Here is a 226125-nt window from a genome sequence, read left to right on the forward strand (position 1 = left end):
ATCCAGCTTCTCGTGGTCGATGACCACACCTTGTTTCGCCGGGGCCTGATTGCCTTGCTTTCGCAGGACGAGCGTTTTCAGATCGTGGGCGAAGCCGGCGATGTGGGCGAAGCCCTGCGCGTGCTGGGCAAGGTCCAGCCAGACCTGCTGCTGCTGGACAACCATTTGCCCGGCGTCAAAGGCGTGGATGCCATTGGGGCGCTCAAAGCCGCTTGTCCGGATGTGCGCATCCTGATGCTCACGGTGAGCGAGGACGAGGAGGACTTGTCCAAAGCCTTGCAAAACGGGGCCGATGGTTACCTGCTCAAAACCGCCGAGTCGGACCAGCTGTGCGAGGCCTTGGTCAAGGTGCACGAAGGGCACTCGGTGATCAGCCCGGCCATGTTGAACAAATTGGTGACGGGCTTGCGCCAGTCGCCGGGTGCAGCCACGCCGCCGATGGCCGTGGCTGCGACCCACAAACCCCAGCAGGAATTGGACAAACTCTCGCCCCGTGAAAAAGACATTTTCTTTCTGGTGGCCAAGAGCCTGAGCAACAAGCAGATTGCGCGCGACCTGGACATTGCAGAGACCACGGTGAAGATCCACATCCAGCACATTTTCAAGAAGATGAACCTGACCTCACGCGTTCAAATTGCCATTTTTGCTGCCAGCCACGACTTGAGTTGATAAATATCAAATTTGATAGTTCCATGGGAGGATGAGGCTTGGTGCTTCATCCTCCTTTTGCTTGGGGGATAGATAACCTTCAGATGGATACACAAAGCTGCGCGCCAAAACCACACTCCTTGCATGCGTTTGGAGAATCAAAATGGCGAGTGAATTGGTGCAGCAGCGCAAAGCCTGGTCGGTGTTGATCGTCAGCACCCTGGCCTTCACGGTGTGTTTCATGGTGTGGATGATGTTTGGCGTGATCGGGGTGCCGATCAAGAAAATGCTGGACCTCAACGCCACCCAGTTTGGCCTCTTGATGGCCATGCCGGTGCTGACCGGTTCGCTGGTGCGGGTGCCCTTGGGCATCTGGACCGACCGCTACGGAGGGCGCATCGTGATGACGGTGCTGATGGCGATCACGGTGCCTGCCATCTGGTTCATGTCCCATGCCACCGCTTACTGGCATTTTCTGGTGATTGGCCTGTTTGTGGGCTTGGCTGGGGGCTCGTTTTCGGTGGGCACCCCATATGTGGCGCGCTGGTTTCCCAAAAAGCAGCAGGGCATGGCCATGGGTGTTTACGGTGCGGGCAACTCGGGCTCGGCCGTCAACAAGTTTGTGGCGCCGGTCATCCTGGTGGCCTTTGGCTGGGCGGCGGTGCCGCAGGTGTATGCGGCCATCATGGCGGGCACGGTGGTGCTGTTCTGGCTGTTCAGCCACAGTGACCCGGCGCATCTGGTGCCCAGCCAGGTGTCGTTCATGGCGCAACTCAAAAGCCTGAAAGACCCCCGCGTGCTCAAGTACTGCCAGTACTACAGCATCGTGTTTGGCGGTTATGTGGCGCTGGCCCTGTGGATGGTGCAGTACTACATCGGTGAATACGGGCTGGACATCCGCGTGGCGGCCTTGCTGGCCGCGTGCTTTTCGCTGCCCGGTGGCGTGTTGCGTGCCGTGGGGGGGGTGCTCAGTGACAAATACGGCGCACACAGCGTCACCTGGTGGGTGCTGTGGGTCAGCTGGATCTGCCTGTTCCTGCTGTCCTACCCACAAACCGAATTCACCATCGCCACCGTCACCGGTCCCAAGACCTTTGTGATCGGGCTGAACGTCTACGCCTTCACCGGTTTGATGTTCATCCTGGGCATTGCGTTTGCCTTCGGCAAGGCCAGTGTCTTCAAGTACATCGCCAACGACTACCCCGGCAACATCGGTGCCATCAGCGGCATCGTGGGTCTGGCCGGCGGCCTGGGCGGCTTTGTGCTGCCCATCATGTTCGGCGCGCTGGTGGACCTGACCGGCGTGCGCAGCAGCGCCTTCATGCTGATGTACGGCGTGGTCTGGGTCTCGCTCATCTGGATGTACTGGACCGAGGTGCGCCAGACCGACGTCATGGGGCAAGCCCCGGCCGACATCACGCAACCCGGCTTGCGTGCCTGAACCCCAGCGAAGGAAACACAACATGAATACCCGTTTAACCCCCACTGCAGGCCGTTCGACCGACATCAACGACTGGCGTCCCGAAGACGAACAGTTCTGGGAAAGCACCGGCAAGCGCATCGCTTACCGTAACCTCTGGATCTCGGTGCCTGCGCTCTTGTGTGGCTTCGCCATCTGGGGCATGTGGGGCATCATCACCGTGCAGATGCTCAACCTGGGCTTTCCGTTCAGCCAGGCCGAACTGTTCAGCCTCACGGCCATCTCGGGCCTGGCGGGGGCGACCATGCGCATCCCGGCCTCGTTCCTGATCCGCCTGTCTGGCGGGCGCAACACGATTTTTCTGACGACGGCCATGCTGCTGGCCCCGGCCATGGGCACGGGCATCGCCTTGCAGCACCCCGAGTGGCCCTTGTGGGTGTTCCAGCTCATGGCATTGTGGTCGGGCGTGGGTGGCGGCAATTTCGCCAGCTCCATGTCCAACATTGGCACCTTTTTCCCCAAGCGTTTGCAGGGCACGGCGCTGGGTCTGAATGCGGGTCTGGGCAATTTTGGCGTGACGACCATGCAGATCGTCATCCCGCTGGTCATGACCGTGAGCCTGTTTGGCGGCCTGGGCGGTGAGCCCATGACGCTGGTGAAAGACAGCGGCTGGATCTTCGGCAAGATCGCCGCAGGCACGCCCACCTGGGTGCAAAACGCGGGCTTTGCCTGGCTGCTGTTGCTGGTGCCTTTGTCGGTGATCTGCTTTTTCGGCATGAACAACCTGACCACGGTGTCGCCCAACATCGGCGGCACCATCCCTGCCTTTTTGAAGATCATCTGGCTGTACACCCTGTCGTTTGTGCCCGCCGGGATCGGTCTGTATTTGTACCTTCCTGCACCCAGCGGCCTGGGCGTGCTCAACATGTGGCTGGCCATGCCGCTCATTATTGTGAGCACCTTGATGGTGATGAAGCTCACCGCATTTGGCACCATGAAGGACAACATCGCGGCCCAGTTCTCGATCTTCAAGAATAAGCACACCTGGGCCATGACGGTGCTCTACATCGTCACCTTCGGCAGCTTCATTGGCTTTTCGATGGCCTTGCCGCTGTCGATCACGGTGATCTTCGGCATCAGCCATGTGCCCGATGCCAGTGGTGTGCTGCAGCACACGCTCAAAAACCCCAATGCGCCTTCGGCCCTGACCTACGCCTGGATCGGCCCCTTTGTGGGTGCGCTGGTGCGGCCCATCGGTGGCTGGCTGTCGGACAAGACCGGTGGCTCCATCGTCACGCAATGGATTTCGGCGGTGATGGTGGTGGCCTCGGGCGCGGTGGGTTATGTCATGTGGCTGGCCTACCAGTCGGCCATGCCCGAGCAGTATTTCCTGGTGTTCATGCTGCTGTTTGTCTTGTTGTTCACCGCCAGCGGCATCGGCAATGGTTCGACCTTCCGCAGCATCGCCGTGATCTTTGACCGCCAGCAGGCCGGCCCCGTGCTGGGCTGGACTTCGGCCGTGGCCGCCTACGGGGCCTTCATCGCCCCGGTGGTGATTGGTCAGCAGATCAAGGCCGGCACACCCGAGGTGGCGATGTACGGCTTTGCGGTGTTTTACGCCCTGTGCCTCTTGCTCAACTGGTGGTTTTACCTGCGCGCGGGCGCCGAGATCCGCAACCCCTGAACCTTGCCCGAAAGTTTTTGAAAAGGGGCAGAACCCGCCCCGCTGAATTGGAGAAAAAGATGAGCCATTTTCTGGACCGACTGAATTACTTTTCAAACCCCAAGGAGCCTTTCTCGGGCGGGCACGGTGTGACCACCGGCGAAGACCGCACCTGGGAAGACGCTTACCGTGACCGCTGGGCGCACGACAAGATCGTGCGCAGCACGCACGGCGTGAACTGCACCGGTTCGTGCTCGTGGAAGATTTACGTCAAGGGCGGCATCGTCACCTGGGAAACCCAGCAAACCGATTACCCCCGCACCCGCGCCGATTTGCCCAACCACGAGCCGCGCGGCTGCGCGCGTGGTGCCTCGTATTCGTGGTACCTGTACAGCGCCAACCGCGTCAAATACCCCATGATCCGCGCCCGCCTGCTCAAGCACTGGCGTGCCGCGCTGGCCGTGGCCAAGAGCCCGGTGGACGCCTGGGCCAGCATCGTGCAAAACGAAGAGGCTCGCCGCGAGTGGCAGCAGCAGCGCGGCCTGGGCGGCTTTGTGCGCAGCACCTGGGACGAAGTCAACCAGATCATTGCCAGCGCCAACGTCTACACCGCCAAGCAATACGGCCCGGACCGCATCATCGGCTTCTCGCCGATCCCGGCCATGTCCATGGTCAGCTATGCCGCAGGCAGCCGTTACCTGTCGCTGATTGGCGGCGTGTGCATGAGCTTTTACGACTGGTACTGCGACCTGCCGCCCGCCAGCCCGCAAATCTGGGGTGAGCAGACCGATGTGCCCGAATCGGCCGATTGGTACAACTCGACCTACATCATCGCCTGGGGCTCCAACGTGCCGCAAACGCGCACGCCCGATGCGCACTTCTTCACCGAGGTGCGTTACAAGGGGGCCAAGACCGTGGCCATCACGCCCGACTATGCCGAGATCAGCAAGCTGGCCGATCTGTGGATGCACCCCAAGCAGGGCACCGACGCGGCCATTGCCATGGCCATGGGCCATGTGATCCTCAAAGAGTTTTACTTCGACAAACGCAGCGCCTACTTTGACGACTACGTGCGCCGCTACACCGACATGCCCAACCTGGTGCAGCTCGAAGAGCGCACCTTGCCCGATGGCCGCAAGGTCACGGTACCCGGCCGCTACCTGCGCGCCAGCGACTTCAACGGCAAGCTGGGTCAGGACAACAACCCCGAGTGGAAAACCGTGGCGCTGGACCAGAACGACCGTGTGGTCTTGCCCAACGGCTCGATAGGTTTCCGCTGGGGTGCTGAAGGCCGCAGCGATGCGGGCAAATGGAATCTGGAAAACAAAGAGGCGCGAGGAGACAGCGAAGTCAAGCTCAAGCTGAGCCTGATGGAGGGAAATGGAGAAGGAGGTGGCAGCGACTACGAAGTGGGCGAGGTGGCCTTCCCGTATTTCGGCGGCATCGACACCCCCAACTTCAATGCCAACAAGCAAGCCAGTGCGGTGGACGACGTGTTGGTGCGGCATGTGCCGGTGCGCCGCATCAAGCTGGGCAAGGCCGGTGAAGAGCGCTACGCCCTGGTGGCCACGGTGTTTGATCTGACGGCTGCCAACTACGGCGTGGCCCGGGGCCTGCCCGGCGAGAATGCCGCCACCAGCTACGACCACGACACCCCCTACACCCCTGCCTGGCAGGAAAAGATCACCGGCGTCAAGCGCGACCAGGTGATCGCCGTGGCCCGCCAGTTTGCCGACAATGCCGACAAGACCCGTGGCAAGTCCATGGTCATCATCGGCGCGGCCATGAACCACTGGTACCACAGCGACATGAACTACCGCGGCATCATCAACATGCTGATGATGTGCGGTTGCATTGGCCAAAGCGGCGGCGGCTGGGCGCACTATGTGGGCCAGGAAAAGCTGCGTCCCCAGACCGGCTGGACCGCGCTGGCTTTTGCCCTGGACTGGGTGCGCCCACCTCGCCAGATGAACAGCACCAGCTTCTTTTATGCGCACACCGACCAGTGGCGCTACGAGCGGCTGGGCGTGGAAGAGATCCTTTCGCCGCTGGCCGACAAGTCCCAGTTTGGCGGCAGCATGATCGACTACAACGTGCGCGCCGAGCGCATGGGCTGGCTGCCCAGTGCGCCGCAGTTGCAGACCAACCCGATGCAGGTCGTCAAGGACGCGCAGGCACAGGGCATGGACCCCAAGGACTACGCGGTCAAAGCCCTGAAGGACGGCAGCCTCAAGATGAGCTGCGAAGACCCGGACCACCCGCTCAACTGGCCGCGCAACATGTTTGTCTGGCGCTCCAACATCCTGGGGTCTTCGGGCAAAGGGCACGAGTATTTCCTCAAGCACCTGCTGGGCACCTCCCACGGCGTGCAGGGCAAGGACCTGGGGGCCGAAGACGCCAAGCCGACCGAAGTGACCTGGCACGACAAAGCCCCGGAAGGCAAGCTGGACCTCTTGGTGACGCTGGATTTCCGCATGAGCACGACCTGCCTGTATTCGGACATCGTGCTGCCCACCGCCACCTGGTACGAGAAGAACGACCTCAACACCAGCGACATGCACCCCTTCATCCACCCGCTGTCCACCGCGGTGGACCCGGCCTGGCAAAGCAAGAGCGACTGGGAGATCTACAAGGGTTTTGCCAAAGCCTTCAGCGAGGTCTGTGTGGGCCATCTGGGCGTGGAAAAAGAGCTGATGCTCACGCCGCTGATGCACGATACGCCCGCCGAGCTGGCCCAGGCCTTTGATGTGAAAGAGTGGAAAAAAGGCGAGTGCGAGCTGATCCCCGGCAAGACCGCGCCGCAAATCGCGGTGATCGTGCGCGACTACCCCAACACCTACAAACGCTTCACGGCCCTGGGCCCCTTGATGGAAAAAGTGGGCAATGGCGGCAAGGGCATTGGCTGGAACACCGCCGACGAGGTGCACCAGCTTGGTGAGCTCAACGGCAAGGTGCGCGCAGAAGGGGTGACCCAAGGCATGCCCAGCATCAACACCGACATCGACGCCTGCGAGGTGGTGCTGCAGCTGGCCCCCGAGACCAACGGCCATGTGGCCGTCAAGGCCTGGGAGGCACTCTCCAAGATCACCGGGCGCGACCACACCCACTTGGCTTTGCACCGCGAAGACGAAAAAATCCGCTTCCGCGACATCCAGGCCCAGCCGCGCAAGATCATCAGCTCGCCCACCTGGTCGGGTCTGGAGAGCGAGAAGGTCTCGTACAACGCCGGTTACACCAACGTGCACGAGTACATCCCGTGGCGCACGCTCACGGGGCGTCAGCAGTTTTACCTGGACCACCCCTGGATGCTGGCCTTTGGCGAGGGCATGACCAGCTACCGCCCACCTGTGGACTTGAAAACCGTGGACGAGATGATCGACCGCAAGCCCAACGGCAATAAGGAAATCTCGCTCAACTTCATCACGCCGCACCAGAAGTGGGGCATCCACAGCACCTACAGCGACAACCTGCACATGCTCACGCTCAACCGGGGTGGCCCGGTGATCTGGCTGAGCGAAGACGACGCCAAAAGTGCGGGCATCGTGGACAACGACTGGGTCGAGCTGTTCAACAGCAACGGCGCGATCGCGGCGCGTGCCGTGGTCAGCCAGCGGGTCAATCCCGGCATGGTGATGATGTACCACGCGCAGGAAAAAACCATCAACACGCCCGGCTCGGAGATCACCGGCATTCGGGGCGGCATCCACAACTCGGTCACCCGCATCGTGACCAAGCCGACCCACATGATCGGGGGCTACGCCCAGTTCAGCTACGGCTTCAACTATTACGGAACCATTGGCACCAACCGCGACGAGTTTGTGGTGGTGCGCAAGATGCGCACCATCGACTGGCTCGACGGTGAAGCCGCCGCCACGGTTCAGGCCTGAAGGAGAAACACATGAAAATTCGTGCACAAATTGCGATGGTGCTGAACCTGGACAAATGCATCGGTTGCCACACCTGTTCGGTCACCTGCAAAAACGTCTGGACCAGCCGACCCGGCGTGGAATACGCCTGGTTCAACAACGTGGAAACCAAGCCCGGCATTGGCTACCCCAAGGACTGGGAAAACCAGGACAAGTGGAACGGCGGCTGGACCCGCAAGGCCGATGGCTCGATCGAGCCCAAGCAGGGGGGCAAGTGGAAACTGCTGATGCGGATTTTTTCAAATCCCAACATGCCGCAGATCGACGACTATTACGAGCCCTTCACCTACGACTACGAGCACCTGCAAGGCGCGCCCGAGTCCAAGGCCACGCCCACGGCGCGCCCGCGCAGCCTGATCACCGGCCAGCGCATGCAAAAGATCGAGTGGGGCCCCAACTGGGAAGAAATCCTGGGCGGCGAGTTCAGCAAACGCAGCAAGGACGCTAACCTGGCCAACTTTGACCAGGTGCAAAAAGACATGGTGGGCCAGTTTGAGAACACCTTCATGATGTATTTGCCCCGCCTGTGCGAGCACTGCCTGAATCCGGCGTGTGTGGCGTCTTGCCCTTCGGGCTCGATCTACAAGCGCGAAGACGACGGCATTGTGCTGATCGACCAGGACAAGTGCCGCGGCTGGCGCATGTGCGTGAGCGGCTGCCCCTACAAAAAGATTTACTACAACTGGCAAAGCGGCAAGGCTGAAAAATGCATCTTCTGCTACCCCCGCATTGAAGCCGGTCAGCCCACCGTGTGCTCGGAAACCTGTGTGGGCCGCATCCGTTACCTGGGTGTGGTGCTGTACGACGCCGACCGCATCGCCGAAGCGGCCAGCACCGAAAACGAGAAAGACCTGTACCAGGCGCAGCTGGACATTTTCCTGAACCCGCACGACCCGAAGGTGATCGAGCAGGCCCGTCTGGACGGCATTCCCGAAGCCTGGCTGGAAGGCGCACGCAACAGCCCCGTCTACAAAATGGCGATCGACTGGAAAGTAGCCTTGCCGCTGCATCCCGAGTACCGCACGCTGCCCATGGTCTGGTATGTGCCACCGCTGTCGCCCATCACGGCGGCCGCCAATGCAGGCCATGTGGGCATGAACGGCGAGCTGCCCGATGTGTCGCAAATGCGCATTCCGGTGCAGTACCTGGCCAACTTGCTCACCGCGGGTGACACCGCACCCGTGACCCGGGCCCTGGAGCGCATGCTGGCCATGCGCACCTACCAGCGCAGCAAGCATGTGGACGGCGTGGACAACCTGGCGGTGCTGGAGCAAACCGGCCTGACGGTGGCCCAAGTCGAAGAGATGTACCACGTCATGGCGATTGCCAATTACGAAGACCGTTTCGTGATTCCCAGCTCGCACCGGGAATACGCCGAGAACACCTTTGACATGCGCGGCGGCTGCGGCTTCTCGTTTGGCAACGGTTGCTCGGACGGCCAGTCCGAGGTCAGCCTGTTCGGTGGCGACAAGCGTCGCACCATCCCCATCCAGCCCGTCGTTTGAAGCGAGGTCTTTCATGAAGAACAACCGATATTCATTGCGCGTGCTGTCCCAGTTGCTGTCTTATCCGGACACCGAGTTGCGAGCTCAGCTGCCTGAGTTGCTGCCCGTGCTGAAGGAAGAGGGCGCCTTGAGCGCTGGCCGTCAGGCCGAACTGCAGACCTTGGTATCCCACCTGCTGCGTCTGGACACCATGGACGCCGAGGCGCGTTATGTGGAAACCTTTGACCGGGGCCGCGCCACCTGCTTGCACCTGTTCGAGCATGTGCATGGCGACTCGCGTGACCGGGGGCCGGCCATGATCGACTTGAGTCAAACCTACGCGCAATCGGGCCTGTTTTTGTCGCCTGACGAGCTGCCCGACCATCTGTGCGTGGTGCTGGAGTTCGCATCGACCCAGACGCCCGAGGTGGCCAAGGCCTTTCTGGGCGAGATGGCGCACATTCTGAACGCCATCTTCAGCGCTTTGCTCAAACGCGAAAGCCCCTATGCGGTGGTGTTGGCGGCGGTGCTGGAGCTGGCCGGGCACAAGGCCCAGGCCGTGCAGATCGTGGCCGACGAGCCGCTGGACGAGAGCTGGCGCGAGCCCGAGGCCTTTGATGGCTGCAGCACACGCGGCCAGGCCCGTCCGGGCGAGGTGCAGCCCATCCACATTGTCAGAAAAACCTCTACCCAAACCCGGGGAGTTGCAGCATGAACTACTTCGACCATTTCATTTTTGGCATTTACCCCTACATCGCGCTGAGCGTGTTTTTGCTCGGCAGCCTGATCCGCTTTGACCGCGATCAGTACAGCTGGAAGAGCGATTCCTCGCAACTGCTGCGCAAAGGCCAGTTGCGTTGGGGCAGCAACCTGTTCCATGTGGGCGTGCTGTTTTTGTTTGGTGGGCACAGCGTGGGCATGCTCACGCCGCATTTCATGTACGAGCACATCATGAGCGCGGGCGACAAGCAGTTGCTGGCCATGGTCTCGGGCGGTGTGTTTGGCGTGCTGGGCTTCATCGGCGTGACGCTGCTTTTGCACCGCCGCCTGTTTGACGTGCGCATCCGCGTGAACAGCCGCGCCAGCGACATCGCGCTGCTGGTCTTGCTGTGGGCGCAGTTTGCGCTGGGCCTGGCCACCATCCCGCTGTCGGCCCAGCACCTGGACGGCAGCATGATGCTCAAGCTGGCCGAGTGGGCGCAGCGCATCGTCACCTTCCGAGGTGGTGCGGTGGAGTTGCTGGCCGAAGCCAGCTGGGTCTTCAAGGCCCACATGTTCCTGGGCATGAGCATCTTCTTCATCTTCCCGTTCACGCGGCTGGTGCACGTCTGGAGTGGTTTCGGCACGCTGGCCTATGTGGTGCGTCCGTACCAGGTGGTGCGCAGCCGCCGTGTGGGCATGACGCCCCGGCCGCCGTTCGGCCGTGGCTGATCGGGTGTTGAAATTTTTGAAACCATTGCACACAGGGCTTCACCATGACTTTTGACACCTTGACAGAAAACCAGTCCGCCACATCTGGTGCAGGTTCTTGCGGCAGCGGCTCTTGTGGCTGCGGCAGTGCAGCGCCGTCTTCGGCTTATGAGCGCACGGCGGCTGCCATGTCCGCGTTAGCCGGTTCAGCGCAGACCGACGAGGCCAGCGATGTGCTGCCTGCCGTGGCGCCCGCCATCAATGGCATCGCCTTGCTCGCCTCCGGCGAGAGCCTCCCCGCAGAAGACCTGCTGGAGCGGGCACACGCCGAACTGCTGCGCCAAGAGGCCGTCCGGCTGGGTATGCTGCCTCGCCACGCTGGCCTGACAGCGCCTGAACTGAGCGCCGACGATCAGGCGGTGATCGACCGCATGCTGGAGGCCGAGGTCGCTTCGCCCCAGCCCACACCCGAAGAAGCGCAGCGTTACTACGACGCCCACCAGGCGCAATTCACCGTGGGCCAGGCACGCCGGGTGCGCCACATTTTGTTTGCCGTCACGCCCGGGGTGAACGTGCCCGCGCTGGCGCAACGTGCCGAAGCGGCTTTGCTGGAACTGTCCAATAAGTCGGTGCAGCCCGAGCGCTTTGCGCAATTGGCGGCCGAGTTGTCCAACTGCCCATCGGGCGCGCAAGGCGGTGATCTGGGCTGGCTCACGCCTCAGGACTGTGCACCTGAATTCGCCAAGGAATTGTTCTTCCTGGCCGAGTCCAGCCAGAGCACGGGGCTGCGGCCACGTCTGGTGCACACGCGCTTTGGTTTCCACATCGTCGATGTGCTCGAAGTGAACCCCGGCCATTTGCCTTCGTTTGAACAGCTGAAGGCGCAGATCGCTGCGCGCCTGCAATGGCAGTCACGCGCCACCGCCTTGGGGCAGTACATGCGCCGACTGGTCGGCCTGGCGCAGGTCGAGGGCCTGGAACTGGACGGGGATGCCTCGCCCCTGGTGCAATGAACGAACCAGCGCTGCCCGACGCGTCCGATGAGCTGCTGCAGCGTTTGCAGCGCTTTCATGCGGATTATTTTCCGCTGCACCAGCAGCGGTTTCAGGATCTGGTGGCGCAGGGGCAGCACCCCAAAACCTTGTTCATCGGGTGCTCGGATTCGCGCTTGGTGCCTTACCTCTTGACCGGCACCGGGCCGGGCGAGTTGTTCATCGTGCGCAATGTGGGCGCGCTGGTGCCGCCCTTCGATGGCTCGCACGGGCTGCACGGCACCATGGCAGGCATCGAGTTCGCGGTGCTGCAGCTGCATGTGCAGCGCATCATCGTGTGTGGGCACAGCCACTGCGGTGCCATTCGCACCGCTTACGAAGGCGCACCCGAAGAAGCCAAGGCCTTGCAAAGCTGGCTCAAGCTGGCCGACGAGGCCCTGCTGCCGGTGCGGCCCAGCCCCGAGGCCTTACTGCGCACCGAGCAGCGTTCGGTGGTCTTGCAGCTCGAACGCCTGATGGACTACCCCATGGTGCGGCGCGAAGTCGAAGCCGGGCGCCTGACCTTGCACGGCTGGCACTATGTGATCGAAGAGGGCGAGGTGCATGTGTTCGATGTGCAGCGGGGCGATTTTGTGCCAGCATCGCTGTCGTCGCACAGCGGCACGGGGCCGTTTCCACCGTATGTGGAGCATGATGGCCAGATCATTTCGGAGTGAACCCGATGTGTGGGGCCATGGAGAAATAGCTGAATGAGCGATATCGAAAAAGACAGCGCCACCCGACTGGCCAGCCAGCTGATGGCCACGCGCCAGACCGTGCTGCCCAAGCGCCTGGTGGCACCCGGGCCTGACGCGGCAGAACTGGCGCTGCTGTTTCAGGCCGCCGCTGCCGCGCCCGACCACGACCTGATCAACCCCTGGCGGTTTTTGATCATGCCCGAGCACAAAAGGGCGGATCTGGGTGATCTGTTTGCCCAAGCCTTGATCGAGCGCGACCCCAGTGCATCCCCGGATCAGATGGAACAAGCCCGCGACAAGGCGTTGCGTGCGCCTTTGCTGATGCTGCTCATTGTGGACGAGTCCAAGGGCTCTGCCGAGATCGACATGCACGAGCGCGTGCTGAGTGCAGGCTGCGCGGTGCAAAACCTGATGCTGCTGGCCCATGCTATGGGTTATGGCTCGGGCCTGACCAGTGGCAAGGCGCTCAAGGCCACCGCTTTTCGTGCCGGTTTGGGCTTGGCCGCTTCGGAGCACGCGATTTGCTGTGTGAGTGTGGGGACGGTCAGTTCCCGCAAACCCTTCAAGCCTCGCCCCGAGGTGTCGCAATTCACCCGCGTCTGGGGAGACTGTGCATGACACCCACCGCTGCCGTGGGTGTCAGTTTGCCAGGCCTGAGGTCCCCGGGCGTGGGCTTTGAAGCCCCGTTCGAGATGCTGTCGGCGTGTCATGAGCGGGTTGAGCGCATGCTGGACCTGCTCGCCCGGCTCAGGGACCATGTGGCGAAAAACGGGTGCGACGCGCAAGCGGCCACAGCGGCTGTGGATGTGATGCGCTATTTCGATCTGGCTGCGCCGCAACACCACCTGGACGAGGAAAGGCATGTGTTTGTGGCGGTGCTGGCCTTGCAAAATGACCGCCTGGATCAGCTGGTTGACCGGCTTCGGCAGGAGCACCTGGACATGGAAAAACTCTGGAGCCAGGTGCGCCAGGCACTGGCGCTGGTGGCGCACTCGGATGCTCAAAACAGAGCGCCCTTCAGCGATGCGGATCAGGCCAGCATGGACGCATTTACGGCCATCTACAAAGAACACATCCTGGCCGAAGAAGATCTGGTGTACCCCGAGGCCAAGCGGTCACTCGGTGCAGAGCAACTGACCGCGATGTCGCGGGACATGGTGCGCCGGCGGGGCGCGCACTCAACAGAGGGCTGAGCGGGGGGCTGAGCAGGTGGGGCGTTTCAAAACCGCCCCAGAGCTTGCATCTTCCAGGCCAGCCACAGCTTGCGCAGCGGTGTGAGCGCGATGCGCTGGTGCAGCACCTGAAAGCCCGAGGCTTCAATTTCGCGCAGCAGGGTGCGGTAGATGCTGGCCATCATGAGGCCGGGTTTTTGAGCGCGGCGGTCGGCGGCGGGCAGCAGGGCCAGGGCTTCGTCGTACAGGGCATGCGCGCGGTCGGTCTGGAACTTCATCAGTGCTTTGAAGTGGTCTGAATACGCGCGCTGCATCAGGTCCTGCGCCTTGACGCCAAAGCGTTGCTGTTCGTCCAGCGGCAGGTAGATGCGCCCGCGCAGGGCGTCTTCGCCCACGTCGCGGATGATGTTGGTCATCTGAAAGGCCAGGCCCAGCTTGTGCGCATAGGCGGTGGTGGCCTCGTCGGTCTGGCCAAAGATGCGGGCAGCGACTTCGCCCACCACACCGGCCACCAGGTGGCAATATTTCGTCAGCCCCGCAAAGTCCAGATAGCGGGTCTGGTTCAGGTCCATCTGGCAGCCTTCGATCACGGCCAGCAGATGGCGGCTCTCGATGCCAAAGGGCTGGGTGTGCGGCATCAGCGCATGCATGACCGGGTGCGTGGGCTGGCCTGCGTAGGATTGCAGCACTTCTTTTTGCCACCAGCCGAGCTTGGCAGCGGCCACGCTCGGGTCGCTGATTTCGTCGACCACATCGTCCACTTCACGGCAAAACGCATAAAACGCGGTGATGGCGGCACGGCGCTCGGGTGGCAAAAACAGGAAGGCGTAATAGAAACTGCTGCCCGAGGCGGCGGCTTTTTGCTGGACGTAGTCTTGCGGGCTCATGGGCTGGGATTCTCGCACCGAAAGAAATGCCCCCGGGCGGGTGACAGGTGGGATGTCAAGCGGGGGGCGTGCCGGTCAATTTCTGGAATTGCCGGTCCAGCACAGCACGGGTGCCCAAGCCCAGCGCGATGCGCCACAGCAGGGCGCGTATTTCCTGGCGCGGCATTTTGATCCGCTGGGTCAGTGCGGCAGGTCCGGCCTGGCGCAGCAGCGCGATGGTGCGCGCACCGATCAAGGCAGGCAGGGCGCTGGCCAGGCGCAGTCGCAGCGGTTGGAGGGCCAAGGCATAACGCATGCCCTCGGCCAGTTGCGCTTGGGTGTGGTCCAGCCAGGCGGTGTAGAGCGGGGCCAAGGCTTGCAGGGTGTTGGCATCGCCGGTTTGGGCAGCTCGTGCCAGCACTTCCGGGGTCAGGCCCGCATGCGCCAGGGTTTCTTCTGGCCAATAGCAGCGCCCGGTGGCCAGGTCGGCCCCGGCGTCACGGATGATGTTCAGGCGCTGCAGGCCCATGCCGTAGGCACGGCCCATGCGCATCATCTCGGCCTGCGGCAGCAGGCTGTAGCCGTGCAGGTGGCGGCCACACAACTCGGTCCAGAACTCGCCCACGCAACCGGCCACCAGCCAGGTGTAGTCGCTCAGCTCGGCCTCGGTCTGCAAAGCGTGCAGGCCGGGGCCAAAGCGGGCCATGTCCAGCTGTTGGCCGCGGGTGATGTGGCCCAGCACCTGGCGCACGCTGGCCTGGTCAGCGGGGTGCAGGGTGTGCAAAAGCGGCAGGCATTGGGGCAGGGCTTGCATCAGGGCGCGCTCGTGTGGGTCGGTTTGTTGCGCGGCAAAGGCCTGGGTCAGGCGCTGGAGTTCTGGTTGGTCCGAGGCCGAAGTGTCGGGTTTGGCGATGGCCCATGTCATGAGTTCCAGCAAGACCTGCCGCTCGGCCAGGGGCAGGGCAGTGGTGTCGGCCACGGTGTCGGTGGCGCGGGCCAGCAGGTAGCCGATGCCCACAGGCGCTTGCAGGGCCGGGGGCAAGAGGCGGATGGTCAAGCCAAAAGAGCGGGAGACGCCTTGCAGGATGGTTTTTTGTGCAGAGTTCAGCCCGCTCGGCTGAGCGCTCGAAAATAAGGGGGTGTGGCGCATGGTCAATGCCTATTGTCGCTTGACACCGTCGGTGACTTTGAATAGATTACTAACCAGTCAGTCATTATCTTTTTCCGGAAACCCCATGCCCATCACCTGGTCACTCGCCAAGCGGCGAGTTTTTCATTTGTGCGCGAGCGCAGCTTTTTTGACAACTTTGGCAGCATGTTCCAAGCAAGAGGCTCCGCTGGAGCCCTTGCGGTCAGTCAAATTGATCACGGTGTCTGCGGGCGAATTGAACGTGTCGGGCGAGTATTCGGCCGAGGTGCGTGCGCGTGTGGAGTCGCGCCTGGGGTTTCAGGTGGCGGGCAAATTGGTGGAACGCCCGGCGGAGTTGGGCCAGCGCGTGACGGCTGGCCAGTTGTTGGCCCGCATCGATGCGCAAGACTACCAATTGGCCGCTCAAGCCGCACAGGCCCAGGTGAGCGCGGCGCAAAGCCAGCGCGATTTGGCCGCAGCAGAATACAAACGCTTTGAGGCCTTGAAGGCGCAAAACTTCATCAGCGGTGCCGAGCTGGAGCGGCGCGAGGCCAGCCTGAAAGCCGCTGACGCGGCGCTGAACCAGGCCAAAGCCCAGGCGCAGGCACAAGGCAACCAGGCGGGTTATGCCCGCTTGAGCGCCAGCCACGCCGGCGTGATCACGGGCGTCGAGGCCGAGGTGGGGCAGGTGGTGTCGGCGGGGCAGCCTGTTGTGCGCCTGGCGCATGACGGTCCGCGTGACGCGGTGTTTGCCGTTTCCGAGCAAACCGCTTTGGCCCTCAAGCCAGGGCAAAGCATGCAGGCCATCTTGGCCAGCACAGGCCAGCCGCTCAAGGGCAAAGTCCGTGAGCTGGCCGCCAGCGCCGATCCGGTGACGCGCACCTATGCCGTCAAGCTGGCCCTGGAGGCATCCGAGCGCTTGCCATTGGGGGCCACCGTCCATGTGCTGGCGGCCGATTTGCCGGGCAGCCAGGCTGCGGTGATCAAGCTGCCGACCAGCGCCCTGCGACAAGAAGGCGCCGGTACGGTGGTCTGGGTGCTGGACGAGGCGAGCATGACCGTCAACACCCAGGCGGTGCAGGTCGGCACGGTGGACGGCAACGCGGTCGTCATCACCGCGGGCCTGAAACCAGGGCAGAAAGTGGTGAGTGCAGGCGTGCATGTCTTGTCACCCGGCCAGAAGGTCACGGTGTACGGCGCTGCACCGATGGCTGCGCCCGCTGCCCCCGCTGCCGCTGCTTCAGTCCCACGGTGACCGCATGAGCAGCACCGACAACACCCGATTCAACCTCTCGCGCTGGGCGCTGGAGCACCCGGCCCTCACCCGCTACCTGATGGTGGTGCTCATGGTGCTGGGCATGGCGTCTTATTTTCAGTTGGGGCAGGACGAAGACCCGCCCTTCACCTTCCGCGCCATGGTGGTGCGGGCCTACTGGCCGGGGGCCACCGCCGAGCAAGTGGCCGAACAGGTGACCGACAAGATCGAGCGCACCCTGCAGGAAGTGCCTTTTGCCGACAAGATCCGCAGCTATTCCAAGCCGGGTGAGGCGCAGATCATTTTCCAGATCAAGGACAACTCCAAGCCGGGTGATGTGCCTCAGGTTTGGTACACGGTGCGCAAAAAAATCGGGGACATGCGTGGCAGCTTGCCGCAGGGCGTGGTGGGCCCGTTTTTCAACGACGAATTTGGCGATGTGTACGGCGTCATTTACGCTTTAAGCGGTCAGGGCTTCACGGCGGCCGAGCTCAAGACCCAGGCCGACAGCCTGCGGCAGGATTTGCTGCGCGTGCCCGATGTGGCCAAAGTGGAGCTGTTCGGTGCCCAGGACGAAAAGGTGTTCGTCGAGGTGTCGCAAAAGAAGCTGGCGCAAATGGGCCTGGACATGGGCGCGGTGCTGGCCCAGCTGAACCAGCAAAACGCGGTCGAGTCGGCGGGCAGTTTGCAGTCACCGGTGGATGTGGTGCAGGTGCGTGTGGGCGGGCAGTTCCAGAGTCTGGCCGATCTGCAGGCCATGCCGATTCGCGGCGCTTCAGGTGCGCAAATCCGTTTGTCCGACATCGCCACCGTGACGCGTGGCTACATGGACCCGCCCTCGGTGAAGGTGCGCCACGACGGCCAGGAAGTGATTGCGCTGGGCGTGTCCATGGCCAAGGGCGGCGACATCATCGCCTTGGGCCAATCCTTGCGGGGTGCGGTGGCTGCTGCACAGGCCAATTTGCCTGCGGGCATGAGGCTGACGCAGGTGCAGGACCAGCCCAGCGCCGTGTCCAACTCGGTCAACGAGTTCATCAAGGTGCTGATTGAGGCGGTGGTGATCGTGCTGGCGGTGAGCTTTTTGGCGCTGGGCCTGCACAAGCGTCCGGGCCATCACCCATTGTGGCGGCGCTGGACGCTGGACATGCGGCCCGGTTTGGTGGTGGGCATCACCATCCCGCTGGTGCTGGCGGTGACCTTTTTGGCCATGCATTACTTTGGCATCGGCCTGCACAAAATTTCGCTGGGCTCACTCATCATTGCGCTGGGCTTGCTGGTGGACGACGCCATCATCGCGGTGGAGATGATGGTGCGCAAGATGGAAGAGGGCTACGACAAAGTGCGTGCCGCCACCTTTGCCTATGAGCTCACCGCCATGCCCATGCTCACGGGCACCTTGATCACGGCGGCGGGTTTCTTGCCCATTGGCATGGCCAAGTCCATGACGGGCGAGTACACCTTTGCGATTTTTGCGGTCACGGTGGTGGCGCTCTTGGTCAGCTGGGTGGCTTCGGTTTACTTCGTGCCCTATCTGGGGGCCTGGTTGCTCAAACCGCCAGCGCATGCCGTGTCGGCCGAGCACCTGGATTCGGCCGAGATGTTTGACACGCCGTTTTACCGGCACTTTCGCAACTGGGTGACCTGGTGCGTGACGCACCGCTGGAAGACGATTGGCATCACCGTGTTCTTGTTCGTGATGGGCATTGTGGGCATGGGCAAGGTGCAGCAGCAATTCTTCCCCGATTCCTCGCGTCCTGAAATCATGGTCGACTTGTGGCTGCCCGAGGGCTCGCCCTTCAAGGCCAGCGAAGACATGGCCAAACGGGTCGAGCAACGCCTGGCGCAAGAAGACGGCGTGAAGTCGGTCACGGCTTGGGTGGGCTCGGGTGTGCCGCGCTTTTATTTGCCACTGGACCAGGTCTTTCCCCAGACCAACGTGTCGCAGCTGATCGTCTTGCCCCATGATCTGAAAACCCGTGAAGTGCTGCGGGCCAAGCTGCCGACCTTGCTGGCGCAGGAGTTTCCCGAAGTGCGTGGGCGTGTGAAATTGCTGCCCAACGGCCCGCCCGTGCCTTACCCGGTGCAGTTTCGTGTGGTCGGGCCGGACCCTCAGGTCCTGCGCCTGAAGGCCGACGAGATCAAGGCGCAAATGCGCCAAAACGCCAACACGCGCGGCGTGAATGACAACTGGAACGAGTCGGTGAAGTCGGTGCGGCTCGAAGTCGACCAGGCCAAGGCACGCGCCTTGGGCGTGACCAGCCAGTCGATTGCGCAGGCTTCGCGCACCTTGCTCAGCGGCTCCACCGTGGGCCAATACCGCGATGGCGACAAACTGATCGACATCGTGTTGCGCCAGCCACTGGCCGAGCGCGATGCCTTGTCGGACCTGTCCCAGGCGTATGTGCCCACGGCTTCGGGCAAATCGATTCCGCTGCTGCAAATCGCCACCCCGGTGTTTGCCTGGGAGCCTGGGGTGATGTGGCGCGAGGGCCGGCAGTTCGCCATCACGGTGCAGTCTGACATCGCCGAAGGTTTGCAGGGGGCCACCGTGACGGCGCAGTTGCTGCCAGAACTGAAAAAGACCGAAGCCAGCTGGCTGGGCCAGGGCTTGAGCGGCTACCGCATCGAGGTGGCGGGCGCGGTGGAGGAAAGTGCCAAAGGCTCGGCGTCGATTGCGGCGGGTGTGCCGGTCATGTTGTTCATCACTTTCACCTTGCTGATGCTGCAGCTGCAAAGCTTCAGCCGCGCGATGCTGGTGTTCTTGACCGGACCGCTGGGCATGGCCGGGGTGGCAGGCGCTTTGCTGGTGCTGAACCGGCCGTTTGGCTTTGTGGCTTTGCTCGGCGTGATCGCGCTCATGGGCATGATCCAGCGCAACTCGGTGATTCTGATCGACCAAATCGAGCAGGACCGGGCGGCGGGCGTGGTGCCCTGGCAGGCCATTGTGGAGTCGGCGGTGCGGCGTTTGCGCCCCATCGTGCTCACGGCCGCTGCTGCGGTGCTGGCCATGATTCCGCTGTCGCGCAGCATTTTCTGGGGCCCGATGGCGGTGGCCATCATGGGCGGTCTGATCGTGGCCACGGCGCTGACTTTGCTGGCGCTGCCGGCCATGTACGCGGCCTGGTTCAGAATTGAACGCCCAAATCAAGCCCGTGCCTGAATTTGGCCAATTGAAGCGGCTAAAATAGAAAGTTGACCGATTTCAAGCGGGCGGTCAGGTGCGTCAGGTGGCTTTTATGCCCAGCGACAAGCCTGACGCCCTTTTTGTTTGGACCTGCGCGGGTGGCGAAATTGGTAGACGCACCAGGTTTAGGTCCTGACGGTGGCAACACTGTGCGGGTTCGAGTCCCGCCCCGCGCACCAACCGACTTGTGGCCAAGGGGGCAACCCGGTGGCCTGAGAGACATTCAATTAACCGAGAACGACGATGACTGTGACTGTTGAAACCCTTGAAAAGCTGGAACGCAAGATCACCCTGACTGTGCCTGTGACGGCCATCCAGTCCGAAGTGGATGCACGCCTGAAGAAAATGGCCCGCACGGTCAAAATGGACGGTTTCCGTCCTGGCAAGGTGCCCATGAATGTGGTGGCCCAGCGCTATGGTTACTCGGTTCAGTATGAAGTTCTGAACGACAAAGTGGGCGAGGCTTTTGCTGTGGCCGCCAACGAAGCCAAACTGCGTGTGGCCGGTCAGCCCCGCATCTCCGAAAAAGAAGGCGCGCCAGAAGGCGAGCTGAACTTCGAAGCCATTTTTGAGGTGTACCCTGAAGTCAAGCTGGGCAATCTGGCTGACACCGAAGTGGAAAAACTGACGGCTGAAGTGTCTGAAGCCGCCATTGACAAGACCATCGACATCCTGCGCAAGCAGCGCCGCACCTTTGCCCAGCGCGCCCAAGACGCCGCTGCACAAGACGGCGACCGCGCCACCATCGACTTCGAAGGCAAGATCGACGGTGAAGTGTTCGCTGGCGGCAAAGCTGAAGACTTCCAGTTCATTTTGGGCGACGGCCAGATGCTCAAGGAATTCGAAGACGCCGTGCGCGGCATGAAGTCCGGCGAAAGCAAGACCTTCCCCTTGGCTTTCCCCGCTGATTACCACGGCCAAGACGTGGCTGGCAAAACAGCTGACTTCCTGGTCACGGTCAAGAAAATCGAAGCCGCCAACCTGCCTGAAGTCAACGAAGCCTTGGCCAAGTCCTTGGGCATTGCCGACGCCACGGTGGAAGGCCTGCGTGCCGACATCCGCAAAAACCTCGAGCGCGAAGTGAAATTCCGCCTGCTGGCCCGCAACAAACAAGCCGCTATGGACGCTTTGGTCGCCAAGGCCGAGCTGGATCTGCCCCAGGCCATCGTGCAAAACGAAATCGAGCGCCTGAAAGAGGGGGCCCGTGCCGATCTGAAGCAGCGCGGCATCAAGGACGCCGACAAGGCCCCGATCCCCGACGACATCTTCCGCCCCCAAGCCGAGCAGCGCGTGCGTCTGGGCCTGGTGGTGGCTGAAGTGGTGCGCGGCAACACCTTGCACGCCAAGCCCGAGCAGATCCAGGCTCACATCCAGGAGCTGGCCTCCAGCTACGAGCGTCCCGATGACGTGGTGCGTTGGTACAACAGCGATAACCAGCGCATGGCCGAAGTCGAGGCCGTGGTCATCGAGAGCAATGTGTCTGATTTCGTCCTGGCTCAGGCCAAGGTGGTCGAAAAAGCCATCACCTTTGAAGAGCTGATGGGTCAACAGGCCTGATCGGTCATTTGAATCCTTGAAATCCCTTGAGCATGGGGCTTGTGCCGGGCTTGCAGTCTGGCTCACAAGCCCCATCTCTTTGGTGGGGTTGAAAACCCGGTTAAAGTCATCCATGAATTTTCTGGAGAAAAGATGAGCGCACTGGACATCACAAATTTGGGCATGGTGCCCATGGTCATCGAGCAATCGGGCCGTGGCGAACGGGCCTATGACATCTACTCGCGGTTGCTCAAGGAGCGCGTGATCTTTTTGGTGGGTGAGGTCAACGACCACATGGCCAACCTGATCGTGGCCCAGTTGCTGTTTTTGGAGAGTGAAAACCCTGAAAAGGACATCTCGCTGTACATCAACTCCCCCGGTGGTTCGGTGAGCGCCGGCATGGCGATCTACGACACCATGAACTTCATCAAACCCGATGTGTCCACCCTGTGCAACGGCATGGCCGCCAGCATGGGCGCGTTTTTGCTGTCCTCGGGTGCCAAGGGCAAGCGTTTTGCGTTGCCCAACTCCAAGATCATGATTCACCAGCCTTTGGGCGGTGCGCGGGGTCAGGCCACCGAAATCGAGATCGCCGCCCGCGAGATCGTCAAGACCCGTGCCCAGTTGAACCGCATCCTGTCCGAGAACACCGGGCAGCCACTGGAGAAGATCGAGTTCGACACCGAGCGCGACTATTACCTCTCGGCCACCGAGTCCAAAGACTACGGTTTGATCGACGAAGTCATTTCCAAACGCGCTTGAGGGTGGCCGGGCTTTCCGGCACCTTGGCTGACGGCGTTGACCCCCAAAGGGTGAACGCCGTTTTTCTTTCGTTATCATTGACGAATTACGGATAGCGAGGCGACATTTATGGCCGATAAAAAAGGCTCAACCACTGAGAAAAACCTGTTCTGCTCTTTCTGCGGCAAGAGCCAGCACGAGGTCAAGAAGTTGATCGCAGGTCCGTCGGTGTTCATCTGCGACGAGTGCATTGATTTGTGCAACGACATCGTGCGCGATGAGTTGGCCACCACCACGGTGAGCGAAGGTGCCAAAGAGGGGCTGCCCACGCCGCTGGATATCAAGACCAATCTCGACAATTACGTGATCGGTCAGGAAAAAGCCAAGCGCAGTTTGGCCGTGGCGGTGTACAACCATTACAAGCGCCTCAAACACAAAGACGGGGCCAAGAAAGACGACGTCGAGCTGGCCAAAAGCAACATCTTGCTGATTGGCCCCACAGGCTCTGGCAAAACCTTGTTGGCCCAAACCATGGCTCGCATGCTGGATGTGCCTTTTGTCATGGCCGATGCCACCACCCTGACCGAAGCCGGTTATGTGGGCGAGGACGTGGAAAACATCGTGGCCAAGCTGCTGCAGACCTGCAATTACGACGTCGAGCGTGCCCAGCGCGGCATCGTCTACATCGACGAGATCGACAAGATCACCCGCAAGTCTGACAACCCTTCGATCACCCGCGACGTGTCGGGCGAGGGCGTGCAACAGGCCTTGCTCAAGCTGGTCGAGGGCACGATGGCCAGTGTGCCCCCGCAAGGCGGACGCAAGCACCCCAATCAGGACTTTTTGCAGATCGACACGACCAACATTCTGTTCATTTGTGGCGGCGCATTTGCTGGCCTGGAAAAGGTCATTGAAAACCGCACCGAATCGGGCGGCATTGGCTTTGGTGCCACGGTCAAAAGCAAAAAGCAGCGCTCCCTCACGGATGTTTTCAACGAAGTCGAGCCCGAAGACCTGATCAAGTTCGGTCTGATTCCTGAGCTGGTGGGGCGTTTGCCGGTGATCGCCACTTTGGCCGAGCTGACCGAAGAGGCTTTGGTGCAGATCCTCACCGAGCCCAAAAATGCGGTGGTCAAGCAGTTCACCAAACTGCTGGCCATGGAAGGCGTCGAGCTCGAAGTGCGTCCGAACGCACTGACGGCCATGGCCCGCAAAGCGCTGGCCCGCAAGACCGGTGCCCGAGGCCTGCGCTCCATCATGGAGCAGGCGCTGATCGACACCATGTTTGAATTGCCCAACCAGGCGAATGTCGAGAAAGTGGTGGTGGACGAGTCCGTCATCGACGACAACAAGCCCCCACTGCTGGTTTATCGCGAGTCGGCCAAGCAGGCCTGAACCACAGGTGCCCACCGCCATGAATACCCCTTCGCCTCTGTGGGTTGAAATCGCGGTGATTGCATCCATGTGCTTTGAATTGACCTGAGGGACACACCATGTCTGGACACACACCTTTGCCATCCACCCCGATCGAATTGCCCATGTTGCCGCTGCGCGACGTTGTGGTGTTTCCTCACATGGTGATTCCACTGTTTGTGGGTCGCCCCAAGAGCATCAAGGCGCTGGAGTCAGCCATGGCCGCAGAGCGCCGCATCATGCTGGTGGCCCAAAAAACCGCCGCCAAAGACGAGCCAGCCATCGACGACATGTTCGATGTGGGCTGCGTTTCGACCATTTTGCAGATGCTCAAATTGCCCGACGGCACGGTCAAAGTGCTGGTCGAAGGACAGCAGCGTGCGCAGGTGTTGTCCATTGTGGATGGCGAGGCCCACTTCGTGGCCACGGTCACCCCGGTGGAGCCTGCGGCCGAGCAGTCCGATGCCAGCAGCGAGATCGAGGCCTTGCGCCGAGCCGTGATGCAGCAGTTTGACCAATACGTCAAACTCAACAAGAAAATCCCACCGGAAATCCTCACCTCGATTTCCAGCATTGACGATGCCGGTCGCCTGGCCGATACCATCGCTGCACACCTGCCCTTGAAGCTGGAGAACAAGCAGCAAGTGCTGGACTTGTCCAACATCAAGGCCCGTCTGGAGAACCTGTTTGCCCAGTTGGAGCATGAAGTCGACATCCTGAATGTGGACAAGCGCATCCGTGGTCGCGTCAAGCGCCAGATGGAAAAGAATCAGCGCGACTTCTACCTGAACGAGCAGGTCAAAGCCATCCAGAAAGAGCTGGGCGAAGGGGAAGAGGGCGCGGACATCGAGGAAATCGAGAAGAAGATCAAGTCCGCCAAGATGTCAGCCGAGGCCCGCAAAAAGGCCGAGGGCGAGCTGAAAAAGCTCAAGCTCATGTCGCCCATGTCGGCCGAAGCGTCGGTGGTGCGCAACTACCTCGATGTGCTCACCGGATTGCCCTGGAGCAAGAAAACCAAACTCAAACACGACCTGGGCAATGCCGAGGACGTGCTGAACCAGGACCACTTTGGTCTCGACAAGGTCAAGGACCGAATTCTGGAATACCTCGCGGTCCAGCAACGTGTGGACAAGGTCAAGGCACCCATTCTGTGCCTGGTCGGGCCACCCGGCGTGGGCAAGACCTCGCTGGGCCAGTCCATTGCCAAGGCCACGGGTCGCAAATACGTGCGCATGGCGCTGGGCGGCATGCGCGACGAGGCCGAAATTCGCGGCCACCGCCGCACTTACATTGGGGCTTTGCCCGGCAAGGTGCTGCAAAACCTGAACAAGGTCGGCACCAAGAACCCCCTGTTCTTGCTGGACGAGATCGACAAGCTGGGCACGGACTTCCGGGGTGACCCTTCCAGCGCGTTGCTGGAGGTGCTGGACCCTGAGCAAAACCACACCTTTGGTGACCATTACGTCGAGGTCGATTTCGACCTGAGCGATGTGATGTTCGTGGCCACCTCCAACTCGATGAACATTCCTTCGGCCCTGCTGGACCGCATGGAAGTGATCCGCTTGTCGGGCTACACCGAAGACGAAAAGACCAGCATCGCCATGAAGTATTTGTTGCCCAAGCAAATGAGCAACAACGGCGTCAAGGAGTCCGAGTTGCTGGTCACCGAAGATGCGGTGCGCGACGTGGTGCGCTACTACACCCGCGAGGCGGGTGTGCGCTCGCTCGAGCGCGAGTTGGGCAAAATTTGCCGCAAGGTGGTCAAGGCCCTGCTGCTCAAGCAAATGAAGCCCCAGGTGGTGGTGAATGCCGATAACCTGAACGACTTTTTGGGCGTGCGCAAGTACACCTATGGCCGTGCAGAGCAAAAGAACCAGATCGGCCAGGTGGTCGGTTTGGCCTGGACCGAGGTGGGCGGCGATCTGCTGACCATCGAAGCCGCCTTGATGCCGGGCAAGGGCGTCATCACCCGCACCGGTTCGCTGGGCGATGTGATGAAGGAGTCCGTCGAAGCCGCGCGCACCGTGGTGCGCAGCCGTTCGCGCCTTTTGGGCATCAAGGACGAAGTCTTTGAGAAGAAAGACCTGCATATCCACGTGCCCGATGGCGCCACACCCAAAGACGGCCCCAGTGCCGGTGCCGCCATGACCACGGCCATGGTCTCGGCCATGACGGGTATTCCGGTGCGTGCCGATGTGGCCATGACCGGCGAGATCACCCTGCGTGGTGAGGTCACGGCCATTGGGGGGCTCAAGGAAAAGCTGTTGGCCGCTTTGCGCGGGGGCATCAAGACCGTGTTGATCCCCGAGGACAACGTGAAGGACCTGCAAGACATTCCCGGCAATGTCAAAAACGGTCTGGAAATCGTGCCCGTCAAGTGGATCGACCAGGTGCTGGATGTGGCTTTGGAAGCCAAACCCACGCCATTGAGCGACGAAGAGGTGGCGGCCGCAGCTTTGCCGGCTGTGACGGCCACGGCCAAAACCGAAGCCGTGAAACATTGATGCAAAATTTTCAGGCTGGCGCCAAAGTCAGCCTGAAATTGCATTACAATTTGACCATTCCAGCGAACAAGGCATACAATGCCAAGTTTTCTGAAATACGCGGGAATAGCTCAGTTGGTAGAGCGCAACCTTGCCAAGGTTGAGGTCGCGAGTTCGAGCCTCGTTTCCCGCTCCAAATACCGAAAGAAGTACCAACGTCTTTCAAAAATTTTTGATCTGCGGGAATAGCTCAGTTGGTAGAGCGCAACCTTGCCAAGGTTGAGGTCGCGAGTTCGAGCCTCGTTTCCCGCTCCAAACACATGAAAGACGTGTCAACATCTTTCAGCCCTATGGGAAGCTCCAGCTTCCCATTTTTGTCAGCGTGTTTTTGATTCTGGCGCGATAGCAAAGCGGTTATGCAACGGATTGCAAATCCGTCTAGCCCAGTTCGACTCTGGGTCGCGCCTCCAAACAAAAAATGCCTCAGCGGTTCACACCCCTGAGGCATTTTTTATGCGACGCTGCCTTTTCAGTTGGCGCGAGCCACCCACACGGTGGCGCCTTCCGGGCCGTACAGCTCAGCGTGGGGCACATTTCGCGCCAGACGGAAGAAGTCGCCCGCCTTGAGGTGTTGAACCTCTTCACCGACGGTGAGCCAATATTCACCGCGCACCACATGGGCACTGACATCGAAAGGGTGGGTGTGGGTGTCAAGTCGGAGGTGGGGTTCCCACTCGCGGACGATGATCTCGTCAAACCCTTCTTCCAGGGATTGGGCTGTGAACGATGCCAATGTGGGGGAGTTCATGGGGGGCACCTCGCTGTTGAAAACCCGATCTTAAGCAGCGACGCCATGCCCGGCAGTCGCCAAGCTGTCATCGGTCGGCCATGGGTTCAAAGGCTTACCAAACCGTGCCGGCGCAATAGACGACGGCCGGAAAACTGCTGAGCCATGCCCAAAAAAAGCGGTTGAGACCAAAAAACCAGAACACCAAGAAATGGAAAAGAGAGGCTACACCGCAAAAGACCAGTGCCAGCCGGACATCGAGCAGCGCCAAAGGGAAGCAGCCCTCCCAGAGGGTGAAGGACCAGGCGCAAAGCCGGGCGACTTGGGGGTTTCGGAAAATGCTGTTCTGCGCCAGGGGGCCATACACGCCAGTGTCCAGAAAAAGCGTCATGGCCTGACCCGAACGCCATTCCGCCCGCAACAGTTTCACCCAGCCGGAGACAAAGTAAGAACTGACGGTTTGCAGGCTGATATACCAGAACCCGGCTTGCCAACCCAGGGATTCATTGGCGATGGCACCCACCAGATGGGCCAGGAGCAAACCAGACAGGCCAACCAACGTCATGAAGTCGCTGCCGCCATTGAAGGCCCCGCGCCAGCGCAAAAGCAGCAGCAAAGCCATCACAAACAGCACGGCAGCACCTGCCAAGCCGACAAGGCCCAGCATCAAGCTGAGGGCCAAGACCAGGCGCAAGATGAGCATCGTGCGGTAGGGGCCGGGCTGGAGGAGCAGGGTCAGGCCTGACTTGAGCCATGCGGGCTGGGCGGGCAATTCCTGCGCCAGCATGGGCCAAAGGGTCACACGGTCGAGCGAAGGCAGGCGCAGATACTCCAGGGTTTGGAGCACCAGGCTGAAGCCCAGCAGCACTTCAAAAACGCGGACGGCGAGCGTCAGTTCCATGGGCGCAGCACCGGGGATTGCAGCATGCGTTCGCTGCTGGGGCTTCCGGGTAACTCCATGCGGACTTCGAACTGGTAGGCCGAAAGCCTGCCGACGGGGATGGATGCCAGCATGGCTTGATCGCCCCAGGAGCCGCCCTCAAGGGCTTGCCGGGCCAGTTGGCTGACCAGTTGGTAGGTGACGCGTTCCCGGATATCAGCGCCTTCTGGCATGTCGTTGATGTCGTTGGCCAGGTGGTCCACCAGGTTTTGGTGTGTCAAGGCCAAATTGACCGCCGGGTTGTGCAAGAGGTGCCTGATTTGTCTGGGCAGGCGAGGGTAAACCAGTCCCCAGTCGCTCCAGTCGCCGGATTCGGTTTGACCGCGCACGTATAGCCGCGGTGCAGGGTTGATGCCGTGGTAGAACTTCCAGTTGGGGAAAAATGCCCGAAAGTAAAACAGCCAAGGCCCATCGATGACCCCCCAGCGTTTGCGCAGGGTGATCGCCAGCAAGGCGAAATAAGCCACGATCAGGAGGGTGGTGAAGTCCATGGGGGCAGTTTATCGCCAGTCGAAACGCCCCGGCCGTGCTGGCCGAGGGCAAGTGCAAAGCAGGGCCGAGGCGAAAAGGGGCCATTCTTGTGGCTTAATATCGTTTTGTATTTTTATCCGGAGCCACAGATGGGCAACAAAATCGTCACCGAAGCAGATCGTAAATTCACCCCCCCACTGCCTACATTGCCAGGCGTGACCCTGCGCACTGGCGGCCGTGGCCAGCGCGTGAGCCTGGAGCGCGGTGTCGCGACACGCAGCAAGAAAAACCCTGGCAAGCGCTCCAAAAAGGGCGGTTGAACCCGGTGCGCCCGGCGCTTTGCCGGGCCAGTGCACAGCCACTGATGTCCTCAGTGGCTTTTTTTTCGGTTTTGCGGGATCAAGGAGAGCTCCATGTTGATTTCTTATGGCGCCGTGTTGGCAGCGGGCATCATGCCGGTGGTGTGTGCGGGCATTGCCAAATCGGGCTTCAAGGGCTATGACAACAGCGACCCCCGAGCCTGGTTGGCCCGGCAAACCGGTTTCAGGGCCCGCGCCAATGCCGCGCAAGCCAATTGCTTCGAGGCGTTCCCTTTTTTTGCCGTCGGCGTCATCCTGGCTTTGCTCACAGGTGTTGACCCGGCCACGGTCGACGCGCTGGCCCTGTTCTTTGTTGCAGCACGGGTGGCGTATGTGTTTTTTTACGTCACCGACAAAGCCAAGTGGCGCACCATGGTCTGGTCGGCGGCCTACCTGACGGTGATCGCCTTATTCGCCTTGGCCATGCTGAATTTGCAGATCGATTGAGGCAGAAACACCGCTTTATCAAGGCACAATAAGTGCTCTGCCCCGGTGGTGAAACTGGTAGACACACCGGACTTAAAATCCGTTGCTTCCTGAAAAGGGGCGTGCCGGTTCGATTCCGGCTCGGGGCACCATTTGAGGAAAACATCATCATGAACCACGACAACGCACCGCTTGAGATTCACGTGCATGGTGATGTGCCGATCAAACCCGGCACCGACATCCAGGCGATCCAGGAGGCGCTCAAGCCCCTTTGGCACTACGCCGGGGCACGCAACCTGAGTGAGGGGGCCGTGAGCCTGTACGAAGAAGAGCCCGGCATCCGTTTTGATCCCAGTGCCCAGCGTCTGAACCTGTGCTGGACGGTGCGTGGCGACGATGACTTTCGCATGGTCATGGACGACCTGTGCATGAACCTCAACGAGTTGTCTGCAGCAGGCACGCAGATCGAGGTCACTTTTTACGACACCGAATTTGACGACGAGGACGAGGCCAGCGGCGCCGAGTCGCGTGACGATTTTGTGATGCTGTTTGTGGGGCCCGATCCTGGCGCCATCATGCAGGCCCAACGCGATTTGCTGGTGCACGACGTGGTCAACATGATGGAGCGTCATTTCGACGGCGCCGAGTTGTCCGGCGTGGTGTCTGAAATCGACAAGCTGTTCAGCCAGCGCTTTGACAGCCTGGTCAGCTCGCTCGACATCGGCAAACCGCCGCGTGGCCCGGGCGGCAGCAGCGGCCATGGCGGTGGTGGACGCCGCCCACGCCATTTGCACTGATCGGCTTGCAGCATGAACGCCCAAGGCCTTCGTTCTGCACTCAACCCGGGCGTGCGTTTGCGCGAGGTCTTGGGTTGGGCCATGTACGACTTCGCCAATTCGGGCTACTCCACCGTGGTCATCACAGCCGTGTTTGCCGCTTACTTCGTAGGCGGTGTGGCCAACGGTGCCGACTGGGCCACGTTGGCGTGGACATCGGGCTTGAGCCTGTCCTATTTTGTCGTGATGCTGACCATGCCCGGTTTGGGCGCTTGGGCTGATCGGGTGGCGGGCAAAAAGCGAATGCTGATGTGGGTCACGGCGGGTTGTGTGCTCAGCACAGCGGCTTTGTCGCTGGTCGGGCCAGGCCAGGTGGTGCTGGGTTTGTTCATCCTGGTGCTGTCCAACACCTTTTTTTCGTATGGTGAGTCGCTCACGGCCTCGTTTTTGCCTGAATTGGCCAGGCCAGAGGCCATGGGCCGGATGAGCGGTTGGGGTTGGTCTTTGGGTTACATCGGCGGCATGCTCACGCTGGGTGTGTGCTTGGCCTATGTGTTGGCCGCGCAAGCCCGGGGCGAAACCGGTGCCCAGTTTGTGCCCGTGACCATGTGGATCACCGCGGCCGTTTACGGTGCAGCAGCCTTGGTCACTTTTGCTTTGTTGCGCGAGCACTCGCCGCCCCAGCCCAATGCCCCGGTGGTGACGGTGACGCAAAGTCTGCGCCGCTTGCGCCAGACGCTGCGCGAGGCCAGGCCCTACCGCGACTTCACTCGTCTCCTGGCTTGCGCGGTGGCCTACCAGGGCGGTGTGGCTGTGGCCATCACACTGGCGGCCATTTACGCCGAGCAGGTCATTGGCTTTCAGCCCCAGGAAACCATGGTGCTGATCTTTGTACTCAACCTGGCCGCTTTTGCCGGGGCCTTGTTGCTCGGTCACCTGCAAGACCGCATGGGCCACAAACTCACCTTGTCGCTGACCCTGGTCGGTTGGGTGCTCACTTGTTTCATCGCGGCCTTGTCAACCGACAAGGCCATGTTCTGGTGGGCGGCGGCGATTGCCGGTTTTTGCATGGGCTCGAGCCAGTCGTCGGGCCGGGCCATGGCGGGCTTGATGGTGCCGCCGCAGCGTTTGGGTGAGTTCTTTGGCTTGTGGACATTTGCCATTCGCTTGGCCAGCATTTTGGGGCCATTGACCTATGGCCTGATCACCTGGTTGAGCGACGGCAACCAGCGCCTGGCCATCGGTTCCACCTCGCTGCTGTTTGTGCTGGGCCTGGTGCTGCTGATGCCGGTGGACGTGGAGCGAGGACGGTTGGCGGCTCAAGCACAAGCTTGAATCAGCAGGCTCAGGTTTGCAGGGATGCTGGCACCGCTTGGCACAGGTGTGGCGGCAAGCCCAACCAGCGTTTCGCGGCGGCTTGCAGGCCTTTCAAGTCGCCTGTGGTGAACAAGTGCAGGCGCTGGGTTTCGGCGACAGGGCTTGCGTGCAAGAAGCCTGCGGCAGCCAGCAAGCGGCGGGTTTGCCGGGCCACGGGCTCGCCGGTGGAAACCAGCTGCACATCGGGGCCCACCAGCGTTCGCAATTCGTTCTGGACAAACACATAGTGGGTGCAGCCCAGCACCAGGGTGTCGATCTCTCCGGGGGCTGAGCCAAACCGTCCCATGGCTTGGGTATAGGTCTTGAGCAAGTGTGTGATGTGTTCTTGCGCGGCTGCAGCCTGGTCGGGCAGGGTGCTTTGCTCGATGGCCAGGGCCAGGCCGTTGCAGGCCTGCACCACAAATTGGGCCCCGTCCTGCACGCTGTCCAGCAGGCGAGCGAATTTGTCGCTGCCCACAGTCCCGCGTGTGGCGATCACGCCAATGCGACGGGTTTGGCTCAGCGCCAAGGCCGGTTTGAGCGCGGGCTCCACCCCCACCAGCGGCAGCGTCGGGTGCCGGCTGCGCAACTCGTGGATCGCCACGGCCGTGGCCGTGTTGCAGGCCACCACCAAAGCTTTGATGTGGTGTTGCGCCAGCAAATGCTCGGCAATCGCATGGCTGCGTTGGCTGATGAAGGCTTCGCTTTTTTCGCCGTAGGGCGCGTGTGCGTTGTCAGCGATGTAGACAAAGCGCTCGTGGGGCAGCTCTTTTTGCAAGGCCTGCAACACGCTCAGCCCGCCAATGCCGCTGTCAAACACGCCGATCGGACGCTGGTCGGTGGTCATCTGGGTGTGTGGCTCAGGCGGCTTGGAAAAAAGGCCGCTTGCGCGGCCTGAAATCCATCAACCGGCGTTGACGCCAATGCCTTTGAACTCGCCCGTGGCGATGCGCTTTTGCCATTCGGCGGGGCCGGTGATGTGGGCGCTGGTGCCGCCCGCATCGACCGCCACCGTCACGGGCATGTCCACGACGTCGAATTCGTAAATGGCTTCCATGCCCATGTCGGCAAAACCCACGACCTTGGCGTGTTTGATGGCTTTGGACACCAAGTAGGCCGCACCGCCCACGGCCATCAGGTAAGCGCTCTTGTGCTTCTTGATGGCTTCGATGGCGACGGGGCCGCGCTCGGCTTTGCCGATCATGGCGATCAGGCCAGTTTTGGCCAGCATCATTTCAGTGAAGCCGTCCATGCGGGTGGCGGTGGTGGGGCCTGCGGGGCCAACAGCCTCGTCGCCCACGGGGTCGACCGGGCCAACGTAGTAAATGACGCGGTTGGTGAAGTCCACGGGCAACTTCTCGCCTTTGGCCAGCATGTCCTGGATGCGTTTGTGCGCGGCGTCGCGGCCGGTGAGCATCTTGCCGTTGAGCAGCAGGGTCTGGCCGGGTTTCCAGGCGGCGACTTGCTCAGGTGTCAGGGTGTTGAGGTCCACGCGCTGGCTCTTTTCGGTGTCGGCCGTCCAGCCCACGTTGGGCCAGAGGTCCAGCGACGGCGCTTCCAGATAGGTGGGGCCGGAGCCATCGAGCACGAAGTGTGCGTGGCGGGTGGCCGCGCAGTTGGGGATCATGGCCACGGGCTTGCTGGCCGCGTGGGTGGGGTACATCTTGATCTTGACGTCCAGCACGGTGGTCAAACCGCCCAGACCCTGTGCGCCAATGCCCAGGGCGTTGACCTTGTGGTACAGCTCCAGGCGCATTTCTTCGACTTGGTCGAGCTTTTCGCCTTTGCTGGATTTTTCGAGCAGCTGGTACATGTCCAGGTCGTCCATCAGGCTTTCCTTGGCCATGAGCACGGCTTTTTCGGCGGTGCCGCCGATGCCGATGCCCAGCATGCCGGGTGGGCACCAGCCCGCGCCCATGGTGGGCACGGTCTTCAACACCCAGTCGACGATGCTGTCGCCGGGGTTGAGCATGATCATCTTGGACTTGTTTTCGCTGCCACCGCCTTTGGCGGCCACAGTCACGTCCACCTTGTTGCCGGGCACGATCTTGGTGAAGATCACGGCGGGCGTGTTGTCCTTGGTGTTTTTGCGGTTGAAGTGCGGGTCAGACACCACCGACGCACGCAGCATGTTGTCGGGGTGGTTGTACCCCCGGCGCACGCCTTCGTTGACCGCGTCTTCCAGGCTGACGGTGAAGCCGTCGAGCTTGACGTCCATGCCGATTTCGAGGAACACGTTGACGATGCCGGTGTCCTGGCAGATCGGGCGGTGGCCAGTCGCGCTCATCTTGCTGTTGGTCAGGATCTGGGCGATGGCGTCTTTGGCAGCGGGACTTTGCTCGCGCTCGTAGGCGCGGGCCAGGTGCTGGATGTAATCGGCGGGGTGGTAGTAGCTGATGTACTGCAGCGCAGCGGCAACGGATTCGATCAGGTCGGCTTGTTTGATCAGTGTGGTCATGGTGCTAGGGGTTCCGTGAAAATCAAAAATCGGTCGTTGTCAGGCACTGTGAGGCGCTTTGAGGTGCTTTGAGGTGCTCAGTGGGCCTTGTCGTGGTGCGACATCAGGCGGTCGGCATAGGCGATGGCAATGGCGCTGAGCAGGAAGGCCATGTGGATCAGGGTCTGCCACATCAGCACTTTTTCGTCGTAGTTGGCGGCGTTGATGAAGGTTTTGAGCAGGTGGATTGAGCTGATGCCGATGATGGCCGTGCCCAGCTTGACCTTGAGCACCGAGGCGTTCACATGGTCCAGCCACTCGGGTTGGTCCGGGTGGTCCTCCAGATTCAGGCGCGAAACAAAGGTTTCGTAACCGCCCACGATGACCATGATCAGCAGGTTGGAAATCATGACCACGTCGATCAGGGCCAACACGACCAGCATGATCACGGTTTCATTCAGCGCGGTGATGGGGGCATCGGCTTTGTAGCCAATGCTGCTGATCAAGGCCTGCAGGGCTTGCTGATTGCCAAAAGCCGCTTCGAGCAGGTGCACCAGTTCGACCCAAAAATGGAACACATACACCGCTTGCGCGGCGATCAGGCCCAGGTACAGGGGCAGTTGCAGCCAGCGGCTGGCGAAAATGAAATTGTTCAGCGGGCTCAAGGAATTTTTTTTCGACGGCGTGGGTTTGGACATGGTTTTCCTGTGTGGGAAGTCCGTGACTTCGGGCAAACCCGAATTCTAGGGCTTAGACGGGTCTTTCCGGCCGCAAAGCCTGCAAGTCTGCCGTCAGTCAGTGCTTTGTAAGAGCGAAAGCCGACATTTGCACCAGTTCCAAAAACGCCACGTCCTTGAGGAGACAAACCGATGAGTTCCACCATCTACCAACCCAGCGCCGACTTCGTCCAAAACGCCCATGTGTCCGGCATGGCCGCCTATGACGCGCTGTGCAAAGAAGCCGAAACCGACTACCAAGGATACTGGGGCCGTTTGGCCAAAGAGCTGATCACCTGGAAGACGCCTTTCACCAAAGTGCTGGACGAGTCCAACGCACCATTTTTCAAGTGGTTTGAAGACGGCACCCTGAACGCCTCCTACAACTGCCTGGATCGCAATGTCGAGAAAGGCCTGGGCGACAAGACCGCCATCATCTTTGAAGCCGACGGCGGCGAAGTGACCAAGGTCACCTACAGCCAGTTGCTGGCCAAGACCTGCCAATACGCCAACGCCTTGAAGAGCCTGGGCATCAAGAAGGGCGACCGCGTCGTCATCTACATCTCCATGTCCATCGAAGGCGTGGCCGCCATGCAGGCCTGCGCCCGCATCGGCGCGACCCACTCGGTGGTGTTCGGTGGCTTCTCGGCCCAGTCCCTGCGCGACCGCATCGAAGACACGGGCGCTGTGGCCGTGATCACCGCCGACAACCAGGTGCGCGGCGGCAAGTTGCTGCCCCTCAAATCCATCGTGGACGAAGCCATCAACCTGGGCGGTTGCGGCTCGATCCAAAATGTCTTGGTCGTCAAGCGCTCGGGCGCTGACATCGCCATGACCGCTGGCCGCGACCTGTGGATGGCCGACTTGGCCGATAAGCAAGCCACCACCTGCGAGCCCGAGTGGGTCGGTGCCGAGCACCCCCTGTTCTTGCTCTACACCTCCGGCTCCACCGGCAAACCCAAAGGTGTGCAGCACAGCACCGGCGGCTACCTGCTGCACGCGGCGCTGACCACCAAGTGGACCTTCGACCTCAAGGCCGACGACGTGTTCTGGTGCACGGCCGACATCGGCTGGGTCACCGGCCACACTTACATCACCTACGGCCCCTTGGCCCTGGGCGGCACCGAGATCGTGTTCGAGGGCGTGCCCACCTACCCCGATGCCGGCCGCTTCTGGAAGATGATCCAGGACCACAAGGTCTCGATCTTCTACACCGCTCCCACCGCCATCCGCTCGCTCATCAAGGCCGCCGAGTCCAACGACGCCGTGCACCCCAAGAGCTACAACCTCAGCAGCCTGCGCTTGCTGGGTTCGGTCGGCGAGCCGATCAACCCTGCCGCATGGGAGTGGTACCACCAGCACGTGGGCGGCGGTCGCTGCCCGATCGTCGACACCTTCTGGCAAACCGAGACCGGTGGTCACATGATCACCCCGCTGCCGGGTGTGACGCCCATGGTGCCCGGTTCCTGCACATTGCCGTTCCCCGGTATCCAGGCCGCCATCGTGGACGAAACGGGCAAAGACATGCCCAACGGCCAAGGTGGCATTTTGGTGGTCAAAAAGCCATGGCCTTCCATGATCCGCACGATCTGGGGCGACCCAGAGCGCTTCAAGAAGAGCTACTACCCTGAGGACTTCAAGGGCAAGTACTACCTGGCGGGCGACGGCGCGATCCGCGACGAGAAAACCGGTTACTTCACCATCACCGGCCGCATCGACGATGTGTTGAACGTCTCTGGCCACCGCATGGGCACGATGGAAATCGAATCGGCCTTGGTCAGCTGCACCGAGCTGGTGGCCGAAGCCGCGGTGGTGGGCCGTCCCGACGACACCACGGGTGAGGCCATTTGCGCCTTTGTGGTGCTCAAACGTTCGTTGCCCAATACCGAAGAGGGCAAGGCGATTGCCAAACAGTTGCGCGACCACATCGCCAAGGAAATTGGCCCGATCGCCAAGCCCAAGGACATCCGCTTCGGTGAGAACTTGCCCAAAACCCGTTCGGGCAAGATCATGCGCCGCCTGCTGCGCTCGCTGGCCAAAGGCGAGGAGATCACGCAAGACATCTCCACGCTGGAGAACCCCGCCATCCTGGGGCAGCTGGGTCAGGCTTACTGATCGGTCATGCCGGGCTTGATCCGGCGCTGATGCAAAACGGCAGCCTAGGCTGCCGTTTTGCTTTTGTGGCTGTGCTTCAGTCGCCCAGCACCACGCCCTCGCGCCGGGGATCGGCCCCGCCAAACCAGCCCCTGGGCGTGCGCTCGATGGCCTGCAGGCCGCTGGTCATGTCCATTTCGCGCACCTCGTTGCCGCGCGCTTTGAGGGCGTCCACGGTGCTGCGCTCAAAGCGCTGGGCTTCGAGCAAAGTGGGGCCGCCCAGCGAGCCGAAGTTGGGCAGGTCAATCGCTTGCTGCGCGTTCAGGCCCCAGTGCAGCGTGCCCGTGAGCAGCTTGGCGGTGTAGTGGATGATGAGCGCGCCCCCTGGGCTGCCGCCGCTCATGAGCAGTTGGCCCGTGGCTTTGTCAAACACCAGGGTGGGTGACATGGATGAGCGCGGACGTTTGCCGGGTTCGACCCGGTTGGCGATGGGGCGGCCCTGCGCGTCGGCAGGGGCCAGGCTGAAATCGGTCAGCTCGTTGTTGAGCAAAAAGCCGCCGGGGCGAGACGGGTCGGTGCTGACCATGCGGCGCGAGCCAAAAGCGGCTTCGATGGTGGTGGTCATGGCCACCGCCCGGCCTTGCGCATCGACCACGCTGATGTGGCTGGTGCCGTATTCGGTTTGTGTGGGCATGGGGGCGAAGCTGGTGGTTGGGCCACCGGGCTGGCCTGCGGGGGCGGTTTTCATGGCCTGGGTGCCGATCAGCTGGCTGCGTTCACGCAGGTAGTCGGGAGCCAGCAGGCTGCGCCAGTCACCAGCGGGTGCTTTCACAAAATCCGGGTCGGCCACGAACTGCGCCCGGTCGGCAAAGGCCAGTCGTGAGGCTTCGGTGTAACGGTGCAAAAAGTCGGGCGAGGGCAGGCCGCCTGCCAACTCCGGGCCTTGCGACTGGGTGTGGCCCAGCATGCCCAAAATCTGGCCGATGGCGATCTGGCCCGAAGATGGTGGCGGGAAGCCGCAGATGCGGTAAGCCCGCGATGCGGCCGTGTGGTCAAAACACAGGGCATCGCGTTCTTTGGGTTGGTAGTTTTTCAAGTCCTGCAGGCTCAAGGTGCCAGGGCGCGGCGCTTGCGCCGTGCGTGCCACGATGGCTTGGGCCACCGGCCCTTCGTGCAGGGCGCGGCCGCCCTCGTTAGCGATGCGGCGCAGTACATGGGCGTATTCGGGGTTGCGCAACACATGGCCCACAGGCCAGGCTTGGCCTTGGGCGTTGTAGAAAAAGCGCAAAGCCAACGGGTCTTTTTTCAGGTGTGGATCGGCTTGCAGCAAGGCGTGCAGACGGGGGCTGACCCGAAAACCTTGTTCGGCCAGTGTGATGGCGGGTGCCAACAACTGTGCCCAGGGCAGACGACCGTGCTGCCGGTGCGCCACCTCCAGCATGCGCACCGCGCCGGGCACACCCACCGAATGGCCGCTTTGCACCGCATCGTCAAAGGGGATGGGCTTGCCCTGGTCCATGAACATGTCGCTGCGGGCACCTGCGGGGGCGGTTTCGCGCCCGTCGTGCGCCGTGACCTGGCGGCCATCAAAGTGCAGCAAAAACGCGCCGCCGCCAATGCCGCTCGACTGCGGCTCCACCAGACCCAGCACCATTTGCACCGCAATGGCCGCGTCCAGGGCCGAGCCGCCCGCGCGCAGCACCTGGTGCCCCGCATCGGTCGCCAAGGGGTTGGCGGCGGCCACGGCCTGCCGCGCATAGGCCCAGCCGGGTTTGGCGTTGTTGCCGCTGGCGGCTTCGGGTTGTTCGGGCACGCTGTAGCGCCATGTGTTGGCGGGCGCTTGTGTCGTGGTCAAGCCCGTGGGCGGTGTAGCGCAAGCGCTCAAGAGCGCCAGCGCGATCAGGCTCAAAGCAAATGGGCGGTTCATGGTGTCTCCCTGTGCTGGCCATGTTAGCGGCAAGCGCAGCTTTGGCCCAGTGCGTCAGCGACCCCGTTGACCCAAAAAAACAGGCCCCGCAGGGCCTGTTGTACAGCTGCTGAGACCTCAGCTCACTTGGGTGCCAAGCGAATCGCGCCATCCAAGCGAATGACTTCGCCGTTGAGCATGTCGTTTTCGATGATGTGCTTGGCCAATTTGGCGTAGTCCTGCGGGGTGCCCAAGCGGCTGGGGAAGGGCACGCCTGCGGCCAGCGCGTCTTGCACTTCTTGGGGCATGCCAAACAGCATGGGCGTGCCGAAGATGCCGGGGGCAATCGTCATGTTGCGGATGCCGTTGCGGGCCAGGTCACGGGCAATGGGCAGCGTCATGCCGACCACGCCGCCTTTGGAGGCGGCATAAGCGGCCTGGCCAATCTGGCCGTCGTAGGCCGCCACGCTGGCGGTGCTGATCAGCACGCCGCGCTCGCCAGTGGCCTCGGGCTCGTTCTTGCACATGGCCTCTGACGCCAGGCGGATCATGTTGAAGGTGCCGACCAGGTTGACCATGATGGTCTTGGTGTAAACGGCCAGGCTGTGCGCGCCGTTTTTGCCCACGGTCTTTTCTGCGGGGGCGATGCCTGCGCAGTTGATCAGGCCCATCAGCTTGCCCATGGACACGGCCTTGGCCACCACGGCCTGGCCGTCGGCCTCGTTGCTCACGTCGCATTTGACAAACGCGCCGCCGAGTTCTTTGGCGACAGCCTCGCCTTTTTCAGCCTGCATGTCGGCGATCACGACTTTGCCGCCGTTGGCCGCCAGCATGCGGGCCGTGCCTTCGCCCAGGCCCGATGCGCCGCCAGTGACGATGAAAACCTTGCCTTGAATGTCCATGTTTTGCTCCTGAATGTGATTGACGTTACGTCAACGTCAATTATGCACAGATGGATGGCCTCTGAGGGTGTGCCCGCGCAGCGATTTCAGTCGGTTCGTACCGTGAAATCGGTACTCGACTACTGGCTTTGTTGGATGTACAAAGGCCCCCTGGTTTCCTAGCATGGTTTGGGTCAAGGGTCTCTGGCCCAAATTGCATCTGCACAGGAGAACGGCATGGCCTCAGACCTCACTTGGGACAAGAGCGAAACATCGATCTTGCAGACCGACGACAACTGGCGTCGAGCCAGCGAGTTGCTGGCCACGGCCGATATCCAGGTCGGGGGCAGCCGGCCCTGGGACATGCGGGTGCACCACCACGCCACGTTCGACCGCATCCTGACCCGCGGCAGTCTGGGACTGGGCGAGAGCTACACGGACGGCTGGTGGGATTGCGACCAGGTGGATGAGCTGATCACCCGCATCTTGCGGGCGCGGCTGGACGAGCAGGTGGGTCGGGCCGGTTGGTTGTGGGCATCACTCAAGGCGCGGCTGACCAATCTGCAGTCGCCGCACAGGGCCTGGCAGGTGGGAGAGGTGCATTACGACCTGGGCAACGATTTGTACGAAGCCATGCTGGACCCGTCCATGGCCTACAGCTGCGGCTACTGGCCTGTGGCCAAAAATCTGGCGCAGGCGCAAGAGGCCAAGCTCGACCTCATTTGCCAAAAGCTGCAGCTCCAACCGGGCATGACGCTGCTGGACATCGGTTGCGGCTGGGGCAGCCTGATGCTGTTTGCGGCCCGCCATTACCGCGTCAAGTGCGTGGGGCTTACGGTCTCGAAAGAGCAAGCCCGCCTAGGGGCTGAAAAAGCGCAGGATTTGCCTGTGCATTTCGAGTTGGCCGATTACCGGCAATTCAACCCCCATGGCGAGCAGCGCTTTGACCGCATTGCCTCGGTGGGCATGTTCGAGCATGTGGGTCACAAAAACTACCGTGCTTATTTCGAGATGGCCCGGCGTTCTTTGCGAGACGATGGCTTGTTCCTGCTGCACACCATCGGCAAAAACCGGGCGGGGGCGGGGATCGACCCGTGGATTGAAAAATACATCTTCCCCAACGGGGTGCTGCCTTCGGCCTCCGAGATCGCGTATGACAGCGAGGAGCACTTTGTCATGGAAGACTGGCACAACTTTGGCGAAGACTATGACAAAACGCTGATGGCCTGGCATGCGCGTTTTGAGGCGGCCTGGCCGGGGTTGAAAGCACGCTACGGGGAGCGCTTTTACCGCATGTGGCGCTACTACCTGCTGTGCTGCGCAGGCACCTTCCGCGCCCGCGACAACCAGCTGTGGCAAGTGGTGCTGTCACCGGGCGGCAAGACCGGGGGCTACCGCAGGCCTTTGATGTGAGGATGGACCCGAGGCAGTGAGTCCGTGGCTCATTCCTTGTTGTTCATCTTGCGCACAAACATGCGCACAAAGAAGGCGGCCATCAGCAGCACGAACAGGATCACGGCCAAACTCATCAGGCCGTAATCGGTGGAAAACAGGTCGGTCAAGAGTTTCATGGGGCTTCCTTTTGTTGGTTTTGACGTTTCACTGTGCTGCAAAAGCCCCGAAAAAGCGCTGACGAAAGTCAAAGTCCGGGCATGCGCCGTGCTCCAATGCGCCTTGTCCTTTTTTCTGGCGCAAAGCCCAGCCTGACATGACCACCTTGCCGATGTTTTCCTTGCCTGTGTCCGCCCGCATTTTTGGGGCTTTGGGAGCGCTCAGCGCCTGCACCAGCGTGGTGTTCAGTGCCGCGTTTGCCCATTTGCCCGTCTTTGCCGCGGGTGTGCCGACAGCGGTGCAAACCGCCTTGAGCCAGCATCAATTCCATTCGGTGGGCTTGCTGATCACGGGTTTGGCCATCGGGGTGTGCGGCGTGTCCCGCTGGAGTTTGGCTGCGGGTGGGCTGATGCTGGTGGGTTTGCTGTTGTTCAGCTTCAACCTGTATGCGCGGCATGTGCTGGGTTTTGACGCCTGGCGCGCGGCAGTGCCTTGGGGCGGGGTGGCTTGGATTTTGGCCTGGTTGAGTCTGGCGGTCGCTTGCTTCAAGGGGCGTGTGGAGCCAAGTGGGTGGGCTTGAAGCCGAAGGTTTTGCCTATCGGTCCCATAAAAACTACTCATGAGTGAAAACCCTAGGTTGCATTATGATTACGACCAATGAGTTTTCTCATTCGATAGTTTTTTTAAACCAACCCAAGGAAATGACCATGTCCTCTTTGATCAATACCCAAGTCCAGCCTTTCAAGACCCAGGCCTTCCACAACGGCAAGTTCGTGCAAGTGTCCAACGAAACCCTCAAGGGCGAGTGGTCCGTGCTGATTTTCATGCCCGCAGCCTTCACCTTCAACTGCCCCACCGAAATCGAAGACGCGGCCGACAACTACGCCGAGTTCCAGAAAGCCGGTGCCGAGGTTTATATCGTGACCACCGACACCCACTTCTCGCACAAAGTCTGGCACGAGACATCGCCAGCTGTGGGCAAGGCCAAGTTCCCCTTGGTTGGCGACCCCACACACCAGCTGACACGCGCTTTTGGCGTGCACATTGAAGAAGAAGGCCTGGCACTGCGCGGCACCTTCATCATCAACCCCGAAGGCATGATCAAGACCGCCGAAGTGCACTCCAACGAAATCGCCCGCGACGTGTCCGAGACCCTGCGCAAGCTCAAAGCCGCTCAGTACACCGCCGCCAACCCCGGCCAAGTGTGCCCCGCCAAGTGGAAAGAAGGCGCCAAGACTTTGGCGCCTTCCATCGACCTGGTCGGCAAGATCTAAATCTTGTCTCGGACGCCCTGATCACTCAGGGCGTTGGGTTCAGCGCATGCAGGCCACAAGTCCGCGTGTGCTGCGCCCAACGATTTCCCCCACTTTTTGTCCCCCAGACCTGCACCACAAGTGCGGGTCCGAGTTCACTGCACCCTGAAAACCGGAGAACACCATGCTCGACGACACCCTCAAAGCCCAATTGCAGCAATACCTGGCCCTGTTGCGCCAGCCGATTCGCCTGATCGCCTCGCTCGACGACAGCGAGACCGGTGTGGACATGAAGCAATTGCTGGAAACCATCGTGGGACTGTCTGACAAGGTGTCGCTGGACACGTCGGGCGATGACGCCCGCAAGCCTTCTTTTGTGGTGGCACGAGACGGCCAAAACACCGGGGTGCGATTTGCCGGTTTGCCGCTGGGCCACGAGTTCACTTCGCTGGTGTTGGCGCTGCTGTGGACCGGCGGCCACCCGCCCAAGGTCGAGCAAGACGTGATCGACAGCGTCAAGGCCCTGGATGGTGACTTCAACTTCGAGGTCTACATGTCGCTCAGCTGCCACAACTGCCCCGACGTGGTGCAGGCGCTGTCGCTGATGGCCATCGTCAACCCCAAGGTGAAGACCGTGGTCATCGAAGGCGGCGCCTTCCAGGCCGAAGTCGAATCACGCCAGATCATGGCCGTGCCCATGGTGTTCCTGAATGGCCAGGTGTTCGGCTCGGGCCGCATGTCGGTCGAAGAAATTGTGGCCAAGCTCGACACCAACGCCGGTGAGCGCGACGCGGCCAAGCTCAGTGCCAAAGACCCGTTTGACGTGTTGGTGGTGGGCGGTGGCCCGGCCGGTGCGGCTGCTGCGGTGTACGCGGCCCGCAAAGGCATCCGCGTGGGCGTGGCCGCCGAGCGTTTTGGTGGCCAGACCAACGACACCATGGCCATCGAAAACTACATTTCCGTGCTGGAAACCGATGGCCCCAAGTTTGCAGCGGCTCTGGAAGCGCAGGTGCGCCACTACGAGGTGGACATCATGAATCTGCAGCGCGCCGAAAAAATCATCCCCGCCAGCCAGCCCGGCGGCCTGATTGAAGTGCAGATGGCCAATGGTGCGAGCCTCAAGGCCCGCTCGGTGATCCTGTCGACCGGTGCCCGTTGGCGCAATGTGAATGTGCCCGGCGAAGCCGAGTACAAGAACAAGGGCGTGGCTTATTGCCCGCACTGCGACGGTCCTCTGTTCAAGGGCAAGCGCACGGCAGTGATTGGTGGCGGCAACTCCGGCATCGAAGCGGCGATTGACCTGGCGGGTATCGTGGCCCACGTCACGGTGTTCGAATTTGCCGACCAGCTCAAAGCCGACGCGGTGCTGGTGAGCAAGCTCAAGAGCCTGCCCAACGTCACCGTGCACACCAACGCCCAAACCACCGAAATCACCGGAGCGGACGGCAAGGTCAACGGCATCCGTTACAAGGACCGCACCACCGGCGATGACCACTGGGTCGAGCTCGAAGGCGTGTTCGTGCAGATTGGCCTTGTGCCCAACACCGAGTTCCTCAAAGGCACTTTCGAGTTGAGCAAGTTCGGCGAGATCGTGGTGGACGCCAAGGGCCACACCAATGTGCCCGGCGTGTTTGCGGCCGGAGACTGCACCACCGTGCCTTACAAGCAGATCGTCATTGCTGCAGGCGAGGGCGCCAAGGCCGCACTCAGCGCCTTTGACCACCTGATCCGCTTGCCTGCTGTGGCCCAAGCCGAGGCAGCGGTCGAAGCGGTTTGAGTTCGGCAGCGCCCCTGATCAACCCGGCATCTTGGCCGGGTTTTTCATTTGGTCAGGATCAACTTGCCCTGCCGTGTGCTTTGCAGGCGGTAAGTGGCCCCCAGATGCTCAATGAGCACCAGGTTCTGGTCGCCCAGGACATCGCGGCTGTCCAGGGTTCGCGGGTTGGTGGACTTCACTTTGAGCCCTTGGTGGGCAACGGCAGGGGGCAGCTTTGGCGCATCCATCTCTTTGCAGGGTGGGGTGATGGACACAGAGGGCGTAGCGTTCATGGCCGCTGGCCCTCAGTGACAAAACCGATCCGGCTCAGCCCGGCGCGTTGGGCTGCCGTCATGGCCTGGGCCACATGCTCGTAGGGCACGTTTTTGTCGCCCCGGATGTAGAGCTGGGGTTGCGGCTCGCGGGCGGCTTGCTCGCGCAGGCGCTCTTGCAGCGCATCGGCGCTCACGGCCTGCTGGTCCAGATAGAACTGGCCCTGGGCGTCCACCGACAGTTGCAGCTTGTCGGTTGGGGTCTGGTCGCGGCTGCTGCTGGCACGAGGCAGCGCCACTTTGACCGTGTGCTGGATGACGGGCATGGTGATGATGAAGATGATGAGCAGCACCAGCATCACGTCCACCAGGGGGGTCATGTTGATTTCGCTCATGACCTCATCGCTGTCTTCGTGGGCTTCAAAGGCCATGCTGACCTCCGTGGTGCTGAACACGGGCCCCGGTCACAAAGTAGGCATGCAGATCGTGCGCAAAGCGGTTCATGCGGGCGATGATGAACTTGTTGCCGCGCACCAGGGCGTTGTAGCCCAGCACGGCGGGAATGGCGACGGCCAGACCCAGTGCGGTCATGATCAGTGTCTCGCCCACCGGGCCGGCCACGGCGTCGAGGCTGACGTTGCCGCTGGCACTGATGCTCACCAGCGCGTGGTAAATGCCCCAGACGGTGCCAAACAGGCCCACGAAAGGCGCGGTCGAACCGATCGAGGCCAGAACGGCCAGGCCGTTTTGCAGGCGGCTGGTGCTGTCGTCGATGGCATTGCGCAGGCTGCGTGTGACCCAGTCGCTGATGTCCAGCCGGTCGTGCAGCTGTTTTTGTGCGGCTTGATGGTGTTCGGTGGCTTCCTGGCCGACTTGGGCCAGGGTGTGGAACAGGTTGCCGGGCCGCTGGCTGAGCACCGACAGGCCTTCGGCCAGGCTGGTGGTGTGCCAGAACTGCTCGCTGCCCAGGGCGCTTTGCTTGTGGCGCCAGACGTCCAGCGCCTTGAGCACGATGACCACCCAGCTGATGACCGACATGGTCATCAGGACCATCAGGATCAGGTGGGTGACGGCGTCACCTTGCGCCCAGATGTGGGACAGGCCGAAAGAGGTGGGCATGAAATTACTCCTTGAAATGGGGGTCAGTCGAGAACAAAGCGGATGGGGACGTTGAACCACATGGCTTCGGGCTGGCCGGCGCGCTTTCCGGGCACATAGCGCCAGCGTTGCACCGTCTCCAGGGCGGCGTCATCCAGCCGCGGGTAGCCGCTGGTGGTTCGGATGTCGGCTTTTTCGGCGCGGCCTTCGGCATTGATGAAAACCCGCACGAGCACCGTGCCCTGTTCGCCCAGGCGGCGGCTCATGCGCGGATAAGCTGGCGGCGGGTTGTTCAAGTAGTCGGCGTCGCTGGATGGCAGCACCATGGCCTGGGCGACGGTCGGGGCCGGGCGTGCGCTGCCAGTGGTCACAGGGGTCGCAGCGGCGGTGGGTGATGTGGGGGCAGCATGGTTGGCGGGGGTGATCTCGCTGGGTGCGGTTTGGGGTTCCGGCGTCACGGTCTGCTGCACGGCAGGGCGCTGTGCAAGCGCTTGCGCTGGCCGGGTCGGTGTCGTCTGCACGGGCTGTGCAACGGCCACGGGAATTTCAGCCACCACGCTGGCCAAAATGACCGGGTCGCTGGCGCCCGGCAAGCTGGGGCTGGCCAGCGGGTGGACGACCAGCCAGACCACGCCGGCATGGGCCAGCAAAACGGCGCCACTGGTGCGCAGGACAGGTTTCATGTGCTGGCCCATTGGCGCAGGAGGTTGTGGTAGACGCCGGTCAGCGCAATGGTCTCGGTGGTTTCGCCCAGCTGGGCGCGCAGTTTGAGCAGGTTCATGTCCAGGTCGAACAGCAGGCGGCGTTGCTCGTCGCTGCGCACCATGCTTTCAATCCAGAAGAACGAGGCCAGTCGCACGCCGCGGGTGACCGGCGTGACTTCGTGCACGCTGGTGCCGGGGTAGAGCACCGCGTCGCCTGCGGCCAGCTTGATGCCCCGGCTGCCCCAGCTGTCCTGTACGCACAGCTCGCCGCCGTCGTAGTCTTGCGGCTCGCTCAGGAACAGGGTGCAGGAGATGTCGCTGCGCACCCATTCGCCAGTGCTGGCCGAGTGCATCACGGCGCCATCCACATGCGGACCGAAGGCATTGGTGTCGCCGCCGTAGCGGTTGAACAGCGGGTTGTAGATGCGCCGGGGCAGGGCGGCCGACAGGAACAGCGGTTCGCGTTGCAGGGCCTGGCGCACGAGCGCCTGCAACTGGCGTGACACCGCGCTGTCCTGGGCGAGTTGCTGGTTGGATTTGCGGGTGCGGGCCTGGCTGCCCGCACTGACGCGGCCATCGAGCCAGGGGGCGTCGCGGCCCAGCAGCTGGCGGGCCTGCGCGACCTCGTCGGGCGTCAGCAATTGTTTCAGTTGCAGCAGCATCCGTGTTGTCCTCAGAACAGGGTTTTCAGGCTCAGTTCCACGCGGCGTGACGCACCCGGCATGTAAAAGCCGCGGTACAGGCTGTCGGCGTAGAGTTGGTTGCCCAAGTTGGTGATGTTGAGCTTGAGCAGGGTGGCGTCGCTCAGGGTGTATTCGGCCATGGCGTCTACGGTGGTGAAGGCCGGTGCCGTGACATGGCGCGCGCCCTCGGGGTTTTGTTCGCTGCGGTGGTTCAGGCCAGCGCCCATGCGCCACTGCGGATGCAGGCGCCAGGTGGTCCAAAGGCTGGCACTGTGTTTGGGCGTGAGGGCGGAGCGGTCGCCTTGCACCTGGGCACCGGTGCCGTTGGCGCTCAGGGTCTGGTTGCTCACGTCGATGCGGGCCCTTGGAATCCAGGTGTGGTTGAAGAACACTTCCCACGCAGGTGTGATGCGACCTGCGAAGTTGAACTCCATACCGCTGGCGTGGCGCTGGCCGGACAGCAACATCTGGCTGGCTGCGCTGTCGGGGTCGGTGTTGCGCTCGTTGAATTTTTGGGAGTGAAAGAAGGCGATGCCGAGCAGCGTTTTCTTTTCGAACAGTTCGAATTTGCTGCCGATCTCGATGTTGCGGCTTTTCTCAGGTGAGGTGTTGGCGGTGCGGGCATTGTGGCTGCCTGCCGCAAAGCTGCCCAGGGCGAACTGGTAGGTGTCTCCCGAGGTGTTGTAAGAGGTGCCATAAGAGACGTAGTAAGTTGCGTCGTCTGCGGGCTGCCAGATGGCACCGATCCGTGGGCTCCAAAGTGTGTCATTGCGCTCGTTGCGGTTGCCGCTGGTGTCGGTGTATTGCGCCGAAAACCGGTCCATGCGCAGCCCGACGATGACTTTGATCGCGCTTGTGAGGCTCAGGGTGTCCTGGGCATAAAGGCCAATGTTTCGAGCCCTGAAGTGGTTCAGAGCCACCGCGCGGGTGTCAGTGATCGATTGGCCATTGTTGGGGATGCCGACCGTGGTGCCCAGCAATGTGTAGCTGGGCAGACCTGCAACAGCGCTGTTGTTACGCAGGGCTTTTTCATCGCTGTAGTCCACGCCGGCGATCAGGCTGTGCCTGTGGCCAAGGGCTTCAAAGCTGGTGGTGTAGTCGCTCTGGATTTGTGTCAGATCGCTTTCGGCGCGGCGGGCTTTGGGCGAGCGGGTCAGCGCGGTGCTGTTGCCGAGCGTGGACAAGGTGGTGATGTTGGTGAATCGGATGGCGCTGGCCAGCAGGTCGCGCTCGTCATGGCCGTGGCGAACAGTGGTCTTGAGTTCGCTGTCCTGGTCGAAGCGGCGCTTGTGGCTGAAGGTGCCGTAGCTGCTCTCGGTGCGCAGGTGGTCGCTGACCAGCCCGTAGTAGTTTTTGGCGGGCAGTGTGGGCACCAGGGTACCGATCGAGCCGCTCGCGCTGGTGATGGCGCTGCCGGTGTTGATCAGCCAGGGGTGGTTGTAAAGCGGGCGGCCCTTCGTTTCGAGGTGATACAGGCCCAGCGCATATTCGTCGCGCTCGCCAACGCCCCAGCGGTAGGTGCCGGCCACGCCTTTCTTGTCCACTTTGGCGCCCCAGTTGTCGGCCTGGTGGTCCATGACGTTCAGGCGCACGGCCGAACTCTCGCCCGTCTGCCGGTTGAAGTCACCGGTGATGCGGCGCGTGTGGCCGCTGCCTGCCATGACATTGATTTCGTTTTGGTCCATCAGGAAGGGCTGTTTGTTGACCTGGTTGACCACGCCACCGGTGGAGCCTTTGCCAAACAGCATGGAGGCCGAGCCCTTGAGCACTTCAACCCGGTCGAGGTTGAAGGTGTCGCGCTCGATCAGGGGGGCATCGCGCAGGCCATCGACGTAGATGTCTCCAGCCTGGCCGAGCGAGAAACCGCGCATGCGCACATCTTCTTCTCCGGTCTCGCCCGCCATGAAAGTGACGCCTGCAGTGGTCTTGAGAACTTCCCGGAAATCGTCCAGATTGCGCTCGTCCATGAGTTTTTCGGTCATCACCGTCACGGTCTGCGGGATGTCCTTGAGTGCCTGATTGCCTTTGGCAATGCCGGTTCTTGTCACCAGCAGCTTGTCTTTGGCGGCAGTGGCCGATTCCTGCGTGTCTCGAACGGTCACGGTCTTGAGGGTTTTTTCAGGTGCTTCCTGCGCGAGGACCTGCGCAGTGGTGCCGAGTGAGCCGGCCAGCATCATGGCGGCCAGGGGCAACAATTTGTTGGGGGTGGTGGGTGCGTTCATGGGGCGATAGCCTTGAAAAGTTGCTTTCACAGCAAAACGAAGACAAAGGCTGGCTATCACCCCATGCCGCGAGGCAGGGCGAATGGCTTGCTGAGGAGACGAAAGGAGGGCGGCAGGCACTGGCGCCTGCCGCAGGCGGGCTTTACTTGAAGCCGACGCGGTCGAGCATTTGCTGGACCTTGATCTGGTTCATGCCGACGGCGCTGATCGGAATCAGTTCACTCTTGAAGCTGCCGCCGGTCATGGCCTTGAGGGCCGGATTGTCAAAACTCACGCCTTTGGCCACGGGCCATTCGTTGTTGCCGTTGGCAAAGTGGTTCTGGGCTGAGGGGCTGGCCAGGTATTCCAGGAACTTGATGGCGTTGTCAGCGTTTTTGGCGTTTTTAGCCACCGCGCCACCGGCCACGTTGACGTGCGTGCCCCAGCTGTTTTGGTTTGGAAAGACCACGCCGATCTTTTCGGTCACGGTCTTGTCGGCCGGATTGGTCGAGCGCATCAGGCGGGCGAGGTAATAGGTGTTGGTCACGGCCACGCCGCATTCGCCAGACGCCACCCCTTTGATCTGGTCGGTGTCACCGCCCTTGGGGCTGCGCGCCATGTTGTCCACCAGCCCTTTGAGCCAGACTTCGGCTTTTTGCGGACCCAGGTGCTCGGTCATGGCGCCGAACAGGCTCAGGTTGTAGGGGTGCGAGCCGCTGCGGATGCACAGGCTGCCTTTGAGCTTGGCGTCGGCCAGTTTTTCGTAGCTGTCCACATCGGTTTTGCTGAATTTGACTTTGTCGTACACGATCACGCGTGCCCGTGTGGACAGACCGAACCAGGCGGTGCCGCCGTTGTCGGCGGGCTTGGCACGCAAGTGGGCGGGGATGGCGTCTTCCAGCAGTTTGGATTTGACGGGTTGGAACAAGCCGTCGACTTCAGCGCGCCACAGGCGCGAGGCGTCCACCAACAAGATCACATCGGCAGGCGAGGCGGCGCCTTCTGCCTTGAGGCGAGCGAGAATACCGGCATCGTCCGCATCAACCCGGTTGATTTTGATGCCGGTGGCTTTGGTGAAGTCGCTGTACATGACTTCATCGGTCGGGTAGTGGCGGGCTGAATAGATGTTGAGCACTTTGTCTTGGGCCATGGCCGATGCGGCGCTCATCAGGCAAGCGATGCTCAAAAGGGATTTGGAAAATGTCATGGTGGTGTCGTGCTGGGTGTGTGTTGATGGCCAGAGTTTAATCCAAATGCGAATCATTATCAATAAGATTTGAGGAAAACATGCATTCATTGAAGGGTTTTGGCCAGCAGGCCAGTCAAAAATCCAACAACCAGGCTTGGCCCTTGGTCAAGCGGGCCGCCTGTGGGCTGGGACTCTTGGCAGCAGGGCTGTTGCTCGGTGCATGCACCAGTTTGGAAACAACGCCGCCAGCTGAGCCTGGCGTCCTGCCTGCGGCTGAGCGCCGCGAGTTGCGTCTCGGACTGGCCTTGGGCGGTGGTGCAGCCAGGGGGTTTGCCCATGTGGGCGTGATCCAGGTGCTGGAGGAGGCGGGTCTCAGGCCCAGCCATGTGGTGGGCACGTCGGCAGGCAGCTTGGTGGCCTCCTTGTATGCCAGCGGTAAAAGCCCGCAGGAGTTGGTGCGTGTGGCCGAATCCATGCAGGAAGCCGAGATCACCGACTGGATGCTGCCGATTCTGAACCGGGGGGCCTTGCGCGGAGAGGCCTTGGCCAAGTATGTGAACACCCAGGTGGGCGGCAAAACGCTGGAGCAGATGAAGATTCCGCTGGGCATCGTGGCCACCGACTTGAGCAGCGGGCAGGCGATCACGTTCCGAAGGGGCAATACCGGGGCCGCTGTGCGGGCGTCAAGCGCAGTGCCTGCGGTGTTCCAGCCCGTGCGCGTGGGTGAGCGGGAATATGTCGATGGCGGTCTGGTGGCCCCCGTGCCTGTGCGTCAGACCCGTGAGATGGGGGCCAACTTTGTGATCGCGGTGGACATCTCGAGCGACCCGGAGGGCAACCCTTATGGCGACACTTTCCAGATCCTGATGCAAACCTTCGCCATCATGGGCAAAAGCATCAACACCCTGGCGCTCAAAGAGGCCGATTGGGTGGTGCGTCCGGCTTTGTCAGGGGTCAAAAGTGCCGATTTCGGGGCACGCCAGCGGGCCATTGAAGCGGGCCGAGCTGCCATGCGGGCTGCGTTGCCTGCTCTGAAAGTGCGTTTGGCTCAGTTTGAAGAGGGGCGATGAGGGCATGGAACTGCGACAGCTGTTCGTCACACCCGCGAAGGCGGCTACCCACGGACGCTGAAGGATAAAAAAAGGGCTGATCTTGCGATCAGCCCTGGAAGGGATCCCTGTTTCCCAGACGAAATTCAAAGAGATCCGAGGAGACAACTTGCAGCGAACAGGCCTTTGCAAAACCTGTCCGCGTTGAAAAATCACTTCTTCTTGCCAGCCTTGGGGGCAGCAGTTTGTGTCACGGCGGCCAGGTTGGACTCGGCCAGATCGGTGGCTTGCTTGACGGCTTTTTGCACCGACTCAAAAGCGGTGTTGGCGGCAGTCACGGCACCCTTCATCATGGCCACAGCTTGCTCGGAGCCAGCTGGGGCGTTTTGGGCGGCGCTGTCCACCAAGCTGGCGAACTGCTTTTGTGCGGCAGCGGCCTGGGCTTCGAAAGCCTTGGTGAACTCGCTGTTGGTGCCCGAGGCGATGTCGTACAGGTGGCGGCTGTAAGCGGCGGTTTTTTCAGCCAAAGGCTGGAACAGGTTGGCTTGCATGGCCAACAGTTCCTGGGCGTCTTTCACGCTCAGGGCGGCTTGGGTGTTGTTGGCGGACTCGTCCAGGGCAGCCTTGGCCACGCTCAGGTTCAGTTCGACCATTTTTTCCACGCCTTCGAAGGCTTTGGCGGTCAGGCCAAACAGGGTTTCCAGGTTGGCTTTGTGCGAGGCGACGATTTGTTCAGCGGTCATCATGAGGATCTCCAGATCAAAAGATAAATGTGGTTTCAGGAAGACTGCGCCGTAACTGGCCGGGGCCGTACAACTATGTTGCAGTGCAGCATGGTTTGAATTTTAGGGTTTCCACGGGGTATTGCAAGGGGATGGACCTGCTCGCGGCTCAGTTTAGAGAGGGTTTTCTAGAATCAAGGCCCCACCAGACCCCAGCATGCACGCCTACTACGCCGACCACTTTGTCCTGCCTTTGCCCGAAGGCCACCGCTTTCCCATGCGCAAATACAGCCGCCTGCGCGACCGCCTGACGCAAGAGCTGCCCGGCGTGGTCATGCGCGAAGCCCCGGCCGCGAGCGACGGCGAGCTGGCGCTGGTCCACACACCCACCTACATCCAGGGCGTGGCCACGGGCAGCCTCGAGGCGGCCTTGCAGCGCGAGATCGGTTTCCCCTGGAGTCCGGCCATGGCCGAGCGGGCGCGCCGCTCGGTCGGGGCCACGGTGGCTGCAGCGCGGGATGCGCTGGCCCAGGGCGTGGCGGGCAATCTGGCGGGCGGCACGCACCACGCCTATGCGCACAAGGGCGGGGGCTTTTGTGTGTTCAACGACATTGCCGTGACGGCCCGCCTGATGCAGGCCGAGGCCTGGCGGCACCACCGCCAAAAGATGAAGGTGGCGGTGATCGATCTGGACGTGCACCAGGGCAATGGCACGGCGCATATTTTTGCGGGCGACCCGAGCGTGTTCACCCTGTCGCTGCACGGCGAAAAGAACTTCCCCTTCCGCAAGGAGCCGAGCGATCTGGACGTCGGCCTACCGAACGGCTGCACCGACGAGCCGTATCTGGCCGCGCTGCACCAGGCGCTGCAGACCCTGCAGGACCGCTTTGATCCGCAATTGGTGATTTACCTGGCCGGGGCCGACCCGCACGAGGGTGACCGGTTGGGGCGGCTGAAATTGACTGCCGACGGCATGCAGGCGCGAGACCGGGTGGTGATGGACTGGGCCTGGCAGCGCAGGCTGCCGGTGGTGCTGTGCATGGGCGGGGGCTACGGCCACGACATCGAGACCACGGTGCAGGTGCAAATGCAGACCTGGGATGTCGCTTTGGGCTACTGGCAACGCTGGCACAATCTCGGGCGATGAACACGCCTGCCAAACCCCAAGCCGACGCCCGCAGCAGCTACAAAGCGTTTCGCGCCATCAGCACCCGCTGGATGGACAACGACGTCTACGGCCATGTGAACAACGTGGTCTATTACAGCTGGTTCGACACCGCGGTGAACGCCACCCTGATCGAGCAAGGCGTGCTGGACATCCACGCGGGCTCGACCATCGGCCTGGTGGTGGAAACCCAGTGTTTTTACTTTGCGCCCTTGGCGTTCCCTCAAACCATCGACGCGGGCATTCGCGTAGCCAAGCTGGGCACGTCCAGCGTGCGCTACGAGGTGGGCCTGTTCGCGCAGGGCGAAGACCTCACCGCCGCCCGGGGCCACTTTGTGCATGTGTACGTGGACCGCGAGACCCGCCGCCCGGTGCCCCTGCCTGCCGCACTCAAAAATTTTCTGGAGACTTTGACATGAGCATTTCCCCCATCGGCCCGCAGGTCAGCACCCGCGTGAATGACCCGGCGAGCGTGGACGCCGCCATCCTGAGCCGCTTTTCAGCCCGCGCTTACTTGCCCAAAGCCGTCGACCGCGGCATCTTGAAAGAGGTGCTCAGCATTGCCGCCCGCGCCCCCAGCGGCACCAACACCCAGCCCTGGAAGGTCTATGTGCTGCAAGGCGCCAAGCGCGACGAGCTGGTGGCCAAGACCTGCGCGGCGCACGACGCCATCAGCGCCAACCCGGCATTGGCCTCTGATTACGCCGAGGCCTACGACTATTACCCCGAAAAATGGGTCAGCCCCTACATCGACCGCCGCCGCGAGTGCGGTTTTGGCCTGTACGGCGTGCTGGGCATTGGCAAGGGCGACAAGGCGCGCATGCACCAGCAGCACCAGCAGAACTTCCGCTTCTTCGACGCGCCTGTGGGCCTGATTTTCACCATCGACAAGGTGATGGGCCGGGGCAGCTTGCTGGACTACGGCATGTTCTTGCAAAGCATCATGGTCGCCGCCCGCTCCCGTGGCCTGCACACTTGCCCTCAGGCGGCGTGGAACGGCTTTTCCAAAATCATCCTGCCCCATGTGGGCGCGGGCGAGAACGAGATGGTGGTCTGCGGCATGGCGCTGGGCTATGCCGACGAGTCGGCGCTGGTCAACACCTTCCAGACCACCCGCGTGCCCGCCCAAGACTTCACCCACTGGGTGGACTGACGCTTCTATAAAGACAAGGGTCTGGTTTGGGATTCGACGCACTGGCGCTGCAACTGCTCAATGGCCTGAGCCACGCCACCACCTTGTTCTTGATGGCCTCCGGGTTGACGCTGATTTTTGGCGTGACCCGGATCGTCAACTTTGCGCATGGCAGCTTCTTCATGCTGGGCGCTTTGTGGTCGGCGCATGCGGTGACGAACTGGTGGCCCGACATGGCGGACAGCGCCTGGGGCTATGGCGCGGTGATCTTGATGGGCGCGTGTGTGGCCGCCTTGCTCGGGGCCGTGACCGAAGTCACGCTGCTCAAGCGCATGCGCCACGCGCCGCAGCTGTACCAACTGGTGGCCACCTTCGGCCTGACCCTGGCGTTGCACGACGCGATGCGCTGGTTCTTTGGCCCTGAAGAGGTGTTCGCGCCGCGCTTTCCGGGCCTCAAGGGCGCGGTCCAGCTGGGCGAGTCGTATTTCCCGACCTGGCAACTGTTCACCCTGGTGCTGGGGCCGCTGGTCTGGCTGGGCCTTCACCTTTTGCTCACGCGCACCCTGTGGGGGCAGCGCGTGAAGGCGGCCACACAAGACCGCGAGATGCTCGCCGCGCTGGGCGTGAACCCCGCGCCGCTCATGTTGGGCGTGGTGATGCTGGGCTGCGGCTTGGCGGGCTTGGCCGGGGCGCTGCAGCTGCCGCGCGAGCCCGCACATTTGCAAATGGACGTGAACGTGGTGGTCGAGACCTTTGTGGTCGTGGTCACGGGCGGCCTCGGCAGCATTGGCGGGGCTTTTGTGGCGGCGCTGCTGATCGGCGTGATCCACGCCTTGGGCCTGAGCTTTTTCCCGCAAGCGACCTTGGTGCTGGTGTTTTTGACCATGGCGGTGGTGCTGGTTTGGCGGCCGCAGGGCCTGGCCGGGTCGGCCGCCCATGCCGAGCAACGCGAAAGCGTGCCGGTGTTTGCGCTCTGGCCTGTGGCAGCCTGGGGACGGGCGCTGTTGGTGGCGGTCTTTGTGGGCTTGACGCTGCTGGCCTGGGGGCAGGGCGATTACGGCCGCAGCCTGGCCGAAGACGTGATGGTGATGATGCTGTTTGGCCTGAGCCTGCAGTGGATGATGGCGCTGGGTGGCTTGGTCAGCTTTGGCCATGCGGCGTTTTTTGCGCTGGGTGCTTATGGCGCAGCGCTCTCGCACCTGCACTGGGGCGCGGGTTTGCCTGCGGCTTTGGCCGCAGGCATGGCGCTGGCGCTGGCCGTGGCGGTGGCCTTTGGCGCTATGGTGGTGCGCAGCAGCGGGGTGTACCTGGCCATGCTGTCGCTGGCGCTGGCACAAATGATTTGGGCGGGGGCCACGCAATGGGTGGATCTGACAGGGGGCGACAACGGCCTGATCGGCCTGCGTTTGATTGCCCCCGAGTCGCGTGCGCTGTGGGACGCGGCGCTGGGTATTTTCATGCTGTTGGTTTTGGCGGGCATGGCGCGTGTGGCCCGCTCCAGCCGGGGCGCGGCTTTGCAGGCTCTGCGCGACGCGCCCCTGCGGGCAGCGGCCAGCGGTTTGCCGGTGCAGGCCTTCCGTTACCAGGTGTTCGTGGGCAGCGCCACTTTGGCGGGCCTGGCCGGGGGCTTGTGGGCGGCGTTCAAAGGGGCGGTGTTTCCGTCGGTGGCCTCCGTCGCCATGTCGGTGGACGCTTTGCTGGTAATTTTGCTGGGCGGGGTGCACCAGCTCTGGGGCTCGGCCGTGGGCAGTGCACTCTTGGTCTGGGGCGGGGCCGAGCTGGGGCAGGGTCTGGACTATTGGCGCGGTGTTTTGGGCTTGGTCATCATGCTCGTGATGGTGCTGGCCCCCAGTGGCGTGCTGGGTGGGCTGCAGATGCTGTTGGCCCGCTTTGCTTCTCCAAAGGGGAGCCGCGCATGAGCCTTAATACAGTTTTACAGGTGCGCGGTTTGGCCAAGCACTTTGGCGGCGTGCGGGCGTTGGACGGTGTGGACTTCTCTGTGGCCGCAGGCCAGTGCGTGGCCCTGATTGGCCCCAACGGCGCGGGCAAGTCGACCTGTTTTGCCTGTCTGGCGGGTCAGCAGGTGCCCACGGCGGGTGAGGTGCTGTGGCAAGGCCAGTCGCTGTTGGGCAAGCCGCCCGCCGAGCGCCAGCGCCTGGGTGTGGCCCGCACCTTCCAGGTGGCGCAAACCTTTGAGGCGCTCACGGTGCTGCAAAACATCCAGCTGGTGCTGCGCAGCGCCCAGCCGCTTGCCTGGTGGGACCGGCTGGATCGCCGCCAACCCGAGCGGGCGCTGCGCCTGGCCGCGCAAGCGGGTTTGCAAGCCCAGGCCCACACCACCGTGGCCGATTTGCCTTATGGCGCGAAAAAACGCCTGGAGCTGGCCATGGCACTGGCGGGCTTGCCCGACGCGGTGCCTGGCTCCGGGGCAGACCAAGGTGCACACTCAGCCCCGTCATTGCTGCTTCTGGACGAGCCCGCTGCCGGGCTGGCTCTTGCCGAGCGGGCTGACATGATGGCGCTGGTGCGCCAGGTGGCCGCTCAAGGCGTGACGGTGCTCTACACCGAACACAACATGGACGCCGTGTTTGGCGTGGCCGATCGGGTGCTGGTGCTGATGCAAGGCCGCCTGGTGGCCGACGGCCTGCCCGAAGCGGTGGCGCAAGACCCGCAGGTGCGCGAGCGCTACCTGGGGCTCGACTTCGACATGAAAGGTTTGCGCGATGCTCACCGTTGAGGGTCTGAACGCCTGGTATGGCCAAGCCCAGGCCTTGTTTGACGTGAGCCTGTCGGTGGGCGAGGGCGAGCTGGTCGTGATTCAGGGCCTGAACGGCGCGGGCAAATCCACCCTGCTGCAAAGCCTGATCGGCATCGGCCCCCGGGCGCAAGCTCGCATCACCTGGCAAAACCAGCCCATCCAAACCTGGCCCGCGCACCGCCGCGCCCAGGCGGGTCTGGGTTTTGTCGCCGAAGACCGGCGTTTGTTCACGGCTTTGTCGGTGAAGGAAAACCTGTGGATCGCCGCAAGCTCGGGTTCCAGCGCTCAGGCCACGCCCGCGCAGCGTTTTGACCGTGTGATGGCCTTGTTTCCACAACTGCACACCATGCTGCAGCGTCCGGCCAGCCAAATGAGTGGGGGTGAGCAGCAAATGCTGGCGCTGGCCCGCACCCTGATGACGGGCCCGCGCCTTTTGCTGCTGGACGAGCCTTGCGAAGGCATTGCCCCGGTGCTGGTGGCGGCCATGCGCGACGCCTTGCTGCAACTGGCCCGCGAAGGCGTGGCCATGCTGGTGGCCGAGCAAAACAACATCCTGGCCCGGCACGCGCAGCGGGTGCTGGTGCTGACCAGTGGGCGCATGGACGGGGCGGCCTGATGCCCGCAGAGCCCCCAGCTGCGCGCAGCCGCATCAGGATGCGCTAGCTGGCCATCCCTTACACTGCCTGACAACGACGAGCGGCCCCAGCCGCCAGAGACAACACACCATGATCATCACCAGCCTGCTTGACACCGACCTGTACAAATTCACCATGATGCAGGTCGTGCTGCACCAGTTCCCGGGTGCACAGGTCGAATACAAGTTCAAGTGCCGCAATCCCGGCGTGGCGCTGGCCCCGTTTGTCAATGAAATCCGGCAGGAAATCCGCTCCTTGTGCAGCCTGACCTTTAAGGAGTCGGAGCTGCAGTACCTGCGCTCGCTGCGTTTCATCAAGAGCGATTTTGTGGATTTTTTGGGGCTGTTCAAGCTGAATGAAAAATACATCCAGGTCACGGCGCTGCCTTCTGGCGAGATCGACATCACCATCCAGGGCCCTTGGCTGCACACCATCTTGTTCGAGATTCCGGTGCTGGCCATCGTCAATGAGGTGTATTTCCGCAACACCCAAAAAGTGCCCGACCTGATGGAAGGTCGTCGCCGTCTGGACACCAAGATCGCCCAACTGCAGGCCCCTGGCCTGGAAACCCTCAAGATAGCGGATTACGGCACCCGTCGCCGCTTTTCTCGGGCCTGGCACGAAGAGGTCTTGCGCGTGCTCTCGGCCCGTTTGGGCACGGGGCCTGAAGGGCAGTTTGCCGGCACCAGCAACGTGTATTACGCCCACCTGCTGGGCTTGACCCCGCTGGGCACCATGGCGCATGAGTATTTGCAGGCGGCGCAGGCTCTGGGCCCTCGCTTGCGCGACAGCCAGGTCTTTGCTTTCGAATCCTGGGCCAAGGAATACCGCGGTGACCTGGGCATTGCCCTGAGCGATGTGTACGGTTTCAACGCCTTCCTGCGCGACTTTGACATGTATTTTTGCAAGCTGTTTGACGGCGCCCGCCACGACAGTGGCGACCCGTTCAGCTGGGGGGAGCGCATGATCGCGCACTACCAGCAAAACCGGGTGGACCCCAAAACCAAGACGTTGATTTACAGCGACAGCCTGACCATTCCGCGCACCATCGAGCTGTTCGAGCAGTTCCGCGGGCGCTGCCAGCTGGCTTTTGGGGTGGGCACCAACCTGACCAATGACCTGGGTTACGAGCCCCTGCAGATCGTCATCAAGATGACGCGCTGCAACGGCCAGCCTGTGGCCAAGCTGTCGGACTCGCCGGGCAAGGGCATGTGCGATGACGAGAAGTACTTGGCCTATTTGCGGCAAGTCTTCGACATTACACCTTCGGCCTGATGCCGATGCCCGGGGCCGTTACCATACGCATCCACAAAAAAACCAAGAGGGCTGAAAGATGAAGCAATCGTCATTGCGAAGGGGCATACAGGCAGGCTTGTTCGGGCTGATGGCCTGGCCAGGCTGGGCTGCAGCGGCCGACTTCGATGGTGCGCAGCTGACTGCGATTTGGGGTGTTCCTTTTGCCGGCATTTTGCTGTCGATCGCTTTGATGCCTTTGCTGACCCCCCACTTCTGGCACCACCATTACGGCAAAGTGGCGGCCGCCTGGTCGCTGACTTTCTTGTTGCCTTTTGCGGCGGTGTTCGGTGCGGGCGTGGCAGGTGTGAACCTGGTGCACGCGCTGCTGGCCGAATACATCCCCTTCATCATCTTGCTCACCGCCTTGTTCACCGTCTCGGGGGGCATTTTCATCCGGGGCAACCTGCATGGCAGCCCGGGGCTGAACACGGCCATCTTGGCCATCGGTGCCGTGTTGGCCAGTTTCATGGGCACCACCGGGGCATCGATGCTGCTCATTCGCCCCTTGATCCGGGCCAACGACAACCGCAAGCACGTGGCGCATGTGGTGGTCTTTTTCATCTTCATTGTGTCGAACGCGGGCGGCTCGCTGACCCCGCTGGGCGATCCGCCCTTGTTCCTGGGCTTCCTCAAGGGCGTGGATTTCTTTTGGACCCTGAAGCACATTTTCCCGGAGAGCCTGTTCCTGATCGGCTCATTGCTGGTGATCTTTTACGCGCTGGACTCCTGGTTCTACCACCGCCGTGAAGAGCTGTTGCCGGTCGACCCGACCCCCGACTCCCGCCAGATCGGCTTTGATGGCCGCATCAACTTTGCCTTGCTCGGCGGCGTGGTCGCTCTGGTGCTGATGAGCGGCGTCTGGAAATCGCCCGTGTCATTCAACATCGCGGGCACCGAAGTGGGTTTGCCGGGCGTCTTGCGTGACCTGGGCTTGGTCTTGATCACCTGGCTGTCGCTCAAATGGACACCCTCCCAAGTCCATGCCGACAACCAGTTTGGCTGGGGACCCATGGAAGAGGTTGCCAAGTTGTTTGCCGGCATTTTCCTCACCATCATCCCCGTGATCGCCATGCTCAAGGCGGGTACCAACGGACCTTTTGGTGCCGTGGTGTCTGCTGTGACCAAGCCCGACGGCAGCCCAGACGTGATGATGTACTTCTGGATCACGGGCTTGCTCAGCTCTTTCCTGGACAACGCGCCCACTTACCTGGTGTTCTTCAACACGGCCGGGGGTGACCCGCAGGTCCTGATGACCACGCTGGCCCCCACTTTGGCGGCCATCTCAGCGGGTGCCGTGTTCATGGGGGCCAACAGCTACATTGGCAATGCGCCCAACCTCATGGTCAAAGCCATTGCCGAAGACCGTGGCGTGAAAATGCCCAGCTTCTTTGGTTACATGCTCTGGTCGGGCGGCATTTTGGTGCCCCTGTTTGTCGTGATGAGTTTCATCTGGTTCAAATGATGTCCAAACCTTCCATTCTGGTGGCCCGCGCCATCTTCCCCGAGGTCCTGCAGTCTTTGGCGCAGGTGTTTGAAGTCGAGAGCAACCAGGCCGACGAGGTCTGGTCTGCCGCCGAGCTCACCCGCCGCATGCAGGGCAAAGCGGGGGCTTTGACCACAGGCAGCGAGCGCATCGACGCGGCGCTCTTGCAGGCCAACCCGCAACTGCGCATCGTGGCCAACATGGCCGTGGGCTACAACAACTTCGACGTGCCCGCCATGACCGCTGCGGGCGTGGTCGCCACCAACACCCCCGATGTGCTGACCGAGACCACGGCCGACTTTGGCTTTGCGCTCTTGATGGCCACGGCCCGGCGCGTGACGGAGAGCGAGCATTACCTGCGAGCTGGCTTGTGGAAGAAGTGGAGCTACGACATGTTTGCCGGGGCCGAGGTGCATGGCTCGACCCTGGGCATCATCGGCATGGGGCGTATCGGCCAGGGCATTGCCCGCCGTGCGGCGCATGGCTTTGGCATGAAGGTCGTCTATCACAACCGCAGCCGCCTGAGCGCCGAGCTCGAAGCCGAGTGCAAGGCCACTTATGTGTCCAAGCAAGAACTGCTGCAGACCGCTGACCATGTGATGCTGGTCGTGCCTTACAGCGCCGAGTCGCACCACACCATTGGCGTGGCCGAGCTGGCGCAGATGAAACCCACCGCCACGCTGGTGAACATTGCCCGTGGTGGCATCGTGGACGATGCGGCCCTGGCCAAGGCCTTGGCGGCGCGGCAAATCGCCGCCGCAGGCATCGATGTGTTCGAGGGTGAGCCCTCTGTGCACCCCGACTTGCTGAAAGTCCCCAATGTGGTCCTGACCCCCCACATCGCCAGCGCCACCATCAAGACCCGCAAGGCCATGGCCCAGCTGGCCGCCGACAACCTGGTGGCCTACCTGACCCGTGGCCAGGCCTTGACCCCCTTGAACACCATGCCAGGCGCCGCTGCATGAGTGAATGGGTGCTGCTGGCCCTGGGCGGGCTGAATGTGTTGCTGCTGCTGGGGCTGTGGCGTCGCTCCACAGCCGCCCCTGATGCGCAGAGTGCGCAAAACGCTCAGGATCTGCGTGCTGCCGAGCAAACCGCTTGGCAGCAACAGCAGTTTGCTGCTGTGCTGGCCCAGACCGAGCGGCTGGAACGTGAGCTGCGCACCGAGATCAGCCAGTCGGGCGTGCAAGGCCGCCAAGAGGCCATGCAGACCCTCACCTTGTTCCAGCAATCGCTGCTGCAGCAAAGCGCAGAAGCCACCCGCACCCAAAACCAGCAGATCGATGCACTGGCCCAGCAACTGGCTTTGCTGCAAAAAAGCCTGACCGACAGCCTGGCCCAACAGGTCAATTCGCTGTCGGAAGCCAATGCCCGACGCCTGACGGAGATGCGCAGCACCATGGAAACCCAACTGGCCCAGCTGCAGCAAAGCAATGCCGCCAAACTGGACGAAATGCGCCAGACCGTGGACGAAAAACTGCAAGCCACCCTGCAAGCCCGCCTGGGCGAGAGCTTCAAGCAAGTGGCCGAGCGGCTGGAGCAGGTGCACAAGGGCTTGGGCGAAATGCACAACCTGGCGCAAGGCGTGGGCGACTTGAAGCACCTGCTGACCAACGTCAAAACCCGTGGCATGTTTGGCGAAGCGCAGCTCGCGTCCTTGCTGGAGCAGGTGCTGACCCCCGAGCAGTACGCGGTGCAGGTGGCCACCCGACCCGGCGACAAGAACCGGGTGGATTTTGCGATTCGCCTGCCCGGCCGATCCGACAATGGCCAGCCCGTCTGGCTGCCGATCGATGCGAAGTTCCCCAACGAAGACTATGAGCGCTTGCTCGAAGCGCAAGGCCGGGCCGACCCGGTGCAAGCCGAGTTGTGCGCCAAGGCGCTCGAGACACGCATCAAGCTCGAAGCCAAATCGATCGCCGACAAGTACCTGGAGCCCCCGCACACCACCGACTTTGCGGTCATGTTCCTGCCCACCGAAGGGCTGTACGCCGAGGTCTTGCGCCGCCCGGGTTTGATGGAAACCCTGCAGCGCGACCACCGCGTCACGCTGGCAGGCCCGACCAACCTGATGGCCATGCTCAACGCCTTGCAAATGGGCTTCAGAACCCTGGCGCTGGAAAAGCGCTCCAGCGAAGTCTGGCAGGTGCTGGGCGCGGTCAAGACCGAGTTTGGCAAGTTTGGCGACGTGCTGGACAAGGTGCGCAACCAGACGCAAACCGTGCTCAACACGCTGGACCAGGCCCAGACCCGCAGCAACGTGATGAACCGGGCCTTGCGCCAGGTCGATGCCTTGCCCGAGGCCGACGCACAAGCGCTGCTGCCCGGCGGAGACCACTGATGGCCAAGCGGCCGAGGCAGGCCCGGGGATGAAAACACTGCCCCGTCTGATCGCTGGCCAGATTTTTTTGCATGCCTGCATGGCGGGCATGCGCATGGCGATCCCGTTGCTCGCACTCAAACAGGGCTTCAGCGCCATGGCTGTCGGGGCCTTGCTGGCTTTGTTTGCCCTGACCCAGGTCTTTTTGGCCTTGCCCGCAGGGCGTTACGCCGACCGCACGGGTCTGAAAAAACCCTTGCTGCTCAGCGTGGCGATGTCCTCCGTGGGGGCGGGGCTCTCGGTGCTGTGGCCCATTTTTCCGGTCATGTGCCTCAGCGCCCTGGCCACTGGCGGGGCCACGGGCATGGCGGTGATTGCCTTGCAACGGCATGTGGGCCGTCTGGCCAAAGACCCGGCAGACCTGAAGGCCGCGTTCAGCTGGTTGTCGATTGGCCCGGCGATTTCCAACTTCTTGGGGCCGGTCCTGGCGGGTTTGCTGATCGATTACGCCGGACCCGAGCCCGCCGACCTGAGCGGTTTTCGCTGGGCCTTTTTGTTGATGGCGGTGTTGCCGCTGAGCACCTGGTTTTGGGTGCGCACGGTGCCCGAGCTGCACAACCCCCCAGCCCTCGACAACGCTGCACCGCGCCGCGCCATGGATTTGCTGGCCGAGCCCATGATGCGGCGTTTGCTGGGGGTCAACTGGCTGCTGTCTTCGTGCTGGGATGTCCACACCTTTGTGGTGCCGGTGCTGGGCCACGAGCGGGGTTTCAGTGCTTCGGTGGTGGGCACGATTTTGGGCGCATTTGCTGTCGCTGCGGCGTTCATCCGGGTGTGTTTGCCCTTCATTTCGCGGCATGTCCAGGAGCACCAGATCATCACCGGGGCCATGGTGTGCACCGCGCTGCTGTTTGGCCTGTACCCCTTCATGCCCACGCCCTGGAGCATGGGCTTGTGCTCGGTCTTGCTGGGCTTGGTGCTGGGCACGGTGCAGCCCATGATCATGAGCACATTGCACCAGATCACCCCCAAGCACCGACAGGGCGAGGCGCTGGGTCTGCGATTGATGAGCATCAATGCGTCGAGCGTGCTGATGCCCATGGTCTTTGGGGCTGCGGGGGCCATTGCCGGGGTGGCCCCGGTGTTTTGGGTGGTGGGCACGGCTGTGGGCCTGGGCGCACGCGCGGCGTGGCGCCTGCGGCCTGCTTAACCCACCTTCAGCTGGTAAAACTCGCAAATCGCCTGCCACGCCGCTTCGGGTGTGTCCACATAGCGGAACAGCTTCAGGTCGTCTCTGGAAATGGTGCCTTCTTGCACCAGCACCTCCATGTCGATCAAGCGCTGCCAGAACGCAGTCCCGAACAACAAGATCGGCACCGGGCGTGATTTGCGCGTTTGCACCAGCGTCATCACTTCAAACAGCTCGTCCAGCGTGCCAAACCCGCCCGGAAACGCCACCAGGGCCTTGGCCCGCATCATGAAATGCATCTTGCGCAGCGCAAAGTAGTGGAACTTGAAGCTCAGCTCGGGGGTGACGTAAGGGTTGGGTTTTTGCTCGTGGGGCAGGGCGATGTTCAGGGCCACCGAGGGTGCCCCCGCTTCTTGGGCCCCCCGGTTGGCCGCCTCCATGATGCCGGGGCCGCCGCCTGTGCAGATGAACAACTTTTCATCGTCGGGCATGGACGCGCAGGACTTGGCGACTTGTTGCGCAAAAATGCGGGCGTTTTCGTAATAGTGGGCGTTGCGCACCGCGGTTTCGGCCCGGGCGATGTCCTGCGCCTGACCGCTTTGCCGGGCGGCTTGCAGTTGCGCTTGGGCGCTGGCCATGTCCATGAACCTCGCACTGCCAAAGACCACCACGGTGTGTTCAATTTTGGCCTCGGCTTGCGCCAGGTCGGGTTTGAGCATCTCCAGCTGGAAACGGATGCCCCGGGTCTCGCGGCGCAGCAAAAACTCGGGGTCGGCAAAGGCCAGGCGGTGGGCTTCTGGCTCCAGCCAGTCGGCGGTGTTGGCCTCGGCTTGTAGATCGGCCCAGGCGTGGGGCAGGGAGGGGGTCAGGAGGTCTTGTCGGGATTGCATGGCGGCATTGTGCATGCACCAGCCCTGCAGGCAAGACGGAGATGCCCAAACGAATCCCTTTGACCATGAAAAAAGCCCCTTGCGGGGCTTTCATCGGGGCGGGATCGGCAAATCAGACGCGCTTGCGGTATTCGCCAGTGCGGGTGTCGATCTCGATCTTGTCGCCTTGGTCCACGAACAAGGGCACAGGCACTTCCATGCCAGTGGCGATCTTGGCGGGCTTGAGCACTTTGCCCGAGGTGTCGCCTTTGACGGCGGGCTCGGTCCAGGTGATTTCGCGCACCACGGTGGTGGGCAATTCGACCGAGATGGCTTTCTCGTTGTAGAACACCACTTCGAGTTCCATGCCGTCTTCGAGGTAGTTCAGCGCGTCGCCCATGTTGGTGGCTTCGACCTCGTACTGGTTGAAGTCGGTGTCCATGCAAACGTACATCGGGTCAGCGAAGTACGAGTAGGTGCACTCTTTCTTGTCCAGAATGACCTGGTCCATCTTGTCGTCGGCGCGGAACACGACTTCGGTGCCGAAGTTGGCGATCAGGCTTTTGAGCTTCATGCGCACGGTGGACGAGCCGCGGCCACCGCGTTGGTATTCGGTGCGCAGGACGACCATGGGGTCTTTGCCGTGCATGATGACGTTGCCGACGCGGATTTCTTGAGCGGTTTTCATAGGAATTGAGTCTGAAATGAAAAGGGGTGGCTTGAAGCCAAGCCCATTATTCTAACCTGTGGGGCTTGGCTTTTGGGCTGAAGGTGCCCGCAGGCACTCAGTCCCGCGCCGTCAGGCCATGGGCCAGAGCGCCCAGCACAATGCCACCCAAGGCCCACAGGATGTCGGTGTTGCCTGTGCCCAAAGCCGCAATGGCTGGGCCGGGGCACACCCCGCTCAAACCCCAGCCCACGCCAAAAATGGCCGAGCCGATCACGGTCTGGCGGTTCCAGCTGGCCGGTTGTGTCAGGAACTCACCCCCCAGCAAGGGGCGGCCCAGCCAGCGCGGAAAACCTTTGTAAGCCAGCATGGCCAAGCCCGCTGCGCCGCCCATGACCAACATCAGGCCCCAGTCCTGAAAGCGCAAAAAGCTCAAAACCACATCGGGCTGGACCATGGTGGCCAGCGACAGGCCAAAGCCAAACAAGGCCCCGGCGATCAGGGTGACCAGCGCCTTGGGCAGGGTCAGGGTGTGGGGGGTCAGCGGGTTCATGCCAGGCCTTTCGTGAAGATGGCCATCAGGTTGGCGGTCATGAAGGCGGTGGCCATGAAGGTCAGCACCGCGCCCAGTGATGGCAGTTGCAAAGAGCCGAGGCCGCAAATGCCGTGGCCCGATGTGCAGCCATTGCCCAAGCGGGCACCGTAGCCCACCAAAAAGCCGCCCACCAGCAGCTGCCAGGCGGGCACACTGGTGTGCTGCGCCTCGCCGCCCGCCAGCGTGAATCGCCAAACCAGCGCCCCCAGCACCACGCCCAAGGCGTAGACCAGCCGCCAGTGGCGGGTGTTGACGAAGCGGGCTTGCTGAAAAAACGCCCGTTTGGACACAAACGACCAACTGCTGGAAAAGACGGAACTCATGCCGCCCACCCAGCCGTTGAACAAATACAGCAGCGCCACGCCAGCGCCAATGGTGAGGCCGCCCAGCAGGTAGTGCTGCCAGCCGAGGGGGAAGAGGGTGTCAATCAGAGTCATGGGTCGGGATTATCGGGCACGCGGACCGGGTCAATTTTGCGGACATCCAGCTTGAAGGCTCTGGGGTTCAGGAGTGCCCTCAATTTTTTATCTTGCTAGGAAGTGATCTCTGAAAATGTAGGTAATAAGGTTATAGTTTGCTTCCGTAACGACTGACGAAGATCAGCGGATGGCCAACAAGGAGTGCCGGGTTTCATGGTGAATTTATACCTGTACAAAAATTCAGGCATGGGGGCCGACGGCCTTGTCCGATGCCGTTTGCAATCCATTCGTCAAAAGGATGTATCGACTCGGCCCGGATGTATCCACCGGGTTTTGCGGTCTACATCACGTTAGGACTTTTTGCCCATGAATAATGCATCGATTCATCTGGACCAGTGGGAGGTGATACTGGCCACAACCCTTTTGATCAAGGAAGGACAAGAGGCGCGAATCGTATTGACGCCAGATGATCCCTTGGTCGTAAGAGTGCGCTTCAAGAGCACGCCACCAAAGGAAGGAGAAAAACCTAAAGCGACGTTGTCAGTTGAAGGTGAAGGTAATGATGGCGTGCTTACGTTCACTGATTGGAACAACTCGCTTGGTGCTGCCACAAAGGAACCTTTGGAATTTGCTGTGGACGATCAGGGGCGCCAAATTGCAGTGCTTTGCTCTGTGTGGAAGATCGGCGAAGCCCATCAAGTATTCCTTCAGTTCATGCGCAGGGGGCAAACATGACCCAAATTAAGCCTCCCCGCCGGCCTGGATTCAATGGAGTTCAGGTTGTCGACGTCCACGTAAATGTCGACCAAGAAGTAATTCAAATTACCGAAGACAAGTTGCGTCTTATTCTCAAGGATCACCTAGATTCAATCGTTCAAAGTGGTGGTTGGGTTGCTCCATTCAGCGTCCTTGTTTCTATCGTCGCCACTTTTTGCACCGCGAAGTTCGATACGTTCATTGGCCTTGGCCCTGAATTTTGGCGCTCCACTTTCGCTCTGATCGGTATTGCGTCCCTTGTTTGGCTAATCAAAGTACTACGTAAAGATCAAAAGGTTCTGACACTCGATGAATTCATCAACAAGATCAAGAACAAGTCCTAACACTTCGCTCCAGGGGACGCTGCGCGATGAAGCCACGCAGCGCCCCTGAACTCGGACGTTAGCCCGCAGGAGTCCCCATGAAGCGATTCAAAGTCGTTATTCCAAGAGACGATGGCGGCTAGAGTTCCATCGGATGAAAGAGTGGCTGCGGCTGCATCCGGAAAGCGTTCCCACTGGCCTTAATCCAACGTCCTCTACGTTTCATCAATTACGTAACGGCCTCCGCAATCTTGGATGGTCGGTTCAGGAAACAAAAACAGAAGTTCGCTTGATGGCTCCGGGTTCAAGCCAACTTGAGAGCACAGTCGATGCGGTCCTCGGTGAAGACAACGAAGACACGGAAAACGTACTTCTCGACGATTTGTTCGAAGGTTTGCTGTGGCATGGAGCTGATGTGTGCCAGCGATGGCTGCAAATACATGACGGGTGCAAACCTGAAGTTGCCCTTGTCGATTTTCAACCCACGAAATGGATCAGTTGCGTGACCAAATCAGTTTGCCCAGAAATTTGATGGCGCTTGGTTTGGGTATTGTGGCTCCAAATCTGCAGCGTTTCGGCACTGAGCGCAGGCCATTCACCCGCTTCCAGTCCATTCCAAACCCGGTGCGCTTTGCGCAAGCTTTCCGGGGCCTGCATCCAATCCAAAAACGCCTCCAGCTTGGCGTGATGGGCGTTGTCGTCTTGTGGGTAGATGTGCCAAATGAAGGGCTGGCCTGCCCACAGGGCGCGCACCAGTGAATCTTCGCCGCGCACAAAATTCAAGTCGCAGGCCCAGAGCATTTCGTCGAAGCCGTTTTGGTCGGTGTAGGGCAGGGCGCTCCAGTTTGGTTGCTCGGCCAGGCTGGCCAATGCTTGCTGAACCGCCGCCAGTGGGCGGCCGGGGGTGACGAGCAGGTGATGGGGGGTGCCCACCCCTTGTGCCAGCAGCTGGGGCAGGGCGGTGGGTTCGTAGCAGAACAGGCTGATAAGCAGGCCAGCCGGGGCCAAGCTGGGGGCATGTTGCTGACGCCAGGCAGCGCGGTCAAAGCGTTGTTGCCGTGCCAGCAGGTCGGTTTCGCGCAGCAGGCCGCCAGTGTCCTCTGTGAAGCCGGGATAAAAGAAGGTCTTGGTCCAACCCTTGGCCGGGCCGCTCATGATGGGCGAAGGCAGCTGGTGCATGCGGGGCACCCAGTCTTCGGCGCTCAGGTATTCGAGGTTGATCCACCTAGGTTGTTGCGCTCGGGTGGCTACACCATGCGCCACAAAGTTTTCGGGCAAGGTGCAGCCAAAGGCTTCGACCCAGACGTTGGCCGGGGGCAGCGCTTGCAGGGTGCTGGCTTGGCTGGCATCGGCCCACGGGCGCACTTCAATGCCAGGCTCCTGGTGGGCGGTGGGGGCCATCCAGGCCAGGGCCGAGGCGTCGTCTACCCACAGGCGCACGCGCTGGCCAGCGTCGCGCAACTGGCGCGTCAGGCGCCAGCACACGCCCAGGTCGCCGTGGTTGTCGATGACGGTGCAGAAGATGTCCCAGAGTCGGCCAGTTTGCATGCGGCGATTGTCGCTGGAGATTTCACACACATCTTTTCACAGACAATAGCCGCCATGTCGAACACCCATGATGAAGCCCTGCTCGCGCAAGTTGCCGCGCTGCCCGCCTTGCCGGGCGTGTACCGCTACTTTGACGCCCAGGACCAGCTGCTGTATGTGGGCAAGGCGCTGAACCTCAAGCGCCGGGTGTCGAGTTATTTCCAGAAGGACCACGGCGGCACCCGCATTGGCCACATGGTCAGCAAGATCACGCGCATGGAAACCACCGTGGTGCGCTCCGAGGCCGAGGCGCTGCTGCTGGAAAACAACCTCATCAAGACCCTGCACCCGCGCTTCAACATCCTGTTTCGGGACGACAAGAGTTACCCCTACCTCAAGCTCACGGGCAATGGCCGCGTGGCGCTGCCCGCGCTGGTCAAGACGCCCGAGGCGCAGCATTACCCGCGTGTGGCCTATTACCGGGGGGCGGTGGAAAAGAAGCACCGTTACTTTGGGCCGTTCCCCAGCGCCTGGGCGGTCAAGGAGTCGATTCAGCTGATCCAGAAGGTGTTCAGGCTGCGCACCTGCGAGGACACGGTGTTTGCCAACCGCACCCGGCCTTGCCTGCTGTTTCAGATCAAGCGTTGCTCCGGCCCGTGTGTGAACCTGATCAGCCCCGAGGACTACAAGGCCGATGTGCAGCATGCCGAGCAGTTTTTGCGTGGCGAGACCCAGGCGCTGATGCGCGAGATGGAAGCGCGGATGATGCAGCATGCCGACAAGCTCGAATTCGAGTTGGCGGCCGAGGTGCGCAACCAGCTCACGGCGCTGTCGCGGGTCTTGCACCAGCAGTCGGTTGACACGGCGGTGGACACCGATGCCGACATTTTGGTGGCCAAAGTGCAGGGCGGCCGCGCCTGCGTGAACCTGGCCATGGTGCGCGGCGGACGGCATCTGGGTGACCGACCTTATTTTCCGGTGCACGTTCAGGACGCGCAGGACTTGCTGGGTCTGGAGGAAGGAGAGTCGCAGCGCCCCGTAGAGGTGCAGGTGCTCGAAGCCTTTTTGGCGCAGCACTACATCGGCGTGCCCGTGCCGCCGCTCTTGATCTTGAGCGCGGCGGTCGACAAAGCGCTGATCGCGGCTTTGTCGGCGCAGTCGGGTGTGAAGATCAGCACCGTGACGCAGCCGCGCGAGCACCGCCGCGTCTGGCTGGAGATGGCCGAGAAAAACGCCGAGCTGCAACTGGCCCGCTTGCTGGCCGAAGAGGGCTCGCAGCAGGCCCGCACCCGGGCGCTGGCTGAGGCGCTGGATTTGGCTCCGGACGATCTGGACCAGCTGCACATCGAGTGTTTTGACATCTCGCACACGGCGGGCGAGAACACCCAGGCGTCTTGTGTGGTGTTTCGCCAGCACAAGATGCAAAGCAGCGACTACCGCCGCTACAACATCGAGGGCATCACGCCCGGTGACGACTACGCCGCCATGCGCCAGGTGCTGATGCGACGCTACGGCAAATTGGCCGAGACCTTGCGTTCGGGCGAGGGCACGGCCAAGTTGCCTGACCTGGTGTTGATCGACGGCGGCAAAGGCCAGGTGAGCATGGCCCGAGAAGTCTTCACCGACCTGGGGCTGGACCTGTCGCGCATCGTGGGCGTTGAAAAAGGCGAAGGCCGCAAGGTCGGTCTGGAAGAGCTGGTCTTTGCCGATGGCCGCGAGAAGGTCTATCTGGGCAAGGATTCGGCGGCGCTCATGCTGGTGGCGCAGATCCGAGACGAGGCGCACCGTTTTGCCATCACCGGCATGCGGGCGGCACGCGCCAAGGTGCGGGTGGGCGGCAGCAAGATTGAAGAGATTCCCGGCATCGGGCCGCGCAAACGGGCCAAGCTGCTGCAGCGCTTTGGCGGAGTGCGGGGTGTGGAAAGTGCCAGTGTCGAGGATTTGCTGAGTGTGGAAGGCATCTCCCGGGAGCTCGCCGAGGCCATTTACAACGCCTTGCACTGAGCGCACGTCATGTTGTCATGAAGCCCTTGCCCGGGCGTGCCACAATCCAAACCATGTTTTTCACGATTCCCACCCTCATGACCTGGACGCGCATTGTCGCGATCCCTTTGATCGTTGGCGTGTATTACCTGGGCAGCCTGAAGGTCGAGACGCAAAACCTGATCGCCACGGTCATGTTTGTGCTGTTTGCCATCACCGACTGGCTCGACGGCTTTCTGGCCCGCAAACTCAACCAGACTTCGGCTTTTGGTGCGTTCCTGGACCCCGTGGCCGACAAGTTCCTGGTCTGCGCCGCCTTGTTGATTCTGGTGCACATGAACCGGGTGCATGTGCTGGTGGCTCTCATCATCATCGGCCGCGAAATCGCCATTTCCTCCTTGCGCGAGTGGATGGCGCAGATTGGGGCCAGCAAAAGTGTGGCCGTGCACATGGTGGGCAAGCTCAAGACCACGGTGCAAATGGTGGCGATTCCCTTCCTGCTGTACGACGGCGTGCTGCTGGGCGTGATCGACACCCGCACTTGGGGGGCGGTGCTGATCCTCATCGCCGCCGTGCTGACCATCTGGTCGATGGTGTACTACATGCAAAAGGCCTTGCCTGAAATCCGGGTACGTGTGAAATGAGCGGGGGCCGCGTATCTGACGCCTGGGTCCGGGCGACACCTGCTGTGTTTGTGTTGATCTGGAGCACGGGCTTCATCGTCGCCCGCTACGGCATGCCGCATTCCCCACCTTTCTCCTTTTTGGTGGTTCGGTACGTGCTGTCCATCGCCTGCTTTTTGCCCTGGATTTTTTGGGCCAAGGTGCCTTGGCCACAAAACCGCATGCAGTGGCTGCACTTGTCGGTCACGGGCATGCTCATGCATGGCGGCTACCTGGGCGGTGTGTGGGTGGCGGTCAAGGCGGGCATGGGTTCTGGCCTGTCGTCGCTGATTGTGGGGTTTCAACCAGTGCTGACGGCCATCTGGCTTTCCTACAGCCTGCGCGGATCGGACCAGCCCGGGGTGTCTCGCCGCCAGTGGCTGGGTCTTTTGCTGGGCTTTGTCGGCCTGCTGATGGTGGTCTGGCGAAAGCTCACGCTGGGTTCGCCCATGGACCATGTGACCTCGCTCAACATGGCCTTTGCCGTGGGGGCCTTGTTCAGCATCACCATCGGCACCTTGTACCAAAAGCGTTTTGTTCAACCTTGCGATGTGCGCTCGGCCAACACGGTGCAGATCATGGCGGCCCTGGCCATCACGGTGCCCCTGGCCTTGGCCGAGACGGAGCTCATGCAGTGGAATCCAGAGCTGGTCGGCGCCATGGCGTGGTCGGTGCTGGGTTTGACGGTGGGGGGCAGTTCCTTGCTTTATGTGCTGATTCAGCGCGGCGCAGCGGCTTCGGTGACCAGCCTCATGTACCTGGTGCCGCCGACAACAGCCATCATGGCGTGGGTCTTGTTTGGCGAAACCATCACGGCCGCCACCTTGGTCGGGACGGCGCTGACGGCTTTGGGCGTGAGCCTGGTCGTGCGGCCGTCACGTTCGTGAAAGCCCTTGCTGCCCTTTTTGATTAAGCTGCGACCCCTTGATGTGCCCGGGCACATGTGGGCAGCGTGAGCCGTTTATTTTTCAAGCAGAAAGTGATTCCCATGACAAAGCACCGCATCGCCGTGATTCCAGGAGACGGCATTGGCAAGGAAGTGATGCCCGAGGGCTTGCGCGTGATGGACGCTGCAGCCCGCAAATTCGGCATCGATCTGCACTTTGATCACTTTGATTTTTCCAGCTGGGACTACTGCGAAAAGCACGGCCAGATGCTGCCCGACAACTGGAAAGACCAGATCGGTGGCCACGATGCCTTGTACTTTGGTGCTGTGGGCTGGCCCGACAAAATCGCTGACCATGTCTCGTTGTGGGGCTCCTTGCTCTTGTTCCGTCGCGAGTTTGACCAGTACATCAACCTGCGCCCCGCCCGCTTGATGCCCGGCATCATCGCGCCTGTGGTGCGCCGCGATGGCAGCGCACGCCAGCCTGGCGAGATCGACATGTACATCGTGCGCGAGAACACCGAAGGAGAGTACTCCAGCGTGGGCGGGCGCATGTTCCCCGGCACCGAGCGCGAGATCGTCATGCAGGAATCCATCATGACCCGCGTGGGCGTGGACCGGGTGCTGAAGTTTGCTTTTGAGTTGGCGCAGTCGCGCCCCAAGAAGCACCTGACCAGTGCCACCAAGTCCAACGGCATTGCGATCACCATGCCTTACTGGGACGAGCGTGTGGCCGAGATGGCCAAGGCGTATCCGGGCATCAACGTCGACAAGTTCCACATCGACATCCTGACGGCGCATTTTGTGCAACGCCCTGACTTTTTCGATGTGGTGGTGGCCAGCAACCTGTTTGGTGACATCCTGTCCGACCTGGGCCCGGCATGCACGGGCACCATCGGGATCGCCCCCAGCGCCAACCTGAACCCCGACCGCAAGTTCCCTTCTTTGTTCGAGCCCGTGCATGGCTCGGCCCCGGACATTGCAGGCAAAGGCATTGCCAACCCGATCGGCCAGATCTGGTGCGGCGCCATGATGCTGGAGTTCCTGGGCTATAAAGCCGCCCACGATGCGGTTTTGGGGGCCATCGAGAAGGTGCTGGCGTCGGGAAAGGACGCTCCGCGAACGCCCGATCTGGGCGGGACAGCCAAGACAGCGGATGTGGGCCGGGCGATTGCCGAGGCGCTTTGAGGCCCCTTGCGGCTGCCGCGGTGGTCGCTTTGGCGTCGAAAAAGGCCGCTTCGGGACATGCATGGACAGTTTTAAAGGCTAGAATTCAAGCCCCACAGCCGAGTCTGTGGCCCCAATTTTCTGTCCACTGCCGGTTGCACCGGTTTGTAACTTCAAGAGGTTTCTTGTGAACAAAACAGAGCTGATCGAACACATTGCAAAACAAGCAGACCTGTCCAAGGCTGCAGCAGGCCGCGCATTGGAAGCCACCATGGGCGCTGTGCGCACCACCTTGAAAAAAGGCGGCACCGTGTCTTTGGTGGGTTTTGGCACTTTTGCGGTGGGCAAACGTGCTGCACGCACGGGCCGCAATCCACGCACAGGCGCAGCGATTAAAATCAAGTCAGCCAAAGTTCCAAAGTTCCGCCCAGGCAAGGCCCTGAAGGATGCTTTGAACTGACAACACTTTTCAGGTGGGGCGCTTAGCTCAGTTGGTAGAGCGGCTCCTTTACACGGAGTAGGTCGGCGGTTCGAGACCGTCAGCGCCCACCACCCTACAAAGTAAAGGCGAACCCAGTGTTCGCCTTTTTTCTTGATAACCCGAGACTTCAGACATGTTTGATTCCATTCGCAACAACTCAAAAATTTTGATGGGGTTGTTGTTCTTGTTGGTGATTCCGTCTTTTGTGCTGTTTGGCATCGAGGGCTACAGCCAGTTTGAAGACAAAGGTGCCGTGGTGGCCCGGGTGGACGGGCAAAAAATCACCCAGTCCGAGTGGGACGCTGTCCACCAGCAGGAAGTGGACCGCATTCGCGCATCGGTGCCGAACCTGGACCCGAAACTGCTGGACTCGGCAGAGGCGCGTTATGCGACCCTCGAAAAAATGGTCAACGACCGTCTGATTGCCCGCGCCTCTGAAAAGCAAATGCTGGTCACGAGTGACCAACGCCTGGCCCGCTACCTGCAGCAAGACCCCTCGATTGCAGGCTTGCGTGGCGCAGACGGTAAGCTGGACATGGAACGCTACCGCCAGTTGGCGGCCAGCCAAGGCATGACCCCCGAGATGCTCGAAGCCCGTGTGCGCCGTGACCTGTCCAACCAGCAGGTGTTGGCCGGTTTGCAAGCCTCGGTGTTTGCGACGCAGCGTCAGACCGATGCCGCACTGGATGCCTACTTGCAGCGCCGTGAGATTCAGGTCAAGCGCTGGAGCCCGGCAGACTTTGCCGCCAAGGTCGAGGTGTCGGATGCGGACCTGGAGCGCTATTACAAAGACAATGCGGAGCGTTTTCGTTCGGTGGAAAACGTGGACCTGGAATACCTCGTCCTGGACGTGGCGGCCCTGCAAAGCCGGATTGAATTGCCCGAGCAGGACCTGAGAACCTACTACGAGCAAAACCTGCAACGGCTCGCGGGTCAGGAGCAGCGCCGCGCCAGCCACATCCTGATCAATGCCGCGAAAGATTTGCCCGCGGCAGACAAGCAAAAAGCCCGTGCCAAGGCCGAAAACCTGTTGGCCACCGTTCGCCAGTCACCCAAAACCTTTGCCGAGGTGGCACGCAAGAACTCGGATGACACCGGTTCGGCCGCACGCGGCGGTGATCTGGATTTTTTCGCCCGAGGCGCCATGGTCAAGCCTTTTGAAGATGCCGCCTTTGCGCTTCAAAAGGGTGACATCAGCGACATCGTGGAGTCCGACTTCGGCTACCACATCATCTTGTTGACCGATGTGAAGCTGCCCCAGGCGCCGTCTTTCGAGTCCATGCGCCCGCAATTGGAAGCGGACTTGCGCAAACAGCAAGCCCAGCGCCAGTTCGCAGAATTGGCCGAAACCTTCAGCAACAGCGTGTACGAGCAGTCGGACAGTTTGACGCCCGTGGCAGAGCGGCTGAAATTGTCGGTACAAAAAGCGCAAGCGTTGACCCGCACACCACCACCCGGTGCGCAGGGCGTTTTGAGCCACCCCAAATTGCTGCAAGCCATCTTCTCTGAAGACGCGATCGTCAAACGCCGCAACACGGCAGCGGTGGAGGTGGCTCCGAACACGCTGGTCTCAGCCCGTGTGGTGAACCACCGCCCAGCGGCCGTTCGTCCTTTTGCAGAGGTCAAGGCCGATGCGCGTCAACTTTTGATTCAAGCCCAATCTGCCGAGCTGGCCAAAGCCGAAGGTCAAGCCCGACTGGCGGCCTGGAAGACCGATGCCGCTCAGGCCAACTTGGGTGAGGCGGTGACGGTTTCGCGTGATCAGGCGCCTGCATGGCCGCAAGCGGTGATCGATGCTGCTTTGCGTGCCGATCCCTCCAAAATGCCAGCCCTGTTGGGTGTGGACCTGGGCCTTCAGGGCTTTGCCGTTGTGCGTGTGAACAAAATTGTGCCGCGTCCGGAGTCGACGGCTCAACAATCCGAGCAAAGCCGCCAGCAATTTGCCCGCTTGTGGGGGCAGGCCGAGTCTCAGGCTTACCTGGCCAGTTTGAAGTCGCAATTCAAAGTTGAAATGTTGGCTCAAAAACCTAAAAAGTTGGAAGGTTCCGAGGCCGAAAAGCCCTGAGCTTCAGGCTATAATATCGCTCTACGGTGGCTGTAGCTCAGTTGGTAGAGTCCAGGATTGTGATTCCTGTTGTCGTGGGTTCGAGCCCCATCAGCCACCCCAAAGTCTCCAAGGCCCTTTCGGCAACGAAAGGGCCTTTTCATTTGTGCATCACTTTGTTTGTGTTGCCGAGTTGTCCTCGTTTGGGCACCGGATACCCCATGTTTATCCACAGGGTTATCCCGTGACGCCAGGCGCTGTGGGGGCTACCATTGCTTTTTGATTTGTCGGTACGCCATGTCTGCTGTTTTTTCTCCCCATCTGAGTGAATTCCCCTCAGACCTGTCCTCTGACAGCCAAATTGCCAAATTGCGTGTTCCTCCTCACTCGATCGAGGCCGAATCGAGTGTGCTGGGCGGCCTGCTGCTGGACAACGGTGCTTGGGACCGTGTGGGTGATTTGTTGGTGGATTCCGACTTTTACCGTCACGAGCACAAGTTGATTTATGCCGCGATTGGCGCTTTGATCAATGCGTCCAAACCGGCCGATGTCATCACCGTCAGCGAGCATCTGCAAAACCAGGGCAAAACCGCCGAGACGGGCGGTTTGAGCTACCTGAACTCCCTGGCCCAGTATGTGCCCAGCGCCAGCAACATCCGCCGCTACGCCGAGATCGTGCGCGAGCGCTCGATCTTGCGCAAACTGGTGTCGGCCAGCGACGAGATCGCGACCAATGCCTTCAACCCTCAGGGCAAGGCGATTGACCGTATCCTGGATGAAGCCGAACAAAAGATCTTCAACATCGGTGAAGAAGGCTCGCGCATGAAGCAGGGCTTCCAGTCCATGGACACGCTGGTGGTGGAACTGCTCGACCGCGTCCAGGAGATGGCCGACAACCCCAACGACATCACCGGGGTGCCCACCGGCTTTTATGACCTGGACCGCATGACATCTGGCCTGCAGCCGGGGGACATGGTGGTGCTGGCCGCGCGTCCATCCATGGGTAAAACGGCTTTCGCCATCAACATCGCCGAGCATGTGGCCTTGAACGAGGGCTTGCCAGTGGCGGTGTTCTCGATGGAAATGGGCGCATCCCAGCTGGCGGTGCGTGTGGTCGGCTCGATCGGCCGCATCGACCAGGGCCATTTGCGCACCGGCAAGCTCAGCGATGACGAGTGGCCACGCTTGACCGAAGCCATCGAGAAACTGCGCACCGTGTCTTTGCACATCGATGAAACCCCAGGTCTCACCCCTTCCGAATTGCGGGCCAACGCCCGTCGTCTGGCGCGGCAATGCGGCAAGCTGGGTTTGATTGTGGTGGACTATTTGCAGCTGATGAGCGGCTCGGGTGGCTCGGGCGGCGACAACCGCGCGACCGAGCTGGGCGAGATTTCGCGGGGCCTGAAAATGCTGGCCAAAGAACTGCAATGTCCGGTGATTGCGCTGTCGCAGCTCAACCGAAGCGTCGAGCAGCGCACCGACAAACGCCCCATGATGAGCGACTTGCGCGAGTCCGGCGCCATCGAGCAGGATGCCGACATCATCATGTTCATTTACCGTGACGATTACTACAACAAGGATTCCAAAGATCCGGGTGTGGCGGAAATCATCATTGGCAAGCAGCGTAACGGCCCGACAGGCACGGTTCGGCTCACGTTCCTGAAGAACCTGACCCGGTTTGAAAGCCTGGCCTCAGGCCTCAGCGACGATTACTGAGACCCGAGGACGGGTTTTTAAAGCGCTTCGCTGGCGAAGTCGGCCAGGCGCGAGCGCTCACCCCGTGCCAGCGTGATGTGGCCCCCGTGGGCCCAGCCCTTGAAGCGGTCGACCGCATACGTCAGGCCCGATGAGCCTTCGGTCAGGTAGGGCGTATCGATCTGGGCCAGATTGCCCATGCAGATGATCTTGGTGCCCGGGCCTGCGCGTGTGATCAGCGTTTTCATTTGCTTGGGCGTCAGGTTTTGCGCTTCGTCGATGATCACGTATTTGTTCATGAAGGTGCGACCGCGCATGAAGTTCATGCTCTTGATCTTGATGCGGCTCTTGATCAGCTCGTTGGTCGCAGCGCGACCCCATTCACCCGCATTGCCGCCATCGCCCTTGGCCAGAAACTCCAGGTTATCGTCCAGCGCGCCCATCCATGGGCCCATTTTTTCTTCTTCGGTGCCGGGCAAAAAGCCGATGTCTTCGCCCACGCTCACGGTGGCCCGGGTCATGATGATCTCGGTGTAGCGGCGGTCATCCAGCACTTGCGTCAAACCAGCGGCCAGCGCCATCAAGGTTTTGCCCGTGCCAGCGGTGCCTGCCAGCGTGACAAAGTCGATGTCCGGATCGGTCAACAGGTTCATCGCGAAATTTTGTTCACGGTTGCGCGTGGTGACGCCCCAGACGGCGTTCTTTTGGTGGGTGAAGTCCTTGAGGGTGCGCAGCACCGCTGTTTTGCCGCGGATTTCGGTCACGCGGGCATACAGGCTGGGCTCTCCGGGGGCCTCAAAGTACACAAACTGGTTCATGAACAAGCTGGGCACGATCGGGCCGCTGATGCGGTAGTAGGTGTGCGTGCCTTGCTGCCAGCTTTCCACGGTTTTACCGTTCTTGAGCCAGAAGTCGCTGGGCAAAGCCAGGGAGCCCGGATACAACAAATCCCCGTCTTCGAGGGTCTTGTCGTTTTGGTAGTCCTCGGCCTGCAGCCCCAGCGCACGGGCCTTGACGCGCATGTTGATGTCCTTGGACACCAACACCACTTCACGGGGTGCATGCATTTGGCCCAGCGCCTTGACCACGCCCAGGATCTGGTTGTCGGCCTTGCCCTGTGGCAGCGCCAGGGGCAGACTCAGGTCCAGTGCCTGGGTCTGGAAAAACAATTGGCCCATGGCATCGGTGTGGCCCGTCGCGCTCAGGGGGGAGCCCTTGCCCAGATCGGCCCCTTGCGCCGAGGCCAGGGTGTCCAGCGAACGGCTGGCTTGGCGCGCATTGCGGGCGACTTCGGTCATGCCTTTCTTGTGACCGTCGAGCTCTTCCAGCACGATCATCGGCAAAAAGACATCGTGCTCCTCAAAGCGGAACAGACTCATCGGGTCGTGCATGAGCACATTGGTGTCGAGCACAAAGAGTTTGCTGGGGCCGCCGGACCTGCGTTTGGGCCGGGCCGGGCTGGCCGCGCGGGCAGGGGCGGCAGCAGAGCTGACCACCACAGATGGCTCGTTGCGAGGGTGGGGGGCAGCAGGTGCGCTTTTACGGCTTCGTGGTCCGCGTTTGGCTTCTGAAGCTGGCTCTGCAGCCACGGCCTGGGTCTTGGTTTCGACCTGGATCAAACCGGTCGGGGCATCGTCCTCAGTGTGTGCGGACTCGAAGGCGGTGTGGGTCAAGCGGCTGGCGCGTTGTGTGGGAGCGGGTGGCAGTGGCATGAGCGAAGGCCTCTTGAGGGGTGAAAAATCCGGACGCTGAAAAATAAAAAGCCGCCTGGAGGCCAAGGCGGCTTTTGGTAGGGAAGAGAAGGGGGCTGACTTTCAGCGGCATGAATTCATTATGCACGAGCCGAAAGACAAAACCCGCCCGGGGGCATCACGCCACGGCAGCAGCTTTTTTCAGGTCCTTGACCGCCTTCAGCACTTCTTCCACATGCCCGGGCACTTTCAGGCCGCGCCACTCTTGCTTGAGCGTGCCGTCTGCGCCGATCAGGAAGGTGCTGCGCTCGATGCCTTTGACCTTTTTGCCGTACATGATTTTGTTTTTGACCACCCCAAACATGTGGCACATTTTTTCTTCGGTGTCGGCAATCAGCTCAAAAGGCAATTCCAGCTTGGCTTTGAAATCGTCGTGCGACTTCATGTTGTCACGGGACACGCCCAGAACCAAGGCGCCTGCTTTGACGAAATCCTTGTACTTGTCGCGGAATTGCATGGCCTCGGTGGTGCAGCCAGGGGTGTTGTCCTTGGGGTAGAAAAACAAAACCACGGGTTGACCGAGGTGGGAGATGTTGGAAACTTTCAGGCCGCTGGTCGCGTTCGCTTCAAATTCGGGAAGGGGCTTGTTCAGAACGATCGCCATAAAACTTTGATCTCGCTTGACAGGTTGAGCGCTTGCCGCCATTGGGTGACGTCAAATGCGCTGAAGGCATAGGCCTCGGCAACCTTCGATTTTACTCTGAATGAGGGCCTTCAGATGAGCAAGTACTTGTAAACAAGTAGGCGATGCAAATGCATGCTTTAAGCTTCCAGCAGCAAAACGACCACGACTTTTCGCCCCTCGCTGGCCAGAATGTTGTAGGTGCGGCAAGCGGCTGCGGTGTCCATGGTTTCGAGCCCAATGCCCCGCGAAATCAAAGGCGCAAGCCAAGCAGGCTGAGGAAAGCGCAGGCGCTGGCCGCTTCCAAAGATGACCAACTCGGCACCGCTGGTGGCCAGTGGCGCGAAATCTTCGGGTTTCAGGGCTTCAAACTGGCTGACCGCCCATTTTTCAGGCACGGCGCCCTGCAGGCTGCTGACGGTCAAAGAGTGGGTGAATTTTTCACCATTGACTTCGATCCATCCGGGGCCGTAAGCGTTGATGGTGAGGCTGTTGGACTTGTCGGGTTGTAGTTTCATGGGGTCTTCGGAGCGAACGGGTGAGCTGCGTGGCGATATTAGAGTCGTCGCTCGGGATGGCAGGGCTGAAACGGCGCTGAATTGTGGTCAAATTATAGGTTTTCCCCTCTCGCAACCGCCTTTGGAGGCACTTTGAAGCCCATTCAAAAATCTGCCAAGCTCGCCAACGTTTGTTATGACATCCGTGGGCCGATCATGGACCGTGCCCGTCAGATGGAAGAGGACGGGCAAAAGATCATCAAATTGAACATCGGAAATCTGGCAGTTTTCGGCTTTGATGCACCGGAAGAAATTCAGCAGGACATGATCCGCAACCTGCCCAATTCGGCGGGTTACTCCGACAGCAAAGGCATTTTTGCGGCACGCAAAGCCGTGATGCACGAGACCCAAAAGCAAGGGGTCGTGGGTGTCACGCTGGATGACATTTATCTGGGCAATGGCGCCAGCGAATTGATCGTCATGGCCACCAATGCCTTGCTGGACAACGGCGATGAACTCCTGTTGCCATCGCCCGATTACCCCTTGTGGACGGCGGCGGCCAGTTTGTCGGGCGGCTCGCCTGTGCATTACCGCTGCGAAGAGGCCAATGGCTGGATGCCGGATCTGGACGACATCCGTGCCAAAGTGACCCCGCGCACCAAGGGCATCGTGGTCATCAACCCGAACAACCCGACAGGCGCACTGTATTCCGACGACTTGCTCAAAGGCATTGTGGCCATTGCGCGTGAACATGGCTTGGTGATCTTTGCCGATGAGGTGTACGACAAGGTGTTGTACGACGGGGTCAAGCACACGCCGCTGGCCAGGTTGTCTCAGGATGTGTTGACCCTGACCTTCAATTCCTTGTCCAAAAGTTACCGCTCATGTGGTTACCGTGCGGGCTGGATGGTCATCTCGGGCGACAAGAAAAACGCTCGCGATTACATCGAGGGCCTGAACATGCTCTCGAACATGCGCCTGTGTGCCAACGTTCCGGGCCAATGGGCGATTCAGACCGCCTTGGGCGGACACCAGAGCATCAATGAATTGGTGGGTGAGGGTGGCCGCTTGCGCAAGCAACGCGATCTGGCTTATGCCCTGATCACGGCCATTCCCGGGGTGAGTTGTGTCAAGCCGCAGGCGGCGCTGTACATGTTTCCCAAGCTGGACCCGCGCATCTACCCGGTCAAGGACGACCAGGATTTCTTCTTGCAACTGCTGGAAGAAACCAAGGTCATGCTGGTTCAGGGCACCGGGTTCAACTGGCCCGATACCGACCATTTCCGCATCGTGTTCTTGCCCCATGAGGACGATTTGCGCGAGGCCATTGCCCGCGTGGCGCGTTTCCTGGAAGGTGCCCGCAAGCGCTTTGGCACCGAGGCCCTGGTGGCCTGAATTTGAAAATGAACACCCGGTTGTTTCGGGTGTAACGTCGTAAAGAAGTGAAAAAAAATGAAACCGATCAAAGTGGGCCTGCTGGGCATTGGCACTGTGGGCAGCGGCACTTTCAATGTGCTCCAACGCAATCAGGGGGAAATCCAACGCCGTGCGGGTCGTGGCATCGAGATCACCATGGTGGCCGACCTGAACGTGGCGCGGGCCCAAGAACTGGTGGGTCATGGCGTCCAGGTCGTGGCCGATGCACGCGAGGTCATCGCCAACCCGGAAATCGACATCGTGATCGAATTGATCGGTGGCTATGGTGTGGCCAAGGCGCTGGTCATGGAAGCCATTGCTGCAGGCAAGCATGTCGTCACCGCCAACAAGGCCCTGCTGGCGGTGCATGGCACCGAGATTTTCGCTGCCGCCCAGGCCAAAGGCGTGATGGTGGCTTTTGAAGCCGCCGTGGCCGGGGGCATCCCGATCATCAAGGCCCTGCGCGAAGGCCTGACGGCCAACAGCATCCAGTGGGTGGCCGGCATCATCAACGGCACGACCAACTTCATCCTGTCCGAAATGCGGGACAAAGGGCTGGACTTTGATGTGGTGCTCAAGGAAGCCCAGCGTCTGGGTTATGCCGAAGCCGACCCGACCTTTGACATCGAAGGTGTGGATGCCGCGCACAAAGTGACCTTGATGAGCGCGATCGCGTTTGGCATTCCGGTGCAGTTTGACAAGGCTTATGTGGAGGGCATCACCAAGCTGGGCGCTGCCGACATCAAGTACGCCGAGCAGCTGGGCTACCGCATCAAACTCTTGGGCATCACCAAACGCACCGAACAGGGCATTGAGCTGCGGGTGCATCCCAGCCTGGTGCCTGCCCAGCGCCTCATTGCCAATGTGGAAGGCGCCATGAACGCCGTGATGGTGCAAGGCGATGCCGTGGGCACCACCTTGTATTACGGCAAAGGCGCAGGCTCCGAGCCCACCGCCAGCGCGGTCATCGCGGATCTGGTGGACATCACCCGTTTGCACACCGCCGACCCCCTCAACCGCGTGCCGCATCTGGCTTTCCAGCCCGGTGCCATGAGCAATTTGTCGGTGCTGCCCATGTCCGAGGTGGTGACCAGCTATTACCTGCGCTTGCGCGTGGCCGATCAGGCGGGCGTGCTGGCCAAGTTGACCGGGCTGCTGGCCCAGGCCGACATCAGCATCGACGCGGTCTTGCAACGCGAGGCCGATCAGGTGAGCCAGGCGGGTGAAAACCAGACCGACGTGATCATCCTGACCCACGACACCCGCGAAGGCACTTTGAACGACGTGCTGGCCCAAATGCAGGCGCTGCCCACCGTGATGGCGCCGATCGTGCGCATTCGCAAGGAAGAGTTGAACTGATGCGCTACCTGTCGACCCGCGGTCACGCCGACCGCAAGCAATTTTGTGAAATCCTGCTGGAAGGTCTGGCGCCGGACGGTGGCCTGTACCTGCCGGAAAGCTATCCGCAACTCGATGATGCCGCGCTGACACGCCTGCGCGGCGTTTGGCAAAGCCAGGGCTATGCGGCTTTGGCTTTTGAGGTGCTGTCGCTTTACATCGACGACATCCCGCGCGACGATCTGCAAGCGCTGTGCCGCAAGACTTACACCCCAGCGGTGTTTGGCACGCAAGCCATCGTGCCGCTCAAGCCTTTGCAAACCGCAGGTCAGGCCCAGCCCGACCTGTATCTGGAGGCTTTGTCCAACGGCCCGACCTTGGCCTTCAAGGACATGGCCATGCAGTTGCTGGGCAATTTGTTTGAATACGAGCTGGCACGGCGCGGCGAAGAACTCAATATTTTGGGCGCGACATCGGGCGATACTGGCAGCGCGGCCGAATACGCCATGCGCGGCAAAAAGGGGGTGCGCGTCTTCATGACCAGCCCGAACGGCCGCATGAGCCCGTTCCAGCAAGCGCAGATGTTCAGTCTGCTCGACGAAAACATCCACAACATCGCCATCGAAGGCGTGTTCGACGACTGCCAGGACATCGTCAAGGCGGTGTCCAACGATCTGGATTTCAAGCGCCGATACAAGATCGGCACGGTGAATTCCATCAACTGGGCGCGTTTGCTGGCCCAGGTGGTGTACTACTTTGCCGGGTATTTCCAGGCGACCCAGCGCAACGCACAAAAGGTCAGCTTTACGGTGCCGAGCGGCAACTTTGGCAATGTGTGCGCAGGCCATGTGGCCCGCATGATGGGTTTGCCGATCGACCGCCTGGTGGTGGCCACCAACGAAAACGATGTGCTGGACGAGTTTTTCCGCACAGGCGTTTACCGCGTGCGCGGCACCGCCGACACGCATGAAACCTCCAGCCCCTCGATGGACATCTCCAAGGCCAGCAACTTCGAGCGCTTTGTTTTTGACCTGCTGGAGCGCGATGGCACCCAAACCAAAGCCATTTTTGGCGAAGGGTTGAGCCGCCAAGGCTTCTTCGATTTGTCGGGCGATGCGCGCTTCGCCAAGGCCGCAGCGGTCTACGGCTTTGACAGCGGCCGCAGCACCCATGCCGACCGTCTCAAGACGATTCAGCAGGTGTTTGAGCGCTATGGCGTGATGATCGACACCCACACCGCCGACGGCGTGAAGGTGGCCCAAGAGCATTTGAACCCGCAGGTGCCCATGATCGTGCTGGAAACCGCTTTGCCCATCAAGTTTGCCGCCACCATCGTGGAGGCTTTGGGTCGCCAGCCCGAGCGTCCACCGCAGTTTGAAGGCATCGAAGCCTTGCCCAAGCGTGTGCAGGTCATGAAAGCCGACGTGGAATTGGTCAAGGCCTACATCTCGCAGCACTGCGATTGAAGCCGATGAGCCAGTCCCCCCGCCCACCTTTGATGTCGCTGGACGAGGCACTGGCCACGCTGCTGGCGCACATCAGCCCCTTGGCCGGCACAGAGTCGGTGGCCACCTTGGATGCTGATGGCCGCATCCTGGCGCAAGACGTGGTGTCTTCCTTGCAAGTGCCGGCCTTTGACAACGCTTCCATGGACGGCTACGCGGTGCGCAGCGCCGATGTGCAGCAAGCCGGGGTGGCGTTGAAGGTGACCCAGCGCATTCCCGCTGGGCACTTCGGGCAGCCCTTGGCACCCGGGCAGGCTGCCCGCATTTTCACAGGCGCCCCGGTGCCTTCAGGCGCTGACGCCATCGTGATGCAGGAGCAAACCGAGCCCGCAGAACAGACCGACCAGGTCCGTTTTGTGGCTGCGGCCCAGCCCGGCCAGTGGATTCGCCGCAATGGCGAAGACGTTCGTCAGGGGGATACCGTGTTGAAGCGGGGTCAAAAACTGGGCCCCGCCGAGCTGGGTCTGGCGGCCAGCCTGGGTTTGGCCCACCTGCAGGTCATGAGCCGACCCAAAGTGGCCTTGTTTTCCACGGGCGACGAGTTGGTCATGCCCGGTGATGTGGCCCCTGCCGACATGCCGCCCGGGGCCATTTACAACTCCAACCGGTTTTTCTTGCGGGCTTTGCTGCACCGTCTGGGCTGCGAGGTGAGCGATCTGGGCATCGTGCCCGACCGCCGGGAAGCCACGGTGGCCGCGCTCAAAACGGCGGCCGACCACCACGACCTGATTGTGACCAGCGGCGGGGTGTCGGTCGGTGAAGAAGACCATGTCAAACCTGCCGTGCAGTCTTTGGGGGCCTTGTCGCTTTGGCAGATCGCGATGAAGCCGGGCAAACCCTTTGCCTATGGCCATGTGCGGCGCGAGACAGCGACGGGCCTGGCCCATTTTGTGGGTCTGCCGGGCAATCCCGTGTCGAGCTTCATGACCTTTTTGCTCTTGGTCAAGCCCTTGATCCTGGCCCTCCAGGGGGCTGAGCAGCATGCGCCTGTCCGGATGTCCTTGCCGGCCCATTTTGAGTTGCCCAAAGCCGACAAGCGGCGTGAATTCTTGCGTGTTCGCCGCAATGCGTCGGGTGGGCTGGACCTCTTTCCCAACCAAAGCTCGGGGGTGCTGACCTCGGTGGTTTGGGGCGATGGCGTGGTGGACAACCCCGCAGGTCAAACCATTGCCCATGGGGACCTTGTCAGTTTCTGGCCATTTGCGGAGTGGTTGTCATGAAGATTCAGGTGCGTTACTTTGCCTCTCTGCGCGAAAGCATTGGACTGGCCAGCGAGATGGTGGACACGGACAGTCAGGACGTGGCGGGCCTCAGGGCGCAGTTGATCGCGCGCGGCGGTGCCCATGCCGAATGCCTGGCCAGCCAGCGGCCCGTGCGCGTGGCGGTCAACCAGGTCATGGCCACCGATGCCACGCCGCTCACGGCCAACGCCGAAGTGGCCTTTTTCCCGCCTGTCACCGGAGGCTAAGCCATGCCCGATCTCGTCACCGTGCAGCAAGAAGACTTCGATGTGTCGCAGGAATTGAGCGCCTTGCGGGCACAAGATTTGCGCGTGGGCGCGGTGTGCAGTTTTGTGGGCACGGTGCGCGATACCCGCGCCTTGACAGGCCAGGCGCAAGACGAGGTGCAGGTGATGGAGCTGGAGCATTACCCGGGCATGACCGAAAAATCGATCGAAGCCATGATCGAGCAAGCGCACCAGCGTTTCGACTTTTATGCCGCCCGCGTGGTGCATCGGGTGGGGCGCTTGCTGCCCGCCGACCAGATTGTCCTGGTGGCAGTCACTTCGGCGCACCGTGGCGAGAGCTTCAAGGCCTGCGAATTCCTGATGGACTACCTCAAGACCCAGGCCCCGTTCTGGAAAAAAGAGCAAACCCCGCAAGGGGCACAGTGGGTCGACGCGCGGGTGTCCGACGATGCGGCCTTGGCCCGCTGGGGCATTGAGGGCCGCAACGCCTGAGCAGTTGCAGGCCTCAGTGTTTGTAAACCGGGGGCGTGGCCAGCGTTCCGGCGCTGTCACCGTGGCTTGGGGGCGGGCTGGCCGTCGTCAGACCCCAATCGGCCTTGGCCATGCACTGGCGAATCAGGTGGATCAGCCCGTGGACCAGTGAGGCTTGTAAGTTCATCTGGCAAGACTGCGTGTTGTCACCAGTTTTTTGCTGGAACACGATCTGCAATCCGCCGCTGGCTTGCAAACTGATGTGTGCATCGGTGACCAACAGGGGCTCGCTGCCCAAAGGTAACTGCTGCACTTTGCCGTCGTACGGGGTCGCAAAGTCTGCAGTTTGCAAGAAAGCCTCGCGTTTGAGTTCGGTCAGCATTTGCCGGGCTGCGGGGTCTGCAACAGCCAGTCCTGGCTGCGCGGCCTCCAGGCGGCCAATCGACTGGTCCATGGCGGGCAGCAAGCGCATCACCATGCGGCGGGTCAGCCAAAAACGAAACTCCTGGGCGTCCTGGGTGTTCAGGCGCAACAACAGGCGATCTTGACGCTCGTCATGGCTGACGGACAGCTGGTGAATGTTCATGGCTTGATTTTAGGCAAGCCCGAGCCGGGTTGCCTGACTTGAAAATGGGCAATGCCTCCCCAAATGTCCATCATTGGAGAAATCTCATGCGCCTAGACAAACTGACCACCAAATTTCATGAAGCCTTGTCCGATGCCCAATCTCTGGCATTGGGACGGGATCACGCGTACATCGAGCCTGTCCACGTGCTGGTGGCGATGCTCAAGCAAGAAGAGGGGCCCAAGGCCTTGCTGTTGAGAGCTGGCGTGCAAGTGCCCGGCTTGACCCTGGCCGCAGAAGCTGCGTTGGGCCGCTTGCCGCAAGTCACGGGGCAGGACCAGGTCCAGGTCGGCCCTGAGCTGGCCAAGCTGCTGCAGGGGGCTGAAAAAGAAGCCATCAAACGGGGTGACGCCTTCATCGCCAGCGAACTGTTTTTGCTGGCTGTGGCCGACCACAAGGGCGATATTGGACGCTTGGCCAAAGAGCATGGCCTCAGCCGCAAGAGCCTGGAGACGGCCATCGACGCGGTTCGCGGGGGGCAGTCGGTGGGCAGTGCAGAAGCCGAAGGCCAGCGCGAAGCCCTCAAGAAATATTGCATCGACCTTACCGAGCGTGCCCGCATCGGCAAGCTGGACCCGGTGATTGGCCGCGACGACGAGATTCGTCGCGCCATCCAGGTTTTGCAGCGCCGCACCAAGAACAACCCGGTGCTGATCGGCGAGCCTGGTGTGGGCAAGACCGCGATTGTCGAAGGCCTGGCCCAGCGCATTGTGGCGGGCGAGGTGCCCGATTCGCTCAAGGGCAAGCGGGTGCTGTCGCTCGACATGGCCGCCTTGCTGGCCGGGGCCAAGTTCCGGGGTGAGTTTGAAGAACGCCTGAAAACCGTGCTCAGTGAATTGGCCAAGGACGAGGGTCAGACCATCGTGTTCATCGACGAGCTGCACACCATGGTGGGCGCGGGCAAGGCCGAGGGCGCCATGGACGCGGGCAACATGCTCAAGCCCGCATTGGCACGGGGCGAGTTGCATTGCGTGGGCGCGACCACGCTGGACGAGTACCGCAAATACATTGAAAAAGACGCCGCGCTGGAGCGCCGTTTCCAGAAAATCCTGGTCAATGAACCCACAGTGGAGGCCACCATTGCCATCTTGCGGGGTTTGCAGGAGAAATACGAAATCCACCACGGGGTGGACATCACCGACCCGGCCATTGTGGCGGCGGCCGAGCTCAGCCACCGCTACATCACCGACCGTTTCCTGCCTGACAAGGCGATTGACCTGATTGACGAAGCCGCGGCCAAGATCAAGATCGAGATCGACTCCAAGCCCGAGGTGATGGACAAGCTCGACCGCCGTTTGATCCAGTTGCAGATCGAGCGCGAGGCGGTGCGCAAGGAGAGCGACGAGGCGTCACAAAAACGCTTTGCCTTGATCGAGGAAGAGATCGACAAACTCAAAAAGGAAGCCGCCGATCTGGAAGAGATCTGGCACGCCGAAAAGGCCCAGGCCCAAGGCGGCCAGCAGGTGCGCGAGCAAATCGACCAGCTCAAGCAGCAAATCGAGGAGTTCACGCGCAGGGGCGATTTCAACAAGGTGGCGGAGCTGCAGTATGGCAAGCTGCCTGCGCTGGAAAAAACCCTGAAAGAGGTGCAGGCCAAAGAGTCGGCCCCCGGTGAAAAACCAGTGCACCGCTTGCTGCGCACGCAGGTGGGGGCCGAAGAGATTGCCGAGGTGGTGTCGCGTGCGACAGGCATCCCGGTGTCCAAGATGATGCAGGGCGAGCGCGAAAAGCTGTTGCAGATGGAAGATAAGCTGCACCGGCGCGTGGTGGGCCAGGACGAAGCGATTGCGGCCGTGGCCAACGCCATCCGGCGCTCGCGTTCGGGCCTGTCCGATCCGAACCGCCCAACCGGCTCTTTCCTGTTTTTGGGTCCCACAGGGGTGGGCAAAACCGAGCTGTGCAAAGCGCTGGCGGGCTTTTTGTTTGACAGCGAGGACCACCTGATCCGCATCGACATGAGCGAGTTCATGGAAAAGCATTCGGTGGCCCGCCTGATCGGTGCGCCACCGGGCTATGTGGGCTATGAAGAGGGTGGCTATCTGACCGAGGCGGTGCGCCGCAAGCCCTACAGCGTGCTGCTGCTCGACGAGGTGGAAAAAGCCCATCCCGATGTCTTCAACATCCTGCTGCAAGTGCTGGACGACGGTCGCCTGACCGACGGGCAGGGCCGCACGGTGGACTTCAAGAACACGGTGATCGTGATGACCTCCAATTTGGGGTCGCACCTGATCCAGTCCATGGTGGGGCAGCCTGCCGAAGACATCAAGGACGCGGTGTGGGATGAGTTGAAAACCCGTTTCCGTCCGGAGTTCCTGAACCGCATCGACGAGACCGTGGTCTTCCATGGGCTGGATGCCCAGCACATCGCCGCGATTGCCGAGATCCAGCTGCAGGTCTTGCAAACCCGTCTGGCCCGCATGGATCTGACCTTGAAGGTCAGTGCCGCCGCCTTGTCCGAATTGGCCAAGGTGGGCTTCGATCCGGTGTTTGGTGCACGGCCACTGAAAAGGGCGATTCAGCAGCGTCTGGAAAACCCCTTGTCCAAACGGCTGCTGGAAGGGCGCTTTCCGCCCAAGTGCACCATCGAGGTCTCCGTGGACCCGGTGCGCGCCCCGGGCCAGTTCGACTTCCAGGTGGTTGAACACGCGTCGTGACGCGACAAGCCGTGCAAGCAGCACTTGCACGGCTGTGACAGCCCCGCCCTGTGGCCTTGGGCACAATGGGGCATGACTTCAAAAATTGCTGGCCACCTGCTCGTTGAATGCCTTCTGGCCCAAGGCGTTACCCATGCGTTTGGCGTCCCCGGCGAAAGCTATTTGGCGGTGCTGGATGGCTTTCATTTGCACCGCGACTCGATCCGCTTTGTGATCTGCAGGCAGGAGGGTGGGGCGGCTTTCATGGCCGAGGCCCAAGGCAAGCTGACGGGCCGCCCAGGTATCTGTTTCGTCACGCGCGGCCCGGGTGCCACCAACGCCTCCATCGGTGTGCACACCGCGTTCCAGGATTCCACGCCCATGATTTTGTTTGTGGGCGATGTGGCCAGCGACACCCGTGACCGCGAGGCCTTCCAGGAAATGGACTACACCCACTTCTTTGGCCCGTCGACCAAAGGCATGGCCAAACGGGTCGAGCGCGTGGACGACCCGGAGCGCTTGCCCGAGTATGTGGCCCGCGCTTTTGCCACGGCCATGAACGGTCGGCCTGGCCCTGTGGTCTTGGTGTTGCCTGAAGACATGCTGACCCGCCCCGTCAAGGCCGAGGCGCTGGGGCGCGTGGAGCCGGTTCAGGCCTGGAGCGACCCGGGCGCCTTGCGCACACTGCGCGACCTGCTGCTGGCGGCCCGCAAGCCTTTGGTGATTGCAGGTGGCGGCGGATGGACCACGCAGGCCGCTCAAGCCTTGCAGCGTTTTGCCGAGAACTGGCAACTGCCTGTGGCCAACGCTTTCCGCTTTCAGGACACTTTTGACAACCACCACCCTTTGTATGCCGGTGATGTCGGCATTGGCATCGGGCCGGCTTTGGCCCAAGCGGTGCGAGAGTCGGACCTGATCTTGGCCTTGGGGCCGCGCTTGGGCGAAATGACGACCAGTGGCTACACCTTGCTGCAAGCGCCCAAACCCGTCCAGAAATTGGTGCACATCCATGGCAGCCCAGAAGAGTTGAACCGTGTTTACCAAGCGGATTTGGCTATCCTCGCCACCATGAATGCGGCTGCTCGCAGCCTTGAAGTGCTGACAGCCCCCACCGAGCTGCCTTGGACCGAATGGACGCAGCAGGTGCATCAGGGTTATTTGAACAACCTGAAACCCCAGGCCTTGCCCGGCGATGTGGACATGCCCGACATTGTGGCTACGCTGCAAAAGCATCTGCCTCCCGATGCGGTGGTCACGAACGGGGCTGGCAACTTTGCCAGCTGGATGCACCGTTTCTTCAAGCACCATGGCCTGGCCAAGGGCCACAAAACCCAATTGGCGCCCACGGTTGGGGCCATGGGGTATGGCGTCCCGGCAGGCATTGCGGCCAATTTACTGACCGGACGGGTGGCTTTCACCATCGCAGGTGACGGTGACTTCCTGATGAATGGTCAGGAGTTGGCGACCGCTGTGCAGCACGGCGGCAAAAGCATCATTGTGGTGTTGAACAACGGCATGTACGGCACGATCCGCATGCACCAGGAGCGCGAGTACCCCACGCACGTGACAGGCTCGCAGCTGAAAAATCCTGATTTTGCCGCTTTGGCCGAGGCGTATGGCTATGTTGGGGTGCGCATTCAGAAGACGGCGCAATTCGAATCGGCACTGCTGGATGCACTGGCCCGTTCACAGGGCACCCTGATGGAGGTGACGCTTGACCCTGAAGTGATCACCACACGCGGCACCTTGCAGGCGATCACGCAAGCGTCTTTGGCCAAGAGATGAAAGGCATGGCTTTCAAACCGACGTAAAAAAACCCGCTAGCGCGGGTTTTTTCATGAGGCAGCAAGCTGAATTACTTCAGGTGCTTGCCAATCAAGCCGGCCATTTCAAACATGGTGACTTGTGCCTTGCCAAACACAGCCTTGAGCTTGTCGTCGGCGTTGATGGCACGGCGGTTCACGCTGTCTTGCAGGTTGTGCTTCTTGATGTAGACCCACATCTTGCTGACCACTTCGGTGCGTGGCAGTGGTGTGGCGCCCACCACAGCAGCCAATGCTGGGCTGGGTGTCAAGGCTTTCATGAAAGCGGGATTGGGGGTGCGTTTCTTAGCAGGTGCCGCCTTTTTGGCGGGTGCTTTTGCCGCTACTTTTTTAGCGGGTGCTGCAGCTTTTTTCGCTGGAGCAGCTTTCTTGGCCGGAGCTGCTTTTTTAGCGGGTGCAGCTTTTGTTGCCGGGGTTTTTTTCGCAGTTGCCATGTTGAAATTCCTTTGATCGGAAGTGGGTTCGTCGCTGAGTAACAGTTTGTTTCCAGCTGACTGCATGCTACTGGAGAAACTGCGACTTTCCAAGCCGAATCCGCATTTTTCTATAGGGGTTGTTGCTGATTTACGTGCAGATTCGCGGATTTTTCATCGCTGCTTGGACATACGCACCGACTCAGTGCGTATGCGCTGTGTAAGTCGCTTCGATTCCACTTGTTTTTTTATTGGCCACGGCATGGTGATGACGATGAACACAAGTGCTTCTTTTTCGACCTGTGATTTTTGTGACGCGCACAAAGCGGATGACTCGGGTGATTTTCGGGTGTTGGCACCTGTCTTCAAAGATTTTGGTGGACGGACGTCTTTTCATGGACAGGTGTTGACCGTGAAGTGCTACCAGGACAACAGCCATGTCAAAAAGGCTGTGGAGTCCGATGGTTTGGGACGTGTTCTGGTGGTCGATGGGGCGGGTTGTTTGCAACGCGCTTTGCTTGGAGGCAATCTGGCCGCGGCTGCCGCACGCCATGGTTGGGCGGGTGTAGTGGTCTATGGTTGTGTGCGTGATCTTTCAGAGATCAGCGTTTTACCCATGGGCATTCGAGCCCTGGCCTTGAACCCGATGCCAACGGTGCGTGCCGATCAGGGTCAAACAGGCGTGACCGTGTCGGTTCAAGGCACGCTTGTGCATACAGGGGATTGGCTTTATGCGGACAGCGATGGCATGGTGCTCAGTCGCCATGCCCTGCACATTTCATAAGTTGTCAGGTATTTTCATAATTTGAAAAATACACATGCTGCGATGCCGCAATTTTTCTCAATATGGGAAATAATAAATCACATTGCGAAATTATTTACGTAAGCCATTGATTTTAAACAAATAAAAATATGTCTTGTATAAGACATAAGAATGTGAGTTGGTCTTCTATAAGAGTTAAGATGAATCCAACGACGAAGCAGAATTCGCTGCCTACATCGCCAGATTTCCACTTGACTACAGGAGTTCTCCATGCCAGCCAACCTCACACAACAACTGAGCCGTGAACAGCAAATCGCCGCCCTCGAAAAAGACTGGGCCACCAATCCACGTTGGAAAGGTGTGAAGCGCGGTTACTCCGCAGCCGACGTCGTGCGCCTGCGCGGCAGCATGCCCATCGAGCACACCCTGGCCAAGCGCGGTGCAGAAAAGCTCTGGGAAAAAATCAACGGCGGCGCCAAGAAAGGCTACGTCAACGCCTTCGGTGCGATCTCCGCCGGTCAGGCCATGCAACAAGCCAAAGCCGGCTTGGAAGCCGTTTACCTGTCGGGCTGGCAAGTCGCTGCCGACGGCAACACGTCCGAGACCATGTACCCCGACCAGTCGCTGTACGCCTACGACTCCGTGCCCACCATGGTGCGCCGCATCAACAACACCTTCAAGCGCGCTGACGAAATCCAGTGGAGCCGTGGCATCAACCCCGGTGACAAGGAGTTCATCGACTACTTCCTGCCCATCGTGGCCGATGCAGAAGCCGGTTTCGGTGGCGTGCTCAACGCTTTCGAGCTGATGAAGAACATGATCGCCTCGGGCGCCGCGGGGGTGCACTTTGAAGACCAATTGGCGGCAGTGAAGAAATGCGGCCACATGGGCGGCAAGGTGCTGGTGCCCACTCAAGAAGCTTGCGAAAAATTGATCTCTGCACGCTTCGCCGCCGACGTCATGGGCGTGTCCACCATTGTGCTGGCCCGCACCGACGCTGAAGCCGCGAACCTGATCACCTCCGATCACGACGCCAACGACAAGCCGTTCCTGACTGGCGAGCGCACACAAGAAGGCTTCTACCGCGTGAAAAATGGTCTGGAGCAAGCCATCAGCCGCGGCGTGGCTTACGCCCCTTATGCCGACCTGGTCTGGTGTGAAACTGGCGTGCCTGACATCGGCTTTGCCCGTGAATTTGCCCAAGCCGTGCACGCCGCCTGCCCCGGCAAGCTGCTGTCCTACAACTGCTCGCCATCGTTCAACTGGAAGAAAAACCTCAACGACAAGCAGATCGCATCCTTCCAGGACGACCTGTCGGCTTTGGGCTACAAGTACCAGTTCATCACACTGGCCGGTATCCACATCAACTGGTTCAACACCTTCCAGTTTGCCCACGCTTACGCCCGCGGCGAAGGCATGAAGCACTACACCGAGATGGTGCAAGAGCCCGAATTCGCAGCCCGCGACAAGGGTTACACCTTCGTGTCGCACCAGCAAGAAGTCGGCGCAGGCTACTTCGACGACGTGACCACCGTGATCCAGGGTGGCTCGTCTTCTGTGAAAGCCCTCACAGGTTCGACCGAAGAAGAGCAGTTCCACTGATCGACTGCGGGTATCTGAAGGCGAGGGCGGCGTAAAATCCCCCCTCAGCGTTTAGACACATCCTCCAAGCGCGGCCTGTGCCGCGCTTTTTTACTTGTAGACACATGGTTCAGATCACTCTCCCCGACGGTTCATTGCGCGAATTCCCCGCTCCGGTCACCGTGGCCGAAGTCGCCGCCTCCATTGGCGCAGGCTTGGCCAAGGCGGCTTTGGGCGGCAAGGTCAACGGGCAACTGGTGGACACCAGCTTCAGCATGTCGACCAACGCCAACCTGGCCATCGTGACCGCCAAGGACCCTGAGGGCCTGGAGTTGATCCGCCACTCAACGGCCCACTTGCTGGCCTATGCCGTCAAGGACTTGTTCCCTGAAGCACAAGTCACCATCGGTCCGGTCATCGACAACGGTTTTTATTACGACTTTTCCTACAGCCGCCCCTTCACGCCCGAAGATCTGGTGGCCATTGAAAAACGCATGACCGAACTGGCCAACAAGGATGAGCCTGTGGTGCGCCGGGTGTTGCCTCGCGACGAGGCGGTGGCCTATTTCAAGGGTTTGGGCGAGCATTACAAGGCCGAAATCATTGCCAGCATTCCGGCCGATCAGGAAGTCAGCTTGTACCGCGAAGGCAATTTTGAGGACCTGTGCCGTGGCCCTCATGTGCCCAGTACAGGGAAACTCAAGCACTTCAAACTCATGAAAGTGGCTGGCGCTTACTGGCGCGGTGACAGCAAGAACGAGATGCTGCAGCGCGTCTACGGCACGGCTTGGGCCAGCAAGGAAGACCTGCAGCAGTACCTGGTGCGCCTGGAAGAGGCTGAAAAGCGCGATCACCGCAAGCTCGGACGCGAGCTGGACCTGTTCCACATCGACGAGCATGCCCCGGGCCTGGTGTTCTGGCACCCCAAAGGCTGGACCGTTTGGCAAACCATCGAGCAGTACATGCGACAGGTCTACCGTGACAACGGCTATCAGGAAGTCAAAGGCCCGCAGATCATCGACAAGAGCCTGTGGGAGAAGACCGGCCATTGGGACAAGTACCGCGACAACATGTTCACGACCGAGTCGGAAAAGCGCGATTACGCCTTGAAGCCGATGAACTGCCCGGGCCACATCCTGATCTTCAAGCAGGGCATCAAGAGCTACCGCGACCTGCCGTTGCGCTATGGCGAATTCGGCCAGTGCCACCGCAACGAGCCTTCGGGTGGCCTGCACGGCATCATGCGCGTGCGTGGCTTCACGCAGGACGATGGCCACATCTTCTGCACCGAAGACCAGATCCTGCCCGAGTGCGACACCTTCACCAAGGTGCTCAAGAAGGTCTATGCCGACTTTGGCTTCACCGACATCCTCTACAAGGTCTCGACCCGCCCGGCCGCCCGCATTGGCTCCGACGAGTTGTGGGACAAGGCCGAAAAAGCCCTGATGGACAGTTTGCGCGCCTCGGGCTGCGAGTTTGTGATTTCGGAAGGCGATGGTGCTTTCTATGGCCCCAAGATCGAATACACCTTGAAAGACGCCATTGGCCGCGAATGGCAGTGCGGCACCATCCAGGTGGACTTCAACTTGTCCGAGCGCCTGGACGCCGAATACACCGCCGAAGACGGCAGCCGCCAACGCCCCGTGATCCTGCACCGCGCCATCGTGGGCAGCATGGAGCGTTTCATCGGTATTCTGGTCGAGCAGCACGCCGGGGCTCTGCCCACCTGGCTCGCGCCCCTGCAGGTGTCTGTGCTCAACATCACCGACGCACAGGCCGATTACTGTCGCGAAATCGCTGCAAAACTGCAAAAATCGGTGTCAAATCAAGGCCTTAGGGTCGATCTGGACCTGCGTAACGAGAAAATCACGTATAAAATACGCGAGCATTCGTTGCAAAAGCTGCCTTACATCCTTGTCGCTGGCGACAAGGAAAAGGCAGCAGGTACCGTCGCAGTGCGCGCCCGAGGCAACAAAGACCTCGGTGTGATGTCGATCGATGCGTTCATTGAACTCGTTGCTGCCGACATCGCTTCTAAAGCCTGAAGGTGAGTTTCGCCAAATGCTTTGGCCCGTGGGCACAAAGATGGATGCGCTGCATGTCGCAGTTTTGTTCCGTAAAGGATTGAGTCATCGCTACCGAATTTCGTGATCGTCGCCACCGCGAAGAACGTAAACACCGTTTGAACCGTGAAATCATGGCCCCCGAGGTCCGTGTGTCTGGCCCTGACAATGAACCCATGGGTATCTTGTCGCTGGCCGAGGCCCTGCGCCTGGCTGGAGAAATGGATGTGGACTTGGTTGAAATTGCCGCCACAGCCACCCCTCCGGTTTGCCGTTTGATGGACTACGGCAAGTTCAAGTACCAAGAGCAAAAGCGTGCGGCGGAAGCCAAAGCCAAGCAAACGGTCATTGACATCAAGGAAGTCAAGTTCCGTCCCGGCACAGACGATGGTGACTACAACATCAAAATGCGCAACATCCGCCGCTTTTTGGCCGATGGTGACAAATGCAAGATTACCCTGCGTTTCCGGGGCCGCGAGATCACCCACCAAGAGTTGGGGATGGCCTTGCTGAACCGGATTCGCGACGAATTGGCCGATTCCATCATCGTCGAGCAATTTCCCAAGCTGGAAGGCCGCCAGATGATCATGATGATCGCGCCAGGGCGGAAAAAACCTGCTGGTGGCGGCAAAGCTGCAGACGCGTCTGCACCTGCTGAACCGGCTTGATGAAGAATTTGACTGGCTTTCGGGCCGGTTGAATCAAAAGCTGCCTTTGGGTGGCTTTTGTTAAAAGTGGCTCGGGGCCAACAAGGCTGCAAAGATTTTGCAGACGCCTCACGAGCACAATTAAAGGAGCATTGACATGCCCAAGATGAAGACCAAAAGCAGTGCTAAAAAGCGCTTCCGTGTTCGTCCCGGTGGAACCGTTAAACGCGGCCAAGCCTTCAAACGTCACATCCTGACCAAGAAGACCACCAAAAACAAGCGTCACCTTCGCGGTGCAGTCGCTGTGCATGAGACCAATATGGGTCACATGGCACAGATGCTGCCCATGGCTGGCCTGTAATCACTGACGAACAAGGAGAAAAACTATGCCTCGCGTTAAACGTGGTGTAACGGCACGCGCCCGTCACAAGAAAGTCCTGGCCCTTGCAAAAGGTTTCCGCGGTCGCCGCGGCAATGTCTTCCGCATCGCCAAACAGGCGGTGATGAAGGCAGGCCAATACGCCTACCGTGACCGCCGCACCAAAAAGCGTGTGTTCCGTCAGTTGTGGATTGCCCGTATCAACGCCGCTGCGCGTGAATGCGGTCTGACCTACAGCCAGTTCGCCAACGGCCTGAAGAAGGCTGCCATTGAAATCGACCGTAAGATGCTGGCGGACATCGCCGTGCACGACAAGGCCGCTTTTGCTGGCATCGTGAACCAAGTCAAAGCCAAACTGGCTGCAGCTTGAGTCCATGAGTGACACGGGCCCTCGGGTCTGTGCCACGCACTCGATCAAAGGGATTGAGGCTCGCAACAGCTTCAGTCCCTTTTTTATTCCCCCATTCAACGATCTTCCACCGATCCCCACACCATGAACGAGCTGGACACCCTGGTCGAATCCGCACGCCAGAGTTTTGCGCAGGCACTGACACCTGCCGACCTCGAAAACGCCAAGGCCCTGTTTCTGGGCAAAGCCGGTCGCATCACCGAGCTGATGAAGGGCATGGCCGCTTTGAGCGTGGAAGACAAGAAAACCCGGGGTGCCGCCATCAACCTCGCCAAGCAGGCGATCGAGGCTTCCCTGAATGACCGCCGTCAGGCGCTGGCAGACGCAGAGCTGCAGGCCCAGCTCAAGGCCGAGGCGCTGGATGTGACCCTGCCCGGCCGCAGCGCCAATGTGGGCGGCCTGCATCCCGTCTCGCTCACGCTGGAGCGCGTCGAACAAATTTTTGGCTCCATGGGCTTTGAAGTGGCCCAAGGCCCCGAGATCGAGACCGACTGGTTCAACTTCACCGCGCTCAACACGCCCGAGGACCATCCGGCCCGGTCCATGCACGACACCTTTTACGTCGAAGGCGGCCACCTGCTGCGCACGCACACCAGCCCCATGCAGATCCGCCACGCGGTGCAGCACGTCAAGCGTTACCGTCACTTGCTTGATGCGGGTCACGCTACCGAAGGGGCTTCGGCATCCATGCCCGAGATCCGTGTCATCGCCCCAGGCCGCACCTACCGCGTGGACAGCGACGCCACCCATTCGCCCATGTTCCACCAGTGCGAAGGCCTGTGGATCGGCGAGAACGTGAGCTTCAAGGACCTCAAGGTCGTGGTCACCGATTTCTGCCGCACCTTTTTCGAAAGCGACGATCTGGTGCTGCGTTTCCGCCCCAGCTTCTTTCCCTTCACCGAGCCCAGCGCCGAGATCGACATCCAGTTCCAGAGCGGCCCGCTCGCCGGGCGCTGGCTCGAAGTGGGTGGCTCCGGCCAGGTGCACCCGAACGTCGTGCGCAACATGGGCCTGGACCCCGAGCGTTTCATCGGCTTCGCCTTTGGCATGGGTATGGACCGCTTCACCATGCTGCGCTACGGCGTGAACGACCTGCGCCTGTTCTTTGACGGCGATGTGCGTTTCCTGAGCCAGTTCCAGTAATTCCAAGCCGAGACCCGAGACATGCAATTTCCCGAATCCTGGTTGCGCGAATTCTGCAACCCGTCCCTGACGACCCAGCAACTGGCCGATACCCTGACCATGGCCGGCCTCGAAGTGGAAGAGCTCGAGCCCGTCGCTCCACCTTTCACGAAGATCGTGGTCGGTGAAATCAAGGAAGCCGTGCAGCACCCCAACGCCGACCGCTTGCGTGTCTGCCAGGTGGACGTAGGGCAGGGTGCTCTGCTCAACATCGTGTGCGGTGCACCCAACGCCCGTGTGGGCATCCGTGTGCCCTGCGCCCTGGTGGGGGCCGAGCTGCCGTCGGGTGAAGACGGCAAACTGTTTGTCATCAAGGTCGGCAAACTGCGCGGCGTGGAAAGCCAGGGCATGCTGTGCTCTGCCAAGGAACTGAAGATCGCAGACGACCACGGCGGGTTGCTGGAGCTGCCGCTGGACGCCCCACTGGGCCAGGACATTCGCCAGTATCTAAATCTCGACGACACCTTGATGACGCTCAAGCTCACGCCCAATCTGGCGCATTGCCTGAGTGTCTACGGCATCGCCCGCGAAGTGTCGGCCCTGACTGGCGCGCCTTTGAAGGCCCCGACGTTCCCCACCGTGCCCACCCAAGTCAGCGACAAGCTGGCTGTGAATGTGCAGGCCCCCGACCTGTGCGGCCGCTTCAGCGGTCGGGTGGTCAAAGGCGTGAACACAAAGGCCCAGACCCCACAGTGGATGGTGGACCGCCTGGCCCGTTGCGGTCAGCGCAGCGTGAGCCCGCTGGTGGACATCTCTAACTACGTGATGTTCGAGTTCGGTCGCCCTTCGCACATTTTTGACCTCGACAAGATCCACGGCGGCCTGCAGGTGCGCTGGGGCCAAGCGGGTGAATCGCTCAAGCTGCTCAACGGCAACACCGTCACCGTGGACGACAAGGTGGGTGTGATCGCCGACGACAGCCAGGTTGAGTCGCTCGCGGGCATCATGGGTGGCGACGCCACGGCCGTGTCGGATGACACGCAAAACATCTACATCGAAGCCGCTTTCTGGTGGCCGACCGCCATTGCCGGCCGCTCGCGCCGCTACAACTTCTCGACCGATGCCGGTCACCGCTTTGAGCGCGGTGTGGACCCTCAGCTGACGGTGGAGCACATCGAGCGCATCACCCAGCTGGTGCTGGACATCTGCGGCACGCCCGAGACGAAGGTCGGCCCCATCGACGACCAAACCCTGAACATCCCGGCGATCCAGCCCGTCACGCTGCGTGTGGCCCGTGCGGTCAAAGTCATCGGCATGCCGCTCACGCAAAAGCAATGCGCCGACGCGCTGCGCGGTTTGGGTCTGCAAGTCACAGAAGGCGAGGGCACCGTCACCGTGACCCCGCCCAGCTTCCGCTTCGATTTGCAGATCGAGGAAGACCTGATCGAGGAAGTGGCCCGCATGGTGGGCTACAACAACCTGCCCACAAACCCGCCGCTGGCCCCCATCACCGCCAAAGTGCGCCCAGAGACCGAGCGCAGCCCCTCCGCCGTGCGCCGCGCCATTGCCGCTTTGGGTTACCAGGAAACCATCAACTACAGCTTTGTCGAAGAAAGCTGGGAACGCGACTTGGCGGGCAACGCCCAGCCGATCCGTCTGCTCAACCCGATCGCCAGCCAGATGAGCGTGATGCGCTCGAGCCTGATCGGCTCGCTGCTGCAGGTCGTCAAATTCAACGCCGACCGCAAGGCCGACCGCGTGCGCGTGTTTGAGCTGGGCCGCGTGTTCCTGCGCAACGCCGCGGTGCAAAGCACCGACACCACGGTGGAGGGCTTTGATCAACCCATGCGCGTGGCGGGCATGGCCTGGGGCCCTGTGGAGCCCCTGAGCTGGCAGGGCAAGGCCCGCAACGTTGATTTTTACGACGTGAAGGCCGATGTGGAAAAGCTGCTGGCCCCGCGCAAAGCGACTTTTGCAGCCGCCGAACACCCCGCGCTGCACCCCGGCCGCTCGGCCCAGGTGCTGCTGGACGGTGTGGTGATTGGCCATGTGGGCGAGTTGCACCCGCGTTGGCGTCAGGCCTGGGAGCTGTCCAGTGCGCCAGTGGTGTTCGAGCTGTCGCTCGACGCCGTGACGGCCCGCGTGGTGCCTGTGGCCCAGGCGGTGGCCAAGCACCAGTCGGTGGAGCGCGACCTCGCAGTCATCGTGAACGAGCAGGTCACCCACGGCCAATTGATGGCGGCCATTCATGCAGCGCCCACCCAAGGTTTGCTGCGCGATGCGGTGCTGTTTGACATTTACCGCCCCAAAGCCGAGTCCGTTGGCCCATTGGCCGCTGGTGAAAAGAGCCTGGCGGTACGCCTGACTTTGCACAGCGACGAGGCAACACTGACCGATGAACAGATCGACGCGGCCATGACGGCGGTGATTGACCAGCTCGCACGGCAGGTGTCGGGCCGTTTGCGGGCTTGATGCCGCGGCTTCTTTGAACGGACGCGCCCATGCAAATCAGCTTTGAAACCCTGGAAACCCCGGCCCTGACCAAGGCGCACCTGGCCGATTTGCTGTTCGAGCAGATCGGCTTGAACAAGCGCGAGTCCAAGGACATGGTCGATGCCTTCTTCGACCTGGTCGTGGACAGCCTGATCGCCGGGGACGACGTGAAGATCTCAGGCTTTGGCAACTTCCAGATCCGCACCAAGGCAGCGCGTCCGGGCCGCAACCCGCGCACTGGAGAATTGATCCCTATTGATGCACGTCGTGTCGCGACCTTTCATGCCAGCCATAAACTCAAGGCCTTGATCCAGGGCGATGCCGTTGACGACGAAGGTGTGGAGACGGTGGGCCGCTGAATCCAACACGATTGGAGCCCCCATGTTGTTCAAATTCAAATCCCAAGCCGCCAGCGATCTCATCATGCTGGAAGCCGACGCCCGAAGGCTGCTGAAAATCATCCTGGACAAGGACCCCGTTCAAGGGATCGTGCTGGCGCAAGACCTGCCCGCGGCCATGGCTCGCCTGGAAGCGGCCGTGGCGCAAGATGAGGCCATGCGCAAACAGCGTGCAGCCCAAAACAAGCCTGAAGAAGTGGCTGCCGAGCGGACAGACGACGGAGAGGCCAAGCTGCAGGAGGCCGTCAGTTTGGCCCAGCGCGCTGCCCCCATGCTCAAGCTGCTGAAACTGAGCTCGGCTCAGGGCGCTGATGTGGTTTGGGGTGTTTGAGCGTTCCCGGTGCAGCGCTTCGCTCAGCGTTTGAAGACTGCGCCGCCCAATTTGTAACCCGCCTTGAGTTGTCGCTTGGCAAACCAGCCGAGATTCATCTCCAGGACATAGCGAACAGGCTTTTCAGAGCAATGCGAGTCGTCGCTCAGGGGTTTCATGTCCGCAATGTTCACAATCGTCCCGTCATCTGCGAGAAAAGCGGCAGACAAGGGGATCAAGGTGTTTCGCATCCAGAAGCATTGCGTGGCGGGCTGCTCAAAGACAAACAACATGCCTTCGTGCTGAGGCATTTCCTTGCGCCACATCAGACCGATTTGGCGCTGCTCCGGCGTTTGGGCGAGCTGCACATCCAGCACGTGCATGCCCGCTTGCAGCTGGGTTCTGGGCAGATTCAGCTGGGGCCCCTGCTGGGCCCAGCAGTTGACGGCCAGCAAGGCCAAGGCCCAAGCGCCAAGGCGATGCCATCGATGGAACGTGGGGCGGTTCAAGAGTGCAGAAATGTTCATGGGTTCGGGATGCGCGGGTGAAAGCCCATAGGATAAAGGCATCCCCATGCTGTGAGGGGAGGCGCGTGCAGATTCGGGCGTTCAAACTCCGGGCGCAGGGGCGGCAGAGTCAGACGTGGCCGGGTCCCTCGCCGCGTCAGGCTGCGCAGGACCGGGGGCATCCGATTCGGTGCGGATGTTCGCGGCCATCAGGCCTTTGCTGCCTTGGCTCAGCTCAAAGCTGACGCGGGCACCTTCCTTCAGGCTTTTGTAGCCTTCGGACTGGATGGCCGAGAAGTGGGCAAAAGCATCCGGCCCGCCGCCATCGGGCTGAATGAACCCAAAACCTTTGGCATCGTTGAACCATTTGACCGTACCACTGGGCATGCGATGTCTCCGTTTTTTGCCCAGTGTGGTTCGGGATTATCAATTTTGTCAATGTGAGGTTTTCCCCGATGCCGGACGGGATGACCATTTCCAGCCAAGACTTTTGTCGCGGTCCGTCTCAAGATGGCCCAAAGCGTCGATAGAATGAATTCATGGCAACGAAAAAACCTCAAAATCCCACGCTGCCGACCGTGACCCCCCGAGTGCCCGATGGTGGCGATTCGGTGGTCCTGGAACGCCGCGCCCAAAAAATTGAACCGCCCCAGATGTACCAGGTGGCGATGTTGAACGATGACTACACCCCCATGGAGTTCGTGGTGATGGTGATCCAGGAGTTTTTCAGCAAGGACCGAGAGGCCGCCACGCAAATCATGCTCAAGATCCATCTCGACGGCAAAGGCGTTTGCGGGGTTTACTCCCGTGATGTTGCCGCCACCAAAGTGGATCAGGTCCTCGACGCGGCCAAACAGGCCGGTCACCCGCTGCAATGTGTCAGTGAACCTATTGAATAGTGTGGCTTACCCCCCACATCGTCTCTATCTCTCTCAGCAAGGCAAAAAGGAAATCACATGATTGCCCAGGAATTGGAAGTCAGTTTGCACATGGCCTTTGTTGAGGCCCGTCAGCAGCGCCACGAATTCATCACGGTTGAGCACCTGCTGCTGGCTTTGCTGGACAACCCCAGCGCCGCCGAAGTGTTGCGCGCTTGCGCAGCCAACATCGATGATTTGCGCAAAGCTTTGAGCAATTTCATCAAGGACAACACGCCCCAGGTCGCGGGCACCGAAGAGGTGGACACCCAGCCGACTTTGGGCTTTCAGCGCGTGATCCAGCGTGCCATCATGCATGTGCAGTCCACAGGCAGTGGCAAAAAAGAAGTGACCGGCGCCAATGTGCTGGTGGCCATTTTTGGCGAAAAAGATTCGCACGCTGTGTACTACCTGCACCAGCAGGGCATCACCCGGCTGGATGTGGTGAATTTCATCGCCCACGGCATCCGCAAAAGCGACCCGCCCGAAGCGGCCAAATCGGCCGATAACCCATCGAGCTCCGAGAGCGAAGAGGGTGGCAATGGTGGTGAGCGCAATGAAAAAGCCTCGCCACTGGAGCAGTACACCAACAACCTGAACCAGGCGGCCAAAGACGGCAAGATCGACCCGCTGATCGGTCGCGAGTACGAAGTCGAGCGCACCATCCAGATCCTGTGCCGCCGCCGCAAGAACAACCCGCTGCTGGTGGGCGAAGCGGGCGTGGGCAAAACCGCGATTGCCGAGGGCTTGGCCTGGCGCATCACGCAGGGCACGGTGCCCGAAATCCTGGCCGAAGCCACGGTGTATTCGCTGGACATGGGCGCGTTGCTGGCAGGCACCAAATACCGGGGTGATTTTGAGCAGCGCCTCAAAGGGGTGCTCAAGTCGCTCAAGGACAAGCCCAACGGCATTTTGTTCATCGACGAGATCCACACCCTGATCGGTGCGGGTGCGGCCTCGGGCGGCACGCTCGACGCTTCCAACCTGCTCAAGCCTGCGCTGTCGAGCGGTCAGCTCAAATGCATTGGTGCCACGACCTTCACAGAGTACCGCGGCATCTTCGAAAAAGACGCCGCCCTGTCTCGCCGCTTCCAGAAGGTGGACGTGGTCGAGCCCACCGTGTCCGAGACGGTGGACATCCTCAAAGGCCTCAAGAGCCGTTTTGAAGACCACCACAGTGTCAAGTACACCATCGCCGCCTTGCAGGCTGCCGCCGAGTTGTCGGCCAAGTTCATCAACGACCGCCAATTGCCCGACAAGGCGATTGACGTGATCGACGAAGCCGGGGCTGCCCAGCGCATTCAGGTGGCGTCCAAGCGCAAGAAGACGATTGGCAAGACCGAGATCGAAGACATCGTGGCCAAGATCGCCCGCATCCCGCCTGCCAACGTCTCGAACGACGACCGCAGCAAGCTGCAAACCATCGAGCGCGACTTGAAGTCGGTGGTGTTCGGACAGGACAAGGCGCTGGAAGTGCTGGCCTCGGCCGTCAAGATGGCCCGCTCGGGTCTAGGCAAGACCGACAAGCCGATTGGCTCCTTCTTGTTCTCCGGCCCCACGGGTGTAGGCAAGACCGAAGCGGCCAAGCAACTGGCTTACATCCTGGGCATTGAGCTGATCCGTTTTGACATGTCCGAGTACATGGAGCGCCATGCGGTCAGCCGCCTGATCGGTGCGCCCCCAGGCTACGTGGGCTTTGACCAGGGCGGTTTGTTGACCGAAGCCGTGACCAAGAAGCCGCACTGCGTGCTCTTGCTCGACGAGATCGAAAAAGCCCACCCCGACATCTTCAACGTGCTGTTGCAGGTGATGGACCACGGCACCTTGACCGACAACAACGGGCGCAAGGCCGACTTCCGCAACGTGATCATCATCATGACCACCAACGCGGGGGCCGAGACCATGAACAAGGCCACGATTGGTTTCACCAACCCGCGTCAGGCCGGGGACGAAATGGGCGACATCAAACGCCTGTTCACGCCTGAGTTCCGCAACCGCCTCGATGCCATGGTCAGCTTCAAGCCGCTGGATGAGCAGATCATCCTGCGCGTGGTGGACAAGTTCTTGCTGCAGCTGGAAACCCAGCTGGCCGAGAAGAAGGTGGAAGTCACCTTCACCGATGCGCTGCGCAAGTTCCTGGGCAAGAAGGGCTTCGATCCGCTCATGGGCGCTCGCCCGATGCAGCGCCTGATCCAGGACACCATCCGCAAGGCTTTGGCCGACGAGCTGCTGTTTGGTCGCCTGACCGAGGGCGGACGCCTCACGGTGGACATCGACGACAAGGACGAAGTGCAGTTGGACATCACGCCCAACCCGAAGAAGGAAAGCCGCGCTTCGCGCTCGGAACCTGCCGAGCCGGAAGAGGCCACGGCCAGCTGATAGAGCAGTTCAGCGCTGCAAAAAAGGAGGCCTCAACAGGCCTCCTTTTTTATGACTCACCACCGTGCGTTTTTTGCAGTGTCAGTTCACCATGACCAACTTGCCTTTGACGCTGCGCGAGCCCATCAAGGTGTAAGCGGCCTTCAGGTCGTTCATGGGCAAGGTCCGGTCAATCACCGGCTTGATCTTGCCTTGGCCATACCACTGCGCCAATTCGGCCATCATGGCCGCGTTGGCTTGGGGTTCACGTTTGGCAAAGTCACCCCAGAATACGCCTACCAATGAAGCGCCCTTGAGCAAAGGCAAATTCAAGGGCAGGGCAGGGATGGGCCCCCCGGCAAAGCCAACCACCAGGTAGCGACCGCGCCAGGCGATGGAGCGGAAGGCAGGCTCGGCCAGATCGCCACCTACCGGGTCATAAATCACGTCCGGGCCGCGGCCTTCGGTCAGTGTTTTCAGGGCTTCGCGCAGGTTCTCGCGGCCGTAATTGATGGTCGCGTCCGCACCCAATGCGGTGCACAGGGCACATTTTTCGTCGGTGGACGCCGCTGCAATCACTTTGGCTCCCATGGCCTTGGCAATCTGAATGGCCGCTGTGCCCACACCCCCTGCGGCACCCAAAACCAGCACCGTCTCCCCGGCTTTCAGGGCCGCGCGGTCGACCAGTGCATGGTGCGAGGTGGCATAGGTCATGATGAACGCTGCACCATCGATGGCCGAAAACCCGTCGGGCAAAGGCATGCACAGTTTGGCCGGTGCCAGCGTATGGGTGCCAAAGCCACCGGTGCCCGACAGGCAGGCCACGGTCTGCCCCACTTTCAGGTGTTTGACGCCTTCGCCCAGGGCTTGCACCACCCCTGCATACTCAGAGCCCGGCACGAAGGGCAGCTCAGGCTTCATCTGGTACTTGTTTTGAACGATGAGCAAGTCGGGGAAGTTCAGGCTGGCGGCCTGTATTTGAATGAGGACCTGGCCTGGCCCAGGCGTGGGCGTGGGCAGTTCTTTCCAGGTGAGCGCGTCCACCCCGATGGGGTTCTCGCAAAGCCAAGCGTGCATGCATTTTCTCCTTGTCATCTGCTTCATGGGATGGGCCTGCATCTTAGGCAAACCGGGGGGCGTGGCCATGTCCCCCGAGCGACCAAGGCAGGGTGCCGCCTACAATCGAGGTCTGGACAGGAACACAACATGAAAATTCTCATTTCCAATGACGATGGCTTTCGCGCCGAGGGGATTGTGGCCCTTTACGAGGCGCTCCAAAGCATCGCCGATGTGGAGGTGGAAGTGGTGGCCCCCGAGCACAACAACAGCGCCAAATCCAATGCGCTGACATTGCACACGCCCTTGTACGTGCACCGCGCCGACAACGGTTTTCGGTATGTGAACGGCACGCCTGCGGATTGCGTGCACATCGCACTCACGGGCTTGCTGGGTTATCGCCCCGATCTGGTGATTTCCGGCATCAACAATGGGGCCAATATGGGCGACGACACGCTGTATTCAGGCACCGTCGGCGCAGCCATGGAAGGTTATCTTTTCGGCATTCCCGCCATCGCCGTGTCTCAAATCGACAAAGGCTGGGCGCATCTGGATGCCGCAGCCGCCCAGGTCAAGCTTTTGGTGCAGCAAATGCGATCGGGTGATTTGATGGGCACCCGGCCCTGGCTGTTGAATGTGAACATTCCCAACTTGCCCCTGTCGCAGATCAAAGCGCCCAAACTGTGCCGCCTGGGCCGTCGTCACGCGGCCGAGCCGGTCATCACCCAGGTGGACCCGCGTGGCCAGACCATGTACTGGATTGGCAACGCTGGCCCGGCCATGGACGACAGCGAAGGCACCGATTTCCATGCGGCAGGCTTGGGACATGTGGTGGTGACGCCGCTCAAGGTGGACTTGACCGAACACGCCCACCTGGACCATTGGGCCCAGACCCTGGGCCGTCTGTTTACTGAAGGCCGCGCATGAGTCAGCGCCCTGGTTTTCCGGTCAAGTTGTCGCAAACAGGCGCCTCAAGTCCTGCGCGCAAAACGCCTGCGGCTGCGCCGACCCGTCCCCTCACCAAGCCGAGTCCTGTGGTGGCGTCAACCCCAGGCGTGAAAGGGCCAGCGACACGCCAGCCTGCGCCCGTCTCGGGGCTGGGCCTCGATTCTGGTGCCGTGCGGGCACGCATGGTGCGCAAGTTGGCCGAACAAGGCGTGCAGGACGCCCGGGTGCTGGAGGCCATGGGCCGGGTAGAACGCCACCGTTTTGTGGAAAGCGCTTTGGTCAACCAGGCTTACGAGGACACCAGTTTGCCGATTGGCCTGGGGCAAACCATCTCCAAACCCAATGTGGTGGCGCGCATGGTCGAATTGCTGTGCCAGGACGTGCCGGGCAAATTGGGCCGCGTTCTGGAAATTGGCACCGGTTGCGGCTACCAGGCCGCCGTGCTCAGCCATGTCGCCACCGAGGTGTACAGCATCGAGCGTTTGCGAGGCCTGCACGAAAAAGCCCGAACCAATTTGCGGCCCTTCAGGCTGCACAACGTGCACCTGATTTTTGGCGATGGCATGCTGGGTTATCCCAAAGGCGCGCCGTATGCCGGCATCATTTCGGCCGCTGGCGGCGAGGCCGTGCCCCAAGCTTGGCTCGACCAGTTGGCGCTGGGCGGGCGTTTGATTGCGCCGACCATCACCCCGGCGGGCCATCAGGCGCTGGTCGTGATTTTGAAAACTGCACAGGGCTATGAGCGTCAGGTGCTCGAGGCGGTGCATTTTGTCCCTCTAAAATCAGGCGTCGCCTGAACACGTAAAAACCGATGACTTCACTCCTACCTTTTCGTCCCCTGGTTTTGACAACTTTGGCCGTGGCATTGTTGAGCGCCTGCACCTCGTCTGTTCGGGTGCCTGCGCCAGTGGAGGACCGAACGGGGATGAGCCGTGCACCCCAAACCTCGTCCGCCCCCGTGACAACGGCCTCGGGTGAGGTAGCCAAGTCCTTGCCTGGCAGTGAAAACGCTGGCAAACCCGGTTATTACACCGTTCAGCGAGGCGACACCCTGACCCGCATCGGTCTGGACAATGGCCAAGGCTGGCGTGATTTGGCCCGCTGGAACAATCTGACCAACCCCGACCTGATCGAAGTGGGTCAGGTCTTGCGCGTGGCCCCACCTGGGGCTGCTGTTGAGAACTCCGGCGTTGTGGTTCGCCCGATTGCGCCTTCGGGCAGCACCTCGGCCACGGCCACACCGCCCAAGCCCGAGCCTGCACCGGCTGCACAAAACGGCTCGCTGAGCGACGAAGGCCTGGGTTTCATCTGGCCCGCCAATGGGGTGCTGATTGCCGGATTTGACGAGGCCAAAAACAAAGGCCTGGACATCGGGGGCAAAGCCGGTGATCCCGTGATGGCCGCTGCCGATGGGCAGGTGGTCTATGCCGGCTCGGGCCTGCGTGGCTACGGCAACCTGATCATCCTCAAACACAACAACACGTTTTTGACGGCTTATGCGCACAACCAGGCTTTGCTGGTCAAAGAAGACCAAAAGGTGCGCAAGGGCCAGAAAATTGCCGAAATGGGCAAGTCCGATGCAGACCGCGTCAAACTGCACTTTGAAGTGCGCAGACAAGGCAAGCCCGTAGACCCGGCCAAGCTTTTGCCCGCACGCTGAGCGGCTTGTCCATGCCGTGGCCCGTCCTGGTTTTTGACATCGAAACCATCCCGGACATGGCCGGCTGGCGTCGGCTGAATCCGGGGCCTGCCGATGTGACCGATGCCCAGCTGCATGCGCAGTGGCAGGCTGATCGGGCTGCGGAGGGCAAAAGCGATTTCATGCCCCTTTACCTGCAACGCATCCTGTGCATCAGCTGCGTGTTTCGCAATGCCGAAGGCTTGCGCGTGCATTCCTTTGTGGACCGTGATGGGCAAAGCGAGGCCAAGGTTGTGCAGACGTTTTTCAACGCCATCGAAAGACACGCCCCCCAGCTGGTCAGCTGGAACGGCAGCGGCTTCGATTTGCCGGTGCTGCATTATCGGGGCCTGATGCACGGCGTGGTGGCCGACAAATACTGGGACTTGGGCGACGATGACCGCGAGTTCAAGTGGAACAACTACATCTCGCGCTACCACATGCGCCACCTGGACCTGATGGACCTGCTGGCCAAATACACGCCCAAAAACAACGCCCCCATGGACGCCCTGGCCAAGCTGTGCGGCTTTCCCGGCAAGCTGGGCATGGATGGCGCGCAGGTGTATGCGCAGTTTCAGGCGGGGCACACCGAAGACATCCGGCGCTATTGCGAAACCGATGTGATGAACACCTATTTGCTGTACTGCCGCTTTCAGAAAATGCGCGGCGGCTTCTCCGAGACCGAGTACGCGCAGGAGATCGCCTTTGTCCAAGACGAGTTGGGCAACTTGGCCCCGCAAGAGCCGCACTGGCAGGAATACCTGCAAGCCTGGACCTGAAGTTTCCCTGCGAAACTGTGTGCTGGGCCCTCAAGTCGAGCCTCACATCCTGAGACAATTGGGGGATGAGCGAACCCGACATTTCCCTTTCCCAAGCCCACGCCGACGAACCCAGCCACTCCAGCGCCGACCTGCCCGAGGGCTGGCTGCGCGTGGGCTCCCTGGACATGGATGCCCAAGGCATCGCCCGCCGACCCGACGGCAAAGTCGTGTTCATTGAAGGCGCTTTGCCTTTCGAGCTGGTGTCAGTCAACGTGCACCGCAAAAAGAACAACTGGGAGCAGGGCACCGTCACCCAGATCCACCACGAGTCTTCCCAGCGCGTGCGGCCGGGCTGCCCGCATTTCGGCCTGCATGCGGGCGCCTGCGGCGGCTGCAAGATGCAGCACCTGGAGGCCTCGGCCCAGGTGGCTGTCAAGCAGCGCGTGCTCGAAGACAACCTGTGGCACCTGGGCAAGGTGAAACCGGAAACCTTGTTGCGCCCGATCGAGGGGCCGACGTGGGGCTACCGCTACCGCGCCCGCTTGTCGGTGCGTTATGTGATCAAAAAAGGCGAAGTGCTGATTGGCTTTCACGAGCGCAAAAGCCGTTACATCGCCGACATGAAGGTCTGCCCGGTTCTGCCGCCCCATGTGAGCCGCATGCTGCTGCCATTGCGGGCACTGATTGGCCAGATGGACGCCCGCGAAACCTTGCCCCAGCTGGAGCTGGCCTGCGGCGACGAGGTCACGGCCTTGGTGCTGCGGCATCTGGAGCCCTTGGGCGAGGGCGACAAAGCCCTGCTGCGAGCCTTTGCCGCCGAGCACCAGGTGCAGTGGTGGCTGCAGCCCAAAGGGCCGGACACGGTGCATTTGCTCGACGAGGGTGGGGCGCAGCTGAGTTATGGCTTGCCTGACTTTGGCATCACCATGCCGTTTCGGCCCACCGATTTCACCCAGGTCAACCCCTTCATCAACCGCGTGCTGGTGGCCCGTGCGTTGCGCCTGCTGCAAGCGCAAAAAACCGAGCGGGTGATCGACTGGTTCTGCGGTCTGGGCAACTTCACCCTGCCCATCGCCACACAAGCGGCAATGGTGCTGGGCATCGAAGGTTCCGAGACGCTGGTGGCCCGTTCACGCGACAACTACGCCCGCAACCAGGCCACCCGGCCCGAAGGCCAGGCCCTGGCCCCCACGCAGTTTGTGGCGCGCAATTTGTTCGAGATGACACCCGAGATGCTGGTGGCCGATGGCACCGCAGACAAATGGCTGGTGGACCCGCCACGCGAAGGCGCTTTTGCCCTGAGCAAGGCGCTGGCCGAATTGCACGAAAACCAGGACCTGCGCCAGGGCTGGACACCGCCGAAGCGCATCGTTTACGTCAGCTGCAACCCCGCCACGCTGGCCCGTGACGCCGGTATTCTGGTGCACCGTGCGGGCTACCGCTGCGTGAGTGCTGGGGTCATCAACATGTTCGCCCACACGGCCCATGTGGAGAGCATGGCGGTGTTCGAGTTGGCCTGAGACCCCTGGGTCTTTTGGCAGGCCAGCAGCCCTGCACCCACAAAAAAGGCACCCGAGGGAGCCTTTGTTTGGGGTGGGTGAGGCGAATCAGTCGCGCTCACCGCCCATGATGCCCAGCAAAGCCAGCAGGCTCTGGAACACGTTGAAGATGTCCATGTACAGGGCCAGTGTGGCGCTGATGTAGTTGGTCTCGCCGCCGTCGATGATCTGTTTCAGGTCGTACAGCATGTAGGCACTGAAGATGCCGATGGCCATGACCGAGATCACCATCATGCCCACGGTGGAGCCAACAAACACGTTGATGATGCCGCCGATCATGATGGCCAAGGCGCCCACAAACAGCCACTTGGATAGGCCTGACAGGTCACGTTTGATGGTGCTGGCCAGGCTGGCCATGACGAAGAACACGCCAGCGGTACCCGCAAAGGCGGTCATCACCAGGTCGGCACCGTTCTTGAAACCCAGCACCATGGCGATCATGCGCGAGAGCATCAGGCCCATGAAGAAGGTGAAGGCCAGCAGCACAGGCACGCCAGCAGCCGAGTTTTTGGTTTTCTCGATGGCGAACATGAGGCCGAAGGCACCCGCCAGGAAGACCACCAGCCCCACGCCGCCCGAAAGCGAGCGGGTGATGCCGGTGCTCACGCCCAGCCAGGCGCCCAAGACGGTGGGCAGCAAGCTCAGGGCCAGCAGCCAGTAGGTGTTGCGCAGCACGCGGTTGCGTGTGGCCAGATCGGAGCCGTGGCCCCAGTCTGTGGTGTTCAGTGTGCGAAGGTCGCTCATGCTTGTCTCTCCTGTTCAAACCCTGATTTCAGGGCTAATGCATTGTAGGGTGAGGCTGCTCGCCACACCCAATATCCGCGCCGTCATGGGGTTATCCGGGTGAATCAGTTTTGCGCAAGGGTGTGCAATGGCGGTCGTGCGCCCGTGTATCCTTGCGGTTTTCAAAACTGACCAGTCCACACCATGAAAACTCAAGCCAGCCTCGAACTCTCCGATGTCAAAGCCATTGCCGCTGCGGCCGAAGCCGAAGCCCTCAAGAACAACTGGGCGGTGAGCATCGCCATCGTTGATGCAGGCGGCCATTTGCTGCACTTTGCGCGTCTCGATGGCGCAGCGCCTGTGTCCTCGCACATCGCCCCGGCCAAAGCCCACACGGCGGCTCTGGGCCGCCGCGAGACCAAGGGCTACGAAGACGTCATCAACGGCGGCCGCACCTCGTTCCTGTCGGCCCCGACCATTCAAGGCATGCTCGAAGGGGGTGTGCCGATCATGAAAGACGGCTTTTGCCTGGGCGCGGTCGGCGTGAGCGGTGTCAAGTCGAACGAAGACGCCCAGATCGCCAAAGCCGGTATCGCTGCCATTGGTTTGTGAGGACCTGAGTGGGCGGCGCAGGCTGTCCACAGATCGCCACAGCTGTCGCTGAACCCAGCAAAAAGCCGCTCCAGGGAGCGGCTTTTTGCTGTGAGCGCGGTGCGCTTCAGGGTGTGTTCAAAATCCACAAGGCCAGTTTTTGGGCATCGGCATCGCTGACCTGCGGGTTGGCCGGCATCATCACTTTGCCCCAGACGCCCGAACCGCCTTGTTTGATTTTGCGGGTCAGGTGCTCGACCGCGTTCTTGTCGCCTTTGTACTTGGCGGCCACATCCTTGAAGGCCGGGCCCACCACTTTGCGCTGAACGCCATGGCAGCCCATGCAGCTTTTGCTCGTGGCCAAAGCCTGGTCGGCCATGGCCGGAGCCACCGCCAACAAGGCCAGTGCGCCGGAGACCAGGATGCGCAGCATGCGGGTGGCTTTCACGGGATCAGTACAGGTCCAGCACAGCACCTTTGCTGGCGCTCGATGCATTGAAGGCGAACTTTGCCTGCACACCCCGGGTGTAACGGGGCTCAGGGGCTTTCCAGCCTTCGCGGCGCTTGGCCAGTTCGGCTTCAGGCACGTTCAGCTCCAGGATCAGCTTGTGCGCGTCGATGGTGATGCTGTCGCCTTCTTTGACAAACGCGATCGTGCCGCCTGCAGCAGCCTCAGGGGCGACGTGGCCCACCACCATGCCCCAGGTCCCGCCGGAGAAACGACCGTCGGTGATCAGGCCCACGCTTTCGCCCAGACCGGCACCAATCAAAGCGCCCGTAGGGGCCAGCATTTCGGGCATGCCGGGGCCGCCCTTGGGGCCGAGGTAGCGCAAAACCATCACATCACCGGCCTTGATCTTGCCCGCCAAAATGGCTTGCAGGGCCGATTGCTCGTCGTCGAACACGCGGGCGGGGCCGGTGATGACGGGGTTTTTCAGGCCGGTGATTTTGGCCACAGCGCCTTCGGGCGACAGGTTGCCTTTGAGGATGGCCAGGTGGCCTTCGGCGTACATCGGCTTGTCGATCGGGCGGATCACATCCTGGTCGGCGCGGGGCGTGTCGGGCACGTCTTTCAGGTTTTCGGCCACGGTTTTGCCCGTGATGGTCATGCAGTCACCGTGCAGCAAACCGGCCTTGAGCAGGACCTTCATGACTTGCGGGATGCCGCCGGCCTGGTGCAGGTCCACCGCCAGGTATTTGCCGCTCGGTTTAAGGTCGCAAATCACAGGCACTTTCTTGCGCATGCGCTCGAAGTCGTCAATGGTCCAGTCCACGCCCGCAGTGTGGGCAATCGCCAGGAAGTGCAGCACCGCGTTGGTCGAGCCGCCCGTGGCCATGATCACGGCCACGGCGTTTTCGATGGCTTCCTTGGTGACGATGTCGCGGGGCTTGAGGTCGTTCTTGATGGCTTCGATCAGCACCTTGGCCGATTCCTTGGCCGAGTTCTGCTTTTCGTCATGCGGGTTGGCCATGGTCGACGAGTAGGGCAGGGACATGCCCAGTGCCTCGAAAGCCGAAGACATGGTGTTGGCGGTGTACATGCCGCCGCAGGAACCCGTGCCAGGGATGGCGCGTTTTTCGATTTCCTTGAGGTCGAAATCGCTCAGCTTGCCTGCAGCGTTTTCGCCCACGGCCTCGAACACGCTCACAATGTTCAGGTCTTTGCCCTGGTAACGGCCGGGCAGGATGGTGCCGCCGTACACATAGATGGCGGGCACGTTGGCGCGCAGCATGCCCATCATGCCGCCGGGCATGTTCTTGTCGCAGCCGCCGACCACCAGCACGCCGTCCATCCACTGACCTTGCACGCAGGTCTCGATGCAGTCCGAGATCACCTCGCGGCTGACCAGCGAGTACTTCATGCCTTCGGTGCCCATGGCCATGCCGTCGGAAATGGTGGGAGTGCCGAAAATCTGGGCGTTGCCACCGGCTTCTTCGATGCCCGCCACGGCCGCGTCAGCCAGCTTTTGCAGACCGCTGTTGCAAGGCGTGATGGTGCTGTGGCCGTTGGCCACGCCGACCATGGGTTTGACGAAATCGCCTTCTTCATAGCCCATGGCGTAGTACATCGAGCGGTTCGGGGCGCGGGATTTGCCCTCGGTGATGTTGGCGCTGCGGCGGTTGATGGGGGTGATTGGGATGATTTTGTCGCTCATGGTGGTGTCTAGGTAGATGCCCAAAAGAAGGTCGCCACATTCTAACGGGCGAGTCACAGGCCTTTGTGTCCGGTCGGAGGCATGACCGGTGCACAATCCGGGCATGCTGATCCATCCTCAAATTGACCCTGTCGCCCTGCAACTCGGCCCTTTGGCCATCCACTGGTACGGCCTGACTTATCTGGCCGCTTTTGGCTTGTTTTTCTGGCTGGGCACACGCCGTTTGGCGCATTTGCCGTTCAAAAATCTGCCGCAATGGCAAAAACGCGATGTCGAGGACATCCTCTTTTTGGGCGTGCTTGGCGTCATCTTGGGCGGGCGTGTGGGGTACTGCCTGTTTTACAAGCCGGCTTATTACCTGTCCAACCCCCTCGAAATATTCGCAGTTTGGCAAGGAGGCATGAGTTTTCATGGCGGCTTGCTGGGCGTGATGCTGGCCATGGTCTGGTTTGCCCGCACGCGCCAACGCCCGTTTTTGCAGGTCATGGACTTTGTGGCCCCCTGCGTGCCCACGGGCCTAGCGGCGGGGCGGGTGGGCAACTTTCTGAATGGCGAGTTGTGGGGCCGTGTGGCCGACCCGTCCTTGCCTTGGGGCATGGTGTTCCGGGGCGCGGGCGATTTGCCGCGCCACCCCTCGCAGCTCTACCAGATTGCGCTGGAGGGCTTGTTGCTGTTTGTGTTGCTGTGGTGGTTTGCCCGCAAAGACCGCCCAACGGGCCAGGTGTCGGGGGCATTTTTGCTGGGCTATGGCTTTTTCCGCTTTGTGGCCGAGTTTTTCCGCGAACCCGATGCCCATCTGGGCCTCTTGAGCCTGGGCATGAGCATGGGGCAATGGCTGTGTGTGCCCATGATGCTGGGCGGTGTGGCGCTGTGGGTCTGGAGCCGCAAGACATCCGGGTGACACCCACCCATTTCCTACGCCCATAGACGCCGGGCAAGTTCGCTCGACTCGCCTTATGATGCGGGCACCTAAAACGAGGAGACGTTTCATGACCGCTCAGTTCAACGCCCAACAGCGCCGGGATTTCTTGAAGAGCCTGGCCGCCTTGTCCGGCAGCTTGCCCCTGTGGGCGCAAGCCCAAAGCAGCTGGCCCACCAAACCTGTCACGATGGTGGTGCCGTTTCCGGCAGGCGGGGGCACCGATGCATTCGCCCGACCCCTGTCCGCCCAGTTTGCCAAATTGACCGGCAAACAACTCATCGTTGACAACCGGGGCGGCGCAGGCGGCACCCTGGGCGCCGGGGTGGCGGCCAAGTCGGCCCCCGATGGCTACAACCTGTTCATGGGCGCTGTGCACCACACGATTGCGCCCAGCATGTACCCCAAGCTGGACTACGACCTGGAGCGTGACCTGGTCCCCTTGATCCTGGTGGCCAATGTGCCGCAAGTGTTGGTGGTCAACCCCAAGAAAGTCCCGATGGCCGATTTCAAGGCCTTTCTGGAGATGGTCAAAAAGAACCCCGGACGCCTCAATTACGGCTCAGCGGGCGGCGGCACCTCACACCACTTGGCGGGCGAGTTGTTCAAGTTGCAGACCAAGACCTTCATCACCCACATCCCTTACCGCGGCGCAGGCCCGGCTTTGCAGGACCTGATCGCGGGCAATGTGGACATGATGTTCGACGGTCTGGGTTCTTCGGCTGCCCACATCAAAGGCGGCCGGATCAAGGCGATGATGGTCTCGGGCGCCAAGCGCAATGCGGCATTCCCGGACGTGCCTTGCTCGGCCGAATTGGGTCTGCCCGATTACACCGTCTCGACCTGGTATGGCGTGTGGGCCCCCAAAGGCACGCCAGCGGACGCCCAAGCCCGGGCCATCGAAGAAATCCGCCGTGCCTGCCAGACCGACGAAGCCAAAGCCGTCTGGGCCAACCAGGGTGCAGACTTCCCCAACCTGACCACCACCCAGTTTGACGCTTTCATCAAAAAAGAGCTGGCCAAATGGTCGCAGGTCGTCAAGGCCTCGGGGGCCAAGCTCGACTGAGTCCGGCATTGAATGAGGAATGGGCCTGTGATCGGGCCCTTTTTCATGCTTTTTTCACGTTGTTACTTTGAAACCATGACCGACCAGAACCTGTTTTCGGCCCTGCGGGCTGCTTTTCCTGCCGACCTGACTGCGGTGGCGATCGAAACCGACGAGGGCTTGCACTACAGCTGGCAAGACCTGGACCGCGCCACGGCCATGATGGCCAATTTGCTGCAATCGCTGGACTTGCCCGCAGGCAGCCGCGTGGCGGTGCAGGTCGAAAAATCGGTCGAAGCGATGATGCTTTACCTGGCGACCTTGCGTGCCGGTTATGTGTTCCTGCCGCTCAACACCGCCTACCAGAGCGCCGAGATCGAATACTTCATCGGCAATGCCGAACCGGCTGTCGTGGTTTGCAGCCCGGCCAACTTTGGCTGGGTCAGCAAGATCGCTTTCAAGGCGGGGACGCAGCATGTGTTCACATTGGGCGAGGACCGCACCGGCAGCTTGCTGGAGCGGGCCGCGCACCACAGCGACCAGCACCAGGCCGTGCCGCGTCAGGCCGATGACCTGGCGGCCATCCTCTACACCAGCGGCACCACCGGCCGCAGCAAAGGTGCCATGCTCACGCACGGCAACATGCTCAGCAACGCGCTCACGCTCAAGGACTACTGGGGCTGGACCCAGACTGGGGGCCCTGAAGGCCGCGGCGATGTGCTGATCCATGCTTTGCCCATTTTCCATGTGCACGGCTTGTTTGTGGCCATCCATGGCGCGCTGATCAACGGCAGCAAGATGATCTGGATGGCCAAGTTCGACCCCAAGCGTGCCATTGCGCACATGAAAAAGGCCACCGTCTTCATGGGCGTGCCCACGCTGTATGTGCGCATGCTGGCAGAGCCCACGCTGGACAAGGCGGCGGTGAAAAACATGCGTTTGTTCATCGCGGGCTCTGCGCCCTTGTTGATCGAGACCTTCACCGAATGGCAGCAACGCACGGGCCACACCATTTTGGAGCGCTACGGCATGAGCGAAACCGCCATGCTCACCTCCAACCCGTATGCGGCGGACAAGCGTTACGCCAACCAGTCCGAGCGCCGCGGCGGCACCGTGGGCTTTCCTTTGCCCGGCGTGTCCTTGCGCGTGCGCGGCGACGACGGGCAAGACCTGCCGGTGGGCGAGATCGGCGGTATCCAGGTCAAAGGCCCCAATGTGTTCAAAGGCTACTGGCGCATGCCCGAAAAAACCGCCGAAGAATTCACCGCCGATGGCTATTTCAAGACCGGTGACGTGGGCAAGGTCGATGAGCGGGGTTATGTGACCATCGTCGGCCGCAGCAAGGACCTGATCATCAGCGGCGGCTACAACGTGTACCCGGCCGAAATCGAGGGCTACATCAACGAGATGAAGGGCGTGGCCGAAAGTGCGGTGGTGGGCGTGCCCCATCCCGATTTTGGCGAGGTGGGGGTGGCCGTGGTGATTGCCAAGCCCGGGGCCCATGTGCAGCCGGATGCGATTCTGGCCGAACTGAAGGCCAAACTGGCCAATTTCAAAATCCCCAAGCGTTGCTTTGTGGTGGCCGAGTTGCCGCGCAACACCATGGGCAAGGTACAAAAGAACCTGCTGCGCGAGCAGTACAAGGCGCTGTTCGCCAGCTGATCGCTTAGCGGGGCGGCCTCAGGGCAGGTAACTGTTTTTTTCGTGCACGCCCTGGATGTGCCGAGCGGCTTGCTCCGGCGTGATGTCCTGGTTGATGACTTTGACATTGGCGTACCAAAGCTCCTCTTCCATGGACGGCCACACCCGGTTGATTTTTTGGGTGTTCAGACGGATGGTGTCCTGGCACTCTTGGCGCCAGTTGAGCATTTCCTGCCCCAGCGGGTCATGGACTTTGACCGGGTGATCCGACAAGGGAAAGTAGCCTGTCAGGGTGTCGGTGAGCAGTTGGGCGAAATCGGCGCTGCCCAGCCAGGCGATGAATTTCAGGGCTGCGGCCTGGTTGGGGCTGTTCCGGTTCACGCCAATCCCGAAGTCCGGGTGCACCGAGATGTGGCATGTCTGACCGGCTTTTTCGAGCGGTGGCTTGAAAACGCCCAAGTCAATCGGTTTTTTGTAGGCAAAACTGGTGCTGCGCAAAAAATCAATGTCCCATGAGCCGGTCGGGTACACCGCGGCGTGGCCAGTGGCAAACAGCAGCTGGATGTCGGCGTTGGACATGTCGTTTTGTCGGGGATGCATGTGCGGCTTGAGCCTGGCCATCATCTCCCAGGCCTTGATGAAGCCAGGGTCGGTGAATTTGGCTGTGCCCCGGATCAGGCCCAAGCGGGCTTTCTCGCCGCCCCAGAAATTGGGCCCCATGCCTGTGAAAACGACCTGGGTGGACTCCCACATATCGGCCGTGCCCAGCGCCAAGGGGGTGATGTTGCCAGCCGCCCCGATCCGGCCCAGCAAATGCAGAAATTCTTCGACCGTGACGGGCGGCTGCAGGTTCAGGTCCTTGAAGATCTTCTTGTTGTAGAACAAGCCGTGCATGACATAAGCCACAGGCAGGCAATAGGTGGTCTGGCCGTCGTCCGTGGTCCAGGCTTGTCGCGCCTGCGGGCTGAAGTGCTCGAGCTCCTGTGCTTTCAAAGGCAACAAATAACCTTTGGCATGCATGCGCACGCTGCCATCAAAGGGACGGCAAAACACCAGATCGCCTGCGCGGCGGGTGGACAGACGCGACTCCAGGCGGGCGTCGTATGCCAAGGGTTCTTCTGCCCTGAAGCTCAGGCGGATGCCGGGATGCTGTCTTTGAAATGCCGGGATCAGCACTTTGTCCCAAAACAGCTGGTCGTCCTTGCGCCAGCTTTCGATCACCAGATTTTGGGCCAGGGCCGTGCAGGCCATCATGCTCAGCGCCAGCCAAGCCCATGCCAGACGCAGGACCCGCCTCGTGCGGGGTCGCGGATGGGTGTGTGGTTGCAGCTGCAGCAAACTGGCCATGTCTCGGTATTCCTGAAAATGTATTCATTTTAGGACTTCAAAAGACACGGCCCCGGCAGCCCGAACTGTTGGGGTCGAGGGGGCATGCCGCCCCTCGACGCACCATGGCATGGGTCAGCGCAGCACCAGCACCGGTATGTGCGAATGCGTCAGGACCTGCTGGGTCTCGCTGCCCAGCAGCAGCCGCTTGATGCCTTTGCGCCCGTGCGAGGCCATGACGATCAGGTCGGCTTTGTGCTTTTTGGCCGCTGCGATGATGGCGTCGGACACCACATCCGATTTCACGGTGATGGCCTTGGTGCTGACGGCTTTGGCTTTGGCCGATTTTTCGACTGCAGCCAGTTGTGCCTGTGCCGAGTCGGTCCACTGGGCCTCGACCCGGGCGATCTCCTCTGCAGACAGGGGGATGCTGCCTTCAAAGTAAGCCTGTGGGTAGCGGGGAACGACCTTGAGCGCAACCAGTTCTGCGCCACAGGTGGCGGCCAGCTCAATGGCACTGGCCACGGCTTTTTTGGAGAGGGTGGAGCCATCGGTGGCTACGAGGATGCGTTTGTACATGAATTGCTCCTGACGTCGTTGATGAAAGTGCAGCTTAAAAGAGCTGCAAACGCGCCCACTTGATGCACATCAAGCTTTCAGCGCGGCATCTGTCGTATCTTCAAAACATGACACAAGTCAATGTTCTGCCCCAAGCGACCCCGATGGCGGCTGAGCCCATGGGACCGATGGGCCCGGGCAGCGAAGACCACGACCTGCGCCTGCAGCTGCTCGATGAACCGCAGGAGTGGGCTGCGTTCAGTCTGCCCGAAAAAGACGAACCGGGTTGCTGGCGCTCCAGCGTGGTGTTCGAAGGCATGCATTGCGCCGCCTGCGCCATCACCCTGGAAGATGCCTTGCGGGCTGTGCCCGGGGTCCGGTCAGTGCAAATCAGTGGGGCCAGTCACCGGGGGCAAGTGGTTTGGTCACCCGAATGCACCCGACCTTCGCAGTGGATGCGCTCGGTCGAGCGCCATGGCTACAAGGCCTTGCCCGCCAACGATGCCCATGCGCATGCACAACGACGCGAAGAAGCCCGGCGCATGGTCTGGCGTTGGGCGGTGGCGGCGATGTGCATGATGCAAGTCATGATGTACGCCACCCCGACGTACCTCACGCAACCGGGCGACATCTCGGACGAAGCCATGCACTTGCTGCGCTGGGCGTCCTGGGTGCTGTCATTGCCCGTCATGCTGTTTTCGTGTGCCCCATTTTTGCGCAATGCCTGGCGCGATTTGCGTGAACGCCAAATCAGCATGGACTTGCCCGTGGCGCTGGGCATGGTGGTGACATTTGTGGTCAGCACGCTGGGCACTTTCGAGCCCCAGGGCCCCTTCGGGGCCGAGGTCTTTTTTGACTCGTTCACCATGTTCGTTTTCTTTTTGCTCACCGGCCGCTGGCTGGAGTTGCGCATGCGCGACCGCACGGCCGGGGCTTTGGAGGCCGTGCTCAACCGACTGCCCGACAGCGTGCGCAAGCGCCAGGCCGATGGCAGCTGGGCGCTGGTGTCCATTCGCCGCCTGCAGGTCGGTGACGTGATCGAGGTCTTGCCCGGTGAAGCCTTTGCGGGCGACGGCCTGGTGCTGTCCGGCCAGACCCAGGTGGACGAAGCCTTGCTCACGGGCGAGTCGCGGCCGCTGGCACGGCGCGCGGGCGACCGCGTGATTGCAGGCAGCCACAACCTGAGCGGCACCTTGCAGGTCCAGATCGAGCAGGTGGGCGCCGCCACCCGCTATGCGCAAATCGTCTCGCTGATGGAAAGCGCCTCGGTGTCCAAGCCCGCCATGGCGCAGCTGGTCGACCGCTGGGCCAAGCCCTTTTTGGTGGCGGTGATGCTGGCCTCATTGGCTTCGGCCGTTTACTGGTGGCCAAGCGATCCGGCGCATGCGGTGATGGTGGCCGTCGCCGTTCTGATCGTGACCTGTCCTTGCGCTTTGTCTTTGGCCACGCCTGCGGCCATGTTGGCCACGGCCGGGGCACTGGCCCGCAGCGGGGTGCTGGTGCGACGCCTGAGTGCCTTGCAAAACCTGGCCCACATTGACACCGTGATTTTTGACAAAACCGGCACCTTGACACGCGACGCTTTTGAGGTCGTTCGCATCCACACACGCGAAAGCGTGAGCGCGGCCCTGGCCCTGGATTGGGCCGCCAGCCTGGCGCGGCATTCCTTGCACCCGGTCTCGCGGGCCTTGTGGTCCGAGGCCCGTCGCCGTGCCGATGCGACAGGCCGTTTGGCCGAACTCGAAGCCATGACCGCGCAAGAGGTGAGCGAGCGGGCAGGGCAGGGCGTGCATGGTGTTTTGACGCTGCAAGGCCAGTCTGCCCAAACTTTGCGTCTGGGCTCGGCGGCGTTTTGTGCGGCACCTGCATTGCCCGGGCACCATTTGCAGGTCAGCCTGGCCGATGCCTCTGGCTGGTTGGCGAGCTTCGAGTTGGCCGAAGAGGTGCGGCCCGAAGCGGCCCGTGTGGTCCGCCAGCTGGCCAGCCTGGGGCTGTCTATCCAGGTCCTGTCTGGCGATGCGCAGACCGCTGTGAGTCAGGTTGCCCAGACCGTGGGCATTGACTCCGCGCACGGCGGCTGCAGCCCCCAACACAAGCTGCAGGCGTTGCAGGCCCTGCAGGCCCAGGGCCACAAAGTGGCCATGGTGGGTGACGGCCTGAACGACGGCCCGGTGTTGGCCGGAGCCGATGTGTCCTTTGCTCTGGGCCAAGCCGTGCCACTGGCCCAGTCCAAATCCGATTTTGTGTTGATGGGCGGCCAACTCGATGTGCTGGTGAGCACTGTCCTGCGCAGCCGCCAGACGATGCGCATCGTGCGGCAAAACCTGTGGTGGTCAGCGGCCTACAACGCCGCTTGCGTGCCGCTGGCCCTGATGGGGTGGTTGCCCGCCTGGGCGGCAGGCCTGGGCATGGCGCTCAGTTCCTTGCTGGTTGTGCTCAATGCCTTGCGGCTGGCACAGGCGCTGCGCGAAGTGACGCCTGCACCCGCACTGATCCTTCAAGCTGCTTGAGGCAAGACCATGGACATCCTGTATTTGCTGATTCCCTTGTCTGTGGCTTTGGTGTTTTTCATCCTGGCCGGTCTCTGGTGGGCGATTGATCGGGGTCAATTTGAAGACATCGAGGCCGAAGGCGAGCGCATTTTGCGTGACGATTGATTTTGATCAAGTGACCTCGGTGTATACCCGGGCAAACTGTGCTGGTAGTTTTTAAAAAGAAGAGGTGAAAATGAAATTTGCCAATATGCAGGCGACGTCCTACAACGACAAGGTTGTCAGGCAATTCGCCATCATGACGGTGGTTTGGGGTGTGGTGGGCATGCTGGTGGGCGTGATCATCGCGGCCCAGCTGACCTGGCCGGAGCTCAATCTGGGCATTTCCTGGCTCAGCTACGGTCGCCTGCGGCCATTGCACACCAACGCGGTGATTTTTGCGTTCGGTGGTTGCGGCTTGTTCGCGGCGGCTTACTACGTGGTGCAGCGCACCTGCAACGTCCGGCTGTTTGGCGAGAAACTCGCGGCTTTCACCTTCTGGGGCTGGCAACTGGTCATCTTATTGGCCGCCATTTCCCTGCCTTTGGGTTACACCAGCGGCAAGGAATACGCCGAGCTGGAGTGGCCCATCGACATCCTGATCACCCTGGTCTGGGTGGCGTTTGCCGTGGTCTTCTTTGGCACCATCGGCACACGCAAGGTGCGTCACATCTATGTGGCCAACTGGTTCTTTGGTGCGTTCATCATCGCCGTGGCTTTGTTGCACATCGTCAACAGCGCAGCGCTGCCCGTGGGCATGATGAAGTCCTACTCCGCCTACGCGGGTGTGCAGGACGCCATGGTCCAATGGTGGTACGGCCACAACGCCGTGGGCTTCTTCCTCACGGCCGGTTTCCTGGGCATGATGTATTACTTCATCCCCAAGCAGGCTGAGCGTCCCGTGTACTCGTACCGCCTGTCGATCGTCCACTTCTGGGCCCTGATCTTCACCTACATGTGGGCCGGCCCACACCACCTGCACTACACCGCGCTGCCTGATTGGACCCAATCGGTGGGCATGGTCTTCTCGCTCATTTTGTTGGCCCCCAGCTGGGGCGGCATGATCAACGGCATCATGACCCTGTCGGGCGCCTGGCACAAACTGCGCGACGACCCGATCCTGCGTTTCCTGATCGTGTCCCTGTCTTTTTACGGCATGTCGACCTTCGAAGGCCCGATGATGTCCATCAAGACCGTCAACGCGCTCTCCCACTACACCGACTGGACCGTGGGCCATGTGCACTCCGGTGCCCTGGGTTGGGTGGGTCTGGTGACCATGGGCTCCATGTACTACCTGATTCCGCGCTTGTTCGGTCAGAAACAGATGTACAGCGTCAAGGCGATTGAAGTGCACTTCTGGACGGCCACCATCGGCATCGTGATCTACATCGCGGCCATGTGGATTGCCGGTGTGATGCAAGGCCTGATGTGGCGCGCTGTGAACGCCGACGGCACCCTGACCTACACCTTTGTCGAGTCGGTCAAAGCCACTTACCCGTTCTATGTCTTGCGTTTGCTGGGCGGTTTGCTCTACCTGATGGGCATGCTCATCATGCTCTGGAACACCTTCAAGACGGTGACTCGGGGGCGTTCTGTTGAAGTCCGCATCCCTACTCTCGAACCTGCACACGCCTGAGGAGAAATCAAACATGGCTCAAAACCAAAAATCAGGCGGCTTGTCGCATGAGAAAGTCGAGACCAACAACTTCCTGATGATCGTGCTGATCCTGGTGGTCTTGTTGGTCGGTGGCATGGTCGAAATCCTGCCGCTGTTTTTCCAGAAATCCACCACCGAACCGGTGCCGGGCCTCAAGCCCTACACCGCGCTGCAAGTGGCCGGACGCGATGTCTATGTGCGCGAAGGCTGCTACAACTGCCACTCCCAGATGATCCGCCCCTTCCGCGCCGAAACGCTGCGCTATGGTTCCTACTCGCTGGCGGGTGAATTCGTCTACGACCGCCCCTTCCAGTGGGGCTCCAAGCGCACAGGTCCTGATCTGGCCCGTGTGGGGGGGCGCTACAGCGACGAATGGCACCGCATCCACCTGACCAACCCGCGTGATCTGGTGCCCGAGTCCAACATGCCCGCCTACCCTTGGCTGGAAAAGACAGCGGCTAACGCCAGCTCCATTCAGGCCCACATGAGCGGTCTGCGCACACTGGGCGCGCCTTACACGGACGAAGAAATCGCCAAGGCCCCTGAAGAGGTGAAAGGCAAGACCGAGCTGGACGCTGTCATCGCCTACCTGCAGGTGCTGGGCACCCACCGCAAATAAGGAACGGCCATGGACATCAACACATTGCGATCCATCGTGACTTTGCTCGCCTTTGCTGCCTTCATCGGCATTGTGGTGTGGGCGTGGTCGCGCCGTAACCAGGCCAGTTTTGACGAGGCGGCGCAGCTGCCATTCCGTCAGGACGACTGAGCTGTCCGCCAGAACTCAAAAAATACCAAGGAATCCCCATGAGTGACTTCATCAGCAATTTCTGGCACTTGTACGTGGCAGGCATCACGCTGGTCAGCATCATCGCCTGCCTGCTTTTGCTGTGGTTCAGCGGCAAGGCCAAGGCCATGACCGCCAACGACAACACCACTGGCCACGTCTGGGACGGTGACCTGCGCGAGATGAACAACCCCTTGCCGCGTTGGTGGGTGGGCCTGTTCGTGATCACCATTGTCTTCTCCCTCGTTTACCTGGCCATGTACCCCGGTGCGGGCAGTTTTGCCGGCAAATTCGGCTGGTCTTCGGCGGGTCAATACGAAACCGAAGTGGCCAAAGGCAACGCCGAAGTGGCCCCCCTGTACGCCAAGTTTTTGGGTATGCCGCCTGAAGAGGTGTCCAAAGACCCGAAAGCCCTGGCCATTGGCGACCGCTTGTTCATGAACAACTGTGCGCAATGCCACGGCTCGGACGCACGGGGCAGCAAAGGCTTCCCCAATCTGGCCGATGCCGACTGGCTCTATGGCGGCACACCTGACGCGATCAAGACCACCTTGGTGCAAGGCCGTGCGGGCAACATGCCCCCCATGGCCGCAGCGGTGGGTGGCCCTGAAGACGTGCGCAACGTGGCCCACTATGTGCTCAGCCTGTCGGGTAGCCCGCACGACTCCCTGCGCGCCTCGCTGGGCAAGTCCAAGTTTGGTGTCTGCGCAGCCTGCCACGGCATGGACGGCAAGGGCAACCACGCCCTGGGTGCGCCCAACCTGACCGACGACATCTGGCTGCACGGTTGGGGTGAAAACGCCATCGTGAACATGATCAACAACGGCAAGGTCAACCAGATGCCCGCCCAGGCCCAGAAGCTGACCGAAGGTCAGATCCATGTGCTGGCCTCTTATGTCTGGGGCTTGTCCAACAACGCCCCGGCGAGCACCACGGTCAGCGCCGCGAAATGATGTCCCCCGTGCAGCAGGCCCGTCCTGCTGCACCCTTTGACCCAAGGTCTGCATTTTGTCCATCCCCGATCAGCGTCCCCCCCGCAGCGTGATCCCCATCACCCCCGTACCCACCGACGGTGATGCGGAACTGGTGTCGCTGTACCAGGCGCACCAAAAAATCTACCCACGCAGTGTGCAGGGCGTTTTCGCTCGCTGGCGTTGGTTGATGGTGGTCATCACGCAATTGGTTTTTTATGGCCTGCCTTGGCTGGAATGGGGGCAGCGCCAGGCGGTGCTGTTCGACCTGGGCGCTCGCCGCTTCTACATCTTCGGCCTCGTCCTGTATCCGCAAGACTTCATTTACCTGACGGCTTTGCTGGTCATCTCGGCACTCTCCTTGTTTCTGTTCACGGCAGTGGCAGGGCGTTTGTGGTGTGGTTTTGCCTGCCCGCAAACCGTTTACACCGAAATTTTCATCTGGATCGAGCGCCAGTTCGAGGGCGATCGATCTGCCCGCATGCGCCTGGATGCCGCACCGCTGAGCTTCAACAAAGTCTGGCGCAAGACGGGCAAGCAGCTCGCCTGGATCGTGTTCTCGTTGTGGACGGGTTTCACGTTCGTGGGCTACTTCACGCCCATCCGCGAGTTGACGGCATCGATCCTGTCGCTGGGCTTTGGCCCATGGGAAATTTTCTGGATCCTGTTTTACAGCTTTGCCACCTATGGCAACGCGGGCTTCATGCGCGAGCAGGTGTGCAAATACATGTGCCCCTATGCCCGCTTTCAAAGCGCCATGTTCGACAAGGACACGCTCATCGTCACCTACGACGAAGCGCGGGGCGAGCCCCGGGGTGCCCGCTCCAAAAAAGCCGATCCCCAAGCCCTGGGCCTGGGTTCTTGTGTGGACTGCACCTTGTGTGTGCAAGTTTGCCCCACGGGCATCGACATCCGCAAAGGCCTGCAGTACGAATGCATTGGCTGCGGCGCTTGTGTGGACGTGTGTGACAACGTGATGGACAAGGTGGGTTATCCGCGCGGCCTGATCAAGTTTTCCACGCAAAACGCGATGGACAAGGGCTGGAACTGGGCGCAAACGGTGCGCCGCATTTTCCGCCCCCGCGTGTTGGTCTACACCGCCGTGTTGTGGGCCATCATCGTCGGTGTCGGGGCATCCCTGTGGCTGCGCCAGCCTTTCAAAGTGGACATCGAACGCGACCGTGCCACTTTGGCCCGCATCGTTGCAGGCGGTCAGATCGAGAACGTGTACCGCCTGCAAATCATGAATGCAGCCGAACACCACTTGAACTTTGAGTTGCAGATCGATGGCTTGCCTGGCCTTAAGCTGGTGGGTGAGCCAGAGGTGCAAGTGGCCGCCACCGAGTCCCGCTGGGTCTCGGTGCGTTTGCAGCTGCCCTATGATGCGGCCGCTGCGGGCTCGCACCCGATCCATTTCCGCATCGCCTCACGCGCGCCCGATGGCCAAGTGGTGGGACAGTTGAGCGAGAAAACCGTGTTCCTGGTTCCCCGTTGATGGGTGACCTCCTTTTCAGAAAGACACACATGAACAACGCACTGCGCAAGCCCCAAGAGGGTCAACCCTGGTGGCGCTTTGGCCTGGTCTGGATGGTGGTGGGCGGCCCGGCCGTGGTGGTCGTGGCGGGATTGGTCACGTTTTACATTGCCGCCAGCAACCCCGACCCGGTGCTTCAGGTGACGCCGCGCAGCGCCATGCAGGAACGCCAGGGCATCACGCATGCTCCAGCCATGCAAGGCCGCAACCACGCGGCCACGGGCGAATTGCCCTCAGCGGTCCAGGCGCCTGCTGCCGCACCGACTCAACCCTGAGGCGAAGGGAGACACCATGCGGGCTCAACGTTGGATGTGGATTGCCTGGCCTGCCTTTTTGGTGGCCGGACTGATGGAAATGCTGGTGTTCGCCTTCGTCGACCCGCGAGACCTGCACTGGTTCGGGCGCGATCTGGACTTGTCCAGGCAAGCGATTTACACCTTGGCTTTTTTCGCGTTTTGGGGTCTGACCATGCTCTCCAGCGCCCTGACCACGCTGCTGGGCATGTCCCCGTTTGAAGTCAACCGCTGCCCGGTAGCGCCGGGCGATCGCCCGGCAGACTGTGCGCAGGGCGGCGTCAATGGCACGCGTTGTTGTTGACCAGACGCTGCAGGCCTTCGGTGTCCAGAATGCGGACATGGCGTTGTTTGACTTCCACCATGCCTTCCTCGACGAATTTGGAGAAAGTGCGGCTGACGGTTTCGAGCTTCAAACCCAGGTAGCTGCCGATTTCCTCGCGCGTCATGCGCAGCACCAGCTCGGACTGGGAAAAGCCACGGGCATGCAGACGTTGCACCAGATTCAGCAAAAAAGCGGCCAGTCGCTCTTCGGCCCGCATGCTGCCCAGCAGCAGCATCACGCCGTGTTCGCGCACGATTTCGCGGCTCATGATTTTGTGCACATGGCTTTGCAGCGCGGTCACCTCGCGTGAAATCTCTTCGATGCGGTCAAACGGCATGACACAGACCTCGGCATCTTCCAGGGCCACCGCATCGCAGGTGTGCTGGTCGTTCACGATGCCATCCAAACCAATGATTTCGCCTGCCATCTGAAAACCCGTGACCTGGTCGCGTCCATCTTCGGTGGCCAGGCAGGTTTTGAAAAATCCCGTGCGGATGGCGTACAGCGAGGTGAACTTCTCGCCGTTGGTGAACAAAGTGGTCCCGCGCTTGACTTTGCGGCGCACCGCCACCAGATCGTCGAGGCGGTTGAGGTCATGCTCGCTCAGGCCCATGGGCATGCACAACTCACGCAGGTTGCAATTGGAGCAGGCGACTTTGATGGCTTGGGGATTCATGGTTGATCTCATGGTTGAGAAATGGATTTGCCTTAGATCAAGTCTTGAGCTTATACCGAAAACGACCCCGAATTTCAGGGTATACCCTGTCTGTGCAGGAAATCCCGGGAAACCGGTAAAGCGTTTGACTTGAGTCAATACAAGCGTGGGGGCAAACAGGCAAAGTCGCACCATTGTTGTGAACACATTCGAATTAAGGGGCAGCCGCATGTCCGTCATCACGCCTGAATTGCTGACACGTTTTGACGTGCCCGGTCCGCGTTACACCTCCTATCCCACAGCGGATCGTTTCGTCGAAGCCTTTGGCGAGGCCGACTATGTGCAAGCCTTGGTGCAGCGTCAATCGGGTACGGTGGGCAAGCAGACACCGCTGTCCTTGTATGTGCACATCCCGTTTTGCGAATCGCTTTGTTATTACTGCGCTTGCAACAAAATCATCACCAAACACAAAGAGCGTTCTGCCGCGTATTTGAAATACCTCGGCAAAGAGGTTGAACTGCACACCCGGCACCTGGGGCGAGGGCAGTCGGTCAGCCAGTTGCACTTGGGTGGCGGCACGCCCACTTTCATGAGCGACGAAGAGCTGCGCCAACTCATGGCCATGCTGCGCGAGCATTTTGAATTCGTGCCGGGCGGTGAATACTCTGTCGAGGTGGACCCGCGCACCGTGGACGACAGTCGACTGGCCGTGCTGGCCGAATTGGGCTTCAACCGCCTGAGTTTCGGCGTGCAGGACTTTGACCCTGCGGTGCAAAAAGCCGTGCACCGCATACAGCCGTCCGAGCAGGTGTTTCAACTGGTTCAAGCGGCTCGCCGCCTCGGCTTCGAGTCGGTCAACGTCGATCTGATTTACGGCCTGCCTCTGCAAACCCCCGAGTCCTTTGACCGCACACTTGAGCAGGTGAAAAGTCTGCGTCCTGACCGCATTGCGCTGTATGCCTATGCGCACCTGCCCGAACGCTTCAAGCCCCAACGCCGCATCCATGCGCAAGAATTGCCCTCGGGTGCAGCCAAAGTGTCCATGCTGTCGCGCTCGCTCGACGCCTTGACCGATGCGGGTTATGTCTACATTGGCATGGACCACTTCGCCTTGCCCGACGACGCCTTGGCCGTGGCCAAAAGGCAAGGGCGTTTGCACCGCAACTTCCAAGGTTACAGCACGCAAGCCGATTGCGACCTGATTGCCTTGGGCGTCTCCTCCATCGGGCGGATCGGCGCGACTTACAGCCAGAACGCCAAGACCATGGAAGAGTACTGTGACCTGCTCGATCAGGGCCACTTTCCAGTGGTGCGGGGCCTGGCGCTCACGCGCGACGACCTGATTCGCCGCTCGGTCATCATGGCGCTGATGTGCCAGGGCCATTTGCAATACGAGTCCATCAACCTGGCCTGGTTGGTCGATTTCAAAACCCTGTTTGCCAAAGAGCTGAGCCAGCTCGAAGACATGCAGTCGCAAGGCCTGGTGGCGCTGAGTGACTCCGGCATCCAGGTCACCGCCATGGGCTGGTTTTTTGTGAGGGGCGTGGCCATGGTGTTTGACCGTTACGTCCAAGCCGACCGCAACCGCAGCCGCTTTTCCAAAATCATCTGATGCCTTGGGGCTTTGGGCATGGCCCGGCCATGGGCTGTGCGCATCGCCGACAATGCGACGCAGATCAACCAGCAGGCAGGGCATGCAAAGTTCTTTGGCCATCACGGCCTTGATGATGGGGGTGTTGGGTGGGCCACATTGTGTGGCCATGTGTGGCGCCGCCTGTGCGGGCCTGGGCCGGGCGGCGGGTGAGCGGCGGGCGCAGGCCTTGCTGGCTTTTCAGCTCGGGCGTTTGGCCGGGTATTCACTGCTGGGCGCGGTGGCTGCAGCCAGCGTGCAGGGCCTGGGCTGGTTGACCACGCAGTCGGCCGCCATTCGCCCGGTCTGGACCTTGCTGCACCTCACGGCGCTGGTGCTGGGCTTGCTGCTCATGCTGCAGGCACGACAACCCGTGTGGCTCGATGCCGCCGCTCGCCGCTTGTGGGCGCATGTGCGAGCCTTCAACAGCCGCTGGGGACGCGCCGCGCCCTGGATGGTGGGCGGGCTGTGGGCCTTGATGCCTTGCGGTTTGCTGTATTCGGCTTTGATGGTGGCCGCTTTGACCAGCCAGCCTGTGGAGGGTGCGGCGACCATGGCCTTGTTTGCGCTGGGCAGCAGCCTTAGCCTGTGGGCTGGGCCCTGGTTGTTTTTGCGCATGCAAACACTCGGTGACGGAGCCTGGGGCATGCGTGTGGCTGGTTTGGCGCTGGCAGGCGTCTCGGCCTGGGCTTTGTGGATGGGTTTGGTGCATGACCAAGCCCCCTGGTGCGTTACACCCTGAAACCAAACCGCACCGGACCAGACAGTTCTTTGACCCTGCTGGCCTTCACAATGCGCGTGTTTCTGTCAGTTGTTTTGACCCATTCCCGGAAAGAGCCCATGACTTTGATTTCCAAGCCTTCCATGGCCTTGGCCCTGATGACCACGCTTTTGGGGCCTGTCGCCTTCGCACAAGGCCCAAACCCATCCACCTCTCAGATGCCTCATGCGGGCCATGCTGTCGCGCATCAAGTCCTGCACCTGAGTGCATCGGCACAGACCGAAGTGGCTCAAGACTGGCTGGTCATGAGCTTGTCGGTTCAAAAAGAGGGCTTGCAAGCGCCTGCGGTTCAAAAGCAGCTCAACGCGGTGCTGTCGGCCGCCTTGGCTGTTGCCAGCCCCATGGCCAAGCCCGGCGCACTGGAAGTGAGAACGGGCGAGATGAACGTTTCACCCCGGTATGGGCGAGATGGGAAGATCAATGGCTGGGCAGGGACGGCGCAATTGGTGTTGCAGGGCCGCGATGCCGAGCAGATCGCCACCCTCGCGGCGCGCTTGCCAGAGATGACGGTCTCGCGGATCGAATGGCGGCTGAGTGCAGAGCAAAAGAATGCGGCCGAAACACGCATCCAGGCCGAGGCGGTCGCACGTTTTCAGACCCGAGCCCAAGCCTTGACGCAGCAGTTTGGCTTCAGCGCTTACACCCTCAGGGAAGTGCGCGTGAACGCGCAAGAGGCCAGTGAGGGCAGTGTCATGCCCCGCATGGCCATGGTGCAGATGGACGAGGCACCCGCTGCTGTGCCTACGATGGCAGGCAAGTCGCGCGTGGTGGTGAACCTGACGGGCAGCATCGCCATGCGCTGACAGGGTGGGCCTGAGTTCAGGCCCTGAATCAGGCGGACAGGCCTTTGTAGAGCATGTAAGCGGCCAGAAGATAAAGCACGCTGGCAAAAACGCGCTTGAGTTGCTTGACCGGCAGTTTGTGGGCCGTTGCCGCGCCAATGGGGGCCATGAGCACGCTGCACACGGCGATCACCGCCAAAGCCGGCAACCACAAGTAGCCAAAGCTGTAGGTTGGCAGGTCCTGCACGTTCTGACCGCTGACGATGTAACCGGCCACGTTGGCCAGCGCAATCGGAAAACCCAAAGCTGCGCTGGTGGCCACCGCGTTGTGGATGGCCACATTGCACCAGGCCATGAACGGCACGCTGATGAAGCCTCCGCCTGCACCCACCAGACCCGACAGCAAGCCGATCAGACCGCCTGCGCCCAGCAAACCCTGGAAGCCAGGCACTTGGCGAGAAGGGGCGGGTTTTTTGTCCAGAAACATTTGTGTCGCCGAGAAGCCGACAAAAGCCGCAAAAAACAAGGCCAGGTAAGTGCCTTTGGCGAAAGCAAAAATGCCCATGCTGCCGATCAGGCTGCCGATCACAATGCCTGGGGCCAGGCCCTTGACCAGATCCCAGCGCACGGCTTTTTTCTTATGGTGGGCACGCACACTGGAGACGCTGGTGAAGATGATGGTGGCCATGGATGTGGCGATCGCCATCTTGACGGCCAGGTCGGGGCTGACCCCACGCGCACCCAGCAGGTAAGTCAAGAACGGCACCATGATCATGCCGCCGCCAATGCCCAACAGGCCCGCCAAAAAGCCCGTACACAGGCCCAAAACGGCCAATTCGGCCAACAGCAGAGGTTCGATGATCATGGGGGAATGGAGAGTCTAGAAAGGAAAGGTGTCTGCGAGTGCCACCGGACCGGCATCCTGAACCGGGGTTCAGGTGGGCGAGGGCAGACTGGCGTTGGGTTCATCTGACGCGAGACGATCACGCTCACCAGCCAATGTACCAAGCCCGGGCTCTAAGAGCATTGGTTCAAGGAAATATAAAGCCCGGCATGCACCGCAGACCATGGCATTGTAGGACTTTCAAAAGACCTGCCACAGAACAACGTCTGCATCAGATCAATTGACCGTCTTGCTCCAGAACATGGTCCAGACGCTTGAGCAGCTGCGACAAGCGCTCTTGTGATGCTTCGGGGACATCTGCCGCAGCAGCTTGGGTGTTGGTGGTGGGCGAAGGCGTTTCAGATTGCTCGAAGGCCAGATTCAACGCTGCCAGAACGGCGATGCGGTCACGCGCCTTGATCTTGCCGGCATCGCGGATCTTGCACATGGCTTCATCCACTTTGCGCACAGCAGCCAACAAGCGCTCTTGACCCCCCTCGGGGCAACCGAGGATATAACTTTGTCCCATGATCTGGACGTCCAATTGTTTGTTGCTCATGCTGAAGCCTCAGGAGATGCGGGGGTGCTGGATGCGGGCAAACGCTCAATCAGGGCATCCACACGCGCTCTGGCTGCCGCCAGTCGGGATTTGAGCTGGTCACGCTCAAGGGTCAGCGCCTGGACTTGCTGGGCCAATAAAGCGTTGGTGCGTTGAAGCTCTTCGTGGCGCAGCAACAAATGATCCACACGCTCGGCAATTTGATCAATGGTGTCGGAATGGGCCATGGCAGACAAAGAAAAAGAGATTTCGCATTGTAGAGCGTGGGCGATTTTGTAGGCTGGGAGACAGTTTGGCGCATAAAATGATCGCTGTTGGTGCTCGCGATGCCGGTTCACGGCGCGCAGTTCAACGGGAAGCAGGAGGGAAAAGCCACCACGGCCGACCTAACCTGCGCTGCCCCCGCAACGGTAAGCAGACGGGTTTTCTGTCAAAAGAAAACCCAGCTTTCATCTCAAACCACTGGTCGCCCTGAAACAGGCAACTGGGAAGGTGATGGAAGTCGCTCTGTCAGCCCGGATACCGGCCAACAAGGTGACCTGTCGCAAGATAGGTTGTAAAGCCCATGCACTGTCGGGGAAGGCGGTGAGGGCGTTTGACTTGTTAGTTTCTCATGAAGAAAAATATTTCTACTGTGGCGCGTTATGCCGCCCATACTTGTGGTGTCGCTCCAATTTTGTGGGCTTCGGTTGTCCATGCTCAGGTGCAGGGCGTAGCCCCAAGCCTTGACCTGTCACAAAACTCTGTGGTGATCAGTGCATCCAAATACAAACAGGATGCGCATGAGTTGCCGGTAGCCACCACCGTAATTACCCGTGCCGAGATCGAGTCCTCTGGTGTTGGAACAGTCAACGAGGCCATCATGAAACTCGGTGGTGTGCTGGGCCGTCCAAGTCTTTCCGGGGGAAACGAATACTCTTTGGACCTCGGGGGATTTGGTGATACTGCCGCCTCCAACATGGTGGTGGTCATTGACGGTATCGCTTACAAGCAGGGAGACTCCAGTGAACTGAGATTGTCTGCCTTGGCGCTTGATCAGATTGAGCGAATCGAGATTCTCCGAGGCTCATCGTCTGTGCTGTACGGCGAAGGGGCGGTTGCAGGCGTGATCCACATCATCACGAAAGCTTCGGGGCTGGTGCATCCATTGGGTGTCTCGGGGCAGGCTACCGCTTCTGTGGGCTCCTACGGGACACGTGAAGTGAAAGGCGGCTTGTTCTATTCGGCTGAGCAATGGAGTTTCAATGCTTCGGGACTAGACCGTCGATCAGACGGTTATCGTCAAAACGGCGCAAGTTCTGACAAAAACGTCAATGTGTCCGCACAGTTCCGTGGAGATAGCTTTCGCGTTGGCGTCATTGCTAATCAGCGCAGTGAGCATGCACAGACACCGGGTGGATTGACGCTGACGCAGTACGCTGCCGACCCACGCCAAGCACAACCCTCTTCATTCAGCAACCGAACTTATCTGGATGCTAGGGCCAATGGCCAGGCGGCATTTGTTGAGGCGGATGTCTTGGGGAGTGTGTTGCGATTGGATTTGGCTCAGCGCAAGCGAGATTACGAAGCGCTGGCGGTCATGGGAGCTTCCGCATATCCGTTGCGATTTGAAACCAGCAACAACAGCACGGGACTGCAAGCGATTCGTCCCATGGACACAAGCTGGGGTCGCCAAACCTTAACGGTCGGTACAGAGAAAATTAACTGGGATCAAAACCGCATTTACCCGCTCAATCCCAGTTTTGGCAGCAGCATCAAACTGGGCTACAACACCACATCCTATTTCCTTAAAAGCGATTCGATCCTGAAGGCTACCGGTACGCAGTTGTCGGTGGGTTATCGCTCCGAAGATATTGATAAATTCCAGAGTATCGTGGGGGGATTCACTCCAGGGAAAACGGTCAGTACAGACAAATTGTCTGCGGCAGAGTTGGGGTTTTCGCAGACACTGAACGAGGCTGCGACGGTGTATGGGCGTTGGGCGGAATCTTACCGCTTGCCTAACGTAGATGAGTTCACGACTCCGGCCTACGACATGAACGGTAACCCAATTGCTCTGCGGCCCCAAACCTCTACGGAGAAGGAGCTTGGCCTCAAGTACCGCTGGCCAAGCCAGGCTCGTGCCAGTGTCCGCTGGGCGCGCTCAGATCTGAGAAACGAGATCATTTACGACCCTGCTAACTGGGCCAACATCAATCTGGAACCTACCCGCCGCCAGACTCTGGAATTCTTCTGGAGCTATCCGCACAGCTCTAGCCTCAGTGTTTCGGGTAGCCTGAGTCTGCGAGATGCTAAGTTCTTGTCTGGCGCCAATATGGGCAAACAAGTGCCCATGTCGCCCAAGCAGTCATTGGGTGTACGGGTCGATTGGCGCATGCCTGCCAACCAAGTCATGTCATGGATGGTGACGGCGGTTAGTCAGCAAGCCATTGCAGGCAGCTTTGATAACGCCAGCAAAATGCCCGGATACGCCACACTCGATTGGCGCTATGCACATAGCCTCGACAAACTTGAGTTGTCGATTCTTGTGAAAAATCTGCTGGACAAGAAATACTATGGCTATGCCACGACAACCAGTGGTTACACCTTGTATCCGGACATGGGACGAAATCTCATGTTGACGGCTAAGTACAAGTTTTGACGCTTGTATGCAAAGCTTGGTGCTCGGCCCCCAACGCATCGTCTGTCTTACCGAAGAGACAACGGAGTGGCTCTATTTGTTGGGGCAGGAGCAGCGCATCGTGGGCATCTCGGGCTACACGGTGCGTCCGCGCCGTGCCCGTGAAGAGAAGCCCAAGGTCAGTGCATTTTTGAGCGCCAAGATCGACAAGATCCTGGCGCTCAAGCCTGATTGTGTTTTTGGTTTTTCAGACCTTCAGGCCGACATTGCGTCCTTGTTGATCAAGGCAGGCGTGCAGGTCACGGTGTTCAACCAGCGCAGCGTGGATGAAATTTTTTCCATGCTGTATCAGGTGGCGGCCATGGTGGGGCAGGCCGAGCAGGGCTTGCAGCGTTTGCAGGCCATGCGGGCCGAGCTGGAGGCGATCCAGCACAAGGCGGCAGGCTTCAAGCGCCGACCCAAGGTATTTTTTGAAGAATGGGACGAGCCCCACATCAGTGGCATCCGCTGGGTGTCTGAATTGTTGGGCATGGCCGGGGGCGACGATGTGTTCCCCGAGCTGGCGGTGCAGTCGCTGGGCAAGGACCGCATCATCGCCGATCCACAGACCATCATCGACCGCGCCCCCGACATCGTCATCGGCTCCTGGTGCGGCAAGAAGTTCCGCCCTGAAAAAGTCGCAGCCCGACCCGGCTGGCAGCATGTGCCGGCCGTGCGCAATGGGCAGTTGTTTGAAATCAAATCGGCCGACATTTTGCAGCCGGGTCCTGCCGCCTTGACCGATGGCGTGGCCCAGATGCACCGCATCATCAGCCAATGGGTGGACCAATATGCGTGAAGCTCGGTCTTTCTGGTGGATCGGTTTGATGCTTTGCTCCGCCTTGGCACAGGCTGTGACGGTGCGTGACGACCGCCAGCAGGACGTGGTGATCGCCAAGCCGCCTGAGCGGATTGTGAGCCTCTTGCCGTCTCTGACCGAAACCGTTTGTGCGCTGGGCCAATGCCACAAGTTGGTCGGCTTGGACCGTTATTCCAACTGGCCCGAATCGGTGCGTCAGCTGCCGCGCATGGGCGGCGGTCTGGACCCCAGCATGGAAGCGGTGGTGGCGCTACGCCCCGATCTTGTGCTGATGGCCACTTCGGCGCGGGGTGCCGAGCGCTTTCAAGCCCTTGGTTTGACCGTGCTGGTGCTGGAGCCGCGCACCCATGCCGATGCGCAGCGGGTGCTGCACACCGTGGCGCAGGCGCTGGGTGTGCCCAAAGCCCAAAGCGATGCCGTTTGGCGGCAGATCGATGCGGGTGTGGTTGCGGCTGCGCAGTCTTTGCTGTCCCACGCCAAAGGGCAGAAAATTTACGTCGAAGTCAGCCCTGCGCCTTACGGTGCGAGCGAGTCGTCTTTCATTGGCGAGACACTCGCGCGTTTGGGCATGCGCAACATCTTGCCCGCCAGCTTGGGGCCTTTCCCCAAAATCAACCCCGAGTTCGTGGTGCGTGCCCAGCCCGATGTGATCATGGCCGGAGACAGCAGCCGCGCCAGCATGGCGCAGCGACCCGGGTGGTCTCAGCTCAAGGCGATCCAGTCGGGCAAGGTCTGCGCCTTTTCATCGGAAGAGTCCGACATGCTGGTGCGTGCGGGTCCGCGCATCGCCGAAGGTGCGCGCCTCATGGTGCAGTGTTTGCTGCGCATGGCGGGGGATAAGCCTTGAGCCATTCCCCCAAGCCCTGGCTGCTGAGTCTGGTGCTGATGGTGCTGGGCGCGGTGGGCATTGCCGTGGGCAGTGCCATGGGCAGCACGGGTTGGGCGCCTTGGTGGTCGGACGTGCAAGACCCGATCACCTCGCAAATCGTGTGGGACATCCGTTTGCCCCGTTCTTTGGGGGCCTGGGCGGGCGGCGCTTTGCTGGGCTTGGCCGGGGCCTTGGCGCAAGGCTTGTTTCGCAACCCCTTGGCCGATCCTTATTTGTTGGGCAGTGCCTCGGGCGCGTCACTGGGCGTGGCCATTTACCTGAGCCTGTTTGGCGGCAGCGTGATGGCCATGGGATGGTGGGTCAAACTGGGCATGACGGGCGCTGCGTTCGTGGGTGCGGTGCTGGCCGTGATGCTGACCTTGCTGCTGGCCCGAGGTGTGCAACACACCTTGCGCTTGTTGCTGGCGGGCGTGGTGGTGGGCGTGGTGCTGGGCGCCATCACCTCGTTTTTGAATTTGTGGCGGCCCGAGGTCTGGCAGGGCATGCAAGGCTTCATGCTGGGCTCCACAGGCTTCATGGCCTGGACCTCGTGTGTGTTGATGTGCGCGGTCTTGCTGTTGTGCGGGGCTTTGGCGGTGGTGATGGCGCGTGTTTTGGATGCCCTCACCTTGGGCGAAAACACCGCATTGAGCCTTGGGGTGCCATTGGCACAAGCCCGCGTGTGGTTGATCACCGTGATCGCTTTGGCCACGGGCACGGCGGTGGCGCAAATGGGGTTGATCGCGTTTGTGGGCTTGGCCGCACCCCATGTGGTGCGGGCGGTGGTGCGTACCACGCACCGCTGGACGGTGGTGTTGGCCGCTTTGACGGGCGGTTGGCTGTTGTTGCTGGCGGACCTGCTGGCCCGCGGCTTGATCGCCCCACAGGAAATGCCGGTGGGTGTGCTCACAGCGGTGCTGGGCGGTGGTTATTTGCTGTGGCGCATGTCCCGCATCTCATCGGTTCGGGGGCTGTCATGATCGCCGCCTTGCAAGCGCTTGATCTGCGTGTTGGCCTCGGTGGGCAGGAGGTGCTGCACGGGGTGAACTTGACCCTGCCCGCTGGCCGCTGGACCAGCATCGTGGGGCCCAACGGCGCTGGCAAATCCACCTTGCTCAAGGCTTTGTCGGGTTTGCTGCCGGCACAAGGCCAGGTGCATTGGTTTGGCCAACCCTTGACCGGTATCGCGCGGCGAGAGCGGGGGCAGCAGCTGTCCTGGTTGGGGCAGGGCGAGGGCGCCAGCGACGACTTGCGGGTGTTTGATGTGGTCATGCTGGGCCGCCTGCCTTTTCAGGACTGGTTGTCGGCGCCCAGTGTGCTGGACCAGCAAATGGTCGAGTCGGCCCTGAAGGCCACGCAAGCTTGGGACTGGCGTGATCGTACCTTGGGGCAGTTGTCGGGCGGTGAACGTCAGCGCGTGTTGCTGGCCCGTGCCTTGGCGGTCAATGCGCCCATCATGCTGATGGACGAACCACTGGCCAATCTGGACCCACCGCACCAAGTGGACTGGCTGGAGCAGGTGCATTGCCTGTTGGCCCAAGGCACCACGGTGGTCAGCGTGTTGCACGAGATCGGCATGGCCTTGCACGCCGATGACGTGGTGGTCATGCAAGCCGGGCGCGTGGTGCACCATGGTGCCTGCGCCGATGAAGCCACGCAACGGGCCATTGAAGCGGTGTTCGACCAGCGCATCCGCATCGTGTCGGTAGAAGGGCAAAGCGTGGCGCTGCCCCGCTTGTGATGTCATGACTTCACCTCAAAAAGCGCGTTGCATCATGGTGCTGGGCACATCCAGCGGCGCTGGCAAAAGCTGGCTGACCACCGCACTGTGCCGCCACTACGCCCGTCAGGGCCTCAAAGTCGCGCCTTTCAAGGCACAGAACATGAGCAACAACGCCCGCGTGGTCGCCAGTGCCAGTGGGCTGGGCGAGATTGGCAGTGCGCAATATTTCCAGGCGCTGGCGGCCAAAGCCGAACCCGATGTGCGCATGAACCCCTTGCTGCTCAAGCCCGAGGCCGACACGCGCAGCCAAGTGGTGCTGTTGGGGCAGGTGCATGCCGAACTGACCGAAACCCCTTGGCGCGGGCGCAGCGAAAAAGTCTGGCCACAGATTGCGCAGGCTTTGGACGAACTGATCGCCGAGAACGATGTGGTGGTGATCGAAGGCGCGGGATCGCCAGCCGAGATCAACCTGATGGCCAGCGACATCGTCAACCTGCGCGTGGCACGCCACGCCAACGCCCAATGCCTGCTGGTGACCGACATTGACAAGGGTGGGGCCTTTGCCCACCTGTATGGCACCTGGGCACTGCTGCCGCCCGAAGACCAAAAACGCATCACGGGCTTTGTGCTCAACAAGTTCCGGGGCGACGCCAGTTTGCTGGCCCCAGCGCCCGAGATGCTCCAGGACATGACGGGTGTGCCCACCGTTGCCGTCTTGCCCATGTGGTGGCAGCACGGCTTGCCCGAAGAAGATGGCGTGTTTGACGACCGCAGCCGTGCCAATGGGGCGGTGACCAAAACCGTGGTCGTGATCGCTTACCCGCGCATCAGCAATCTGGACGAGTTTCAGCCGCTCAAAAATGTGCCCGGCGTGCGTCTGCTTTGGGCCCGCAGCCCGGCCGACTTGGCAGGCTTGGAAGCCAGTGACTGGGTCATCCTGCCAGGCAGCAAACACACCAGCAGCGACTTGGCCTGGCTGCGCCAGCAGGGGCTGGACGCGGCCATCGCGCAGCATGCGCAGCGCGGTGGTGCGGTGCTCGGCATTTGCGGCGGCCTGCAAATGCTGGGCGAAGCGCTGATCGACACCCATGGCATCGATGGCAACGCACCGGGTCTGGGTCTGCTGCCGCTGGTGACTCAGTTCGCGCCAGACAAGACGGTGACCCAAACCGTGTCACGCTTTGGCCTGCTGGAAGGGGCTTGGGCTGCATTGAGTGACATCGAGGTCGCAGGCTATGAAATCCACCACGGCCAGACGCAGGGGCACAGCGCCATGCTGGCAGCAGGCACAGTTCTACGTGAAGTCATGCCGGGCATGGCGTGGCAAAGTGGCAGCGGTCAGGTTTTGGGCACCTATTTGCACGGGCTGTTCGAATGCCCGGCTGTGCTGCAAGCCTTGTTCGGCGCTGGGGTGCCGACGCTCGAAACGGTGTTCAACGGCTTGGCAGATTTCATTGAACAGCACATCGATCCCGCCGTCTTGCAGCGGCTGATTCAAGACCCCACCGCCCGGTAAAATCAGCACCATGGAACTCAAAATCGTCGTCTACTCCAAGTCCGCATGCCCGCAATGCGAGTCCGCCAAAATGCTGCTCAAAACCAAGTCGCTGGCTTTTGAAGAAATCAAGATCGATGGCGAAGCCGAGCGCATGGCGTTTTACGAAAAATGCGGCCCTTCGGTCCGCCAGATGCCCCAGATTTTCATCAACGACCAGCGCGTGGGTGGTCTGGCTGGCTTGCAGGCGGCCTTGGTTCAACTCGGGCGCTGAGACCCCCAAGCCCTGACCTCGACGCCAGCACCCGCTGCGTCAGGGCTGCGAACTGTGTGCTGGCGAACCGTTCATGACGAACGCTTGATCAATGATGGTGCCTTGGCAGGTGCCGTGCATTTCAGGAGTTCTCATGTCCAAAGTTCTGGTTCTTTACTATTCCACTTATGGTCACCTGGAGACCATGGCGCAGGCCGTGGCCGAGGGCGCTCGGTCAACAGGGGCGCATGTTGATCTGAAGCGGGTCGCGGAAACCGTGCCGTTGGCGATTGCCCAAAGCGGTCATTTCAAGCTGGATCAGGCCGCACCCGTGGCCACAGTGGCGGAGCTGGAAAACTACGACGCCATCATTGTCGGTGCGCCCACACGGTTTGGCCGGATGCCTGCTCAAATGGCCAGCTTTCTGGACCAGGCGGGTGGTCTGTGGGCACGCGGGGCCTTGCATGGCAAGGTGGGCGGCGCCTTCACATCGACGGCCACGCAGCACGGCGGGCAAGAGGTGACCCTGTTTTCCATCATCACCAACCTGATGCACTTTGGCATGGTCATCGTGGGCTTGCCCTACAGCCACCAAGGACAAATGAGTCTGGACGAAATTGTGGGTGGCACGCCCTATGGGGCCACGACCATTGCTGGCGGCAAGGGAGAACGTCAACCCAGCAAGATCGAGCTGGAGGGTGCGCGCCATCAAGGCATGCTGATTGCGCAAACAGCCAACAAGATTTTTGGCACCTGAGAGTCATCGACTTCTCAAGACCTGTGTGATGCATTCCGGCATGAAATAGAGGGCGCTGATGACATCCCAAAGACAGGAGTTCGACCCCTTGGGCCCCGTGCTGGTCGACTCGGATCGCTTGTGGGGGGCGCAAACTCAGCGCGCCCTCTTGCAATTCAACATCTCCAGTGAACGGATGCCTGTGGAACTGATCCACGCCTTGGCTTCGGTCAAGCGGTCTTGCGCCAAGGTCAATGGTGACTTGGGACTTTTGCCGATGCAAAAAGTGCGCAGCATCATGGTGACGACCGAAGAAGTCATGGCAGGCACGCACGACGCCGAGTTCCCGCTGTCGGTCTGGCAAACCGGCTCTGGCACACAGACCCACATGAACATGAACGAGGTGCTGGCCAATCGCGCATCCGAGCATTTGGCAGGCCCTCGTGGTCCAGAGCGGCTGGTCCATCCCAACGACGATGTGAATTTGGGCCAATCGTCCAACGATGTGTTTCCAACGGCCTTGCATGTGGCTGCGGCTTTGGGCATTTCGACACTCGTGTTGCCCGCGCTGGACGAGCTGCAGGCCAGCCTGCAGGAGAAATCACAGGCTTTCTCGGGCATCGTCAAGCTGGGCAGGACACACCTGCAAGATGCCACGCCGATCACGCTGGGACAGGAGTTTTCGGGCTATGCCGCGCAATTGGCCAACGCCCGCCAGCTGATCCAGGGTGCGCTGAGCTGGCTTTACCCATTGGCCATCGGCGGCACAGCGGTCGGAACAGGCCTGAACACCCACCCGGAATTTGGCCCACGTGTGGCGGCCGAGTTGGCGCGTTTGCACCACATGCCCTTTGCGAGTGCCGACAACAAGTTCGCAGCCTTGGCTGCACACGATGCTTTGGTGGCGACGCATGGCATGCTCAAAACGCTGGCCATTGCGCTGACCAAGATCGCCAACGACATTCGATGGCTGGCTTCAGGCCCGAGATCGGGTTTGGGCGAAATCACCATCCCGGACAATGAGCCCGGCAGCTCGATGATGCCCGGTAAGGTCAACCCCACCCAATGCGAAGCGTTGACCATGCTGTGTGCCCAAGTGATGGGCAACGATGTGGCCATGGGCATCGGCGCGGCGTCCGGGCATTTGGAGCTCAACGTCTACAAACCGCTGTTGGCCCACAACCTGCTGCAGAGCATTCGTCTTTTGGCCGACGGCATGCGCAGTTTCGACCGGCATTGCGTGCGGGGTATCCAGCCCGATGTTGAGCGCATCGAGGCGCACCTGAAGAAATCCTTGATGCTGGTGACCGCCTTGGTCCCGCACCTGGGCTATGACCGATCTGCAGAGATTGCCAAGTGGGCTTTGAAGAATGGCAGTTCACTTGCTGAGGCTGCGCTCTCGCTGGGCTATGCCAGTCAGGCGCAATTGGATCTTTGGCTTCAGCCCGCGGGGATGCTGGGGCCCATGCCAAGCCACGCCAACCCGGCACCTGATACCTGACACCTGAAACGCACCAGATCAAACGCCGTGGTGCTGCGCGGCCTGCATCAATGCACCAGCACAAAATCAATGAACCCCCGCTCGACCGAGGTGGAGACCAGCTTGACGGTCACCGCCTGGCCAACCCTCAGGTCGGGCAGTGGTCCCGTGAGCCGACCTTCTGCCGGAGGTTGAAGGATGCGGACCCAAACGCCGTGCTCCCCCAGGCCCGTCACCAAACCCCTGAAACGCTCGCCCACATGGGAATGCAGCAACAAGGCAGCCTCGGATTTGCGAACTTGGCGTTCCACTTTCTGTGCGGCATCTTCTTGCGCTGTGCAGTGCGACGCCAGATCGGCCAATTCGGCATGGGCGTAAGCGGGCTTGGCGTTGTTCAGGACCGACTTGATCAGCCGCTGGGTGATCAGATCAGGAAAGCGCCGATTGGGCGCGGTGGAATGCATGTAGTCGTGCACGGCCAAACCGAAATGGCCGATCGGGACATGGCCGGGGCGTTCCACCACGTATTCGCCCGAGCCCATGAGTTTCACGATGACCAGTGACAGGTCGGGAAACCGCAGCGGGTCCCGCTTGTGCTGGTTGGCCAAAAAGGTTTCCAGGGCTTGTCCGTCGGGTTCGTTCGGCAATGTGACCCCGTACTCTTGTGCCACCTGCACAATGCGCAACCAACGCTCGGGGGAGCGCACTACGCGGCGCAGCGATGCACGGCCGTGGGTCGCCAGAAAACGGGCGGTGCAGCGATTGGTGGCGATCATGAATTCTTCGATCAACTGCCTGGCCCGATTGTGTGGCTGCTGTTGAATGTCCGTGATCCGGTCGCCATCGAACAGCGCTTTGGGCTGAAAAGTTTCAAATTCCAGCGAACCTTCTGCACGCCGCAAGACCCTGAGTTTTTGTGCCAACTCGTCTTGCAGGCGCAGCTGAATCTGCATGCCCTTGACCCGGCGAGCGGGCTCCGGCAAATCGCCTTCACCCGCCAGCCACGCCGAAACGGCGTCGTATGCCAGCTGTGCCTTGTTGCGCACCCGCGCCCGATAGATCGACGACTCCAGCAAGACCCCGTCCTCGCTGAAAGCCATTTCAACCACCACAGCCAAACGGTCTTCGTCCTGATTGAGGGAGGTCAGATCGGTGCACAGCCGCTCAGGCAACATCGGAAAGATCAGGGCCGAGGTGTAGACCGATGTGGTGTTTTGGCGCGCATGTTCATCGATGGGCGTGCCTTTTTTCACCAACGCATCGACATCGGCAATGGCCACATGAACCCGGATCTTGCCTTGGTGCAGCGGCTCGATCACAGTCAATTGGTCCAGGTCACGCGAATCGTCGTTGTCGATCGAGCACCACAGCCATCCGGTGAGGTCCCGGACAGCCTCGTCAGACTCGGTAGCAGGGCCTTTGAGCGAGGCGACCTGTCGCTGTACAGCGTGTGAAAACTCCGGCTCCAGCCCTCTGCTGAACATGGCCCAGGTGGCGATGGTCGAAAGGTTGGCCCTGTGGTTGGACAGGATGTGGCGCATGAGGAGCCTTTCCGGGTATTGTCCCATTCTGCGCCTCTTGTGGGGATGAACACTGTTCGCAAAGCCTCTTTGGCGTGCCCGGTAAACTTGTTCTTGTGGTGCGCAAAAGGTCATCTGCGGCCAACACCAACCTGAAAGGACAACATGAGCCTGATACTCAAACAAACGATCACCGGGCCTGCGGCCTGGAAGGGTGCCGAGATGGTGGGGGACACCTCTTGGTTGCATCACTTGTCGGCGGAGGTGATCGCAACGCTGGATGCCGCGCTGGCCCATGTCAAAGCCCAAGGCTTGACGTTTCCGAATTTCTCCCGCGAAGACTTTCCAATTGGCGACTGGGCACACACCCTGAAGGCGCACAGCGACGAGCTGGAAAACGGCCGGGGCTTTCTGGTGCTGCGTGGCCTGCCTGTGGAGCGCTACAGCGAAGAAGACATCCAGATCCTGTATTACGGCATTGGTCTGCACATGGGCGTGCCTGTAAGGCAAAACCCCAAGGGCGATCTGCTGGGCGTGGTCATGAATGTGGGCGATGTCACGAAAAAAACCACCCGCGTTTACGAAACCAACCTGTATTTGCCTTACCACTCGGACCCGTCGGACGTGGTGGGCCTTTTGTGTCTGCGCAAGGCCAAGCAGGGGGGCTTGAGCAGCTTGGTGAGCGTGGCCGCGATCTACAACGAGATCCTGCAACACCACCCCGAGTACCTGGGTCTGTATTACCGCACTTGGTATTTTTCGCACCTGTGCGAGGACCTGCCCAGCTTGTCGCCGATTTTCAGCCACCACCTGGGCAAGCTCAGCTGCCGCTACCTGCGCCAGTACATCGAACTGGGCCATGAGATCCGCCAGCTCCCTTTGTCGAAGGTCGAAATCGAAGCGCTCGATCTGTTTGATGACATCATGCACCGCGAGGATTTCCGCCTCAGCATGATGCTGGAGCCCGGTGACCTGCAGTTTGCCAACAACTATGCGGTGCTGCACTCGCGCAATGAGTTTGAAGACCATGGCGTGCACGAACTCAACCGCAAAATGCTGCGCCTGTGGGTCAAGATGCCCAATGCGCGGACATTGGCGCCGGAGTTTCCAGGTCGTAACGGGTTCCCGGCACCTGTAGCACTCGCCTGATGGGTCCGCCAAAGACCCTCTGACTTATGGACGGGTTTTGGCGGGGAGGGTCGTTTTTTTGGGCATCAACTTGCCCTTGTCGGCGTCATCCAGGCACAGCAGTGTGTCCACATGCGCCATGAAACGGTTGAGGTAGTCCGGCGAGAGGTCGCGCATCAGGCCCAGCGAGCGCAGCACCAACATGTGCGAATTGATGGGGCCTGCGTTTTGCGGGGCCTGGGCGATGGCCTGGCTGACCTGCTTTTGCACGCTGATCTTGCTCAGCTGCTTTCGGAACTGCTGGATGCGCGGATTTTCGGATGGCCACCCTGGTGTTTTGCCACCCGCTTGCGGGGCATTTTTCGAGCGCATGTCTTGCAGCAGCGTGGCCAAGGGGGAGGGCATCGCTGCAGGCGCTGCATGGGGCTCGCACGCAGTGCTCATCCGTGCTTCCAAACGCTGGACAGCCTCTTGCAGTTTGGCCAGGAGCAACAACTGCGCAGGGCCGGACAGCGCTTGCATGCGCTGGTTCAATGCTTCGATGTAATGCCAGCCGACCGCATCCACCCGCGCAGCACCCGAGGCGCGCAAGGCGTCAAGGTCTGGCAGGGCAGGTGCGGCTGGGTTCATGGCTTGGCTGCGTTGGCCGCTTTGGGCACCGGGGCCATTTCCACGCGGCGGTTCTGGGCTCGGGCTTTCTCGTTGGTGTTGGCCACCAAAGGTTGCTCTTGGCCAAAGGCCGCCGCAAACAGCAGTGACGAAGGCATGCCTTCTTCGATCAAGGTGCGTGTCACCGTGAGGGCACGTTGGGCCGACAGCTCCCAGTTGTCTGCAAACTGCCGGTTGCGGCTGCCAACCGCCTTGTCGTCGGTGAAACCGCTGACCATCAGCATTTCGTCCCGCGACTGCAGGTAGCTGCGCAGGGGCACCACCAGGCTTTTGAGCAGCTGGCGCCCTTCGGGTTCGAGCTTGTCGGAATTCAACTCAAAGAGCAGCTTGCCGCTGATGCCGATGCGGCCGTTGTTCAAGGTGATGCGGCCACTGGCCAGCGGAATAGCCAGGGCTTGCTCCAGCGACAGGCGTTTTTGTTCTTCGACTTGGCGCTTTTGCACCTCGTCTTCGAGCTTGGACGCCATGTCCAGTTGCGCCGCCATCACCCCCACCAGCAGCAGAACAAACGCGCCCAGCAGGCCGGTCATCAAGTCGGCGAACGAGATCCAGGTGGGCGTGGTGGATTCGCTCTCGGCTTCCAGTTCCAGCATCAAGCAGCTCCTTCGGCTTGGCGTTGCTGCAAGGCTTCCAGCACGTCTTTCTGGCTGCCGATGCTCAGGTCGATCATTTCACGGGCCTGCGCCACGTAATAAGCCAGCTGTTCGTCGCTGCGCGTCATGGATTTTTCGATGGCCTGCTCGATGCGCTGCAGGTTGGCCATGAGTTTCTCGTTGGTTTCGGTGAACGAACGCACCGCAAAGCCAAAGGTTTCACCCAGGCTGGCCACGTCCACCGCGCTGGCCGTGACTTGCGCAGCCATGTCGCTCAGCTTGCCCGTCTCGGCCGCCACGTGTTCATGGAACTGGCCGCTGGTTTGGTTCAGCGATGCCTGGCTGGCCGTGACCATGGCGTCAATCACGCCACGCTGCTCGGTCGATGCATGGTTGATCGCGTCCAGCAAGGTGCTGAGTGTGCCCAGAATGCGGGTGCGTTCTTCGAGCAAGGCGTTGTCACGCGCCACGCTGACCGAGATTTCCTGACGCAACTGCCCAATGACTTCGGCCGCGGCTTTGGGCGCCTCAGAGGCGGTTTCGATCAGGCGGGTGATGGGCTCTTCCAGCGCGGTGCCCAGCGTGGTCAGGTGTGTGGTCACCGCTGTTTGCAGTTCGGCCAGGCGGGCCACGGCGGTCTGACCCCGCACGTCTTCGGCATCCCGCAGGGCCGACAGCTCCTGGCGTAGCACTGCGGCCAGTTCTTCGGCACGTTGCTGGTGTCCTGCTGTCCATTGCGCCTCCGATGCGATGCGCTCGCGCATCAGCGCTTCGCTGCTGGCCACGAGGCGTGTGATTTCTGCCAAAGTCTGTGTGGCCTGAGCTTGGGTGTGGGTGGTGATGTCTTGCGCGGTGCGGCTCAGGGTGTCGCAGATGGCTTGCTGCTGCGCCAGGGTCTGCGCACCCGTGCTTTGCCATTGATCGCGCAGCGATGCGGCCATCTGCTCCAGCGAGGCCTGCCAAGCTTGCAGACGCTGCTGGTCGGCGCTGCTTTGCAGGGCCTGCTGCTGGGTCTGTGCGGCGCTGACCTGGTCAACCAAGGCCCGGGCGCTGCGCTCGAAATTCTGGCTGAACACATCCAGCGTCTGACCGACGCGTTCGGTCATGTGGCTGCTGGCTTGCTCGTGGCGCGTCAGTGTCTCGGTGCTGGTCTGCGCCAAGGCGGCGGCCAGGCTCGCCATTTGGTCGTTGAGCTGGCTCAGTTGCTGTTGCGTGTTGTGCAGCAGGCGCTCGTTCATGCCCTGGGCTTGCTCGGCCAGTTGCGTCATGCTGGCTTGCACCACCGGGCGAATGCCCTCGCTGGCGAGCTGGAGGCTCTGGCTCAGACTGCTGCGCAACGATTGGTCAACCGACTGGGCCAGCCCTGTGTAGGCGGATTTGACTTCCTGGTGAAAGCTTTGCTGGTTGGCCAGCAAACGCTCGTTCAGTTGCTGGCTGGTGTCGGCCATTTGGGCCATCAGGGTCTGCAGCTGCTGTACCACCTGCGGCAGGGCTTGCGATTGTTGCTGCAGCGCTTTGAAGGTTTCTTGCCGCTGGTGCACCAGAGAAAAACCACGCAGGGTGGTTGCCGTGCAGGTGTCCAGAACTTGGGTGGCCTGTGCCCGTTCGCGGCGGGCCAGACTGCTCATCAGGCCCAGCATGGCCGAGGTGGCCACACCTGCCACCGAGGTGCCAAACGCGAGACCCAGGCCTTTGATCGGCTCTGAAAAGGCAGCACGGATACCGGCCACATTGCTGGAGCCCTCCAGCGCAAACACGGCTCCATTGAGGGTGACGACCATGCCCAGGAAGGTCCCCAACATGCCCAGCATGACCAAGAGCCCGACCAGATAAGGCGTGAGGGCCGGACCGGGCAGACCTGCTCGCTCACCCTCGACACGTTGACGCACCGGATTTTGCAGCCCGGCGGGCAAGGTGATCAGCCAGTCGCTGAGGCTTTGAAGGTCTTGCGGGATTGACGTCAATGCCTGATTCAAAGCCTGGGTGGTAGCGCGGTACTGGCGCAACTCCATCGCGCCAAAGACATAAACCGCGCCAATGCAGACCGTCATGGCCAGAACCAGCGGGTGACTGGCCGCCACCGATGCAGCGACCCAGACCAGCGCCAAGACACCAAGCGCAAAGGCGATCAGGAAGGAATAACGTTTCATGGTTGTTGTGGGTTTTCTTGGTTGAACGCTTCGAGCAAGCCCAGCGTGGGTTGCAAGCGTGTGTCAAGTTCTGCCAGCAAAGCCATGCGCATGGCTTGGCGCAATGGCATGAGCCAGGGGGCTGTTGGGCTCAACAGGGCGGTGTTGTCTGCGGGATCAGCGTCAGCGCCGACCTGCTGGATGGCTTGGGCCTGTCGCTTGGTGTGCGCCTTGACGGCTTGTGCAAAGCGTTTTTCGTGCAACTTGGCCACTTTGGCCAGCAAAGCGGCCTCACGCTCGGCGAGGATGTTTTCAAAAGCTGCGTCGAGCGTGGCCAGTTGCTGCAAGGCGCTGGAGCCTTTGGCCAGTTGCGCACGCACTTGAGCACGCAAGGTCTGCAAGGTGCTTTCCATTTGCCTTTGGTGGGCGGCATAGAACCGCCGGTATGGCTCAAAAGCCGTTTTGGGATCGATGGGCTCGTCCAGCTCAGCCGGGGGCATCTCAATCCGTGTCAAACCCGAGCCCGGCGGTGCCCCCTGCAGGATCGATTGCTCCAATTGCGCCCGCACTTTTTCCACATGTCGGCTCAGGGCTTCGCCGGACATCGGGGCGGCACGGCGCATGTGCGGCGCTTGCTCCACCGGGGATTCCGGGTTGAGCACGCCATGCAAGGCGATGGCCTGGCGAAAATTGAGCCAATCGCCCAGTCTCTGTCCGACATCGTCCTCAGACCGCGCAGCCTCCAGCAGGGCGTTTTCCGTCAAAAAACGCACCAATCGGGAGCTGTTGAAATGGGCACGCGGCGAGGGGCGCGTCATGGGTGGGTGTTTTGGGATACGAAAAAGCAGAGCGGCGTGGCTCGGGGGAAGGCTGCCCTGGTGGGAACAACCGATTCAGCAAAATTGTGATTTTACCCGTCGAAGGCATGGACCCCCGATCAAGTCGGGGGTGACGAAATAAAGACCAGACGACTGGAAAAACCACTTTGTCATACCCGCGAACGCGGGTATCCATGGCAGCAGAAGTCATTGACCCCCGATCAGGTCGGGGGTGACGAAACAGAGTGGTCGCAAGTATTTTGGTCATACCCGCGCATGCGGGTATCCACGTCCCCGCTTTTCACAAAACCTTGTGTTTGAAATCACAAAACGCCGCCACCGCACACTGCCCGCACAGCGGTTTGCGGGCTTGGCACACATAGCGCCCGTGCAGGATCAGCCAGTGGTGCGCATCGACCAGGTATTTGGCCGGAATGCGTTTGAGCAGCTTTTGCTCCACTTCCAAAGGCGTTTTGCCCGGGGCGAGGCTCGTGCGGTTACCCAGGCGAAAGATGTGCGTGTCCACCGCCATGGTCGCTTCCCCAAAAGCCGAGTTGAGCACCACATTGGCGGTTTTGCGGCCGACGCCGGGCAAGGCTTCGAGGGCTTCGCGCGTGCGGGGCACCTGCCCGCCGTGTTGCTCTACCAAAATCCGGCAGGTTTCCATCAGGTGCTTGGCTTTGCTGCGGTACAGGCCAATGGTCTTGATGTAGCTCTCCAGACCTGCCAAGCCCAGATCCAGGATCTTTTGCGGCGTACCCGCCACCGGGAAGAGTTTGCGCGTGGCCTTGTTCACGCCCACATCGGTGGCCTGGGCCGACAGCAGCACGGCGGCCAGCAGCTCGAACACGCTGGTGTATTCCAGCTCGGTCACGGGCATGGGGTTGGCGGCTTGCAGGGTGGCAAAGAAGGATTCGATCTGTGCGGGTTTCATGGGGTGTCCAGAAGTTGGCAAAATGACGGCCAAGTCAACACGGGAAGATACACCATGCCTTTGCAATTTGCCGATCGCCTGAACAACGTCGAAACCTCCGCCATCCGCGAGCTTTTCAAGCTTTTGGGCAAGCCAGGCATCATCAGCTTTGCAGGCGGCTTTCCCGACAGCGCCATGTTTGACGTGGACGGCATCCGCGAAGCCAGCAACGCGGCCCTGAGCCAAGACCCAGGTGCCGCGCTGCAATACGGCGCGACCGAAGGCTTTGGCCCGCTGCGCGAGCAATTGGCCCAGTTCATGGGCCAAAAGGGTGCCAAAGACGTGGCCGCAGACCAGCTGATCGTGACCACGGGCAGTCAGCAAGGGCTGGATTTGATTGGCAAAACCATGATCAGCCCTGGCGACAAGGTGATCGTGGAGGGTCCGACCTTCCTCGCCACCATCCAGTGCTTCCGCTTGTATGGGGCCGAGCTCATCAGCGCCCCGGTGGACGGTCATGGTGTGAAAACCGACGAGCTGGAAAAACTGATCGCGGAGCACAAGCCGAAATTCGTCTACCTGATCCCGACCTTTGGCAACCCCAGCGGCGCCTTGCTCAGCGCCGAGCGCCGCAAGCAGGTGCTGGAGATGGCCGTCAAGCACCAGACCCTGATCGTCGAAGACGACCCTTATGGCGATTTGTATTTTGGTGAGGCCCCACCGCCCAGCCTGCTGGCCATGAGCGCCTCGGTGCCCGGCAGCCGCGAGCTGCTGGTGCATTGCGGCTCGCTGTCCAAAGTGCTGTCGCCCGGCCTGCGCGTGGGTTGGATGATCGCACCCGCCGAATTGCTGGGCAAAGCCACCATGTGCAAGCAATTCAGCGACGCGCACACCAGCACCTTTGCCCAGGCCACGGCGGCGCAATATCTGAAAGCCGGTCGCATGCCCGCCACGCTGGACAAGGTGCGTGCGGTGTATGCCCAACGTGCCCAAACCATGGGCGATGCCTTGCGCAAGGAGCTTGGCGATGCGGTCGAGTTTGTCCAGCCTCAGGGCGGCCTGTTCGTCTGGGCGCGCCTCACGGGTGCGGGTGGCAAGGTGGCGGATGGCAACGCGTATGCCAAACGCGCCATCGAGCAGGGCGTGGCCTTTGTACCGGGCACACCGTTTTTCTGCGCCAACCCCGACCACGCCACCTTCCGCCTGAGTTTTGCCACGGTGGGTGAAGACAAGATTCTTGAAGGCGTCTCGCGCCTGGCCAAGGCGCTGTGATTTGACGATCCCGGGTGAGGGCAAGTTCTCTGTGGGAGTGAGCTCCCGCTCGCGAATGCTTGCCATGCCATCAAAAGCATTCGGCTGCAGGGGCAGCCTCCCACAGCAGCCAAGCCGTGGCTTTGAATTGAGGCCAACATGAATCAAGAACGCTGCATCACCATCAACGGCACCGAAGTCTGGCTGCAAGGGCAGGGCGACGAAGTCATCCTCATGCTGCACGGCTGGCCGGACACCCGTGCCTTGTGGGATGGCACCGTGGCAGCCCTGCAAGACAACGCCACCTGTGCCCGCCTGACGCTGCCCGGTTTTGAAAGTGGCCCTTCGGCCACGGGTCTCGAAGACATGTGCCAGCTGCTGCGCCAGATCGTGGACCGCATCAGCCCTGAGCGCCCCGTGACCCTGATGCTGCACGACTGGGGCTGCGTGTTTGGCTATGAATTCGCCATGCGCTACCCCGAGCGCGTGGCCCGTGTGGTGGCGGTGGACGTGGGCGATCACAACTCAAGTGCTTTGTTGCGAGAGTGGGGCCTGAAGGAAAAGCTGTCTGTCATGGGCTACCAGCTCTGGCTGGCGCTGGCGTGGCAGATCGGCGGCAGTCTGGGCACCCGCATGACCCGTGCCATGGCCAGCTGGCTACGCTGCCCGACCGAGCCCGAGCGCATCACCCACAAGATGAACTACCCCTACGCCATGCAATGGTTTGGCACGGCGGGTGGGTTCAAAGGCGCCGCGCAAATCAAATTGCCGATGCCGCTGCTGTTTGTTTATGGCGAGCGCAAGCCCTTCATGTTCCATTCTTCCAAATGGCTGGAGAAAGTCGCCGCCACGCCCGGCTGCGTGGTGCAAGGTTTGCCTTGCGGGCATTGGGTCATGGTCTCGCGGCCGGAGGCCTTCCATGCCCGTGTGCGTGAATGGCTGTGGGGCGGGGCTTGAGGGTGCAGGCATGCAAGCCGAAGACCTGCTCAAACTCGTCAACACCCCCATGCCCTTTGGCAAACACAAGGGTGTGCTGATCGCCGACTTGCCCGGAAACTACCTCAACTGGTTTGCCAGGGAGGGCTTCCCCAAGGGCGAAGTGGGCCGCTTGCTGCAGCTGATGCAGGAGATTGACCACAACGGGCTGAAAGACCTGCTGCGGCCCTTGCGCCGATGATGCGCTCGGTCATGCATGGATGCCGGATCAAGTCCGGCATGACATGGGTTAGTCCGGCATGACATGGGTTAGTCCGGCATGAGATGGCCAAGTCCTGCATGTCCTAGGTCAGTAAAGCGACTTTCTCATGACTGTCACCCCGCACTTGATGCGGGGTCCATGCCAGCTTGAACTCAAGGCCTGACGACTTCCAGCAGCCGATCCAAGCCGCCTTCTTGAATGGCGACCATGGCTTGCTCGCGGACCTTGGGTTTGGCGTGGTAAGCCACCGACAAACCGGCTGCGCCCATCATCGGCAGGTCGTTGGCACCATCGCCGACAGCGATGCATTCGTGCGGCTCGATGCCCAGCAGCGACGCCACTTCGAGCATGGTTCGGCGCTTCTCGGCGCCATCGCAAATGTCGCCCCAGCTTTGCATGACCAGGTCGCCCGTGAGTTCACCGTTCACCACTTCAAGTCGGTTGGAGCGGGCAAAGTCGATGTTCAGGCGCTCTTTCACGCGGTCCGCGAAAAAGGTGAAGCCGCCTGACACCAACAGCACCTTCATGCCCGCCTTTTGGCAAGCCGCGATCAACTCGGCCGCGCCGGGGTTGATTTTCAGGCGCTCGGTGTAGACACGTTCCATGTCGGCCAGCGTGACGCCTTTGAGCAGGGCCAGGCGTCGACGCAGGCTTTCTTTGAAGTCGGTGATCTCGCCGCGCATCGCCGCTTCGGTGATGGCGGCCACCTCGGCCTTGCGGCCCACGGCATCGGCAATCTCGTCGATGCACTCGATGCTGATGAGCGTGGAGTCCATGTCAAACGCGATGAGCTTGAACTGGGACAGTGACAGGGGGGCGGTGAAACCTTGAATGGCGAGGCCGGGGGCGAACTCGGTGGGGGAGGCGGTGGCGGTGGTCATGGGTCAGGATTATCGAAGATCGTTGAATGGGCTCAGGCTGCAGCGGTTTCGGTCTTGGGTTGCCCCAAACTCCGCAGCACATCCCGCACCATCTGCGCTCTTGCCTTGGGGTCGGGCAGTTCGCGTTCGATGCGGATTTTGTCGTTGCCCGCCAGCTTGATGTGTTTGTTCTTCTGGATCAGGCCGATGATGGCCATGGGGTCCACGGGTGGGTTGGGCTTGAAGGTAATTTGGATCACGCCCGGGGCGGCATCGACCTTGATCACGCCATACGGCTGGGTCAGCACCCGCAGGCGGTGCACATCCACCAGGGTTTGCGCTTGCGGGGGCAGCTTGCCAAAGCGGTCCACCAGCTCTTCGAGCAAGGCGTCGATTTGGTCGCTGGTTTTGGCGGTGGCCAGCTTTTTGTAAAAGCTCAGGCGCAGATGCACGTCGCCGCAGTAGTCGTTGGGCAGCAGGGCGGGGGCGTGCAGGTTGATGTCGGTGGTGACCGACAGGGGGCTGAGCAAATCGGGCTCTTTGCCTGCTTTGAGGCTGCGCACCGCTTCGGACAGCATTTCGTTGTAGAGCTGAAAGCCCACTTCGAGCATGTTGCCGCTCTGGTTTTCGCCCAGCACCTCGCCCGCACCACGGATCTCCAGGTCGTGCATGGCCAAATAAAAGCCGCTGCCCAGTTCTTCCATTTGCTGGATCGCGTCCAGCCGCTGGGCGGCTTGTTTGGTCAGGCCTTCGATCTCGGGCACCATCAAATAGGCATAGGCTTGGTGGTGCGATCGGCCCACGCGCCCGCGCAGCTGGTGCAGCTGGGCCAGGCCGAACTTGTCGGCGCGAGAGATCACGATGGTGTTGGCCGTGGGCACGTCGATGCCGGTCTCGATGATGGTCGAGCACAGCAAGATGTTGTAGCGCTGGGCCACAAAGTCGCGCATCACGCGCTCCAGCTCGCGTTCGGGCATCTGGCCGTGGGCCACGGCGATGCGGGCTTCGGGCAAGATTTCTTCGAGCTTTTGCTTGCGGTTCTCGATGGTCTCGACCTCGTTGTGCAAAAAGTAGCACTGGCCGCCGCGTTTGAGTTCGCGCAGCACCGCCTCGCGGATCACGCCCGTGCCTTCGTTGCGCACAAAGGTCTTGATCGCCAGGCGGCGTTGCGGTGCGGTCGCAATCACGCTCAAATCGCGCAAGCCCTCCAGCGCCATGCCCATGGTGCGGGGGATGGGGGTGGCGGTGAGTGTGAGCACATCGACCTCGGCCCGCAGGGCTTTCATGGCCTCTTTGTGGCGCACGCCAAAGCGGTGCTCTTCGTCGATGATGAGCAGGCCCAGGTCGTGGAACTTGGTGGATTCGCTCAGCAGCTTGTGCGTGCCGACCACGATGTCCACCGTGCCGTCGGCAATGCCTTTGAGTGCTGCGGTGACTTCTTTGCCCGACCGAAAGCGCGAGACTTCGGCCACCTTGACAGGCCATTTGGCAAAGCGGTCTTTGAGCGTCTGGTAGTGCTGCTCGGCCAGCAGCGTAGTGGGCGCCAGCAGGGCGACCTGTTTGCCGCCCGTCACGGCCACAAAAGCGGCCCGCAGGGCCACCTCGGTCTTGCCAAAGCCCACATCGCCGCAGACCAGGCGGTCCATGGGGCGGGGGCTGATCATGTCTTGAATCACGCAGTGGATGGCGGCCTTTTGGTCGGCGGTTTCTTCAAAGCCGAAGTCGTTGGCAAAGGTCTCGTAGTCTTGCGGGCTGTAACGGAAGGGGTGCCCTTCGCGTGCGGCGCGGCGGGCGTAGATGTTGAGCAACTCGGCGGCGGCGTCACGCACCTGCTCGGCGGCCTTGCGTTTGGCTTTTTCCCATTGGCCACTGCCCAGCTTGTGCAGCGGCGCTTCGTCGGCGCTCACGCCCGTGTAGCGGCCAATCAGTTGCAGCTGGCTCACGGGCACATAGAGCGTGGCCTTGTCGGCGTATTCCAGGTGCAAAAATTCCTGCAGGGCGGGCGTGCCGTCTTCGTTTTTTTGGCCCATGTCCATGTTGACCAGACCCCGGTAGCGGCCGATGCCGTGCGCGCTGTGCACCACCGGGTCGCCCACGTTCAGCTCGCTCAGGTCTTTGATCAGCGCTTCCACATCGCTGACTTGTTCCTGCTTTTTGCGGCGGCGGGTGACAGCCCCTGCCGCGAAAAGTTCGGTTTCGGTGACGAGGTCGATGTCTTTTTCAAACCAGTGGAAACCGCTGGTGAGCGCGGCGGTGGCCATGCCCACCTTTTCGTCGCTGGCCAAAAACTCTTGCAGGCTGTCAAACACCGGCGGCGTGAGGCCACTCGATCGCACGAAGTCGAGCAGGCTTTCGCGGCGGCCATCGCTCTCGGCCAGGATCAGCACGCGGCTGGCGCTGCTGCGGATGTGCGCTTGCAACCTGGCCAGCGGGTCTTCTGCCCCGCGCACCACGGTGAGTTCGGGCAGGGGCTGGGCGAGGGTGTTGTCGGGCACGTCTTGCGTACCAGCACGCAGGGCCAGTTGGGCGTGGCCGTTGGTCAGGGTGTAGAACTGCTCCGCACTCAAAAACAGCGCATCGGGCGGCAGCACGGGCCGCTCGGGGTCGCCCTGCACCAGGCGGTAGCGGTCGCGGGTGTCTTGCCAAAAGCGCTGAAAGGCGGGTTCCAGATCGCCGTGCAGCACCACGGTGGCGGCATCGGCCTGGCCAGCTCCCAGGTAGTCGAACACCGTGGCGGTTTCTTCAAAAAACAGCGGCAGGTAGTACTCGATGCCCGCCGTGGCCACGCCGTTGCCCATGTCTTTGTAAATGCGGCTCTTGGTCGGGTCACCTTCGAGCAGTTCGCGCCAGCGGCTGCGGAACCGCGCACGCGCCGCCTCGTCCATCGGGAACTCGCGGCCGGGCAGCAGACGCACCTCGGGCACGGGGTAGAGGCTGCGCTGGCTGTCAGGGTCAAAGGTGCGGATGCTGTCGATTTCGTCGTCGAACAGGTCCACTCTGTAAGGCACCAGCGAGCCCATGGGGAAGAGGTCGATCAAGCCGCCGCGCACCGCGTATTCGCCGGGGCTGACCACCTGGCTCACATGCGAGTAACCCGCCAGCGTGAGCTGGGCTTTCAATTGCGCTTCGTCGAGCTTTTGCTTGACCTTGAACTCGAAGGTGTAGCCCGCCAAAAAGGACGGCGGGGCCAGCCGGTACAGCGCCGTGGTGGCAGGCACCAGCACTACGTCTGCGCTCTCGGCATGGTTGCGCTGCTTGATGCGCCAGAGCGTGGCCAAACGCTCGCTGATCAAGTCTTGGTGCGGCGAGAAAGTGTCGTAGGGCAGGGTTTCCCAGTCGGGGAACATCACGCAACGCAGATCGGGCGCAAAAAACACCAGCTCGTCCATGAGGCGCTGGGCATCGGCCGCGTCGGCGGTGACGATGGCGGTGAGCTTGCCCGCTTTCTTTTCGCGCTCGGCCAGCTGGGCCAGCAGCACGGCATCGGCCGATCCGGCAGGGCGGGGCAGGGTGAAACGTTTGCCGGAAATGAGGCTTGGCAGTTGCATGGTGGCGATGGGCAAAGGCGATGAAAAAAGCAAAACACCCCCCGCCAAGAAAGGAGGGGGGTGAAGAAAAGATCAGACGGCATCATTGTAGAAGCGTTGCGGCATAGCCCCCAGAGTGGCCAAGGGCATGAGCGAAGCTAGGGCATCAAACATTCGGCCGCAGGGGCAGCCTCCCACAGAGGCACAAATGTGATCGACTGGAATTTGTGGGAGCGAGCCCCTGCTCGCGAATGTGTGATCTGGCTCAGGCGCCTATGCCGAACCACCATTCGGCCGCAGGGGCAGCCTCCCACAAGCCCACCGATTCAGCCGCGGGGCGACCTCCTACAATTCAAGTCCATGTCGTCGACCCCTACCTCTCCCCGTTTCCATGCCTTGGTGCCCTGTGCGGGCACGGGCAGCCGCGCGGGCACCCCCATGCCCAAGCAATACCAGATGGTGGCTGGGCAAGTCATGGTTTTGCACACCCTGCAGGCGCTGGCCCTTGTGCCGCAGCTGGCCAGTGGTTGGGTGATTCTGTCGCCGGGTGATGATTTCAAATGGCCCCAAGTCGGTTGGCCTGCGCATTTCAGGCGTGAGGCTTGCGGTGGCGCGACCCGGGCCGAGAGCGTATTCAACGGCCTGAGTGCCATGCTGACAGCAGGCGTCGCGGCGCAAGACTGGGTGCTGGTGCACGACGCAGCGCGTTGCTTGGTCACCCCCGAGGCGGTGTCGAAACTGATCGAAGCCTGCCAAGATGACCCGGTGGGCGGTTTGCTGGCTTTGCCGCTGCCCGACACTTTGAAATCACACACCCTGAACGGGCAGCTTGCCCGCGTGGCCAGCACCGTGCCGCGTGAGGACAAATGGTTGGCGCAAACGCCGCAAATGTTCCGTTTGGGCGCTTTGCATGCTGCCTTGGCAGACGCGGCAGCCACAGGGTTTGCAGGCATCACCGACGAGTCGAGCGCGATGGAGCGCCTGGGCTTGGCACCCCGCCTGGTGCCCGGCTCGGCCCAGAATTTGAAAGTCACCTACTCGGCCGACTTTGCGTTTGCCGAGGCGGTTTTGAAAGGCAGAACATGAACATCCGCATTGGCGAAGGTTGGGACGTACACGCCTTGGTGCCCGGGCGACAGCTGATTTTGGGTGGGGTGGTCATACCCCACACCACGGGCCTGCTAGGCCATTCAGACGCCGATGTGCTGTTGCACGCCATCACCGATGCGGTGCTGGGCGCTGCGGGCTTGGGCGACATAGGGCGGCATTTTCCGGACACGGACACGCAGTTCAAGGGCGCCGATTCGTCGGTGTTGTTGCAAGAGGCCATGCGCCGGGTACGCGCCCAAGGCTGGGAGCTGGTGAATGTGGACAGCACCATCGTGGCGCAAGCCCCCAAACTCGCCCCGCACATGGCGGCGATCAACGCCGGGGTGGCCAAGGCGTTGGGCGTGCAAGCGGACCAAGTGAATGTGAAGGCTAAGACCGCCGAAAAACTCGGTCCTGTGGGCATGGGCCAAAGCATCGAAGCGCGTGCGGTGGCTTTGCTGAAAAAGGCTTGATGGCAAGCTTGAGCTGGTGATCGCACATTCGCGAGCAGGCGCTCGCTCCCACGAAGACCCAACTTCCTGGCTTTGACTTTGTAGGAGGTCGCCCCTGCGGCCGAATTTCTGCTGTGGCTCAAGCCTCGTTGTGCGCTTGCCTGAACTTCATCAGGGCCATCAAGCCGCCCGCGCTGTTGTTGAACACCGAAAACGTGCCCCCCATGCGCTGTACCGAACGCTCGACAATGGCCAAGCCGAGGCCCGAGCCTGTGGCCGAAGTCCGGGCCGCGTCGCCCCTGAAAAACGGTTGCGTCAGGTTTTTCAGGGCCTCATCAGACACCCCGGGGCCTTGGTCGCGCACACGCAACAGGACCCAACCCTCATGCACCCGGGCGACGATTTCGACCCGCGTGATGCCATCGCTGGGGCTTTGACCATAGCGGCGGGCGTTTTCCAGCAGGTTCGACAACACCCGAGACAGTTCCACTTGTTCGGCCTTGACTTGCAGGTCTTCTGCCACGTCCACACTGATTTCGAAGCGCGGGTTGTTGCGCCAGGGGGCGATGCTGCGGCTGATCACGCCGGACAGCAACACCGGACCGAGCTCGGTCGGTTCAGGGCGGGCGTAGTCGAGGAATTTGTCGATGATGGCGTCGAGTTGCGCGATGTCGGCGGCCATCAAGTCGCGGGTTTCTGGATCGCCCACGCTCAGCTCGGTCTCCAGCCGCAAGCGGGCCAGGGGCGTGCGCAAGTCGTGCGAGATGCCCGCCAGCATCAAGGCCCGCTCTTGCTCGATTTTGGCCAGGCGTTCGGCCATGCGGTTGAAGCCGATGTTGACCTCGCGGATTTCGCTGGTGGCCGCGTCTTCGTCCAAGGTCGAGGTGTTGAAGTGGCCTTCGCGCACTTGGCTCGCCGCAAAGGACAAGCGTTTAAGCGGGCGGTTGATCAGGCCCGCCATGATGGCTGCCCCCGCCAAAGACAGCGCCAAGGTCACGGCCAACCAGGTCAGCCAGGCCGAGCCGCCCAGGGGACGAAGCCGCTCCGGGTCCATTTGCAGCCAGTAGCTGTCTCGCTCGATCTTGAAGCCCACCCACAAACCGGAGGCGTCGTTCACCCGTGATGCGATGACGGTGTCCGGCCCGAGTCGTCTGGCCATTTCCTGCGCCAATCGGCTCTCCATGTCGGATTCACCATAAGGCACCACACGGTCGCTGGGTTCTCGAATGAGGATGCTGAGGTCTTCCTCGTCGGCCACCATTTTGAGCAGCGCGACACGGGCAATGGCATCCGAGTGCATCAAGGCCGTTTTGGTCAGGTTGACGACGGTCGCAATTTGGTGGGCATTGCGCAAGATGCGCGGCTCGTACTCTTGGGTACGAAACATTTGCAGCCAAGCCAGGCTGCTGAACAGGATCAGCAAGGCCAGCAAAAAGAAAGTGCGCCAAAACAGGCTCAGTTTGAGCCTGCGCGGCGATTTATCGGGCTGGGCACCTTCGGGCGAGGTGATTTCTGCAGGGTTCACGGCTGCCCATCAGGCACAAAGACATAACCGACGCCCCAGACGGTCTGGATGATTTTGGGCGATGCGGGATCGGCCTCGATCATCTTGCGCAGCCTGGAAATCTGGACGTCCAGACTCCGGTCGAACGGCTCGAAGTCGCGGCCACGGGCCAATTGGGCCAGTTTGTCGCGTGTCAGGGGTTGCTTGGGGTGGCGGGCCAGGGCTTTGAGCATGGCAAATTCGCCGCTCGTCAAAGGCATGTCCTGGCCGTTTTTGGACAGGGATCGGGTGCCCAAGTCCAGCGAAAAAGCGCCAAACACAATGACTTCGTGGTCACCCGAGGAGGGCGCGCCGGGCACCTCGCCTTGGGGCCTGCGGCGCAACACCGCATGGATACGCGCCAGCAACTCGCGCGGGTTAAAGGGCTTGCCCAGGTAGTCATCGGCCCCGATTTCCAGGCCCGTGATGCGGTCCACGTCTTCACCTTTGGCGGTGAGCATGATGACCGGGGTTTTCATGCCCGCGGCCCGCAGCCGCTTGCAAATGCTCAGACCGTCTTCGCCGGGCAGCATCAGGTCGAGCACGATCAGGTCGATCGTTTCGCGTTGCAAGATGCGGTCGAGGGCTCGACCGTCTTCGGCCAGCAGCACATCGAAGCCCTCGGGCGACAAAAATCGACGCAACAAATGGCGGATGCGGGTGTCGTCGTCAACGATGACGATCTTGTCCAGGCGTGCAGAAGTACTCATGGCTTTACTGGGCGGTCCAGCCGCCGTCCATGTTCCAGGCCACGCCGCGCACGTTGTTGCCCGCGGCCGAGCAGAAGAAGACCGCCAGCTCGCCCAGCTCTTCGGGTGTGGTGAACTGCATGGAGGGTTCTTTTTCTTGCAGCAGGACTTTTTTGGCCTCTTCGTTGGACAAGCCCATGGCGGCAGCCTTGGCGTCCACCTGTTTTTGCACCAGCGGTGTCAACACCCAGCCGGGGCAAATCGCGTTGCAGGTCACGCCTGTGGTGGCGTTTTCGAGGGCGGTGACCTTGGTCAGACCCACCACACCGTGCTTGGCGGCCACATAGGCCGACTTTTCGGCAGAGCCCACCAGGCCGTGGATGGAGGCCACGTTGATGATGCGGCCCCAGTTGGCGGCCTTCATGGCGGGCAGGGCCAGGCGTGTGGCGTGGAAGGCGCTGCTCAAGTTGATGGCGATGATGGCGTCCCAGCGCTCAACCGGGAAGTCTTCGATGCGGGCAACGTGTTGGATGCCCGCGTTGTTCACCAGGATGTCGACGCGGCCAAAGGTGTCTGCGGCGAACTTCATCATGGCTTCAATCTCGCTGGCTTTGCTCATGTCGGCGCCGTGGTAAGCCACTTTCACGCCCAAGGCAGCAATCTCGGCCTTGGGGCCTTCGGCATCACCAAAACCGTTCAAAACAATGTTGGCGCCTTGCTTGGCCAAAGCCTTGGCAATGCCCAGACCGATACCGCTGGTTGAACCCGTGACCAGTGCTGTTTTACCTTGCAACATGATTTCCACTCCGAAAGATGAATTAGGATGTTCAAAAGTCCATTATGGCGCTGTCACCGACCTGTTTCAGTGGCAAAGCCGCCAGATTGTTTCCGATTGTCATGACTGCCATCCACAACGCCTCTCGTCTCTCGCCCCAACTCGAATGGGTGACTTGTCCCCACCCCGAGGGCCAGCACCGCATGGCTTTTTGGCGTTGGGGCGAAGCCACAGCTCGCTGTGTGGTGGTGTGCGTGCATGGCCTGACCCGCCAAGGCCGGGATTTTGATCGCCTGGCCCAAGCACTGGTCGCACAAAGTCCAGAGCCGCTGCAGGTCATTTGTCCCGATGTGGCCGGGCGAGGGCGCAGCGAGTGGCTGAGTGATCCCGCCCACTACCAAATTCCGCAATATGCAGGCGACATGCTGGCCATGCTGGGCCAGATTCAGCAGCAGTTGGGGGCCGACCGGCACTTGCAAACCTTGGACTGGGTGGGCACCAGCATGGGCGGACTGATTGGCATGGTGCTGGCTGGGCAGCCCGGGCTGCCTTTGCCGTGCCCCATTCGCCGCCTGGTACTCAATGATGTGGGCCCGGCCATCACCTGGTCATCGGTGCAGCGCATGCAAGGCTATGTGGGTCAGTACGGTCAATACCGCGACCTCGATGAAGCTGCTGCAGCCCTCTGGGACTTGTCGCAAGGCTTCGGACCGGTCTTGCCCGAAGTCTGGCGCGAGATGTCGGACCACATGATGCGCCCAGGAACCGATGGCCAACTGACCCTGCATTACGACCCGGCCATTGGCGTGCCCGTCAGGGCCATGACCCCCGAAACGGCCGCTGCTGGCGAAGCCATGCTCTGGACTTTGTATGACCAGATCCAGGCGCAAACCCTCTTGATTCGGGGGCAGGACTCGGATTTGCTGACCGCAGAAACGGCCTTGCAGATGACCCAACGCGGCCCCTGTGCCCGACTAGACACCTGGCCCGGCTTTGGCCACGCGCCCACTCTGACAGGGGACGACCAGATCGCAGTGGTGGCCAAGTTCTTGCTTGGACCTTGACACCATGGTCAGCCCCACATTCAGCCATTCCGCCAGCCCGATGGCGACCGCCCCCCGTTTGCACGCGTCCAGTCTGCACGCGCCGCCATTGCCCCCTGTCATGCTGGCCACGGCCGATGCCTCTGGGGTGGTTGATCCCGCCGAAACGCTGGCCAAAGCCCGTGCTTTTGCCGAACCCCTGATTGCCGGTGAAACCCTGGACACGGGCGAAAACATCCTGGCGCATGCCGATGCCGTGACCGCGATCCTGGCGGACATTGGCGGCTCGGTGGCCATGCAGGCGGCCAGTTATTTGGTCTATGCCTGCCCGCACCTGAACAAACCGGAAGAGGTGATCGCCAAGGCGTTTGGCCCGCATTTGGCGCAACTGGCCATGCAGACCAACCAGCTGGTGCATGTGCAACGCTTGTCTCGGGCAGCTGAATCGAGCACGCACGGCCCTGACAACACGCCGCTGAGCCCCCGCATGCAGACCGAGAACGTGCGCAAAATGCTGCTGGCTTTCAGCCGCGATTTGCGCGTGGTCATGCTGCGCCTGGCTTCGCGCTTGCAAACCCTGCGCCATTACGCCGCCATCAAGCTGCCCGTGCCCCCGGCTTTGGCCAGCGAGTCGCTGCAGGTGTTCGCGCCCTTGGCCAACCGCTTGGGTATCTGGCAGATCAAATGGGAAATGGAAGACCTGTCTTTCCGTTTTTTGGAGCCTGCCACTTACAAGGACATTGCCCGCCTGCTGGATGAAAAACGCACCGAGCGCGAGCGCTACATGGTGGCGCTGCGCGAACGCCTGCAGCAGGCCTTGGCTAGCCAGGGCATTGAGGCCTCGGTCGAGGGGCGGCCCAAACACATCTACAGCATCGTGCGCAAAATGCGCGGCAAGGCCTTGCCCTTTGAGCGTGTGTTCGACATCCGGGCACTGCGCGTGGTGGTGCCCACCGTGGCCGACTGCTACCAAGTGCTCAGCTGGGTGCACGAGCACTTTGTGCCGATTGCCGAGGAGTTTGACGACTACATCGCCAAGCCCAAAGCCAACGGCTACCAGTCGCTGCACACCGTGGTGCGCGATGCCGATGGGGGCCCCATCGAGGTGCAAATCCGCACCCGGGCCATGCATGAACACGCAGAGCACGGCGTGGCCGCGCACTGGGCCTACAAGGAGGCCGGGGCCAAAGGCTACGCCGGGGTGTCGGCCACCAGCGAATACGACACCAAAATCGCCGTGCTGCGCCAGCTGCTGGCTTGGGAGCGCGACCTGTCCGGGGCTGCACAAGCCAATGACCAGGGCGGTGGCCTGTTTGACGACCGCATTTATGTGCTGACGCCCGATGCGGCCGTGGTGGAGCTGCCGCAAGGCGCGACGCCCATCGACTTTGCCTACACCGTGCACACCAACCTGGGTCACCGCTGCCGGGGTGCCAAGGTGGACGGGGCGATGGTGCCGCTGAACACCCAGCTGGCCAACGGCCAGACGGTCGAGATCACCGCCATCAAGGAAGGCGGGCCGTCGCGCGACTGGCTCAACCCGGAACTGGGCTTTTTGGCCAGTCCGCGTGCGCGGGCCAAAGTGCGCGCCTGGTTCAACGCGCAAGTGATCGCCGAAACCGTGGCCCGTGGGCGCGAAGCGGTTGAGAAATTCCTGCAACGCCTGGGGCGCACCGCGATCCGCCTGGAGGACCTGGCAACACAGCTGGGCTTCAAGTCAGCCGAAGGGCTGTTTGAGGTGGTGGGCAAGGACGAATACTCCCTGCGCAACATCGAGGTCCTGCTCAACCCGCCCGAACCTACGCTGGAGCCGGATGAGTATTTTCAGAAAAAGTTCAAAGGTGTCGCGGCCCGCAAATCGCCCTCGGGCGTGCTGGTGGTGGGGGTGGATTCCTTGCTCACACAACTGGCACGCTGCTGCAAACCTGCGCCGCCCGATGCGATCAGCGGCTTTGTCACGCGCGGCAAGGGCGTGAGCATCCACCGCCAGGACTGCAGCAACTTCCGCGAATTGGCCTCACGCCATGGCGAGCGTGTGATCGAGGTGCGTTGGGGTGAGCACAAGGGTGCAGATGCCTTGGTGTACCCGGTTGACGTGGCGGTGGAAGCCTTTGACCGGCAAGGCTTGCTGCGCGACATCTCCGAAGTGTTTGCCAAAGAAAAGATGAACGTCATCGGTGTGCAAACCCAGTCCGTCAAAGGCACGGCCTGGATGACCTTCACGGTGGAGATCGGCGACGCCGCCCGCCTGAACAAGGTTCTGGGCACCGTGCGCAGTGTCAAGGGGGTGCGGGCTGCACGAAGGCGGTGAGCACGTCTTATTGAAGCACGCCCTGAAAACGCAATTTTTCCCGCTATAATTCAAGGCTTAGCAGGCGCGTAGCTCAGTTGGTTAGAGCACCACCTTGACATGGTGGGGGTCGCTAGTTCGAATCTAGTCGCGCCTACCAAATTCGGTAGGAAAATCAAGCACTTGGCGGAAACGCCCGGTGCTTTTTTTTCGTCCATACGCACAAATTGAGCGTATCTCGGTCACTTTTCCGCCACTCGCATGCACTTTGCGGTCCACCCAGTGTGCATGCGGGCCTGAACAGTTTGTCTTTAAGGCTTGCCCACGGCTTTGATGGCGTGTGACTGCAACTGCGCCAGCGTCACAAAGTCCAGCGCACGTTCGTGCGTGCACTCCAGCACCACGGGCGGTGCAACGCCAGCATCCAGGGCTTCTTTCCAGCGGGTGGCGCACAGGCACCAACGGTCGCCCGCTTTCAAACCGGCAAAGCGGTATTCGCGGCGGGGGGTGATGAGGTCGTTTCCCCGGGCCAGCGAAAAATCCAGAAATTCCTGCGTGACTTTCGCGCACACCACATGGCTGCCCTGGTCATGCTCGTCCGTGTTGCAGCAACCGTCCCGGTAGTACCCGGTCAACGGGTCGTAGGAGCAGGGGACCAGCGCCTCCCCCAAGACGTTGCGTGCGTTGTCGCTCATGATTTTTGTGACCTTGACAGCATCGAATGACCCATTGAAGCCCCAAGCATTCAGGGCGCGGCGTTGGACTCAGGCGGCGACCATGCCTTGGTGGCGCAACAAGGCGTCCAGGCTGGGTTCGCGGCCCCGGAAGGCCTTGAACGATTCCAGCGCTGGGCGGCTGCCACCTGCTTCCAGAATGGTTTGGCGGTACAGGCGACCGGTTTCCACACTGGGCGTGCCATCGGCAGCGGCGGTTTCTTCAAACGCGGCATAAGCATCGGCGCTGAGCACCTCGGCCCATTTGTAGCTGTAATAGCCCGCAGCGTAGCCACCTGCAAAGATATGGCTGAAGGTGTGGGCCATGCGGTTGAAAGCGGGTGGGTGCAGCACGGCCACTTCGTCGCGTACTTGTTGCAAGAGCGGCATGAAGTCTTGCGCCGGGTCGTGCTCGGCGTGCACCAGCATGTCGAACAATGCAAACTCGATCTGGCGCAGCGTCTGCAAGCCGCTTTGGAAGTTTTTCGCGGCCAGCATCTTGTCGAACAACGCGCGCGGCAGCGGCTCGCCCGTTTCCACATGGGCGGTCATGTGACGCAGCACCGACCATTCCCAGCAGAAGTTTTCCATGAATTGGCTGGGCAACTCCACCGCGTCCCACTCGACGCCGCTGATGCCCGAGACATCGCGTTCGTTCACTTGGGTGAGCATGTGGTGCAAGCCGTGGCCAAATTCATGGAAGAGGGTAATCACGTCGTCATGGGTGAGCAAGGCGGGTTGACCATTCACCCCTTCGGCGAAGTTGCACACCAGGTGCGCCACGGGCGTTTGCAGCACGCCCGTGTCGGGCCGCTGCCAGCGACCGCGCACATCGTCCATCCAGGCGCCGCCACGCTTGCCAGCGCGTGCGGGTGGGTCCAGGTAGAACTGGCCGACCAATTGGCCGTCGCGCTCGATCCGGTAAAAAGCCACGGCCGGGTGCCAGACGGGGGCCTGGTCAGGTCGGATAGACACTTCAAACAGGGTTTCGATGATCTTGAACAAGCCGGCCAGCACTTTGGGGGCTGTGAAGTACTGCTTGACCTCTTGCTCGCTGAAGCTGTAGCGGGCTTCCTTGAGTTTTTCGCTCAAGTAGGGCACGTCCCAGGCGTTCAGCGGGCCGGTGATGCCCAGCGCGTTGGTTGCGAATTCGCTCAAGTCGGCCAGGTCTTTTTCGGCAAATGGGCGGGCTTTGGCCGCCAGGTCGCGCAAGAAGGCGGTGACTTTTTCGGGGGATTCGGCCATCTTGGGCACGACCGACACTTGGGCGTAGTTGTCAAAACCCAAGAGGCGGGCTTCTTCCTGGCGCAACGCCAGGATTTCCTGCATCAAGGGCGTGTTGTCGAAGTGCTTAAAGTCTTCGGGGGCCTGGTCCGACGCGCGGGTCACATAGGCTTTGTAGAGCTGCTCGCGCAGTGCGCCGCTGTCTGCAAACTGCATCACGGGCAGGTACACCGGCATTTTCAGGCTCAGGCGGTGGCCCTCTTTGCCTTCTTTTTGGGCGGCCTCCCGGGTGGCCTGCACCACATCGGCGGGCACGCCTTGGAGCTGGTCTTCGCTCACGTACAGCGCAAATTTGTCGGTGGCATCCAGCGTGTTTTCGCTGAACTTTTGCGTGATTTCGGCCAGCCGCTCCTGGATGGCGGCGTAGCGCTCTTTGGCTGCACCTTGCAGCTCGGCACCGCCCAAGACAAAGGCGCGCAAGGCATTTTTGTGGGCTTGTTTTTGTTCGTTGTTCAGACGGGTCGCGTCAATCGCCTTGTATTTGGCGTACAGGCGCTCGTCGCTGCCCAGGCGTGTCCAGAACTCGGTCACGCGGGGCAGGGCGGCGTTGTAGGCGGCGCGCAACTCGGGCGTGTCGGCCACGCTGTTGAGGTGTGAGACCGCGCCCCAGGCCAGTCCCAAGCGTTCGGTGGCCACGTCGAGGGTCTGGGCGATGGCTGTCCAGTCGGCTGGAAAGTCTGCAGCGGTGACTTTCTCCAGAGCTTGTTCGGCCGCAGCCAGCAGTTCGTCCATGGCCGGGGCCACATGCTCGGGGGCAATGCGGTCAAACAAGGGCAGGCCAGAGGTGTCGAGCAAGGGGTTGGTCATGGGTTTCCAAATAGGGGTTCAGTCGGTACTTTGTATCACTTGGAGGCGCGTTCAGCCGCTTCAAGGGTATTGACCAGCAGCATGGTGATCGTCATGGGGCCCACGCCACCGGGCACCGGGGTGATGTAGCCTGCGACTTGTTTCACGCCGTCAAAGTCCACGTCGCCACACAGCTTGCCTTCGTCGTTGCGGTTCATGCCCACGTCCAGCACCACCGCGCCGGGTTTGACCATGTCAGCGGTCAGCACGTTGCGCTTGCCCACAGCGGCCACGATCACGTCGGCTTGCAATGTCAGCGCTTTGAGGTTTTGGGTGCGCGAGTGCGCGATCGTCACGGTGGCGTCTTTTTGCAGCAGCATCAGTGCCATGGGCTTGCCCACAATGTTGCTGCGACCGATCACCACGGCGTGTTTGCCGCGCAGGTCGTAGCCGAAGCTCTCGAGCATCTTCATGCAGCCATAAGGCGTGCAAGGCCAGAAACCCGGCATGCCGGTCATCAAGGCCCCGGCACTGGCGATGTGAAAGCCGTCCACGTCTTTGGCCGGGCTGATGGCCTCGATCACTTTTTGCGCGTCGATGTGGGCGGGCAGGGGCAGCTGCACCAGGATGCCGTGGATGCTGGGGTCTTGGTTGAGCGCTTCCACGCGGGCCAGCAAGGCGGTTTCGGTCATGTCGGCCGCGTATTTTTCGAGGACCGAATGCAGGCCGCTGTCTTCGCAGGCTTTGACCTTGTTGCGCACATACACCTGGCTGGCCGGGTTGTCGCCCACCAGCACCACGGCCAGACCGGGGGTGATGCCTTTGGCCTTGAGGGCCTGGGCTCGGCTGGCGACTTCGGTGCGCAGTTGTTTGGACAAGGCGTTGCCGTCGATGAGTTGGGCGGTCATGTTTGAAACTCGAAAAGGTCAGTGAAAAATGCAAAACGCCCGGCGGGTGCGGGCGTTTGGGGCTTGTGGGTGCGGATCAGGCTTTGGGTGCGTTTTGCCCCAGCGCGATCTTGAGCAGATCGGCCACGGTGTTGGCGTTGAGCTTTTCCATGATGTTGGCGCGGTGCGCTTCCACCGTCTTGATGCTGATGCCCAGATCGTCGGCGATCTGTTTGTTGAGGCGTCCGGCCACAATGCGCTCGAGCACCTGGGCTTCGCGACCCGTGAGTTTGGACAGCAAGGCATCTCGGCTGGCCGCTTGCTGGTAGTCGGCAAACGAGTCACGGGCTTCGTCCAGCATGCGTTCGACCAGACCCAACAGTTCTTCTTCTTTGAACGGTTTTTGGATGAAATCCATCGCGCCTTTTTTCATGGTGTTCACGGCCATGGGCACGTCGCCGTGACCGGTGATGAACACGATGGGCAAGGGGGATTTGCGCTCGATGAGGCGGTCTTGCAACTCCAGACCGGTCATGCCACCCATGCGGATGTCGGCGATCAGGCAGGCGACTTCGCGGGGGTCGTAGCGGCTGATGAAAGACTCGGCACTGTCAAAACAACGCACCCGGTAATCCTTGCCTTCGAGCAACCACTGCAAGGAATCGCGCACTGCTTCGTCGTCGTCCACAACGTACACAGTGCCTTTTTTGGGAATCAAGCTCATTCATTTACCCCGTGGGTTGTTATGTGGTCAAAGCGGCTTCGACCGGAATCCAGAAGGAGAACCTGCAACCGGTCACCTCGCCGGCATTGTAGAGGTTCTCCGAAACGATCCGGCCCTGGTGAGATTCGATGATGCTGCGGCACAAATTCAGGCCAATCCCCATGCCTTCCACCTTGGTCGAGAAAAAGGCCTCGTAGACCCGCTCGGTGTCTTCCGGTGGCAAACCTTGGCCTGTGTCCGTGACTGAAAACTCCACCACCGACTGGTTGTCGATTTGCCTGGGCACGATGCGCAACTCGACATGCCGTTGCCCGGCGGGGCGGTTGGCGTTGTCGATCGATTCGGCCGCATTTTTCATCAGGTTGATCAACACCTGTTCGATCAGGATCGGGTCCACCATCAGCTGTGGCAGTCGGGCCGCCACATGGTGGGTCAGGCGCACGTTGCGACGGCGCATCTCGATTTCGGCCAGCTCCAGTGCTTCGCTGACCATGGCCGACACATCCGACAAAGTGCGGTTGGGCTCGCTGCGTTTGACGAAGCTGCGGATGCGCAAAATGATCTGACCGGCGCGCTGAGCCTGGCGGGCGGTTTTGTCCAGCGCAGACAGCAGGTCTTCTTCCTTGACCTGCTGTGACTTGATGCGCGAAATCATGCCGCTGCAGTAATTGCTGATGGCTGTGAGCGGCTGGTTCAGCTCATGCGCCACGCTGGAGGCCATTTCGCCCATGGTGATCAGGCGGCTGGCGTTTTGGGCGCGTTCGGCTTGCTGGGCCGCCAGCTCTTCGGCCTGTCGGCGCGGCGTGATGTCGCTGGCAATCACCATTTGCGCCAGACGCCCGTCGGCCCAGTTGATGTAGCGCGAGCGCACTTCCAGCCATTTGCCCAACTCCGAAACGAAGATTTCGGAGTTTTCGGATTTGGCGACGGTCAGGCTTTCCGTGGGCAGACCCGCCATCTCGTCCACATCGTCGTTCTCTTCAGCCCGGTCATTGCTGTCGGTCGCGCCCGCTTGCTGCACCAGTCTCAGGTGCCCCACGGTGTTCTGACCAAACCAGAGCCGGTACAACTTGTTGGCAAACAGCAGCTCTTCGCTGCCCAAAGGGGCCACCGAAACCGAGGCGTCCAGCGCCTCCAGCACGATGGTGAAGCGTTCATGCGAACTGGCCAGCTGCTCACGAATCCGGTTCGGTTCGGTGATGTCGGTCATCGAGGTCATCCAGCCGGTTTGCTTGCCGGTCGCATCGATCAGCGGCGACACATACATGCGTGCATCAAACAGTTGGCCGTTTTTGCGCTTGACCCGCACCTGAAAACCACCTGCGGAGTGTTGCCCACTGATCTCTTCTTCCAGCCGTTTCATCAGCAACTCGCGGTCCTGGTCTGGCCAGTAGGGGAAGGGTGCCACTGCACCGACCAGATCGGACTCGCTCCAACCCGTCATCTGGCAAAAAGCGGGGTTGACGTAAGTGATGCGCCCGCGCAGGTCAAGGGCCCGCATGCCCGTCAGCATGGAGTTTTCCATGGCGCGTCGGAAGTTGGTTTCGGCCACCAGGGCTTTTTGGGCCTGTATGCGCCTGCGGGTATGCCGCCAGTTGCCGATGAGCATCCAGGCCGTCATGACACTCAACACACTCACCAACCAAAACAAGCCGCCACCCACCAGGCCCTGAGAAGTGCGCCAGGCTTGGGCCCGCAAAATCAGGTCGTTGCCGACGGGCGAGACGGGTACTTCGTAATCGTTGTTGGGTTTGTCACTGCCGGGCAGCAAGCGCCACAGGGCAATGCGGCCCGGAATGGTTTGTCCGGCCAGCAATTGGCCTTTGCCGTCTTGCAGTGCCACGGCATATTTGGCCAGCACCTCGGTCGGGATGCCGTAGCGCAGCAGCCCTTCCATGGTGTATTCCGCCAGAATCACCCCGCTGAAGCGGCCTTGGTCGTTGCTCAGGGGGGTGTGCAACTGCAACACCGCGAGTTGGGCGTCCTTGTCCACATCGGTGTTGATCTGGCCATAGATGGGCTGCATCAAGTCGCGTGCCAGGCTGAAGTGGCTTTCGGTTTCGCCCACTTTGAGCACCGTGCCTGCACGCATGTGCTGGCTGGGTGAAATGCTGGAGACGCTCTGGTTGGCGATGATGCGCCGACGGTCGTCGATCCAGGTCAAGGACAGAAACTCCGGGTATTGCTGCACCAGGGCTTCAGCTCGGGACAAAAACTGATCGGTGCGGATCTCCTTGTTAGAGACATCGCGTGCAAGGCGCATGACCTGCTCTTGCCGCTCCAGCAAACGCAGACGCAGGCGTTGTTGAGCGTATTCCACATCCCGTTTGATGGCTTCCTGTTCCCGCTCGATCTCTTCGACCCGCAAGTACCAGAATGCGCTGGCAATGGCGGCCAAAAAAAGCACCACAGCCACCACGGGGGCCAGGTTGGCATAACGGTCCTGTCTGTTGGGAGATTGGCGGTGCCACCACGAGCGCCACCAAGCCCACGGTCCGACCTGGGTCACGACCGATGCTGCTTTGTTCAATTCCATCCCCGGAGTTTAGGGGACAAGCCCTCTGTCATGCCCTTGTGATCCGCTTGGCAGTCCATGAAAACAGGTATTAAATTTCACCATACAAAACGCTAAAGCACAATTTGAAATAACGAAAAAAATATGTGAGAATTCGGGCATCATTTGTTCACAACAGCAACAGGAGACACGCATGACAGCGGCTACACCACAACAACCGGGCCGTGACCTGGACGCACAGGAGACCCGTGAATGGATGGACGCACTGTCCGCCGTGATTGAAAAAGCAGGCCCAGAGCGTGCCCACTTTTTGCTTGAAGAGCTGCTGGAAGAAGCCCGCCAGCACAGCATCGATCTGCCGTTTTCGGCCACCACCGGTTATGTGAACAGCATCGAGCCCAATGAAGAGGCCCGCTGCCCCGGCAACATCGAAATCGAAGAACGCCTGCGGGCTTACATGCGCTGGAATGCCATGGCCATGGTCGTCAAGGCCAACCGCCACAACCCCGAAGACGGTGGTGACCTGGGTGGTCACATCGGCTCGTTCGCCTCGCTGGCCCACATGTTCGGTGCCGGCTTTAACCATTTCTGGCACGCCGAGAGCGAAAACCACGGCGGTGATTGCCTCTACATCCAGGGCCACGTCTCCCCCGGCGTCTATGCCCGCGCTTACCTCGAAGGCCGCCTGACCGAAGAGCAATTGCTCAACTTCCGCCAGGAAGTGGACGGCAAAGGTTTGTCGAGCTACCCACACCCCAAACTCATGCCCGAGTTCTGGCAGTTCCCCACGGTGTCCATGGGTTTGGGCCCCTTGATGGCGATCTACCAAGCCCGCTTTTTGAAATACCTGCACGCCCGTGGCATCGCCAACACCGAAAACCGCAAAGTTTGGGTGTTCTGCGGCGACGGCGAGATGGACGAAGTCGAATCACTGGGCGCGATCGGCTTGGCCGCACGCGAGAACCTGGACAACCTGATCTTTGTCGTCAACTGCAACCTGCAGCGCCTGGACGGCCCGGTGCGCGGCAATGGCAAGATCATCCAAGAACTCGAAGGTGAATTCCGCGGCTCGGGCTGGAACGTCATCAAGCTCTTGTGGGGCAGCGAGTGGGACAGCCTGCTGGCCCGCGACAAGGATGGCGCGCTGCGCAAGCTGATGATGGACACCCTGGACGGCGACTACCAGGCCTTCAAAGCCAACGATGGCGCGTATGTGCGCAAGCATTTCTTTGGCCGCGACCCGCGCACACTCGAGATGGTGGCGCACCTGTCAGACAACGACATCTGGAACCTCAAGCGCGGTGGTCACGACCCTCAGAAGGTCTACGCCGCTTACCACAAGGCCGTCAACACCAAGGGCCAGCCTACGGTGCTGCTGATCAAGACCGTCAAGGGCTTTGGCATGGGCAAGGCGGGCGAGGGCAAGAACACCGTCCACCAGACCAAGAAGTTGACGGACGATGACATCAAGTACATGCGCGACCGCTTCAACATCCCGATCCCGGACAGCGAGTTGCCCAAGATCCCGTTCTACAAGCCTGCAGACGACACGCCCGAGATGCGTTACCTGCACGAGCGCCGCCAAGCCCTGGGCGGCTACCTGCCCAAGCGCCGTGCCAAGGCCGACGAGAGCTTCACCGTGCCTTCGCTCGAGACCTTCAAGGCCGTGATGGAGCCCACCGCCGAAGGCCGTGAAATCTCCACCACGCAAGCCTATGTGCGTTTCCTCACGCAGCTTCTGCGCGACCAAGCCTTGGGCCCCCGCGTGGTGCCCATCTTGGTGGACGAAGCCCGTACCTTCGGTATGGAAGGCCTGTTCCGCCAGATCGGTATTTACAACCCGGCGGGTCAGCAGTACACCCCGGTCGACAAAGACCAGGTCATGTACTACAAGGAAGACAAAGCCGGTCAGATCCTGCAAGAAGGCATCAACGAAGCCGGTGGCATGTCCAGCTGGATCGCTGCGGCCACCAGCTACAGCACGTCCAACCGGATCATGATCCCGTTCTATGTGTACTACTCGATGTTCGGCTTCCAGCGTATTGGCGATCTGGCTTGGGCTGCGGGCGACATGCAAGCGCGCGGCTTCTTGCTGGGCGGCACATCGGGTCGCACCACGCTCAACGGCGAAGGCTTGCAGCACGAAGACGGTCACAGCCACATCATGGCCAACACCATCCCGAATTGCGTGTCGTATGACCCCACCTTCGCCCACGAAGTCGGCGTCATCCTGCACCACGGCTTGAAGCGCATGGTCGAGAAGCAAGACAACGTCTTCTACTACCTGACGCTGCTGAACGAAAACTACGCCATGCCAGGTCTGACGCCCGGCACCGAAGAGCAAATCATCAAGGGCATGTATTTGTGCAAGCCCGGTGCTGCTGGCGAGAAGCGCGTGCAATTGCTGGGCTCGGGCACCATCCTGCGCGAATCCATTGCCGCGCAAACCCTGCTGGCCACCGACTGGGGCATTCAGGCCGACGTGTGGAGCTGCCCAAGCTTCAACGAGCTGACCCGCGATGGTCAGGACGCCGAACGCTACAACCTGCTGCACCCGCTGGAAACACCCCGCGTGCCGTTTGTGGGTCAACAACTGGCCAAGCACAGTGGCCCCGTGGTCGCATCGACCGACTACATGAAGGCCTATGCCGAGCAGATCCGTCCTTTCATTCCAAAGGACCGCACTTACAAAGTGCTGGGCACCGACGGTTTTGGTCGCTCGGACTTCCGCAGCAAGCTGCGCGAGCACTTCGAGGTCAACCGCCACTACATCGTGATCGCGGCCCTCAAAGCGCTGAGCGAAGACGGCGTGGTGCCTGCAACGCAAGTGGCCGAGGCCATCAAGAAGTACGGCATCAAAACCGACAAGATCAACCCGCTGTACGCATAAATCCGGGAGATACACATGGCATTGGTAGAAGTACAAGTCCCGGACATCGGGGATTTCGATGAAGTGACCGTCATTGAGTTGATGGTCAAAGTGGGCGACACGGTAAAAGCCGAGCAATCGCTGATCACGGTCGAATCCGACAAAGCCTCTATGGAGATCCCGTCGAGCACTGCGGGCGTCGTCAAGGAAATGCGCGTGGCGCTGGGTGACAAGGTCAAACAAGGCTCGGTCGTGTTGGTGGTGGAGGCCGCTGGTGCATCCGCGGCACCGGCTGCTGCATCCGCTGCCGCAGTGGTTGCACCCGCACCCGCCGCAGCGCCCGTGGTTGTTGCACCTGCTGCCGCGCCTGCTGCATCCGGTCCCGTTGAAGTGCGTGTGCCTGACATCGGTGACTTCAAGGACGTGGCCGTCATCGAAGTCATGGTCAAGCCTGGCGACACCATCAAGGTCGAGCAGTCGCTGATCACCGTCGAGTCCGACAAAGCCTCGATGGAAATCCCGTCCTCGGCCGCGGGCGTGCTCAAAGAGCTCAAAGTCAAAGTGGGCGACACGGTCAACATTGGTGACTTGCTGGCTATTTTGGAAGGCACTGCCTCTGCTGCCCCCGTGGCCGCTGCTGCTGCGGCTCCTGTGGCAGCTGCTGCTGCGGCTCCTGTGGCCGCTGCTGCTGCGGCTCCTGTGGCCGTGGCTTCGGCCCCGGCTGCTGCGCAAATTCCCGTAGCGGCCGCTGCCGCTGCGGTGGCCGCACCCGCCCACGCGCCTGGCGGCACTACGCTGGGCTTGCCTCACGCCTCGCCATCGGTGCGCAAGTTCGCCCGTGAGCTGGGCGTGCCGCTGGAAGAAGTCAAAGGCTCGGGCCTCAAGGGCCGAATCACCCAGGACGACGTGCAAGCCTTCACCAAGGCGGTCATGTCGGGTGCTGCACAAACCAAGGCGCAGGCCGCCAAAGCGCCCGCAGGTGGTGGTGGCGGTTCCGAGCTGGGCCTGATCCCCTGGCCCAAGGTGGACTTTGCCAAGTTTGGCCCCATCGAGCGCAAGGAAATGTCGCGCATCAAGAAGATCAGCGGTGCCAACCTCTTGCGCAACGCCGTGATGATCCCGGCCGTCACCAACCACGACGATGCCGACATCACCGACCTCGAAGCCTTCCGCGTCTCGACCAACAAAGAGAACGAGAAGAGTGGCGTCAAGGTCACCATGCTGGCCTTCCTGATCAAGGCCTGCGTGGCCGCGCTCAAGAAGTTCCCCGAGTTCAACAGCTCGCTCGATGGCGACGCGCTGATCTACAAGCAGTACTACCACATCGGTTTTGCGGCCGACACGCCCAACGGCCTGGTGGTGCCTGTGATCAAGGACGCTGACAAAAAAGGTGTCCTGCAGATCAGCCAGGAAATGGGTGAGCTGGCCAAGAAAGCCCGCGACGGCAAGCTCGGCCCCGCCGACATGTCGGGTGCGACCTTCACCATCTCCAGCTTGGGCGGCATCGGTGGCAAGTACTTCACGCCCATCATCAATGCGCCCGAAGTGGCCATCCTCGGTGTGTGCAAGAGCACCATGGAACCTGTCTGGGACGGCAAGCAGTTTGTGCCCCGCCTGATGTTGCCCCTGTCCTTGACATGGGACCACCGCGTCATCGACGGCGCCGCAGCGGCACGCTTCAACGCGTTCCTGGGTCAAATCCTCAGCGACTTCCGTCGCGTGTTGCTCTAAGGATTTGATATGGCACTGATTGATATTCAAGTTCCCGACATTGGCGACTTCGACGAAGTGGCCGTGATCGAGTTGCTGGTCAAACCCGGCGACACCGTCAAGGCCGAGCAATCGCTCATCACCGTCGAGTCCGACAAGGCCTCGATGGAAATCCCGTCCTCCCACGCTGGCGTTGTGAAGGAACTCAAGGTTCAGCTGGGCGACAAGGTCAAGCAAGGCTCGGTCGTGCTGGTGCTCGAAGCGGAGGGCGCTGCGGCGGCTCCAGCTACCGCGTCTGCGCCAGCGGCTCCGGCTGCTGCACCTGTGGCTACGACGGCTGCACCTACTGCACCAGCCCCCGTGGCTTCCAGCTTCGGCGGCTCTGCCGACCTCGAGTGCGATGTGCTCGTGATGGGCGGTGGCCCCGGCGGTTACTCGGCGGCATTCCGCGCGGCTGACCTCGGCTTGAACGTGGTCATCGTCGAGCGCTACGCCACCTTGGGCGGCGTGTGTTTGAACGTGGGCTGCATCCCGTCCAAAGCTTTGCTGCACGTCGCAGCGGTGATGGACGAAGTGGCCCACATGGCCGACCTCGGTGTGGACTTCGGTGCGCCTGCGGTCAACATCGACAAGCTGCGCGGCCACAAAGAAAAAGTCATCGGCAAACTCACGGGTGGCTTGGCCGCCATGGCCAAGATGCGCAAGGTCACCACCGTGCGCGGCTTGGGTCAGTTTGTAGGCGCGAACCACCTCGAAGTGGAGGAAACGACTGGGACGGGTCAAGAAAAAACCGGCAGCAAAAAAGTGATCGCGTTCAAACGCGCCATCATCGCGGCGGGTTCACAAGCCGTGCACTTGCCTTTCATGCCCAACGACCCACGCGTGGTCGACAGCACGGGCGCTTTGGAACTCAAAGAAGTGCCTAAGCGCATGCTCATCTTGGGCGGCGGCATCATCGGCCTGGAGATGGGCACGGTTTACAGCACGCTGGGCGCACGCCTGGACGTGGTGGAAATGATGGACGGCCTCATGCAAGGCGCTGACCGCGACTTGGTGAAGATCTGGCAAAAGATGAACGCCAAACGCTTTGACAACATCATGCTCAAGACCAAGACCGTGTCCGCACGCGCCTTGCCCGAAGGCATTGAAGTCACGTTTGCACCAGCAGAAGAGGGCGGCACCGCCCCCGCGCCGCAGGTGTACGACCTCGTGTTGCAAGCCGTGGGCCGCACGCCCAATGGCAAGAAGATTGCGGCTGAAAAAGCCGGTGTGGCGGTGACCGATCGCGGCTTCATCAACGTCGACATTCAGATGCGCACCAACGTACCGCACATCTTCGCCATCGGCGACATCGTGGGCCAGCCCATGTTGGCGCACAAGGCGGTGCACGAAGCCCACGTGGCGGCCGAAGTGATTGCGGGCGAACTGCAAGGCAACAAAGAGCTGGCAGCGGCGGCGTTTAACGCACGCGTCATCCCAAGCGTGGCCTACACCGACCCCGAAGTGGCATGGGTCGGCTTGACCGAAGATCAAGCCAAGGCGCAAGGCATCAAGGTGAAAAAGGGCTTGTTCCCTTGGACGGCTTCAGGCCGCGCCATTGCCAACGGCCGCGACGAAGGCGTGACCAAACTGCTGTTTGACGATTCACCCGAGGCCCACGGCCACGGCAAAATCTTGGGCGGCGGCATGGTCGGCACACACGCGGGCGACATGATTGGCGAGATCGCACTGGCCATCGAGATGGGCGCAGACGCTGTGGACATCGGCAAGACCATCCACCCCCACCCCACGCTGGGCGAAAGCATCGGCATGGCGGCGGAGGTGGCGCACGGTAGCTGCACGGACTTGCCGCCCAGCAAGAAGTAAACGCTTCAAGCCCAAACAAAGAAAGCCGCCAACCTGAATGGGTTGGCGGCTTTTTTTTGATGAACTGGTGTCGTTGACTCAGGCCGTAATAGCCTCCTCAACCGATGGCATCCATCCAATTTTGGATTTGGAGCTGACTTGCATGTAAAAAGGCGGCATCGCTACTGACCAGCACGGCTTTGGCTTCCAGTGCATGCGCGGCAATTTGCATGTCCAGAGCCGACAAGCTGATGCCTTTGCTTTGCAGTTGCGCCCGCAGTGTGCCGTAGGTCTGAGCCACGGCTTCGTCCCACGGCAGCACTTCTACTCGACGCAAAAATTCGTGCACAGCCGCTTTCAACGCCAGTGCTTCGGGTCGTTTTGCCAAACCAAAGGCCAGCTCACCTGCCGTGATGGCCGATATGCAAACGCTGTGCATGGGCACGGCCAGCAAGTGTTGGGTCGCCTGCGGATGCCGTTTGATGAGGTGGCTGACCGTGTTGGTGTCCAGCAGGTAGCGTGTGTTCATGGCCTGGCTCAGTGCCCCAAGGTGTTGGGTAACGACTCAAAAGGGTCGCGATCTGTAGCCTCAGCTTGGTCGTGTGGCGTGCGTTCTTCGGGGCTCAAAAAGTCGTCAGGTACCTGAGCGTTGTCAGCCGCCGCGAAAAAACCAGTCCAGTCATCGGGACGGCGTGAAAGGATCACATCACCCGTGACCGGGTCTTTGCGGATAAAGACTTCTTCGGTGTCAAACCTGTAGGCCGCTGGCAGGCGTACGGCCTGGCTGCGGCCGTTCAGGAAAAGTTTGGCTGTTTGGGACATGTTTAACCTCCATGGCGCGATGGTAGATACCATAGTATATCCAGGCTGAAAAAATACCCCACGCCGCCGGTCGGTTGGCCTTTGTGGCTCAGGGCCAATTCACCCTCAAGCGCATTGACGAAGCCATCAAAGACCTGGAAAAAACCAAGGAAGCGCTGCACAAGTCAGCCAACAATTTGCGTCTGGCCAACGACAAGGCCGACGACTTGACGATCAAGAAACTCACCCGCGGCAACCCCACGATGGCGGCCAAGTTTGCCGAATTGCCGGGGTGCTAGTCACTTTATGAGTGGTATTTTTAAAAATACGCCTCATAAATTGATGTGTATCTGCCAAAATATGCCTCATGTCCACCCAAAACCCGTCCACACAACCACGCTACATCTGGCAGCACCGTGCCTGGCCGCAGCTCACATTCGACGCGACGGCACTTGCCCCTGCGCTGGACCTTGCCCGCTTGGAGCAAGGGCGCTTGCTGGGGTTGTTGGGTGCCATTGGGCTGGAGCAAGCCAATGAAGTGCAGCGCGAGTTGTGGGTGCAAGAAGCGCTGGCGACAGCCGCGATTGAGGGGCAGCAGCTCAACCTGGAGTCTTTGCGGTCGTCGGTGGCGCACCGGCTTGCACTGGCCGATGCGCCGGGGGCAGACCGTTCTGTTGAAGGTTTGGTGCAGGTGATGCAAGACGCCTTGACCAACCACAGTGCAGCGCTGGATGTGGACAGGCTGTGTCGCTGGCAGTCGGCGTTGTTTCCCGGCGGCACGTCGGGCATTGTCCGTATTGCGGTGGGCCGCCTGCGTGACCATGCCGATGCCATGCAAATTGTCAGCGGGCCTTTGGGGCGTGAGGTGGTGCATTACGAGGCACCGCCCTCTGCAAGAGTGGGTGCAGAGATGGACCGTTTTTTAGCTTGGTTCGCCAAGCCAGATGCCACGCTGAACGGTATCGCACGCGCAGCCTTGGTGCATTTGTGGTTTGAGTCCATCCACCCTTTTGAAGATGGCAATGGCCGCATAGGGCGTGCTTTGGCAGATATGGCTTTGGCGCAAGACATGTATGCGCAAGATCCAGAGGCCAATCCCACGCTGGTGCGGGTGTTCGGCTTGGCGCATCAAATGCATCAAACACGTTCTGCTTATTACGACGCGCTCAACAACGCGCAGTGCTTGCGAGGTGTTTCGCTGGATACTCAAGGGATTGATGTCACATCGTGGGTGCAATGGTTTGTGCAGGCGTTCACCCGTGCCTGTGTGGCCAGCCAGGCCGTGGTGCGCGATGCGACAGACAAAGCGCATTTCCGATTGCGCGCAGCACAGTGTCACATCAACCCGCGCCAAAGCAAGGTGCTGGAGCGCTTGCTCGAAGCCGGGCATGTGGGCTCGGGTGGCGGATTTTTGGGCGGCATGAGCACCGATAAGTACGCCAGGATCACTGGCATCTCGAAAGCCACAGCCGCACGCGATTTGGCCAACCTGGCAGCGCACGGCTTGTTGCGCATCGAGGGTTTGGGCAAAGCCACGCGCTATGTCGTGAATGTGCCGGGTTGGGAGCAGCCAGCGATCAAGCCTTAGTGACTTGCTTCAATGCACCCCAAGGTAACACCCCTCAACCCGCTCCCCATCCACTTCTTCACCTTCTTCGCTGCACAGCGCTGCAATCAAGGATTGGTCCACCACTTGGCCGGGTAGCAGCAGTTCTTCATGGGTCCAGCGCTTGACCAAGTGGCCGTTGGCCACACCCCCGGTGTGTGGGGCTTGGTAGGCGCGGCGGTGTTGCATGGTCACGCCACTGTTGGCGTTGGCGATGAAGCGGCTTTCACCCAGAGCCCAGGGTTCAAAGTAGGCGTTGGCGGCGGCATCCACTTGGCGGAAGTAGCTGCGTGCGCCTTCGGCGTTGAGCTTTTTGCGCACGGTGCGCGTGATGAGGCCTTGCAATTGGTCGAGCGCGGCGTGGTCCATTTGATCAAGGGCTTCGGGGCTCATGTCTTGTCCAGCCAGGGCCGCGTTGGTGGCCAGCTCGGCAGGCAGCACTTGCACCATGGCTCTGACCACGTCTCGGTGCGGTGCCACGGCGGTGGCCACGCCGCGTGTTTGTGGCTGGATGGGGCAGCGGATCTCGACAAAGCGCGGCTTGACGGGGCCTGTGCAGCCATCGTGGTGGTAATACTCCCCCTGGCTGAGGCGCCCCTTGCTGGAGCGCCCGCGCACATCGCGGTAGGTGGGATGCTGGCTGTGAACATTCAGGCAAACGACCAATCCGGTGGCATCGACCAATTGGTAGAAGGCTTCACGCCATTCGGGCAAGAGGAGTTTGTCGTGCAGGTAGTCGCTAGGCAGGGCGCCTTCTTGGCCCACTTCGCCTTCAATGACCAACACAAAAGGCTTGGGTCTGCGCACTCGCCACAGGGCATTGGCAAAGCTCAGCACCGAGCTGGTGCTTTCAGTGTTGGAGGTGGCGCTGTGGCCCGTGGGGTCAGACATGGGAAAAGTTCGGCAATCGGGCGTGATCAATGACGATCAGGAAGTTGGCGGGAATTTTAGGGCTTCATTTCAAAAGGGCTCAGCCTGTGCCCAGCGCTTGCCACACCCGAAGGGCGGCATACGCGTCGTTGGCGGCATAGACCAGTTGCGATTCGCTCAACCGTTCATTGGCCCAATTGCTGGTGGCAGCCTTTTTGGATTTCATGAAGCGCTGATTGAACAACACCGCCACCGCGCCCTTGACCCCCATGTCTTTGCGGTAGCCGCGCTGGTGGAAGACAGTGTTGAGTTCCAGAATGCCTTGGGGCTCAATGCCCAGTTTCTGGATGATGCGTTTTCGGTCATCGCCCAAACCAAAACCAGCTTTGACGATCCCCGGTTTCGCCAGCAGTGTGGCAGCCACGCTTCGGCATTGTGGATCGTGCAACTGAAACACCCAGGCTCGCTCTGCAGTGGCAAGTTGCAGGATGTGGGGGCCATCAGAAGCTTCACCCACTCTGAAGGTGGGTTTGGACTCGGTGTCAAAACCCCATGCGTCGGACTGAAGCAGCTGCGCATGGGCTTGCTCCGCTTGTGCGCCGCTGTTGACCAGGGTGATTCGGTCCAGTCCAAGCCGCTCAAAAAGCGGGAGGAGGGCGATGGCGTCTTTATCAGGGGTGGTATGACGAGGGCTCATGTGATCAGCCCGCCGTTTTTCGTGAAGTCTTCTTGGTCTTGTCGCTCGCCTTTTTGCGCACAGTGCGTTCAGCATCGGCTTTCTTCCCTTCGGCCAACCATTGGGCGAATTGTTCGGGAGTTTCCAGCGTGATGCGGCCCAGTGCAGCTGAACGAAAGTCATGGATCACGATGTGTGCGGCCTTGGTGGTGTTGACCCGTCCACCACTTTGCATGGCGCCGCGCACTCGGCCAACGGCTTCGAGCAGGGTTTCGTCGGTGTGGCTGGCCACATCGGTGATTTTGTAGCGGTCCGTCAGTGCCTGCGGATAGTGAGAGATCAGGTAGTTGAGCAATTCCAGTGCGACCACTTCTTCATCAAAAGCGTTCACGCCAATCGCTCCGCTTGCTGCGAGGTTGTAACCGCTTTGCTCAACGATGATGCGCGGCCACAGCACGCCCGGCGTGTCGTACAGATAAAAATCGTCGGCCAGCGCGATGCGCATCTCTTGCTTGGTCACGCCAGCTTCGTCACCTGTTTTGGCTGCGCGTTTGCCTTTGAGGGTGTTGATCAGCGTGGATTTGCCCACGTTGGGAATGCCGCAGATCAGCACGCGCATGGGTTTGACCATGCCGCCACGGTGGGGGGCCAGTTGTTGGCAGGCGTCGATCAGTGCTTTGGCGGGCGAGCTCATGCTCGTGTCCAGGCCTATGGCCCGCACGCCGTGCAGGGCGTTGTAATGGGCCAGCCATTTGGTGGTTCGGGCTGGATCGGCCAAATCCTGTTTGCTCAAAATTTTGAGAGCGGGCTTGCCCTTGATCAGCTCGGCCAACATGGGGTTGGCACTGGAGCCGGGAAGTCGCGCATCGAGCATTTCGATGACGACGTCAATCTCTTTGATGCGCTCCCCAATCGCTTTGCGCGTGAGGTGCATGTGTCCGGGAAACCATTGAATCGCCATAAAAGCCGCTGCCAACCGAGAATCAAAGATGTTGATTGTCGGTCACTTTGGTTGCAGTGGTTGAGTTTTCAACAGACCGTGGCGCCATGGGGCCCATCCCTTGGCCCATAGCGCCATGCAGTTTCAGCGGACCAGATCTTCCAGCGCGTCGATGACGATGCTGGTGCCAATGGCGATCAGCAAAATATCAGAGGCGACGCGCACGTATTTGTAGCCCGCAGGAGGTACGCCCAACGTCAGCACCACCGAGCGGGGCACATCGTAATAAACCACCCCAGCAGGCAAAGGTGCACCCTTGCGCCATTTTTTCGCTTGCCCCGGTGGCAAGCAGCCGTTGCCTTTTTTGGCCAAGCCGGGTGGACAAAACCCCATATTTTCTTTTTGCCCGTAGTAAGCGCGTGCCGCTTCTTGTTGGTGCGGCTGAAAATAAGCACCAATGGCAAGGGTGCCAGCGGAGGAGGGCACCGACATGTGTGGCGGCTGCGTTGCTTGCGAGCGGTGCATGCCTTGCGGCTCGTGATCGCGCTTGCGCATGGGATGCTGAGCGCGATCCTGACTTGGCTTGCCTTGGCGCTGGGCTTTACGGGGCGTTTCATCATCCGGCTTTTGTGCCTGAGCTGCTTGGGGTAGCCATAGCGCAGGCGCCAAAACCAGCAATGCGGTGCAGATGTATCGTGTCGAGATCATGGGATGCTTTCGTTGAACTTGTCGAACTGTGGATCTGCACAACTTATCTGCACCCGCGGAAAATCGATGTGCGTCAACACACACAAGTGCATGTCTTGCCCAGCACCCGGCCCATGAAAAAAGGCAGCCAGGTTATTCACCATGGCTGCCTTTCGGCGAAAGCAATTGAAAAATTACTTCTTCTTGTTCACGGCTGCTTTGAAAGCGGCGCCGGCAGTGAAACGAGGCACGGTAGCGGCTGCAATCTTGAGCTTCTCACCTGTGCGTGGGTTCTTGCCAACGCGGGCTGCGCGCTTGGCTGCTTTGAAGGTACCAAAACCAATCAATTGCACGTCTTGTTTTTTTGCAACTGTCTTGGTGATGATTTCAACCAAAGCGCTCACGGCACGGCCGGCGGCGGCTTTGGACATGTCTGTTTCTTTTGCCAAGGCTTCGATCAGTTCTGCTTTGTTCAAGATTTTCTCCAAATGAATAGAACGGCGAGATTTTGCCATGCAAAGATGCGGTTGTTGACTTAATTTTTCTCAATTTCATCAAGTTGTTTCACCTATGCAACTTTACATAATATACATCGTATGTAATTAGATGGGTGTGAAACATTCCACCGATGAGGGATAGCCGGTCACACAAGTAAAGTTGACGCTACTTTCCAAGTAAAGTTATAGCTACTCACATATTCCAAGTAAAGTTAACGCTATCAAGGACTGGTGATTTGGCAAGACCAAAACGTTGATGTGCGTAACTTCTATCCGATTACGCTTCGTACGGCTTTGTTCTTTGCTGCAGATTTGAGTTTTTTGGGTTGCATGTCGTTGATGCGTGCAAGATAACCTGATGCGCGCTCTGATAGCTGCGTGTTTTGCATCCTCAGCTCGTGCAGTTGCTTGGTCAAATTTCCTGCCACTTCCAGAGCCTCACTTTGATGTCGTATCTGCTTCTTTTTTTCAATCTCCACCTCTGCCTGTAATTTTTTTACTTGTTGGCGCTCGCGATCAATCTCCGCCATCAGTCTTCGTTCTGAAGACACAAACTGTGCCTGAAGCGCTTGGATTTCAGCGCTGTGAGACCGCAGTTGCGCATCGTGACGGCGACGCTCCTCATTGCCTTCGGCAACTTGCTGTTGAAGCGCCAGACGCGATGATGTGAGTTCCTCATCCTTCTTGTTCACAAGCATTTGAAGCTTATGCGCTTGACCTTGTGTTTCGGCATGCTTCAGTTCAAGCGCATCAAGGGCTTGCTTTAATTCTGATGCCTTCTGCGTGAACGCTCCACGCTCAGCTTCAATTTCAGCAAGCACCGTCGTCATTTGCTGTTCTTGCTGACTTGCTGTGTTCGCGAAATCTGCTTTTGATACTTCAAAAGTACTGTGAGCCTCCTGCAAAGCACTTTTCCAGAGGGTTTTCATGGCTACTTGCACAGTAGCTGGCAATTCGCTTGTTTTATCGGATTCACCCGTTGGTCCTCTCAAACGCTCTCCCAATGAAGAAAACCAGACCTCCAGCATCGGGCCCACGGTGTTGGGCGATCCACGGCCCAATTTCATGCGAACACGTTCAATGGTCGGTTTGAGTTGCTCACTGAGCAATTCGTCGGCTGCGCCGTTGACATCGGTTTGCTGAACACCCCTTGGACTTTTAACTTGCATCGCCCTGCTCCTTGCTGTAAATTTACCAACGATAAGAGATATTTATCGTGATTTAAAGGATAAAAAGATAAATAATCTTACATGCTATGTAAGATTTCATCAAAGAAATAAGCCGCCCATGAACTTGCGCCTGCCCACGCTCAAAAATACACCCGCCCTGGAGCCAGAGGCCCTGAGCGAAGTCACCCAACGCGCCGTCGAAGATCTGCTGCGCGAAGGTGAATCAAAAAACACCCTCATCAGCTACCGCAGCGCCTTGCGCTACTGGGCCGCATGGTTTGGTGCACGCTACGGCCGACAAATACAGCTGCCCGTGCCCACCGCCTGTGTGCTCCAGTTTGTCGTCGACCACGCGGATCGAACCACCGACAAAGGCCTGGCGCACGAGCTGCCCATCGAGATCGATCAAGCCCTGGTGAAATCCGGCTTCAAAGGCAAACTCGGCGCACTCGCACACAACACCCTGATTCACCGAATTGCGGTCCTGTCCAAAGCCCACCAAATTGGCGAGTTCAAAAACCCTTGCCACGACCCCAAAGTGCGCGAGCTTCTCTCCCGCACCCGCAAGGCCTACGTCAAGCGGGGTGCCCTCCCCCGCAAAAAAGACGCCCTCACCAAAGAGCCTCTTCAAGCCATCTTGCAAACGTGCGATGACTCAGTCATCGGCATCCGCGATAGAGCACTGATCTTGTTCGCCTGGTCCAGTGGCGGGCGCAGGAGATCCGAGGTGGCCAGCGCAGACATGCAGTTTTTAAAACGCACCGGCCCCGATGCCTATCTCTACAACTTGGCGTTCTCCAAAACGAACCAAGCCGGCGCAGAACGCGCTGAAAACCACAAACCCATTTTTGGCCTCGCAGCGCAAGCCCTCTCGGCATGGCTCACCGTCAGCCACATCACCAGCGGGGCGATTTTCCGAAGAGTGCGCAAAGGCGGTCACATCGGTGAAGCGCTCTCCCCTGCCGCTGTCAAAGATATCGTTAAAAAGCGATGCTTGTTGGCAGGCATTGACGGCAACTATGCCGCCCACTCCCTGCGCTCAGGGTTCGTGACAGAGGCAGGCTTGCAAAACGTTCCCCTCGCTCAGACCATGGCCATGACGGGGCACCACAGCGTCTCCACCGTGTTGGGTTATTTCCGCATCACACAAGAGGCTGAGGTGACAGACCTTATGAGAGATGCGCGCCCCAACACTTGAAGCTCAACTGGGGTATGAACTTGTATGGAAAATCAGGCACAGGAGATCAAATGAAGACCATCACGCTCTATTTCGCAACCGCAATCGCTGAAATCGTGGGGTGCTACCTGCCCTGGCTCTGGCTCAAGCAAAACGGATCTCCATGGTTGCTGATACCCGCCGGAGTCAGTCTGGCGGCCTTCGCGTGGCTACTGGGGGTCTCCTCGTTTTCAGTGCAATAAGTGACGGTACGCAAAGCTAGCACTGGCGCGGGGGTGGTCTGGGTAGACCGTTGATTTCATTGACTTTCCTGTTCGCTTTGTAAACGGGTATGGTGGCCTCCCACTTTTGAGGTTCACGATGCAGGGTTGGCACACAACGTTTTTGGGGATGCGTGGGCTCCCCCGCGATATCAGCGACTTCGAGATGAAGGCATTTTTCACCTTCGATGGTGCCGAGCGCGACGCAATCAATGCACGCCGAGGTGATTCCCACAAGCTTGGTCTGGCGCTCCATATTGGTTTCCTGCGCATGAGTGGGCGTTTGCTCGGTGCCTTTCGGGTAATTCCAGTAGCCTTGTGGCGCCACCTTGGCAACGAGCTTGGCATTGCAGCACCAGAAGTCGCCTCGCTGAGAGCCATGTATGAACGCGGGCGCACGCTATTCGATCACCAACAAGTAGCCTGCACGGTCCTTGGATTCCAGTGGATGAGCGAGCACCAGCGCCGCTCACTGGTACGTGAACTGCGCGACGAAGTGGCGCGCTGCGCCGACCGCGATCAGCTACTCGTGCGGGCGCGTCAATGGCTGTACAAGAACAAGCTGGTGATCGTGCACGAGCGGGCAATTCGGACACTGATTGCGGCGGCACTTGCCCAGCTTGAAGTTGAAACAGGCACCGCCATCGCCGCCAGCGTTGATCCAGCAACACTTGATCGCTGGCGAGCCTCAGTTTCAGAGCTGCGCCCAGATGGACAAACCCAGCAGAGTTGGCTATGGGCTGCACCGGCGAAACACTCAACCCGCCAAATCAGCGAGGTACTGGAGCGCATCGACCTGCTTTACACGCTGGACGTTCATAAGCACCTGGCAGACATCCCCGATCTCATCTTGCGCCGCTACGCGCGCCGACTTGTCTCCAGGCCGCCCTCAGCCGGAGCCAAGATCAAAGAGCCAGCGCGCACCGTGGAGGTCGCATGCTTTCTTCGGTATTGCCTGTTCACCACCACAGACCAGTTGATCCTTATGGTGCAGCGCCGGATCGCCGATCTGTGGCGTCAGGCTGCCGCCGATGTCCCCGCTACCGTCAATTGGGCCGCAATGTACAAAACGCTGCTCGGCGAACTTGTTGCCTTGAGCGCGCAAGGTGCGGTGCCAGATGCTGAGTTGCGTGCCCGTCTTGAAGCCTTGATCACCGAAACCCAGAAACGCAAACCACCGAGCAGGGCCTCCCTGGTCCGCGAGGGATTGATTGATGGAATTCGCCCCGTGCGGTCGTTGCTCGTCGCCATTGCAAAGCTGCCCTGGCAGGCCACCGGCGAGCATCCTGCCATCGAGTACCTTGCCAAGCTGCAAGCTTTATATCTCAAAGGATCCAGAAAGCTGCCAGTTGAAGTGGTGGCACCAAGTCTGGGAATGATCTGGCAGGTTTCGATCTCCAGCCCAGACCGGGAACGGGCGTTTCAGGCGTTGGAGGTGGCCACCCTGTTTGCCCTGCGCCGCGCGGTGCGCAATGGCTCGGTCTGGATTGAGCACAGCCTGAGCTTTCGGGGTCGTGCGCGCTTGTTCTTCACGGACGAGCGTTGGCAGGCAGAGTCCAAGAAACACTATGCCCGTCTATCGTTACCCAGCAAGGCTGCCACTTTCTTGAAGCCTTTGCTGGCCAGAGTAACTGCCGGTGTCGATGCGGTGGCCGCTGCAGCCCGCAGTGGCGTACTGCGCGTGGATGATGAACTCCATTTGTCGCCATTGCCCGCAGAGGACGAAGACCCAGAAGTGACCAAGCTGCGCGCGGCTTTGGATCACCGCATCGGTGAGGTTCAATTGCCGGAAGTGATTCTGGCCGTTGACGCCCAGGTGCGCTTTAGCTGGATCATGCTCGGACGTGAGCCGCGCTCTACCGACGAGCTGCTGATGGTCTATGCCGGCATCATGGCCCACGGCACCAGTCTGACTGCGGTCGAATGCGCGCGCATGATTCCGCAATTGTCTGCCACCAGCATTCGCCAGGCCATGCGCTGGGCGCGGGACGAACGGCGTCTGAGCCAGGCCTGCCAGGCTGTGCTGGAATTCATGCAGCGACACCCGATTGCCGCCACCTGGGGGCGGTCCGATTTGGCATCTTCTGACATGATGAGCATGGAGACCACCAAACGGGTGTGGCAAGCCCGGCTTGATCCTCGGCGCAACACACCTTCCATTGGAATCTACTCCCATGTAAAAGACCGGTGGGGCATCTTCCATGCGCAGCCCTTTGTGCTCAATGAGCGCCAGGCGGGCGTGGCCATTGAAGGTGTCATCCGCCAAGAAAAGCTGGAGACCAGCCAGCTTGCTGTGGATACCCATGGCTACACCGACTTTGCCATGTCACATGCCCGTTTGCTTGGTTTTGATCTTTGCCCGCGGTTGAAGGAACTCAAACAGCGCCACCTCTTTGTGCCACGCGGCACCAAAGTGCCCGCAGAAATCGCTGCGGTGTGCGAAGCCAATGTCGACGTCGCTTTGATCGAAAAGCATTGGGATAGTCTGGTGCACCTGGCAGCCTCGGTCATGAGCGGACATGCCAGTGCGGTGGCAGCTCTTGCGCGGTTCGGTTCTGCCGCCCAGGGCGATCCAATCTATGAGGCTGGCGTGCAATTGGGGCGGTTGCTGCGTACGGCGTTTTTGGCTGACTACTTTGTCAAGGACGCTTTCAGGAACGAGTTGCGCCGGGTGCTCAATCGGGGCGAGGCTGTTAACGCCCTCAAGCGCGCCATTTATACCGGCCGGATCAGCCCGGCGCAGGCCAAACGTGTCGATGAAATGCAGGCTGTGGCCGATGCGTTGAGCCTGATGGCCAACATCGTGATGGCGTGGAATACCTCACAGATGCAGGCGGTCCTGGATCGCTGGTCGAACCGCCGCCAGGTCATTCCACCGGAACTGATCGGGAAGATTGCGCCCACCAGGCTGGAGAGCATCAACTTGCGGGGTGTGTTTCGCTTCCCGGTTGACCGCTATGCTGACCAAATCCTGCCTTCGCGGCCAAATGCATCGATAACTGGCACCAATGGATGAAACCGACCACGGTTTGACGCCACGAATCGCAGATTTGAAAGTGAACAGGAAAGTCAATGAAATCAACGATCTACCAACACCACCTCCGCGCCAGTGCTAGCTTTTCGTACCGTCACTTATTGCACTGAAAACGAGGAGACCCCTACTGACACTGCACGAAGCTGCCACCGGACGCGTCTACGCTGCTTACGGGAGTGTCTATATCTTTGCAGCTATTCTTTGGCTATGGGCCGTCGACGGCATCCGACCATCGAATTGGGATGTCGCGGGTGTTGCCGTGGCCCTGCTGGGTATGAGCATCATTGCCTTTCAACCGCGCTAGGAACAGATCCTCAATTTAGAGAATGCTTTGAAAAAAGCGCCTTGCTTGCGGATCTCGGAACAGTGTTTACGGGCGCTCAAAGGGACTCGTACCCCTTTGACGCAAATCAGTGCGCCCCATGCACATGGCGCGCGCCTCGCTTGCCCACCGGCCCCACTTCCTTAGAGGCCTGAGCAATTCCGGAAAGCACACCGCACTCACTGACAGAGCCGTTTCCGGCACAACCGGTTCGCAACTCAACAAGTTGCCTTTGCAAGACCTTCAGCTCTCTGATTCGAACCGCCACATGCTTGATGTGCTCATCAACCAAGGCGTTGATGTCAGAACAGTCCTGTGGGGGGGAATCTTTCATGCGCAACAGCGCTCGAATCTCATCCAGGGCCATGTCCAAGCTTCGGCAGTACCGAATGAACGAAAGTCGTTCAACGTGCTCCGGTCCATAGACGCGGTAGTTGCCTTCCGTTCGTGCTGTTTCCGGCAGCAATCCCTCGCGTTCGTAGTACCTGATGGTCTCCACTTGAGTATGAGTGGCTTTGGCCAGTTCGCCGATTTTCATGTCTGCACCTTGAGCAGTAGCGAGTTTTCTTATCACATCTCATTGTAGGCGCTTGACACTGTAGTGGCTACAGGGTTTCTAATCAACCCAACAAGGAGAAGATCATGAGCCCGTCTGCGCCACATACGTTGCCCGACACAAACACCGACACTGCTTGCGGTTGCGCAAGTTCTTGCCAAGCCTCAGCGATGTCCACTGAATCTCTGCCGCCCGGGCAGGTAAATGGAGGATCGCAGCGGTTTCGCATTGCGAACATGGACTGCGCTTCGGAAGAGTCGGAGATTCGCCGAGCGCTGGACGGTGTGGCAGACATTCGTGGCTTGCAATTCAACCTGGGTGATCGCGAGTTGGCTATTGCAGCCGATGACAGTGCGCTGTCGCAGGCACTGGAGGCTATTCGCAAGGCTGGCTTCAAGCCGGAACCGCTTGGCGTGGAAGATGAAACGGTGGACGCTACTCCCGCCCCGCCAACAGGCTTCTGGACTTCTTGGGGCAAGTTGATCGGTGCTTTAGGGCTAGCGTTGGCTGCTGAAGGCTTGGCATTCGCATTGCCGGACAGTTGGCCGGTGAAGGTGTTGGGCATGGTGCTGGCAGCAGTGGCCATTCTGCTTTCGGGCTTCTCGGTCTACGGCAAAGGTCTTGCCGCACTGCGGCAGGGGCGCTTGAACATCAATGCCCTGATGACGGTGGCCGTGACCGGGGCATTTTTGATCGGCCAGTGGCCGGAAGCCGCCATGGTGATGGCCCTGTACGCGATTGCCGAAGCCATTGAGGCGAGGGCCGTGGATCGGGCGCGCAACGCCATCAAGAGCCTGTTGGCACTTGCACCGGAGCAGGCTGAAGTGCGTCAGGCCGACGGTAGCTGGAGTCGGGTTGGGGTCAAAGCGGTTGCAGTGGGCGCGATAGTGCGTATCCGACCGGGCGAACGCATTCCGCTGGATGGTGTCGTGACCTTGGGCCAGAGTGCCATTGATCAATCGCCGGTGACAGGCGAAAGCCTGCCAGTCGACAAGGCACCCGGAGACGAAGTCTATACAGGCACTATCAATCAGGCGGCTGCCCTCGAAATGCGTGTTACGGCACCCGCTTCAGACAGCACCCTGGCGCGCATCATCCATGCCGTTGAGCAGGCCCAAGCTTCGCGTGCTCCGACGCAGCGTTTCGTGGATCGGTTCGCTGCCATCTACACTCCGGCGGTCTTCGCCCTCGCCATTACGGTAGCTCTGCTTATGCCTTGGATCACGGGGGTGACGTGGCTGCAAGCGGTCTACAAGGCATTGGTGCTACTGGTCATTGCCTGCCCGTGTGCCTTGGTGATTTCCACGCCTGTCACAGTCGTCAGCGGCCTGGCGGCTGCGGCACGTCGGGGAATTTTGATCAAAGGCGGCGTGTACCTGGAGGAGGCCCGCAAGATCAAGGCCGTGGCCATGGACAAGACTGGCACCATGACCGAAGGCAAGCCCAAACTGGTGGCATTCGAGTCGGTGGACCCCGGTGTTGATCAACGAGTTCTTGAGGGGCTTGCAAAAAGTCTCGCAGCACGGTCGGATCACCCGGTTTCTAAGGCCATCGCCGAGGGGTTGTCAACGGACGAGCAGGAGGTCGGTGAGTTTCAAGCAGTTGCAGGACGCGGCGTGCAAGGCGTGATCGACGATCATCCCTACGCGCTGGCCAACCACCGGTGGATCGAAGAGCGCGGGCAATGTTCGACTCAGCTCGAAGCGCGCCTTGCAATTCATGAGGAAGCCGGACGCACCGTCACGATCCTTGCGAACGGCCAGCGAGTCATGGCCATCTGCGCGGTGGCAGACACCATCAAGCCTTCATCCGCCCAGGCCGTGGCCGACCTGAAATCCATGGGTGTGACAACGGTCATGCTGACGGGCGACAACATCGCGACCGCACGTACAGTCGGCGCTCAGGCTGGCATTGCCGAGGTACGTGGGAATTTGCTGCCCGAAGAGAAGTTGCAGGCCATTGGCGAACTGCAACAGCGCTTGGGCGTCACGGCGATGACCGGCGACGGCATCAACGACGCGCCAGCCCTCGCCAAGGCTGACATCGGTTTCGCGATGGGTGCGGCCGGAACTCACACCGCCATGGAAGCCGCCGACGTTGTCGTCATGAACGATGACTTGCGTCGCTTGCCCGAAACGATACGGCTCTCAAAGCGCACCCACGCTGTGCTTTGGCAGAACATCAGTCTTGCGCTCGGCATCAAGCTGGTGTTCCTGCTGCTGGCCATCTTTGATAACGCTTCGATGTGGATGGCTGTGTTTGCGGACATGGGCGCCAGCCTCCTTGTCGTCGGTAACGGCTTGAGGCTGCTGCGCCGATGACATGGAAATTCTTTCTCTATGACTGGGGTGGCCTGAACGTCGCGCTGTTTCAAGCCATCAACACGGGTACGCCTGCCGCGCTGGGGCCGCTGGTGTGGTTCTTCAGCCTCGCGGGAAGTTACTGGACGGCGCCGCTGACGATGCTGGGTCTGTGGTGGTGGTCAAAGTCGGCCGCCAACCCGGCTCGTGGCGCGGCAGTTTTGCACCGCCTCCTTGGTTTTTGCGCGGCCTTCCTGCTGGCTTTGCTGATCGCCACCGTCTTGAAGCTATGGCTGGACTTTCCACGCCCGCTGGCCGTCCTTGGCGACACGGTGCGCGTTATCGGTGATATCGAACGCCACTACAGCCTGCCCAGCGGACATTCCACCTATACCGCGCTGGTGGTCGGCGCGCTCTGGCCTTTGATGGGTCGTCTTGGCCGCATCGGTATGGTGTTGTACGCTGCATTGGTCGGTTGGTCGCGCGTCGCCGCCGGCGTGCACTTCCCTGCCGACGTGCTCGCGGGATGGGGACTTGGATGGATCTGCATGGCGCTCGCCGGGTGGTTGATACCGCTGGCGGCCTCTCTGTGGCAATCAACTCGCCGCACATCAGCCTCGGTCTGGTTCGCGGTGGCCGCCGGTGCGGGGATGATCGATCAGCTCGCGAAGTTCTCCATCACCCGCACGTTTGCCTACGGAGAACAGGTCGAAGTCACCTCATTCTTCAACTTCGTCCATGTCCTGAATCCGGGCGCAGCATTCAGCTTTCTAGCCGGTGCTGGCGGCTGGCAACGTTACTTCTTCATCACGCTGGGTCTGGTCGTTTCTGTTTGGCTGGGGCGCATGTTGCGTCAGCAACTACCACCTCTTGAAGCGGTGGGCTACAGCCTGATCCTTGGTGGTGCGCTTGGCAATGTCGCGGATCGTGTGTTTCGTGGACAGGTTGTTGATTTCCTCGACTTCCATTGGCGGCTTGCGCACTGGCCCGCCTTCAACTTCGCTGATGTGGCGATCACATCGGGCGCTGCCTTGCTCATCGTCCAGCTGACGACCCAAGGCAAGGCGGTAGAAAACTCAAAAGACGAATAAGTCTATAGCTGCTACACTGTTCAACTCATGCGTAAATGGCTGGCAATTTTTCTGTTGGTGTTCATGCCGCTGCAGCTTAGCTGGGCGGCAGTGGCCAGCTATTGCCAGCACGAAACTGGAGCCGCAGCCAAACACTTCGGTCACCATGACCATCAGCACAAGGCTACTGATGGTAAAGAGACAGCACCCGATCCAGCCAAAACCGGTGGCGGTGATCCTGATTGCGCATCCTGCCATGCGGGGTGTTCATCAGCCCTGCCTGGGGAGGTGACTCTCCCGCCGATGTTCAGCTCGTCCCTAGACATAGCGGACTACTGGCTGCATCTTACGTCGCCCCCTTTCGAACGCTTAGAACGCCCGCAGTGGCGTGTCCTCGCCTGATCGGCGGGGAGCGCGTTCCTTCCCTCGTCGTCACTAAAGCAGTCGCGCTTGGTGCGTGACCGCACAAAGCCGCCTTTGCGCCGCTGACGTGACGATGTAGCAGGCGATCATTTGGATCGCTCTCCGCCGATTTCCTCGTGTCTTTGAAATCACTGGAGAATCGGATGTTGAAGAGTATTCACAAGCAAAAACGACGGGCGTCACTTGCCGTTCATAGGGCTACAAAAAAGGCAACTGCAGCGGGCCTGCTTATTGCGCTCACCGTAGGGGTATCTTTTGCCCAATCGCTGCCTGCTGCGCAAGCCAACCGCACAGCCCAATCTGAGTCGCAGGCCGATGTGGCGACGCTTCTGACGTTGCAGAGAGCCATCGCGTTGGCGCTCGACGGCAATCCAGACCTTACCGTCGCAAAACGTGAAATTGAGGCTACTGAAGGTCAGGTGCTTCAAGGGCAAGCGCGCCCTAACCCAGAGCTTGCCTATTTACTGGAAGACCAGCGCGCACAGACCCGTACACAAAGCGTGCAGATTAACCTTCCCGTTGAAATGGGCGGCAAGCGCGCGGCCCGTATCGCGGCCGCCGAGCGAGGGCGCGACATCGCAGTGGAAGACCTGAATGTGCGGCGCATCGAAATCCGCGCCGCTGTGGTCGCCGCCTTCTTCGAAACGCTGGCAGCCCAGGAGCGTGTAGCACTGGCTCTTGACAGTGTCGATTTGGCGAGAAAAGCGACCGACGCGGTTGCCAAGCGCGTGGCAGCGGGTAAGGTTTCTCCCGTCGAAGAATCAAAGGCCCGGGTGGCTGAGGCCGGGGTGCGCGTTGAACTCGCCCAGGCGCAAAGCGAGCAGCGCAACGCTCGGGGACGTCTTGCCAGCTTGCTGGGTGCCAATCCACCTCGCTTCACCCTCGTCGCGGGCAATGTTGAAGTGCTCCCGCTCGTTCCAAGCTTCGACAGTGTCCAGCAACGCCTGTCTGTCTCGCCAACCTTGCGTCGTGCGCAGCTAGAGATGGAACGCCGCAGATCACTGGTCGATTTGGAGCGCAGCAAGCGGGTGCCCGATGTCACCTTCAGCCTGGGAGTGAAGCGCCCCAATGAGCTGCAGCGTGATCAGCTGCTGTTCGGCGTCTCCGTGCCGTTGCCGTTGTTTGATCGCAATCAGGGCAACTTGCTGGAAGCGCTGAAGCGCGAAGACAAAGCCCGGGACGAACTCCAGGCCCTGAACCTACGCGTCGGCACGGAAGTCTTGCAAGCGCGCGAGCGGCTGGATGCCATTCGCTGGGAAGTTGATGTCCTGCAACGGGACGTACTGCCCGGGGCCAAGAGTGCCTACGACGCAGCCACCATCGGATTTGAAAACGGCAAGTTCAACTTCCTGGAAGTGCTGGACGCGCAGCGCACCTACTTCGCCGCCAAGTCCCAACACCTCAAGGCACTGGCCGAAGCGCATCGCGCGGCGGCGGATATTGACCGGGTGCTCGGCGACTCCACGCCGAACACCGACAAGCCAGCTAACCAGGAATGAACATGAAAATCGACACAAACAAACTGAATATCGGCAAAAAGCAGCTGATCGCTATCGCTGCGATTGCCGCGACTGGCGTCGTGCTTGGCACCGCCATCCTCAGCAACAAGACAACCAAGACGGCGGAAGATGACGGTCACGGACATGGCAGCCACGTTGAAGCCAAGGCACACAGTGATGGAGAGCACCACGGCAAGAAGGACGGAGATGGCCACGATCACGACAAAGGCCATGCAGACGGTGAGCACCACGAAGGTCCGAGCAAGGGGCCGCATGGGGGCAAGCTGTTCAAGGAGGGGGACTTCGGGTTGGAGGCGCTGCTGGCTGAGGATGGCGGCGAACCACGCCTGCGGATCTGGCTATTCAGCAAAGATAAGCCGCTTCCAAACAATGCCGCCAAAGTCAGCGCCACCATCACGCGCTTGACCGGTGAGAAGCAGACCCTCAACTTTGCACCTGACAAGGACAGCCTGGTGAGCCGCGAGGTGGTGCCCGAGCCACACGCTTTTGATATCAGCATCGTTGCCCAGACTTCCACCGAGCCCTTCATGTTCGTCCTGAACCAGGAGGAAGGAAAGGTCGAACTTAGCGATGCACAAATCAAGGCCGCATCCATTGGCATCGACACGGCAGGTGCGGCCCGCATCAAATCCACTTTGCAATTGCCGGGCGAGATTCGCCTGAATGAAGACCGGACATCGCACGTTGTTCCGCGCATCGCGGGGGTGGTCGAGAGTGTGCAGGCCAGTTTGGGGCAGGCGGTCAGACGAGGCCAAGTTTTGGCCGTCATCGCCAGCCCGGCGGCATCAGAGCAGCGCAGCGAGTTGCAGACGGCACAAAAGCGATTGGTCTTGGCCAAGACCACGTATGAGCGTGAAAAGAGGCTCTGGGAGCAGAAGATCTCTGCCGAGCAGGACTATCTGCAAGCCGGACAAGCCTTGCACGAGGCAGAGGTCGCCGTGGCCAACGCCCAGCAGAAGCTGTCCGCCTTGGGGTTGGCCTCAAGTTCGTCGGGGGGGCTCAATCGCTTCGAGCTGCGCGCGCCATTCGACGGCTTGGTGATCGAAAAGCATCTCAGCCTCGGTGAGGCCGTCAAGGAAGATGCCGCCGTGTTCACCGTGTCTGACCTGGGACAGGTCTGGGCCGAGATCAACGTGCCTGCGAAGGATTTGCCGCTGGTCAGGGTTGGCGAGAAGGTCACCATCAAAGCGACGGCCTTCGATGCCAGCGCGATCGGAACCATCACTTTTGTGGGCTCATTGATCGGTGAGCAGACCCGCATGGCCAAGGCCCGCGTGGTCTTGTCCAACCCCAAGGGCGCTTGGCGGCCTGGTCTGTTTGTCAGTGTGGAAGTGATCTCATCGGAGGCGGATGTTCCCGTGACCGTGGCCAGTGACGCCATTCAAACTGTGGGTGATAAGCCTGTTGTGTTCCTGAAGGTTAACGGAGGCTTCATCGCCCAGCCCGTGCAGTTAGGTCGTAGTGATGGCAAGCGCGTCGAGGTGGTGCAAGGACTCAAGCCGGGGGCTCCCTACGCGGCAGCAGGTAGTTTTGTCGTGAAGTCTGAACTCGGCAAAGCCTCTGCCGAACACACCCATTGAGACGAGGCAACGACCATGTTTGAGAAACTTATTCGCGCAGCTATCGAGCACCGATGGTTGGTGTTGCTGGCAGTCATCGGTATGGCGGCCGTCGGCGTATTCAACTACCAGAAGCTCCCCATCGACGCAGTGCCGGACATCACCAACGTCCAGGTGCAGATCAATACCCAAGCACCGGGGTACTCACCGTTGGAGACCGAGCAACGGGTGACTTACCCGATTGAGACCGTGATGGCGGGCCTTCCCAACCTGGAGCAAACCCGTTCCCTGTCCCGCTATGGACTGTCGCAGGTTACTGTGATCTTCAAGGACGGCACCGACATCTACTTTGCGCGCCAATTGGTCAACGAACGCATCCAGGAGGCTCGCGACAAACTACCTTCAGGCATCACCCCGGCGTTGGGCCCGATCTCGACGGGCTTGGGCGAGATCTACCTGTGGACGGTAGAAGCCAAGGATGGTGCGAAGAAGCCTGATGGCCAACCTTATACGGCCACCGATCTGCGCGAGATTCAGGACTGGATCATCAAGCCGCAGTTGCGCAACGTGCCCGGCGTTACAGAAATTAACTCGATTGGCGGCTTTGCCAAGGAATACCAAATCTCGCCGATACCCGAGCGACTTGCCTCGCTGGGGATCACCTTACAGGACATCGTGACGGCATTAGATCGCAACAACGGCAACGTGGGCGCGGGCTATATCGAAAAGCGTGGAGAGCAATATTTGATCCGGGCCCCAGGTCAGGTCAAAACCTTAGAGGACATCAGCAACGTGATCCTGAGCAGCGCCGGTGGCGTGCCTATTCGGGTACGTGACGTGGCTGAGGTAGGCTTGGGGCGTGAACTGCGCACGGGTGCTGCCACAGACAATGGGCGCGAGGTGGTTCTGGGCACGGTCTTCATGCTCATCGGACAGAACAGCCGAACAGTCTCCCAAGCCGTCGACAAAAAGATGGTTGAGATCAACCGCAGCCTTCCTGAAGGCGTACACGCTGTCACCGTCTACGACCGTACGGTCTTGGTGGACAAAGCCATCAACACGGTCAAGAAGAACTTGTTGGAAGGCGCGATCCTGGTGATCGTGATCTTGTTCCTGTTCTTGGGCAACATTCGCGCAGCCATCATCACGGCGACCGTGATTCCCTTGTCGATGTTGTTTACTTTCACTGGGATGGTGACTTACCAGGTGAGCGCCAATTTGATGAGTCTGGGCGCACTCGACTTCGGCATCATCATCGACGGAGCGGTTGTGATCGTCGAGAACTGTGTCCGTCGTCTTGCCCATGCGCAAGCTCAGTACGGCAGGCCATTGACGCGCTCCGAGCGTTTTCACGAGGTATTCCTTGCTTCTAAGGAATCGCGCCGCCCGCTCTTATTTGGTCAGCTCATCATCATGGTGGTGTACCTGCCCATCTTTGCTCTGACCGGTGTGGAAGGAAAGATGTTCCATCCGATGGCGTTCACCGTGGTTGCTGCGCTGGTCGGGGCAATGATTTTGTCAGTGACTTTCATCCCGGCAGCTGTCGCACTGTTTATTGGCAACCGCGTCAGCGAAAAGGAAAACTGGCTGATGGTGCAAGCCAAGCGTTGGTACGCCCCTTTGCTGGACCGAGTGATGGCTGCCAAGGCTGTTGTCTTGGCTGTTGCCGCAGTGGCGGTTGTTCTGTGCGGCTTGATCGCGACCCGCATGGGAAGTGAATTTGTACCCAGCTTGAACGAAGGCGATTTCGCCATCCAGGCCCTGCGAATCCCTGGCACCAGTCTGACGCAGTCGGTGGCAATGCAGCAGCAGCTAGAAGCCACGCTCAAAGCCAAGTTCCCTGAGATCGAGCGCATCTTTGCGCGAACGGGAACGGCGGAGATCGCATCCGACCCAATGCCTCCGAATATCTCTGATGGCTACATCATGCTCAAGCCGGTGTCGGAGTGGCCAGAGCCACGCAAGTCACGTGATGAGCTGCTTGCTGCGGTGCAAGAAGTCGTGGGCAAGATACCAGGCAACAACTATGAGTTCTCTCAGCCGATCCAACTGCGGTTCAACGAACTTATCTCTGGGGTTCGCAGTGATGTTGCGGTGAAGATCTTTGGCGACGACATGGACGTGTTGAACAAGACGGCCGAAGAAGTTTCGTCAATGTTGCAGAAGATCCAGGGTGCATCCGAGGTCAAGGTTGAACAGACCACCGGATTGCCAATGCTCACGGTCAACATTGATCGCCAAAAGGCCGCCCGATATGGTCTGAACGTTGGCGACATTCAAGACACCGTGGCTACGGCTATCGGAGGGCGTGAGGCCGGGACGCTGTTTGAAGGTGACCGTCGATTCGACATCTTGGTGCGGTTGCCAGAGTCTTTGCGCAACGACCTTGAAGGTATGAAGCGCTTGCCGATTCCTTTGCCGCGCGGATCGGGCGGTGCTGAAGGCCGAACCAACTTCATCCAGTTGGCCGAAGTGGCGAGTTTCGAGTTGGCTCCAGGCCCGAATCAGGTTAGTCGGGAAAACGGTAAGCGCCGAATCGTGGTGAGTGCCAACGTTCGTGGCCGAGATGTGGGCTCGTTTGTTGCGGATGCAGAAGCGGGTCTGGCACAAGTCAAAATCCCCCCCGGGTATTGGACGAGTTGGGGAGGTACCTTTGAGAATCTGCAGTCGGCGACCCAGCGCTTGCAGATCGTTGTTCCAGTCTCGCTGCTCTTGGTGTTTGTGTTGCTTTTTGCGATGTTCGGCAACGCCAAGGATGGGTTGTTGGTTTTTACGGGTATTCCGTTCGCCTTGACGGGTGGCATTCTGGCGCTGTGGCTGCGCGACATTCCCATGTCGATTTCGGCGGCCGTTGGCTTCATCGCGCTGTCAGGCGTCGCCGTGCTCAATGGCCTTGTGATGATTTCCTACATCCGCACCCTGCGAGAGGAAGGAATGCCTCTAGACGCAGCCATCCGAGACGGTGCTCTGACCCGTTTGCGTCCTGTGCTGATGACGGCTTTAGTCGCCTCCTTGGGTTTCATCCCGATGGCGATTGCCACTGGAACCGGCGCAGAAGTTCAACGGCCCCTGGCCACTGTGGTGATCGGTGGCATCTTGTCTTCCACACTACTGACGCTACTCGTACTCCCCATTCTTTATCGTCTGGCCCATCGGCCAAACGAGCAAGACGAGGATGTCACTGCTGAGCCCGTGCATCCGCAAGATGCGACCACCTCGCACTAAACGTTATCCCTGCCATCCAAGCATTGAATTTTTAACCTGTACTTTGAAAGGAAATTTTATGAAGCTGATCTCTACTGCCTTTGCTTTGACTCTGATGTTGTCGGGGGCCGTGTTCGCAGCCGACAAGCACGATCATGGCCATGAAGACAAACCCTTGCACGGGGGCTTGGTCACCGAGATCAAGGATGTGGACTACGAATTGGTGGCCAAATCCGATGTACTTCAGTTGTACGTGCGCGATCACGGAAAACCAGTCGACGTCAGCAAGGCGACGGCCAAGATTACCTTGCTTGCCGGTGCTGACAAGCAAGAGGTCGAGTTAAAGCCGACCGGAGACAAGCTTGAAGCCAAGGGGAGTTTTAAGGTTACGCCTGGCACGAAAGTTATCGCGCAAGTCAATCTTGCCAGCAAGGCTGCTACGGCACGATTTGTTCTGAAATGACTCGGGGGCCGAGAGGGACAGTCCTCTCGGCACTTTCCAGCACAATTGAAAGGCAGCCATGAACTTTCTTGTCAAAGGTATTTCTCCACTAGTAGCTGTACTTGCATTGGCTGGCTGTGCGACACCGGTCGATCGCTTGGCTGAGAAGCCATACTGTCACACGGATCGTGGCAGAAACGCCTACTGCACCAAAGATGCTGCGCCCAGCATTGCCAAAGATGATGAAGCAAAGTCGTTTGCCTCAGTGCCTGAAGCTCTGACGGTTTACGTCGTGCGTTATTGGGGCGACGGACATCATCCGTTGGACATTTCTGTGGATGGTGGCGCAGCGATGGAGACTGTTCCAAACTCCATGATTCGCCTGCGATTAAAAGAGGGGACTCATCAAATCACCTTCAATGTTGGAGGCAAGACCTTTGATCGAACAATTTCAGGTACGAAGGGGGAAGTTCAGTTACTAGGGATTACGGGTACCGATTGGATCTGGGGCAACTCTTCACATTGGTGGACAGATGACTCAGTTGATCAACTCAAACGGCGCGCACTGCGTTCCCGTTTGATCAAAGACATCACTTTGCTTTGATGTTCTGGGGCCCCCGCCATGACTGTTTGTCATTGGCGGTGGGAGTGGCAGTGACGTTCATGGCGCAAACACTCAACACGCTTGGTTTCACAAACGCCTGCAATCAGCCTGAAGCTCAGGTTGATGCAATATCCTTATCGTCCGCTTATGGCCTGTACCTCACCCTCAAGGCAGTGATAGATGACCGGGTCTAAATTGGCCATATTTCAACGAAATCATTTCGCTATGAGACCAACCCGTTCAACCGAAAGGCTTCGATACGACGATCTGATGCGCAAAATCCATGCCGATCAATTTCACGTTCACATAAATATTTATATTGATCAAAACTCCTACATACCGGACTCGAAATAGCCTTAAAGGGGTGAGCAAAATTATGCTCATCGATGGAGAGCGAGAGGTTGTTCATCTTGCAAAATTGAGCAAATTGCAGGCGCATAAAACCGAACAGGTCGCACGTGCGGACTGAAAAGACTTGAATTTTGTAGTCAACCAACCGTAGGTAAAAGTACCCTCCTGAGTAGACTAGGATTGATTTGATTCGTCGTCTGGGAGCGATGGAAACATGGTGGATTTTCCAACCATCACAGAGTTCAACACTTGGCGCTGTGTGCCAACCATCACGCTCAGACCAAGTCAAACAAAGACCCGACCCACACTTTTGTTTCATCGCTTGGGTAAGGTTGTCATGATCCAAAACTCTTTGTGATTTGCTTCGTCCGATTTTTCGTGTCAATGCCAATGGCTCATCCACATAGCTTGTGAACTCCAGACTTCGTGCAGTATGCCGGGTCACTGTGATCTGGAAAAGGTTCAATTGACGAATTTCATCGGTTGACCAAGTGCATCGTCCCTGTTTGATCTTGTATTCAACAAATCGCTCTGCTTCTTTCCAAACTGCAAGGCAGTACAGGCCAAAGACGTGACTTCGGACCCATAATGAATTCTCTGCTTTTGACGCCCTCTGAAGGTACTGCTCAAATCCAACGGACGCCTCACCCAAGAACTCTGAAAATTTGCATCTGTACCACCCTCCTTCTGGGGGGAATTTCTTACGCTCATCCCAACGCCTTATGTCCACCGTCGGCTCAACGGTTCTGGCCCAAATCAGCTCTATGAATGCCAGACGAGCTTGCCGGTTGGATCGCAGCAGTGCTGCAATCGCCTCTGGCGTTATGCACTTTCTGAATTGCCACACCCAATAATCAGATCGCGGAACCACGTGCCGACGCAAATACCGCGCTACAGATTTGTAGACATCTGTTGGTACAAAACTCATTCTCCAAAAATCAGTGTGACCACCCTGCTCGACTCCCAGCCGAGGTTTATTTGGTAGCTCTCGAAATTCAATACTCTTAGTTCTGTAGGCGTAACGGTAATTAGGTGTTTCATATTTGATCAATGCATTCGGATATGCGATAGCTTGGATTTCACACAATTCTTTGAGTCGAATGAGCCATTCTTCCTCGTGCAAAGCATCAAATTTTCTGTTCATGTACGAGGCCAGATAAATGGCGCTCAACGACGTCAACCAATCGGCAAGCGGCTTGAGTTTTTCGGTGTCGATCAAACGATGATCGTTTCCGTGCAAGCGCGATGGATCGAAATACTTCAGGCTTGAACATTGGCAGGTATTTGGATAAGCAAGAGACATGGCATCAACACTCTCTCCATCGTTCTTCATGCACGAACATTCGACGTGCAGCGGCTCCTCGTGGATCGGGCACTGAGTAAGCAATTTCAGTGAAAAGAGCCTGGTGTGATATCCCAACTCCAAGCACTTTGGGCAGTAGCCGTTTTGGGGTGTGAACAAGAATTGCCAGCAGTATGGAATGAATCGATGATCACAAAATGAAAACAATTGAACTGGCTCACCCATCAATCGAGCCAAAACTCGAAGATCAACATTTTGAACCGAACGGCTTTGACTCTGCGCACGTTTCGCCCTGGGTGAAAAACTTTCACTCAGTGGAAAGTCAGAAATTCTGAGTTTGTTCAAGTGGGCCAGTTTTCTCAATGTCAGCCAAAGTGACGTGTAGGGCAACAGCGTGCCTGGCTTCCATGTCAGAGTTGTCATGCGCTTACCCCTTTGGTGTTCGTCCCCTTGGTGCCCCCGCTGAAATAATCGCCATCAGGGCACCATGGCCAGAATGCTCGACGATTTCACTGATGGATTTTTTTGACAGCACATCTGACTCCGCTCGTCCAGACGCCAGCAAAAGGAGAATCCGTCTGCACACCACAGAGATCGTTTTCATTGGAATTTCATGCGGCCCGTCATAGCGATGCGGCAATTGGTTGATGAACTCTTCCCAAAGTGGTGCCGCATAACTGGCAAGGCGAAATCCATTGCCCCAAAGCTCAGGGATGATGCTGGCAGTAAAAGAAATGCCCGATCCCACAGGCCATTCAGAGCCTTCGTCATACCCGGACATCACGTACCCCAATTGCGCCTCATCGCAAATGCCATGAAACCTGGCAGCGGTAAGCAAGAACCTCGCAGCGACATGTGCACCGCCAGCCATGGCGAGATTGATCGGGTCATCCCGAAATTGAACAGAAGCGATGGAAATCACACACAACCGAATCCTCTTTTTCTCCAGCATGCTGTGCAGCTCGACAAGCCACAACCACTCGCGCATCGTCATGCCTTGTGCTTCGTCAATCACAAGTACAACAAAACGTCCGCCCGCCTGTGCTGACAATTGTTCAAAACGGTCCACGAGCATTCCCAAGCGTTCCGTTGGGCTACGTGTTGATCTGGCCAACCGATGCTTGGCTGCTTCCAGCAAATTTGCATAGAACCGCCCGGATGCGCTGGCACCGCCCGATTCGGTATGACTCCAGATCACCATCGGTATGAATCCTCCATACCTGGCAGCGAGCAAGCCTTCTAGCCAGTTATCAACAGCGCTGGATTTACCCAGTCGAGAGGCCCCATAAATGGTGGCACCATCAAATTGATCGTCTAGCCACCGTCCGATGGTGCTCACCATTTTTTCAATGGCGGGGGTGAACAACGAGTAATCTCTCGTGACCAGGGGATGGTCTTTGGGGATGTGCTCTGGAACGAGCTGAAAGTCTGAGTTTTCCATCACCAGGTCTTTGCCATGCGCATCTTGGGAAGTGGAGCGCTCTGGCTTGCAGATTTGGGTTTCGGCTCAGGTGGCGGTGAGGTGCCCTTCGTTTTCTTGGATGCTCCGGAGACCTTGGTCAGCTCTTCGGGCATGGCCTGACGGTTGATTTCACCCATGACGTCTGGCACCGAAAAGTTCGGCTCCTTCATTTCATCCAACGCTTGAGTGCTGGTCATCATGATTCGTCGCGCCTGCAGATAGGCCGGATGAACAGGTAGCTTTTTGTTGGCATGTATCTCAGCGTATTCAATTAACGCCTGGACGGGATCCCTATTGCCGGTCAGAAATAACAATCGCTTTGTTGCAAGTGCCCGAATGGCTTGCCGCATGTAAAGGGTGTGGGGTGATCGGTGCCACGGCGGTTGAACATGGACGGTTCCGTAGATCAGTCCATTTGAATCGGAGACTGTGGCCCAGCGTGCGTCTGTTTCGTCATCCAGTTGAAGCCATAGTTTTTTACCGAGAAGATCCGGACGTTGAACCAGCCACTCGGAGGTGTATTTGGCGTTCTCAAAGTTGAAATACGGTCTTTTGCCTGTGTATTCACCGCCAAGCAATGTGCAGACCTTTCTGGTTCCCGCCATTCTTTTAACGAGCTCCGGGTCAGCGTGACGAATGCGATTTTTTGTTTTGGCAGACAAGAAGTCCATTTGTGCAAGAGGACTGCGATAGCCCAGACCTGTATGTGGCGTGGCGTTGTAGTTCGCGATGGTGACATCCAGCAACTCCTCGGCATAGTCAAGTTGGAACTGGACCTCCGCAGCAATTTTTTCTGGATCTCGTCCTTTCTTATCTTCGTGACTGCTGCCTGTGCTCGGAGAGAGTCGGTGCATGGTGCCAGAGGCCAAAACCCTGAAAAACGACTCAATGAATGGCCGATCATCTTTGCTGCGCCTTGAACTGTAAGACGTAGGGTCTTGGGGTTTGATGACCTTGGCGCCAACAATATGCAGCAATGGCTCCTCGACTCTGGGGCAAACGTTGGCCAATGCGCCATCAACGCTGAACTCATTCCAGCAAGCTGACAAATAGACTTCAGAGTGTGCGGATGGCAAGGCCGCGCCTTCTGCGTACCCATCCTCACAAAACGTCAAGGTTCTTGGGGCCCACTTGGATAAAGCATTTTTGATGGTGATCAGAACGTCGAGCGCACTGCATTCGCGTCGCAAGCTGATGTGATACCCCAGAACTGCACGGGATCTGACGTCAATGATCACGATGATCCAGATGCGGCGGATTTTTCTGGGTTCATAACCGCCGTGAGGAGACGGCACCATGACCACCATTCGGCAGTCCAATTTGTGGGCATCACACTCGACCCGATCAAACAGCTTGAAATCAGGTCGTCGGGTTCCATCGGAGGCTTTGGCTTTTGCAATTGCGTCAGGCCCCCCCATTTTTGACATGGCTAAAAAAGGATGCTCTGCCAAAACCTTCTTGATGTACAGACGAACTGACTCATAGCCGAGCGACTCTGAATTGAATGGCCAGGCTTTCTGATCTTCCAAGCCAGCTTTTCTTAGCTCGTCAATGAACCATCGAAAGATCGTTTGAACATTGATCTTAGGGTGTGCAAGAGAATCGGCGTTATTGAGGATTCGTTTGTGAAAACGATCTTTCAAATCTTTGAACTGTGGACGTTCAAGTAGCCACTTCAACGCGCCGGTTGCTCCAGCCCCATTTTCGTGAACAACAGGTGCAGTTTGACGCTCGTAAGCGGTCACACGGAAATGTGGAAGTGCTCCTCGCCAACCAAAAATATCCCCATCTGAGTGCCTTTGAAGGCATCGGTTTGTGATGATTCGGTAGATATTGGATCGTTTTTCACCCGTTTTCTTCTGCAAAACTGCATCGGTAGCACCCTTGAGATACAGCTCAATGGCTTTTTTTCGGGCTAAAAATTTAGTTTTGCGAGCAGCTGACAAGCTGTTCTCATCCACCATAGGCCAATTGCCAAGGTCAATGCTCTGGCTCGATAGCTCAGAATTCGGAGTTGAGCGATATCCAATTCGTCCCGATAAAGCCATAGAACCTCCTAGTTAAAGGTCTATCCAAGACTCATTAAAAAGGAAGAATCACTTAACGTCAACTTTACTTGGAATTCGTAGCATCAACTTTACTTGGAAAGCGACACCCTCCAGAGGGAAGATCCAGCTGTTACTAGCATCAAATTTACTTGTGTGAACGATAGCTCAGTTGCAGCAGCTTCACCAGCCTGTTTTGAAAGGCTTGCTCGGCACCCTTGGTGCACTGTCCGCCTGAGCGGGTCCAGTCGGCGGCGTTGTCTGAACCCCGGCAGGCACTGATGCGGGCTGAGTCACCGCTGCGCTGGTGGCAGGCTCTGGAGCGTGTGTGGGCGCTGCAGTTTCTTCGAGCTTTGCCGCACGTGCACGTTGGCGCTGCAAGCCGACTTCGATCAACTCCTTGGCGTTTTGGCGCTGACCGCGTACAGCAAAATCCAGCGCCGTCATGCCCAGCTGGTTTTTGATGTTCAGGTCAGCACCCGCCTGGATCAGCACTTTGACGGCCTCGGGGCTGCCGTACATGGCGGCCATCATCAAGGGTGTGGTGCCGTTGGGAGATTCCGCATCGATGTAGGCGCTTTGCTCGAGCAAAAACTCAATGACCTGTACCTGACCCGTAGAGGCCGCGTAATGCAGAGGCGTCCATCCGGGCTTGTTGACATCGGCATCGTTTTCCACGAGCTTTTTGACCAAGGGCAAATAGCCTTTGAGCGCGGCCAGCATCAAGGCGCTTTCATCCTTGTCGTTGCGAACTTCCACTTTGACTTTGGGCCAATCCGCCAACAACTCCGCCACTTTGAGCGATGGCTCCCGCACGGCCAGCATCAGGCCAGAAACACCGGACGGATTGACCGTATTGGGATCGAAACCACGCTGCAACAAGCTCTGGACTGTTTTGACATCATCGAACTGGATCGCCTTGAAAAAGTCTTCGTAAGAGCCTGCCCACGTGATGCTCAAGGAAGAAAAAAACCCAGTAAAAACAATGATTTTTTTAAACAACTGAAAGCTGTGCATGAAGTTATTCAGCCGAGGTTCGGGCAAACAATTGAAGGAAATTCCGCGTGGTGAGTTCACCGATGGCCTCGCTCGTCGAGCCGCGCAACTCCCCGAGCAACTTGGCCACGTAGGGCACATAAGACGGGTTGTTGGTCTTGCCCCGGTAAGGCACAGGGGCCAGGTAAGGGCTGTCGGTTTCGATGAGCAAGCGATCATCTGGCACAAATTTGGCCACCTCGCGCAAATCGGCTGCTGTTTTGAAGGTCAGGATGCCTGAGAACGAGATGTAAAAACCCAAGTCGAGCGCGGCCCGGGCCACCTGCTGGCTTTCGGTGAAGCAATGGAATACGCCGCCTGCGCACCCCGCACCACCCGTCTCGCCCTCTTCTTTCAGGATGGCGATGGTGTCGTCCGAAGCCTGCCGCGTGTGGATGACCAAAGGCAAGCCTGTCTGGCGGGCCGCCCGGATGTGGGTGCGAAAACGCTCACGCTGCCATTCCAGATCGGCCACAGTGCGCCCGCCTTTGCGCTCGTCCATTTGGTAATAGTCGAGGCCCGTCTCGCCAATGGCGACCACTTTGGGACGGGCCGCGCCATCCAGCAAATCCTGCAGGCTCGGTTCACGCACACCTTCGTTGTCGGGGTGTACACCCACCGTGGCCCACATGTTGCCGTGGGCCATGGCCAGGTTGTGCACTTCATCAAACTTTTCCAGGGTGGTGCAAATGACAAGGGCACGCGTCACCTGAGCGGCCTGCATGGCCTGCTCGATGACGTCCAGCTGGCTCATCAGCTCCGGAAAATTGAGGTGGCAGTGGGAGTCGGTGTACATGGCTCAGCCCTTGGACATCAGGGTTTGGTGGGCGTCGGCGGTCAGGGCTTCGAGCATCAGACCAGCATTGAAGGGATGTTCGGCCGTGCGGGCCGACTGCATCAGGCGCTTGAACCAATCGGTCAGCACCGCGACCGATGCGGCGCAAGCAGGCAACTGGCTGGCGTCAAAAAATCGAGGCAAGGCTCCCGACTGGCGCAGCACCAGGTCGTGACACAGTTTTTGCAGGGCATCGATGGCCTGGGCCGGGCTGAGTTCAGCCAAGTGACGGGCATCGCCCTGGCGCATGGCTTTGGGCAAAGCGGCCCACCAATCGGGCGACAAACCGCTTTCGGCCTGGCGCAGCACATCGGTGGGGCGGCCCCCTGCACTGCGCAGCAAAGCCTGCGCCACAGGCGCTTGCACACCCTGCCCGCTCAGCCAGTTCAAGGCTTCATCGGCCTCTGGCCATTTCATCGTGTGGGCGAGACATCGGCTGCGGATGGTCGGCAACAGCAGGTGACCCGCTTCGGTGGCCAACACAAAGCGCACATCGCCAGGCGGTTCTTCCAGCGTTTTGAGCAAGGCGTTGGCCGTGATGGTGTTCATGCGCTCGGCCGGAAACACCAGCACCGCCTTGCCGCGCCCGCGTGCGTCGGTGCGCTGCGAAAATTCGACCGTATCGCGCATCGCGTCGACCCGGATCTCTTTGCTGGGCTTGCGGGTTTTCTTGTCGATCTCGTCCTGGGCTTTTTCCGACAAAGGCCAGCCCAGCTCGATCATGACCGTCTCGGGCATCAGCACCGCCAGGTCGGCGTGGGTACGCACGGCAATGGCGTGGCAGCTGGCGCAATCGCCGCAAGCGCCATGCGCTGAGGGTTTTTCGCAGAGCCAGGCCGATGCCAAAGCCAAAGCCAGGTCGTATTGGCCCAGGCCCGAGGGCCCCTGCAGCAACCAGGCGTGACCGCGCTGCGCCAGCAAATCGGTGGCTTGCCGGGCGATCCAGGGTGCTGGCATGTTGGCGCTCATGCGGCGCTCCGCTGAAGCCAATCGCTCACGACGCGTGACACATCTGCGCCCACCTCATCGATGCTTTGCGCAGCATCGATGCGGGCAAATCGACCTGGCATCTCAGCCTGGCGGCGGGCATACCCGGCACGAACGGCCGCAAAAAATTCGGCGGGCTGGGATTCGAATTTGTCGGGCACACGGGCAGAGGCCAGACGCTCGGCTGCAATGAGCGGGTCAAGGTCGAACCAGACGGTCAAATCGGGTTGCCGCAAAGATGGATACCCGCCTTCGCGGGTATGACCTTTACGGGCGCTGTCAAAACGCCCAGACTTGTCACCCCCGACTTGATCGGGGGTCCAAGTTGACCCGAAAGCTGGATAGCCGCCTTCGGGGGCATAACGTGATTGACCCTCATGCCCTGTTGTGGCGTCGTCGACAGGGCGCTGCTGCACCATGCGCTCCAGCTCAGCCAGCACTTGCCAGTCAAAGCCCCGCCCACCGCCTTGGTAGGCGAAGGTCGCATCGGTGAACCTGTCGCACAAGACCACATCACCCCGTGCCAGTGCGGGTTCGATGACTTGAACCAGGTGTTCACGGCGGGCTGCGAACATCAGCAGCGCTTCGGTCAGCGGGTCCATGGCTTCGTGCAACACCAATTCGCGCAGTTTTTCCGACAGCGGCGTGCCGCCCGGCTCGCGGGTCAACACCACGGCCCTGCCCGCTTGGCGGAACAGATCGGCCACGCGGGCGATGTGCGTGGACTTGCCCGCGCCGTCGATGCCTTCAAAACTGATGAATGTGCCGCTGCTCATAAAGGTGTGAAATCCATCCCCCATTGTCGCCGATGCCACTGGACAGGCCACACAGGCCATCACTGCCCGCGCTGGTAGCGGTTGACGGCCCGGTTGTGCTCATCCAGGGTGGCGCTGAAGTGGCTGGTCCCATCGCCCTTGGCCACAAAATAAATGGCGGCCGTTTTGGCGGGTTGCACCGCAGCCAGCAAAGCGGCTTTGCCGGGCATGGCAATCGGCGTGGGTGGCAGTCCGGCCCGGGTGTAGGTGTTCCAGGGGGTATCGGTCGTCAGGTGCACACGACGCAAATTGCCGTCAAATGCTTCACCCAGGCCATAAATCACCGTGGGGTCGGTCTGCAGGCGCATGCCGATGCGCAGCCGGTTGTTGAACACGCCCGAAATCTGCGCCCGGTCTTGCGCCTTGCCCGTTTCCTTTTCCACAATACTCGCCAGAATCAGCGCTTGCTCGGGCGACTGCAGGGCGGCTCCAGGTTGACGAGCTTCCCAAGCTTGCTGCAGGTGCTTGTCCATGGCTTTCATGGCCCGCTGCAGCACCGCCAAATCGCTGGCACCTTTGGCGTAAGAATACGTGTCCGGGTAAAAGCGCCCTTCTGGGGCCACGCCGGGACGGCCCAGCTTGGCCATCACGGCCTCGTCGCTCAAGGTCCGGCTGTCAGCTTGAAGGCTTTCGGCCTTGGCCAAAGCCTGGCGCACCTGCCGCCAGTTCCAGCCTTCCACAATCGTCACAGTGCGCAGACTCTCCTCGCCTCGCACCAGCATGCTCAGCAGCCGTTGCGGCGAGGTGCCCGGTGCAATTTCATAACTGCCCGCCCGCATCTGGCGCGACTGGCCGGACAAGCGAAACCAGGCATACAGCAGCGTGGGCGAGGTCTGAGCCCCGGCATCGGCCACGGCCTGGGCAATCGCCTTGGGGCTTGTGCCCGGCTCGATGGACAGATCCAATGTGGCCTGACGGGTGTCCATGGGATGGTGCAACCACCAATACGCCCCTCCCAGAAGGCCCAAGGCCACGAGCAACAGGCTGACCAACCACTTCATCAAGCCTTTGAGCACGGGCATGTCCTTGTTCGGGTGTTGAAAACGTGGACGGGATGATAATTCACGCCTTGCCAGACGACCGAGCCGCCCCATGAACACCCCTGCAGATTTCAGCCCTCAGCTTCCAGCCCTCTTGAACGGCACCAGTCCCCTGCCCCACTTGGGCGTGATCCAGGCCCAGGGCGAGGACGCGGCCAACTTCTTGCACAACCAGCTGAGCAACGACGTGCTGCTGCTGCCCGTGGGCCAATCGCGCCTGGCGGCTTTTTGCTCGGCCAAAGGCCGCATGCAGGCCAGCTTCATCCTGGTCAAAACCGCGCCCGACACCGTCTTGCTGGTCTTGAGCCTCGATTTGCTGGCCCAGACCCTCAAGCGCCTGTCCATGTTTGTGCTGCGGGCCAAAGTCAAAATGAGCGACGCCACCAGCCAGTGGCAGCTGCGCGGCTTGCTGGGCGACAGCGCTCGGGCTCCAGTCGGCTCAGCTGCCCCTTGGCAGACCACGGTCACCGACGGGGCGCATGCTGTGGCCCTTTATCCGGCCGTGCTGGGCGAATCCAAAACCCCACGCGCTTTGTGGATCGCCCCGGCGGGCCATGCGCTGCCTGCAGGCCCCGAGGTCTCGCCCGAAGTCTGGCAATGGTCCGAAGTGATGAGCGGCGTGACCCTGGTCAGCCTGCCTGTGTTCGAGGCTTTTGTGCCCCAAATGCTCAATTACGAGTCAGTGGGCGGCGTGAACTTCAAAAAAGGCTGCTACCCCGGACAAGAGGTGGTGGCACGCAGCCAGTTTCGCGGCACGCTCAAGCGCCGCACGGCGCTCATGCACAGCCCCGTGGCCTTGGAAGCCGGGCAAGACATCTTCACGCCCACCGACCCCGAACAACCCTGCGCCACCGTGGTCTTGTGTGCCGCGCGGCCTGACGGACAAGGATTTGATGCGCTGGTGAGCGGCACGACCGAGAGTCTGCAGACAGGCTGGCGAGCGGATCTGTCAACAGGTACGGCCATGACGCCCATCGCGCTGCCTTACGAGTTGCTCGCGGATATCTGAAGTGGCCAGCGCTGGAGAACTGACTTGAACCGTTGGAACATACCTCCATGGCTAGAAGCAGAGGTGTTGCAGAGAGACAAAGCCTGCGTCTATTGCCGCCGAGACTTTTCAGTACCGGCACTTAGCCGTGGGGAAAAGCCTTCTTGGGAACACATCATCAATGACGAAGCCATCATCACCCGCACCAATATTTCACTGTGCTGCATGTCATGCAATGCGAGCAAAGGTGCGAAGGATTTGCGGATTTGGCTCGAGTCCAACTACTGCAAAGAAAAAGGCATCAACCGGTCGACAGTGGCCGATGTTGTGAAAACAGCACTGGCTGACATTGAAAAAGCGGCCTGAACCGCTTCCAGTCAAATCTTGCGCACCATCTCGATGTGCGCAATCCCTGCCTCCTCAAACACCGCGCCATGCGGCTCAAAGCCAGAGCGTTTGTAAAAACCTTCGGCACTGCACTGGGCGTGCAGGATCACCTGCTTGTCGCCTCGGTGCTGCGCAGCGTCCATCAGGGCATGCAGCACCCGGCGGCCCAGGTCACTCCCGCGCATTTGCTTTTTGACCGCCATGCGGCCGATGCGGGCCACACCCGGCGCGTGCTGGATCAGGCGGCCCGTGGCCAAACAAAAGCCCATGCGGTTCAGGGCCACGGCGTGTAAGGCGTTCTTGTCTTCGTGGTCCCACTCCAGCTCGGCGGGCACTTTTTGCTCGTGCACAAACACCTCGGTGCGCAGCGGGCTGGCCAGTTTCTGGAAGTCGTGCCACGAGCCCACATGCACCTGCACCATGTCTTCACCGCGCTCAAAGCTTTCCAGCATGTCGCGCAGGGGCGCGGGAATGGGCTGGCTCTTTTTGGCCACCGGGTCGGCGTACACATAGACCAGCTCGCTGGTGATCAGCAGTTCATCACCCCGAAAAATCGCCCCCGCAAACGTCATGGACGAGTTGCCCACCCGGTCGCAGCGCATGCACACATCGAGATAGTCGTCCATTTCCGCGCTGGCGTGGTACTCGACGCTGGCCTTTTTGACGAACAGGTCACCACCCAGCTGGTGCATGGTTTCGGCGTATGGCATGGCCAACTGCCGCCAATAGTCGGTGACCGCGGTGTCAAAGTACATGAGGTAGTGGCCATTGAAGACGATCTTTTGCATGTCCACCTCGACCCAGCGCACGCGCATGCGGTGAGAAAAACGGAAATCCTGGCGTTTCATGAATCAGCTCCTTTTGTGGGATGGATACCCGCATGCGCGGGTATGACAAGATTTTTTAAGGTTGAGGCAAGTCAAGCTTTTGGTGTTTGGTCATATCCGGCTTGACCGGGCATCCCTGACTTCAAAGGCCGCCCGCAAAGCCCGGTCCGCATCGGCATGGGCTTGCAAGGCATCGGGAATGGCGCGGCCCATGGTGATGAAACCGTGGACCACGCCTTTGTAAATCTCCAGATCGACCGGCACACCCGCCATGCGCAACTTGTCCGCGTACTGCACGCCCTCGTCCACCAGCGGGTCGCATTCGGCCAGGCCAATCCAGGCGGGGGCCAAACCTGAGTGGTCGGGCGCGTTCATCGGGGCAAAGCGCCAGTCATCGCGGTCGGCTTCGTCGATGTAGTTGGCAAAAAACCAGTCCACCGTCTGCTTGTCGAGCATGAAGCCCTCGGCAAAGGTGTGGTGCGAGGCGGTGTCCTGCCGTCCAATGCAGCCGGGGTAAAACAGCAGTTGCAAGCACAAGGCCAGGCCTGCATCGCGTGCCATCAAGGCGCACACGATGGCCAGGGTGCCGCCTGCACTGTCTCCGCCCACTGCCAATCGTGTGGTGTCCAGGCCCAGCGCCTGGCCCTGCTGGCGCAGCCAGTTCAAGGCGTCCCAGCTGTCGTGGACGGCCGTTGGAAAACGGTGTTCGGGAGCCAGCCGGTAGTCCAGCGACACCACGGCGCAGTGACCCAGGCGCGAGAGTTGGCGGCACAGCACATCGTGGGTGGTCAGGCTGCCCACGCTGAAGCCCCCGCCATGGATGTACAGCAGCACGGGCAAGGCGACCTCGCTGCGCGGGGCATACAGCCGGGCGGGCATGGCGTGGCCATCGCGGGCCGGGATCTGGATGTCCTCCACCTGGTCCACCTGCGGGGCGGGCTGCAGGTCGAGCATGGGCCCGCCAATGTCGTAAAACTCACGCGCCTGTAATGGTGTCATGACCGCCATGGGCGGGCGGCCTGCGCGTTCAATGCGCTCGATCAGGCTGCGTGTGGCGGCATTCAACAACGATCGGGGGTTGGTGTGGTGGCTGCTCATGGGTGTGTGGGTTGTCGATGCCCTCAGGGCTGGGCGGCAGGGGCCAATTTAAACAAGGGGCAAACAAGGGTGACAGCCTCGGCGTGTCACCAATGCCTTCTTGCATCAAAATGGGCTTTGATCGTACAACGCCCTGCCCCGCTGTTCTGTCACTTCCGAACCGGGGCACCAAATTGGAGTCTTCGCATGTCCTTTATCAACTACGTCACCCAAATCCAGATCGACTTTGGCGCGGTGAAGCTGCTGCAAGCCGAATGTGAGCGCGTGGGCATCCGCAAGCCCCTGATCGTGACCGACGCGGGTGTCAAAGCCGCCGGTGTGCTGCAAAAAGCCCTCGACGCCCTGCCCGACCTGCCTGTTGCGGTGTTTGACCAAACCCCCTCGAACCCGACCGAGGCGGCGGTTCGCGCCGCAGCGGCCCTGTACAAAGCCAACGGTTGCGACGGCCTGATTGCGGTGGGCGGTGGCTCGGCCATCGACTGCGCCAAGGGCGTGGCGATTGCCGTCAGCCACGAAGGCCCGCTCAAAACCTACGCCACCATCGAGGGCGGCTCGCTCAAGATCACCGACCGGGTGGCCCCCATCATCGCGGTGCCCACCACCAGCGGCACCGGCAGCGAAGTGGCACGCGGCGCGATTTTGATCCTGGACGACGGCCGCAAAGTGGGTTTCCACAGCTGGTTCATCGTGCCCAAAGCGGCCATTTGTGACCCTGAGCTGACCTTCGGCCTGCCCCCCATCCTCACGGCTGCAACCGGCATGGACGCGGTGGCGCATTGCATGGAAACCTTCATGGCCGCGCCCTTCAATCCGCCTGCCGACGGCATCGCGCTCGACGGCCTGGCCCGAGGCTGGGCGCACATCGAACGCGCCACCCACAATGGCCAGGACCGCGAAGCACGCCTGAACATGATGAGCGCCAGCATGCAAGGCGCCATGGCTTTCCAGAAAGGCCTGGGCTGCGTGCACTCGCTCAGCCACAGCCTGGGCGGCGTCAACCCGCGCCTGCACCACGGCACTTTGAACGCCATGTTTTTGCCAGCGGTGGTGAAGTTCAACGCGTCGGCTGAAAGCGTGCAAAAAGAAAACCGCCTCAACCGCATGGCCCAGGCCATGGGCCTTCAAAGCGGCTCGGACATTCCCGATGCCATCCGCGACATGTGCGCCCGCTTGGGGCTCCCCGCGGGCTTGGGTGCCATGGGCGTGACCGAAGGCCTGTTCGACGCCGTGATCACCGGGGCGCTGGCCGACCACTGCCACAAAACCAACCCGCGCATCGCCTCGGCAGACGAATACCGCGACATGTTGCTGACCAGCATGTGAGCTGCGTGAGGTCACGCCCGAGAGGATCGGGCGGTCTTTTTGTCCGCCAATTTCGCTTTGGCTCTTTCCCTCGCCTGCACCTTGGCCAAATGGCCACGCAAAGCAGCCTCCCAAGCGGATTTGGCCCACTGTTGGGCGTCATCTGGCGCGTCGAACATTTCATCCGGTGCCGCCCAATAAGACAGCGCCACGTCCTTGCCTTTCATGGCGTAAGTGAAAGGTGTCAGACCCAGCGCTTCAAATTCAGGCCGATTGACTTCATCGGCCTTGAGGTACAGCCGCTGGTCCATCACGATGGCGAACATCAAACCTTCGTGGTAGAGGCCATGGCCGCCAAACATGCGGCGGGCCGATACAGGGCCCCAACCTTCGAGCAACTCCTGCACAAAAGGGATGAAGTCACTCATGTGCGGGGCCGACGTCAGGGCGTGTCGTGGCTGGGCATCTTGGCGCCCACATGCACCTCGCCACGGGCCTCGGCCAGTTCTACCTGACGCTGGCGCTCGGCCAGTTTGGCCTTCTGTTCCGGGGTGCGCTGGTCGTGGCAATGGTCGCAGCTGACGCCTTTCACGTAATGCGGCGACAACTTGTCCTGTGCGCTCAAGGGCCAGCGACAGGAGCGGCACAGTTCGTGGCTGCCCACGCCCAGGCCATGGCCCACGCTCACGCGCTCGTCGAACACAAAGCACTCACCTTCCCAAATGCTCTGCTCTGGCGGGATTTCTTCGAGGTACTTGAGGATGCCGCCTTCGAGGTGGTAGACCTCGTCAAAACCACGCATTTTCATGAGCGCGGTGGATTTTTCACAGCGGATGCCGCCCGTGCAGAACATGGCCACTTTGGTCTTTTTGGCGGCTTCGCCTTGCAGGTTTTCCTGTGCATCCAGCCAGGCAGGCAGTTGCACAAAGTTCTTGATGTTCGGGTTGACTGCGCCCTTGAAGGTGCCAATCGCCACCTCGTAGTCGTTGCGCGTGTCGATGACCACCACATCCGGGTCGGCCAGCAAGGCATTCCAGTCGGCGGGCTTGACGTACTGGCCCACCGTCTTGTTCGGGTCCAGCTCGGGCACGCGCAAGGTCACGATCTCTTTTTTGAGCTTGACTTTCATGCGCGTGAAAGGCGGCTTGGGGCTCCACGACTCTTTGTGCACGAGATTGGACAGACGCGGGTCAGCCCTTAAAAACGCCAGCACGGCGCGGATGCCTTTTTCCGGGCCGGCAATCGTGCCGTTGATGCCCTCATGCGCCAAAAGCAAAGTACCTTTGACCTCGTTGGCCTCGCAACAAGCCTGCAAAGGCGCTTGCAGATCAGCGAAGTCGGGCAAATCGACAAATTTATAGAGGGCGGCGGTGAGGAACGGGGTATCGGCTTGCATAGGGGTGATTATCCCAGCCCGGCGAGCTGGAAATTCGTCACGCCCGACTGGATCACGCGTCTATGCCTTCGGTGTCCACGGATACCCGCGTTCGCGGGCATGACGCGTTTGAAACCGGAGGCCATTTCTGGAAGTGCTCTCGAGTGTGTGCAACACCCCATCACAAAGGCCGAACGTCCGCCACTGCAGGCCTTGCCAGCCATTCCCCGAACTCATCGGCCAGCTGCTGCGCCGCGCTGGCCGCCGCCTTCCACACCTTCACCCGCCCCGCCAGATCCCGGTCGTAGGTCATGAAGTCCTGGCGGTCGGGCAGCTTGCCGCCCGGCAGGGTTTTGACCCATTCGGGGTTGGGGGCCAGGACGATGGTGTTGTCCAGAAACGCCGTCGCGGCGTGCCGCCACTTGAGCGCTTTGTCCAGCCAGCCGGGCACCACGTTTTTCTGGAAATGCGGGTAGAGCACGATGGAACGATCAGGCCCTGTTGCTGGCGCCGTCCAGTTCAAATGCAGGTGGTAATCGGTGATGCCGCCGTCCCAATACGCGCCAGCAGGGGCACCGGGGATGTCGTGCACGGCTTTCAGGGCAAAGGGGATGGAGCAGCTGGCCTGCAGCGCAGGCATGAAGTTGCCTTCGGTCAGCCCCACAGCGCGGGTGCGAAAGTCTTGCGCATCAAACGGCAAAGCCGCGCCCTGCCCTGAAAACACCACCCGCTCCAGCCAACCGCCGAGCGCCCGGCGGCTCACGGCATTGCTGAGGTAGGCCCCGGCGTAGCCCAGCGGCGTCGCCACGAGGTGCTCGCGGTGCAGCACATGCCGCCCTCGTGAGGTGACGATGTGCAAACGATAGCGCGGATGGCTCAGCGCCTCGTGGATGCGACCGCCGTAAAAGGCCTGCAGGCTCTGTCCAAAAGCCCCGCTGACCTGCTCGGCGCTCACACGCTTTTGGCCCGGCAACGGTTCGTAGTGCTGGTGGATGTAGTCGTGCTCCAAGCGCTCAAACGCCGCCACCGAGTTGTTCAGGCAAGCGGTGGCCATGCGCCAGGCACCAATCGAGGCGCCCACCAAGTCCACGGCTTGCGTGCTCTGAGGCAGCCAGTCCCCAAAAATGAAGCGGTCCAGAGGCCCGAGGATCAAACCCTTGGGGCCACCGGCTGCGCCCGGAATGACGCCGATGTGCTCAGGGCGCAGGCCGTGTTCGCGGATATGGGCCAAGGCTTTGGGGCCTGCGTGGATATGGAGGGCTTGCATGGTGTCGAGTGTAGGGGCTCTGAGTCTTGTCAAGGCCGAGTTCACGTCCCCCGAAGATGGATACCCGCGTGCGCGGGTATGACACAAACAGAGACCACTGCGCGTTCATACCCGCATGCGCGGGCATGACCGCATTGCCGGGGGGTTACTTCTTCAAGCCCTGCAACTTGGCAAACGCACTGGCCATGGCCGAGCCTGCCCCCGCTGGGGGTGGCGAGGTGTAGCCACCACTGGCGAATCCTCCGCCGCGTTGTCGGTTGTCCCGCCCTGCCCCTTCAAACTTGTTGTCGCGTGGACCATCGCGTCTGACAGGTGCGGCGTCAAGCTTCATGGTCAGGCTGATGCGCTTGCGGGCCACATCGACTTCGAGCACCTTCACTTTGACGATGTCACCCGTCTTGACCACTTCGCGGGCGTCAGTCACGAACTTGTTGGCCAGCTGGCTGACGTGAACCAGGCCGTCCTGGTGCACACCCAGGTCGACAAACGCGCCAAACTGGGCCACGTTGCTCACGGTGCCCTCCAAGGTCATGCCCTCTTTCAGGTCCTTGATGTCTTCCACGCCGTCGGCCAGGCGCGCCACCTTGAAGTCGGGGCGGGGGTCGCGGCCGGGTTTTTCCAGCTCGCCCAGGATGTCCTTGATGGTGATGGCCCCGAACTTGTCGTTCGCAAACAGCTCGGGCTTGAGCGTTTTCAAAACGTCCGTGCGACCCATGATCTCCTGGATCGGCTTGCCGGTTTTGACGATGATCTGCTCGACCACCGGGTAGGTTTCGGGGTGCACGCCCGTCATGTCCAGCGGGTTGTCGCCGCCCCTGATGCGCAAAAAGCCCGCGCTTTGCTCGAAAGTCTTGGCCCCCAGTCCGGTCACTTTGAGCAAATCCTGACGGGTCTTGAACACGCCGTTGGCATCGCGCCAGCGCACCACCGACTTGGCCACGCTGGCCGACAAACCCGACACGCGCGTCAGCAAAGGCACGCTGGCCGTGTTCAGGTCCACACCCACCGAGTTCACACAGTCCTCGACCACGGCGTCCAACGTCTTGGCCAACTCGCTCTGGTTCACATCGTGCTGGTACTGGCCCACGCCAATCGCTTTGGGGTCGATCTTGACAAGCTCCGACAGCGGGTCTTGCAGGCGGCGGGCAATGGATGCCGCGCCGCGCAGGCTCACGTCCACATCGGGCATTTCTTGTGAGGCAAATTCGCTGGCCGAATACACCGAAGCGCCTGCTTCGCTGACCACGACTTTCTGGATTTCCACCCCATCTCGCAGTCGGGCCAGTTGCTTGATCAGGTCGCCGGCCAGCTTGTCGGTTTCGCGGCTGGCGGTGCCGTTGCCAATCGCAATCAGGTTGACGTTGTGCTTTTCGCACAGCTTGGCCAGGGTGTAGAGCGAGCCCTCCCAGTCCTTGCGCGGCTCGTGCGGGTAGACGGTGGCGGTGTCGACCAGCTTGCCGGTGGCGTCGACCACGGCCACCTTCACGCCCGTGCGGATGCCTGGGTCCAGGCCCATGACCACACGGGGGCCTGCGGGGGCGGCCAGCAGCAGGTCACGCAGGTTGTCACTGAACACCTTGATGGCGACTTTTTCGGCCTCTTCGCGCAGGCGGGCAAACAAATCACGCTCGGTGGACAGGCTCAGCTTCACGCGCCAGGTCCAGGCCACGCATTTGCGGATCAGGTCGTCCGAGGGGCGGGCCGAATGGCTCCAGCCCAGGTGCATGGCGATCTTGCCTTCGGCGATGCTGGGTTTGCCGGGCTCGGGCTCGACCGGGAGAACCAATTTAGCGTCCAGCATTTCCAATGCACGGCCACGGAACACCGCCAATGCACGGTGAGAAGGCACGCGGCCAATCGGCTCGTCGTAGTAAAAGTAATCGCGGAACTTGGCCACGTCGGCGTTGTTTTCGTCCTTACCCTCGGCCAGCTTGCTTTTGAACAGGCCTTCGTTCCACAGCCACTCGCGCAGGGCTTGCACCAGCGAAGCGTCTTCGGCCCATCGCTCACTCAGCAAATCACGCACACCGTCCAGTACGGCAGCGGTGGTGGTGAAGTCGGCGCCTTCAATCTTGCCTGCAGGCAGCACAAAGGCAGCGGCCTCGGCATGCGGGTCGAGCGAGGGATCTGCAAACAGCTTGTCGGCCAGCGGCTCCAGCCCAGCTTCGCGGGCGATCATGCCTTTGGTGCGGCGCTTGGGTTTGAAGGGCAAATACAGGTCTTCCAGCTCCTGTTTGGTGGGTGCCGCATCGATGGCGGCCAGCAGCTCGGGCGTCATCTTGCCCTGCTCGGTGATGCTCTTGATGACGGCGGCGCGGCGGTCCTCCAGCTCGCGCAAGTAAGCCAGGCGTGCTTCGAGTTCGCGCAGCTGGATGTCGTCCAGGCCACCGGTCACCTCTTTGCGGTAACGGGCGATGAACGGGACGGTGGCACCGCCATCAAGCAATTCCACAGCGGTCTTGACCTGGTCAGGGCGGATACGGATTTCTGCGGCCAGTTGGGCCAGGATTTTTTGCATGTCTCAGGTCACATCCAGAGGGGAAAGCGGGCAAGTTTGCCACAAGCCATCTGAGCCGCCGCCACACCACCGCTCAAACTGTCAAATCACAGTTTGAGTGTTAAATAATATTAAAAACAAAAAATAATCCCATAATTTCACAAATTTATAGACATCAAACCATCAAAACTGTAAACTGAGGTCAAATCAACAAAACAGTCAATTGAGGGAGTGATGATGAATTTGACAAATCAACATAGCGTTGGTGCCGCCAAGCGGCTGGCCATGGTGGTGATGGTCTGTTTGTCCATGGTCTTTCTGACGGGTTGCCAAACCATGGGGGGCGGTGTGATCCCCAACGTTGAATACGAAAAATTCACCCCCAAACCCACGGACAAGCGGATCATGAAAGAGGTCAACCTGCGCTGGGAAGTGCGTGACGATGTGGCCCAGTACTGCGCCAAGTCGATTGGCATGGGCCGGGAACAGGCTTACATCACTCCACCTGTGGCGTGCGCGGTTTGGCACGTGCAGCGCCAGGAATGCGTGATCGTGACGGGCAGGGAAACTTCCCATGTGGCTTTGGGCCACGAAGTTCGCCACTGTTTTGAAGGCCACTTCCACAAGTAAACCCCAGCGCCCATGGCGCTGGGCTCACGGAGCCGATCAGCCTCAAATGGCGCGCAGGGCTTTTCGCAAACTTTCACCCACGTCAGGCCGCGCCGCAAACGGATCGGGCGGGTTGATGCCCTGAACAATCGCCTCCATGCGGCTTTGCACATTGCCCAGCGCCTGCGGATGGCTGTAAATGTAAAACTGCCCGCTGGCCACAGCATCAAACACCTTTTGCGCCACATCGGCGGCTGAAACCTTGCCACTGCTGACAGCTTTATCACTTTGCGCCTGGCCAATCAATTGGCTGGCTGTGGGTTTTTCGGGTGGCAAGTCTGCGGGCCGGTTGCGGTGGCTCTGGCTGATGCCGGTGGGCACAAAGTAAGGACACAGCACGCTGGCGCTGACTTGGTCACTGACCAGCTGCAAGTCCTGGTAGAGCGTTTCGGTCAAGGACACCACCGCGTGTTTGCTCACGTTGTAGATGCCCATGTTGGGGGGCGTGAGCAAACCGGCCATGCTGGCGGTGTTGACGATGTGACCTTGGTAAGCCGGGTCGGCCTTGGCAGCTTCGAGCATCATGGGGGTGAACAGGCGCACACCATGCACCACGCCCCACAGGTTCACGCCCAGCACCCACTCCCAGTCGGCCACGGAGTTTTCCCAAACCAGGCCCCCTGCCCCGACACCCGCGTTGTTGAACACGAAGTGCGGTGCGCCAAAACGGGCCTTCACGTCAGCGGCGAGCTGCTCCATGGCCGCCACCTTCGACACATCGACCTTGCGTGCCAGCACCTGCACCCCCTGGGCGGTCATTTCGGCTTCGGCTTTGTCCAGCGCATCCTGCTGCACATCGACCAGCACCAGGTTCATGCCGAGCCTGGCGCCAATGCGGGCGCATTCCAGCCCGAAACCCGAACCGGCACCGGTCAGGACTGCGGTTTTGCCTTTGAAATTCTCGATCATGCAAGGGCCTTTTTGAGTGTGAACCCGACGCGCGGGAAATGGACATGGACAGTGCCTGCACGGTCATCGGTGCGGCGCAGGGTGTAACGGGTGCGGGTGGCGGCCACCAGCTCGCCCTCGGTGGGCTCCAGGCCAAAGTTGTCGGCCGCGATCACCACCGCGCTGCCCAGCGCGATGCCGTGATCGTCCTGAAAAACCTCGCTGGGCACAGGCGCAGGCGTGGCGCTGCGGGCCACATGCAAAGCCTCTTCGGCGCTGCATTTACCAGGCGTGCCGTGACCGATGGCCTTCATGCGGGACATCCACGCCTTCACTTCGGGTGTGGCGTCAAAAATGCCGGCCAGTGCGGGCGTGCGCTCTTGCGTGAAACACAGCGGGTGGTAGACCGCAAAATCGGCCACACAAGGCTGGACGCCGAACAAAAAGTCTTGCCCGTGCAGCATGTTGGCGATGCGCCGGAGATAGCTCTTGTACGTGCCAGTGGCGTCGGCAGACGCCATGCGGGCCGCTCCGCCGCGCATGGCGGTGCGGTCGGCCACAAAGGCCTGCACACCCTCAGCAGGCGCACCCGCAAAGACTTGCGCCACACCCGCAGGCTGGAAGTTGTAGGCCATGGCGGCGGGGAACAGGGCGCTGTCGGCCCACTGCGCCACGATGCGGGCGGCACCCTTGATGGCTTCGGGGTAGATCGTGGGTGTGGGTGCGATGTGCTCCAGCACATCGCAGATGAGGGCGGTGTCGCAATACACGTCTGCACCGATCTGCAG

205 protein-coding genes, 8 tRNA genes, 1 other RNA gene, 3 pseudogenes and 1 riboswitch (2 of these 218 only partly in view) are annotated in these 226125 nt (G+C 60.5%); of the genes and pseudogenes, 134 read left to right on the plus strand and 83 right to left on the minus strand.

The features are described from left to right. From ACZ5RT_RS09315 to ACZ5RT_RS09365, 11 genes are all read left to right on the plus strand, one after another. Nucleotides 1–669, plus strand: partial view of a response regulator gene (locus ACZ5RT_RS09315; RefSeq protein WP_464452273.1) — the 3' portion only. Its footprint begins 12 nt before the window's first position; 669 of the gene's 681 nt are visible here — the last part of the coding sequence; the start codon falls outside the window, past its left edge; it ends in the stop codon at nt 667–669. A 142-nt stretch (nt 670–811) separates the two neighbouring features. Further along, nucleotides 812–2089: an MFS transporter gene (locus tag ACZ5RT_RS09320; RefSeq protein WP_422169825.1), complete on the plus strand. Its 1278-nt coding sequence runs from the start codon at nt 812–814 to the stop codon at nt 2087–2089. A gap of 22 nt (nt 2090–2111) precedes the next feature. Next, the gene (locus ACZ5RT_RS09325) at nt 2112–3752 is read left to right on the plus strand and encodes an MFS transporter (protein ID WP_464452274.1); all 1641 of its coding nucleotides are present in this window, start codon (nt 2112–2114) and stop codon (nt 3750–3752) included. Between the two features lie 59 nt (nt 3753–3811). Next, complete coding sequence (locus tag ACZ5RT_RS09330) at nt 3812–7618, plus strand: nitrate reductase subunit alpha (protein ID WP_464452275.1); 3807 nt, start codon at nt 3812–3814, stop codon at nt 7616–7618. An 11-nt stretch (nt 7619–7629) separates the two neighbouring features. After that, nucleotides 7630–9162, plus strand: coding sequence for a nitrate reductase subunit beta (gene narH, locus ACZ5RT_RS09335; RefSeq protein WP_416560990.1), 1533 nt, complete (start codon nt 7630–7632; stop codon nt 9160–9162). 13 nt (nt 9163–9175) lie between these two features. Then, nucleotides 9176–9856 carry a nitrate reductase molybdenum cofactor assembly chaperone gene (gene narJ / locus ACZ5RT_RS09340; protein ID WP_464452276.1) on the plus strand — a complete coding sequence of 227 codons (681 nt, stop codon included), beginning with the start codon at nt 9176–9178 and terminating at the stop codon, nt 9854–9856. Then, nucleotides 9853–10572: a respiratory nitrate reductase subunit gamma gene (gene narI / locus ACZ5RT_RS09345; protein WP_416560992.1), complete on the plus strand. Its 720-nt coding sequence runs from the start codon at nt 9853–9855 to the stop codon at nt 10570–10572. The genes narJ and narI overlap by 4 nt, the downstream gene beginning before the upstream one ends. 44 nt (nt 10573–10616) lie before the next feature. Beyond that, entirely contained in the window at nt 10617–11564 is a 948-nt protein-coding gene (locus ACZ5RT_RS09350) for a peptidylprolyl isomerase (protein WP_464452277.1), read from the plus strand. Beyond that, nucleotides 11561–12259 carry a carbonic anhydrase gene (locus tag ACZ5RT_RS09355; RefSeq protein WP_422171479.1) on the plus strand — a complete coding sequence of 233 codons (699 nt, stop codon included), beginning with the start codon at nt 11561–11563 and terminating at the stop codon, nt 12257–12259. The genes ACZ5RT_RS09350 and ACZ5RT_RS09355 overlap by 4 nt, the downstream gene beginning before the upstream one ends. A gap of 33 nt (nt 12260–12292) precedes the next feature. Then, a complete protein-coding gene (locus ACZ5RT_RS09360; protein WP_464452278.1) occupies nt 12293–12898 on the plus strand; it encodes a nitroreductase family protein in 606 nt (201 codons plus the stop codon). Beyond that, nucleotides 12895–13473 carry a hemerythrin domain-containing protein gene (locus ACZ5RT_RS09365; RefSeq protein ID WP_464452279.1) on the plus strand — a complete coding sequence of 193 codons (579 nt, stop codon included), beginning with the start codon at nt 12895–12897 and terminating at the stop codon, nt 13471–13473. Before ACZ5RT_RS09360 ends, ACZ5RT_RS09365 begins: the two co-directional genes overlap by 4 nt. Before the next feature lie 26 nt (nt 13474–13499). On the opposite strand, the gene hpnD is transcribed toward ACZ5RT_RS09365, so the two are convergent. After that, nucleotides 13500–14339 (minus strand): presqualene diphosphate synthase HpnD, encoded by an 840-nt coding sequence (gene hpnD, locus ACZ5RT_RS09370; protein WP_464452280.1) that lies wholly within the window; start codon nt 14337–14339, stop codon nt 13500–13502. A gap of 55 nt (nt 14340–14394) precedes the next feature. Continuing rightward, nucleotides 14395–15468 carry a phytoene/squalene synthase family protein gene (locus ACZ5RT_RS09375; protein WP_464452281.1) on the minus strand — a complete coding sequence of 358 codons (1074 nt, stop codon included), beginning with the start codon at nt 15466–15468 and terminating at the stop codon, nt 14395–14397. An 85-nt stretch (nt 15469–15553) separates the two neighbouring features. Between ACZ5RT_RS09375 and ACZ5RT_RS09380 the strand changes: the two genes are divergently transcribed. From ACZ5RT_RS09380 to ACZ5RT_RS09425, 10 genes are all read left to right on the plus strand, one after another. Then, the gene (locus ACZ5RT_RS09380; RefSeq protein ID WP_464452282.1) at nt 15554–16702 is read left to right on the plus strand and encodes an efflux RND transporter periplasmic adaptor subunit; all 1149 of its coding nucleotides are present in this window, start codon (nt 15554–15556) and stop codon (nt 16700–16702) included. Nucleotides 16703–16706: 4 nt separating this feature from the next. Continuing rightward, a complete protein-coding gene (locus ACZ5RT_RS09385; protein WP_464452283.1) occupies nt 16707–19862 on the plus strand; it encodes an efflux RND transporter permease subunit in 3156 nt (1051 codons plus the stop codon). Nucleotides 19863–19978: 116 nt separating this feature from the next. After that, nucleotides 19979–20065 (plus strand) — tRNA-Leu (locus tag ACZ5RT_RS09390). A 64-nt stretch (nt 20066–20129) separates the two neighbouring features. Next, the gene (tig, locus tag ACZ5RT_RS09395; RefSeq protein WP_291926901.1) at nt 20130–21443 is read left to right on the plus strand and encodes a trigger factor; all 1314 of its coding nucleotides are present in this window, start codon (nt 20130–20132) and stop codon (nt 21441–21443) included. Nucleotides 21444–21575: 132 nt separating this feature from the next. Further along, nucleotides 21576–22184 carry an ATP-dependent Clp endopeptidase proteolytic subunit ClpP gene (gene clpP / locus ACZ5RT_RS09400; protein ID WP_108426177.1) on the plus strand — a complete coding sequence of 203 codons (609 nt, stop codon included), beginning with the start codon at nt 21576–21578 and terminating at the stop codon, nt 22182–22184. Between the two features lie 108 nt (nt 22185–22292). Beyond that, the gene (gene clpX / locus ACZ5RT_RS09405; RefSeq protein ID WP_108426178.1) at nt 22293–23558 is read left to right on the plus strand and encodes an ATP-dependent Clp protease ATP-binding subunit ClpX; all 1266 of its coding nucleotides are present in this window, start codon (nt 22293–22295) and stop codon (nt 23556–23558) included. A 98-nt stretch (nt 23559–23656) separates the two neighbouring features. Further along, nucleotides 23657–26080, plus strand: coding sequence for an endopeptidase La (lon, locus tag ACZ5RT_RS09410; RefSeq protein WP_291926893.1), 2424 nt, complete (start codon nt 23657–23659; stop codon nt 26078–26080). A gap of 99 nt (nt 26081–26179) precedes the next feature. Then, nucleotides 26180–26255, plus strand: a tRNA-Gly gene (locus ACZ5RT_RS09415). A 43-nt stretch (nt 26256–26298) separates the two neighbouring features. Continuing rightward, a tRNA-Gly gene (locus ACZ5RT_RS09420) sits at nt 26299–26374 on the plus strand. Between the two features lie 81 nt (nt 26375–26455). Further along, a tRNA-Cys gene (locus ACZ5RT_RS09425) sits at nt 26456–26529 on the plus strand. Between the two features lie 59 nt (nt 26530–26588). On the opposite strand, the gene ACZ5RT_RS09430 is transcribed toward ACZ5RT_RS09425, so the two are convergent. The 3 genes from ACZ5RT_RS09430 to ACZ5RT_RS09440 form a co-directional block, all read right to left on the minus strand. Further along, on the minus strand, nt 26589–26867 hold the full coding sequence (locus ACZ5RT_RS09430) for a cupin domain-containing protein (RefSeq protein WP_291926889.1): 279 nt from the start codon (nt 26865–26867) through the stop codon (nt 26589–26591). 94 nt (nt 26868–26961) lie between these two features. Continuing rightward, on the minus strand, nt 26962–27747 hold the full coding sequence (locus ACZ5RT_RS09435; protein ID WP_291926887.1) for a hypothetical protein: 786 nt from the start codon (nt 27745–27747) through the stop codon (nt 26962–26964). Then, on the minus strand, nt 27738–28277 hold the full coding sequence (locus tag ACZ5RT_RS09440; RefSeq protein WP_464452284.1) for a hypothetical protein: 540 nt from the start codon (nt 28275–28277) through the stop codon (nt 27738–27740). Before ACZ5RT_RS09440 ends, ACZ5RT_RS09435 begins: the two co-directional genes overlap by 10 nt. Nucleotides 28278–28406: 129 nt before the next feature. Between ACZ5RT_RS09440 and ACZ5RT_RS09445 the strand changes: the two genes are divergently transcribed. The 5 genes from ACZ5RT_RS09445 (at nt 28407) to ACZ5RT_RS09465 (ending at nt 31153) form a co-directional block, all read left to right on the plus strand. Then, nucleotides 28407–28577 (plus strand): hypothetical protein, encoded by a 171-nt coding sequence (locus ACZ5RT_RS09445; RefSeq protein ID WP_199220036.1) that lies wholly within the window; start codon nt 28407–28409, stop codon nt 28575–28577. Nucleotides 28578–28670: 93 nt separating this feature from the next. Further along, nucleotides 28671–29063 carry an MAPEG family protein gene (locus ACZ5RT_RS09450; RefSeq protein ID WP_291926882.1) on the plus strand — a complete coding sequence of 131 codons (393 nt, stop codon included), beginning with the start codon at nt 28671–28673 and terminating at the stop codon, nt 29061–29063. Nucleotides 29064–29102: 39 nt separating this feature from the next. Continuing rightward, nucleotides 29103–29194 (plus strand) — tRNA-Leu (locus ACZ5RT_RS09455). Between the two features lie 18 nt (nt 29195–29212). After that, nucleotides 29213–29839 (plus strand): DUF6806 family protein, encoded by a 627-nt coding sequence (locus tag ACZ5RT_RS09460; protein WP_464452285.1) that lies wholly within the window; start codon nt 29213–29215, stop codon nt 29837–29839. 12 nt (nt 29840–29851) lie between these two features. Then, nucleotides 29852–31153 (plus strand): MFS transporter, encoded by a 1302-nt coding sequence (locus tag ACZ5RT_RS09465; RefSeq protein ID WP_464452286.1) that lies wholly within the window; start codon nt 29852–29854, stop codon nt 31151–31153. A 10-nt stretch (nt 31154–31163) separates the two neighbouring features. Here the strand turns inward: ACZ5RT_RS09465 and murI are convergent, their stop codons facing one another. From murI to ACZ5RT_RS09480, 3 genes are all read right to left on the minus strand, one after another. Next, nucleotides 31164–32021 carry a glutamate racemase gene (murI, locus tag ACZ5RT_RS09470; protein ID WP_464452287.1) on the minus strand — a complete coding sequence of 286 codons (858 nt, stop codon included), beginning with the start codon at nt 32019–32021 and terminating at the stop codon, nt 31164–31166. A gap of 57 nt (nt 32022–32078) precedes the next feature. Beyond that, nucleotides 32079–33632, minus strand: coding sequence for a fumarate hydratase (locus ACZ5RT_RS09475; RefSeq protein WP_464452288.1), 1554 nt, complete (start codon nt 33630–33632; stop codon nt 32079–32081). A gap of 77 nt (nt 33633–33709) precedes the next feature. After that, complete coding sequence (locus ACZ5RT_RS09480; protein WP_291924018.1) at nt 33710–34309, minus strand: TIGR00645 family protein; 600 nt, start codon at nt 34307–34309, stop codon at nt 33710–33712. Nucleotides 34310–34480: 171 nt separating this feature from the next. On the opposite strand from ACZ5RT_RS09480, the gene acs reads away from it, so the two are divergent. Beyond that, nucleotides 34481–36442: an acetate--CoA ligase gene (gene acs, locus ACZ5RT_RS09485; protein WP_108426189.1), complete on the plus strand. Its 1962-nt coding sequence runs from the start codon at nt 34481–34483 to the stop codon at nt 36440–36442. Nucleotides 36443–36518: 76 nt separating this feature from the next. Here the strand turns inward: acs and ACZ5RT_RS09490 are convergent, their stop codons facing one another. Continuing rightward, a complete protein-coding gene (locus tag ACZ5RT_RS09490; RefSeq protein ID WP_464452289.1) occupies nt 36519–38348 on the minus strand; it encodes a gamma-glutamyltransferase family protein in 1830 nt (609 codons plus the stop codon). 122 nt (nt 38349–38470) lie between these two features. Continuing rightward, complete coding sequence (locus tag ACZ5RT_RS09495) at nt 38471–39229, minus strand: 3-hydroxyacyl-CoA dehydrogenase (RefSeq protein WP_108426191.1); 759 nt, start codon at nt 39227–39229, stop codon at nt 38471–38473. Nucleotides 39230–39445: 216 nt separating this feature from the next. On the opposite strand from ACZ5RT_RS09495, the gene cfa reads away from it, so the two are divergent. Then, nucleotides 39446–40621 (plus strand): cyclopropane fatty acyl phospholipid synthase, encoded by a 1176-nt coding sequence (cfa, locus tag ACZ5RT_RS09500; RefSeq protein ID WP_464452290.1) that lies wholly within the window; start codon nt 39446–39448, stop codon nt 40619–40621. 29 nt (nt 40622–40650) lie between these two features. On the opposite strand, the gene ACZ5RT_RS09505 is transcribed toward cfa, so the two are convergent. Further along, nucleotides 40651–40779 (minus strand): DUF3149 domain-containing protein, encoded by a 129-nt coding sequence (locus tag ACZ5RT_RS09505; protein WP_199220037.1) that lies wholly within the window; start codon nt 40777–40779, stop codon nt 40651–40653. A 137-nt stretch (nt 40780–40916) separates the two neighbouring features. On the opposite strand from ACZ5RT_RS09505, the gene ACZ5RT_RS09510 reads away from it, so the two are divergent. From ACZ5RT_RS09510 to ahpF, 3 genes are all read left to right on the plus strand, one after another. Then, nucleotides 40917–41339, plus strand: a complete 423-nt coding sequence (locus ACZ5RT_RS09510) for a DUF423 domain-containing protein (protein ID WP_464452291.1) — start codon at nt 40917–40919, stop codon at nt 41337–41339. Nucleotides 41340–41466: 127 nt separating this feature from the next. Next, nucleotides 41467–42033 carry an alkyl hydroperoxide reductase subunit C gene (gene ahpC, locus ACZ5RT_RS09515; RefSeq protein ID WP_090141908.1) on the plus strand — a complete coding sequence of 189 codons (567 nt, stop codon included), beginning with the start codon at nt 41467–41469 and terminating at the stop codon, nt 42031–42033. A gap of 163 nt (nt 42034–42196) precedes the next feature. Further along, a complete protein-coding gene (gene ahpF, locus ACZ5RT_RS09520) occupies nt 42197–43789 on the plus strand; it encodes an alkyl hydroperoxide reductase subunit F (RefSeq protein ID WP_464452292.1) in 1593 nt (530 codons plus the stop codon). A gap of 44 nt (nt 43790–43833) precedes the next feature. Here the strand turns inward: ahpF and hemP are convergent, their stop codons facing one another. The 7 genes from hemP to ACZ5RT_RS09555 all read right to left on the minus strand — a co-directional run bounded on the left by hemP (nt 43834) and on the right by ACZ5RT_RS09555 (nt 49933). Next, nucleotides 43834–44061, minus strand: coding sequence for a hemin uptake protein HemP (gene hemP, locus ACZ5RT_RS09525; RefSeq protein ID WP_233249361.1), 228 nt, complete (start codon nt 44059–44061; stop codon nt 43834–43836). Further along, nucleotides 44058–44471 (minus strand): ExbD/TolR family protein, encoded by a 414-nt coding sequence (locus ACZ5RT_RS09530; RefSeq protein ID WP_464452293.1) that lies wholly within the window; start codon nt 44469–44471, stop codon nt 44058–44060. The genes hemP and ACZ5RT_RS09530 overlap by 4 nt, the downstream gene beginning before the upstream one ends. Then, nucleotides 44461–45159, minus strand: coding sequence for a MotA/TolQ/ExbB proton channel family protein (locus ACZ5RT_RS09535; protein ID WP_464452294.1), 699 nt, complete (start codon nt 45157–45159; stop codon nt 44461–44463). Before ACZ5RT_RS09535 ends, ACZ5RT_RS09530 begins: the two co-directional genes overlap by 11 nt. A 23-nt stretch (nt 45160–45182) precedes the next feature. Beyond that, nucleotides 45183–45821, minus strand: a complete 639-nt coding sequence (locus tag ACZ5RT_RS09540; protein WP_464452295.1) for an energy transducer TonB — start codon at nt 45819–45821, stop codon at nt 45183–45185. After that, nucleotides 45818–46504 carry a Fe2+-dependent dioxygenase gene (locus tag ACZ5RT_RS09545; protein ID WP_464452296.1) on the minus strand — a complete coding sequence of 229 codons (687 nt, stop codon included), beginning with the start codon at nt 46502–46504 and terminating at the stop codon, nt 45818–45820. The genes ACZ5RT_RS09540 and ACZ5RT_RS09545 overlap by 4 nt, the downstream gene beginning before the upstream one ends. An 11-nt stretch (nt 46505–46515) precedes the next feature. Beyond that, nucleotides 46516–48747, minus strand: a complete 2232-nt coding sequence (locus tag ACZ5RT_RS09550; RefSeq protein WP_464452297.1) for a TonB-dependent receptor — start codon at nt 48745–48747, stop codon at nt 46516–46518. A 142-nt stretch (nt 48748–48889) separates the two neighbouring features. Next, nucleotides 48890–49933, minus strand: coding sequence for an extracellular solute-binding protein (locus tag ACZ5RT_RS09555; RefSeq protein WP_464452298.1), 1044 nt, complete (start codon nt 49931–49933; stop codon nt 48890–48892). 80 nt (nt 49934–50013) lie between these two features. Here ACZ5RT_RS09555 and ACZ5RT_RS09560 point away from each other — a divergent pair, with 80 nt between their 5' ends. Continuing rightward, on the plus strand, nt 50014–50985 hold the full coding sequence (locus ACZ5RT_RS09560; RefSeq protein ID WP_464452299.1) for a patatin-like phospholipase family protein: 972 nt from the start codon (nt 50014–50016) through the stop codon (nt 50983–50985). Between the two features lie 191 nt (nt 50986–51176). Here the strand turns inward: ACZ5RT_RS09560 and ACZ5RT_RS09565 are convergent, their stop codons facing one another. After that, nucleotides 51177–51710: a phasin family protein gene (locus ACZ5RT_RS09565; protein WP_108426200.1), complete on the minus strand. Its 534-nt coding sequence runs from the start codon at nt 51708–51710 to the stop codon at nt 51177–51179. Nucleotides 51711–51903: 193 nt separating this feature from the next. Here ACZ5RT_RS09565 and ACZ5RT_RS09570 point away from each other — a divergent pair, with 193 nt between their 5' ends. The 11 genes from ACZ5RT_RS09570 to ACZ5RT_RS09620 all read left to right on the plus strand — a co-directional run bounded on the left by ACZ5RT_RS09570 (nt 51904) and on the right by ACZ5RT_RS09620 (nt 63685). Then, complete coding sequence (locus tag ACZ5RT_RS09570; RefSeq protein ID WP_464452300.1) at nt 51904–52833, plus strand: histone deacetylase family protein; 930 nt, start codon at nt 51904–51906, stop codon at nt 52831–52833. Further along, nucleotides 52830–53270 (plus strand): acyl-CoA thioesterase, encoded by a 441-nt coding sequence (locus ACZ5RT_RS09575; RefSeq protein ID WP_291923985.1) that lies wholly within the window; start codon nt 52830–52832, stop codon nt 53268–53270. The genes ACZ5RT_RS09570 and ACZ5RT_RS09575 overlap by 4 nt, the downstream gene beginning before the upstream one ends. Continuing rightward, nucleotides 53267–54004, plus strand: a complete 738-nt coding sequence (locus ACZ5RT_RS09580; RefSeq protein ID WP_464452301.1) for a nitroreductase — start codon at nt 53267–53269, stop codon at nt 54002–54004. The genes ACZ5RT_RS09575 and ACZ5RT_RS09580 overlap by 4 nt, the downstream gene beginning before the upstream one ends. Nucleotides 54005–54030: 26 nt before the next feature. Beyond that, the gene (locus ACZ5RT_RS09585; RefSeq protein WP_464452302.1) at nt 54031–55902 is read left to right on the plus strand and encodes an ABC transporter permease; all 1872 of its coding nucleotides are present in this window, start codon (nt 54031–54033) and stop codon (nt 55900–55902) included. Further along, the gene (locus ACZ5RT_RS09590; RefSeq protein WP_464452303.1) at nt 55899–56720 is read left to right on the plus strand and encodes an ABC transporter ATP-binding protein; all 822 of its coding nucleotides are present in this window, start codon (nt 55899–55901) and stop codon (nt 56718–56720) included. Before ACZ5RT_RS09585 ends, ACZ5RT_RS09590 begins: the two co-directional genes overlap by 4 nt. Further along, nucleotides 56707–57357, plus strand: coding sequence for an ABC transporter ATP-binding protein (locus ACZ5RT_RS09595; protein WP_464452304.1), 651 nt, complete (start codon nt 56707–56709; stop codon nt 57355–57357). The genes ACZ5RT_RS09590 and ACZ5RT_RS09595 overlap by 14 nt, the downstream gene beginning before the upstream one ends. A gap of 109 nt (nt 57358–57466) precedes the next feature. After that, nucleotides 57467–58651, plus strand: coding sequence for a nicotinate phosphoribosyltransferase (pncB, locus tag ACZ5RT_RS09600; protein ID WP_291924170.1), 1185 nt, complete (start codon nt 57467–57469; stop codon nt 58649–58651). Between the two features lie 58 nt (nt 58652–58709). Then, entirely contained in the window at nt 58710–60134 is a 1425-nt protein-coding gene (locus ACZ5RT_RS09605) for a sodium:proton antiporter (RefSeq protein WP_464452305.1), read from the plus strand. After that, on the plus strand, nt 60134–61120 hold the full coding sequence (locus ACZ5RT_RS09610; protein ID WP_464452306.1) for a 2-hydroxyacid dehydrogenase: 987 nt from the start codon (nt 60134–60136) through the stop codon (nt 61118–61120). The genes ACZ5RT_RS09605 and ACZ5RT_RS09610 overlap by 1 nt, the downstream gene beginning before the upstream one ends. Continuing rightward, on the plus strand, nt 61117–62496 hold the full coding sequence (locus ACZ5RT_RS09615) for a DNA recombination protein RmuC (protein ID WP_464452307.1): 1380 nt from the start codon (nt 61117–61119) through the stop codon (nt 62494–62496). The genes ACZ5RT_RS09610 and ACZ5RT_RS09615 overlap by 4 nt, the downstream gene beginning before the upstream one ends. A gap of 28 nt (nt 62497–62524) precedes the next feature. Continuing rightward, complete coding sequence (locus tag ACZ5RT_RS09620) at nt 62525–63685, plus strand: MFS transporter (protein ID WP_464452308.1); 1161 nt, start codon at nt 62525–62527, stop codon at nt 63683–63685. Here ACZ5RT_RS09620 and ACZ5RT_RS09625 read toward each other — a convergent pair. From ACZ5RT_RS09625 to ACZ5RT_RS09640, 4 genes are all read right to left on the minus strand, one after another. Then, complete coding sequence (locus ACZ5RT_RS09625) at nt 63682–64554, minus strand: LOG family protein (RefSeq protein WP_464452309.1); 873 nt, start codon at nt 64552–64554, stop codon at nt 63682–63684. The two genes, ACZ5RT_RS09620 and ACZ5RT_RS09625, sit on opposite strands and share 4 nt — an antisense overlap. 112 nt (nt 64555–64666) lie before the next feature. Further along, nucleotides 64667–65221 carry an elongation factor P gene (efp, locus tag ACZ5RT_RS09630; protein WP_108426209.1) on the minus strand — a complete coding sequence of 185 codons (555 nt, stop codon included), beginning with the start codon at nt 65219–65221 and terminating at the stop codon, nt 64667–64669. A gap of 97 nt (nt 65222–65318) precedes the next feature. Further along, nucleotides 65319–65753: a DUF6691 family protein gene (locus tag ACZ5RT_RS09635; RefSeq protein WP_464452310.1), complete on the minus strand. Its 435-nt coding sequence runs from the start codon at nt 65751–65753 to the stop codon at nt 65319–65321. Then, nucleotides 65750–66232: a YeeE/YedE family protein gene (locus ACZ5RT_RS09640; RefSeq protein ID WP_464452311.1), complete on the minus strand. Its 483-nt coding sequence runs from the start codon at nt 66230–66232 to the stop codon at nt 65750–65752. The genes ACZ5RT_RS09635 and ACZ5RT_RS09640 overlap by 4 nt, the downstream gene beginning before the upstream one ends. A 348-nt stretch (nt 66233–66580) precedes the next feature. On the opposite strand from ACZ5RT_RS09640, the gene ACZ5RT_RS09645 reads away from it, so the two are divergent. From ACZ5RT_RS09645 to ACZ5RT_RS09655, 3 genes are all read left to right on the plus strand, one after another. Next, nucleotides 66581–66949, plus strand: coding sequence for a DUF6864 domain-containing function (locus ACZ5RT_RS09645; RefSeq protein WP_464452312.1), 369 nt, complete (start codon nt 66581–66583; stop codon nt 66947–66949). Next, on the plus strand, nt 66946–67314 hold the full coding sequence (locus ACZ5RT_RS09650) for a hypothetical protein (RefSeq protein WP_464452313.1): 369 nt from the start codon (nt 66946–66948) through the stop codon (nt 67312–67314). Before ACZ5RT_RS09645 ends, ACZ5RT_RS09650 begins: the two co-directional genes overlap by 4 nt. Nucleotides 67315–67447: 133 nt before the next feature. Beyond that, the gene (locus tag ACZ5RT_RS09655; protein ID WP_464452314.1) at nt 67448–67825 is read left to right on the plus strand and encodes a hypothetical protein; all 378 of its coding nucleotides are present in this window, start codon (nt 67448–67450) and stop codon (nt 67823–67825) included. Here the strand turns inward: ACZ5RT_RS09655 and earP are convergent. Further along, nucleotides 67771–68841 carry an elongation factor P maturation arginine rhamnosyltransferase EarP gene (gene earP / locus ACZ5RT_RS09660; protein WP_464452315.1) on the minus strand — a complete coding sequence of 357 codons (1071 nt, stop codon included), beginning with the start codon at nt 68839–68841 and terminating at the stop codon, nt 67771–67773. The genes ACZ5RT_RS09655 and earP overlap by 55 nt on opposite strands. 54 nt (nt 68842–68895) lie before the next feature. Between earP and uvrC the strand changes: the two genes are divergently transcribed. The 9 genes from uvrC (at nt 68896) to dnaB (ending at nt 77759) form a co-directional block, all read left to right on the plus strand. Continuing rightward, nucleotides 68896–70824 carry an excinuclease ABC subunit UvrC gene (gene uvrC, locus ACZ5RT_RS09665; protein ID WP_464452316.1) on the plus strand — a complete coding sequence of 643 codons (1929 nt, stop codon included), beginning with the start codon at nt 68896–68898 and terminating at the stop codon, nt 70822–70824. 53 nt (nt 70825–70877) lie between these two features. Next, nucleotides 70878–71447, plus strand: a complete 570-nt coding sequence (pgsA, locus tag ACZ5RT_RS09670) for a CDP-diacylglycerol--glycerol-3-phosphate 3-phosphatidyltransferase (protein WP_464452317.1) — start codon at nt 70878–70880, stop codon at nt 71445–71447. Beyond that, nucleotides 71444–72352 (plus strand): DMT family transporter, encoded by a 909-nt coding sequence (locus ACZ5RT_RS09675; protein ID WP_464452318.1) that lies wholly within the window; start codon nt 71444–71446, stop codon nt 72350–72352. Before pgsA ends, ACZ5RT_RS09675 begins: the two co-directional genes overlap by 4 nt. Before the next feature lie 101 nt (nt 72353–72453). After that, nucleotides 72454–73539, plus strand: a complete 1086-nt coding sequence (locus ACZ5RT_RS09680) for a tartrate dehydrogenase (protein WP_464452319.1) — start codon at nt 72454–72456, stop codon at nt 73537–73539. A 166-nt stretch (nt 73540–73705) separates the two neighbouring features. Then, a complete protein-coding gene (locus tag ACZ5RT_RS09685; protein ID WP_108426217.1) occupies nt 73706–73978 on the plus strand; it encodes an HU family DNA-binding protein in 273 nt (90 codons plus the stop codon). A 16-nt stretch (nt 73979–73994) separates the two neighbouring features. Next, nucleotides 73995–74070, plus strand: a tRNA-Val gene (locus tag ACZ5RT_RS09690). A 62-nt stretch (nt 74071–74132) separates the two neighbouring features. Next, nucleotides 74133–76064, plus strand: coding sequence for a SurA N-terminal domain-containing protein (locus ACZ5RT_RS09695; RefSeq protein WP_464452320.1), 1932 nt, complete (start codon nt 74133–74135; stop codon nt 76062–76064). Nucleotides 76065–76090: 26 nt separating this feature from the next. After that, a tRNA-His gene (locus ACZ5RT_RS09700) sits at nt 76091–76166 on the plus strand. A 174-nt stretch (nt 76167–76340) separates the two neighbouring features. Beyond that, nucleotides 76341–77759: a replicative DNA helicase gene (gene dnaB, locus ACZ5RT_RS09705; RefSeq protein ID WP_464452321.1), complete on the plus strand. Its 1419-nt coding sequence runs from the start codon at nt 76341–76343 to the stop codon at nt 77757–77759. A gap of 17 nt (nt 77760–77776) precedes the next feature. On the opposite strand, the gene ACZ5RT_RS09710 is transcribed toward dnaB, so the two are convergent. The 3 genes from ACZ5RT_RS09710 to ACZ5RT_RS09720 form a co-directional block, all read right to left on the minus strand. Beyond that, nucleotides 77777–79450 (minus strand): PhoH family protein, encoded by a 1674-nt coding sequence (locus tag ACZ5RT_RS09710; protein ID WP_464452322.1) that lies wholly within the window; start codon nt 79448–79450, stop codon nt 77777–77779. A gap of 157 nt (nt 79451–79607) precedes the next feature. Next, nucleotides 79608–80093 (minus strand): peroxiredoxin, encoded by a 486-nt coding sequence (locus ACZ5RT_RS09715; RefSeq protein WP_108426221.1) that lies wholly within the window; start codon nt 80091–80093, stop codon nt 79608–79610. Between the two features lie 158 nt (nt 80094–80251). Then, the gene (locus ACZ5RT_RS09720; protein WP_108426222.1) at nt 80252–80629 is read right to left on the minus strand and encodes an Mth938-like domain-containing protein; all 378 of its coding nucleotides are present in this window, start codon (nt 80627–80629) and stop codon (nt 80252–80254) included. Nucleotides 80630–80761: 132 nt separating this feature from the next. Here ACZ5RT_RS09720 and ACZ5RT_RS09725 point away from each other — a divergent pair, with 132 nt between their 5' ends. Genes ACZ5RT_RS09725 through ACZ5RT_RS09750 form a run of 6 tightly spaced genes read left to right on the plus strand, consistent with a single transcriptional unit; the run spans nt 80762 to nt 86827 of the window. Next, nucleotides 80762–82003, plus strand: coding sequence for a pyridoxal phosphate-dependent aminotransferase (locus ACZ5RT_RS09725; protein ID WP_464452323.1), 1242 nt, complete (start codon nt 80762–80764; stop codon nt 82001–82003). 57 nt (nt 82004–82060) lie between these two features. Then, nucleotides 82061–83383, plus strand: coding sequence for a homoserine dehydrogenase (locus tag ACZ5RT_RS09730; protein ID WP_291927533.1), 1323 nt, complete (start codon nt 82061–82063; stop codon nt 83381–83383). Further along, nucleotides 83383–84828, plus strand: a complete 1446-nt coding sequence (gene thrC / locus ACZ5RT_RS09735) for a threonine synthase (protein ID WP_291927536.1) — start codon at nt 83383–83385, stop codon at nt 84826–84828. The genes ACZ5RT_RS09730 and thrC overlap by 1 nt, the downstream gene beginning before the upstream one ends. A 5-nt stretch (nt 84829–84833) precedes the next feature. Next, on the plus strand, nt 84834–86087 hold the full coding sequence (locus tag ACZ5RT_RS09740) for a molybdopterin molybdotransferase MoeA (RefSeq protein WP_464452324.1): 1254 nt from the start codon (nt 84834–84836) through the stop codon (nt 86085–86087). After that, complete coding sequence (gene moaD / locus ACZ5RT_RS09745; protein WP_291927542.1) at nt 86084–86335, plus strand: molybdopterin converting factor subunit 1; 252 nt, start codon at nt 86084–86086, stop codon at nt 86333–86335. Before ACZ5RT_RS09740 ends, moaD begins: the two co-directional genes overlap by 4 nt. Before the next feature lie 3 nt (nt 86336–86338). Continuing rightward, nucleotides 86339–86827, plus strand: coding sequence for a molybdenum cofactor biosynthesis protein MoaE (locus tag ACZ5RT_RS09750; RefSeq protein WP_291927545.1), 489 nt, complete (start codon nt 86339–86341; stop codon nt 86825–86827). 13 nt (nt 86828–86840) lie between these two features. Here the strand turns inward: ACZ5RT_RS09750 and ACZ5RT_RS09755 are convergent, their stop codons facing one another. Continuing rightward, complete coding sequence (locus ACZ5RT_RS09755; protein ID WP_464452325.1) at nt 86841–87392, minus strand: hypothetical protein; 552 nt, start codon at nt 87390–87392, stop codon at nt 86841–86843. Nucleotides 87393–87478: 86 nt separating this feature from the next. On the opposite strand from ACZ5RT_RS09755, the gene clpB reads away from it, so the two are divergent. After that, on the plus strand, nt 87479–90085 hold the full coding sequence (gene clpB / locus ACZ5RT_RS09760) for an ATP-dependent chaperone ClpB (RefSeq protein WP_464452326.1): 2607 nt from the start codon (nt 87479–87481) through the stop codon (nt 90083–90085). 72 nt (nt 90086–90157) lie between these two features. Further along, nucleotides 90158–91849 carry a thiamine pyrophosphate-binding protein gene (locus ACZ5RT_RS09765; RefSeq protein ID WP_464452327.1) on the plus strand — a complete coding sequence of 564 codons (1692 nt, stop codon included), beginning with the start codon at nt 90158–90160 and terminating at the stop codon, nt 91847–91849. Nucleotides 91850–91919: 70 nt separating this feature from the next. Here the strand turns inward: ACZ5RT_RS09765 and ACZ5RT_RS09770 are convergent, their stop codons facing one another. Further along, entirely contained in the window at nt 91920–92321 is a 402-nt protein-coding gene (locus tag ACZ5RT_RS09770; protein ID WP_108426231.1) for an SWIB/MDM2 domain-containing protein, read from the minus strand. 247 nt (nt 92322–92568) lie between these two features. Between ACZ5RT_RS09770 and rraA the strand changes: the two genes are divergently transcribed. From rraA to ACZ5RT_RS09820, 10 genes are all read left to right on the plus strand, one after another. Beyond that, nucleotides 92569–93084, plus strand: coding sequence for a ribonuclease E activity regulator RraA (rraA, locus tag ACZ5RT_RS09775; protein ID WP_422171277.1), 516 nt, complete (start codon nt 92569–92571; stop codon nt 93082–93084). Between the two features lie 249 nt (nt 93085–93333). Continuing rightward, nucleotides 93334–94665, plus strand: coding sequence for an isocitrate lyase (aceA, locus tag ACZ5RT_RS09780; RefSeq protein WP_108426232.1), 1332 nt, complete (start codon nt 93334–93336; stop codon nt 94663–94665). A gap of 104 nt (nt 94666–94769) precedes the next feature. Further along, entirely contained in the window at nt 94770–96689 is a 1920-nt protein-coding gene (gene thrS, locus ACZ5RT_RS09785) for a threonine--tRNA ligase (RefSeq protein ID WP_291929678.1), read from the plus strand. A gap of 86 nt (nt 96690–96775) precedes the next feature. Then, entirely contained in the window at nt 96776–97375 is a 600-nt protein-coding gene (infC, locus tag ACZ5RT_RS09790; RefSeq protein WP_108426234.1) for a translation initiation factor IF-3, read from the plus strand. A gap of 136 nt (nt 97376–97511) precedes the next feature. Next, entirely contained in the window at nt 97512–97715 is a 204-nt protein-coding gene (gene rpmI / locus ACZ5RT_RS09795; protein ID WP_108322580.1) for a 50S ribosomal protein L35, read from the plus strand. A gap of 25 nt (nt 97716–97740) precedes the next feature. Then, nucleotides 97741–98103 carry a 50S ribosomal protein L20 gene (gene rplT, locus ACZ5RT_RS09800; RefSeq protein ID WP_026036460.1) on the plus strand — a complete coding sequence of 121 codons (363 nt, stop codon included), beginning with the start codon at nt 97741–97743 and terminating at the stop codon, nt 98101–98103. A 123-nt stretch (nt 98104–98226) separates the two neighbouring features. Next, nucleotides 98227–99285, plus strand: coding sequence for a phenylalanine--tRNA ligase subunit alpha (pheS, locus tag ACZ5RT_RS09805; RefSeq protein ID WP_464452328.1), 1059 nt, complete (start codon nt 98227–98229; stop codon nt 99283–99285). A 21-nt stretch (nt 99286–99306) separates the two neighbouring features. Further along, nucleotides 99307–101736, plus strand: a complete 2430-nt coding sequence (gene pheT, locus ACZ5RT_RS09810) for a phenylalanine--tRNA ligase subunit beta (protein WP_464452329.1) — start codon at nt 99307–99309, stop codon at nt 101734–101736. Nucleotides 101737–101765: 29 nt separating this feature from the next. Next, on the plus strand, nt 101766–102116 hold the full coding sequence (locus tag ACZ5RT_RS09815; RefSeq protein ID WP_291929680.1) for an integration host factor subunit alpha: 351 nt from the start codon (nt 101766–101768) through the stop codon (nt 102114–102116). 22 nt (nt 102117–102138) lie between these two features. After that, on the plus strand, nt 102139–102486 hold the full coding sequence (locus ACZ5RT_RS09820; RefSeq protein ID WP_464452330.1) for a DUF1840 domain-containing protein: 348 nt from the start codon (nt 102139–102141) through the stop codon (nt 102484–102486). 23 nt (nt 102487–102509) lie between these two features. Here the strand turns inward: ACZ5RT_RS09820 and ACZ5RT_RS09825 are convergent, their stop codons facing one another. Next, a complete protein-coding gene (locus ACZ5RT_RS09825) occupies nt 102510–102992 on the minus strand; it encodes a DUF192 domain-containing protein (protein ID WP_422171267.1) in 483 nt (160 codons plus the stop codon). Between the two features lie 81 nt (nt 102993–103073). Continuing rightward, on the minus strand, nt 103074–103358 hold the full coding sequence (locus tag ACZ5RT_RS09830; protein WP_108426240.1) for a cold-shock protein: 285 nt from the start codon (nt 103356–103358) through the stop codon (nt 103074–103076). Between the two features lie 152 nt (nt 103359–103510). Here ACZ5RT_RS09830 and clpS point away from each other — a divergent pair, with 152 nt between their 5' ends. Further along, nucleotides 103511–103870: an ATP-dependent Clp protease adapter ClpS gene (clpS, locus tag ACZ5RT_RS09835; protein WP_108426241.1), complete on the plus strand. Its 360-nt coding sequence runs from the start codon at nt 103511–103513 to the stop codon at nt 103868–103870. Between the two features lie 57 nt (nt 103871–103927). Further along, nucleotides 103928–106267, plus strand: a complete 2340-nt coding sequence (gene clpA / locus ACZ5RT_RS09840; RefSeq protein WP_291929684.1) for an ATP-dependent Clp protease ATP-binding subunit ClpA — start codon at nt 103928–103930, stop codon at nt 106265–106267. Nucleotides 106268–106348: 81 nt separating this feature from the next. Here the strand turns inward: clpA and ACZ5RT_RS09845 are convergent, their stop codons facing one another. Then, on the minus strand, nt 106349–107323 hold the full coding sequence (locus ACZ5RT_RS09845; RefSeq protein WP_422171264.1) for an NADPH:quinone oxidoreductase family protein: 975 nt from the start codon (nt 107321–107323) through the stop codon (nt 106349–106351). 129 nt (nt 107324–107452) lie between these two features. On the opposite strand from ACZ5RT_RS09845, the gene surE reads away from it, so the two are divergent. The 5 genes from surE (at nt 107453) to rlmD (ending at nt 112209) form a co-directional block, all read left to right on the plus strand. Further along, nucleotides 107453–108229, plus strand: coding sequence for a 5'/3'-nucleotidase SurE (gene surE / locus ACZ5RT_RS09850; RefSeq protein WP_464452331.1), 777 nt, complete (start codon nt 107453–107455; stop codon nt 108227–108229). Further along, a complete protein-coding gene (locus ACZ5RT_RS09855; protein ID WP_464452332.1) occupies nt 108226–109047 on the plus strand; it encodes a protein-L-isoaspartate(D-aspartate) O-methyltransferase in 822 nt (273 codons plus the stop codon). Before surE ends, ACZ5RT_RS09855 begins: the two co-directional genes overlap by 4 nt. A gap of 14 nt (nt 109048–109061) precedes the next feature. Continuing rightward, nucleotides 109062–109910 carry a peptidoglycan DD-metalloendopeptidase family protein gene (locus tag ACZ5RT_RS09860; RefSeq protein ID WP_291929688.1) on the plus strand — a complete coding sequence of 283 codons (849 nt, stop codon included), beginning with the start codon at nt 109062–109064 and terminating at the stop codon, nt 109908–109910. An 11-nt stretch (nt 109911–109921) separates the two neighbouring features. Continuing rightward, the gene (locus ACZ5RT_RS09865) at nt 109922–110707 is read left to right on the plus strand and encodes a 3'-5' exonuclease (RefSeq protein ID WP_464452333.1); all 786 of its coding nucleotides are present in this window, start codon (nt 109922–109924) and stop codon (nt 110705–110707) included. A gap of 65 nt (nt 110708–110772) precedes the next feature. Next, nucleotides 110773–112209 (plus strand): 23S rRNA (uracil(1939)-C(5))-methyltransferase RlmD, encoded by a 1437-nt coding sequence (rlmD, locus tag ACZ5RT_RS09870; RefSeq protein ID WP_464452334.1) that lies wholly within the window; start codon nt 110773–110775, stop codon nt 112207–112209. An 87-nt stretch (nt 112210–112296) separates the two neighbouring features. On the opposite strand, the gene ACZ5RT_RS09875 is transcribed toward rlmD, so the two are convergent. After that, nucleotides 112297–112992 (minus strand): Bax inhibitor-1/YccA family protein, encoded by a 696-nt coding sequence (locus tag ACZ5RT_RS09875; protein ID WP_464452335.1) that lies wholly within the window; start codon nt 112990–112992, stop codon nt 112297–112299. Nucleotides 112993–113175: 183 nt separating this feature from the next. On the opposite strand from ACZ5RT_RS09875, the gene ACZ5RT_RS09880 reads away from it, so the two are divergent. Further along, complete coding sequence (locus ACZ5RT_RS09880; RefSeq protein WP_108426250.1) at nt 113176–113583, plus strand: GlcG/HbpS family heme-binding protein; 408 nt, start codon at nt 113176–113178, stop codon at nt 113581–113583. 106 nt (nt 113584–113689) lie between these two features. Here ACZ5RT_RS09880 and ACZ5RT_RS09885 read toward each other — a convergent pair whose 3' ends face one another. Further along, nucleotides 113690–113995, minus strand: coding sequence for a c-type cytochrome (locus ACZ5RT_RS09885; RefSeq protein WP_422169677.1), 306 nt, complete (start codon nt 113993–113995; stop codon nt 113690–113692). A 19-nt stretch (nt 113996–114014) separates the two neighbouring features. Next, the gene (gene ilvD, locus ACZ5RT_RS09890) at nt 114015–115718 is read right to left on the minus strand and encodes a dihydroxy-acid dehydratase (protein ID WP_464452336.1); all 1704 of its coding nucleotides are present in this window, start codon (nt 115716–115718) and stop codon (nt 114015–114017) included. Nucleotides 115719–115821: 103 nt separating this feature from the next. On the opposite strand from ilvD, the gene lgt reads away from it, so the two are divergent. From lgt to ACZ5RT_RS09905, 3 genes are all read left to right on the plus strand, one after another. After that, complete coding sequence (gene lgt, locus ACZ5RT_RS09895; protein ID WP_422169670.1) at nt 115822–116619, plus strand: prolipoprotein diacylglyceryl transferase; 798 nt, start codon at nt 115822–115824, stop codon at nt 116617–116619. Nucleotides 116620–116707: 88 nt separating this feature from the next. Further along, nucleotides 116708–117703 (plus strand): Bug family tripartite tricarboxylate transporter substrate binding protein, encoded by a 996-nt coding sequence (locus tag ACZ5RT_RS09900; RefSeq protein WP_422169671.1) that lies wholly within the window; start codon nt 116708–116710, stop codon nt 117701–117703. A gap of 75 nt (nt 117704–117778) precedes the next feature. Next, nucleotides 117779–119344, plus strand: coding sequence for a malonate--CoA ligase (locus tag ACZ5RT_RS09905; protein WP_464452337.1), 1566 nt, complete (start codon nt 117779–117781; stop codon nt 119342–119344). Between the two features lie 18 nt (nt 119345–119362). Here the strand turns inward: ACZ5RT_RS09905 and ACZ5RT_RS09910 are convergent, their stop codons facing one another. Both ACZ5RT_RS09910 and ACZ5RT_RS09915 read right to left on the minus strand, forming a co-directional pair. Further along, a complete protein-coding gene (locus ACZ5RT_RS09910; protein ID WP_464452338.1) occupies nt 119363–120670 on the minus strand; it encodes an ABC transporter substrate-binding protein in 1308 nt (435 codons plus the stop codon). 114 nt (nt 120671–120784) lie between these two features. Further along, entirely contained in the window at nt 120785–121228 is a 444-nt protein-coding gene (locus tag ACZ5RT_RS09915) for a universal stress protein (RefSeq protein ID WP_291927375.1), read from the minus strand. A gap of 158 nt (nt 121229–121386) precedes the next feature. On the opposite strand from ACZ5RT_RS09915, the gene ACZ5RT_RS09920 reads away from it, so the two are divergent. The 9 genes from ACZ5RT_RS09920 to ACZ5RT_RS09960 all read left to right on the plus strand — a co-directional run bounded on the left by ACZ5RT_RS09920 (nt 121387) and on the right by ACZ5RT_RS09960 (nt 129284). Beyond that, on the plus strand, nt 121387–123717 hold the full coding sequence (locus ACZ5RT_RS09920; protein ID WP_464454210.1) for a heavy metal translocating P-type ATPase: 2331 nt from the start codon (nt 121387–121389) through the stop codon (nt 123715–123717). Nucleotides 123718–123726: 9 nt separating this feature from the next. Continuing rightward, nucleotides 123727–123864 (plus strand): cbb3-type cytochrome oxidase assembly protein CcoS, encoded by a 138-nt coding sequence (gene ccoS, locus ACZ5RT_RS09925; protein WP_090046617.1) that lies wholly within the window; start codon nt 123727–123729, stop codon nt 123862–123864. Nucleotides 123865–123934: 70 nt separating this feature from the next. Continuing rightward, nucleotides 123935–125374, plus strand: coding sequence for a cytochrome-c oxidase, cbb3-type subunit I (ccoN, locus tag ACZ5RT_RS09930; RefSeq protein ID WP_108426258.1), 1440 nt, complete (start codon nt 123935–123937; stop codon nt 125372–125374). 13 nt (nt 125375–125387) lie between these two features. Continuing rightward, complete coding sequence (gene ccoO / locus ACZ5RT_RS09935) at nt 125388–126014, plus strand: cytochrome-c oxidase, cbb3-type subunit II (protein WP_108426259.1); 627 nt, start codon at nt 125388–125390, stop codon at nt 126012–126014. A gap of 9 nt (nt 126015–126023) precedes the next feature. Beyond that, a complete protein-coding gene (locus ACZ5RT_RS09940) occupies nt 126024–126164 on the plus strand; it encodes a cbb3-type cytochrome oxidase subunit 3 (protein WP_108426260.1) in 141 nt (46 codons plus the stop codon). Nucleotides 126165–126202: 38 nt separating this feature from the next. Beyond that, nucleotides 126203–127135: a cytochrome-c oxidase, cbb3-type subunit III gene (gene ccoP / locus ACZ5RT_RS09945; RefSeq protein WP_422169675.1), complete on the plus strand. Its 933-nt coding sequence runs from the start codon at nt 126203–126205 to the stop codon at nt 127133–127135. A 61-nt stretch (nt 127136–127196) separates the two neighbouring features. After that, nucleotides 127197–128648: a cytochrome c oxidase accessory protein CcoG gene (gene ccoG, locus ACZ5RT_RS09950; RefSeq protein ID WP_464454211.1), complete on the plus strand. Its 1452-nt coding sequence runs from the start codon at nt 127197–127199 to the stop codon at nt 128646–128648. Nucleotides 128649–128677: 29 nt separating this feature from the next. Then, nucleotides 128678–128962 carry a nitrogen fixation protein FixH gene (locus tag ACZ5RT_RS09955; RefSeq protein ID WP_416561090.1) on the plus strand — a complete coding sequence of 95 codons (285 nt, stop codon included), beginning with the start codon at nt 128678–128680 and terminating at the stop codon, nt 128960–128962. Between the two features lie 16 nt (nt 128963–128978). Beyond that, nucleotides 128979–129284 (plus strand): hypothetical protein, encoded by a 306-nt coding sequence (locus tag ACZ5RT_RS09960; protein WP_291929362.1) that lies wholly within the window; start codon nt 128979–128981, stop codon nt 129282–129284. Here ACZ5RT_RS09960 and fnr read toward each other — a convergent pair. Beyond that, a complete protein-coding gene (gene fnr / locus ACZ5RT_RS09965; RefSeq protein WP_291929364.1) occupies nt 129262–129981 on the minus strand; it encodes a fumarate/nitrate reduction transcriptional regulator Fnr in 720 nt (239 codons plus the stop codon). The genes ACZ5RT_RS09960 and fnr overlap by 23 nt on opposite strands. Nucleotides 129982–130189: 208 nt before the next feature. Between fnr and hemN the strand changes: the two genes are divergently transcribed. The 3 genes from hemN (at nt 130190) to ACZ5RT_RS09980 (ending at nt 133174) form a co-directional block, all read left to right on the plus strand. Then, a complete protein-coding gene (gene hemN / locus ACZ5RT_RS09970) occupies nt 130190–131572 on the plus strand; it encodes an oxygen-independent coproporphyrinogen III oxidase (RefSeq protein WP_464452339.1) in 1383 nt (460 codons plus the stop codon). A gap of 82 nt (nt 131573–131654) precedes the next feature. Then, nucleotides 131655–132332, plus strand: a complete 678-nt coding sequence (locus tag ACZ5RT_RS09975) for a sulfite exporter TauE/SafE family protein (RefSeq protein WP_416561092.1) — start codon at nt 131655–131657, stop codon at nt 132330–132332. 98 nt (nt 132333–132430) lie between these two features. After that, the gene (locus tag ACZ5RT_RS09980) at nt 132431–133174 is read left to right on the plus strand and encodes an SIMPL domain-containing protein (RefSeq protein WP_291929370.1); all 744 of its coding nucleotides are present in this window, start codon (nt 132431–132433) and stop codon (nt 133172–133174) included. Nucleotides 133175–133202: 28 nt separating this feature from the next. Here the strand turns inward: ACZ5RT_RS09980 and ACZ5RT_RS09985 are convergent, their stop codons facing one another. From ACZ5RT_RS09985 to ACZ5RT_RS10000, 4 genes are all read right to left on the minus strand, one after another. Then, nucleotides 133203–134018 (minus strand): sulfite exporter TauE/SafE family protein, encoded by an 816-nt coding sequence (locus tag ACZ5RT_RS09985; RefSeq protein WP_464452340.1) that lies wholly within the window; start codon nt 134016–134018, stop codon nt 133203–133205. A gap of 25 nt (nt 134019–134043) precedes the next feature. Further along, nucleotides 134044–134223: non-coding RNA, 6S RNA (gene ssrS, locus ACZ5RT_RS09990), on the minus strand. 45 nt (nt 134224–134268) lie between these two features. Continuing rightward, a complete protein-coding gene (locus tag ACZ5RT_RS09995; protein WP_464452341.1) occupies nt 134269–134595 on the minus strand; it encodes a cell division protein ZapA in 327 nt (108 codons plus the stop codon). Beyond that, on the minus strand, nt 134592–134822 hold the full coding sequence (locus tag ACZ5RT_RS10000) for a DUF904 domain-containing protein (protein ID WP_108426271.1): 231 nt from the start codon (nt 134820–134822) through the stop codon (nt 134592–134594). The genes ACZ5RT_RS09995 and ACZ5RT_RS10000 overlap by 4 nt, the downstream gene beginning before the upstream one ends. Nucleotides 134823–134893: 71 nt before the next feature. After that, a riboswitch (cobalamin riboswitch) is annotated at nt 134894–135140 on the plus strand. A 68-nt stretch (nt 135141–135208) separates the two neighbouring features. Here ACZ5RT_RS10000 and ACZ5RT_RS10005 point away from each other — a divergent pair. The 9 genes from ACZ5RT_RS10005 (at nt 135209) to fumC (ending at nt 144650) form a co-directional block, all read left to right on the plus strand. Further along, nucleotides 135209–137236: a TonB-dependent receptor gene (locus tag ACZ5RT_RS10005; protein ID WP_464452342.1), complete on the plus strand. Its 2028-nt coding sequence runs from the start codon at nt 135209–135211 to the stop codon at nt 137234–137236. Nucleotides 137237–137243: 7 nt separating this feature from the next. Beyond that, a complete protein-coding gene (locus ACZ5RT_RS10010) occupies nt 137244–138053 on the plus strand; it encodes an ABC transporter substrate-binding protein (RefSeq protein WP_464452343.1) in 810 nt (269 codons plus the stop codon). Between the two features lie 28 nt (nt 138054–138081). Beyond that, on the plus strand, nt 138082–138921 hold the full coding sequence (locus ACZ5RT_RS10015; protein ID WP_464452344.1) for an ABC transporter substrate-binding protein: 840 nt from the start codon (nt 138082–138084) through the stop codon (nt 138919–138921). Nucleotides 138922–138959: 38 nt separating this feature from the next. Next, a complete protein-coding gene (locus ACZ5RT_RS10020) occupies nt 138960–139922 on the plus strand; it encodes a FecCD family ABC transporter permease (RefSeq protein WP_416561317.1) in 963 nt (320 codons plus the stop codon). Next, nucleotides 139919–140683 carry an ABC transporter ATP-binding protein gene (locus ACZ5RT_RS10025; RefSeq protein WP_464452345.1) on the plus strand — a complete coding sequence of 255 codons (765 nt, stop codon included), beginning with the start codon at nt 139919–139921 and terminating at the stop codon, nt 140681–140683. The genes ACZ5RT_RS10020 and ACZ5RT_RS10025 overlap by 4 nt, the downstream gene beginning before the upstream one ends. A 34-nt stretch (nt 140684–140717) precedes the next feature. Beyond that, nucleotides 140718–142181 carry a cobyric acid synthase gene (locus ACZ5RT_RS10030; protein ID WP_464454212.1) on the plus strand — a complete coding sequence of 488 codons (1464 nt, stop codon included), beginning with the start codon at nt 140718–140720 and terminating at the stop codon, nt 142179–142181. A gap of 10 nt (nt 142182–142191) precedes the next feature. Next, nucleotides 142192–142434: a glutaredoxin family protein gene (locus tag ACZ5RT_RS10035; protein ID WP_108426276.1), complete on the plus strand. Its 243-nt coding sequence runs from the start codon at nt 142192–142194 to the stop codon at nt 142432–142434. A 133-nt stretch (nt 142435–142567) separates the two neighbouring features. Beyond that, the gene (gene wrbA, locus ACZ5RT_RS10040; protein ID WP_464452346.1) at nt 142568–143170 is read left to right on the plus strand and encodes an NAD(P)H:quinone oxidoreductase; all 603 of its coding nucleotides are present in this window, start codon (nt 142568–142570) and stop codon (nt 143168–143170) included. 58 nt (nt 143171–143228) lie between these two features. After that, nucleotides 143229–144650 carry a class II fumarate hydratase gene (gene fumC, locus ACZ5RT_RS10045; RefSeq protein ID WP_464452347.1) on the plus strand — a complete coding sequence of 474 codons (1422 nt, stop codon included), beginning with the start codon at nt 143229–143231 and terminating at the stop codon, nt 144648–144650. Nucleotides 144651–144697: 47 nt separating this feature from the next. On the opposite strand, the gene ACZ5RT_RS10050 is transcribed toward fumC, so the two are convergent. Beyond that, entirely contained in the window at nt 144698–146170 is a 1473-nt protein-coding gene (locus ACZ5RT_RS10050) for an RNB domain-containing ribonuclease (protein ID WP_464452348.1), read from the minus strand. A 144-nt stretch (nt 146171–146314) separates the two neighbouring features. On the opposite strand from ACZ5RT_RS10050, the gene ACZ5RT_RS10055 reads away from it, so the two are divergent. Further along, complete coding sequence (locus ACZ5RT_RS10055) at nt 146315–147298, plus strand: TauD/TfdA family dioxygenase (RefSeq protein WP_464452349.1); 984 nt, start codon at nt 146315–146317, stop codon at nt 147296–147298. Between the two features lie 24 nt (nt 147299–147322). On the opposite strand, the gene ACZ5RT_RS10060 is transcribed toward ACZ5RT_RS10055, so the two are convergent. The 5 genes from ACZ5RT_RS10060 to nth form a co-directional block, all read right to left on the minus strand. Beyond that, nucleotides 147323–147907, minus strand: coding sequence for a DUF2894 domain-containing protein (locus ACZ5RT_RS10060; protein WP_291929393.1), 585 nt, complete (start codon nt 147905–147907; stop codon nt 147323–147325). Next, nucleotides 147904–148539, minus strand: a complete 636-nt coding sequence (locus ACZ5RT_RS10065; RefSeq protein ID WP_108426281.1) for an OmpA family protein — start codon at nt 148537–148539, stop codon at nt 147904–147906. Before ACZ5RT_RS10065 ends, ACZ5RT_RS10060 begins: the two co-directional genes overlap by 4 nt. Then, complete coding sequence (locus ACZ5RT_RS10070; RefSeq protein ID WP_464452350.1) at nt 148539–150689, minus strand: DUF802 domain-containing protein; 2151 nt, start codon at nt 150687–150689, stop codon at nt 148539–148541. Before ACZ5RT_RS10070 ends, ACZ5RT_RS10065 begins: the two co-directional genes overlap by 1 nt. Then, nucleotides 150686–151486 (minus strand): DUF3348 family protein, encoded by an 801-nt coding sequence (locus tag ACZ5RT_RS10075; protein WP_464452351.1) that lies wholly within the window; start codon nt 151484–151486, stop codon nt 150686–150688. Before ACZ5RT_RS10075 ends, ACZ5RT_RS10070 begins: the two co-directional genes overlap by 4 nt. A gap of 301 nt (nt 151487–151787) precedes the next feature. Continuing rightward, nucleotides 151788–152420, minus strand: coding sequence for an endonuclease III (gene nth, locus ACZ5RT_RS10080; RefSeq protein WP_464452352.1), 633 nt, complete (start codon nt 152418–152420; stop codon nt 151788–151790). A gap of 54 nt (nt 152421–152474) precedes the next feature. On the opposite strand from nth, the gene ACZ5RT_RS10085 reads away from it, so the two are divergent. The 3 genes from ACZ5RT_RS10085 to ACZ5RT_RS10095 all read left to right on the plus strand — a co-directional run bounded on the left by ACZ5RT_RS10085 (nt 152475) and on the right by ACZ5RT_RS10095 (nt 154827). Further along, nucleotides 152475–153671: an aminotransferase-like domain-containing protein gene (locus ACZ5RT_RS10085; RefSeq protein ID WP_464452353.1), complete on the plus strand. Its 1197-nt coding sequence runs from the start codon at nt 152475–152477 to the stop codon at nt 153669–153671. Nucleotides 153672–153809: 138 nt separating this feature from the next. Continuing rightward, nucleotides 153810–154607, plus strand: coding sequence for an alpha/beta fold hydrolase (locus tag ACZ5RT_RS10090; RefSeq protein ID WP_464452354.1), 798 nt, complete (start codon nt 153810–153812; stop codon nt 154605–154607). A 10-nt stretch (nt 154608–154617) separates the two neighbouring features. Beyond that, entirely contained in the window at nt 154618–154827 is a 210-nt protein-coding gene (locus tag ACZ5RT_RS10095; RefSeq protein ID WP_191819405.1) for a DUF3820 family protein, read from the plus strand. A gap of 173 nt (nt 154828–155000) precedes the next feature. Here ACZ5RT_RS10095 and serB read toward each other — a convergent pair whose 3' ends face one another. After that, entirely contained in the window at nt 155001–155729 is a 729-nt protein-coding gene (serB, locus tag ACZ5RT_RS10100; protein WP_464452355.1) for a phosphoserine phosphatase SerB, read from the minus strand. Between the two features lie 32 nt (nt 155730–155761). Beyond that, nucleotides 155762–159256, minus strand: a complete 3495-nt coding sequence (mfd, locus tag ACZ5RT_RS10105; protein ID WP_464452356.1) for a transcription-repair coupling factor — start codon at nt 159254–159256, stop codon at nt 155762–155764. 339 nt (nt 159257–159595) lie between these two features. On the opposite strand from mfd, the gene ispD reads away from it, so the two are divergent. Both ispD and ispF read left to right on the plus strand, forming a co-directional pair. Next, nucleotides 159596–160321 (plus strand): 2-C-methyl-D-erythritol 4-phosphate cytidylyltransferase, encoded by a 726-nt coding sequence (gene ispD, locus ACZ5RT_RS10110; protein WP_464452357.1) that lies wholly within the window; start codon nt 159596–159598, stop codon nt 160319–160321. Further along, entirely contained in the window at nt 160318–160797 is a 480-nt protein-coding gene (gene ispF, locus ACZ5RT_RS10115) for a 2-C-methyl-D-erythritol 2,4-cyclodiphosphate synthase (RefSeq protein ID WP_464452358.1), read from the plus strand. The genes ispD and ispF overlap by 4 nt, the downstream gene beginning before the upstream one ends. Nucleotides 160798–160915: 118 nt before the next feature. Here ispF and ACZ5RT_RS10120 read toward each other — a convergent pair whose 3' ends face one another. The 3 genes from ACZ5RT_RS10120 to ACZ5RT_RS10130 are packed head-to-tail and all read right to left on the minus strand — an operon-like array spanning nt 160916 to nt 163804. Beyond that, entirely contained in the window at nt 160916–162301 is a 1386-nt protein-coding gene (locus ACZ5RT_RS10120) for a sensor histidine kinase (protein ID WP_464452359.1), read from the minus strand. Further along, on the minus strand, nt 162298–163029 hold the full coding sequence (ompR, locus tag ACZ5RT_RS10125; RefSeq protein ID WP_464452360.1) for an osmolarity response regulator transcription factor OmpR: 732 nt from the start codon (nt 163027–163029) through the stop codon (nt 162298–162300). The genes ACZ5RT_RS10120 and ompR overlap by 4 nt, the downstream gene beginning before the upstream one ends. A gap of 4 nt (nt 163030–163033) precedes the next feature. Next, on the minus strand, nt 163034–163804 hold the full coding sequence (locus tag ACZ5RT_RS10130) for a 3-hydroxybutyrate dehydrogenase (RefSeq protein ID WP_108426848.1): 771 nt from the start codon (nt 163802–163804) through the stop codon (nt 163034–163036). A 101-nt stretch (nt 163805–163905) separates the two neighbouring features. On the opposite strand from ACZ5RT_RS10130, the gene ACZ5RT_RS10135 reads away from it, so the two are divergent. The 3 genes from ACZ5RT_RS10135 to ACZ5RT_RS10145 all read left to right on the plus strand — a co-directional run bounded on the left by ACZ5RT_RS10135 (nt 163906) and on the right by ACZ5RT_RS10145 (nt 167276). Next, complete coding sequence (locus ACZ5RT_RS10135) at nt 163906–164847, plus strand: alpha/beta fold hydrolase (RefSeq protein ID WP_464452361.1); 942 nt, start codon at nt 163906–163908, stop codon at nt 164845–164847. A gap of 40 nt (nt 164848–164887) precedes the next feature. Beyond that, on the plus strand, nt 164888–167137 hold the full coding sequence (locus ACZ5RT_RS10140; RefSeq protein ID WP_464454213.1) for a RelA/SpoT family protein: 2250 nt from the start codon (nt 164888–164890) through the stop codon (nt 167135–167137). 62 nt (nt 167138–167199) lie between these two features. After that, nucleotides 167200–167276, plus strand: a tRNA-Val gene (locus tag ACZ5RT_RS10145). A gap of 151 nt (nt 167277–167427) precedes the next feature. Here the strand turns inward: ACZ5RT_RS10145 and ACZ5RT_RS10150 are convergent. The 5 genes from ACZ5RT_RS10150 to ACZ5RT_RS10170 all read right to left on the minus strand — a co-directional run bounded on the left by ACZ5RT_RS10150 (nt 167428) and on the right by ACZ5RT_RS10170 (nt 174046). Continuing rightward, nucleotides 167428–167811, minus strand: a complete 384-nt coding sequence (locus ACZ5RT_RS10150) for a DUF2237 family protein (protein ID WP_464452362.1) — start codon at nt 167809–167811, stop codon at nt 167428–167430. A 69-nt stretch (nt 167812–167880) separates the two neighbouring features. Further along, nucleotides 167881–169920 carry a M3 family metallopeptidase gene (locus ACZ5RT_RS10155; RefSeq protein WP_464452363.1) on the minus strand — a complete coding sequence of 680 codons (2040 nt, stop codon included), beginning with the start codon at nt 169918–169920 and terminating at the stop codon, nt 167881–167883. 35 nt (nt 169921–169955) lie between these two features. Next, a complete protein-coding gene (folD, locus tag ACZ5RT_RS10160) occupies nt 169956–170807 on the minus strand; it encodes a bifunctional methylenetetrahydrofolate dehydrogenase/methenyltetrahydrofolate cyclohydrolase FolD (RefSeq protein WP_464452364.1) in 852 nt (283 codons plus the stop codon). 76 nt (nt 170808–170883) lie between these two features. Beyond that, on the minus strand, nt 170884–171510 hold the full coding sequence (locus tag ACZ5RT_RS10165) for a response regulator transcription factor (RefSeq protein WP_464452365.1): 627 nt from the start codon (nt 171508–171510) through the stop codon (nt 170884–170886). 19 nt (nt 171511–171529) lie between these two features. After that, nucleotides 171530–174046, minus strand: a complete 2517-nt coding sequence (locus ACZ5RT_RS10170) for a PAS domain-containing sensor histidine kinase (RefSeq protein ID WP_291926833.1) — start codon at nt 174044–174046, stop codon at nt 171530–171532. Between the two features lie 172 nt (nt 174047–174218). Between ACZ5RT_RS10170 and aceE the strand changes: the two genes are divergently transcribed. The 3 genes from aceE to lpdA are packed head-to-tail and all read left to right on the plus strand — an operon-like array spanning nt 174219 to nt 180470. After that, nucleotides 174219–176915: a pyruvate dehydrogenase (acetyl-transferring), homodimeric type gene (aceE, locus tag ACZ5RT_RS10175; protein ID WP_464452366.1), complete on the plus strand. Its 2697-nt coding sequence runs from the start codon at nt 174219–174221 to the stop codon at nt 176913–176915. Nucleotides 176916–176930: 15 nt separating this feature from the next. Beyond that, a complete protein-coding gene (aceF, locus tag ACZ5RT_RS10180; protein ID WP_464452367.1) occupies nt 176931–178625 on the plus strand; it encodes a dihydrolipoyllysine-residue acetyltransferase in 1695 nt (564 codons plus the stop codon). Nucleotides 178626–178634: 9 nt separating this feature from the next. Further along, nucleotides 178635–180470 carry a dihydrolipoyl dehydrogenase gene (gene lpdA, locus ACZ5RT_RS10185; protein WP_464452368.1) on the plus strand — a complete coding sequence of 612 codons (1836 nt, stop codon included), beginning with the start codon at nt 178635–178637 and terminating at the stop codon, nt 180468–180470. Between the two features lie 97 nt (nt 180471–180567). On the opposite strand, the gene ACZ5RT_RS10190 is transcribed toward lpdA, so the two are convergent. Both ACZ5RT_RS10190 and ACZ5RT_RS10195 read right to left on the minus strand, forming a co-directional pair. Then, complete coding sequence (locus ACZ5RT_RS10190; protein ID WP_291926844.1) at nt 180568–180978, minus strand: type II toxin-antitoxin system VapC family toxin; 411 nt, start codon at nt 180976–180978, stop codon at nt 180568–180570. 8 nt (nt 180979–180986) lie between these two features. Then, nucleotides 180987–181271 (minus strand): antitoxin, encoded by a 285-nt coding sequence (locus ACZ5RT_RS10195; RefSeq protein ID WP_291926847.1) that lies wholly within the window; start codon nt 181269–181271, stop codon nt 180987–180989. Nucleotides 181272–181402: 131 nt separating this feature from the next. Here ACZ5RT_RS10195 and ACZ5RT_RS10200 point away from each other — a divergent pair. After that, a pseudogene (locus ACZ5RT_RS10200) lies at nt 181403–181549 on the plus strand (DUF2130 domain-containing protein); the annotation flags it as partial. A 68-nt stretch (nt 181550–181617) separates the two neighbouring features. Then, nucleotides 181618–182838 carry a Fic family protein gene (locus ACZ5RT_RS10205; protein WP_464452369.1) on the plus strand — a complete coding sequence of 407 codons (1221 nt, stop codon included), beginning with the start codon at nt 181618–181620 and terminating at the stop codon, nt 182836–182838. 9 nt (nt 182839–182847) lie between these two features. Here ACZ5RT_RS10205 and ACZ5RT_RS10210 read toward each other — a convergent pair whose 3' ends face one another. The 6 genes from ACZ5RT_RS10210 to ACZ5RT_RS10235 form a co-directional block, all read right to left on the minus strand. After that, nucleotides 182848–183747: a hypothetical protein gene (locus tag ACZ5RT_RS10210; protein WP_464452370.1), complete on the minus strand. Its 900-nt coding sequence runs from the start codon at nt 183745–183747 to the stop codon at nt 182848–182850. Between the two features lie 79 nt (nt 183748–183826). Then, nucleotides 183827–184423: a 3'-5' exonuclease gene (locus ACZ5RT_RS10215; protein WP_464452371.1), complete on the minus strand. Its 597-nt coding sequence runs from the start codon at nt 184421–184423 to the stop codon at nt 183827–183829. A 4-nt stretch (nt 184424–184427) separates the two neighbouring features. Next, a complete protein-coding gene (ylqF, locus tag ACZ5RT_RS10220; protein ID WP_464452372.1) occupies nt 184428–185363 on the minus strand; it encodes a ribosome biogenesis GTPase YlqF in 936 nt (311 codons plus the stop codon). Nucleotides 185364–185486: 123 nt separating this feature from the next. Continuing rightward, nucleotides 185487–186050: a hypothetical protein gene (locus ACZ5RT_RS10225; protein WP_291926862.1), complete on the minus strand. Its 564-nt coding sequence runs from the start codon at nt 186048–186050 to the stop codon at nt 185487–185489. Nucleotides 186051–186223: 173 nt separating this feature from the next. Next, nucleotides 186224–186505: an HU family DNA-binding protein gene (locus ACZ5RT_RS10230; RefSeq protein WP_090047922.1), complete on the minus strand. Its 282-nt coding sequence runs from the start codon at nt 186503–186505 to the stop codon at nt 186224–186226. Nucleotides 186506–186795: 290 nt separating this feature from the next. Then, the gene (locus tag ACZ5RT_RS10235; RefSeq protein ID WP_416561127.1) at nt 186796–187695 is read right to left on the minus strand and encodes a DNA-binding protein; all 900 of its coding nucleotides are present in this window, start codon (nt 187693–187695) and stop codon (nt 186796–186798) included. A gap of 124 nt (nt 187696–187819) precedes the next feature. Between ACZ5RT_RS10235 and ACZ5RT_RS10240 the strand changes: the two genes are divergently transcribed. The 4 genes and pseudogenes from ACZ5RT_RS10240 to ACZ5RT_RS10255 form a co-directional block, all read left to right on the plus strand. Continuing rightward, complete coding sequence (locus ACZ5RT_RS10240; protein WP_464454214.1) at nt 187820–188893, plus strand: site-specific integrase; 1074 nt, start codon at nt 187820–187822, stop codon at nt 188891–188893. 50 nt (nt 188894–188943) lie between these two features. Continuing rightward, nucleotides 188944–189087 (plus strand): annotated as a pseudogene (locus ACZ5RT_RS10245) (YnfA family protein); the annotation flags it as partial. A 145-nt stretch (nt 189088–189232) separates the two neighbouring features. Further along, nucleotides 189233–192148, plus strand: a complete 2916-nt coding sequence (locus ACZ5RT_RS10250; protein WP_003049965.1) for a Tn3-like element IS1071 family transposase — start codon at nt 189233–189235, stop codon at nt 192146–192148. Nucleotides 192149–192248: 100 nt separating this feature from the next. Continuing rightward, nucleotides 192249–192470: pseudogene (locus tag ACZ5RT_RS10255) on the plus strand (YnfA family protein); the annotation flags it as partial. A 106-nt stretch (nt 192471–192576) separates the two neighbouring features. Here ACZ5RT_RS10255 and cadR read toward each other — a convergent pair. Continuing rightward, nucleotides 192577–193026: a Cd(II)/Pb(II)-responsive transcriptional regulator gene (cadR, locus tag ACZ5RT_RS10260; protein WP_464452373.1), complete on the minus strand. Its 450-nt coding sequence runs from the start codon at nt 193024–193026 to the stop codon at nt 192577–192579. Nucleotides 193027–193214: 188 nt separating this feature from the next. On the opposite strand from cadR, the gene ACZ5RT_RS10265 reads away from it, so the two are divergent. From ACZ5RT_RS10265 to ACZ5RT_RS10295, 7 genes are all read left to right on the plus strand, one after another. Then, a complete protein-coding gene (locus ACZ5RT_RS10265) occupies nt 193215–195365 on the plus strand; it encodes a heavy metal translocating P-type ATPase (RefSeq protein ID WP_464452374.1) in 2151 nt (716 codons plus the stop codon). After that, nucleotides 195362–196435, plus strand: coding sequence for a signal peptidase II (gene lspA, locus ACZ5RT_RS10270; protein WP_464452375.1), 1074 nt, complete (start codon nt 195362–195364; stop codon nt 196433–196435). The genes ACZ5RT_RS10265 and lspA overlap by 4 nt, the downstream gene beginning before the upstream one ends. A gap of 545 nt (nt 196436–196980) precedes the next feature. Continuing rightward, on the plus strand, nt 196981–198336 hold the full coding sequence (locus ACZ5RT_RS10275; protein ID WP_464452376.1) for a TolC family protein: 1356 nt from the start codon (nt 196981–196983) through the stop codon (nt 198334–198336). 2 nt (nt 198337–198338) lie between these two features. Continuing rightward, complete coding sequence (locus ACZ5RT_RS10280; RefSeq protein WP_464452377.1) at nt 198339–199937, plus strand: efflux RND transporter periplasmic adaptor subunit; 1599 nt, start codon at nt 198339–198341, stop codon at nt 199935–199937. Between the two features lie 15 nt (nt 199938–199952). Continuing rightward, complete coding sequence (locus tag ACZ5RT_RS10285) at nt 199953–203141, plus strand: CusA/CzcA family heavy metal efflux RND transporter (protein ID WP_464452378.1); 3189 nt, start codon at nt 199953–199955, stop codon at nt 203139–203141. A gap of 58 nt (nt 203142–203199) precedes the next feature. Next, nucleotides 203200–203583 carry a hypothetical protein gene (locus tag ACZ5RT_RS10290; RefSeq protein ID WP_464452379.1) on the plus strand — a complete coding sequence of 128 codons (384 nt, stop codon included), beginning with the start codon at nt 203200–203202 and terminating at the stop codon, nt 203581–203583. Between the two features lie 58 nt (nt 203584–203641). Further along, nucleotides 203642–204166: a hypothetical protein gene (locus tag ACZ5RT_RS10295; RefSeq protein ID WP_464452380.1), complete on the plus strand. Its 525-nt coding sequence runs from the start codon at nt 203642–203644 to the stop codon at nt 204164–204166. A gap of 223 nt (nt 204167–204389) precedes the next feature. Here ACZ5RT_RS10295 and ACZ5RT_RS10300 read toward each other — a convergent pair whose 3' ends face one another. The 8 genes from ACZ5RT_RS10300 to mltG form a co-directional block, all read right to left on the minus strand. Continuing rightward, a complete protein-coding gene (locus tag ACZ5RT_RS10300; RefSeq protein WP_464452381.1) occupies nt 204390–206243 on the minus strand; it encodes a hypothetical protein in 1854 nt (617 codons plus the stop codon). A gap of 4 nt (nt 206244–206247) precedes the next feature. Further along, nucleotides 206248–207261, minus strand: a complete 1014-nt coding sequence (locus tag ACZ5RT_RS10305) for an ATP-binding protein (protein ID WP_464452382.1) — start codon at nt 207259–207261, stop codon at nt 206248–206250. Then, on the minus strand, nt 207261–209228 hold the full coding sequence (locus tag ACZ5RT_RS10310; protein ID WP_424376010.1) for an integrase core domain-containing protein: 1968 nt from the start codon (nt 209226–209228) through the stop codon (nt 207261–207263). Before ACZ5RT_RS10310 ends, ACZ5RT_RS10305 begins: the two co-directional genes overlap by 1 nt. A 282-nt stretch (nt 209229–209510) precedes the next feature. Beyond that, nucleotides 209511–210287, minus strand: coding sequence for an ankyrin repeat domain-containing protein (locus tag ACZ5RT_RS10315; protein ID WP_464452383.1), 777 nt, complete (start codon nt 210285–210287; stop codon nt 209511–209513). Between the two features lie 61 nt (nt 210288–210348). Next, on the minus strand, nt 210349–211158 hold the full coding sequence (locus ACZ5RT_RS10320) for a TatD family hydrolase (protein WP_464452384.1): 810 nt from the start codon (nt 211156–211158) through the stop codon (nt 210349–210351). 3 nt (nt 211159–211161) lie between these two features. Continuing rightward, nucleotides 211162–212166: a DNA polymerase III subunit delta' gene (locus ACZ5RT_RS10325; protein ID WP_464452385.1), complete on the minus strand. Its 1005-nt coding sequence runs from the start codon at nt 212164–212166 to the stop codon at nt 211162–211164. Further along, the gene (gene tmk / locus ACZ5RT_RS10330) at nt 212163–212960 is read right to left on the minus strand and encodes a dTMP kinase (protein ID WP_464452386.1); all 798 of its coding nucleotides are present in this window, start codon (nt 212958–212960) and stop codon (nt 212163–212165) included. Before tmk ends, ACZ5RT_RS10325 begins: the two co-directional genes overlap by 4 nt. Nucleotides 212961–213019: 59 nt before the next feature. Next, complete coding sequence (mltG, locus tag ACZ5RT_RS10335) at nt 213020–214021, minus strand: endolytic transglycosylase MltG (protein WP_422171783.1); 1002 nt, start codon at nt 214019–214021, stop codon at nt 213020–213022. 70 nt (nt 214022–214091) lie between these two features. On the opposite strand from mltG, the gene ygfZ reads away from it, so the two are divergent. Both ygfZ and ACZ5RT_RS10345 read left to right on the plus strand, forming a co-directional pair. Further along, nucleotides 214092–215048 carry a CAF17-like 4Fe-4S cluster assembly/insertion protein YgfZ gene (gene ygfZ / locus ACZ5RT_RS10340; protein ID WP_464452387.1) on the plus strand — a complete coding sequence of 319 codons (957 nt, stop codon included), beginning with the start codon at nt 214092–214094 and terminating at the stop codon, nt 215046–215048. A 24-nt stretch (nt 215049–215072) separates the two neighbouring features. Beyond that, nucleotides 215073–215393 carry an HNH endonuclease gene (locus tag ACZ5RT_RS10345; RefSeq protein WP_291923655.1) on the plus strand — a complete coding sequence of 107 codons (321 nt, stop codon included), beginning with the start codon at nt 215073–215075 and terminating at the stop codon, nt 215391–215393. A gap of 11 nt (nt 215394–215404) precedes the next feature. On the opposite strand, the gene ACZ5RT_RS10350 is transcribed toward ACZ5RT_RS10345, so the two are convergent. After that, nucleotides 215405–216262 carry a YbgC/FadM family acyl-CoA thioesterase gene (locus ACZ5RT_RS10350; RefSeq protein ID WP_464452388.1) on the minus strand — a complete coding sequence of 286 codons (858 nt, stop codon included), beginning with the start codon at nt 216260–216262 and terminating at the stop codon, nt 215405–215407. A 90-nt stretch (nt 216263–216352) separates the two neighbouring features. Beyond that, the gene (locus tag ACZ5RT_RS10355) at nt 216353–217339 is read right to left on the minus strand and encodes an alpha/beta hydrolase (RefSeq protein WP_464452389.1); all 987 of its coding nucleotides are present in this window, start codon (nt 217337–217339) and stop codon (nt 216353–216355) included. A gap of 186 nt (nt 217340–217525) precedes the next feature. Between ACZ5RT_RS10355 and ACZ5RT_RS10360 the strand changes: the two genes are divergently transcribed. Next, on the plus strand, nt 217526–218662 hold the full coding sequence (locus ACZ5RT_RS10360; RefSeq protein ID WP_464452390.1) for an iron-containing alcohol dehydrogenase: 1137 nt from the start codon (nt 217526–217528) through the stop codon (nt 218660–218662). Nucleotides 218663–218673: 11 nt separating this feature from the next. Here the strand turns inward: ACZ5RT_RS10360 and ACZ5RT_RS10365 are convergent, their stop codons facing one another. The 4 genes from ACZ5RT_RS10365 to ACZ5RT_RS10380 all read right to left on the minus strand — a co-directional run bounded on the left by ACZ5RT_RS10365 (nt 218674) and on the right by ACZ5RT_RS10380 (nt 223801). Continuing rightward, nucleotides 218674–219069, minus strand: coding sequence for a TfoX/Sxy family protein (locus tag ACZ5RT_RS10365; RefSeq protein WP_464452391.1), 396 nt, complete (start codon nt 219067–219069; stop codon nt 218674–218676). Nucleotides 219070–219083: 14 nt separating this feature from the next. Further along, nucleotides 219084–220037, minus strand: coding sequence for an oxygen-dependent tRNA uridine(34) hydroxylase TrhO (trhO, locus tag ACZ5RT_RS10370; RefSeq protein ID WP_464452392.1), 954 nt, complete (start codon nt 220035–220037; stop codon nt 219084–219086). A gap of 160 nt (nt 220038–220197) precedes the next feature. Next, the gene (locus ACZ5RT_RS10375) at nt 220198–221283 is read right to left on the minus strand and encodes a phospholipase (protein ID WP_464452393.1); all 1086 of its coding nucleotides are present in this window, start codon (nt 221281–221283) and stop codon (nt 220198–220200) included. Between the two features lie 145 nt (nt 221284–221428). Beyond that, nucleotides 221429–223801, minus strand: coding sequence for a Tex family protein (locus ACZ5RT_RS10380; protein WP_464452394.1), 2373 nt, complete (start codon nt 223799–223801; stop codon nt 221429–221431). Between the two features lie 216 nt (nt 223802–224017). Here ACZ5RT_RS10380 and ACZ5RT_RS10385 point away from each other — a divergent pair, with 216 nt between their 5' ends. Beyond that, nucleotides 224018–224410, plus strand: coding sequence for a hypothetical protein (locus tag ACZ5RT_RS10385; RefSeq protein ID WP_464452395.1), 393 nt, complete (start codon nt 224018–224020; stop codon nt 224408–224410). 42 nt (nt 224411–224452) lie between these two features. On the opposite strand, the gene ACZ5RT_RS10390 is transcribed toward ACZ5RT_RS10385, so the two are convergent. Next, nucleotides 224453–225358, minus strand: coding sequence for an SDR family oxidoreductase (locus tag ACZ5RT_RS10390; RefSeq protein WP_422171769.1), 906 nt, complete (start codon nt 225356–225358; stop codon nt 224453–224455). Then, a protein-coding gene (locus ACZ5RT_RS10395; protein ID WP_464452396.1) for a glutathione S-transferase family protein crosses the window boundary here: on the minus strand, nt 225355–226125 show its 3' portion. Its footprint extends 165 nt past the window's final position; only the last 771 of its 936 coding nucleotides appear in the window; its start codon lies beyond the right edge, outside the window; the stop codon is at nt 225355–225357. The genes ACZ5RT_RS10390 and ACZ5RT_RS10395 overlap by 4 nt, the downstream gene beginning before the upstream one ends.

Source organism: Limnohabitans sp. TEGF003, from assembly GCF_055395455.1.

Bases quoted from the DNA above. Each gene is read 5' to 3' on its own strand.
- ACZ5RT_RS09320 (WP_422169825.1), top strand. From the start codon at position 812: ATGGCGAGTGAATTGGTGCAGCAGCGCAAAGCCTGGTCGGTGTTGATC.
- ACZ5RT_RS09325 (WP_464452274.1), top strand. From the start codon at position 2,112: ATGAATACCCGTTTAACCCCCACTGCAGGCCGTTCGACCGACATCAAC.
- ACZ5RT_RS09330 (WP_464452275.1), top strand. From the start codon at position 3,812: ATGAGCCATTTTCTGGACCGACTGAATTACTTTTCAAACCCCAAGGAG.
- narH (WP_416560990.1), top strand. From the start codon at position 7,630: ATGAAAATTCGTGCACAAATTGCGATGGTGCTGAACCTGGACAAATGC.
- narJ (WP_464452276.1), top strand. From the start codon at position 9,176: ATGAAGAACAACCGATATTCATTGCGCGTGCTGTCCCAGTTGCTGTCT.
- narI (WP_416560992.1), top strand. From the start codon at position 9,853: ATGAACTACTTCGACCATTTCATTTTTGGCATTTACCCCTACATCGCG.
- ACZ5RT_RS09350 (WP_464452277.1), top strand. From the start codon at position 10,617: ATGACTTTTGACACCTTGACAGAAAACCAGTCCGCCACATCTGGTGCA.
- ACZ5RT_RS09355 (WP_422171479.1), top strand. From the start codon at position 11,561: ATGAACGAACCAGCGCTGCCCGACGCGTCCGATGAGCTGCTGCAGCGT.
- ACZ5RT_RS09360 (WP_464452278.1), top strand. From the start codon at position 12,293: ATGAGCGATATCGAAAAAGACAGCGCCACCCGACTGGCCAGCCAGCTG.
- ACZ5RT_RS09365 (WP_464452279.1), top strand. From the start codon at position 12,895: ATGACACCCACCGCTGCCGTGGGTGTCAGTTTGCCAGGCCTGAGGTCC.
- hpnD (WP_464452280.1), bottom strand. From the start codon at position 14,339: ATGAGCCCGCAAGACTACGTCCAGCAAAAAGCCGCCGCCTCGGGCAGC.
- ACZ5RT_RS09375 (WP_464452281.1), bottom strand. From the start codon at position 15,468: ATGCGCCACACCCCCTTATTTTCGAGCGCTCAGCCGAGCGGGCTGAAC.
- ACZ5RT_RS09380 (WP_464452282.1), top strand. From the start codon at position 15,554: ATGCCCATCACCTGGTCACTCGCCAAGCGGCGAGTTTTTCATTTGTGC.
- ACZ5RT_RS09385 (WP_464452283.1), top strand. From the start codon at position 16,707: ATGAGCAGCACCGACAACACCCGATTCAACCTCTCGCGCTGGGCGCTG.
- tig (WP_291926901.1), top strand. From the start codon at position 20,130: ATGACTGTGACTGTTGAAACCCTTGAAAAGCTGGAACGCAAGATCACC.
- clpP (WP_108426177.1), top strand. From the start codon at position 21,576: ATGAGCGCACTGGACATCACAAATTTGGGCATGGTGCCCATGGTCATC.
- clpX (WP_108426178.1), top strand. From the start codon at position 22,293: ATGGCCGATAAAAAAGGCTCAACCACTGAGAAAAACCTGTTCTGCTCT.
- lon (WP_291926893.1), top strand. From the start codon at position 23,657: ATGTCTGGACACACACCTTTGCCATCCACCCCGATCGAATTGCCCATG.
- ACZ5RT_RS09430 (WP_291926889.1), bottom strand. From the start codon at position 26,867: ATGAACTCCCCCACATTGGCATCGTTCACAGCCCAATCCCTGGAAGAA.
- ACZ5RT_RS09435 (WP_291926887.1), bottom strand. From the start codon at position 27,747: ATGGAACTGACGCTCGCCGTCCGCGTTTTTGAAGTGCTGCTGGGCTTC.
- ACZ5RT_RS09440 (WP_464452284.1), bottom strand. From the start codon at position 28,277: ATGGACTTCACCACCCTCCTGATCGTGGCTTATTTCGCCTTGCTGGCG.
- ACZ5RT_RS09445 (WP_199220036.1), top strand. From the start codon at position 28,407: ATGGGCAACAAAATCGTCACCGAAGCAGATCGTAAATTCACCCCCCCA.
- ACZ5RT_RS09450 (WP_291926882.1), top strand. From the start codon at position 28,671: ATGTTGATTTCTTATGGCGCCGTGTTGGCAGCGGGCATCATGCCGGTG.
- ACZ5RT_RS09460 (WP_464452285.1), top strand. From the start codon at position 29,213: ATGAACCACGACAACGCACCGCTTGAGATTCACGTGCATGGTGATGTG.
- ACZ5RT_RS09465 (WP_464452286.1), top strand. From the start codon at position 29,852: ATGAACGCCCAAGGCCTTCGTTCTGCACTCAACCCGGGCGTGCGTTTG.
- murI (WP_464452287.1), bottom strand. From the start codon at position 32,021: ATGACCACCGACCAGCGTCCGATCGGCGTGTTTGACAGCGGCATTGGC.
- ACZ5RT_RS09475 (WP_464452288.1), bottom strand. From the start codon at position 33,632: ATGACCACACTGATCAAACAAGCCGACCTGATCGAATCCGTTGCCGCT.
- ACZ5RT_RS09480 (WP_291924018.1), bottom strand. From the start codon at position 34,309: ATGTCCAAACCCACGCCGTCGAAAAAAAATTCCTTGAGCCCGCTGAAC.
- acs (WP_108426189.1), top strand. From the start codon at position 34,481: ATGAGTTCCACCATCTACCAACCCAGCGCCGACTTCGTCCAAAACGCC.
- ACZ5RT_RS09490 (WP_464452289.1), bottom strand. From the start codon at position 38,348: ATGAACCGCCCATTTGCTTTGAGCCTGATCGCGCTGGCGCTCTTGAGC.
- ACZ5RT_RS09495 (WP_108426191.1), bottom strand. From the start codon at position 39,229: ATGGACATTCAAGGCAAGGTTTTCATCGTCACTGGCGGCGCATCGGGC.
- cfa (WP_464452290.1), top strand. From the start codon at position 39,446: ATGGCCTCAGACCTCACTTGGGACAAGAGCGAAACATCGATCTTGCAG.
- ACZ5RT_RS09505 (WP_199220037.1), bottom strand. From the start codon at position 40,779: ATGAAACTCTTGACCGACCTGTTTTCCACCGATTACGGCCTGATGAGT.
- ACZ5RT_RS09510 (WP_464452291.1), top strand. From the start codon at position 40,917: ATGACCACCTTGCCGATGTTTTCCTTGCCTGTGTCCGCCCGCATTTTT.
- ahpC (WP_090141908.1), top strand. From the start codon at position 41,467: ATGTCCTCTTTGATCAATACCCAAGTCCAGCCTTTCAAGACCCAGGCC.
- ahpF (WP_464452292.1), top strand. From the start codon at position 42,197: ATGCTCGACGACACCCTCAAAGCCCAATTGCAGCAATACCTGGCCCTG.
- hemP (WP_233249361.1), bottom strand. From the start codon at position 44,061: ATGAACGCTACGCCCTCTGTGTCCATCACCCCACCCTGCAAAGAGATG.
- ACZ5RT_RS09530 (WP_464452293.1), bottom strand. From the start codon at position 44,471: ATGGCCTTTGAAGCCCACGAAGACAGCGATGAGGTCATGAGCGAAATC.
- ACZ5RT_RS09535 (WP_464452294.1), bottom strand. From the start codon at position 45,159: ATGCCCACCTCTTTCGGCCTGTCCCACATCTGGGCGCAAGGTGACGCC.
- ACZ5RT_RS09540 (WP_464452295.1), bottom strand. From the start codon at position 45,821: ATGAAACCTGTCCTGCGCACCAGTGGCGCCGTTTTGCTGGCCCATGCC.
- ACZ5RT_RS09545 (WP_464452296.1), bottom strand. From the start codon at position 46,504: ATGCTGCTGCAACTGAAACAATTGCTGACGCCCGACGAGGTCGCGCAG.
- ACZ5RT_RS09550 (WP_464452297.1), bottom strand. From the start codon at position 48,747: ATGAACGCACCCACCACCCCCAACAAATTGTTGCCCCTGGCCGCCATG.
- ACZ5RT_RS09555 (WP_464452298.1), bottom strand. From the start codon at position 49,933: ATGACATTTTCCAAATCCCTTTTGAGCATCGCTTGCCTGATGAGCGCC.
- ACZ5RT_RS09560 (WP_464452299.1), top strand. From the start codon at position 50,014: ATGCATTCATTGAAGGGTTTTGGCCAGCAGGCCAGTCAAAAATCCAAC.
- ACZ5RT_RS09565 (WP_108426200.1), bottom strand. From the start codon at position 51,710: ATGATGACCGCTGAACAAATCGTCGCCTCGCACAAAGCCAACCTGGAA.
- ACZ5RT_RS09570 (WP_464452300.1), top strand. From the start codon at position 51,904: ATGCACGCCTACTACGCCGACCACTTTGTCCTGCCTTTGCCCGAAGGC.
- ACZ5RT_RS09575 (WP_291923985.1), top strand. From the start codon at position 52,830: ATGAACACGCCTGCCAAACCCCAAGCCGACGCCCGCAGCAGCTACAAA.
- ACZ5RT_RS09580 (WP_464452301.1), top strand. From the start codon at position 53,267: ATGAGCATTTCCCCCATCGGCCCGCAGGTCAGCACCCGCGTGAATGAC.
- ACZ5RT_RS09590 (WP_464452303.1), top strand. From the start codon at position 55,899: ATGAGCCTTAATACAGTTTTACAGGTGCGCGGTTTGGCCAAGCACTTT.
- ACZ5RT_RS09595 (WP_464452304.1), top strand. From the start codon at position 56,707: ATGCTCACCGTTGAGGGTCTGAACGCCTGGTATGGCCAAGCCCAGGCC.
- pncB (WP_291924170.1), top strand. From the start codon at position 57,467: ATGATCATCACCAGCCTGCTTGACACCGACCTGTACAAATTCACCATG.
- ACZ5RT_RS09605 (WP_464452305.1), top strand. From the start codon at position 58,710: ATGAAGCAATCGTCATTGCGAAGGGGCATACAGGCAGGCTTGTTCGGG.
- ACZ5RT_RS09610 (WP_464452306.1), top strand. From the start codon at position 60,134: ATGTCCAAACCTTCCATTCTGGTGGCCCGCGCCATCTTCCCCGAGGTC.
- ACZ5RT_RS09615 (WP_464452307.1), top strand. From the start codon at position 61,117: ATGAGTGAATGGGTGCTGCTGGCCCTGGGCGGGCTGAATGTGTTGCTG.
- ACZ5RT_RS09620 (WP_464452308.1), top strand. From the start codon at position 62,525: ATGAAAACACTGCCCCGTCTGATCGCTGGCCAGATTTTTTTGCATGCC.
- ACZ5RT_RS09625 (WP_464452309.1), bottom strand. From the start codon at position 64,554: ATGCAATCCCGACAAGACCTCCTGACCCCCTCCCTGCCCCACGCCTGG.
- efp (WP_108426209.1), bottom strand. From the start codon at position 65,221: ATGAAAACCGCTCAAGAAATCCGCGTCGGCAACGTCATCATGCACGGC.
- ACZ5RT_RS09635 (WP_464452310.1), bottom strand. From the start codon at position 65,753: ATGAACCCGCTGACCCCCCACACCCTGACCCTGCCCAAGGCGCTGGTC.
- ACZ5RT_RS09640 (WP_464452311.1), bottom strand. From the start codon at position 66,232: ATGACTCTGATTGACACCCTCTTCCCCCTCGGCTGGCAGCACTACCTG.
- ACZ5RT_RS09645 (WP_464452312.1), top strand. From the start codon at position 66,581: ATGAATAATGCATCGATTCATCTGGACCAGTGGGAGGTGATACTGGCC.
- ACZ5RT_RS09650 (WP_464452313.1), top strand. From the start codon at position 66,946: ATGACCCAAATTAAGCCTCCCCGCCGGCCTGGATTCAATGGAGTTCAG.
- ACZ5RT_RS09655 (WP_464452314.1), top strand. From the start codon at position 67,448: ATGAAAGAGTGGCTGCGGCTGCATCCGGAAAGCGTTCCCACTGGCCTT.
- earP (WP_464452315.1), bottom strand. From the start codon at position 68,841: ATGCAAACTGGCCGACTCTGGGACATCTTCTGCACCGTCATCGACAAC.
- uvrC (WP_464452316.1), top strand. From the start codon at position 68,896: ATGTCGAACACCCATGATGAAGCCCTGCTCGCGCAAGTTGCCGCGCTG.
- pgsA (WP_464452317.1), top strand. From the start codon at position 70,878: ATGTTTTTCACGATTCCCACCCTCATGACCTGGACGCGCATTGTCGCG.
- ACZ5RT_RS09675 (WP_464452318.1), top strand. From the start codon at position 71,444: ATGAGCGGGGGCCGCGTATCTGACGCCTGGGTCCGGGCGACACCTGCT.
- ACZ5RT_RS09680 (WP_464452319.1), top strand. From the start codon at position 72,454: ATGACAAAGCACCGCATCGCCGTGATTCCAGGAGACGGCATTGGCAAG.
- ACZ5RT_RS09695 (WP_464452320.1), top strand. From the start codon at position 74,133: ATGTTTGATTCCATTCGCAACAACTCAAAAATTTTGATGGGGTTGTTG.
- dnaB (WP_464452321.1), top strand. From the start codon at position 76,341: ATGTCTGCTGTTTTTTCTCCCCATCTGAGTGAATTCCCCTCAGACCTG.
- ACZ5RT_RS09710 (WP_464452322.1), bottom strand. From the start codon at position 79,450: ATGCCACTGCCACCCGCTCCCACACAACGCGCCAGCCGCTTGACCCAC.
- ACZ5RT_RS09715 (WP_108426221.1), bottom strand. From the start codon at position 80,093: ATGGCGATCGTTCTGAACAAGCCCCTTCCCGAATTTGAAGCGAACGCG.
- ACZ5RT_RS09720 (WP_108426222.1), bottom strand. From the start codon at position 80,629: ATGAAACTACAACCCGACAAGTCCAACAGCCTCACCATCAACGCTTAC.
- ACZ5RT_RS09730 (WP_291927533.1), top strand. From the start codon at position 82,061: ATGAAACCGATCAAAGTGGGCCTGCTGGGCATTGGCACTGTGGGCAGC.
- thrC (WP_291927536.1), top strand. From the start codon at position 83,383: ATGCGCTACCTGTCGACCCGCGGTCACGCCGACCGCAAGCAATTTTGT.
- ACZ5RT_RS09740 (WP_464452324.1), top strand. From the start codon at position 84,834: ATGAGCCAGTCCCCCCGCCCACCTTTGATGTCGCTGGACGAGGCACTG.
- moaD (WP_291927542.1), top strand. From the start codon at position 86,084: ATGAAGATTCAGGTGCGTTACTTTGCCTCTCTGCGCGAAAGCATTGGA.
- ACZ5RT_RS09750 (WP_291927545.1), top strand. From the start codon at position 86,339: ATGCCCGATCTCGTCACCGTGCAGCAAGAAGACTTCGATGTGTCGCAG.
- ACZ5RT_RS09755 (WP_464452325.1), bottom strand. From the start codon at position 87,392: ATGAACATTCACCAGCTGTCCGTCAGCCATGACGAGCGTCAAGATCGC.
- clpB (WP_464452326.1), top strand. From the start codon at position 87,479: ATGCGCCTAGACAAACTGACCACCAAATTTCATGAAGCCTTGTCCGAT.
- ACZ5RT_RS09765 (WP_464452327.1), top strand. From the start codon at position 90,158: ATGACTTCAAAAATTGCTGGCCACCTGCTCGTTGAATGCCTTCTGGCC.
- ACZ5RT_RS09770 (WP_108426231.1), bottom strand. From the start codon at position 92,321: ATGGCAACTGCGAAAAAAACCCCGGCAACAAAAGCTGCACCCGCTAAA.
- rraA (WP_422171277.1), top strand. From the start codon at position 92,569: ATGACGATGAACACAAGTGCTTCTTTTTCGACCTGTGATTTTTGTGAC.
- aceA (WP_108426232.1), top strand. From the start codon at position 93,334: ATGCCAGCCAACCTCACACAACAACTGAGCCGTGAACAGCAAATCGCC.
- thrS (WP_291929678.1), top strand. From the start codon at position 94,770: ATGGTTCAGATCACTCTCCCCGACGGTTCATTGCGCGAATTCCCCGCT.
- rpmI (WP_108322580.1), top strand. From the start codon at position 97,512: ATGCCCAAGATGAAGACCAAAAGCAGTGCTAAAAAGCGCTTCCGTGTT.
- rplT (WP_026036460.1), top strand. From the start codon at position 97,741: ATGCCTCGCGTTAAACGTGGTGTAACGGCACGCGCCCGTCACAAGAAA.
- pheS (WP_464452328.1), top strand. From the start codon at position 98,227: ATGAACGAGCTGGACACCCTGGTCGAATCCGCACGCCAGAGTTTTGCG.
- pheT (WP_464452329.1), top strand. From the start codon at position 99,307: ATGCAATTTCCCGAATCCTGGTTGCGCGAATTCTGCAACCCGTCCCTG.
- ACZ5RT_RS09815 (WP_291929680.1), top strand. From the start codon at position 101,766: ATGCAAATCAGCTTTGAAACCCTGGAAACCCCGGCCCTGACCAAGGCG.
- ACZ5RT_RS09820 (WP_464452330.1), top strand. From the start codon at position 102,139: ATGTTGTTCAAATTCAAATCCCAAGCCGCCAGCGATCTCATCATGCTG.
- ACZ5RT_RS09825 (WP_422171267.1), bottom strand. From the start codon at position 102,992: ATGAACATTTCTGCACTCTTGAACCGCCCCACGTTCCATCGATGGCAT.
- ACZ5RT_RS09830 (WP_108426240.1), bottom strand. From the start codon at position 103,358: ATGCCCAGTGGTACGGTCAAATGGTTCAACGATGCCAAAGGTTTTGGG.
- clpS (WP_108426241.1), top strand. From the start codon at position 103,511: ATGGCAACGAAAAAACCTCAAAATCCCACGCTGCCGACCGTGACCCCC.
- clpA (WP_291929684.1), top strand. From the start codon at position 103,928: ATGATTGCCCAGGAATTGGAAGTCAGTTTGCACATGGCCTTTGTTGAG.
- ACZ5RT_RS09845 (WP_422171264.1), bottom strand. From the start codon at position 107,323: ATGCACGCTTGGCTTTGCGAGAACCCCATCGGGGTGGACGCGCTCACC.
- surE (WP_464452331.1), top strand. From the start codon at position 107,453: ATGAAAATTCTCATTTCCAATGACGATGGCTTTCGCGCCGAGGGGATT.
- ACZ5RT_RS09855 (WP_464452332.1), top strand. From the start codon at position 108,226: ATGAGTCAGCGCCCTGGTTTTCCGGTCAAGTTGTCGCAAACAGGCGCC.
- ACZ5RT_RS09860 (WP_291929688.1), top strand. From the start codon at position 109,062: ATGACTTCACTCCTACCTTTTCGTCCCCTGGTTTTGACAACTTTGGCC.
- ACZ5RT_RS09865 (WP_464452333.1), top strand. From the start codon at position 109,922: ATGCCGTGGCCCGTCCTGGTTTTTGACATCGAAACCATCCCGGACATG.
- rlmD (WP_464452334.1), top strand. From the start codon at position 110,773: ATGAGCGAACCCGACATTTCCCTTTCCCAAGCCCACGCCGACGAACCC.
- ACZ5RT_RS09875 (WP_464452335.1), bottom strand. From the start codon at position 112,992: ATGAGCGACCTTCGCACACTGAACACCACAGACTGGGGCCACGGCTCC.
- ACZ5RT_RS09880 (WP_108426250.1), top strand. From the start codon at position 113,176: ATGAAAACTCAAGCCAGCCTCGAACTCTCCGATGTCAAAGCCATTGCC.
- ACZ5RT_RS09885 (WP_422169677.1), bottom strand. From the start codon at position 113,995: ATGCTGCGCATCCTGGTCTCCGGCGCACTGGCCTTGTTGGCGGTGGCT.
- ilvD (WP_464452336.1), bottom strand. From the start codon at position 115,718: ATGAGCGACAAAATCATCCCAATCACCCCCATCAACCGCCGCAGCGCC.
- lgt (WP_422169670.1), top strand. From the start codon at position 115,822: ATGCTGATCCATCCTCAAATTGACCCTGTCGCCCTGCAACTCGGCCCT.
- ACZ5RT_RS09900 (WP_422169671.1), top strand. From the start codon at position 116,708: ATGACCGCTCAGTTCAACGCCCAACAGCGCCGGGATTTCTTGAAGAGC.
- ACZ5RT_RS09905 (WP_464452337.1), top strand. From the start codon at position 117,779: ATGACCGACCAGAACCTGTTTTCGGCCCTGCGGGCTGCTTTTCCTGCC.
- ACZ5RT_RS09910 (WP_464452338.1), bottom strand. From the start codon at position 120,670: ATGGCCAGTTTGCTGCAGCTGCAACCACACACCCATCCGCGACCCCGC.
- ACZ5RT_RS09915 (WP_291927375.1), bottom strand. From the start codon at position 121,228: ATGTACAAACGCATCCTCGTAGCCACCGATGGCTCCACCCTCTCCAAA.
- ACZ5RT_RS09920 (WP_464454210.1), top strand. From the start codon at position 121,387: ATGGGACCGATGGGCCCGGGCAGCGAAGACCACGACCTGCGCCTGCAG.
- ccoS (WP_090046617.1), top strand. From the start codon at position 123,727: ATGGACATCCTGTATTTGCTGATTCCCTTGTCTGTGGCTTTGGTGTTT.
- ccoN (WP_108426258.1), top strand. From the start codon at position 123,935: ATGAAATTTGCCAATATGCAGGCGACGTCCTACAACGACAAGGTTGTC.
- ccoO (WP_108426259.1), top strand. From the start codon at position 125,388: ATGGCTCAAAACCAAAAATCAGGCGGCTTGTCGCATGAGAAAGTCGAG.
- ACZ5RT_RS09940 (WP_108426260.1), top strand. From the start codon at position 126,024: ATGGACATCAACACATTGCGATCCATCGTGACTTTGCTCGCCTTTGCT.
- ccoP (WP_422169675.1), top strand. From the start codon at position 126,203: ATGAGTGACTTCATCAGCAATTTCTGGCACTTGTACGTGGCAGGCATC.
- ACZ5RT_RS09955 (WP_416561090.1), top strand. From the start codon at position 128,678: ATGAACAACGCACTGCGCAAGCCCCAAGAGGGTCAACCCTGGTGGCGC.
- ACZ5RT_RS09960 (WP_291929362.1), top strand. From the start codon at position 128,979: ATGCGGGCTCAACGTTGGATGTGGATTGCCTGGCCTGCCTTTTTGGTG.
- fnr (WP_291929364.1), bottom strand. From the start codon at position 129,981: ATGAATCCCCAAGCCATCAAAGTCGCCTGCTCCAATTGCAACCTGCGT.
- hemN (WP_464452339.1), top strand. From the start codon at position 130,190: ATGTCCGTCATCACGCCTGAATTGCTGACACGTTTTGACGTGCCCGGT.
- ACZ5RT_RS09975 (WP_416561092.1), top strand. From the start codon at position 131,655: ATGCAAAGTTCTTTGGCCATCACGGCCTTGATGATGGGGGTGTTGGGT.
- ACZ5RT_RS09980 (WP_291929370.1), top strand. From the start codon at position 132,431: ATGACTTTGATTTCCAAGCCTTCCATGGCCTTGGCCCTGATGACCACG.
- ACZ5RT_RS09985 (WP_464452340.1), bottom strand. From the start codon at position 134,018: ATGATCATCGAACCTCTGCTGTTGGCCGAATTGGCCGTTTTGGGCCTG.
- ACZ5RT_RS09995 (WP_464452341.1), bottom strand. From the start codon at position 134,595: ATGAGCAACAAACAATTGGACGTCCAGATCATGGGACAAAGTTATATC.
- ACZ5RT_RS10000 (WP_108426271.1), bottom strand. From the start codon at position 134,822: ATGGCCCATTCCGACACCATTGATCAAATTGCCGAGCGTGTGGATCAT.
- ACZ5RT_RS10005 (WP_464452342.1), top strand. From the start codon at position 135,209: ATGAAGAAAAATATTTCTACTGTGGCGCGTTATGCCGCCCATACTTGT.
- ACZ5RT_RS10010 (WP_464452343.1), top strand. From the start codon at position 137,244: ATGCAAAGCTTGGTGCTCGGCCCCCAACGCATCGTCTGTCTTACCGAA.
- ACZ5RT_RS10015 (WP_464452344.1), top strand. From the start codon at position 138,082: ATGCTTTGCTCCGCCTTGGCACAGGCTGTGACGGTGCGTGACGACCGC.
- ACZ5RT_RS10020 (WP_416561317.1), top strand. From the start codon at position 138,960: ATGGTGCTGGGCGCGGTGGGCATTGCCGTGGGCAGTGCCATGGGCAGC.
- ACZ5RT_RS10025 (WP_464452345.1), top strand. From the start codon at position 139,919: ATGATCGCCGCCTTGCAAGCGCTTGATCTGCGTGTTGGCCTCGGTGGG.
- ACZ5RT_RS10030 (WP_464454212.1), top strand. From the start codon at position 140,718: ATGGTGCTGGGCACATCCAGCGGCGCTGGCAAAAGCTGGCTGACCACC.
- ACZ5RT_RS10035 (WP_108426276.1), top strand. From the start codon at position 142,192: ATGGAACTCAAAATCGTCGTCTACTCCAAGTCCGCATGCCCGCAATGC.
- wrbA (WP_464452346.1), top strand. From the start codon at position 142,568: ATGTCCAAAGTTCTGGTTCTTTACTATTCCACTTATGGTCACCTGGAG.
- fumC (WP_464452347.1), top strand. From the start codon at position 143,229: ATGACATCCCAAAGACAGGAGTTCGACCCCTTGGGCCCCGTGCTGGTC.
- ACZ5RT_RS10050 (WP_464452348.1), bottom strand. From the start codon at position 146,170: ATGCGCCACATCCTGTCCAACCACAGGGCCAACCTTTCGACCATCGCC.
- ACZ5RT_RS10055 (WP_464452349.1), top strand. From the start codon at position 146,315: ATGAGCCTGATACTCAAACAAACGATCACCGGGCCTGCGGCCTGGAAG.
- ACZ5RT_RS10060 (WP_291929393.1), bottom strand. From the start codon at position 147,907: ATGAACCCAGCCGCACCTGCCCTGCCAGACCTTGACGCCTTGCGCGCC.
- ACZ5RT_RS10065 (WP_108426281.1), bottom strand. From the start codon at position 148,539: ATGCTGGAACTGGAAGCCGAGAGCGAATCCACCACGCCCACCTGGATC.
- ACZ5RT_RS10070 (WP_464452350.1), bottom strand. From the start codon at position 150,689: ATGAAACGTTATTCCTTCCTGATCGCCTTTGCGCTTGGTGTCTTGGCG.
- ACZ5RT_RS10075 (WP_464452351.1), bottom strand. From the start codon at position 151,486: ATGACGCGCCCCTCGCCGCGTGCCCATTTCAACAGCTCCCGATTGGTG.
- nth (WP_464452352.1), bottom strand. From the start codon at position 152,420: ATGAAACCCGCACAGATCGAATCCTTCTTTGCCACCCTGCAAGCCGCC.
- ACZ5RT_RS10085 (WP_464452353.1), top strand. From the start codon at position 152,475: ATGCCTTTGCAATTTGCCGATCGCCTGAACAACGTCGAAACCTCCGCC.
- ACZ5RT_RS10090 (WP_464452354.1), top strand. From the start codon at position 153,810: ATGAATCAAGAACGCTGCATCACCATCAACGGCACCGAAGTCTGGCTG.
- ACZ5RT_RS10095 (WP_191819405.1), top strand. From the start codon at position 154,618: ATGCAAGCCGAAGACCTGCTCAAACTCGTCAACACCCCCATGCCCTTT.
- serB (WP_464452355.1), bottom strand. From the start codon at position 155,729: ATGACCACCGCCACCGCCTCCCCCACCGAGTTCGCCCCCGGCCTCGCC.
- mfd (WP_464452356.1), bottom strand. From the start codon at position 159,256: ATGCAACTGCCAAGCCTCATTTCCGGCAAACGTTTCACCCTGCCCCGC.
- ispD (WP_464452357.1), top strand. From the start codon at position 159,596: ATGTCGTCGACCCCTACCTCTCCCCGTTTCCATGCCTTGGTGCCCTGT.
- ispF (WP_464452358.1), top strand. From the start codon at position 160,318: ATGAACATCCGCATTGGCGAAGGTTGGGACGTACACGCCTTGGTGCCC.
- ompR (WP_464452360.1), bottom strand. From the start codon at position 163,029: ATGAGTACTTCTGCACGCCTGGACAAGATCGTCATCGTTGACGACGAC.
- ACZ5RT_RS10130 (WP_108426848.1), bottom strand. From the start codon at position 163,804: ATGTTGCAAGGTAAAACAGCACTGGTCACGGGTTCAACCAGCGGTATC.
- ACZ5RT_RS10135 (WP_464452361.1), top strand. From the start codon at position 163,906: ATGACTGCCATCCACAACGCCTCTCGTCTCTCGCCCCAACTCGAATGG.
- ACZ5RT_RS10140 (WP_464454213.1), top strand. From the start codon at position 164,888: ATGGCGACCGCCCCCCGTTTGCACGCGTCCAGTCTGCACGCGCCGCCA.
- ACZ5RT_RS10150 (WP_464452362.1), bottom strand. From the start codon at position 167,811: ATGAGCGACAACGCACGCAACGTCTTGGGGGAGGCGCTGGTCCCCTGC.
- ACZ5RT_RS10155 (WP_464452363.1), bottom strand. From the start codon at position 169,920: ATGACCAACCCCTTGCTCGACACCTCTGGCCTGCCCTTGTTTGACCGC.
- folD (WP_464452364.1), bottom strand. From the start codon at position 170,807: ATGACCGCCCAACTCATCGACGGCAACGCCTTGTCCAAACAACTGCGC.
- ACZ5RT_RS10165 (WP_464452365.1), bottom strand. From the start codon at position 171,510: ATGAGCTTGATTCCCAAAAAAGGCACTGTGTACGTTGTGGACGACGAC.
- ACZ5RT_RS10170 (WP_291926833.1), bottom strand. From the start codon at position 174,046: ATGGAATTGAACAAAGCAGCATCGGTCGTGACCCAGGTCGGACCGTGG.
- aceE (WP_464452366.1), top strand. From the start codon at position 174,219: ATGACAGCGGCTACACCACAACAACCGGGCCGTGACCTGGACGCACAG.
- aceF (WP_464452367.1), top strand. From the start codon at position 176,931: ATGGCATTGGTAGAAGTACAAGTCCCGGACATCGGGGATTTCGATGAA.
- lpdA (WP_464452368.1), top strand. From the start codon at position 178,635: ATGGCACTGATTGATATTCAAGTTCCCGACATTGGCGACTTCGACGAA.
- ACZ5RT_RS10190 (WP_291926844.1), bottom strand. From the start codon at position 180,978: ATGAACACACGCTACCTGCTGGACACCAACACGGTCAGCCACCTCATC.
- ACZ5RT_RS10195 (WP_291926847.1), bottom strand. From the start codon at position 181,271: ATGTCCCAAACAGCCAAACTTTTCCTGAACGGCCGCAGCCAGGCCGTA.
- ACZ5RT_RS10205 (WP_464452369.1), top strand. From the start codon at position 181,618: ATGTCCACCCAAAACCCGTCCACACAACCACGCTACATCTGGCAGCAC.
- ACZ5RT_RS10210 (WP_464452370.1), bottom strand. From the start codon at position 183,747: ATGTCTGACCCCACGGGCCACAGCGCCACCTCCAACACTGAAAGCACC.
- ACZ5RT_RS10215 (WP_464452371.1), bottom strand. From the start codon at position 184,423: ATGAGCCCTCGTCATACCACCCCTGATAAAGACGCCATCGCCCTCCTC.
- ylqF (WP_464452372.1), bottom strand. From the start codon at position 185,363: ATGGCGATTCAATGGTTTCCCGGACACATGCACCTCACGCGCAAAGCG.
- ACZ5RT_RS10225 (WP_291926862.1), bottom strand. From the start codon at position 186,050: ATGATCTCGACACGATACATCTGCACCGCATTGCTGGTTTTGGCGCCT.
- ACZ5RT_RS10235 (WP_416561127.1), bottom strand. From the start codon at position 187,695: ATGCAAGTTAAAAGTCCAAGGGGTGTTCAGCAAACCGATGTCAACGGC.
- ACZ5RT_RS10250 (WP_003049965.1), top strand. From the start codon at position 189,233: ATGCAGGGTTGGCACACAACGTTTTTGGGGATGCGTGGGCTCCCCCGC.
- cadR (WP_464452373.1), bottom strand. From the start codon at position 193,026: ATGAAAATCGGCGAACTGGCCAAAGCCACTCATACTCAAGTGGAGACC.
- ACZ5RT_RS10265 (WP_464452374.1), top strand. From the start codon at position 193,215: ATGTCCACTGAATCTCTGCCGCCCGGGCAGGTAAATGGAGGATCGCAG.
- lspA (WP_464452375.1), top strand. From the start codon at position 195,362: ATGACATGGAAATTCTTTCTCTATGACTGGGGTGGCCTGAACGTCGCG.
- ACZ5RT_RS10275 (WP_464452376.1), top strand. From the start codon at position 196,981: ATGTTGAAGAGTATTCACAAGCAAAAACGACGGGCGTCACTTGCCGTT.
- ACZ5RT_RS10280 (WP_464452377.1), top strand. From the start codon at position 198,339: ATGAAAATCGACACAAACAAACTGAATATCGGCAAAAAGCAGCTGATC.
- ACZ5RT_RS10285 (WP_464452378.1), top strand. From the start codon at position 199,953: ATGTTTGAGAAACTTATTCGCGCAGCTATCGAGCACCGATGGTTGGTG.
- ACZ5RT_RS10290 (WP_464452379.1), top strand. From the start codon at position 203,200: ATGAAGCTGATCTCTACTGCCTTTGCTTTGACTCTGATGTTGTCGGGG.
- ACZ5RT_RS10295 (WP_464452380.1), top strand. From the start codon at position 203,642: ATGAACTTTCTTGTCAAAGGTATTTCTCCACTAGTAGCTGTACTTGCA.
- ACZ5RT_RS10300 (WP_464452381.1), bottom strand. From the start codon at position 206,243: ATGACAACTCTGACATGGAAGCCAGGCACGCTGTTGCCCTACACGTCA.
- ACZ5RT_RS10305 (WP_464452382.1), bottom strand. From the start codon at position 207,261: ATGGAAAACTCAGACTTTCAGCTCGTTCCAGAGCACATCCCCAAAGAC.
- ACZ5RT_RS10320 (WP_464452384.1), bottom strand. From the start codon at position 211,158: ATGTACACCGACTCCCACTGCCACCTCAATTTTCCGGAGCTGATGAGC.
- ACZ5RT_RS10325 (WP_464452385.1), bottom strand. From the start codon at position 212,166: ATGAGCGCCAACATGCCAGCACCCTGGATCGCCCGGCAAGCCACCGAT.
- tmk (WP_464452386.1), bottom strand. From the start codon at position 212,960: ATGAGCAGCGGCACATTCATCAGTTTTGAAGGCATCGACGGCGCGGGC.
- mltG (WP_422171783.1), bottom strand. From the start codon at position 214,021: ATGCCCGTGCTCAAAGGCTTGATGAAGTGGTTGGTCAGCCTGTTGCTC.
- ygfZ (WP_464452387.1), top strand. From the start codon at position 214,092: ATGAACACCCCTGCAGATTTCAGCCCTCAGCTTCCAGCCCTCTTGAAC.
- ACZ5RT_RS10350 (WP_464452388.1), bottom strand. From the start codon at position 216,262: ATGAAACGCCAGGATTTCCGTTTTTCTCACCGCATGCGCGTGCGCTGG.
- ACZ5RT_RS10355 (WP_464452389.1), bottom strand. From the start codon at position 217,339: ATGAGCAGCCACCACACCAACCCCCGATCGTTGTTGAATGCCGCCACA.
- ACZ5RT_RS10360 (WP_464452390.1), top strand. From the start codon at position 217,526: ATGTCCTTTATCAACTACGTCACCCAAATCCAGATCGACTTTGGCGCG.
- ACZ5RT_RS10365 (WP_464452391.1), bottom strand. From the start codon at position 219,069: ATGAGTGACTTCATCCCTTTTGTGCAGGAGTTGCTCGAAGGTTGGGGC.
- trhO (WP_464452392.1), bottom strand. From the start codon at position 220,037: ATGCAAGCCGATACCCCGTTCCTCACCGCCGCCCTCTATAAATTTGTC.
- ACZ5RT_RS10375 (WP_464452393.1), bottom strand. From the start codon at position 221,283: ATGCAAGCCCTCCATATCCACGCAGGCCCCAAAGCCTTGGCCCATATC.
- ACZ5RT_RS10380 (WP_464452394.1), bottom strand. From the start codon at position 223,801: ATGCAAAAAATCCTGGCCCAACTGGCCGCAGAAATCCGTATCCGCCCT.
- ACZ5RT_RS10385 (WP_464452395.1), top strand. From the start codon at position 224,018: ATGAATTTGACAAATCAACATAGCGTTGGTGCCGCCAAGCGGCTGGCC.
- ACZ5RT_RS10390 (WP_422171769.1), bottom strand. From the start codon at position 225,358: ATGATCGAGAATTTCAAAGGCAAAACCGCAGTCCTGACCGGTGCCGGT.